Annotated in this window: 177 protein-coding genes, 4 pseudogenes and 1 riboswitch (1 of these 182 cut by a window edge); of the genes and pseudogenes, 76 read left to right on the forward strand and 105 right to left on the reverse strand. The window is 43.5% G+C overall.

Annotation, left to right across the window (positions count from 1 at the left end):
• From speE to LEP1GSC194_RS03835, 5 genes are all read left to right on the forward strand, one after another.
• On the forward strand, nt 1-281 hold the final stretch of the coding sequence (speE, locus tag LEP1GSC194_RS03815; protein WP_017809925.1) for a polyamine aminopropyltransferase. It extends 562 nt beyond the left edge of the window; 281 of the gene's 843 nt are visible here — the last part of the coding sequence; its start codon lies off the left edge, out of view; the stop codon is at nt 279-281.
• A gap of 26 nt (nt 282-307) precedes the next feature.
• Complete coding sequence (gene pyrF / locus LEP1GSC194_RS03820) at nt 308-1,123, forward strand: orotidine-5'-phosphate decarboxylase (protein ID WP_017809926.1); 816 nt, start codon at nt 308-310, stop codon at nt 1,121-1,123.
• A gap of 79 nt (nt 1,124-1,202) precedes the next feature.
• A complete protein-coding gene (locus LEP1GSC194_RS03825) occupies nt 1,203-1,691 on the forward strand; it encodes a hypothetical protein (RefSeq protein ID WP_408605326.1) in 489 nt (162 codons plus the stop codon).
• A gap of 215 nt (nt 1,692-1,906) precedes the next feature.
• Complete coding sequence (locus tag LEP1GSC194_RS03830) at nt 1,907-2,365, forward strand: YqaA family protein (RefSeq protein WP_036041374.1); 459 nt, start codon at nt 1,907-1,909, stop codon at nt 2,363-2,365.
• Between the two features lie 256 nt (nt 2,366-2,621).
• Entirely contained in the window at nt 2,622-3,065 is a 444-nt protein-coding gene (locus LEP1GSC194_RS03835) for a DUF2062 domain-containing protein (RefSeq protein ID WP_051185323.1), read from the forward strand.
• A 149-nt stretch (nt 3,066-3,214) separates the two neighbouring features.
• On the opposite strand, the gene LEP1GSC194_RS03840 is transcribed toward LEP1GSC194_RS03835, so the two are convergent.
• The 5 genes from LEP1GSC194_RS03840 to LEP1GSC194_RS03860 form a co-directional block, all read right to left on the reverse strand.
• Nucleotides 3,215-3,970 carry a hypothetical protein gene (locus LEP1GSC194_RS03840; RefSeq protein ID WP_020772407.1) on the reverse strand — a complete coding sequence of 252 codons (756 nt, stop codon included), beginning with the start codon at nt 3,968-3,970 and terminating at the stop codon, nt 3,215-3,217.
• Nucleotides 3,971-3,982: 12 nt separating this feature from the next.
• Entirely contained in the window at nt 3,983-4,189 is a 207-nt protein-coding gene (locus LEP1GSC194_RS03845) for a hypothetical protein (protein ID WP_020772472.1), read from the reverse strand.
• Between the two features lie 54 nt (nt 4,190-4,243).
• The gene (locus tag LEP1GSC194_RS03850) at nt 4,244-4,840 is read right to left on the reverse strand and encodes a hypothetical protein (RefSeq protein WP_020772347.1); all 597 of its coding nucleotides are present in this window, start codon (nt 4,838-4,840) and stop codon (nt 4,244-4,246) included.
• On the reverse strand, nt 4,824-5,945 hold the full coding sequence (locus tag LEP1GSC194_RS03855; RefSeq protein WP_021064751.1) for a KamA family radical SAM protein: 1,122 nt from the start codon (nt 5,943-5,945) through the stop codon (nt 4,824-4,826). The genes LEP1GSC194_RS03850 and LEP1GSC194_RS03855 overlap by 17 nt, the downstream gene beginning before the upstream one ends.
• Nucleotides 5,946-6,069: 124 nt before the next feature.
• Nucleotides 6,070-6,975 (reverse strand): phosphate ABC transporter substrate-binding protein, encoded by a 906-nt coding sequence (locus tag LEP1GSC194_RS03860; protein WP_020772534.1) that lies wholly within the window; start codon nt 6,973-6,975, stop codon nt 6,070-6,072.
• Nucleotides 6,976-7,255: 280 nt separating this feature from the next.
• On the opposite strand from LEP1GSC194_RS03860, the gene efp reads away from it, so the two are divergent.
• From efp to LEP1GSC194_RS03880, 4 genes are read left to right on the forward strand one after another with little or no spacing between them, the layout of a single operon-like run.
• Nucleotides 7,256-7,822, forward strand: coding sequence for an elongation factor P (gene efp, locus LEP1GSC194_RS03865; RefSeq protein WP_020772460.1), 567 nt, complete (start codon nt 7,256-7,258; stop codon nt 7,820-7,822).
• A gap of 19 nt (nt 7,823-7,841) precedes the next feature.
• The gene (locus tag LEP1GSC194_RS03870; RefSeq protein ID WP_017808663.1) at nt 7,842-8,375 is read left to right on the forward strand and encodes a 1,2-dihydroxy-3-keto-5-methylthiopentene dioxygenase; all 534 of its coding nucleotides are present in this window, start codon (nt 7,842-7,844) and stop codon (nt 8,373-8,375) included.
• A gap of 1 nt (nt 8,376) precedes the next feature.
• Nucleotides 8,377-9,123, forward strand: coding sequence for a methylthioribulose 1-phosphate dehydratase (gene mtnB, locus LEP1GSC194_RS03875; RefSeq protein ID WP_020772467.1), 747 nt, complete (start codon nt 8,377-8,379; stop codon nt 9,121-9,123).
• A 12-nt stretch (nt 9,124-9,135) separates the two neighbouring features.
• Nucleotides 9,136-9,834 carry an SDR family oxidoreductase gene (locus tag LEP1GSC194_RS03880; protein WP_020772418.1) on the forward strand — a complete coding sequence of 233 codons (699 nt, stop codon included), beginning with the start codon at nt 9,136-9,138 and terminating at the stop codon, nt 9,832-9,834.
• 3 nt (nt 9,835-9,837) lie between these two features.
• Here LEP1GSC194_RS03880 and LEP1GSC194_RS03885 read toward each other — a convergent pair whose 3' ends face one another.
• The 8 genes from LEP1GSC194_RS03885 to LEP1GSC194_RS03920 form a co-directional block, all read right to left on the reverse strand.
• Nucleotides 9,838-12,363, reverse strand: a complete 2,526-nt coding sequence (locus LEP1GSC194_RS03885; protein ID WP_036041382.1) for a histidine kinase N-terminal 7TM domain-containing protein — start codon at nt 12,361-12,363, stop codon at nt 9,838-9,840.
• Between the two features lie 134 nt (nt 12,364-12,497).
• Nucleotides 12,498-13,049, reverse strand: a complete 552-nt coding sequence (locus LEP1GSC194_RS03890) for a PadR family transcriptional regulator (RefSeq protein ID WP_020772353.1) — start codon at nt 13,047-13,049, stop codon at nt 12,498-12,500.
• A gap of 229 nt (nt 13,050-13,278) precedes the next feature.
• Nucleotides 13,279-14,898, reverse strand: a complete 1,620-nt coding sequence (locus LEP1GSC194_RS03895; RefSeq protein WP_020772466.1) for a phytoene desaturase family protein — start codon at nt 14,896-14,898, stop codon at nt 13,279-13,281.
• A gap of 116 nt (nt 14,899-15,014) precedes the next feature.
• A complete protein-coding gene (locus LEP1GSC194_RS03900) occupies nt 15,015-15,374 on the reverse strand; it encodes an LB_289 family protein (protein WP_020772395.1) in 360 nt (119 codons plus the stop codon).
• 173 nt (nt 15,375-15,547) lie between these two features.
• The gene (locus LEP1GSC194_RS03905) at nt 15,548-15,979 is read right to left on the reverse strand and encodes an acyl-CoA thioesterase (RefSeq protein WP_020772543.1); all 432 of its coding nucleotides are present in this window, start codon (nt 15,977-15,979) and stop codon (nt 15,548-15,550) included.
• A 2-nt stretch (nt 15,980-15,981) separates the two neighbouring features.
• On the reverse strand, nt 15,982-16,707 hold the full coding sequence (locus tag LEP1GSC194_RS03910; protein ID WP_020772376.1) for a Yip1 family protein: 726 nt from the start codon (nt 16,705-16,707) through the stop codon (nt 15,982-15,984).
• Between the two features lie 86 nt (nt 16,708-16,793).
• Entirely contained in the window at nt 16,794-18,383 is a 1,590-nt protein-coding gene (locus LEP1GSC194_RS03915) for an FMN-binding glutamate synthase family protein (protein ID WP_020772532.1), read from the reverse strand.
• Between the two features lie 63 nt (nt 18,384-18,446).
• Nucleotides 18,447-19,241, reverse strand: coding sequence for a UDP-2,3-diacylglucosamine diphosphatase (locus LEP1GSC194_RS03920; RefSeq protein WP_020772469.1), 795 nt, complete (start codon nt 19,239-19,241; stop codon nt 18,447-18,449).
• A gap of 371 nt (nt 19,242-19,612) precedes the next feature.
• Here LEP1GSC194_RS03920 and LEP1GSC194_RS03925 point away from each other — a divergent pair, with 371 nt between their 5' ends.
• Complete coding sequence (locus tag LEP1GSC194_RS03925; RefSeq protein WP_017809952.1) at nt 19,613-20,725, forward strand: hypothetical protein; 1,113 nt, start codon at nt 19,613-19,615, stop codon at nt 20,723-20,725.
• Between the two features lie 155 nt (nt 20,726-20,880).
• Here LEP1GSC194_RS03925 and LEP1GSC194_RS03930 read toward each other — a convergent pair whose 3' ends face one another.
• Nucleotides 20,881-22,179: an acetyl-CoA hydrolase/transferase family protein gene (locus LEP1GSC194_RS03930; RefSeq protein WP_020772492.1), complete on the reverse strand. Its 1,299-nt coding sequence runs from the start codon at nt 22,177-22,179 to the stop codon at nt 20,881-20,883.
• A 166-nt stretch (nt 22,180-22,345) separates the two neighbouring features.
• Between LEP1GSC194_RS03930 and LEP1GSC194_RS03935 the strand changes: the two genes are divergently transcribed.
• The 4 genes from LEP1GSC194_RS03935 to LEP1GSC194_RS03950 all read left to right on the forward strand — a co-directional run bounded on the left by LEP1GSC194_RS03935 (nt 22,346) and on the right by LEP1GSC194_RS03950 (nt 27,143).
• On the forward strand, nt 22,346-23,557 hold the full coding sequence (locus LEP1GSC194_RS03935) for an MFS transporter (RefSeq protein ID WP_036041385.1): 1,212 nt from the start codon (nt 22,346-22,348) through the stop codon (nt 23,555-23,557).
• A 463-nt stretch (nt 23,558-24,020) separates the two neighbouring features.
• On the forward strand, nt 24,021-24,920 hold the full coding sequence (locus tag LEP1GSC194_RS03940; protein WP_020772540.1) for a patatin-like phospholipase family protein: 900 nt from the start codon (nt 24,021-24,023) through the stop codon (nt 24,918-24,920).
• Nucleotides 24,901-26,865 carry a glycoside hydrolase family 5 protein gene (locus LEP1GSC194_RS03945; protein WP_020772341.1) on the forward strand — a complete coding sequence of 655 codons (1,965 nt, stop codon included), beginning with the start codon at nt 24,901-24,903 and terminating at the stop codon, nt 26,863-26,865. The genes LEP1GSC194_RS03940 and LEP1GSC194_RS03945 overlap by 20 nt, the downstream gene beginning before the upstream one ends.
• Entirely contained in the window at nt 26,862-27,143 is a 282-nt protein-coding gene (locus tag LEP1GSC194_RS03950) for a TIGR04454 family lipoprotein (RefSeq protein WP_020772512.1), read from the forward strand. Before LEP1GSC194_RS03945 ends, LEP1GSC194_RS03950 begins: the two co-directional genes overlap by 4 nt.
• A 356-nt stretch (nt 27,144-27,499) precedes the next feature.
• Here the strand turns inward: LEP1GSC194_RS03950 and LEP1GSC194_RS03955 are convergent, their stop codons facing one another.
• Nucleotides 27,500-27,895, reverse strand: coding sequence for a hypothetical protein (locus LEP1GSC194_RS03955; protein ID WP_036041305.1), 396 nt, complete (start codon nt 27,893-27,895; stop codon nt 27,500-27,502).
• A 174-nt stretch (nt 27,896-28,069) separates the two neighbouring features.
• Here LEP1GSC194_RS03955 and LEP1GSC194_RS03960 point away from each other — a divergent pair, with 174 nt between their 5' ends.
• From LEP1GSC194_RS03960 to LEP1GSC194_RS03980, 5 genes are all read left to right on the forward strand, one after another.
• On the forward strand, nt 28,070-28,570 hold the full coding sequence (locus LEP1GSC194_RS03960; protein ID WP_020772439.1) for an RNA polymerase sigma factor: 501 nt from the start codon (nt 28,070-28,072) through the stop codon (nt 28,568-28,570).
• Between the two features lie 21 nt (nt 28,571-28,591).
• The gene (locus LEP1GSC194_RS03965; protein ID WP_020772456.1) at nt 28,592-29,683 is read left to right on the forward strand and encodes a FecR family protein; all 1,092 of its coding nucleotides are present in this window, start codon (nt 28,592-28,594) and stop codon (nt 29,681-29,683) included.
• A 65-nt stretch (nt 29,684-29,748) separates the two neighbouring features.
• The gene (locus tag LEP1GSC194_RS03970; RefSeq protein WP_020772383.1) at nt 29,749-30,291 is read left to right on the forward strand and encodes a HAMP domain-containing protein; all 543 of its coding nucleotides are present in this window, start codon (nt 29,749-29,751) and stop codon (nt 30,289-30,291) included.
• 55 nt (nt 30,292-30,346) lie between these two features.
• Complete coding sequence (locus LEP1GSC194_RS03975) at nt 30,347-31,054, forward strand: FecR family protein (protein WP_020772484.1); 708 nt, start codon at nt 30,347-30,349, stop codon at nt 31,052-31,054.
• A gap of 438 nt (nt 31,055-31,492) precedes the next feature.
• Nucleotides 31,493-32,392 carry a haloalkane dehalogenase gene (locus LEP1GSC194_RS03980; protein ID WP_017810060.1) on the forward strand — a complete coding sequence of 300 codons (900 nt, stop codon included), beginning with the start codon at nt 31,493-31,495 and terminating at the stop codon, nt 32,390-32,392.
• 1,192 nt (nt 32,393-33,584) lie between these two features.
• Here LEP1GSC194_RS03980 and LEP1GSC194_RS22870 read toward each other — a convergent pair.
• From LEP1GSC194_RS22870 to LEP1GSC194_RS04125, 29 genes are all read right to left on the reverse strand, one after another.
• Nucleotides 33,585-33,782, reverse strand: coding sequence for a hypothetical protein (locus LEP1GSC194_RS22870; protein ID WP_020772375.1), 198 nt, complete (start codon nt 33,780-33,782; stop codon nt 33,585-33,587).
• Complete coding sequence (locus LEP1GSC194_RS03995) at nt 33,737-34,171, reverse strand: M15 family metallopeptidase (protein WP_020772457.1); 435 nt, start codon at nt 34,169-34,171, stop codon at nt 33,737-33,739. The genes LEP1GSC194_RS22870 and LEP1GSC194_RS03995 overlap by 46 nt, the downstream gene beginning before the upstream one ends.
• 5 nt (nt 34,172-34,176) lie before the next feature.
• Entirely contained in the window at nt 34,177-34,632 is a 456-nt protein-coding gene (locus tag LEP1GSC194_RS04000) for a hypothetical protein (RefSeq protein ID WP_017810057.1), read from the reverse strand.
• Nucleotides 34,632-35,060, reverse strand: coding sequence for a hypothetical protein (locus LEP1GSC194_RS04005; protein ID WP_017810056.1), 429 nt, complete (start codon nt 35,058-35,060; stop codon nt 34,632-34,634). The genes LEP1GSC194_RS04000 and LEP1GSC194_RS04005 overlap by 1 nt, the downstream gene beginning before the upstream one ends.
• Nucleotides 35,060-35,425, reverse strand: a complete 366-nt coding sequence (locus LEP1GSC194_RS04010) for a hypothetical protein (protein ID WP_017810055.1) — start codon at nt 35,423-35,425, stop codon at nt 35,060-35,062. Before LEP1GSC194_RS04010 ends, LEP1GSC194_RS04005 begins: the two co-directional genes overlap by 1 nt.
• Nucleotides 35,415-35,780, reverse strand: coding sequence for a hypothetical protein (locus LEP1GSC194_RS04015; RefSeq protein ID WP_017810054.1), 366 nt, complete (start codon nt 35,778-35,780; stop codon nt 35,415-35,417). Before LEP1GSC194_RS04015 ends, LEP1GSC194_RS04010 begins: the two co-directional genes overlap by 11 nt.
• Nucleotides 35,777-36,397 carry a hypothetical protein gene (locus LEP1GSC194_RS04020; RefSeq protein WP_017810053.1) on the reverse strand — a complete coding sequence of 207 codons (621 nt, stop codon included), beginning with the start codon at nt 36,395-36,397 and terminating at the stop codon, nt 35,777-35,779. Before LEP1GSC194_RS04020 ends, LEP1GSC194_RS04015 begins: the two co-directional genes overlap by 4 nt.
• A 4-nt stretch (nt 36,398-36,401) precedes the next feature.
• On the reverse strand, nt 36,402-36,854 hold the full coding sequence (locus LEP1GSC194_RS04025; RefSeq protein ID WP_020772477.1) for a D-Ala-D-Ala carboxypeptidase family metallohydrolase: 453 nt from the start codon (nt 36,852-36,854) through the stop codon (nt 36,402-36,404).
• Between the two features lie 4 nt (nt 36,855-36,858).
• Nucleotides 36,859-38,391, reverse strand: coding sequence for a hypothetical protein (locus tag LEP1GSC194_RS04030; protein WP_020772415.1), 1,533 nt, complete (start codon nt 38,389-38,391; stop codon nt 36,859-36,861).
• Nucleotides 38,392-39,084: a hypothetical protein gene (locus LEP1GSC194_RS04035; protein ID WP_020772373.1), complete on the reverse strand. Its 693-nt coding sequence runs from the start codon at nt 39,082-39,084 to the stop codon at nt 38,392-38,394.
• Between the two features lie 8 nt (nt 39,085-39,092).
• Nucleotides 39,093-39,524 carry a hypothetical protein gene (locus LEP1GSC194_RS04040; RefSeq protein WP_020772495.1) on the reverse strand — a complete coding sequence of 144 codons (432 nt, stop codon included), beginning with the start codon at nt 39,522-39,524 and terminating at the stop codon, nt 39,093-39,095.
• A gap of 12 nt (nt 39,525-39,536) precedes the next feature.
• The gene (locus LEP1GSC194_RS04045) at nt 39,537-40,211 is read right to left on the reverse strand and encodes a hypothetical protein (RefSeq protein WP_020772519.1); all 675 of its coding nucleotides are present in this window, start codon (nt 40,209-40,211) and stop codon (nt 39,537-39,539) included.
• A gap of 37 nt (nt 40,212-40,248) precedes the next feature.
• Complete coding sequence (locus LEP1GSC194_RS04050; RefSeq protein ID WP_020772422.1) at nt 40,249-40,803, reverse strand: hypothetical protein; 555 nt, start codon at nt 40,801-40,803, stop codon at nt 40,249-40,251.
• Nucleotides 40,804-40,835: 32 nt separating this feature from the next.
• Complete coding sequence (locus LEP1GSC194_RS04055; RefSeq protein ID WP_020772429.1) at nt 40,836-41,021, reverse strand: hypothetical protein; 186 nt, start codon at nt 41,019-41,021, stop codon at nt 40,836-40,838.
• A 1-nt stretch (nt 41,022) separates the two neighbouring features.
• Nucleotides 41,023-42,120 carry a hypothetical protein gene (locus LEP1GSC194_RS04060; RefSeq protein WP_020772518.1) on the reverse strand — a complete coding sequence of 366 codons (1,098 nt, stop codon included), beginning with the start codon at nt 42,118-42,120 and terminating at the stop codon, nt 41,023-41,025.
• A gap of 96 nt (nt 42,121-42,216) precedes the next feature.
• The gene (locus LEP1GSC194_RS04065) at nt 42,217-42,780 is read right to left on the reverse strand and encodes a hypothetical protein (RefSeq protein WP_020772345.1); all 564 of its coding nucleotides are present in this window, start codon (nt 42,778-42,780) and stop codon (nt 42,217-42,219) included.
• 45 nt (nt 42,781-42,825) lie between these two features.
• A complete protein-coding gene (locus tag LEP1GSC194_RS04070) occupies nt 42,826-43,017 on the reverse strand; it encodes a hypothetical protein (RefSeq protein WP_020772384.1) in 192 nt (63 codons plus the stop codon).
• On the reverse strand, nt 43,010-43,471 hold the full coding sequence (locus LEP1GSC194_RS04075) for a PIN domain-containing protein (RefSeq protein ID WP_021064743.1): 462 nt from the start codon (nt 43,469-43,471) through the stop codon (nt 43,010-43,012). The genes LEP1GSC194_RS04070 and LEP1GSC194_RS04075 overlap by 8 nt, the downstream gene beginning before the upstream one ends.
• Nucleotides 43,472-43,596: 125 nt before the next feature.
• The gene (locus LEP1GSC194_RS04080; RefSeq protein ID WP_020772432.1) at nt 43,597-44,754 is read right to left on the reverse strand and encodes a replication initiation factor domain-containing protein; all 1,158 of its coding nucleotides are present in this window, start codon (nt 44,752-44,754) and stop codon (nt 43,597-43,599) included.
• A gap of 186 nt (nt 44,755-44,940) precedes the next feature.
• Nucleotides 44,941-45,318, reverse strand: a complete 378-nt coding sequence (locus LEP1GSC194_RS04085; protein WP_020772468.1) for a DUF736 family protein — start codon at nt 45,316-45,318, stop codon at nt 44,941-44,943.
• Complete coding sequence (locus tag LEP1GSC194_RS22145; RefSeq protein WP_020772507.1) at nt 45,311-45,481, reverse strand: hypothetical protein; 171 nt, start codon at nt 45,479-45,481, stop codon at nt 45,311-45,313. Before LEP1GSC194_RS22145 ends, LEP1GSC194_RS04085 begins: the two co-directional genes overlap by 8 nt.
• Nucleotides 45,482-45,729: 248 nt before the next feature.
• Nucleotides 45,730-45,903, reverse strand: a complete 174-nt coding sequence (locus tag LEP1GSC194_RS22530; RefSeq protein WP_020772446.1) for a hypothetical protein — start codon at nt 45,901-45,903, stop codon at nt 45,730-45,732.
• 148 nt (nt 45,904-46,051) lie between these two features.
• Nucleotides 46,052-46,855 carry a hypothetical protein gene (locus tag LEP1GSC194_RS04090; RefSeq protein WP_036041313.1) on the reverse strand — a complete coding sequence of 268 codons (804 nt, stop codon included), beginning with the start codon at nt 46,853-46,855 and terminating at the stop codon, nt 46,052-46,054.
• A gap of 410 nt (nt 46,856-47,265) precedes the next feature.
• Nucleotides 47,266-47,751 carry a hypothetical protein gene (locus LEP1GSC194_RS04105; RefSeq protein WP_020772449.1) on the reverse strand — a complete coding sequence of 162 codons (486 nt, stop codon included), beginning with the start codon at nt 47,749-47,751 and terminating at the stop codon, nt 47,266-47,268.
• Between the two features lie 29 nt (nt 47,752-47,780).
• Nucleotides 47,781-47,987 (reverse strand): hypothetical protein, encoded by a 207-nt coding sequence (locus LEP1GSC194_RS22875; protein WP_081605031.1) that lies wholly within the window; start codon nt 47,985-47,987, stop codon nt 47,781-47,783.
• Between the two features lie 103 nt (nt 47,988-48,090).
• Nucleotides 48,091-48,279, reverse strand: coding sequence for a hypothetical protein (locus tag LEP1GSC194_RS22880; RefSeq protein ID WP_081605032.1), 189 nt, complete (start codon nt 48,277-48,279; stop codon nt 48,091-48,093).
• Complete coding sequence (locus tag LEP1GSC194_RS04115; RefSeq protein ID WP_036041393.1) at nt 48,276-48,638, reverse strand: hypothetical protein; 363 nt, start codon at nt 48,636-48,638, stop codon at nt 48,276-48,278. Before LEP1GSC194_RS04115 ends, LEP1GSC194_RS22880 begins: the two co-directional genes overlap by 4 nt.
• A gap of 199 nt (nt 48,639-48,837) precedes the next feature.
• On the reverse strand, nt 48,838-49,071 hold the full coding sequence (locus LEP1GSC194_RS04120) for a hypothetical protein (protein ID WP_020772397.1): 234 nt from the start codon (nt 49,069-49,071) through the stop codon (nt 48,838-48,840).
• Between the two features lies 1 nt (nt 49,072).
• Nucleotides 49,073-49,468: a hypothetical protein gene (locus LEP1GSC194_RS04125; RefSeq protein ID WP_081605034.1), complete on the reverse strand. Its 396-nt coding sequence runs from the start codon at nt 49,466-49,468 to the stop codon at nt 49,073-49,075.
• Between the two features lie 251 nt (nt 49,469-49,719).
• Between LEP1GSC194_RS04125 and LEP1GSC194_RS20785 the strand changes: the two genes are divergently transcribed.
• From LEP1GSC194_RS20785 to LEP1GSC194_RS04145, 4 genes are all read left to right on the forward strand, one after another.
• Nucleotides 49,720-50,748, forward strand: a complete 1,029-nt coding sequence (locus LEP1GSC194_RS20785) for a toll/interleukin-1 receptor domain-containing protein (protein ID WP_020772431.1) — start codon at nt 49,720-49,722, stop codon at nt 50,746-50,748.
• Between the two features lie 234 nt (nt 50,749-50,982).
• The gene (locus LEP1GSC194_RS04135; protein ID WP_017808749.1) at nt 50,983-51,630 is read left to right on the forward strand and encodes a hypothetical protein; all 648 of its coding nucleotides are present in this window, start codon (nt 50,983-50,985) and stop codon (nt 51,628-51,630) included.
• A gap of 267 nt (nt 51,631-51,897) precedes the next feature.
• A complete protein-coding gene (locus tag LEP1GSC194_RS04140) occupies nt 51,898-52,545 on the forward strand; it encodes a YqiA/YcfP family alpha/beta fold hydrolase (RefSeq protein WP_020772453.1) in 648 nt (215 codons plus the stop codon).
• Nucleotides 52,546-53,082: 537 nt separating this feature from the next.
• Nucleotides 53,083-53,616 (forward strand): hypothetical protein, encoded by a 534-nt coding sequence (locus LEP1GSC194_RS04145; RefSeq protein WP_017808750.1) that lies wholly within the window; start codon nt 53,083-53,085, stop codon nt 53,614-53,616.
• Nucleotides 53,617-53,696: 80 nt separating this feature from the next.
• Here LEP1GSC194_RS04145 and LEP1GSC194_RS22885 read toward each other — a convergent pair.
• Nucleotides 53,697-53,843, reverse strand: a pseudogene (locus LEP1GSC194_RS22885) (transposase); the annotation flags it as partial.
• A 189-nt stretch (nt 53,844-54,032) separates the two neighbouring features.
• Here LEP1GSC194_RS22885 and LEP1GSC194_RS04150 point away from each other — a divergent pair.
• Nucleotides 54,033-54,251, forward strand: coding sequence for a ribbon-helix-helix protein, CopG family (locus LEP1GSC194_RS04150; RefSeq protein WP_017808751.1), 219 nt, complete (start codon nt 54,033-54,035; stop codon nt 54,249-54,251).
• Nucleotides 54,248-54,646: a putative toxin-antitoxin system toxin component, PIN family gene (locus LEP1GSC194_RS04155; protein ID WP_017808752.1), complete on the forward strand. Its 399-nt coding sequence runs from the start codon at nt 54,248-54,250 to the stop codon at nt 54,644-54,646. Before LEP1GSC194_RS04150 ends, LEP1GSC194_RS04155 begins: the two co-directional genes overlap by 4 nt.
• 1,375 nt (nt 54,647-56,021) lie before the next feature.
• On the opposite strand, the gene LEP1GSC194_RS23535 is transcribed toward LEP1GSC194_RS04155, so the two are convergent.
• From LEP1GSC194_RS23535 to LEP1GSC194_RS04240, 17 genes are all read right to left on the reverse strand, one after another.
• Nucleotides 56,022-56,171 carry an ice-binding family protein gene (locus LEP1GSC194_RS23535; RefSeq protein WP_196809727.1) on the reverse strand — a complete coding sequence of 50 codons (150 nt, stop codon included), beginning with the start codon at nt 56,169-56,171 and terminating at the stop codon, nt 56,022-56,024.
• Between the two features lie 562 nt (nt 56,172-56,733).
• The gene (locus LEP1GSC194_RS04165; protein WP_036041402.1) at nt 56,734-57,345 is read right to left on the reverse strand and encodes a histidine phosphatase family protein; all 612 of its coding nucleotides are present in this window, start codon (nt 57,343-57,345) and stop codon (nt 56,734-56,736) included.
• Nucleotides 57,342-58,310: an adenosylcobinamide-phosphate synthase CbiB gene (gene cbiB / locus LEP1GSC194_RS04170; RefSeq protein ID WP_020772529.1), complete on the reverse strand. Its 969-nt coding sequence runs from the start codon at nt 58,308-58,310 to the stop codon at nt 57,342-57,344. The genes LEP1GSC194_RS04165 and cbiB overlap by 4 nt, the downstream gene beginning before the upstream one ends.
• A 2-nt stretch (nt 58,311-58,312) precedes the next feature.
• Nucleotides 58,313-60,904 carry a cobyric acid synthase gene (locus LEP1GSC194_RS04175; protein ID WP_020772445.1) on the reverse strand — a complete coding sequence of 864 codons (2,592 nt, stop codon included), beginning with the start codon at nt 60,902-60,904 and terminating at the stop codon, nt 58,313-58,315.
• Complete coding sequence (gene cobU / locus LEP1GSC194_RS04180) at nt 60,905-61,483, reverse strand: bifunctional adenosylcobinamide kinase/adenosylcobinamide-phosphate guanylyltransferase (RefSeq protein WP_020772434.1); 579 nt, start codon at nt 61,481-61,483, stop codon at nt 60,905-60,907. It abuts the gene before it with no gap.
• Complete coding sequence (locus tag LEP1GSC194_RS04185) at nt 61,480-62,178, reverse strand: adenosylcobinamide amidohydrolase (protein ID WP_020772511.1); 699 nt, start codon at nt 62,176-62,178, stop codon at nt 61,480-61,482. Before LEP1GSC194_RS04185 ends, cobU begins: the two co-directional genes overlap by 4 nt.
• The gene (locus tag LEP1GSC194_RS04190; RefSeq protein ID WP_017809431.1) at nt 62,175-63,560 is read right to left on the reverse strand and encodes a cobyrinate a,c-diamide synthase; all 1,386 of its coding nucleotides are present in this window, start codon (nt 63,558-63,560) and stop codon (nt 62,175-62,177) included. Before LEP1GSC194_RS04190 ends, LEP1GSC194_RS04185 begins: the two co-directional genes overlap by 4 nt.
• Nucleotides 63,560-64,096, reverse strand: coding sequence for a cob(I)yrinic acid a,c-diamide adenosyltransferase (gene cobO, locus LEP1GSC194_RS04195; RefSeq protein ID WP_017809430.1), 537 nt, complete (start codon nt 64,094-64,096; stop codon nt 63,560-63,562). The genes LEP1GSC194_RS04190 and cobO overlap by 1 nt, the downstream gene beginning before the upstream one ends.
• On the reverse strand, nt 64,093-64,857 hold the full coding sequence (cobM, locus tag LEP1GSC194_RS04200; RefSeq protein WP_020772352.1) for a precorrin-4 C(11)-methyltransferase: 765 nt from the start codon (nt 64,855-64,857) through the stop codon (nt 64,093-64,095). Before cobM ends, cobO begins: the two co-directional genes overlap by 4 nt.
• A gap of 13 nt (nt 64,858-64,870) precedes the next feature.
• Nucleotides 64,871-66,403 (reverse strand): precorrin-3B C(17)-methyltransferase, encoded by a 1,533-nt coding sequence (gene cobJ, locus LEP1GSC194_RS04205; RefSeq protein WP_020772487.1) that lies wholly within the window; start codon nt 66,401-66,403, stop codon nt 64,871-64,873.
• Nucleotides 66,400-67,578: a cobalt-precorrin 5A hydrolase gene (locus LEP1GSC194_RS04210; RefSeq protein ID WP_020772424.1), complete on the reverse strand. Its 1,179-nt coding sequence runs from the start codon at nt 67,576-67,578 to the stop codon at nt 66,400-66,402. The genes cobJ and LEP1GSC194_RS04210 overlap by 4 nt, the downstream gene beginning before the upstream one ends.
• Entirely contained in the window at nt 67,565-68,329 is a 765-nt protein-coding gene (gene cobI / locus LEP1GSC194_RS04215) for a precorrin-2 C(20)-methyltransferase (protein ID WP_020772496.1), read from the reverse strand. Before cobI ends, LEP1GSC194_RS04210 begins: the two co-directional genes overlap by 14 nt.
• Nucleotides 68,326-69,567 (reverse strand): bifunctional cobalt-precorrin-7 (C(5))-methyltransferase/cobalt-precorrin-6B (C(15))-methyltransferase, encoded by a 1,242-nt coding sequence (locus LEP1GSC194_RS04220; protein ID WP_020772365.1) that lies wholly within the window; start codon nt 69,565-69,567, stop codon nt 68,326-68,328. The genes cobI and LEP1GSC194_RS04220 overlap by 4 nt, the downstream gene beginning before the upstream one ends.
• Entirely contained in the window at nt 69,564-70,226 is a 663-nt protein-coding gene (locus LEP1GSC194_RS04225; RefSeq protein WP_036041325.1) for a precorrin-8X methylmutase, read from the reverse strand. Before LEP1GSC194_RS04225 ends, LEP1GSC194_RS04220 begins: the two co-directional genes overlap by 4 nt.
• Complete coding sequence (locus tag LEP1GSC194_RS04230; protein WP_020772433.1) at nt 70,219-71,340, reverse strand: cobalt-precorrin-5B (C(1))-methyltransferase; 1,122 nt, start codon at nt 71,338-71,340, stop codon at nt 70,219-70,221. The genes LEP1GSC194_RS04225 and LEP1GSC194_RS04230 overlap by 8 nt, the downstream gene beginning before the upstream one ends.
• Before the next feature lie 15 nt (nt 71,341-71,355).
• Nucleotides 71,356-71,730 carry a DUF3209 family protein gene (locus tag LEP1GSC194_RS04235; protein WP_020772533.1) on the reverse strand — a complete coding sequence of 125 codons (375 nt, stop codon included), beginning with the start codon at nt 71,728-71,730 and terminating at the stop codon, nt 71,356-71,358.
• Between the two features lie 15 nt (nt 71,731-71,745).
• A complete protein-coding gene (locus tag LEP1GSC194_RS04240; protein ID WP_020772406.1) occupies nt 71,746-72,918 on the reverse strand; it encodes a CbiX/SirB N-terminal domain-containing protein in 1,173 nt (390 codons plus the stop codon).
• A 273-nt stretch (nt 72,919-73,191) separates the two neighbouring features.
• A riboswitch (cobalamin riboswitch) is annotated at nt 73,192-73,374 on the reverse strand.
• Nucleotides 73,375-73,904: 530 nt separating this feature from the next.
• On the opposite strand from LEP1GSC194_RS04240, the gene LEP1GSC194_RS04245 reads away from it, so the two are divergent.
• Complete coding sequence (locus tag LEP1GSC194_RS04245) at nt 73,905-76,034, forward strand: hypothetical protein (protein ID WP_020772394.1); 2,130 nt, start codon at nt 73,905-73,907, stop codon at nt 76,032-76,034.
• Nucleotides 76,035-76,039: 5 nt separating this feature from the next.
• Here LEP1GSC194_RS04245 and LEP1GSC194_RS04250 read toward each other — a convergent pair whose 3' ends face one another.
• On the reverse strand, nt 76,040-76,498 hold the full coding sequence (locus tag LEP1GSC194_RS04250; RefSeq protein ID WP_020772369.1) for a hypothetical protein: 459 nt from the start codon (nt 76,496-76,498) through the stop codon (nt 76,040-76,042).
• Between the two features lie 150 nt (nt 76,499-76,648).
• Between LEP1GSC194_RS04250 and LEP1GSC194_RS04255 the strand changes: the two genes are divergently transcribed.
• The 7 genes from LEP1GSC194_RS04255 (at nt 76,649) to LEP1GSC194_RS04285 (ending at nt 85,745) form a co-directional block, all read left to right on the forward strand.
• Nucleotides 76,649-78,547, forward strand: a complete 1,899-nt coding sequence (locus LEP1GSC194_RS04255) for a polysaccharide biosynthesis protein (protein ID WP_020772455.1) — start codon at nt 76,649-76,651, stop codon at nt 78,545-78,547.
• The gene (locus LEP1GSC194_RS04260; protein WP_020772382.1) at nt 78,540-79,013 is read left to right on the forward strand and encodes a stringent starvation protein B; all 474 of its coding nucleotides are present in this window, start codon (nt 78,540-78,542) and stop codon (nt 79,011-79,013) included. The genes LEP1GSC194_RS04255 and LEP1GSC194_RS04260 overlap by 8 nt, the downstream gene beginning before the upstream one ends.
• A complete protein-coding gene (locus LEP1GSC194_RS04265; protein ID WP_020772463.1) occupies nt 79,010-80,620 on the forward strand; it encodes a membrane protein in 1,611 nt (536 codons plus the stop codon). The genes LEP1GSC194_RS04260 and LEP1GSC194_RS04265 overlap by 4 nt, the downstream gene beginning before the upstream one ends.
• Nucleotides 80,621-80,960: 340 nt before the next feature.
• Nucleotides 80,961-81,848 carry a protease HtpX gene (gene htpX / locus LEP1GSC194_RS04270; RefSeq protein WP_020772423.1) on the forward strand — a complete coding sequence of 296 codons (888 nt, stop codon included), beginning with the start codon at nt 80,961-80,963 and terminating at the stop codon, nt 81,846-81,848.
• Between the two features lie 214 nt (nt 81,849-82,062).
• Nucleotides 82,063-82,596 (forward strand): adenine phosphoribosyltransferase, encoded by a 534-nt coding sequence (locus LEP1GSC194_RS04275; RefSeq protein WP_017808765.1) that lies wholly within the window; start codon nt 82,063-82,065, stop codon nt 82,594-82,596.
• Between the two features lie 39 nt (nt 82,597-82,635).
• Nucleotides 82,636-84,150 carry a S1C family serine protease gene (locus LEP1GSC194_RS04280; protein WP_036041328.1) on the forward strand — a complete coding sequence of 505 codons (1,515 nt, stop codon included), beginning with the start codon at nt 82,636-82,638 and terminating at the stop codon, nt 84,148-84,150.
• A 14-nt stretch (nt 84,151-84,164) separates the two neighbouring features.
• Nucleotides 84,165-85,745, forward strand: a complete 1,581-nt coding sequence (locus LEP1GSC194_RS04285) for a PDZ domain-containing protein (protein ID WP_020772440.1) — start codon at nt 84,165-84,167, stop codon at nt 85,743-85,745.
• A 363-nt stretch (nt 85,746-86,108) separates the two neighbouring features.
• Here LEP1GSC194_RS04285 and LEP1GSC194_RS04290 read toward each other — a convergent pair whose 3' ends face one another.
• Genes LEP1GSC194_RS04290 through LEP1GSC194_RS04300 form a run of 3 tightly spaced genes read right to left on the reverse strand, consistent with a single transcriptional unit; the run spans nt 86,109 to nt 89,316 of the window.
• Nucleotides 86,109-87,341 carry an AZOBR_p60025 family cell surface glycopolymer formation protein gene (locus LEP1GSC194_RS04290; protein WP_086005147.1) on the reverse strand — a complete coding sequence of 411 codons (1,233 nt, stop codon included), beginning with the start codon at nt 87,339-87,341 and terminating at the stop codon, nt 86,109-86,111.
• A gap of 8 nt (nt 87,342-87,349) precedes the next feature.
• On the reverse strand, nt 87,350-88,924 hold the full coding sequence (locus tag LEP1GSC194_RS04295) for a hypothetical protein (protein ID WP_020772389.1): 1,575 nt from the start codon (nt 88,922-88,924) through the stop codon (nt 87,350-87,352).
• Nucleotides 88,921-89,316: a Fur family transcriptional regulator gene (locus LEP1GSC194_RS04300; protein ID WP_020772494.1), complete on the reverse strand. Its 396-nt coding sequence runs from the start codon at nt 89,314-89,316 to the stop codon at nt 88,921-88,923. The genes LEP1GSC194_RS04295 and LEP1GSC194_RS04300 overlap by 4 nt, the downstream gene beginning before the upstream one ends.
• Nucleotides 89,317-89,711: 395 nt before the next feature.
• On the opposite strand from LEP1GSC194_RS04300, the gene LEP1GSC194_RS04305 reads away from it, so the two are divergent.
• Complete coding sequence (locus tag LEP1GSC194_RS04305) at nt 89,712-90,389, forward strand: biliverdin-producing heme oxygenase (RefSeq protein WP_020772358.1); 678 nt, start codon at nt 89,712-89,714, stop codon at nt 90,387-90,389.
• A gap of 1 nt (nt 90,390) precedes the next feature.
• Nucleotides 90,391-91,575 carry an MFS transporter gene (locus LEP1GSC194_RS04310; RefSeq protein ID WP_020772473.1) on the forward strand — a complete coding sequence of 395 codons (1,185 nt, stop codon included), beginning with the start codon at nt 90,391-90,393 and terminating at the stop codon, nt 91,573-91,575.
• A gap of 261 nt (nt 91,576-91,836) precedes the next feature.
• Here LEP1GSC194_RS04310 and LEP1GSC194_RS04315 read toward each other — a convergent pair whose 3' ends face one another.
• Genes LEP1GSC194_RS04315 through LEP1GSC194_RS04325 form a run of 3 tightly spaced genes read right to left on the reverse strand, consistent with a single transcriptional unit; the run spans nt 91,837 to nt 95,338 of the window.
• Nucleotides 91,837-94,017, reverse strand: a complete 2,181-nt coding sequence (locus LEP1GSC194_RS04315) for a TonB-dependent receptor plug domain-containing protein (RefSeq protein ID WP_020772340.1) — start codon at nt 94,015-94,017, stop codon at nt 91,837-91,839.
• Nucleotides 94,018-94,020: 3 nt separating this feature from the next.
• A complete protein-coding gene (locus tag LEP1GSC194_RS04320) occupies nt 94,021-94,722 on the reverse strand; it encodes an HmuY family protein (RefSeq protein ID WP_017810109.1) in 702 nt (233 codons plus the stop codon).
• Between the two features lie 40 nt (nt 94,723-94,762).
• Complete coding sequence (locus LEP1GSC194_RS04325) at nt 94,763-95,338, reverse strand: LIC20153 family lipoprotein (RefSeq protein WP_017810108.1); 576 nt, start codon at nt 95,336-95,338, stop codon at nt 94,763-94,765.
• A gap of 340 nt (nt 95,339-95,678) precedes the next feature.
• Here LEP1GSC194_RS04325 and LEP1GSC194_RS04330 point away from each other — a divergent pair, with 340 nt between their 5' ends.
• Nucleotides 95,679-96,413 carry a leucine-rich repeat domain-containing protein gene (locus LEP1GSC194_RS04330; RefSeq protein WP_020772465.1) on the forward strand — a complete coding sequence of 245 codons (735 nt, stop codon included), beginning with the start codon at nt 95,679-95,681 and terminating at the stop codon, nt 96,411-96,413.
• 12 nt (nt 96,414-96,425) lie between these two features.
• Here the strand turns inward: LEP1GSC194_RS04330 and LEP1GSC194_RS04335 are convergent, their stop codons facing one another.
• The 5 genes from LEP1GSC194_RS04335 to queA all read right to left on the reverse strand — a co-directional run bounded on the left by LEP1GSC194_RS04335 (nt 96,426) and on the right by queA (nt 102,189).
• Nucleotides 96,426-97,196, reverse strand: coding sequence for a hypothetical protein (locus LEP1GSC194_RS04335; protein WP_020772505.1), 771 nt, complete (start codon nt 97,194-97,196; stop codon nt 96,426-96,428).
• 71 nt (nt 97,197-97,267) lie between these two features.
• Nucleotides 97,268-97,573, reverse strand: coding sequence for a YbaB/EbfC family nucleoid-associated protein (locus LEP1GSC194_RS04340; RefSeq protein WP_020772514.1), 306 nt, complete (start codon nt 97,571-97,573; stop codon nt 97,268-97,270).
• 122 nt (nt 97,574-97,695) lie between these two features.
• Complete coding sequence (locus LEP1GSC194_RS04345) at nt 97,696-99,069, reverse strand: hypothetical protein (protein WP_020772538.1); 1,374 nt, start codon at nt 99,067-99,069, stop codon at nt 97,696-97,698.
• Nucleotides 99,070-99,357: 288 nt separating this feature from the next.
• Nucleotides 99,358-100,980, reverse strand: coding sequence for a S16 family serine protease (locus LEP1GSC194_RS04355; RefSeq protein ID WP_020772498.1), 1,623 nt, complete (start codon nt 100,978-100,980; stop codon nt 99,358-99,360).
• 159 nt (nt 100,981-101,139) lie between these two features.
• Entirely contained in the window at nt 101,140-102,189 is a 1,050-nt protein-coding gene (queA, locus tag LEP1GSC194_RS04360; protein ID WP_020772413.1) for a tRNA preQ1(34) S-adenosylmethionine ribosyltransferase-isomerase QueA, read from the reverse strand.
• Between the two features lie 154 nt (nt 102,190-102,343).
• On the opposite strand from queA, the gene LEP1GSC194_RS04365 reads away from it, so the two are divergent.
• The 10 genes and pseudogenes from LEP1GSC194_RS04365 to LEP1GSC194_RS23540 all read left to right on the forward strand — a co-directional run.
• Entirely contained in the window at nt 102,344-103,714 is a 1,371-nt protein-coding gene (locus LEP1GSC194_RS04365) for a glycosyltransferase family 87 protein (protein ID WP_021064750.1), read from the forward strand.
• 16 nt (nt 103,715-103,730) lie between these two features.
• Nucleotides 103,731-104,873, forward strand: a complete 1,143-nt coding sequence (locus LEP1GSC194_RS04370) for a glycosyltransferase family 4 protein (protein WP_020772485.1) — start codon at nt 103,731-103,733, stop codon at nt 104,871-104,873.
• Between the two features lie 4 nt (nt 104,874-104,877).
• Nucleotides 104,878-105,474 carry an LIC20162 family protein gene (locus LEP1GSC194_RS04375; RefSeq protein ID WP_020772391.1) on the forward strand — a complete coding sequence of 199 codons (597 nt, stop codon included), beginning with the start codon at nt 104,878-104,880 and terminating at the stop codon, nt 105,472-105,474.
• Nucleotides 105,475-105,692: 218 nt separating this feature from the next.
• On the forward strand, nt 105,693-107,081 hold the full coding sequence (locus LEP1GSC194_RS04380) for a hypothetical protein (RefSeq protein ID WP_036041335.1): 1,389 nt from the start codon (nt 105,693-105,695) through the stop codon (nt 107,079-107,081).
• Between the two features lie 72 nt (nt 107,082-107,153).
• Nucleotides 107,154-108,569 (forward strand): MBOAT family O-acyltransferase, encoded by a 1,416-nt coding sequence (locus LEP1GSC194_RS04385; RefSeq protein WP_020772437.1) that lies wholly within the window; start codon nt 107,154-107,156, stop codon nt 108,567-108,569.
• A 14-nt stretch (nt 108,570-108,583) separates the two neighbouring features.
• Nucleotides 108,584-109,744 (forward strand): SGNH/GDSL hydrolase family protein, encoded by a 1,161-nt coding sequence (locus LEP1GSC194_RS04390; protein WP_020772536.1) that lies wholly within the window; start codon nt 108,584-108,586, stop codon nt 109,742-109,744.
• Nucleotides 109,741-111,138: an MBOAT family O-acyltransferase gene (locus LEP1GSC194_RS04395; protein ID WP_020772420.1), complete on the forward strand. Its 1,398-nt coding sequence runs from the start codon at nt 109,741-109,743 to the stop codon at nt 111,136-111,138. The genes LEP1GSC194_RS04390 and LEP1GSC194_RS04395 overlap by 4 nt, the downstream gene beginning before the upstream one ends.
• 10 nt (nt 111,139-111,148) lie before the next feature.
• Nucleotides 111,149-112,219: a DUF1574 domain-containing protein gene (locus LEP1GSC194_RS04400; protein WP_036041338.1), complete on the forward strand. Its 1,071-nt coding sequence runs from the start codon at nt 111,149-111,151 to the stop codon at nt 112,217-112,219.
• Nucleotides 112,216-112,557, forward strand: coding sequence for a nucleotide pyrophosphohydrolase (locus LEP1GSC194_RS04405; protein WP_020772386.1), 342 nt, complete (start codon nt 112,216-112,218; stop codon nt 112,555-112,557). Before LEP1GSC194_RS04400 ends, LEP1GSC194_RS04405 begins: the two co-directional genes overlap by 4 nt.
• 178 nt (nt 112,558-112,735) lie before the next feature.
• Nucleotides 112,736-112,919 (forward strand): annotated as a pseudogene (locus LEP1GSC194_RS23540) (hypothetical protein); the annotation flags it as partial.
• Here LEP1GSC194_RS23540 and LEP1GSC194_RS04410 read toward each other — a convergent pair.
• Both LEP1GSC194_RS04410 and LEP1GSC194_RS04415 read right to left on the reverse strand, forming a co-directional pair.
• Entirely contained in the window at nt 112,920-113,333 is a 414-nt protein-coding gene (locus tag LEP1GSC194_RS04410; protein WP_020772417.1) for an ExbD/TolR family protein, read from the reverse strand. It lies immediately after the preceding pseudogene.
• Nucleotides 113,330-113,863 carry a MotA/TolQ/ExbB proton channel family protein gene (locus LEP1GSC194_RS04415; protein WP_020772359.1) on the reverse strand — a complete coding sequence of 178 codons (534 nt, stop codon included), beginning with the start codon at nt 113,861-113,863 and terminating at the stop codon, nt 113,330-113,332. The genes LEP1GSC194_RS04410 and LEP1GSC194_RS04415 overlap by 4 nt, the downstream gene beginning before the upstream one ends.
• Before the next feature lie 166 nt (nt 113,864-114,029).
• Between LEP1GSC194_RS04415 and LEP1GSC194_RS04420 the strand changes: the two genes are divergently transcribed.
• The 3 genes from LEP1GSC194_RS04420 (at nt 114,030) to LEP1GSC194_RS04430 (ending at nt 118,278) form a co-directional block, all read left to right on the forward strand.
• A complete protein-coding gene (locus LEP1GSC194_RS04420; protein WP_081605036.1) occupies nt 114,030-114,770 on the forward strand; it encodes a ubiquinone/menaquinone biosynthesis methyltransferase in 741 nt (246 codons plus the stop codon).
• 152 nt (nt 114,771-114,922) lie between these two features.
• Nucleotides 114,923-116,842, forward strand: coding sequence for an LruC domain-containing protein (locus tag LEP1GSC194_RS04425; RefSeq protein ID WP_020772482.1), 1,920 nt, complete (start codon nt 114,923-114,925; stop codon nt 116,840-116,842).
• Between the two features lie 44 nt (nt 116,843-116,886).
• Nucleotides 116,887-118,278: a PrsW family glutamic-type intramembrane protease gene (locus LEP1GSC194_RS04430; protein ID WP_017808585.1), complete on the forward strand. Its 1,392-nt coding sequence runs from the start codon at nt 116,887-116,889 to the stop codon at nt 118,276-118,278.
• On the opposite strand, the gene LEP1GSC194_RS04435 is transcribed toward LEP1GSC194_RS04430, so the two are convergent.
• The 6 genes and pseudogenes from LEP1GSC194_RS04435 to LEP1GSC194_RS04455 all read right to left on the reverse strand — a co-directional run bounded on the left by LEP1GSC194_RS04435 (nt 118,261) and on the right by LEP1GSC194_RS04455 (nt 123,060).
• Complete coding sequence (locus LEP1GSC194_RS04435; RefSeq protein WP_021064740.1) at nt 118,261-120,324, reverse strand: membrane protein; 2,064 nt, start codon at nt 120,322-120,324, stop codon at nt 118,261-118,263. The genes LEP1GSC194_RS04430 and LEP1GSC194_RS04435 overlap by 18 nt on opposite strands.
• Nucleotides 120,325-120,467: 143 nt before the next feature.
• Nucleotides 120,468-120,923, reverse strand: coding sequence for a TraR/DksA family transcriptional regulator (locus LEP1GSC194_RS04440; protein WP_020772451.1), 456 nt, complete (start codon nt 120,921-120,923; stop codon nt 120,468-120,470).
• A 17-nt stretch (nt 120,924-120,940) separates the two neighbouring features.
• A complete protein-coding gene (gene rpmG / locus LEP1GSC194_RS04445) occupies nt 120,941-121,105 on the reverse strand; it encodes a 50S ribosomal protein L33 (protein ID WP_002998847.1) in 165 nt (54 codons plus the stop codon).
• Nucleotides 121,106-121,549: 444 nt separating this feature from the next.
• Nucleotides 121,550-122,265 (reverse strand): annotated as a pseudogene (locus tag LEP1GSC194_RS04450) (LA_0364 family Cys-rich lipoprotein).
• Between the two features lie 304 nt (nt 122,266-122,569).
• Nucleotides 122,570-122,746: pseudogene (locus tag LEP1GSC194_RS22535) on the reverse strand (ATPase); the annotation flags it as partial.
• Nucleotides 122,747-122,874: 128 nt separating this feature from the next.
• Nucleotides 122,875-123,060, reverse strand: a complete 186-nt coding sequence (locus tag LEP1GSC194_RS04455; protein ID WP_020772354.1) for a hypothetical protein — start codon at nt 123,058-123,060, stop codon at nt 122,875-122,877.
• 428 nt (nt 123,061-123,488) lie between these two features.
• Between LEP1GSC194_RS04455 and LEP1GSC194_RS23545 the strand changes: the two genes are divergently transcribed.
• Nucleotides 123,489-123,668 carry a hypothetical protein gene (locus LEP1GSC194_RS23545; protein ID WP_036041345.1) on the forward strand — a complete coding sequence of 60 codons (180 nt, stop codon included), beginning with the start codon at nt 123,489-123,491 and terminating at the stop codon, nt 123,666-123,668.
• A gap of 63 nt (nt 123,669-123,731) precedes the next feature.
• Here the strand turns inward: LEP1GSC194_RS23545 and LEP1GSC194_RS04465 are convergent, their stop codons facing one another.
• The 4 genes from LEP1GSC194_RS04465 to LEP1GSC194_RS04480 all read right to left on the reverse strand — a co-directional run bounded on the left by LEP1GSC194_RS04465 (nt 123,732) and on the right by LEP1GSC194_RS04480 (nt 127,582).
• Nucleotides 123,732-124,676, reverse strand: a complete 945-nt coding sequence (locus tag LEP1GSC194_RS04465) for a bile acid:sodium symporter family protein (RefSeq protein WP_036041348.1) — start codon at nt 124,674-124,676, stop codon at nt 123,732-123,734.
• Between the two features lie 279 nt (nt 124,677-124,955).
• The gene (locus LEP1GSC194_RS04470; protein ID WP_020772528.1) at nt 124,956-126,113 is read right to left on the reverse strand and encodes an aminotransferase class V-fold PLP-dependent enzyme; all 1,158 of its coding nucleotides are present in this window, start codon (nt 126,111-126,113) and stop codon (nt 124,956-124,958) included.
• Nucleotides 126,114-126,122: 9 nt separating this feature from the next.
• On the reverse strand, nt 126,123-126,893 hold the full coding sequence (locus LEP1GSC194_RS04475) for a ferritin-like domain-containing protein (RefSeq protein WP_020772385.1): 771 nt from the start codon (nt 126,891-126,893) through the stop codon (nt 126,123-126,125).
• A 62-nt stretch (nt 126,894-126,955) separates the two neighbouring features.
• The gene (locus tag LEP1GSC194_RS04480) at nt 126,956-127,582 is read right to left on the reverse strand and encodes a lysoplasmalogenase (RefSeq protein ID WP_036041407.1); all 627 of its coding nucleotides are present in this window, start codon (nt 127,580-127,582) and stop codon (nt 126,956-126,958) included.
• Between the two features lie 88 nt (nt 127,583-127,670).
• Here LEP1GSC194_RS04480 and LEP1GSC194_RS04485 point away from each other — a divergent pair, with 88 nt between their 5' ends.
• From LEP1GSC194_RS04485 to LEP1GSC194_RS04550, 14 genes are all read left to right on the forward strand, one after another.
• Nucleotides 127,671-128,660, forward strand: coding sequence for a TerC family protein (locus LEP1GSC194_RS04485; RefSeq protein ID WP_020772404.1), 990 nt, complete (start codon nt 127,671-127,673; stop codon nt 128,658-128,660).
• A gap of 88 nt (nt 128,661-128,748) precedes the next feature.
• Nucleotides 128,749-130,629 carry a methylmalonyl-CoA mutase family protein gene (locus LEP1GSC194_RS04490; RefSeq protein ID WP_020772509.1) on the forward strand — a complete coding sequence of 627 codons (1,881 nt, stop codon included), beginning with the start codon at nt 128,749-128,751 and terminating at the stop codon, nt 130,627-130,629.
• Complete coding sequence (gene scpA / locus LEP1GSC194_RS04495; protein ID WP_020772428.1) at nt 130,626-132,818, forward strand: methylmalonyl-CoA mutase; 2,193 nt, start codon at nt 130,626-130,628, stop codon at nt 132,816-132,818. The genes LEP1GSC194_RS04490 and scpA overlap by 4 nt, the downstream gene beginning before the upstream one ends.
• A 14-nt stretch (nt 132,819-132,832) precedes the next feature.
• Entirely contained in the window at nt 132,833-133,879 is a 1,047-nt protein-coding gene (meaB, locus tag LEP1GSC194_RS04500) for a methylmalonyl Co-A mutase-associated GTPase MeaB (protein ID WP_020772502.1), read from the forward strand.
• 301 nt (nt 133,880-134,180) lie between these two features.
• Nucleotides 134,181-134,558, forward strand: a complete 378-nt coding sequence (locus LEP1GSC194_RS04505; protein WP_020772408.1) for an LIC20211 family lipoprotein — start codon at nt 134,181-134,183, stop codon at nt 134,556-134,558.
• Nucleotides 134,530-135,207, forward strand: coding sequence for a hypothetical protein (locus tag LEP1GSC194_RS04510; protein WP_155826391.1), 678 nt, complete (start codon nt 134,530-134,532; stop codon nt 135,205-135,207). The genes LEP1GSC194_RS04505 and LEP1GSC194_RS04510 overlap by 29 nt, the downstream gene beginning before the upstream one ends.
• A gap of 1 nt (nt 135,208) precedes the next feature.
• Nucleotides 135,209-135,637 (forward strand): hypothetical protein, encoded by a 429-nt coding sequence (locus tag LEP1GSC194_RS04515; RefSeq protein WP_020772452.1) that lies wholly within the window; start codon nt 135,209-135,211, stop codon nt 135,635-135,637.
• A gap of 8 nt (nt 135,638-135,645) precedes the next feature.
• Entirely contained in the window at nt 135,646-138,234 is a 2,589-nt protein-coding gene (locus tag LEP1GSC194_RS04520) for a TonB-dependent receptor plug domain-containing protein (RefSeq protein ID WP_020772343.1), read from the forward strand.
• Entirely contained in the window at nt 138,234-138,752 is a 519-nt protein-coding gene (locus tag LEP1GSC194_RS04525; RefSeq protein ID WP_017810039.1) for a hypothetical protein, read from the forward strand. The genes LEP1GSC194_RS04520 and LEP1GSC194_RS04525 overlap by 1 nt, the downstream gene beginning before the upstream one ends.
• A gap of 84 nt (nt 138,753-138,836) precedes the next feature.
• Nucleotides 138,837-139,451, forward strand: a complete 615-nt coding sequence (locus tag LEP1GSC194_RS04530; protein ID WP_020772346.1) for a MotA/TolQ/ExbB proton channel family protein — start codon at nt 138,837-138,839, stop codon at nt 139,449-139,451.
• A gap of 22 nt (nt 139,452-139,473) precedes the next feature.
• Nucleotides 139,474-139,878 carry an ExbD/TolR family protein gene (locus LEP1GSC194_RS04535; protein ID WP_020772442.1) on the forward strand — a complete coding sequence of 135 codons (405 nt, stop codon included), beginning with the start codon at nt 139,474-139,476 and terminating at the stop codon, nt 139,876-139,878.
• Nucleotides 139,879-139,899: 21 nt separating this feature from the next.
• Nucleotides 139,900-140,538, forward strand: a complete 639-nt coding sequence (locus LEP1GSC194_RS04540; RefSeq protein ID WP_020772450.1) for an energy transducer TonB — start codon at nt 139,900-139,902, stop codon at nt 140,536-140,538.
• 146 nt (nt 140,539-140,684) lie between these two features.
• On the forward strand, nt 140,685-141,143 hold the full coding sequence (locus LEP1GSC194_RS04545; protein WP_020772342.1) for an LIC_20196 family exoprotein: 459 nt from the start codon (nt 140,685-140,687) through the stop codon (nt 141,141-141,143).
• Nucleotides 141,144-141,154: 11 nt separating this feature from the next.
• Nucleotides 141,155-143,554 carry a C1 family peptidase gene (locus tag LEP1GSC194_RS04550; RefSeq protein WP_020772479.1) on the forward strand — a complete coding sequence of 800 codons (2,400 nt, stop codon included), beginning with the start codon at nt 141,155-141,157 and terminating at the stop codon, nt 143,552-143,554.
• 118 nt (nt 143,555-143,672) lie between these two features.
• Here LEP1GSC194_RS04550 and LEP1GSC194_RS04555 read toward each other — a convergent pair whose 3' ends face one another.
• The 3 genes from LEP1GSC194_RS04555 to LEP1GSC194_RS04565 all read right to left on the reverse strand — a co-directional run bounded on the left by LEP1GSC194_RS04555 (nt 143,673) and on the right by LEP1GSC194_RS04565 (nt 146,933).
• A complete protein-coding gene (locus LEP1GSC194_RS04555; protein ID WP_020772361.1) occupies nt 143,673-145,025 on the reverse strand; it encodes an EAL domain-containing protein in 1,353 nt (450 codons plus the stop codon).
• 94 nt (nt 145,026-145,119) lie between these two features.
• Nucleotides 145,120-146,538, reverse strand: coding sequence for a UTP--glucose-1-phosphate uridylyltransferase (locus LEP1GSC194_RS04560; protein WP_020772508.1), 1,419 nt, complete (start codon nt 146,536-146,538; stop codon nt 145,120-145,122).
• Nucleotides 146,526-146,933, reverse strand: a complete 408-nt coding sequence (locus LEP1GSC194_RS04565; RefSeq protein WP_017810248.1) for a G protein-coupled receptor family protein — start codon at nt 146,931-146,933, stop codon at nt 146,526-146,528. Before LEP1GSC194_RS04565 ends, LEP1GSC194_RS04560 begins: the two co-directional genes overlap by 13 nt.
• Before the next feature lie 51 nt (nt 146,934-146,984).
• On the opposite strand from LEP1GSC194_RS04565, the gene LEP1GSC194_RS04570 reads away from it, so the two are divergent.
• The gene (locus LEP1GSC194_RS04570) at nt 146,985-147,959 is read left to right on the forward strand and encodes a hypothetical protein (RefSeq protein ID WP_020772490.1); all 975 of its coding nucleotides are present in this window, start codon (nt 146,985-146,987) and stop codon (nt 147,957-147,959) included.
• A 194-nt stretch (nt 147,960-148,153) separates the two neighbouring features.
• Here LEP1GSC194_RS04570 and LEP1GSC194_RS04575 read toward each other — a convergent pair whose 3' ends face one another.
• The 3 genes from LEP1GSC194_RS04575 to LEP1GSC194_RS04585 are packed head-to-tail and all read right to left on the reverse strand — an operon-like array spanning nt 148,154 to nt 152,076.
• Nucleotides 148,154-148,735: a CsgG/HfaB family protein gene (locus LEP1GSC194_RS04575; protein ID WP_017810246.1), complete on the reverse strand. Its 582-nt coding sequence runs from the start codon at nt 148,733-148,735 to the stop codon at nt 148,154-148,156.
• Nucleotides 148,736-150,853, reverse strand: a complete 2,118-nt coding sequence (locus tag LEP1GSC194_RS04580) for a 7TM diverse intracellular signaling domain-containing protein (protein ID WP_020772470.1) — start codon at nt 150,851-150,853, stop codon at nt 148,736-148,738.
• Entirely contained in the window at nt 150,850-152,076 is a 1,227-nt protein-coding gene (locus tag LEP1GSC194_RS04585) for a TraB/GumN family protein (protein WP_020772388.1), read from the reverse strand. The genes LEP1GSC194_RS04580 and LEP1GSC194_RS04585 overlap by 4 nt, the downstream gene beginning before the upstream one ends.
• 174 nt (nt 152,077-152,250) lie before the next feature.
• Between LEP1GSC194_RS04585 and LEP1GSC194_RS04590 the strand changes: the two genes are divergently transcribed.
• The 4 genes from LEP1GSC194_RS04590 to LEP1GSC194_RS04605 all read left to right on the forward strand — a co-directional run bounded on the left by LEP1GSC194_RS04590 (nt 152,251) and on the right by LEP1GSC194_RS04605 (nt 155,162).
• Nucleotides 152,251-152,757, forward strand: a complete 507-nt coding sequence (locus LEP1GSC194_RS04590; protein WP_017810242.1) for a chemotaxis protein CheD — start codon at nt 152,251-152,253, stop codon at nt 152,755-152,757.
• 6 nt (nt 152,758-152,763) lie between these two features.
• Nucleotides 152,764-153,615 (forward strand): HDOD domain-containing protein, encoded by an 852-nt coding sequence (locus tag LEP1GSC194_RS04595; RefSeq protein ID WP_017810241.1) that lies wholly within the window; start codon nt 152,764-152,766, stop codon nt 153,613-153,615.
• Entirely contained in the window at nt 153,612-154,151 is a 540-nt protein-coding gene (locus LEP1GSC194_RS04600) for a shikimate kinase (protein WP_020772363.1), read from the forward strand. The genes LEP1GSC194_RS04595 and LEP1GSC194_RS04600 overlap by 4 nt, the downstream gene beginning before the upstream one ends.
• A 114-nt stretch (nt 154,152-154,265) precedes the next feature.
• The gene (locus LEP1GSC194_RS04605) at nt 154,266-155,162 is read left to right on the forward strand and encodes a tyrosine-type recombinase/integrase (protein WP_020772461.1); all 897 of its coding nucleotides are present in this window, start codon (nt 154,266-154,268) and stop codon (nt 155,160-155,162) included.
• 132 nt (nt 155,163-155,294) lie between these two features.
• Here the strand turns inward: LEP1GSC194_RS04605 and LEP1GSC194_RS04610 are convergent, their stop codons facing one another.
• From LEP1GSC194_RS04610 to LEP1GSC194_RS04625, 4 genes are all read right to left on the reverse strand, one after another.
• A complete protein-coding gene (locus tag LEP1GSC194_RS04610) occupies nt 155,295-156,101 on the reverse strand; it encodes an SDR family NAD(P)-dependent oxidoreductase (protein WP_020772480.1) in 807 nt (268 codons plus the stop codon).
• Nucleotides 156,102-156,115: 14 nt separating this feature from the next.
• Nucleotides 156,116-157,216, reverse strand: coding sequence for an MBL fold metallo-hydrolase (locus tag LEP1GSC194_RS04615; protein ID WP_020772367.1), 1,101 nt, complete (start codon nt 157,214-157,216; stop codon nt 156,116-156,118).
• Between the two features lie 59 nt (nt 157,217-157,275).
• On the reverse strand, nt 157,276-157,644 hold the full coding sequence (locus LEP1GSC194_RS04620; protein WP_017810237.1) for a hypothetical protein: 369 nt from the start codon (nt 157,642-157,644) through the stop codon (nt 157,276-157,278).
• A gap of 196 nt (nt 157,645-157,840) precedes the next feature.
• On the reverse strand, nt 157,841-160,015 hold the full coding sequence (locus tag LEP1GSC194_RS04625; RefSeq protein ID WP_020772410.1) for an adenylate/guanylate cyclase domain-containing protein: 2,175 nt from the start codon (nt 160,013-160,015) through the stop codon (nt 157,841-157,843).
• 200 nt (nt 160,016-160,215) lie between these two features.
• Between LEP1GSC194_RS04625 and LEP1GSC194_RS04630 the strand changes: the two genes are divergently transcribed.
• A complete protein-coding gene (locus tag LEP1GSC194_RS04630) occupies nt 160,216-160,695 on the forward strand; it encodes a peroxiredoxin (protein WP_020772474.1) in 480 nt (159 codons plus the stop codon).
• Nucleotides 160,696-162,417, forward strand: coding sequence for a M61 family metallopeptidase (locus LEP1GSC194_RS04635; protein ID WP_020772478.1), 1,722 nt, complete (start codon nt 160,696-160,698; stop codon nt 162,415-162,417). It abuts the gene before it with no gap.
• Between the two features lie 137 nt (nt 162,418-162,554).
• Here LEP1GSC194_RS04635 and LEP1GSC194_RS04640 read toward each other — a convergent pair whose 3' ends face one another.
• A complete protein-coding gene (locus tag LEP1GSC194_RS04640) occupies nt 162,555-163,310 on the reverse strand; it encodes an SDR family NAD(P)-dependent oxidoreductase (protein ID WP_020772377.1) in 756 nt (251 codons plus the stop codon).
• 69 nt (nt 163,311-163,379) lie between these two features.
• On the opposite strand from LEP1GSC194_RS04640, the gene argB reads away from it, so the two are divergent.
• A complete protein-coding gene (gene argB / locus LEP1GSC194_RS04645) occupies nt 163,380-164,255 on the forward strand; it encodes an acetylglutamate kinase (RefSeq protein WP_020772501.1) in 876 nt (291 codons plus the stop codon).
• A 261-nt stretch (nt 164,256-164,516) separates the two neighbouring features.
• Nucleotides 164,517-166,265 (forward strand): GAF domain-containing SpoIIE family protein phosphatase, encoded by a 1,749-nt coding sequence (locus LEP1GSC194_RS04655; protein ID WP_020772339.1) that lies wholly within the window; start codon nt 164,517-164,519, stop codon nt 166,263-166,265.
• Nucleotides 166,266-166,615: 350 nt separating this feature from the next.
• On the opposite strand, the gene LEP1GSC194_RS04665 is transcribed toward LEP1GSC194_RS04655, so the two are convergent.
• Entirely contained in the window at nt 166,616-167,917 is a 1,302-nt protein-coding gene (locus LEP1GSC194_RS04665) for an ATP-dependent 6-phosphofructokinase (RefSeq protein ID WP_020772535.1), read from the reverse strand.
• 111 nt (nt 167,918-168,028) lie between these two features.
• Between LEP1GSC194_RS04665 and LEP1GSC194_RS04670 the strand changes: the two genes are divergently transcribed.
• The gene (locus LEP1GSC194_RS04670) at nt 168,029-168,973 is read left to right on the forward strand and encodes an LIC_20087 family outer membrane protein (RefSeq protein WP_020772438.1); all 945 of its coding nucleotides are present in this window, start codon (nt 168,029-168,031) and stop codon (nt 168,971-168,973) included.
• 69 nt (nt 168,974-169,042) lie between these two features.
• Here the strand turns inward: LEP1GSC194_RS04670 and LEP1GSC194_RS04675 are convergent, their stop codons facing one another.
• The 5 genes from LEP1GSC194_RS04675 to LEP1GSC194_RS04695 all read right to left on the reverse strand — a co-directional run bounded on the left by LEP1GSC194_RS04675 (nt 169,043) and on the right by LEP1GSC194_RS04695 (nt 175,964).
• Nucleotides 169,043-169,372: a hypothetical protein gene (locus LEP1GSC194_RS04675; RefSeq protein ID WP_020772357.1), complete on the reverse strand. Its 330-nt coding sequence runs from the start codon at nt 169,370-169,372 to the stop codon at nt 169,043-169,045.
• A gap of 160 nt (nt 169,373-169,532) precedes the next feature.
• Nucleotides 169,533-173,273 (reverse strand): methionine synthase, encoded by a 3,741-nt coding sequence (metH, locus tag LEP1GSC194_RS04680; protein ID WP_020772350.1) that lies wholly within the window; start codon nt 173,271-173,273, stop codon nt 169,533-169,535.
• A gap of 44 nt (nt 173,274-173,317) precedes the next feature.
• Nucleotides 173,318-173,617 (reverse strand): indolepyruvate ferredoxin oxidoreductase subunit alpha, encoded by a 300-nt coding sequence (locus LEP1GSC194_RS04685; protein WP_020772488.1) that lies wholly within the window; start codon nt 173,615-173,617, stop codon nt 173,318-173,320.
• A 57-nt stretch (nt 173,618-173,674) separates the two neighbouring features.
• Nucleotides 173,675-174,985 (reverse strand): adenosylhomocysteinase, encoded by a 1,311-nt coding sequence (gene ahcY / locus LEP1GSC194_RS04690; RefSeq protein ID WP_020772362.1) that lies wholly within the window; start codon nt 174,983-174,985, stop codon nt 173,675-173,677.
• A gap of 1 nt (nt 174,986) precedes the next feature.
• A complete protein-coding gene (locus LEP1GSC194_RS04695) occupies nt 174,987-175,964 on the reverse strand; it encodes a metalloregulator ArsR/SmtB family transcription factor (protein WP_017809972.1) in 978 nt (325 codons plus the stop codon).
• Nucleotides 175,965-176,214: 250 nt separating this feature from the next.
• On the opposite strand from LEP1GSC194_RS04695, the gene LEP1GSC194_RS04700 reads away from it, so the two are divergent.
• Together LEP1GSC194_RS04700 and LEP1GSC194_RS04705 are read left to right on the forward strand one after the other, a co-directional pair.
• A complete protein-coding gene (locus tag LEP1GSC194_RS04700; protein WP_020772526.1) occupies nt 176,215-176,811 on the forward strand; it encodes a TetR/AcrR family transcriptional regulator in 597 nt (198 codons plus the stop codon).
• A gap of 9 nt (nt 176,812-176,820) precedes the next feature.
• A complete protein-coding gene (locus tag LEP1GSC194_RS04705; RefSeq protein WP_017807689.1) occupies nt 176,821-177,249 on the forward strand; it encodes an acyl-CoA thioesterase in 429 nt (142 codons plus the stop codon).
• Between the two features lie 268 nt (nt 177,250-177,517).
• Here LEP1GSC194_RS04705 and LEP1GSC194_RS04710 read toward each other — a convergent pair whose 3' ends face one another.
• Both LEP1GSC194_RS04710 and LEP1GSC194_RS04720 read right to left on the reverse strand, forming a co-directional pair.
• Nucleotides 177,518-178,327: a TIGR01458 family HAD-type hydrolase gene (locus LEP1GSC194_RS04710; RefSeq protein ID WP_020772489.1), complete on the reverse strand. Its 810-nt coding sequence runs from the start codon at nt 178,325-178,327 to the stop codon at nt 177,518-177,520.
• Nucleotides 178,328-178,865: 538 nt separating this feature from the next.
• The coding region (locus tag LEP1GSC194_RS04720) for an IS110 family transposase (protein WP_020772462.1) at nt 178,866-179,425 on the reverse strand (560 nt) is incomplete at its 5' end.

The following is a 179,425-nucleotide window of genomic DNA, read 5'->3' on the forward strand; positions in this document are numbered from 1 at the left end:
CGACTCAGGGAGAAAGTTTCTATTATCACGGATCGATCATCCGGGAGTTGTTCAACTTCATTCCTGAGATTTTCAAACACTGCGGTTATTATTACACGGTGGTTCCCACGTATCCATCCGGGATCATCGGTTTTACGTATTGTTCGAAAGGTCCGGACCCTTATACTGTGGTTCCCGATCCCCAAAGGGTTCCGCAAGGACTGAAATATTATTCTGCGGAGATGCACAAGGCGGCGTTCGTGCTTCCTCAGTTTGCGCAGAAACATATCGTTCGTAAGTAAGATCATTAGTTTCCGGGGAGGGGCTTTTGAATTTTCAAAGTAAATTCCTGACCCGGAGCCAATCTCTACAATCTCTTCTTTGTATCGGGCTTGATCCCGACTACTACAAACTTCCGGAAATTGTTAAACGAAGTCCGGAGCCCCTCGTTCAATTTTGCCGCGAGATCATCGACGCAACCGCGCCTTATGCGGTCGCATACAAACCGAATATCGCTTTTTTTGAAGTGTTCGGTTCCTCCGGAATCCGTCAGTTTGAAAAAGTAATCGGTCATCTCAAAAGCAATTATCCTCAGATTCCGATCGTTGCGGACGTTAAACGCGGAGATTTGGACAATACCGCGAGACAATACGCGCGTTATTATTTCGGTGATCTTCAAGTGGATAGTCTGACTCTTTCTCCGTATATGGGTCTTGACTCGCTTCGCCCTTTTTTAGAATATCAAGATCATCTAATATTCTGGCTTTGCCTTACGTCCAATCCAGACTCGGCGCAGTTTCAAAAGAAAAGATTTTCGCAAACGGGCCGCACTCTCTACGAGGAAGTCGCGTACGTAGCAAACTCGATTTCTCCTTTGAACTTGGGTTTTGTAGTAGGAGCGACCAACCCGCTCGAGTTGGAAACTCTACGTAAACAAAATCCCGATCGGATTTTTTTGATTCCCGGTTTCGGAGCGCAGGGGGCAAAACTCGACGATCTTTTGCCGGTTTGCGGCCGTTATTCGTTGATCAATTCTTCGAGGGGGATTCATTTCGCTTCGAGCGGTTTGGATTTTGCGATGCGCGCCGGTCGGGAAGCGGAAAAAATTCATAAGATGATACAAGCTAAATTTGCCGTCCTGTAATCTACTTTAAAAATTCTTAAAATTCTAAAATCAAAGAGTCGGATTCAAGAGAATCTTCTTTTAAGAATTTGATTTTGAGGTGAAAATCTTGCGAATCCTCCAATACGGAAAGACGACACTTTTACTTTTGTGTTGTTGTGTTTATTTTGATTCTTATGATCTACATCGATCCGTCTTTGCGGAAGACGGGGACGTAGGCAAAGGGAAATGTCCGCCTGTTCTCTCCGATCGAGAACCTTTGGTTCTTGATTTGAGCGTTTCCGATCGGAATCTAAATATTCTTCTCTCCAAACTTCGGAGTGAAAAGATTCAAATCGTCGACGTCGAAAAAATCTCTAAGAAACAAGCTCAAGTAAGAATTGAAATTTTAGAATCCGAGTTTCAGACTCTTTTTTCGGGTTCCGTGGAATATAGTCTTGTCGAATACAGTTCTCATTCGGGAACTTACTGCCAGAGATACATCCGAAGTTATCGAATTCCATTTCGGTTTAAAAAATTCATTTGGGAAATACGAGTCCCGGACCCCCAAGTGGGATGGAACGGACCTAAATCGATTTCAAAAGAATAACAAACGTCAAAAGAAAAAAAGACCGCCGTAGCCTATGCAAACCTTGAGATTCCTGGAAACGATACAAGGAAATAATATTAAAAGAATAGAATATTCATTTTTTTTACTGATTAACTAAATGATTTGTGTCCGCAAAAATTCAAAGACGTTATTTGCGGACCTGCAAAATCTGGAAATAGAACTTGAATTTCTTTTCGGGTTTAAAAGGAGCCGCAGTGGAGCAGAACCTTTGGGAAATTTTATCCAAGTTGATTCCGACATACGGAGGTTTTGGTCTTGCGATCGTATCCTTCGCCGCCGCGACGATTCTTCCGTTCAGCTCCGAAGCTGCATTCGCTCTTGCGATTCTTTCGGGACTTTCTCCTTACGAGGCGGTTGTGTGGGCGTCTTTCGGGAATTGCGCCGCGTGTTCGGTTAACTATTTTTTAGGTTACGGCTCGGAAACCTTTGTTCGCAAAAAATTGGATTCTTCTCAGATGTTTCAAAGGTTATATCAAAAAATACAAACGATCGGTTGGCCGATCTTATTGTTGTCCTTTTTGCCGATTGTAGGCGATCCGATTACGATTCTTTCCGGATTTTTTAGACAAAGATTGTGGTTATTCGCGAGTATCGTATTCACTCTGCGTATCGCTCGTTATATACTACTCGCGTTCGTTTTCGTAAAATCGTAGAAATTTATTTCCATTCCAATTGATGGGTTTTGACGAATCTTTTATTCGGAAGTGGGGATATTACTTTTCTTATTGTGCCGCTCCGTTTTCGATGAGAAATATCGGCGTCGTTTCGGTAAGACCGAACGATTTGAGTCTGAAATTTTTAAATAAGAAGTTGTAAGTGCAAAAGGAAACGACATCTAAAGACGCGCATCCGACTTGGAAAGGAAAATCGATTTTTCATTTTCTAAAACGTTTTTCTCCGAAAAACGGAATGGATATCATCAAGAGGGAACTCAAATCCGGAATTACCCCGGAAAAAATTTCCTTAAGTATTGTCGTCGGCGCGGGAATGGGTGTGTTTCCTTTGATCGGAACGACGATGACTCTTTGCGGAATTTTAGGGATATTGTTCAGACTCAATCCGGTTGCAATTCAGTTGGCGAATTATCTCGTGTATCCGTTGCAGATCCTTTTGATCTTTCCGTTTTTACAAACGGGTTCGATGATTACCTCGACTCCGCTCGATCTGGATTGGGCGGAAAACATTTCCGCAGAAAACGTTTCCGCGATCGCAAAAGGAATTTTCGACGTGGCGGGTTTTGCCGTTTTAGGATGGCTCGTTTGGGTTCCGGGAATTTCTATCGTTCTTTATTTTCTTCTTTTACCGTTTATGAAAAAAGCGAGTAGCTTGTTTCATTCTAAAAGAATTCGGTAAAATCCTATCATTATATTCGTATTTCCGAATACTTTATATTAGAGGTGTTGAAAAAACAATAGTTCGGATTAACAAAACCGCCTCAATCGACCATTTCATTGAAGCGGACGGGGAATTAATTTTTCAACACCTCTAATTAAAACTCGGACCTAGTAATTCAATTTGAGAATCTTGATTTCTTTCTCTTCGAAACGGATCGTGTCCTTGAGATTCTGAAACTTTTCCGCGGAAAAAGGATTTTGATGGTTACGAATTTCCGTTTTTAACTTTAGGATTTCTTCATATAGATTCAAAATTTCCAAGGTGTTTTCCCTCGCTTCTTTGCGATAGAGCCCGCGCACCATTGCGATCAGTCTTGCGGGAATATCCGCGTGAACGATTTCAATCCAACTGAGGTCTTCGATTTCACGAAAGATCCAATTCTGAAGATAAAGAGCCACGAGCCTTTCCATTCTCATGATCTCTTCTTTGGTGTTTCTAGGAGAGATACTTTTGTAAAAGCGGTATCTTTTTTTCAGGTGTTTTCCGGTGGCAAGGGGATCGATGGTCAGACCTTTGAGTTTGGCCCATTCTCCCATTAAGGAAGGAAAAGATTCTTTTCCGAAAAAAGGTTCTCCGAACTCGCAGATATGAGCCGCGGAAGGTTCGAAAATGCGGAGCCTTGCCAAAAAAGAATCCGTGTCCGCGGTAACGAGTTGAACGGGAGCGATTTCTTCCAAGGGACTGAAAACCGCATTGATTTCCCTTAAAAAAGTGCTCTTCAACTGATCGCTCGGATCCGCTAAAAGAAAAAAATTAAAGTCGGACGAATCCCGAAAATCTCCTCTTTGTCTCGACCCGTAAAAAAGGATCTCGAAGGGTTTTAGGGAAAATACGGTTTGCAGATTTTGTTTGATCGACTCCATCTTCCCACTCTCTTATTCAAAAAATAATTTCATTCTCGAAAGATTTTCGAGAATCGCGTCGTAAGCCCTATCTCTTTCTTCCGCATTTCTAAACGGAAGGGATTTGATATGATTGAGATCGTTGTAGATGATCTCAATCGAATTGGAAGAGGAGTTTTTCTTGATCGTGGATATATAATCCAGGTTGATGATTTCAGAATCTCCCAGTTTCAACCACATACCAGATCCTTGCAAAGGATAGCATACGGATCTGTACGGAATCGGTCAAGAATACTAAAAAATTCTGAGTCCATTACGGATATTTTCATGAAATTTCTTTCCGAGCGTGGCCGGATTTTCTTCGGAATCGTTTTTAACGTCCGTTTCAAATACGAAAATGAAGGAATCTTTCTGCCATACCCACCGAACATAACAGTGTCCGTTATGGATTCCGGTTAAAACGCTGGCCCTTGAGTCGTTTGGCATGGAAAAATATTGATATTGTTTGTTCTCAAGCGAATTCAATTCCTCGTTTGTTAGGATGTGTTTGAAATCGACCTGATTGTCTTCCGTATAAGAGGAAGCCTTGATTCTTTCGAATTGGTTTGCCGAGGATCGGATCGTAAAATCGTAAAACAGTCCTCTCGCAAATAATTTCCCGGATTCGTGGAGGGTTACCCCTTCGGAAGTCTCATAGACCACGTCGTAGTTGAGTCTAAGATATCTGGGAGTTACGATCGAGACGCTCTTACCGCTTTCGGTAGTTTTGCAATTGGAAACGGTTAAAAATACGAACGTCAGAAGTAACAAAACGAGTCGCGGATATTTTCTTTCGACGCGGTTCTTGCGGTAAGTATCGTAAAGTCGATTTCGCTTAATAGCCGATTTCATAAAGTTCGTCCTGGTAGTTTCGAAAGACATACGAACGATCCGTTTTTTCCGCCAGATAGGAAGTAGGAAGAGGAACCTTACCCCCGCCTCCGGTCAGATCCACCACGTAAAGCGGAACCGATAAGCCCGAAATTTTTCCTCGAATCTGTTTCATGATTTCCACACCTTTTTCAATTTCGACTCGGAAACCTCCGCTTCCCCAAACCTCGTCGCACTGATGCAGATAATAGGGTTTGATTCCGATCGCGGTAAGACCGTAAAAGAGTTCTTTTAACGTTTCGGCGGAATCGTTGATTCCCTTTAAGAGGACTGCTTGGTTTAAAACCATCGCGTTTCCTTTTCGGATCAGAAAAGAAATTCTTTCCCGAACGAGAGGAGTTATCTCTTTCGGGTGATTGAAATGAGTGACCAGATAAATCGGAAAATGTTTTTTGAGAACGGCGCATAACGACGAATCGATTCTCATCGGAAGTGTTACCGGATATCGGGAGTGAATCCGAACCTGATTGATATGCGGAATGGATTTTAATTCTCTTAAGAGATAATCCAGTTTTTCATCGGAGAGGTTGAGCGGATCCCCTCCGGAAAGAATCACTTCCTTGATTTCCGGATGCGATCGAAAGTAAGTCAGAGCCTGATCCCATTCTTCCTTGCCGGGCGTATGAAAGGATTTGCTGACTTTTCTTTTGCGAGTACAAAATCTGCAATAAACCGCACATACGTGCGACAGATACCAAATCACACGATCGGGATATCGATGAGTGACTCCTTTGACCGGCATATGAGTTTCTTCCGCGAGAGGGTCCTCTCTTTCAAAATCGTTTCGAATCAACTCTTCCCGACGAGGAACAACCTGAAGTCGGATCGGACAGTCGGGATTTTTTTTGTCCGCGAGATTTAAGTAATAAGGTGTAACGGAAAATTCGAAAAATGTCGAACAAGCGTCGAAAGAGAGTTTTTCTTCTTCCGTCAGTTCGAGATGCTCGGACAACTGCGCTTGGGTTTTGATTCGATTTTGAATCTGCCATTTCCAATTCGACCATTTCGGAGAAGATTCCAAATCGGTTCGAGAGTAGTGGATGTGATCGAAAGAGGAATGGGACATGAAGGATTGGCTCCGGAACAAAATCCTCCGATCGTCGTTTGACGCGTCAACCAGTATTAGGGTTCAGTGGATAGGAGTCAGATATCAGGGTTAAAATTTTTCCGATTGGATTCCCGACTCCGACTTACTTTTTGACTTCGACTTCTACGGTCGGGAGAGTTCCTCTTAAATATCCGCTTTTGAGGATCGTGCTTTGTCCTTCCTCACTCGTAACATACGTGATAAAGTCGTCTATTTTTTGCCCGTGATCGGAAAGGTAGAATAGATAGAGGCCTCTGGAAAGTTTATATTTTCTGTTGTAAACGTTTTCGATACTCGGGATCACAAAGGGATCTTTTCCGGAAAGAGAATATTCCAAAGCGCGCACTTTACCTTTATTTTCAAGAAGGGCGCTTCCCATTCCCATAAACCCGATCGCGTTCGAATTGGAATCGATCGCCGCCGCCATTCTATCATTGTCCGCAACGATTTTAGCGGATTTGGAATACTCCACATTCTTTCTGGTTTCGAAATTTTTAACCCCTAAATCTTTTTGTTTGAGAACGTGCGTTTCAAAGTAGGACGCGGTTCCAGATTTGTCGTTTCGAATCACTAAGTCTATCTTTCCGGATTTGCCCCCGACTCGCGACCAGTCCGTGATTTCTCCCGCAAAAATTTTAGAAGCGGTTTCCAAACCCATTTTACGAACCGGATTGGACGGATGAACAATGATTGCGATTCCGTCATAAGCGATCGTGAGGGATTCGAATTTTCCTTTGGAATCGAATTCTTTGAGTTCCTTTTCGGTAAGGGGTCTGCTTACGGCGGCGATGTCCGTTTTACCCTGAACTAATCTTTCGATTCCTTCGATCGAACCTCCGCCGTGAACTACGACTTGGATTTCCGATTTCTTTTTCGAATATTCCAAACCGATCATCTGAAGCATTAAATGCATCGTTTCCGAGCCGGTGACCGTGATCGTTTCCTTAGGTTTACAATTTCCGGTAAGCGCGCCGAGGATCGTTATAAGAATCATAAACTTTAGTTTCATACGTTTACTTTTATGTTCCTGTGAAAAGTTGTCCGGGATACTTGCTTGTGGTATCAAAAAAGTCCATTCTAATTCGAGCTTGAATTATTACAAATTAACACACGGCGTTTGGTTTGCGGTGGCAGATGGATCGTTATTTCTTGGTTTTGCCAAGAGCCAACGCTTTTGCTTCGCAGCTTTTGGCCACAACGCTCTATGGATCGCTCGATGGCTTCTTTTTCTTGACAGGGCGCCCTTTCCCCGAGAAATAGAAGGAGGTAAACTATTCTTAGGAAATTCCATGACTCTTGGTATCACAGAAGTAAAAAAAGGTATGGTTCTCAAAGTGGAAGGGGATCTTTACTCGGTCGTCAAAACCGAATTCGTAAACCCTGGAAAGGGTTCGGCTTTTATCAGAACGAAACTCAAAAACCTTACCAGAAACAGCTCCATCGAACGCACATTCAAGGCGGCGGAAAAATTGGAGAGCGTCGAATTAGAAAAAAGAAATATGACCATCTGCTACACGGAAGGCGACGATATCATCTTCATGGATTCCAACGACTTCGAACAAATGCCGGTGTCTAAAGAATATGTGGAAGACATTCTTCCCTTTTTAAAAGAAGAAACCGCGATGGAAGTTACTTTCTACGAAGGCAAACCGATCGGAGTCATTCCTCCTAACTTCTCCATCTTGCAAGTTACCTACGCCGAAGAAGGTCTTAAAGGAGACACATCCGGCACGGCTCAAAAACGAGTCACCGTCGAAACCGGCGGAGAAATCAACGTTCCGATATTCGTAAAGCAGGGAGACGTAATCAAAATAGACCTGCGGGATCTCACTTACGTGGAAAGGGTCAACAAATAACAATCTGCGGAGGTTATCTATGGCAACGATAGTAAGACAAAACGGCCTGGGGCCGATTCAGGAAACGAACGAAGTAAAATCCTTTCTCAAAGAAAGGGGAATCGATTACGATCACTGGCAGGTTCCGCCTAACGCGTCAAATCTGACGGACAAGGAAGTTCTGGCCGATAACGAAAAGGAGGAACTCCTCAAAAAACTGGACGATCGTTTCGAAACTCTCAAAGAAAAAGAAGGGTATCAATCCAGAGACTTGATCGTGTTACATCCGAACGTATCGGGATTGAACGATATGCTCGCAAAGTTCGATCGAGTTCACTATCACACGGACGAGGAAGTGAGATATATCGTGGACGGTTCCGGAGTTTTCGGATTCGCTCTCAAGGGGGAGAAATTTCTTGTTCACGTAGTAAAGGACGATTTTATTTCCGTACCTAGAAACACAAATCACTGGTTTTATCTGGATGATAAAAAGAGAATCAAAGCGGTTCGTTACTTTCAGGATATGAGCGGCTGGGTTCCGAACTACGTGGAAGAAACCAATTCCCTGGACTGATATGTCCGCTAAAAAACAACTGGAAAGGCTCTCGGAATTGGGAGCCGCCTATCACAAAAACGGATGGATGCCGGGAACCGCCGGAAATCTTTCCATTCGTTTGCCGGAAGAATCCGGATTCTGGGTTAGCGGAAGCGGCTTGGATAAAAATCTATTAAACAAACGTAATTTTCTATACGTCGACTTGGAATCTGGTAAACCTTCCGCTTCGAAAAATTCCAAGGCGGAAAAGGGACTCAAACCCAGCGCGGAAACTTCGATCCACAGAGCCGTCTATCGCGCGTTAGACGGAGTCGGATGCGGGTTACACGTTCATACCTTGGAATCCAATCTGATCCGTGCGAACACCGCCAAAACCGATCCCGTCGCTCTTTTGGAGTTGCCCTCGATCGAAATCCTAAAGGTTTACGGAATCTGGGAGGAAAGCCCGAAAGTTTATGTTCCCGTAATATACAATTTTCCGAATGTACAGGACATTTCTGATTGTTTGGAAAAATATCTGAAAGAATACAAACCGACGGTTCCTTTCTGTATCATCGAAAAACATGGAATTACGGTCTGGGGAAAGGATACGGTACAGGCCAATCGAAATCTGGAAGCGACCGACTTTATCCTCAAATACATCGTATCCTGGAAGAGTTTGTCTTATCCGGGAGAAAAAAAGAATCTTCCTACGGATACGATCGAGTTGGACCGTCAGGAAGTGTTTTCGACGGAATTTCCCGTTTATCCCGCCACTTTTTTTTAAGGGGAGAATTTTTTGTCTTCCGAAAAAGAAAGAAAACTCATCCTCGTCGCCGGAGCCGGTTCCGGAATCGGAAAATCCGTATTAGAAAATCTGAATCTATTGAATCAAGCTGCGATCGGAGTTTCCAGGACGGGGACGGCTTGGAAACCGGACGGCGAGTTTGAACGAGGAAAGAATTTTCAGTGTAATCTTTCCAGACAATCCGAAGTCCTTGAATTCGTAGCGGCTTTAAAAGAACGGGTTTCTTGCTTGGTCGGCGTTTATTTCACATTCGGAAGCGGGCTTTTTAAACCCGTAGAACAAATCACATTAGAGGAATGGAATGCACATTTTGTTCTCAATCTAAATTCCCTGTTTTTACTTACGAAAGAAATACTTCCGCTTTTAAGAGCGGGATCTTTTTTGTGTTATCTTTCTTCCACCGCGGGCTATCAGGGGTTTTCGGATTCTACCGCTTACTGCGCGAGTCGGCATGCGATCGCGGGTTTTGCAAAAGCTCTCCGGGAAGAATTGAAATCGAAAGGGATTCGAGTTATTACCGTATATCCGGGCGCGGTGTATACGGATATCTGGAAGGGAAGAGAGGGTTTCGAGCAGGACGATATGATCCCGGTCGACGACTTCGGGAAGTGGCTCGCCACACTTTCCACTTTGCCGGACGCCGTCTATCCGGACGAGATCCGATTGCTTCCCCGCAAAGGAATATTATAATATTCAACTATTTAAATGTTTGATCGGAAGTTTGACCGTGAACACCGTTTTTCCTGGTTTTGAATCGTAAAAGATCATCCCTTTGTGTTTTTCTACGACCTTGAGACAAATATCCAGACCGAGCCCGCTTCCTTCTCCCGGAGGTTTTGTGGTAAAAAAGGGATCGAAGATCCTTTCCCGAAGAGATTCCGGAATTCCGGGTCCCGAGTCCTCCACTTTGACAACCGCAAAATCGTCCTCGCGATTTACGCTGATCTTTAATTTGCCCGAGTAATTCATCGCTTGGACGGCGTTCATGATTAGGTTCGTCCATAGATGTAAAAGATCGTCTCGATAGATCGGAACGGAAGGTAGTTCCCCGAACTCAACGTAGAGTTCCACTCCGTGGCGGAATAAATTTTGATAAAGGGTCAATACGGTTTCGATATTTTCTTTAAGATTAGAATGTTCTAATACGCTGTCGTTGTCGAAATGCGCGAAACTTTTCAGAGCGTAGAGAATTTTGGAGGACCTTTCCACGGCGGCTTGGATCGTCTGCGAATTCCTTTCCGGTCCTAAAAGGTCGGTGATGAGTTCTAAGATGGGAACGGCCTCTTCGTGTTTTAGGAGTTCCAGATATTCTTTTTCCTTTCCGTAAAGACCGCATTCGAACGCGACTTCGCAGAGTTCGTTGGAGGGGGCAAAAAAACCTAAACTTTCCAGATTGGCCCTGACTTCCTTAACTCGTTTTCTCCTTTCAAGACCCAAAACCAAATCGGAATGATTCCCCGCGATTTCAACGAGGTCGGAAATTTGGTTTCTGATCCTTTCCGGGAGTACGGTAAGAAGCCGGAAGTAGATTTTGGATTTCTCACGAAAGGATTTCGTATAGTGTTGTATGTTCTGATTGGAAGCTTGGATTGCGCCTAACGGGTTATTGATTTCGTGCGCGATTCCGGAGACGAGTTGACCTAAGTCGGCGAGTTTAGCCGTTTGAACGAGCTGGGCCTGGGTTTTTTTCAACGTGTCTATGATCTTTTCCAATTCTTTTTTTTGGTCCTCGATCATTTGATTTTTTCTGACGATCTCTTCGTTGGCGGATTTTAAATTCGCAATTTCATTTTCCGCGTTATAAACGTCCGTCAGGTCGGCGCCCGCGGATATGACGTAGTTTGTTCTGAAATTTTCATCCTTGATCTCCCTGTTTTCCCATTGAATCACTTTACGTTCTTTGAATTTACCGATCCATTGTTCCTGGGTTTTGGAGAGGATCCTGCTTCGAATCATTCTAAGATAGGTTTTTTTGACGGATTCCTTCTTGTCGGGTTCGACGAAGATATCCCAGAAAGTTTGTCCGTGTACTTCGTCTGAGCGATAACCGAAAGCGTTTTCACAAGCCTTGTTGAATCTGAGGATTCTACCTTCCCGGTCGAGAACCAAAAAAAGAACTCGAGTGGAATCCAGGATCATATTCAAAAAGTTTTTTTCTTCGATCGCCCTTTCTTCGCCTAACTTGCGTTCCGTGATGTTCCTTAGGGAAAGAATCCAAAAATCGCTCCGTTCGGACTGATTGGAAAAATTCCCGAGGATCACTTCGTAATATCTGAATCTTCCGTTCATAAAAAGCCTAAGATCGGGGATGGAGTCGATTTCCTTCCGTTTGTATTTTTCGATCAAGTGATCCAGTTCCGGATAAATTTCCTTCAAGGTTACGCCCGAAAAGTTGAGTCGGTTGAGGAATAATGCGATCGCCGACTTATTGTAATCCAGAATTATATTGTTTTTATCTAATATTAAAATTCCGTCCTGAATTAGGTTGAATACCTTATCCCGCGCGACCGGGATCAAATCCATCATCTTAAAATAAAAAATACCGTACGCCCAAACGAGGGAGGTTACACAACCGGTGATCGGAAATACGTCCAGATACGGATTGATAAACGGAAAAAGTCCGGCGACCGTCATCAATCCCCCCAAAAACGGGAATAAAATTCCGATTAAGAGCATAAACATCTGTCCCTTTTTAAATCCCTTAAAGGTCAAAAATTTCCAGATTAGGATCACGATGATAATCGTTTGAGCGGAGAAATAGTAGGATACGAACAACCTCATCCAAGGTCCGTAATCATAGGTAAGCGCTTTCCAAGGAGTATTTGCAAGAAATTGAATATTTGTTCGTATTAACTCGGGTTTATATCCGGACCAGATAAAAAGTTCGTTGGAAATCGGAAATAGTAAGAGGAAACCGATCAGAGGAAATCGATAGACGAAGGTGAGAGACGTAATTCTGGGAATCAAAAAAGAGATTCCGATTACGATTATGTCCTTTCCGATAAACTGAAAATCGTCCCAAAAAAGAATCCATCGTTCGTTTTTGGAAAGAATTTCAAAAAAACTCCCGAACGAATAAAGGGCCAACCCGCAGATTACGAACAGGAATTCCTTACTACCTTGAACTCTCCGGTTTTTATACGTTATATAGGAATTGATTCCGAAAATCGCAAAAGAAAAACCCGAATAAAAGGCAAAAGGAGACCAGACGAGTTCCATGTTTTCTTGGAGAGGCGGCAGATTCAGATTCATTGGCGCTCCACTTTGGGGTCACATCGAAGAATGATTTTTTCGAATAAGTTTGTAGCCTAAGCGAAATTGATCGAAGTGAAAAGTAGAAAAACGAAGTCGTTTTAAAAATCGGAATTTTTTATCTTATCCCTAGATTCTTTCGCCCATTCTAAAAAACTATGTGCGGACGCGATTCCGAAATTGAGAGTGATTAGGCATAACGTTTTGTTCGGATTCGAATTTTCGGAACCTGCCATAAACGTTCGAATGTTTTCGTAGATCTCCGTCAGACGCAGGGCTTCCTCTTTTGTATCCTGAAGATGTCGAATCAGGACCTCTTTGTCTACGTGATTGCCGAAAAAAATTTTGAGAAGAAGTTCGTTCCGATACGGAAATTTTTCCACGGGTTTTTCCAACCACTCTTTGAGTTCCTTTTTCCCCTTGGGTGTGATCTTATAGATCGTAGATTCGGGGCCGGAACCTTTTTTTTCTTTGGAGGATTTGAGACATTCTTCCTTTTCCAGTTGTTTCAGAATCGGATAAATTTGTCCGAAACTTTCCTGCCAAAAAAAGCCGATGGATTGTTCGATGGTCTTTTTGATTTCGTAGGCATTTTTAGGACCTTGTCCCAAAATACCTAAGAGTGCATAACGTGTTTTATTGATACGAGCCATTGAAAAGGTTTTAAACCTTGATTTCTTTTATAGATACGGAATGAGTAACACTTACAAATGAGATTTTTACGACAAATTCATAAAGACAAAAAGTTAGATGCCTCAAACTATAAAATGAGAAGTATATCTTTTAGATACTATCTGCCAGAGAGATCAAGCATAATTTTAATTCTTTAATTCTTTCGGTTTTTAAGTTCCGATAAAATCGCCGAAAAATGTGAGCTCTTCCTCATATTCGGTTCTTGTTTTTCTTTCCGGCTTCTCGAAAGATTTGAATCATTTTAATTCCGTCGGTGAGATGCGCTACGGCGCTGATTCCTCCCATCATCGCACCGCTCATTCCCGGCGAGGCGGCATCCGCTCCGGTAAGAAATAAATTTTTGATCGGAGTGATCGGAGAAAACCAAGGAGCCGCCTCTTCTCTAAAACGGTCGGGCACGCAGGGAAGACCGTAGATCGTTCCGTTTTTATGAAGGGTAAAATGTTCCGTGGTCAGAGGAGTGGAAACTTCCGTGTATTCCACGATGTTTTTAAATCCCGGAAAACGATCCTCTATATAATTCAAAAGTTTGTCCCGGATGGAATCTTTCAGTTGTTTATATTCTTGGTCCCTTTCCTTCCAAGGTTGATCCTTCCATTTTAAGAACGGAGCGTAGCTGCTGAATGCGATGACTTCTGCCGTATGTGCGTGAGCGTGCGGATCCTTGAGAGATGGAAACGAAAGATACGCGCCCGGAATCCGATTTCCCAGAATCCAATCGACCTCAAAATTCCGATCATGATCCAAAGAGTCGTAGATCCAGTAATTCTCTCCTAAAAATCCCAGTTTTTTCGGATCGTCTTTGAATCCGATATAAAGAGTTACATTCGTAGTCATAGGATGACGTTCGGCAAAACTTTTGAGTTTTTCTAAAAACGGAATTTTATTCCGGGAAGGAATCAACTTCGTGTAAGTGTTATATGCGCCTGCGTTAGACACGATTGCGTCCGCGGTATATTCTTCGATAACTTCCCGTTCGGCTTCCTCCGATTTTTTTCGATTTTTGACTCTAACTCCGACCGCTTTTCCGTCCTGTATTAGAATTTCTTGAACTTCTCTGGAGAGTAGAATTCCTCCTTCCTTTTCTTGAATGATTTTTTGAATCGATTGCGCGATGACTCCCGAACCTCCTATCGGATAATAACCGCCCTTCAAATAATGCGCGACGATGAGTGCGTGGATCGCAAACGCGCTGAGAGAAGGAGGAAGTCCGTAATCCCCCCATTGGGATGCGAGGACTGCTTTGAGTTTCGGGGATCTAAAATTCCCGTCCAAATATTCTTTTGTGGTGATCAGCGCGGAGGAGGATCCGATCAAGTCGATCGTATGTTTGAACTTGTCCAAAAACGGAGGAAGCGCTTTGAGTATCATATGTCTTCCGTGCCAACTCGCAACCTTCCGAACGTCGTTGAAATAATTGCGAATGGCCTCCGATTCTTCCGGAAATAAGGATATTAGATCTTTCTGATATTGTTCCGGGTCGCTGTTTTCTCCGAAAGTAAATCCGGGGTAAACGAACTTCTCGAAGATTTGAGGCATTTTATTCCATTCCACTTGATTGCGCGTGATCAGATCGAAGATTTTGCGGAGCATAGAATTCTCATCCATGTCTCCAATGTAATGGATTCCCACGTCCCAGAGGAATTTACCTTCCCTTTTGAATACGTGTGTGAAACCTCCGGCCTTGAAGTGTTGTTCCAGGATTAAAACTTTTTTATCTCTATATTGCGCCATCAGAGAGGCGACGGTCAGAGCGCCGATTCCGGAACCGATGATGATAAGATCGTAATGAGTTCGTTTGATATCCATAAAAAACTCTCCCTGACAAGTTTCGGGACAGATTGTTACGAATATAAAAGTTTATAAAAGGATTTTTTTTTAAGAGTAAGCGGGTCGCTTAAATGCGATAAAAGGAAAATCGGGGTTTAAACCCCGATTTCTTCTTCGGTTTTCTCGGATTCTTCTTCGTTCATCAAATCCTTGAGTTCGTTGTAGGCTTTTTCCTTTTCCTGAACTCCCGTCTTTTTGATGGCCTTTCGAAGTACGTTTTCCCATTGTTTTACGGGAAGATTCGCCTGGATGTCTTCTAAAAGTTCCAAGATGCCAATGTCGTCTCCCGTATTGAAGATTTCGTTCGCGTCATAACGAAAGAGCGCCGACAACTCGTCGATATACACTCCGACGCTGCTTCCTTTTCCGGAGGCTAACCTCTTTTCTTGAAGTTGAACCTTTTTTTCTGCCTTGCGGAGGTCTCTTTCTCTTCTTTCCAGTTCGGTGCGTTTCATAGAAAAACCCTCGAGTATAGCTGATAAGCCAGTTTTTTACGGGGGCTTTTCATGTATAGGAGATTCCCGGGAGGCCCCCGGTACCGGTTCTAAAAACATTTCTTCTAAAATCCATCTCTCTATACTATAGACGGATAGAATGAACGTTTTAGCGGGGCTTTCGCTCAATATCCCTAAGGAAATATTTTTCTAAATCCGTCCGGAAGAACTCCTAATTTGCGAGTTGTGTAATCCATAAATACGACTCCCGTTTTGGCTTCGCAGATCACCTTACCGTTGGCCGGACCGTCCGCGTGAGTCATTCTATAATAGATGTCGCAACCTCTTTGATTGAAATCTCCGGCCGTAATCTCCACTCGAATCTTATCTCGAAAGAAAGCTTCTGCCTTGTAAACGACCGCGATGTCGGTCATGATGATTCCCAATCCTTCGACGTTGAGTTCGTTGTAGTTGTGTTCCAAAAAGAATCTCGCTCTCGCTTCGTGAAGCAAGGAGACAACTCGATCGTGTGCAAGATGATCCGCAAAGTTGACGTCGTAAATTCGTACGTCCAAATCCACGGACCAAATAAATTGATTTGGAAGTTCCAATTGAATTCTTGCCATGGTTATTGTTTGTGTCCTTCGGCTTCCGCTTTTTCCATCGCCTTTCGGATGATTTCCGCGGTTTCCCGTTTTCCTTGTGTTTCCTCTTCTTTTGTAAGAGGTTTATGAGAATCGACGTTCTCAATGATTTTGTAATCTTTCCTATACGAATCCATTTTTGAGTATTGAAGATACAAAAGAACGGAGACGAACCCGAACAGAATGATCGCCGTTCTTTTTGCCGGAGCTTGCAGATAGGAAGTCAGAACGAGATAGAATAAAAACGGAATGTATGCGGTAAACGCGACTCCGATCCCGATACCCAGATAAATATGAATCAATCCGCCGAAACTTTGGAGCAGCAACGCCGCCCAAAATACGCTTAAGACGGCCGTGCTCGCTCTGAAGTTTTTCCTCCAGTCGGTGTTCCCGCCCGCGATCCAGGAAAAAAACATATAAAGAAAACCTAAAGTAGGAAAAACGATAAAACTTGAGAGAAAATACGCGACAGGCATCTCGAAAAATAACAAAGTCAAAGGCGGACTTGAAGTTCCGCTCGAAGCGAATAAGGTCATTCCGATGACTGCAACCGCGTATAAAAAGCTCATGTAGACTAAACAACGAAGATATAAGGAGATCAGGGGTTCTTCGGGTGCTTTGGAAAGATTTTTGAAAAAGGAAACCGGTTTTATTAGAACTTCCCGGGCTTCTTCGATTGCGTTCGTAAAGGAAAAGGAAAACTTGAACATTGGATTATTTCACACAGGTTTTTTTCTAAAAACTTACGTGGCAAGAGGAAAAGAATCCGAATTCCGATTAAAAACGAAACAAACTTTTAGACCGCGGGATGTTCTCGTTTGACGGTCCCCTGCATGTATTCTTCCAAGTAAGTATGATCCGTATAATCCAACATTTTCGTAAAATGAACGTGGTCCCTTTCGTAACCTAAGACAACTTCCAGCGGTTTGAAAATATTGAGTCCGGCGCTGATTTCAATATCGCTTCCCCGGAATTGAAGCGGGTGTTCGTATCCCGCGGCGTGAGTCACCGAAAGGACTTCCCTGCGCAGTCCTTTGATATAGTTCGCGTTCCGTTCCGCTTTGAGTTCGATGTCGAGACCTGCTTGTAACCAACGGTTTTGAGTCGCGACTCCGGTGGGGCAGTGATCCGTATGACAACGTTGGGCTTGGATACAACCGATGGACATCATCGCTTCTCTGGCTATGTTGATGAGGTCGCAGCCCATCGCGAACGCTACGATGGCTCTATCAGGAAATCCTAATTTACCGCTTCCGATCCAAGCCATTCTTTCGGAGAGTTTTTCTTTCTGAAAAATCTGATAAACTCTGGCAAATCCCACTTTGAAAGGAAGAGAAACGTGATCCGCAAAGGCTAACGGAGCCGCTCCCGTTCCTCCTTCTCCTCCGTCGATCGTGATAAAGTCCGGGCCCTTGCCAGTTTGTTTCATTCTTTCCGCGAGTTCGTTCCAAAAATGAATTTCACCGATCGCACTTTTGATTCCGACGGGAAGTCCGCTCGCGGAGTGAAGCCTTTCGATAAAGTCGATCAGTTCGTTTACGTTTCCGAACTCCGAATGTGCGTTAGGCGAAATACAGTCTTGTCCTAGGGGAACTCCCCGGATATCCGCGATCTGTTTGGTCACTTTTTTTCCGGGAAGAATTCCTCCCTTGCCGGGTTTGGCGCCTTGGGAAAGTTTGATTTCTATCATTCTTATTTGAGGATTTTCTTGAATTTTTTGACCGAACAGATCCAGTGAGAAATTTCCTTTTTCGTCTCTTGTCCCGAAATATCCGGTTCCGATCTGCCAAACGATATCGCCGCCTAACTTGTGATAGGGGCTGATCCCGCCTTCTCCCGTATTTTGATAACAGTGCGCCATCATCGCTCCCTTGTTGAGAGCGGAGACCGCGTTCTTACCGAGAGATCCGTACGACATCGCGGAAATGTTCACCACGGACGGAGGACGAAAGGGTTTTTTACGATTGTGAAATTCTCCGATGATCTTGAGGCAGGGAATCATGGATGTATCGTTTTTGAGATGTTTTACTTTGGATTCGGGAAACGGAAACGCGCTGTGTTTGATGATCGGATAACCCGCTTCGTACAGAAGTTCCGTGGTTCCGAAACCGAAGTTGTTGTTTTGTTTTTTTGCGGTCGCGTAAACCCAAGAACGTTCCGCTCTGCTAAAAGGCATCTCCTCTTTATCGTTGGCGACCCAGTACTGACGCAGTTCGGGACCGATCATTTCAAAAAGATAACGCAGTCTTCCTACAAGAGGAAAGTTATGTTTGATCGCGTGTCTTCTTTGAAAGATATCATGCAGAAGAGCGATGATCGTATAAGCACCGACGGCGTAAAACAGAGAAGACCACGAAATAAACTGTAAGACATCGGGAATTTGCATCGGGCAATTCTGCACCTTTTGAAAACGTTCCGCAAGAAATATTTTTACTAAGGCAAAGGATTCTTATTTATGTTTGTAGACGAATTGTTTGGAGAATTTTCCCCGTTTATTCATTTTGGCGCCGATAAAACGCGAGCCGTCCTGGATTACGAAGCTGTTGCTCTTTACCCAGTCGCCCGTGTTGATGATTTTTAGATGAGGAATGCAGAGAAAGTCGTGTGTGTGACCGGAGATAAGGACCCTGTCTCCTTGATGTGTGATTTTGGAAAGCCGTTTGTAGTATCCGAGAATTTCTTCCGTGGTGGTCGGATCCTGTCTGTTCAGATGTTTTTGATAAAACGCTTCCGAAAAACGGAATAGCTTCGGGACGAGAAGCGCAATCGCATGCAAAAAACGTAATAAAAAAATCGAACCGATCCAAGTGAAACGATTGTACTGACCTTGATGACCGTGAACCGCGATCAACGTTTCGTTTTCGGTTTTTTCGCAGACTTTCCAATTCCTTTCCCGAAGATATCTTTCGATCTTGGGAGGAAGGTTCATCAGATAGGAAGTGGAGTCGTGATTTCCCACGATGTAGATCTTATCGCCTTCGAATGTGGATAAGGAATCGAGCCTGTCGAAGAGTTTGTTGAATTTTTTTCTACTTTTTTTGAGCTTACGCGATGCGCTGAAAAACCAATTTTCCAGGATGTCCCCCACGAGATATACGTTCTTGAAACGAACGTTTTTTCGATTCAAATGATCCAGGAACTGAAAGAGTTCTTTGTGTTTGTGTGATTTTATCTTTTTGTCGATAAGGTAGTGAACGTCCGAAAGAAAAATTCCCTCATAGACTTTGTCTCTCTCAAATTTCATCCTACGTTGGTTTCAAAATCAATTCAACGAAAAACGAAGTTTTCGTCAAACGATTCGATCCGATTCTTTCTCGTAAAAAATAAAATTCGAACGATCCGATGCCCTAACAAATACGAGGATTCTTATCTTTGATGAAACGTTTCTTTAGAGCTTGCCCGAAAAACCGTCGAGCGCCAATAGAAGGAGACAGGTTCTAATGTGGAATTTGCGTTTTTGAGCGTAAAAAGCGCGTTACCTCTCTTTAAAAATGAGATTTTTCTAGTCATTCTTATTTTACGTTATAACTTGGGTCATTTTGGCTGTCTCAGTTTGTGCTCAGGATTCGTTTATTTAGATAACAAAATGCCTGATGTATTTTTGAGGAGATTCAAATGAAAGAGTTTTTACAAAAGACGATGAGAGGGGCGAGCGTGCTCCTGATAATGTATGTGATTTGGAATTGTGGAGGAGAAAAACAAAACGATTCTTCCTCTTTGCTAATGCTTTTGGGGCCTAAACAGTCTTCGCAGACTGAGACTTATTCTTTTAACACGATGGCTCCAGATGGTGAATTTCAAAATATAGGCGCAAATCAAAATCAACCGGAATTCAATGCCGGATCAGAAATAGTGGAGTACAGCAATTCCTCGGAACCCGATCTTATGGTTTATGTTTATTTTCCTGGCTCTAGACAAATGAAACCGGGAGAAGACATCTCTCGAAAACTAAGCCTTCAGGTTGCCAACTTTGGAGGAGGTCTGGCGGCTGGAAGTCGTCCCGATCAGGAAGGTTATATGGTAGATTTGATTCTTTCTAAAGACAAAGAGGTACCCGAAGGTTATGCTCCTTATTCTTCCGATTTTAAAGAAGACGTTTTGTTAGGTGGCGGAAGAATCAGCAATACTCCGGACCTGGTTTCAGGGGCTCTCAAATATGTAAGCGAAGGATCGAATATCCTTCCTAAAAACGTACCAACGGGAGATTATTATATATGTGCGAGAGTCGATATAGGATCTAAGATTGCCGAGTCGAATGAGGGCAATAATACGAATTGTTTTCCGATCTCGATTCAAACGGAAGAACTACTTCCCGATTTAATCATTCCTCGCGCTTCCGTCTATCCTAGCGGAATGAAATGTAGAGCCTATAAACCGATGATGTATGTGACCGCCGAGATCAAGAATATCGGACAGGGTGTAAGTCCTGCATTGCCGAACGTAGGTATCATAAACGCACTAGAGCCGGATGGAATTCATGGAAATGGAATAGGATACGAATCGGTAATCCAACCCGGAGAAACCGTCACGGTGACGTTTCCGATTTATTTTCCGATTAACGAATCTTTCGAAGTGAACACTTCTTTGGTTGAAAAGAAGCATACATTTGATCTGAGATTGAATCGTGGAAATTGGATACCCGAATTGAATGTGCAAAATAACGCATATATTAGAAAGCCGTTAGAACTTACAATTCCGGAAGGTTATTGTAAAAGTCATTCTGGTTGATCTTTAATCCTTTGAAAAATTCAATTTGAAATATCCTCTCCATCGGGCTGTGCAACCAGCCCGATGCGAATAAACCCCTCGTTTATAAAATCCGATTCATAACAAAATTTATAGAGTTAAGATTGTAGTCGTTCGATGGATTTTTGGGACAAGTTCTAAAGAACCTTGAACCGTTCCAGGGCTTCTTGTTCGAGTTTTTCCCTGTGACGGGGATGTGCGATTGCGATCAAGGCCTTGGCTCTTTGTCTCAGATTTTTTCCGTATAAATCGGCGAAACCGAATTCGGTTACTACGAAATGAACGTGAGCCCGAGTTGTGACGACGTTTGCTCCCGGTTTTAACAAGGAAACGATTCTGGATTCTCCCTTGGATGTGGTGGAAGGAAGAGCGATGATGGGTTTGCCTCCCGGTGAAAGGGACGCGCCTCGGATAAAGTCCATCTGACCTCCGACTCCGGAATATTGTCTGGTTCCGATCGAATCCGCGCAGACCTGTCCCGTTAAGTCCACTTCCACCGCCGAATTGATCGCGGTCACTTTCGGATTTTTTCGAATCACGTGAGGATCGTTGATGTAACCGATGTCGAGCATCGCAATTTCCGGGTTGTCGTCGATAAAGTCGTAAAGTTTGGCGGTTCCCATTACAAAACCGGAAACGATTTTACCCGGATGTTTCTTTTTACGGATACCGTTGATGATTCCCTTTCGAACGAGTTCCATCACGCCGTCCGAAAACATTTCCGTATGAATTCCCAAATCCTTATGAGAAGTCAGGCACGTTAGGACTGCATTGGGGATCGCTCCGATTCCCATCTGCAAGGTAGCGCCGTCTTCTACGAGAGAGGCCACGTTTTTACCGATCGCAAGCTCGACGTCCGAAGGTCGTTCGGAGACGTGTTCGTATAAGGGAAGATTTCCTTCCACAAGGGAATGGATTTTATTCACGTGGATGATTCCGTCCCCGTGGGTGCGCGGCATGTTTGCGTTGACTTGGGCGATTACGATCTTTGCGGTTTCGACGGCGGCCTTGCTGATATCGACCGAAACTCCGAGGGAACAAAAACCGTGTTTATCGGGAGGGGACACTTGTATGAGGGCTACGTCCAGGGGAAGAATTCCGTTTCGAAATAGAGAAGGGCATTCACTTAAGAAAATCGGAATATAGTCTCCTCTGCCTTCTTCGACCGCCTTTCGGGTGTTAGCCGCCACAAAAAGTGCGTTCGTAAAAAATTTTCCTTCCATACCCGGTTCCACATAAGGAGCCTTACCTTCCGTGTGGAGATGGACCATTTCCACATCGGTCAATTCGTCGGCCCGAGCCGTCAAAGCATCGATGAGGAGCCTGGGTGCGGCGGCGACGCTGTGGACGAAGACCCTTTGACCCGATTTGACCGAGGAAAGAGCGGTATCAGCGGAAATAAATTTACTGTCGGTTTTAGAACTCAAATTTTCCATTCCTAAATTATCGGCTTTGAAACTTAAATTCGCAAGCCCGCCGATTCGTTGCGGGTCTACGAGTTCTAATCTGTTGTCGGCAGGATCTCAAAGGATTTTCGAAAATCAGAACGTTCAATCCATTTTTTCTATCTACAAAGAAACGGCATTTCGCCAGCTTATCCATATGTCTTCCCATTCTGCTCGTAACATTCACGTAAAATCCGAAGCGATGTTGATCTTTGTTTTGGCGGCCGTTCAATTCACGCATATTCTCGACTTCGTAATCATGATGCCTTTGGGGAGTTATTTCCAAGAAGCGTTCGGTATCAATCCGAGAGAATTCTCCTTTCTCATTTCCGCATATACTTACAGCGCGTTTTTGGCCGGAATCGTAGGCGCGCTTTTTATCGATCGTTTCAATCGAAAGTCCGCGGCGATTTTTTTATACGCGGGATTTATTCTCGGAACCGCATGTTGTGCGGTCGCAAATTCCTACTTTTTTCTTTTGTCTGCGAGAATCATCTCCGGTGCGTTCGGAGGAATTTTGAGTTCCGTTATCTTTGCGATCGTAGGAGACGTGATTGCGATGGACCGGAGGGGAAGGGCGACCGGCGCTATTATGGGAGCTTTTTCCGTTTCCTCCGTGATCGGAATTCCCTTGGGATTGAAAGTCGCCGAGTATTACGGATGGAACATGTCCTTTGCGGGGATCGTACTTTTGAGTCTTCCGATTTTTGTTTTGATGTATTATCATCTTCCGAGTATTCCGCCGTTTCAATCCGCGGGAAAGGATCCGATTAGAAATTTTTTTCGCATTCTCACGTATAAAAGATACATGGCGTCTTATATGCTCATCATGTTCGTGATTCTCGGAGGGTTTACGATCATTCCGTTTATCGCGCCTTATATGGAAAGAAACGTGGGAATTCCCAAGGAGAACATTCCTTGGATTTATTTCTTCGGAGGATTGGTTACGTTTTTCTCTTCCAGGGTGATCGGGATTATCTCGGATAAGGTCGGAAAACACAAGGTATTCTATATTCTGGTTCCCTTATCTTTTATTCCGATCTTTATCATGACGAATCTCGGTCAGACGACGCTCGTAAACGTTTTGATTCTCACGACCGTTTTTATGGTCCTCGTATCCGGAAGATGGATTCCGGCCTTGGCGTTGATTACTTCTACGACCGAACCGAAGGATCGAGGAAGTTTTATGACGGTGATCTCCGCGTTACAGAATCTCGCGTCCGGGCTTGGGGCCACGATCGGAGGAAGCATTTTGACGGCGGCGAGTCCCACGGCTCCGTACGAAAATTACGAAGTAGCCGGTTATCTGGCGATGGGCTTCAATGTGATCGCCCTGATATTGATTTCCAAGGTGAAAGCGGTTTCTTGAACGCGCCTCAGTTCAGGAGATTGGGAACAGATGAATTTCGTTACGCTCTTTATGTTTCACAAAAATCTAGGAACTCCCACGAAGTTCGAGAATGGGCCTTCAAAAAAAATCCGCTCTGTTCTTGACAATTCAATGAGACAGAATATTTTGCTGCCACACGAAAAGGAGGTGGTCTAGTGAATGATAGTTGTTGTAAACAATTGACCTGTGAGGTGGCTGAGCAATAGCCCGGAGTTTCACTTGCAATACGGCCGAAATGGGGCATTGCAATCCAATCAGACCGCTGACCTTTCTGAGTTTCGAGAACTGGTCATTCCCGAGCTTCCGATCTCGACAGATGGATGTCGATGAAACGATGCAGTCGCTCAGAAGGTTTCCACTTTTCAAAGATCTGCCCATTGAGTTCCTTCGAACAAACTGAAAATTCTTCTCTTTTTTCCGACCCCTTGAGATTCAGGTAAGAATGAAACGCGCTCTTATTTTATCCGGGGGCGGAGCCCGAGGCGCTTACCAAGCGGGAGTTCTCCGATATTTGGAAGAGATCCAATTCAAACCGGATATCATCTGCGGCACTTCCGTCGGGGCAATTACGGCGACCGCGATGGGATGCGGAATGAACGCGGCGGAAATCACGAAGTTATGGAAGTCCATCGAAGCGAAGAAGGTAATGCGTTATTCCATCTGGAGCGATTTGGTGGACATTTTCGTAAAAAGTTATTCCCCCTTAACCGACACGACACCGCTCAAGAATTTACTCTATTCTCATCTGGACTTTCGCAAACTGAGAAAGAATCCGGTCGAAGTCATCATCACCGCGGTCAACATTCTCACCGCAGAACTCGTATTTTTTAGAAATAAGGAAATCGATATAGAACACGTAATGGCTTCTTCCGCGATTCCCATGTTCTTTCCCTGGCAGTATGTGGACGGAAAGCCGCATTGGGACGGAGGAGTGATGGCCAACACTCCGATCCTTCCCGCAGTCGAACGCGGCGCGACCGATATCGTCGTAGTATTACTGTCTCCCGTCGGAGGAATCGATATGGGTTTACCGAAAACGAGAAGGGAAGGACTGGAAAGAGTTTTCGAGTTATCCCTCATCGGATCGTATCAAACCGTGATGTCCAATTTAAACTTCGAGAAAAAAAATAAGAAGGGAAAAAAGTCCAGACTCACTTCTTTGTTATCCATACCAAGCGCGGATCGACCCGAACTCAAGATACGAACGATCGGTCCCAGAACCTCTCTCGGATTCGGGAGCATCCTGAATTTCTCCCAAGTGCAGGCGGATTATCTGATCAGCAGGGGATACGAGGACGCAAGAATTCAATTTGAGGAATATTATGGAAGAGTTATTCGTTAAGAACGGATATTTCGCCGACAAAGGCGGAGCGATCTATCAATTGCGCGGAGTCAATCTTTCCGGCTCCGCAAAACTTCCTTCCAAACCCGACGGGACCACACACTTCGATCAGAATCTCACATTCGTCAATCATAGGGACGTGTCCTTTGTGGGAAGACCTCTGGAGGAAAATCGGGCGGCCGAACATTTTGACAGGCTTAAAAAATGGGGATTCAACTTCTTGCGGTTTCTCATAACGTGGGAAGCGATCGAACACAAGGGCCCCGGAAAATACGATGCGGAATACATAGACTACGTGGAAAGAATGGTCTCTCTCGCCGCGCAAAAGGGACTTTATCTTTTTATCGATCCGCATCAGGACGTATGGTCCCGATTCACGGGAGGAGACGGAGCCCCCGGTTGGACTCTGGAAGAATTGGGAATGGATATCTCCAAAATCCGGGATTCGGAAACGGCGATCGTCCATCATCACCAGGGAAGAAATTATCGAAGAATGTCCTGGCCCCTCAATTATCAAAAATACGCATGTGGAACGATGTTTTCCTTATTTTTCGGAGGAAGAGAATTTGCGCCGGACACAAAGATCGGCGGAAAAAACGCACAGGATTTTTTGCAGGATCACTACATCGATTCCGTACTCAAGATCGTGCGTAAACTCAAGAAGTATAAAAACGTAATCGGCTTTGATACTTTGAACGAACCTTCTCCCGGATGGATCGGAAAAAAGAATCTGGGTGAATTCGACGGATTCGGATTCGGCAAGATTGTCAAAACTTCTCCGTTTAAGGAAATGTATCTCTCCGAAGGACGCGCCGTCTCCGCGGAACAAGCTTATATGCTCGGGTTTTGGAGTTTTCCTTTCGGCAAGGTTCGAATGAACGGAGGTGGAATTCCGCTCTGGAAACGAGGACATCAATGTATCTGGAGAAATCACGGCGTATGGGATTACGATCCGAACGGGGCGCCGATGATGTTAAAGCCGGAATACTTCTACAAGAAAAACGGAAGAAAATACGAATTCTATACGGACTTTATGCGGCCTTTTATCAAGAAGTTCAAAGAGAGAGTGCAGAAGGTGGAAAGCCGATTTCATATCTTTGTGGAAAGCGATCCTTCGAGACTCGAACTGGAATGGAAAGAAACGCCGAAGAAAAATCACGGTTCCGTAATCAATGCGACACACTGGTACGATATTTCGGTGCTTATGCTCAAACGTTATTTTCCTTGGTTCGGGGTTCACGTATTCAAACAAAAACCTATATTCGGAAAAGAGAATATAGATAAGGCCTACGAAGAAACGATTCGAATGATCCGGGAAATGTCCGAAAAAAATATGGGCAACTGTCCGACCGTAATCGGAGAAACCGGAATCCCAATGGACCTAAATCAAAAAGTCGCTTATCTTAAAAACGATTACGGAGTTTTGGAAAAAGCGTTGGATCGGGTGATGAAAGCCGTGGAAAAAAATTTCGTAAATCTTGCGTTATGGAATTATACGCCCGATCATACTCACAGTTTGGGAGACAGGTGGAATGAGGAAGACTTATCGATTTATTCCATGGACACGCCCGCTTCGTATGACGAGGACGGAGGTAGGGCGACGAGGGCGTTCAGTCGACCGTATCCGATTACCACCAAGGGTTTGCCCGTAGCCTTATCCTTTGATATGGAAAGATCCTTATTCAAATATTCCTTTCGACAAGACGGGAATATTTTTCCGGAAACGGAAATTTTTATCCCGGCCATTCATTATAAAAATGGATTCGAAGTGTTGGTTAATGCCGGAACCTATCAATATGATTCCCGCGCCAAAGTATTAAAATTTAAGGGAGAAAAAGGAATCCTACATTATGGAATAACCGTTCACCCGTCCAAAAAATCACTTTTCACGGAACAAGATCGGGCCAAAGTGGTTCCCAATATTCAAAAGAGGAAGATTAGATGAAAAAAGCTCTCATGATTTCCATAGGCGTTCTCACGGTTCTTTCATTGACTGTAAACTGTCCCGGTTCTAAACATTCGGCCGAAGAGTGTGCTCCGATCGTAGACGAAATGTTAACCAATCTGACCGCGGGACAAAAAGCGGAAGATGCCGCAAACATCGCGACTATGAAAGCGACTTTGGTTCCCGTATTACAAAAAGAATGTATGTCCGGAAAATTCGATCTTACTTGTCTTAAATCTGCAAAAAGTATTCCTGCAATCCAAGCTTGTAAGAAATAAGATTCCACTCGCCTAATCTTAGTTTGTTCTTACGGAAAAAACTAAGATTAGCGGAAATTACCTTTCCAAGAAAATCGTCCGATTCTCTCTTTTTGTTCCGAACCGATCCTTGCGGAACTTAAGAATTCTTTAATTCTCGAAAAGAACTATTATCCTTAAGTTTGTTGTTTTCTAATATTAGAATTGTTGAAAAAATAATTTTAGATCGCATTTTATTTCATTAGAACAGACCGTTCGGTTCCGCGCGGTTTGATAATAGAAATCGTGGAATTTTTCAACAACTCTATTACAAAATGCTTTATAACAGCGTTTTGCGCCTATTCAAATATCGAAACGGAAGTTCTTAGAGGTTCTCGTTAATCTAAAAGAAAAAATCCTTCTTCTTCCGAATAACATCCGTGTTCCCGATACGGTTCCGACGGATAAAAATGAATCTTTTGCGCGTATCTCCTTCCGATTTTGAGACAGCCGACGCAAATATCGGGTCGAATCGCCCAATCACATTCCTCCTTTCGAAAGGAAGGGAAAACCCGAAGGAGGGGTTTTATCTCGGCGATTCCGTGTTGATGTTGATTTGAGGATTCATTTTGTGAAACGTTTTGAGAGGACGCGGGATGTGGAAATTCTAAAAAAGTTCCTCCTAACAAAACCCCTAAAACGCAGAATGTTTTTCCGAGCTTTTGAATGTGTTGTCGCCGCTGCTTTTGTCTCATTGCATCGCGTTCAAAAGAGTTTTCGAAGTCCGGACGCATCATCTATTGTATCGAAAATAATTTGGTTCTTTTTCGAAAAAAAAACCGATTCTGAAAAAAATCCGGAATCGTTCTGTTAACCTAAGAATAGAAGGCAAGAGCGGCAAAGGAATTTACTTGAAATCGGCTTTCCTAATTTCAACGTAGTTCCCAATGACCTCCCGGAAAGATTTTATGGACTCTCTCTATCGAGAGTATAGTGGAAGGATCTTTGATTTCCTCTATAAATATAGTTCCGGGAATCCTGAAGTCGCGATGGATCTGATGCAGGATACGTTCCTGAATTTTTTCAGGAAATATTCGGACTCGAATATCGATCGGGAACAGGCGATTCGTTTGCTCTATACGATTGCTCGAAACAGGTCCATCAACTATTCTCGGAAATTTTCCACGGTAAAAGAAAGTGGAAATCCGGAAATGCAGGATTTTCAGGAACAAAAACTCTCGTTTGTCAGAAAGACGGAACTCAAGGATTTGGAAGAGCGTCTTTTGCTTTGTTTGGATGAACTGGAAGAAGACGAAAAATATGCGTTGATTCTTCGGTTTATGGAAGATTACAATCTGACGACCATTGCGGAAATTATGGACATATCGGTTTCCACCGCTTCCCGCCTAATCGTAAAGGCGACGGCGAAAGTGATCGAAATCGCGGAACAAAAGAATTTAAGACCCTGATTATAAGAGCATAGATAAAAAATGGAAGAATCGGGAATGAATAGAGAAGAGAAGATTCGAGAAATTCTGTTCGAAGGAAAACAAAACGATCTAAGTCCTTCCGTAGAATGGCTGGCCAAAGGCTTGAGCGGTTCTTGGGTGGAATATTCCTTCAAAGAATCGGATTTCGAATCTCTCTATACGCGCGCAACTTCCGGTTCTTCAAAAATGCTTTTTTTGTCCGATTTTACGAAAAATAAATTCGTTTGGGGACTTTCAGCGGCCGCAATTTTTCTTTTCGCTGTTACATTAGGATATTATTCTATTCTTAAAGATAGGCCTTCTCCCGGAATCGAAAAGGGGGGAGTCGAAATTTCACAAGTGGAAGGGGACGCATATCTCACTTCTTCCGATCCCAAGGACAAAATTCTTTTAAAACCCGGAGTTAGAATTCAAGAAGGCCAGAGAGTCGTTACGGGTTCGGGGGCTATTCTGAATCTGAAAGTGTCCGACGGAATTGTAGTGAGGATTCTCTCCGATTCGGAAGTTTCGTTTCGATTGATCGATCTTTCCACACACTACAAAATCGGAATCGATTTGGAAAAGGGAGAACTTCTGACTCATATTCATAAAAATCTTAAAAAAGAAGAATTCATCGTTCGTTCCGAAAACGTAAGCGCGGAAGTTCGGGGTACAAGTTTCAGTTTTCAAAACGTTCCCGGAGAAGGAACTCGGGTGCGGGTTTTGGAAGGCCGAGTTGCGATCAGCGCTCGTGTGGAATCTCAAAAAACGGCGCCGGGAGGCGAGCAGGTTCTGGAACCCAATCAGGGAATTTTCGTAAATCAAAAAGGTTTTGTTAGAAGTCATTTGAACGATTCCGAGAAAGACCGTCTTGCGGCTGAGTTTGAGAGGTTGCCGATTGCAAACATTCCTCGGGATAAAAACCGAGCTTACTCAAGTAGACAAGAACTCGTAACGGATTTTCAAAGATTGGAGAAAATCGTTCTGACGGACGGAAAAGAGATCGAGGGTGTCATCGTGGATATGGACGAAAAAGCGATGTATGTTCAGACTCTTGAAAAAGAAATCGCCATTCGGAGAGAGTCGGTCTCCGAAGTCATTCAACTCCACTGAAAGCAAATTTTCTTTGACAGTCGATCGGTAAATCGGGAAATCTATTCTTCGAGGATCCGCATAAAATGGTACAAGAAGACCCCGGTAAAAAAAGAATTTTCAGCAATTACGTCGTAGACCGGGAGTTTCAATTCAAGTTCTTATTGAATTATTCCTTACTCATCGTTTTAGGTTTCGTTTTAACTTTAGGTTTTTTGTATTGGGTGAACTACACTAAGTTTGATAAGGGAGTCGTCTTTCGTTTGAGAAACGATCCGGTCAAAGTGTATCAAAAAGGTTTTGAAGATTACAACGGAGTGGAAAAGGAAAAGTTCGTAGAAAGGGAAATCTTTCTTCCCGATTACGATCACAAACTCGATATGTTTACGATTCAGGTGAACGGAATTCTGTTTTTATCCGGTTTGTTTTTGGGAATGACCGCGATCTTTACCATCATCTATTCTCACAAAATGGCGGGTCCGGTTTATAATATCAAAAACCAACTTAGAAAATTAGCGGCGGGTCAAGGTCCGGCCAAGAAGATCAAAATTCGAAAAGGAGACGAGTTTCAAGAACTCGCGGATCTTATGAACGAAGTTATTGAAAAAAGAATCAACAATCGCATTTGATGTTCGGGAAAATTAGTTGTAGATTTTTTAAAGAATTCGTGTAAGTTCTTTCGATATGATTCGTAAGGCCTTACTCTTCGTTTCTTTTCTTATATTGTCGCCTCAAATCGTTTTTGCGGATGAGGAAGTGGCGATCGTACTCTTTGTTTCCGGAAAAGCCCAATATATACAAGCCGGCAAAACCGAGGCGTTGAAAAAAAACGTCGTCCTTACAAAAGCCGCGAAAGTGGAAACCGGAGAAGGGAAAGCGGATCTGCAATTGGGCGCCAACTCCGTGGTTCGACTTGCACCTTTTACTAAAATCGAAATCGCCGAACTCTTTTCGGACGGATCCAAGAATACGACAAAGGTTACCTTGATTTCGGGCAAACTATTTGCGAACGTTCAAAAGTCCGGTAAAAAAGAAGACTTGGAAATCAGCTCGGCGTCTTATACGGCGGGAGTTCGCGGAACTCAATTTGTGATCGCCGAAGAAAAAACAAAGGCTCCTAAAAACGAGGATTCCGACATACCCGACGGGATTTTTGTAAACGAAGGAGAGATTGCCGTTCATTCTTCCTCCGGAAAAGATTTGGATCTTAAGACGGGGGAACAGGCCACTTGGGACGGTAAAGAATTGTCGGTGGAACCGCTCAAAGAATTCATGAAAGAAAAGATGAAAGTCATCCAAAACTTCAAGGCCATCAAAGGCGAAAATTATCAGATGCTCAAGGATCAGAAATTGAAAAACAAGGAGCTTCTGGAGAATTTTCCTAAATCATAATATTTTAAAGTTTTAAACTTAACGTTTTTGATAAGAGCTTGTCCAAAAATCTCAAAGGAAATTTGCGGTAGTTCTCGCGTTTCAAGTGGTTAGGACTTTACAACATACATACAGCTGCTCGTAATTCCTACTCACTCGTTCCTAAACAAAGTAAAAATGGACTCGGACAGCCTGTGTTCTTTACGAATCGTTCGGCAAGTCGCTAAAGTCAGTTCGGTTTAACCGATGCGAAAGCGATTGAAGCGGAATCAACAAATTGGAATTAGGAAAGAAAACCGTTTTTAGAGCGATCTATCAATTTGTTGATTGGAGCGAAAAGCGCGGTCTGGCTCCATTTTTTTCTTACGGAAAAAAATGGAGCCGGATTCGCCCAAACTTTCCAACCGTCGAATAAAAATTGCTTCCCGGATTTGGAACTTCAAGAATTCTATCGTCCCTATGAAAATCTTAAGAACCCCGGATTCCGCTTTTGAAAATTTGCCAGGTTACGATTTCAAAGCCAATTACTTAGAAGTCCGGAATCTGAGAATGCACTACGTGGACGAAGGAAGTGCGGAAGAAAAAGAAACGATTCTTTTGCTGCACGGAGAACCGTCTTGGTCGTATTTATACAGAAAGATGATTCCTGCTTTGTCGGTTGCAGGTTACAGAGTGATCGCCCCGGATCTGATCGGTTTCGGTAAGTCCGATAAACCCGACGACCCCGATTTCTTTTCCTATCAGGCTCATATGGATTGGCTGAAAGAATTTGTGGAGAAGTTGAATCTTGGAAACGTCACCTTATTCTGTCAGGACTGGGGCGGTCTTTTGGGGCTTCGGCTCGTTGCTGAAAATCCGGAACGATTTTCCAGAATTGTAGCGGCGAATACGTTTCTTCCGACGGGAGATGTTCCTCCAAAAGAGGATTTTCTGAAGTGGAGACATTTCTCCCAAAACGTAAAACGGCTTTCGATCGGATCAATCGTCAAAAACGGATGTGCTTCCGCGCTTTCTCCGGAAGTGGTAGCGGCTTATGACGCCCCTTATCCGGACGAATCTTATAAAGCCGCGGCTCGTAAGTTTCCCGCTCTGGTTCCGATTTCTCCCGACGATCCGGCGTCGGAGCCAAACCGAAAAGCTTGGGAAATTTTAAGGACTTGGAAAAAACCTTTTTTGACAGCATTCAGCGACGGAGACCCGATCACGAAAGGAGGAGATATATTTTTCAGAAGATTGATTCCCGGTGCAAAAGGTCAAAAGCACGTTACGATTGCAAATGGCGGACATTTTCTTCAAGAAGATAAAGGAGAAGAATTGGCGGAGGTTATCAAAACGTTTATCGAGGCAAATCCGGGATAACTTCAATTCGTCCTCCGGGATATATCATAACCAACCCCACAAGTTAAGAAGGTTTTTGGAATAAGAAGGATCAAAAACGCACATTTTTCAAGTGTTCCGACAAGAATGGAGCTTTTTACTTGCAAAAAGTATGATTTTCTGATAGAGAAAAGCCTCCCGAGCCTTTCCACCAATTTCGCGACCCGTAGAGAGCGAAATAGAGTTTATTCACCCCACCACCCAAAATTAGGGGAAACTCAATGCAACGCTCTCTACGGATCGCGTTGCAGGGCGTAAGTTTCACAGAAGATTTGTCGTAATTCCGACAGATTTATCTTGAGATCCAAGTACTTTTTTTGTGGGTAAGGTTATGGGGATATATGGAGGGTAAAGGGACCTTGGTATTCTCTCGATCCAAGAGTGCGTTATAATGGGACATAAGATACATTATCGGAAGTTGGGTTTATGTTCCAAATAAGAACGATAATATATATTATGCCGCGTTTGTTATGTCCCCAATTCGACGGCCTAATTCTGAGTGATTTAGTTTAGCAATTATTACCGAGACGAATTGGCGACGGTATTCTCAATTTTTTCTAATTCAGATTCCATTGCTCTACGTATAAAGTTTTGGATTGAATTGTCTAAAACTGCGCTGAAATTAGTTTTGCGAGCCTTTTTAACGACCCGATCAAATCTATCTAATAGTTGAGTATCAACTCTTACAGTTAAAGCTTTTGTCGCCAACATATATCACCTCCTCTTTTTAAAGATTATCTAATAATTACACTTGATGTCAACTGACGTCAACGAAAAAACTCTGTCTCTTCCGTAAAAAATGTCCCATTAAACGAGAGCGACATATTCCCAATTTACATTTAAAACGTATTTTGTATTCTGATTTGGGATATAGAAAACGGGCCGTTTCACGAGATTTATTCGAGTTTCACGGGGATATACCGTGGGAATATTGATCGAGTAGACATATTCCCAATTTACTATTTGGACAACTGTTTTTGATTTGATAATTTGAATTCAGTTGGAAGATTCGAAACTCTTGGGGGCAGTTGTTTCAAAGCAATTTCTCGTCCGTCGGGCTTTCGACAAATCAGATTGTTACCTCTACAGAAAAGAACCTCCAACCCAGCTTTTATCGCTTCTTCCCTTGCTTTAGAAAAGATTAATGCAGTTAGGGCCTGAGCTTCTTGTATGTTCAAACCCACTTCAATCGCCCGCCTAAGAATAGAATTACTAAAACACAGATGATAAACACAATGATCGGCGTAAGATGATCGTATGCTTTTTCTAAACAAAACTCGGTTGCTTTTTGCTCAAACCAATCGAACGGCCAGAACCCGAGTTCGTTTAACGATTGAGAAGGAATATAATGATTATTGCAATTACAGCCCATACCCAAAGCCCTCCATCGAAAAATTTATCTTGGAACGAAAGACCACGACTCCAATTCCGAATTTGAAAGTGAGGCGGATCTGACTCTTTCCAATCGATTCCCCACTCGATTTCTGAATGTCGGTTTAAAACGGATTCGATAGATTTACGATCCTTTTCCGCACTGAAACCGTTAATATCCAACGCGCGACCGAATTGATGCGCGGAAGAACCCGGCGGGGCCGCCGGACAGTGGCCGGTCCCGGCCTTACAGGCCGCATAAAGTTTAGCTTGTCTTGCCCACGACCGGCGGGACTCGAAAACGAAAACGCCCGGAAGGGAACTTTTCAAATCCTGAAAAAACGAAACCAGACGAGGATCAACGTTCTCAAGAGAATTGATAACGGCCATAGCAATTACCTTCTCTTACCGAGAATGTAGTCACCGAAAGTCTTCCAAGCGATGAAAGCACAGAGACCAACGATCAAAACCGTTTTAAAATCTTGTAATAAATCTTCTGCTGCTTCTTTTACACGTTCCGGAATTACTGGAATATTTGTTCCCTTCGTATCAAAGTCAAAGGTTAAAACGGATTTAGAAAAATCCGGAATCTGAGAATTTGCCTGGGAAAAGATTTTGTTAAATTCCGGAATTTGCGGATCTTTAGAGTAAATCTTAAAAGAGAATTGTTCCCTGAAAACAGTTCCGGCTTGCACAATAAACGAAATTCTACGTCTCTCAGGTTGTTCTAAGAAGCCGTAGAAAGAACGTAACGAATCCGGAATGTTTACGGACCCGGAAAAACCGGACCAATCAATAACGTGTCTAACGTCACCGGAAGGAATGTATTTACCGTCAAACTCAAGAGGCATTATCGCTTACGTTTTTTCAGAAGCTTCGGACCAAAAACAATCGCAAGAGCAATTCCGATTAATATAATAATCGAATTGTCGTCTTTCTCTTCCTTCTTAGGTTCAACCTTGCCGGAGACAACGATTTTGGAAGGAGGACTGGGATCGGTTCCACCAGTGCCGGACGGCGGTTTTGGAGCGGGCGGCGTCGGCTGTGAAACGGTTCCAGTAACAGCGTTCGAAATCGAAAACTTACCGGCGTTGAGTCTCTGAAAATCTTGGATAAACTTACCGATCGCTTCTTGAGACGCGCCTTTGTCAGACGGCAATTCAAAGGACATTCTTTTCACGTCGGGGTTGTGTAAAAACTTGTTATAACCCGAAGGTTTGCCTACGGTAAGATTCCCGGATCCGGATTGTTTGTAGTAGATATAATAACGTCGTGCCATTATTTAAACGCTCCCAAGATAAAGATAATAATCAAAATCACTAATAGAATATCGAAAATCGGAATTGATTTTTTGGTTTTTTCGATATCCGAAAACGGAATATCAAAAAGATCGTAAGTTCCAACGATCGACAAATTTAGCGTAACGGCTTCCGAAACCAAACGCTCGACCTGAGTTTTTAGTTCCTGGGTAGCTGGAACAAAATAAAGACCTCGAACTTCAGGGTGGCCCGGAGGGTTGTAGCCCTGGAAATGATCTTTCAGTCCATACGCTTCAAATTTTTCTAATAGAGTATGCTCCTTCTCAATCGTCCAATTATTCAGGCGGAATAAAAAAACTTTCGTGCTTAACGAACTATCCGGCATTTTCCACACCTCCGGATTTTCCAAGAGAAGGAAAGGAAATTGAAAACGATTTTAATTTCCAAACGAAAAACGTAATCGCGCCCAACACAAACAGAAAAACAAATAACCATTTGTCAAAAACCCAATCCCGCCATTTATCGGCAAGGGCCGACTCCGAAACCCCTTTATCTAAAAGTTTCTTCGTTTTAGAGAGAGTCTTTTTAACAAACTCAATATCCCCTTTCGGAATATCGTTAGACGCTAATACGATTTGTCCCACCCGGTCCAAATCGATTTCGTTTTGTTTCACCTGTTCAGAGTAAGACGCACACGAAACAAAGGAGAATATTAAAAATATTGAAATTAGACGATTCATCGTCTTTTCCTAACGTTTACGGATTTGGAATCGGAACGAGATAAAAGTTTACGCACAGAGATTTCAAAATCTTTCAAGTGTTTTCCACGGAACGCTAAAACAAGATACACACCGTTATTCGATTGAACGTCCTCTAAAACCTCAAAAACACAATTCGCGGAATACGGATTAACGACTAACGTATTCGTAAAATCGAATTCGATTTGCCGGTTCTCGGTAGAGATTTCCCGCACAGACGAAACAATATTTTGTAGAAGCTCCGTTAAGCCGTCCTTGGCTTGACCCCGCATATACTGAGGGAAATGCAAGGCCGCGCCTCTATCCGTGAAACTAAAATCCACAGACGACGAAAAAAGACCCCGGATCAGATCAAAGGAAGAAACAGATTTTTGAAGGGGTGTAGCACTGATATTCTCTTCTTTCTCTGTTGATCCTTCCGGGGATTTACGAAGTGACAGCGTGTGCAGAATTTCCGTGAGCAATTCAGGATTTTTAAACCACAGAAAACCCACACCCGCAAGGAGTAACGAAGTCAAAAACGAAAACAAAACGAGAAGAACTCTGAAAATTGATCCTTCATTTAAGAACTTTATAATTTCTAAATATACAGTTTCCATGATGTTACCCTATTGAAACTCTCTGGTATTTCATTTTTCCTGAAAATCCATTCGCGTTTAAAAATTCTTTCTTAGGCTTCACACCATCCGGAGCGATCGAAACGTGAACCCAGGTCGCGCCGGAAATAGTCCCTTCGTTGATGAGTTGGTGAAAAGGAAGATCCAGTTCTAAAATCTTTTTACAGATTTCTGTTTTGCTCATTCCCTTGATCCCGAAGTCAACCGCTTCCCCGCGCATATGCTGGCTGGTAACCGAGCCTTTGACTTTACGATTCACGACAGGAGAACGAAAACCCGAAGAGATTGAAATCGTAAGTTTTACGTTTTCGTAAAGCGGTTCAAGGATCGTCTCACAAAGTCGTTTTAACGATTCGATAGAACGTTCGTCGGGGACGTTGGCCAATCCCGTCTCTGTAACGGTAAGTTGTTTTAAAGTAAAGTTGTTTGAAAGATTCATAATGTTATAACACCCTAATTTTGTATCTAACCGCGGTCCACGCCGGAGCCACCTCGTTGCCATTTCTCGGATTTCCGGTTCCGTCCGACACGGGCGAACCCGTGTATAATGTTGTGCCGACGTTCGCCCCGCCGGAATCCGCATAACGTCCCCCCGATCCATAACTTCCACCGGCGATATCCCCCGCGTGCTGCTGATGGATATGGGGAATTTGCCGATCTTGTCCGGCGGCCCCAACCGGCCCACCGTCGTAGTTTCCGCCGGAAGTTTTAGCCCTGCTTCCGTGAAGACCTGCACCCCGAGGGAAAATCCCTCTACGATCCGGAACGTTAAACGTAGTCGATCCGTTTCCGAAATCGTATTCCACATTTGTAATCAAATCCCCCGACTGAGAGGACGTAAGATTAATCACCCCGCCGGTAGGGCTGGAAGAGATTTGAAAATCGTTCACGGTAGGGTTGCGAACATAATAATTTGTTAATGCGGTAATTCCACCGCCTGAAAACGAAAACTTAATATATTGTCCTTCCGACAGACCGTGGGCGGGCGAATTGATTCTGTCTGTGGCCGCCACAATACTGGTAACGGTTCGATGGACCAAATTCCACAGAGTTGAAAAGATCACCCGCGAAATCGCCTGACCGTTCGTTTCTTTGAAATTAGAAGAGGGTAACTGATCGAGGCCGTCCTCTAAAATACCACCGAGCGGAACCTGAAAACCACCACCGGCGGCGGCATTCAAGGCCGCCCTTTCCGCGTCCGTAAAAAACCGATGTGTCGCGTCCTCAAGTATTTCCGTCGCGGGAATCGGACCGACATTCCGTTTTTGTAATAAGGCCGAATCGGATTCCGATTTGGTATAATAACTGGAATTGTGATTGTGATTCTCCGGAGGAAATACAGGAGGTTTATTTTGAACGTCACTCCAACCGACTGGAGGCAGTGGAGAATTCAACTTCGCCCTTTCCGCGTCCGTAAAAAAACGATGTGTTGCGTCCTCGGAAACTTCCGTCGCGGGAATCGGACCGATATTTCGTTTTTGTAATAGAGCCGAATCGGATTCGGATTTTGTATAATAACGGGAATCGTGATCGTGAACCCCAGGCGGAAATGCCACGGGTCTATTTTGAATGCTGCTCCAATCGGGAAACTTTATCGTCAAAGGAATCCAGTTCGGTAAAAATGTAGGATCGTCACCGGCCAGGATAAAAGATCCGGGACCTGGAATATCGATTCGAATTGCAATGTCTCCGCGTTGTGCGTTTAACGATAACATCCCAGCCTGACTATTCACCGTAAACGTGTCGCTAATTGCAAGAGCCGGAATATACTGAATTGGGATTTTTCCAGTAGTAGGATCGAGAGTGATAACGGACAACGCCGGATTTGTAAACAGATCCGCGAGCACCAAAAACGTATCCGGAAATTCGTCCTCGATTTCTTCATTGTATATTATCCAACCGAAAATCGGGTCCCGTTCTATGATCCAACCGGAACCGTTTTCGAAACGGTCTGTTTCGATCTCGATCCAGCCCACCTAATCTTCCTCGATCACTAAGTTTAAAAGAGACGAAATCGAAATATTACTCTTAGTCTGACTCTTTGAAACCGGAGTCGGAGAAGAAGCATACGGAAATATTAATAAATACTCATATTGTCTCGGGATCGGAATTTTGATCTGAGAGTCGAGAGAATCGATCATAGAGACCGAAAAAAACGGTTCGATATTATCGAAAATGCTTTTGATGCTATTGTTTCGGGGAGCAAAAAGGAAATCATAATTCGGCCCAAAACTTGAACATCTCAAACGGTTCGAGGCGATCTTGTCCGAGTTTTCCGTTTTGAAAGATAAAGTTTTTGCGATTGTCAGGTTTGGAACCGAAACACCGTCCAGCGTAACGGAAGAAGAAAGAATTTCAGAGTCCGAAAAATTCTTTAGAATTCCGAACAAAGTTGGGTCGGACGTTCCGAAAAAATTCAGCCACTGAACCGGAATATAGCTTTTACGAACATACGAATAGTTCTGGGATAACGTCCAGAGAATCGATTTAATTTTTTGTTTCTGAGTGGGTTTGAGCTTTATAGCAACAACCGTAAATTCCAGGTGGCCCGGTAGGTTATACGCGGACTTAGGGACAGAGGTTTCAAACAGAACGTCGTTTGTTTGCGGGTTTAAAATATTTTCCGCGCTAAACGCCAGCTTTTTTGAAAATAAAACCTCTGTTGCCATAACACGCGTTAAACGTATTCCCCAAGAACAGACAAACAGACGTCACCCGCGTTTAACGGAACCGTTTTCGTTTTCACCCAGAGCTCAATTTCGAGGGTATCCCCTAACACAAACTCTACAGGGAAATCGGCCGTCCTGTCCTTTGCCCGGTCTCGACCGATTACTGAAATTTGAGTTTGACCGGTAACAATCTCCCCGTTGGAACCGGACCGTTTGATTTCAATTAACGCGTCTTCCAGGCCCGCTTTGTAAACGAGAGCGATCGCGGTAACTCGAATCGAACGAGAACGATCGTTTTTGATCGAAAGGACCTTCTGAGACGAGCTACTTGCGGACAATGCGGACGACTCGCTGGACAACACGATATCGTATTTTTGTCTGAAATGTCTGATAACACCGGTAGGTTTTGCTACCGGCCTTTTTTGAACTATCTCATTCACGTTAGTCGTTCCTTATCTCTCAGCCTTACCGTTCGAGAAAAACGCCTCAACCCCGAGATACGCCACGAGGTAGTGACCGTCCGCGTAATTCGGAATGGTCACACCGTCGGCAATCGTTAATTCCAATTCCAAAGACTCGCTTGTTTTTACAGGCAACGGAGATTCAAACGGAACCACAAGCGCGTCACTTCGTTTGATCCACGCCGAATGTGTTTTCCGTGATACGGCTTGAATTGCAGGACGAACCGTGTTTGATGCGGTTCCTACGTCTGTGGTTCTAAAAAGAAACGGGAGGGGTTCCAGGATATTTCTAAGAGCCTCGATGTGGTTTACGTCCCCGCCGGTTTTTAGGGTAACGCTTGCAGAATTTCTAATACGTTCGATTACGTCCGCAATTCCTACCGTCGCTTCGTTGATCGAAATCGCGCCAAAGTCCGGGCCGGTGATTCCGAAATAGAGAAGCGCGACCTTACCGAAATTATTCGGAAGGGGGTTCGTTCCGCCTTCGTAGTTTTTAATTTCACCGGGAAGGTTTCTAAAAAACGAATAGGATCTTTTTAACGAATCGATCTTGGTTCCGGAAAATAGAGTTTTGTAATAAAACTCGGATCCTGGCTTTCTGACTCGGGATGTGGTTCCGTCTGGATTTTTTACTGTGGCTGATTTGCCGTGAGTTCTGCGTGACATGTTTTTTTCCTTAAAAATTTAAAAAATGGTTTCGTGTTTAGAGAAGAACTTCGTCTCCATACAAGACCTCTTCGCCGTGGATTTCGTCGTCTCCGAGAAGAACTTCGTCTCCGAGAAGAACTTCTTCACCGTGAATTTCGTTCTCGTCTCCATAAACTTCTCTGTTTGTAGGAGCTGCAATTTCGTAGTATCCGTCTCCGTCCACTTGAGTGGCCGCGTCTACGAACCCTTTGAGTTCGCTCATATTCTGAAATTCTAATTCTTGTCTGTCACCGGCTAAAGAGACCCCGAAGATTTTTTTCAGGATTTTTTTGTCTTCCGACTTTTCTTCATCGAGAGATTTCAAGATTCCGAATATTAGCATAATTGCGGACCCGAGGATTGCGAAAGGTTTGTATTCCTTTTGTTTGATTGCAATTGCCGCGATAACCGCAACCAAAATCGGAACGGCAATGGGCCTGAGTTTCTTTTTTGTGTCCAGAGAATCCGGAACGAAATTTTGAGCGAGATACGAACCCGCGAGTGTTGCAACCCCGATCGCTATCCCGATAAAGGTCTTTTTATCAAATTCTTTTTGTAAATTAATTGCCATTTTGTTTTTCCTGGATTTTGTTTTAGCGACTTCTATCCGTAGATTTTACGGTTCAGTTCGTTGTCCTTTTTCTTGCGACTCTCGTAATTGGAAAGTTTCGTTTTGTTTTGTTTTTCAACGTCGGCAACCCGATCGAGATAACGTTGTTTAACCTCGGGAGAAGAACCTCGTTTTGGTTTTTTCGGAAGTTTTAGTTTTTTAGGTTTTTTTAATCCCATTTTATTTACGTCCTTTGTTCATATAAATTACGAGTCCGAGAGCGGCGATCGCCCCGATATACATTAGGTTTTTCTTATCCTTATCTTCACCGGAACCACCACCGGAATCGGGTGCGTTATCCAAGTTACGATTCGAATAACTGAGTTTTAAACCGCCTTCCGGAGTTTGTGCCAGCTTCGGATTAGAAAAAGAAGAGTTAGAAACCGCTTTTTTGGCCGCTGGCTTCTTGGCGACGGCCTTCGGTTGTGGCCGCAAGATCGATGAAAATGCGTTGAGTTTGTCCATAGAACGCGCGTGTTTTGCCGCCGCGTTAGATTGTTGCATACTATTGATCGAGTTGAAAATCTGACCCGCCGTTCCCGCGGCCATCATCGCTTGGGGTAAAAATCCGAGTTCCCCGTTTACTTCTTCCATTGATTCATCCGTTGGAATTTCTTCCGGTTCTTCCGAATAGTTTTCTGTTTCCTCGAAAGTGCCGGGATCTTCAAAATTATTTTGTGTTTCGTCTAACTGCTCGTCTTGAGGTTCTTCGTCCGGTTGTTCGCCTTGACCCTGACCCATCGATTGCAGAAGGCCCATTCCGCCTTCTGCAATTTGACCGACCAATTTTCCGGCACCTTTCAAACCCTTTCCGAGACCTTTCCCTATATCCTTGAATGCCTTTTGATGGGCCTTAATGTAATTCTTGGCACCCTTCCCAATTTCTTTGCCAACCTTGCCCATACTTTTTGTAGCGTTTCCAAGGCCGCGACTCAGGCCGCGAGTATTGAGTTTGAACCCTCTCATTACCGGCATTCTGGGAGATTTGAATTTAAGGGCTTTGAAGAGCGCGCCCCACGCCCCGAGTTCGGCGCCGGATAACGTGATCGGGATCGCGTCGTCGTGGACCAGACTGCCGAAAAATTCAGAGTGTTTGGCGTCGTCGAGTCCGTTGAGTTGCGCTATCTGAGGAGAGTATCCGTCAATTCGTTCTACGTAAAAATCTCCGGAAAGTTCTCCGTTTAATTCCGTTTTTGGAATATATTTTCCGTAGACTTTCGTAATACGGAAATCTTCCGGTAGCGTCTCGTCGCCTTCGAGTGTAAGTCGGCTGCTCATCTAAAAACAGAATAACCGAATCGGAAAAAAAGTAAAAGTGGGAAATTTCTATAACGGGGTTATAGGTTAATGATAGGTTAACGACAGGTTAATTTTTTAGAATTTTTTTTGAAAATCACTGAGATAGTATTCCTTTCGAAACTTTTCTCCGTAAAGTTTTTGTCCGAAGACGGAACGCTCCGGATACGTCGCGTCAACCGGTATCCAGTGTCCGTTTAATTGGATTTCGGGATAGATATGGTGAGGCCGATCGAACTTTCCACACACAACCGCACGGCAAGGGATTTTCTCAATAATCGCTTTTGCCAATATCGGAATCGTTTTGTCGTCACAATCCCGAATCGGGAACCGAGGATCTTTCGTATATTTAAAACGACTGACTGTTTCAAGACCCACGGGGTCCGCGTAATACGGCAAGAGTCTCACAAAATTATACAATTCGAATATGCTCTTGTCTTTATATTCCCCTAAATCCTCCGGATACTGGAAAGCCATCCGAAATACTTCCGAAACTGTGTCTTCGTAAGAATCAAGTTTTGTCAGAGTCGGTTTTATATTTTTGAAAATATCAGGACGTTTAAGAGAGAGTGATTTTATCTTTTCGAATCGCTCCCTGTCGGAGAGAGAAAGTTTTGAAATTGTTTCTTTGAGTGTGTCCATCCAGAAAAGAATGGCACACTTTTAGAAAAAGTACAAGGGATTTTTTTAGGCTTTGGATAGTCTTCTCTTTAACACTTTTTCCTTCGGAGGTTTCACGAATAATTTTCCAGCGTCGTATTGATTTTGAATATTATCGATATATTGAGAAAATTCATCCTCGGTCATATCGGCCACTTCTTCATTCATCTTTTCCCGTTCATTGATCATTTTTTGAACGATCCCCTTTCTCTTAATCATGATATAAAATCTCCATCGGGTTTCTGATTTCTAACGTTGAATAACCTAACTTTTCATTCACTAAGTTATATCCTTTAATTCTATCCAAACGAACTATGTGCTTAAAATTCCAACTTATCAAAACGTCCACTTTTGCAATCGTGGCACACGCTATGTGAATACAATCCCGTCTGCTGGATTCTCCTACAACTTTATTCAACAAATACGTATCACCTAATGTCATCGTTTCTTTTGTAATTCTAAGAGCTTCGGATTCCGGATAATAACGGGAATAAAATTCACGGACCCAAGTCGGACTGTTTCGAAGTTCCCATGTCACTAAGGGAGAAACGACTAATTTAAATTTCCCCTGATCCACTTCCTCAAAAAACGTTTCCGTCCATTCAGCAAACTCTTTGTCGAAATAGCCGCCATACACAGAAGTATCCACATATACGCGTTGAATTCTACTCATTTTTTATTCCTTTTTTGTGTTTTAGGTTAATCATAGGATAACAATAGGATAACGACAGGCAAACTTAGTTTAACGATAGGTGAATGACAGGTTAAACATAGGGAAAGTTTACCTGTTCCATTTTCTTAAAACGGAACTTCATCAATCCGTACTTTCTGTTTTTCCTCAAATTCTTTCACCAGGTTCTGGTATTTTTTGTTACGCTCAAACTTTGGTTCCCCCTTTTTTTGTAGCTTATCAAAATAATTTTCTCCACCGTATAACTTTGACATTAGATAAATCGCTCCTGAAACCTGTTCATTCAACCAGTCGTCAATATTTTGAAGACCGGTTTCATGCTTTGGTAATCCTATTCCCTGTCCTTCGCAAGTATTCAAAAACTTAGTCCACCAACTGCAAACCGGCCAATACCGTTTATGGATTTCCTCTATATAATCAAATCCTGAACTATCTTGTTTTTGCGTGTATGCCGGTTCTAAAAACTTCAAATAATAAAACGCGGTTTTCGGAAAACTCCTGTCCTCAAACGTCGCCCGTCGTGGATCTGGAAATCCATGTTTTGAATCTGTAATTTCTCCCGTTTCCGGATTTACGTTCCAAGTCGGATTGCAATATTGATCCGCCGCCTTGTGGTTTAATTGAAATTCTAATCGATTCCAAATCGGCCAGACACATTCCGATCCTACTTGAAGCCTCTTGTCGTAAACCCGAACAAAGCAGTTACTTTTTCGAAATGCGCCTATATAAATCGTATGCCCAAGTTTTCCAAGTTTTGGATCTAAAAATAGAGAACCGGACTTAATTCGATCAACCGGAGATTCATATTCAGAATAACCTCGAAATCTTGTCGAGGTTTCCTTTCGTTCCAACTTTTCATAGATTAAAGGAAGGTTCAAATGTCCCTCGTAATCATCCAACGCTAAATCGATCCTCGTAAATTTGCCTTTTAACCCGATCGCTTCTCTGATCAAATCCGTAAGAGTATATTCAGAATATTTAAAATTAAACAAAGCTTTTGAGGATAATTGTATGTGAATTTTTTGATTTCTTCTTTCCGGGGAAAAGGCGCCGAATACATCCCCCGCACCTCTAAATTGATGAGTGTGTCCCGTCACAGTCCCTTTTTCCTCAATTCGTAATTCCCCAAAAACTTTTTTAAGCCAACTCCAAGACGCATCCGAATATTCGATTGAAAACGCCAACCAATCCACAAACGGAAGTTTTAATTCGTCCGGAACAAAAACGGAAAATTCAGGAAAACGATAATCGTCAAATGAATCCATATCACCAGCATACCTTTTAGATAGATTATTTAATTTCCATATCACCAGCAGGGGGGTAGTTACTCGCCCCCCCCACCCCGGAAAATCCGGGCACAAAAAAAACCGGAGGACGGAATTGTCCCCCGGTCTGCCTGTGTGTTGCCTTATTCCCTTAGCTTCCCAGCCATAAAATAAAGCCCATTTCCATCAGTATGGAACCTCTTCCGACACTTCGTTCCGTTTTTCGTTGTTCGAAAACACTACGTTGAATCTTTTTTGTATCTCCCTGTCCGGAAACAGAACAAATTTTAACTTGCCTTCCGGAAAGGATGGTGCAACGATTTCTGCGGATAGAAATTCCTTAGAACCATTTTGAGAGATTTTTTTCCAAATGGCTCCAACCCGATGAGTTGCGTAGTAAACAAGGTAGTCGGGTGCGGAGCTTTTCGAGTCCGGCGAATTTTTTTGTGAATTTTCCGAAACATAAAACTCTTGTTTTATACAAAACGGAAGATTAATTTCTAAATTAAAAAACGGTTTGTTATTCTTGTCTACCTTCTCTTCCATATATCCAAGTTTACTCATTTGGCTTCACCTCTTTCATTGCGTCTAAGAGAGATAAAAAATCACTCTCCTCCAAATAGAACAGGACCGGCGTCCTGTCCGTTCGTGAAATGTAAATTTCGTATTTTACCGCTTCCATTTCCGTGACCTTTTGGATTCTCGTTTTTTCCGTTGTTTCTGACATTTGTTTCTCCTTTTGTTATATTCGTTTTATTGAAAGTTTCACGGCTACCGCCGTGGGATTTACAGGGCTCCCGCTCCAGGCAGTCCGATTTTTTTCGTATCTCCTTCCATTCGGGGCGATACTCCTCCGGTGGAACTAACGTGCAACAAAACACGGAATACAATTCCCGCTGCCAGTCCCGTCCGTCGTTTTTGGGCGTATACCGTAAACGTCGCGGGCGTGTATTCCGTGGATCGTAATAATACGCGTTAGCCACTCGGAATGTTATCCTGAATCGTCGTCTTATCCACTCCAGAGTTTTCAATTGCAGTTTGGATTTTTTCCACCATACCCGGACTAATGATTCTCATGGATGCAACATCCAGGACAATTACCGTTCGATCTTTTAACACAATCGTTACCGATTCTATCTCGTTATTCATGTTATTCCCCTTTTGCCTCGCGTAACGCTCGGTTAATTTGTTCCTGTTGCTCCATTGACAAATATTTTGAAAACAAAGGATACAATGTTTCCAAAATCGCAATCAACAGAGAATTGCTATATTCCAATTTTTTAATCCTTTCTTCCATTTATTTACCTCGATTTAATATTTCCATAATGCTGTTTTTTTGGCCGCCGGCTGGAGTTTGGTTAATAAAACCAGACGCGAGCTGCATGATTTGAGCTACATCAATCCCGCCACCGTTGCCGGTCGGTATATTCGGAACTTCTAACCCGAGAGTCTTTCCGAGTATGGATAGCACGAGTGGGTTTTCGAGAGCTTTGGTAAGATCGAAACCTTCAGACGTATTTCCGTTTTTCAATTCGCCTTTGATCCTGGATTCAATCGCTTTCGTAAGTTTCGTCCGTTCCGCTTCTAACAAAACTTGATTGTTTTTTGTGATTTCTAACTTGTATTCCCAATCTTTATTGATTCTGTCGATTTCGGCCACACGGGATTCATTGAGCCTTTTGATTTCCGCTTCGTATAACGAACGGACAGATTCCAATTTTGTTTCCCAGAGCTGTCGTTCGTTTTCGTGTGCTATTCGATCCTGGTCTCTCAGTTGTAGCAGAAGAGCTAAATTTACGTCCCCGGTCGTGTGCGTTACAGGAGTTTCCGGCTCTATGATGGAATTTGATTTAAGAGTTTCCTTTTCGGGGATATAGAAATCGAAACTGGAAACTTCCGTTTCTTCCCCTTCTCCTACTCGTTCCAATACAATCGCCTTATAGTTTTTTCCGGTCGGAAGATCCTTAGGTATGGACAACTTTTGGGAAATAAAATAGCTCCCACTTTTTGTATCCTCAAATCTAACCTTGTAATTCGTGCCAGGTGCAGACTTCATACCTACGCCATTTAGTAGACGTTTTGCTGTATTGAGATCGATCATTGAATTGCCTTTAGAGGCCCTTCCTCAATGCACGAACTTATTAACTTATGCGAATACGGTTTTTCCTTACCATCCTCGTTTGCGAGACGTCTGGCTATTTCCGTTTTGTCGTATCCTCTACGAGTTAAATCTTTTACCCGTTCTACGAAATCAGTGGTCCGTAATGTTTTAGGCATTTATTTTTCCCCTAATATTGCAGCTATGCGTTTCATTTTCCGAATAGTGGCATTTACAGTGCTGGCATTGTATAAATTGTAATATTCCAGTTTTATTATGCTTTTCTTGCGTTATATACATTTGCATTTCCGAAGAAATCTTTCTGATTCCCTTTTCAAATTCTCTTTGAAATTTGTTTTGAACCGCACCGAGGAATTTGTTTAATTCCTCTTCTATGATTTCGTCCAAATAGCTCACAGTTTGTTTGCTCTTACGTTCGCTACGTGATCGAGATAGAACAGGCCGAAGGCGGTCAATGTGCCGCCGGTTATAACTAAAAACAGTTCCATTTCTTCCTCTTTTTCTAATATACGAATTGTTAATTCAACCTCGTCGATTAAAATACAAAACTTCCTACTGATATTATAGTGATCCGCCGAACCAAACGTATCCTGAAAAATGCCGTCAAGGACCTGATCGTGAAACTTAAGTGACTCAAGAAAAACTTGAAGCTTCTCTCTCCGATCCCCGGAGCCACTAAACTTGAACTTCTCCAGAATTTCGTTTTTAGTATTTGCCACGTCCTGCAAATAAAAGTAACAATTCGGAAGCCGTTGTGACGTTAGAGGTGTTTTATAATATTCAGAAATTCTGTTTATTTTATATTTTCGTTCCCCAAAAAAATATCCTAAAGTGACTAACGCGCATACAGAAAGGCCCGTAAAAATTATTATCAGCATTTGCATTCTCCATTATGTCACATTGTATATTAAAAAAATTTAATCTTCCCAGGAGGCAAAAACCGGTTTCTGTATCCCGTCGTTATACAGATCCGACAGCGATTCAGTTGATACAAAACCGTCGCGGGGCGTCCGCAACCCGAGCAAGTCTTTAGTTGCGTTTGACTACCCGATTTAACTTCCGGTAGCCCTTTTGCTCGCAACGTTTTGTTTAGTTCGTCTACGAATTCTTTCATTTGAAAATCACTCGCATTCCCCATTCTCCACGAATGATTTTTTTTAAAGTTCGGAACGGATATGGTCGTAGAGACCTGCAATAAAAAGCAAGGTCACTATCATTCATCCCTTGCCCCTCCCTATCAAAAATCCGAATATTCCAACGAAAAAAAAAGACATATACCACGCAAAGGATTCAAACAGCAACGTGCCCTCATGCGGGTTTGGATTCAGCGTTTCTATCCAAAACGAAAACAAAAATCCAAGGGACATTCCACCGAATAAACATATTAAAAATCTATAATACTTCATGCTGATACGAACTCCGGTTTATTTAATCGGATTAGATTCCCGATTGCGTTTATAATTCGAGCAATTGCGATTTTCTTTTCCGGGTTTTGGAGGGACGAAATAACTACATCCTGATCGATGGAGTCTCGTCCGTTTGAAAAATGGAGAAATAACGTCCCGATCTGGGAATCGAAATATTCGGAATTCGTCGAACAAATTGTAACGCGTCCGATCCCTGGACTCAACTCGTGAGTTACGTTTCGAAACTGTTGAAACGTATTCAGAAATTCTTTTACGTGCATTGTCACAGCTTCGGACTCGAAGCTGTGTGCATATACGGAAACCGGGCCGTGGTTGAATTCGATAGAAAGAACTTTCATGCCCACGATACCGTTCCATTTTTTAAAAAGCCTTTTGCTCCTGTTAGCGTAATTGGATAACAACGATTCGGATAGTTTATCAGTGTTATCTGAAGGCAGCAGCCTTCAAAGCGTAAGATGTCCTTTTTAAGAATTAGACACCCTCCTTTACGAAGTGCGAGACAGTTTCTTTTTTGTTTTGAATCAATGCTTATGACTTTCATTTTGCATCCCATAGCACAGTTTTCATTTTTTCTAATTTAGATTCAATGGCTTCGAATCTTGACAATTCTTGCTCATAGTATTTAAGTATCTTATTGAAATTTTCTTGGTCAGTCCCTTCGAAATCGAGAATCATCCGCACATGGACAATCTGTTCACGAGTTTCATCCATTTTAGATCGAACGGAATAACTCAGTTCTATCAATTCATTTAATGTAAGTTCCGTTTCCATTTTAATATTTCCTGTAAAGATCCCTGAGTAGAATAATCAGATTAGTTAATTCCCTTTTGGTAAATTTGCGCGCGGCGATCCCTGTTTCGTGACAACCGGCTTCGGCTCCGAGTTCTCGGGTCTGGCGCATAACGTGAGAAAAATCTTTGATTCGATATCTGACGGTTTGAATCTGTTCAAGGACTGTAGTGAGTCCGGTTACGATTCGAGTCAACGCTTCGGGTGTAATCGTTTCGTTTGAGGGCCGCAGGGCATGGGCGAATCGGTTCGAAACAGCGGAGGGAGTTTCACCCTCCCCTATTTCTGTCATTTTAGAACTTCGTATTAATTCCATATTCGAATCATCGAATATTACGGTATTAGAAATTCTGTCAGTTTCAGTTTTTAAATTGGTCATAATATAGTTTAGAAATAATCACTAAACTATATCACTCAGTGATGAGACTTAATTCGGAACATAATCCTTAGGGACAATAATATGTATTATCGGAAGTTGCCTATTGCATCGGTTTTCGGGTTAAGTTTGGATTGATGAAATAACGCGCCTTTATGATGTTTGTATATTCGGTTATTGTTATGTGTTTATGCGTCATTCGATGGTTTATAGTTAGGCGCCATTTTATTAAAATTAATTAATAAATCAAAATTATGACCACAATATTTATTTCTCATAAATCAACCGACAAACCAGTAGCAAGGACACTTAAGCAAGATTTGGAAAAAGTTGGGTTTAAAGTATGGCTCGATGAAGATCAAATAAGGGTTGGAGATAGTATTTCGAGTAAAATTCAGGAAGGTCTCCAAGAATCTGATTTTTTACTTATTCTATTAAGTAAAGCGGCCCTTGAATCTGGTTGGGTGCAGGCTGAATGGAAAAGTAAATATTTGGACGAGATTAATTTAGATCAAGTAGTGATTTTACCAATACTATTAGAAACTTGTAGTATTCCTATATTATTAAAAGATAAAAAATACGCAGATTTTAGGAATGATTATCAATCAGGCCTTTCGGATTTAAAAGAAGCATTAATATTCCATAATTCTACAATTCAGAATATCTCATCTATTCAGTCAACAGATGATGATCGAATTGAATGGGTTGATGAAAACAAAGGATTCTTAGTTAAATTTATAGAAAATTTAATTACAATTCACTATAAGGTAAAGCCAGAAAATAAATGGGGCAAAATAACATATTATTTAATTTTGATTTCCGTACCAGTTTATCTCATTCAATTATGCAATACGAATATATTTTATAATGATTTACTATTAGTTCAAAACGGGACTTTGACGTATTCAAATCGAGAATTTAAGGTGAAAAATGGTAGTTCAGATACTGAAAAATTAAAATTTGAAGACCAGCATCAAATTAAATGGAAAGTTGAAATTGAAAATATTAAAACTGGTGAACGTAAAGTTGTCGAAATATTGCTTCCATTATTTGAAATTCGTTCGAGCGCTCTAAAGCAGGAAACGCTTGATGGGGATGAAAAAATTACTGCTTACGAATTGGCACCAATCTTAAATTCTAAAGGAAGCCATAAGGATTATTTGCGCCCTGTTGATGCAATTAGTAGCACATCTGAAAAATTTAATATGATTTTAAATAAAGCTAAAGAGAAATTCAAAATTCAAAAGGGCGAAGAGTTTAAAAATTGGCGTTTCGTTGAATAAAAAATCGATATAAATTGCACGTCGCATAACTTCGTCTCCTCGCTCCGTTCGAGATTTGCTCCGCAAACTCTCACTCCGGTCTTCGACACATTGCTTTGTCACTTCGGTTTGCGGGACGCGACTAAGGTCGCTCGAACCTCGTGCCAACCGCATCGCGCTTAAGCGCTTGCGGACGCAACGTCGAGGAGACTCTTTCGTTATGCGACATGATGCTAGCATAATTTGAGAATTCATATGGGACGATCTTTAGGTAAAGGCAGTAGGCGATTTCCTGGAAAAGATGGGGGCGCAAGAAAAGCGCACTATGTTGATTTGTTGACCCGTGCTACCCATATGAAATCAACCAAAGTTGAGGTGCAAGGGCCTTACTCTTCGATTTCACACCTGCTGGGGTGGTTCAAAAATGAACTTGCTGAAGCGGTGTATAAAATTGATCAAATTTTGGCCAGATCGAAGATCGACTATTACGCGGAAATTACAGGCCACTACATGACCATTTTTGTGTCTCGTAACTCCGAAGCACAGGTTAGGCGCCTCTTGGCAGACTTAAGTGGACCTTACATTGCAAAACGGACAGCCAAGATTGCCGGTTTCTGGCGAGAAATTGACAAACCACAGGTCAAGTCGCCTGATTTCAATAATTATGTTTTCGCGCGTTATGGGGAATCCGCCTCTGAGCGCGGTGACCATTTACATTATTCTGCCCTCTTATTTCGTCACGTTGATCGATCTAGTTACGGCATAATGGAATGGCTTGGATCCGACGTACCGCATGACAGAATCCTGAAGAAAATCATTGAAAAAATCCTTAAGGACAGGGAATTTCGCGACAGTCTCTTGACAGAGGATCCAGATCTCCCAGTCCTGTGGAAACGTCGATAGCATCACGGCACATAACAAAATTTACCTGCTGCGCTCGCTGCGGTGCCGTGGCTCCTCGCGTGCTCGGCCCTACGCGCCAAAGATGCCTTCGTCGCACAAGCGGGACGCTTGTTTTGTGCTCCTCAGGCAGGCGCTTCGGGCACATTTGGTGACGCAAAATGGCTTTACAGATTGAAATAATGACACAAGCGTCACCAAACGTCAGGTAAATTCCACGTTATGCGCCAGTTACGTAAAATTGCTTTTTCTCGGAAATTTTAGGAATAAATGAAACGTTTATATTTAATTAGCGGCCTCGGCGCAGATGAAAGAGCATTCAAAAATCTAGATTTTGGTAAAAATGATTTAAAATACATTTCTTGGATAGATCCTCAAGCTAACGAAGAGGTTTCTAATTATTGTAAAAGACTATCTGAACAAATTAGTAAAGCAGAAGATATTATTCTCATTGGAGTTTCTTTCGGAGGAATTATTGCAATTGAATTATCTAAGATTGTATCAGTAAAAAAAGTAATAATAATTTCTAGTATCAAAAGCAAAATGGAAATGCCAAAAATTTATCAGTTTATTTCGATTTTAGGTATTATAAAAATTGTTCCTGCATTTATTTACAAAATCTATACTCCAATTCTTTCATATTTATTTGGAATAAATTCTGATGAAGATAAAAAATTATTGAAAGACTTCATTAAATCAACGAATGCAAAATTTATGAAGTGGGCACTAAGCACAATATTAAAATGGAACAATAGACAAGTTTCGGATAAAATTACCCATATTCACGGCGATAAAGATAAACTTTTTCCTATTGGATTAATACGAAACGCATTAATTATAAAGAATGGTGGACATTTCATGATTCTCAATAAGTCAGGTGAGATTTCCTTTAAATTAAAGGAACTATTAGCAAACTGAATTAAACTCGCAGCCTTCGCATAACTTCGTCTCCTCGCTGCGTTCGAGATTTGCTCCGCAAACTCTCACTCCGGTCTTCGACACATTGCTTTGTCACTTTGGTTCGCGAGCCGCTCACTAACATAACCTTACCCACAAGTTAAGAAGGTTTTTGGAATAAGAAGGATCAAAAACGCACATTTTTCAAGTGTTCCGACAAGAATGGAGCTTTTTACTTGCAAAAAGTATGATTTTCTGATAGAGAAAAGCCTCCCGAGCCTTTCCACCTCCCGCCCCACCACCCAAAATTAGGGTGGGGCGTAAGTTTCACAGAAGATTTGTCGTAATTCCGACAGATTTATCTTGAGATCCACGTACTTGTGGGTAAGGTTATGGCTCACTAAGGCTCGCTCGAACCTCGTGCCAATCCCTTCGCGCACAAGCGCTTCGGGAACGCGAACGTCGAGAAACCTATTTCGTTAGGCGAAATCGCAATAGATAAGCGAAAATAAATATAATCCATATAAAAATCTAAATAACTTATGTTTTGCATATAATATGATTGAGATTAAATATTGGAAAAATGATTTAAAGATTCTCGCTAAAGAACTTAAACTTAAACCGCTGAGAATATCAAATAAAACACTTAGAACTATGGAAAAGCGAATTGTCCTTTGTTTCCTTATAATAAGAAAATTGTTAGAGGCCAAAACGAAGTTAACTCAGAGTATTTATGATTTTAAAACTATTATTCACTATTATCAGGTTAATCACGATTCATACATTACGAAACTAAACAATGTTTTCTTTGAAAAACATTATAATATGGATAATCCTAAATCTAAAGCTGTCGGTATTAGATTTATTTGTAATAAATTAATCCATAGTGAAATTCTATTTCTATTAAGAGATCAAAATCTTCATTATTCGCAAATATTAGTTTGTTCTGAATTTGAACAAAAAAAAGCATTATATGACATTTCAATTAAGACGATTATCGAGATATTATTACTCATTGATAATGATCAACAAAAATCACTAGTTTACACTTTCGATAAAAGTATTGATGACTTTATCATTTATAGCACATAATAAATGTAAATGATAAATTGCGACTTCGGCTAACTGCGGTTTCCAGCTCGGACTCACTCCGGTCTTCGCTACATTGCTCGATTTCGGTTCGCTTTGATCTTTGTTCCGTCGATGGAAATCGTTTCAAAGTCGATAAAACCGCTTTCATAACCTAAAAATACCGTTTGAGAAAAGAGTTCTTCGATTTCATTTTTATGAATATTCCAAAACTTTGAAATAACTGTATGAAATTACTTTCTTCGGAGAAATTGCAGGTCGACCTATATTGCATCCTCAACAGGCCCCTTCCTTCGCGCGTTTATCGCACTCCAAAATCATGAACGCCGGGAAGCCTAATTCGTATAGATCGAAACTTTTGTCTTTATTGAATTGACAGAGCGAATTTCTGTATTACACTGTAATATAGGAATGGAAATATGAGAAAAATAGTTTCTGTCAGTCTTGATGAAGGTCTAGATTTACTTTTAATCAAAAATGCCAAAAAGCAAAAGTTAACTAAAAGTGAAGTTATTAAGCGAGCATTAACCCAATACCTCTATTTGAACGATGCTAAGCAAATTCGAACTGGCTTAAAGAAATATGCGGAGAATGCCGGATATTTATCCGAAGAAGAAATTTATAAAGATATTTCGTGAAAATAGTATTAGATACTAATGTTTTGCTTTCTAATTATCTGTTCCATGGCTACACTGCTGAGGTATTTGATTACGTTTGGTTAAATCATGAAATAATTCTTTCTGATTGGATAATTTCAGAGTTTAAAGAAAAATGTATTAAGAAATTTAAAATTCCTTCAGCTTCTTTAAACGAAATCATAAGTCATTTGAGACGCGGTGTAAAGATAATTATCCCAGAGGGTTTACCTCCAAACTTCTGTTCTGATCCAGATGATAATAATATTCTCCATGTCGCTCAGTATTCTCATTCAGAAATGATAATTACTGGAGATAACGATCTATTAAAAATGAATCCATTTGAGAAAATTGAAATAATTTCTCCGAGAGAATATAAGTTAAGATATCTAATTTAATATCAAGCGAAACCTTCGAGGCAATTCTTTCGTTAGGTGAAAAGCCAAAAATCTTTATTATTATGAGAAATAAATCAAAAGTACCTATTTGATAACTCACTCAAGTTTTTCTTAAGTAAAGAATAGTATCCTTAAAGTTTCATCTACTTGGATTACTTTTAGATGTGTTTTATCTCCTACTCATCCCTATAAAAATGAGTACCCGGTAAATAAGAAATAAAAAAGGATAGTTATGTAAGAAATGATAAAAACCAAAAGAGACTCAAGGATTTAGAGAAAAGAAGACAGAAGGGAATCCGTTTGCTTGAGAAAGGTTACACGTGTTATGGAGTGACAAAAGAACTTGGGGTCAGTAAGCAATCGGTAATGCGTTGACGTGAAAAATACGAAAAGAATTCGGGTAACGCTCGCGGACAGAATTAGTTCCTTTTCTTAAATTACGAAAAAAATCTAAGATAATCCGCTTCCTTAGAAGCTATAGAACGATTTCCATTAGAAATCGATTGGGGACAAATAGTTGAGTATCAAATCTCGAATCTTAGAAATGGGATAAACAAAGTTGGCATTTCCGATTTGATAATTGCTCAGAATGTAATTCAAAATAAAGCGATGCTCTTTACTCTGGATAAACATTTTAAACTAATGAGCAAGAACATTAAACTAAAAGTTTATTGATGTAGCACTTCGCCTAACCGCGACTTCTCGCTGCGCTTCGGGAGCGCGAACGTCGAGAAGTTTTGGCCGTTAAACGCAAGAGCCTGATTTCGATTCAGTCGCAGGATTGCAGATCTTTCTAGAATCTATATTTGAACGTCATGTTGATTTGGTTAGGAAAAGAAGCCAAATCAAGCCTTCTTTTTTAAATCGAATTCAGAAAGATTTAGTTAATGTCTGAAGAAATTAAAGAAAGATTTGAGTTTATATTAGAATCAATTTCTCTCATCGAAACAAGATTTAATAAAATTAGATTTCCGGATGATTTAATCAATTCGGAAGATGGAATTACCATTCTATAATCCTACATTCCAGAGATTACTCATTTAAAAATATACTTGAAATACTGAACGTTTCCTCACCTAAAAAGCCTACACGAAACCTAACAAAGATTTGCCTCTTTTAAATGAGAGCCTGTAAATATGAAACTATCTTTATTGGAACGAAGTTGAAATTGGTTTTGCAGAATCATTTCCCTTTGAAGTCGGGTTTCTTTAGAAACTTAGATGAACCCGATCCAAAAACGTGAATGTATAAAAAAAAGCCGCCTCACAAGGGCGGCTTCCAAAAGCTACTATCGCAAATCATCTGATCCTGCCACTTGCAATGATCGTTCGCACCCTGGTTCTACCACTGGCTCCGTTGATAGTAGCCGTGCTACCTACTTTTGCCAGTGAACGTTTTTAGCCTGAGCTCCATTAGCGAGTATCACAGTACGTGGGGCCGCAGGGGGGCACCTACCGTAAGCGCACTCTGTCATCTGGAAAATCCAAACTGCATTCGCGTTTCCTCGTGCATCCAGAGTCAGCAAGGGTTGCAGCAGTTCCTTCAGTAAAGGTCAACTCAAGCAGGAGAAGGAACGTTCGTATAAATTGTTCCACTCAACTGCGCCGACATTCGTGGTCATGAAAGATGCTACAATAGCACTTAGTTTAATATTCGCTTTAGTTTTCATTTAAATTTTCATCTTACTCGTACCTTTAGACGGTCCAGCCATCGTAAAATATATAAATAAATTAAATAATTCTAATAAACATGATTCTGAGTCTTAATTAGAATAAATCGGAACATTTGTCTGGTTTATAAAGAGTCATGAAGGATGAAGAACGCTCGATAAAACGAAAAAGAGCGCTTAAACTAGAGATAAAGAGCAGGACGTAAAAGCAATAATTCCTTTGATTCCGTTGAAATACGTCCTGAAACGTTTTTCCACCTTGGCGTTGATCGGGGAAAATCCAAAAAACAAAAATCGGAATAATAAATTCAAATAAAAATATTAATATGTAATAATATTTTGATTCGTTTTAGATTTGAAAAGTTCTGGAATTGGTCTTTTTTCTTTTGTGCGAACAGTCTTAAGTTATATGTTTAATTTATTTTAACGATTTTTCTCTCGTTAAGATTTCTTCAAAATTAAATTCTATAAATTCTACATTTCGAATATTCTGAATTTGTTTTGTTTTTGGTTTATACGTTTTCAACATTCGCATCATGACGAAACCATGCGTACACAATGCGATAACTCGATCGGAAAAAAGGCTTATCCTAACCATTAAGGAAGAATGGATTCGGTCGTCCACATTCTGTTTCGATTCTCCGTTTGGAAAACGAAGCGTGTCGTAAATCGGATCAGGGTTGTTCCATCTTTCCCAAAAGGATTGCCCGAAATAAAAATCGACTTCGCTTATCAATTTTCCTTGTCCTTCTCCCAAAAACGCTTCTCTGAAACCAAAATCGAAAATCGGATTTAAACCGAGCGTGGCCGATACGATTTCGCTCGTCCTTTTGGCTCTTTTAAGGTCGCTGCTTAACAAAATTTCCACACCCTTACTTTTTAAGATCGGGATTATGGATTCGGATTGGCGCTCCCCTTTTTCCGTAAGCGGAATTTCCAGATGTCCTTGGAGCCTACCTTCTTTGTTCCACTCGGTTTCTCCGTGTCTAAAAACGTAAATCGCATTTGATTTTTTGAATATATCTTTCAATTTTTTAGTTTCCATTCTTTCCAAAGACAAACTCCGGTCGAATAAATCAAAACGTAAAATCCCGCGGTTAAAACGGAGGTTAATAGGATCAACCTATTGGTTTGAAGAATCTGTTCCGTTTGAAACACTTTTTTGGGATCGCCCAGTTTCGGTTTTATACTTTGAATTCCGCCGTAAAAATTGGTTCCGCCGAGTTGTATCTCTAAAGCCCCAGCGACCGCCGCTTCGGTTAGTCCCGAATTGGGACTCGGATGTTTCCTTCCGTCCCTACGAAAAATATATAATGAATTCTTAAAGTTATAACCGAGGATCAGGGATGAAAATACGAGTATGTAAGACGTGATTCTCGCGGGTAGGTAGTTTGCCAAATCGTCCATTCTTGCGGGGAAATTTCCGAATTGTCGGTATCGATCGTTTTGATATCCGAAAAGAGAGTCTAACGTATTAATCGATCGATAAAACATCGCCCAGGATGGCCCGCCGAAAACCGCGTAAAAAAGCGGAGCCGTAATACCGTCCACGAGACTTTCTGCGGTGCTTTCCACACAGGCTCGAATGATTTCGGACTCGTCCAAATGTTTTGTGTCCCTCGCTACGATTCGGGAAACTTTTTCACGAGCGAGCATAAGATTTTCTTGAACTAAAGCGTCGTAAACTTCTGTGCTATGATCGATCATATCTCGGATCGCGATTGTGGTATAAGTCGTAATGATCGATAAGAACATCGCTAAAATCCAATGAAGTTCGTTCAAGAATTGGATGAGTAAAAGCGGTATCGAAAAAGAAAGAGAATACACGTAGCAGGACGTCAAAATCCCCGCGGTTTTTTCCGAACCGCAACGGGCTCTAAAGAATTTTTCGGACGCTCTTGCTAATTTGCCGATCGCTCTTACGGGGTGAGGAATATTTCTAGGATCCCCGAATATTAGGTCGAGAAGGATGGACGCGGTCACGATCCAGAGCATTTTTAATCCAGTCCTATCGCTCGGTGAATCAGATTCGTATTCAAAGACCGTCTAACGTGTGACGCCAGCCTATCCAAAGACTTTTCCAAATCGTAATGGACTTGGACGTCGATCAAAGGTTGTTTTCCCTTCCGGACTCGAATTTGATCCAGATATTTTCTGCGAAATTCGTCCTTATCAAAAACTCCGTGAATGTATGTTCCCCAAATCCTTCCCGTTAAATCGCTATGTCCCAACTCTTCGGTCTTGTCGTTTAGAAAATTTACGAGAGCATTTCCGACGGATTCTGTTTTTCCGTGATGAATTTCGTATCCTCGGACTCTGCATCCCGTGGGAATATGTGTTGCGGTAGTTTGTTCGAGAGATTTATCTTTTTCTAATACGGTTTCGATTTGTAAAAGAGCGAGTCCTTTCGCGCTCCCTTGATCGGTTTCGATTCTATACGGATCGAAAATGTTCCTTCCGAGCATTTGATAACCTCCGCAGATCCCTACTATATCGATTTTTTGATTTTGTGCGAGAGAGACAATTCGATCCGCTAAACCGATATCCCGTAAATGATTCAAATCGGCGATCGTGTTTTTACTTCCAGGAAGAATCAAAACGTCCGGTTCTCCCAAATCCTTCGGGGCCCGTACGATCCTTATTCGAACGTCGGGTTCGGATTTGAGCGAATCTATATCCGTATGATTGGAAATCCTAGGAGTGTCTATCAAAACGATGTCGATTCTTTCTCCTAGTTCCGATGTGTCGTCTAACGCTCCGGATTTGAATTCGAGGGAATCCTCCTCCGGTAACCCGAGGTTTTGAAGATGTGGTACGATTCCGAGCACGGGTTTACCGGTATATTCTTCGAGATATTCAGTACCCGTTTTTAAAAGTTCTTTTATCCCTCGGAAACGATTGATGATAAAACCGAAGACGAGTTTTCTTTCCCACTCCGAAAGGGTTTCCATCGTTCCTAAAATCGAACCGAAAATTCCTCCGTGATCTATATTTCCGACTAGGAAAACGTTCGCCTTGGCGTATTCGGCCATTCTCATATTGACGATATCGTTCCTTTTCAGATTCACTTCGGATGCGCTGCCCGCTCCCTCTATTACAATTACATCATATTCGGATGAAAGAGAATCGAAGGATTTTTTCACTTCTTCGAACGCGATAGTTTTGTATTTTGTGTAATCCTTGAAATCCATTGCAGCTACGGGTTTTCCGTTGACGATCACCTGCGAGTCCTTTTCACTCGAAGGTTTGAGCAAGATTGGGTTCATTCTTATATCGGGGATGATTTTCGCGGCCTGTGCCTGTAGGGCCTGTGCTCGTCCGATTTCACCTCCGTTCAAAGTTACGAAGGAGTTGAGAGCCATGTTTTGAGATTTGAAAGGCGCCACTTTAATTCCGTCTTGTACGAGAATGCGGCAGAATGCGGCGGTTAAGATACTTTTACCAACGTTAGACGCCGTTCCCTGTAACATGATCGCGGGCTTTTTTTTCGTATGTTTGCGGATTTTATTCGTTCCATATAGGACGTCCGAAAATGCGTTCACGATTTTTTCGTTTTCCTCCGGATTGCGAACCGCGATTCGAATGAAATTTTCGGATAACCCGGCAAAGTTTCCGCAATCCCGAACGGCGATCCTGTGTTTTCGAAGTAGTTTTTGGACTAAGGAAGATGTGTCGCGGTTGTTTAATATCTTAATCAGAATGAAATTAGCCTCGCTTGGAAATACATGCATAAAATCTAAATTACAAAGATCGGATACGAGTTTTTCTTTCCAGATTCCGTTTTTTTGTTTTGAGTTTTCCAAATATTCCGTATCCGAAAGCGCTTTTTCGTAAACCGATGCTGCGAGCGAATTTACGTTCCAAGTAGGGAGTCTTTTTGAAAGCAGGGAACAAATTCGAGAAGAAGCAAAACAAACTCCGATTCTCAAGCCGGGAATCGCAAGAATTTTTGTCATGGACCGAAGCAGAATCATGTTCTCGGTCCTGTCTCTGAGAAACGAGGATTCTTCCGGACAAAAATCGATAAAGGATTCGTCGATTACAAAACTTGAATTTGGGAACTCGTAGGCGATTTTTAGAATTTCGTTTTTATCAAGAGTGATTCCGGTCGGATTATTCGGATGTCCTAAGAAGACCAGAGCTTTTTGATCGGGTTTTGATTTTAAGACGTTTCGAACCTCGTCAAAATCCAAACGAAAAAAAATTTCCTCTTTGAGGACGAATTCCGTACAAGGAATGTTCCTAAGTAAAATCGCTTTCTTGTAGTCGCCGTAACAAGGAGTTGCGATCAAGGCGTAGTCGGCATCGACCGCAAAAGGAATCTGGAAAATAAGTTCGGACGCTCCGTTCCCGAGAGCGATCTGTCCCGGAAACATTCCGTATTTCGAATATATTTTTTCTTTTAAGGAAGTATAATTCGGATCGGGATAAGAAAGAAGGCCGCTGATTTTGGAATGGATAAACGGCCTTAACCATTCGGGAAATCCGATCGGATTGACGTTTGCGGAAAAATCCAAGATCTCGTTCGGTTTACACCCCGCTATTTGCGAAAGTTCGACAAGATTTCCTCCGTGTTCCGGTCGATTCACTTATCTTTCTTTTCCTTTAGTTTCAAATTTGTTTTCTCGTATCCGAAGAGGAATCCCGCTCACCATGAAGTAAACGGAATTAGCGTTATGCGCCATTGTTCGATTGCATGTTCCCAGAAGATCTCTGTAGATTCTCCCTATTTTATTTTCAGGCACGAGTCCCGATCCTACTTCGCTACTTACAAAAATCACACGTTCCGCTGCGGACTTCCGAATACAACGGACGAGTTCCGAACAATTCCTTTCGATCGTAGTTTCGTCGATTTCGGCTTTTTCTTTTTCCGCACGATAGAGTAGATTGTTGATCCAGAGGCTGAGGCAATCGATCACGACGATCGACCGCTTCCGTAAACGACCGGACTCAAATACATTCAAAAGATTGAATTCTTCTTCTACGGTTTCCCATGGAATATCCTTCCTTTCTTTTTTGTGTTTTAGAATTCTTTGATACATTTCCTCGTCAAAGACGGGACAGGTTGCGACAAAGTATTTTTGTCCTTCGCTTTTGTTGGCAAGTTCGAGGGCAAATCCGCTTTTGCCGCTTCTACATCCGCCCGTGATCAAGGTTATTTCGGTCATTCGTTTTCCGATTTTACGGATTTTCGAATCGATTCGTTTTCTTTCCAGTTTGCGATTCCTTGAGCTACTGATTCGTGAACGGCCTTTCCGATGAGATGACCTAAGAGAGTATGTTTTCCCGTATAACGCAATTCCGGGTAACGCGAGGGAGAAGCGAATGCGATACAATCGGTTCCGGTTCCGGTTGCGAGCTTCCGGCCCGCTTGGCTCGATATCTCAGCTTCCAATACGGCGAGTGTTCTTGCCTCCGCGATCAAGGAAACCGCTTCCAAGGAAGCGCTTAGATTCAAAGGAGCCGAACATTGTACGAGTATATTGATCGTTCCATATGCTTTCGGTTGGAAAGGGATGTCTCCTATGCGGACGGAGTTTCCAAGTCCGGCGGTGACGATCGATCGGATCCGTATATCTTCTTTTTGTAAAATAACTTCCGAATAATTTTCAAGACAAACGCTTGTGAGAAAGCCTACTACGTTTCTGGATTCTTCTTTTTGGAGTAAACGTTTACGGAAGTAATCGATCGGATCGATGTCCGGTGTGAGGTCCTCGTCTCGGACGCGATGCCATAAAACACAATCGACTTCTTCCCTCCAACCTCCTCCGATGATCGCCCAACTTAGAACGTTATGCGGCTCTTCAAAGTGCGCCGCGAGCCAAGATACGGAATCGATTTTTACGCAAGGAGCATGGATCATCTCGGAACCCGTAAACAGGATCGAACAAATCCTACCGGTAAGGTTGGGTTGGACGCCCAGTGCGCATGTACGTAGGAAGCGAGGACGGAATTATGAAGATAACCATCTTCGTTTACGTCGTTCCCTTTCCTTTTTCTGAGGTTGTAAGCCAGTTCGATCGGTTGCGATGGATCGAGTTCGAAATCGGAATAACGAAACTGATGACCTCTGAATCGAAGTCCTTCTTCGCCGAAGATCGTTTCTTTTTTTGTAACGACTTCGACGTAACCGAGAGCTTTTAATTTTTCGCCCATGGTCGCGGTTCCGGGAATCAGGCCGACCATCGGATGGGATTCTCCTCCAACGAGTCGGATTTCATTCGAAAGATACATGAGTCCGCCGCATTCTGCGTATATCGGCCGGTTATTATATGCGAATTCTCGAATGTCGTTTAACAAAGACTCGTTCTTAGATAAGGCGTGCGCGAAAAGCTCCGGATATCCTCCTCCGAAATAAAGTCCGTCCACGGGAGGAAGTCGGGAATCGGAGATCGGAGAGAAAAACACAAGTTCGGCCCCGGCTTGATTCAATCGCATTAAGTTTTCTTCATAATAAAAATGAAACGCGGAGTCCACGGCGATTCCGATTTTGCATCGACTCGAAACTATTTTTATTTTAGTGATCGGAGCTGAAATTTTCGGAGCGGAGCCCGCGATTTTTAAAACGGAATCTATCTCTAAACATTCCTCTCCTTTTTCTCCCCAAAAAACGAACTTTTCTTCGGGTAAATTTTCTTTCGAAGCGGAATACAAACCGAGATGTCTTTCCGGAAACGATTGTTCGGGATGTTTTGAAAATCCTCCCAGGATCGGAATGTCCAAGGACGCGTCTTTGAGAAGTTGAATATGGGATTTACTTCCTATAAAATTGGTGAATGCTCCCGCGAGATTCAAATCGGAATCGAAAGTTTTCAGACCTTTTAGGATTGCGGCGACGGTTCTTGCCATCCCGCTTGCGTCCACGACGACTAACACGGGTGAGGCGAGCCATTTTGCTATCTCCGCCGTGGAACCGACCTCCGAGTTCGGAGAATGACCGTCGTACAATCCCATCACTCCTTCAATGACGGTTATATCTGCGTTATGACACGCTTGATGAAAGGTATTCAATACGGATTCTTTTCCCATCAACCATCCGTCCAGGTTATGACAGGTTTTTCCGGACGTCCGGGAATGGTACGTGGGATCCAAATAATCGGGTCCGCATTTGAAGGTCGCGACCTTCAATCCTCTTTTTCGGAGAGCTTGCGTAAGTGCGAGAACGATCGTAGTTTTTCCGACACCGCTTCCCGTGCCTGAAATTACGATTCTCGGAGTTTTGATTTCTACGTTGGAAACGTTCATCAGAAATCGATTCCTTTTTGCGCGGGAATTCCGTTTCGATACGGATGTTTTTTGACTTGGGTCACGCTGACTAAATCGGCGTAGTCCGTCAGAATTTCCGGGCAGTTTCTTCCCGTGATCACAACGTGAACGTTTTTCGGTCTTTTGGCGAGGATATCGATTACCTCTTGCGCGTTTAACCAGCCGTAATGGAACGCGTAGGTAATTTCATCGAGTATTATAATATTATGATTTCCTTCTAATATCATTTTGCAAGAGGCGGACCATGCGGCTTGTGCCGCGACCCTATCCTTGTCCAGATCGTCGCTGTCCCAGGTAAAACCCAAACCCATAACGTAAAAGTCGAGTTCCGGAATTGTCTCTGCGAACATCCTTTCTCCGGTTTCCCATTTCCCTTTTAAGAATTGAACGATTCCGCATTTTAATTCTCTTCCTAACGCGCGGAACACGATTCCAAGCGCTGCCGTGGTTTTTCCTTTCCCGTTCCCGGTGTGAACGATCACGAGTCCTTTCGTTTGTTCCGTATCCGAAATCATGATTTTTTTTTCGCCTTTCTGAAGCCGTGCGAAAAATCCGCAGAATACAATCTGGAATCCGCAAAATCGGAACAGTCTAAAACCGGACCTACAAATACAATCGCTGTGGATGAAATTTTTTCAGTCTTCACCTTTTCTGCAATATCGCATAACGTTCCTGTGAGAATTTTTTGTTCCGGCCAGGTCGCTCTTTGAACGACCGCAACCGGGCACGTTTCTCCGTAGTAAGGACTTAGTCTTTCGACGATCTTTCGAATGTGTAAAACGCTTAAAAAGAGCGCAAGAGTGGCCCCGGACTGGGCCAGAATTTCAAGTCTTTCCTTTTCCGGTACGGGTGTTCTTCCTTCTGTACGAGTGATGATTACGGTTTGAGAAACTTCGGGAAGAGTCAGTTCTTTTCCCAAAGCCGCAGCGGCGGCGGTAAAGGAACTGACTCCGGGAACGATCTCGTATTCAATATTCAAAAAATTGAATCTCCTTATCTGTTCCGCGGTGGATCCGAAGATGGAAGGATCTCCGGTATGGACCCTGGCTACGTCTTGGTCTTTTTCTTTAGCTTGCAGAATTACGGAAATAATTTTGTCCAACGTCATATTCGAAGAATCTAATACGACTGCGTCTTTTTGCGCTCTTTCGATCACCGCCTTGGGAACGAGTGAACCGGTATAAAGAACAACCGGACAGGATTCCACAAGTTTTGCCCCTTTTATCGTGATCAATTCCGGATCGCCCGGACCGGCTCCGATGATGTAAACTTTCATAGCCCTTCGCTCTTTAACATTTTAAAATGATTCCACGAACCAGATTCCAAACTTCCAAGGGTAACGTTCCCAACCAGGAGATGTCCGTATATTCTTGTCCGTTTAAAAAAACAGTTTCACTTTCACTTTTTGCATAAGTCAGAAGACGTTCGCTTACGGAAGAGTTTCTATGTATAACGAATCTCTCGTAAATTTCTCCGGGGGAAATTTCTTTTGGAACGATCATCAAAAATTCAAATATAAATTTTCGAACTTTTTCAAAATCCGTAATATTCAATTCTAAATATTTACCTCCGTATTCTCCCGGGTCGGCAAAACCGAAATCCTCGAAACGCGTAGGGGTTTTAAGTTTTCCCACGATATAAAACTTTTCTAAAGTATGAAAAATAATTCCTCCGCCCAAGCGACCTATGTAGGCTAACGTGTTCTTTCCGGGATCTACGGATTCTAAATTTTTTTGTACATCCCGTTTTTGAATTTGTGAAAGTAGATGTAACGTTTCCTTTGCGTTTATAGCCGAAGAATCTTGATTCATAGTCTTTGAAGTGATGGAAGAATCCATCCTTTTCGAGAAGGTCGGTGTATCGGAAAGCGTCGAACTTTTGGAAGATTCTTCTCGATTCTCTTCCACTTCCATTACGGAGGTCGAGGTTTTGACAAAGGCTCCGTCTATCTTTGTGATGTTTAGGTTTATGCGGGAATCGTTTGCGTTCTCTCTGCTTTGTAAATCTCCGACGGAACGAAGTGAAAAACCTTTTCTTTGTCCTTCCTTAAGGCTTGCGTCTTCCAAAGAATACTTGTTCGTGTAACCTCTCGGAGTGATCATAAAACCTTCGTAAACGAATGTGTTCGTGGAACCTATGATCACGGTAGTGTTCATTCCGATTTCGTAATCCAAGAAACGATCCAAATCGGAAAGTCTGACGTCTTGTTGTTTTCGATACGCGCTTTTGACCAAGGCGACCGGAGTTGTTCCGGGACGATGTCGCTTAATAATTTTCGAAGCTTCTACGATTTGCCTTTGTCTTCGTCCTGAAGCCGGATTGTAAAGAGTGATCACGAAATCCCCTTTGGCCGCGTATTCCAAACGATTTTCGATGACGGACCAAGGAGTCAAAAGATCCGAGAGGGAAATTCTCGCCGTATCGTGAACGAGGGGCGCGCCTATCAAAGAAGCGCAGGAACTATCCGCCGTAACTCCCGGAATCATTTTAATTTCGGGAGGATCGCCCCTCTTCCAACCGATTTTTTTCAACACTTCGAAAACGAGTCCCGCCATTCCGTAAACGCCAGCGTCTCCCGAAGAAATCAAGGTGACGATTTTACCTTCTTTTGCAACATCGATCGCCGTTTGCGCCCTGCCCACTTCTTCCGTCATTCCGGTTCGGGTCACTTGTTTGCCGACTAAATGGTGTTTGACGAGTCCGATATAAGTGGTGTAACCGATCACAAGGTCCGCTTCTTGAATCGCTCGTAAAACGGCCGGTGTTACATGTGCGTCGTTGCCCGGACCGATTCCGACGATGTTCAGCCTCCCCTTTTTCATTTTTCTTTCTTCTCTAAGTTTATTAAAAAATCGGAATGTAGTATCGAGTTCTGCGATCGTTTCGGGTACGGAATTCTGGAAATTGCGATCGTAAGATTTTTACCGTTCGAGTCTTCCTTGTATTTTTGTTTGGGAAGAAGAAGCGAATCCGCACCCGAAGCGAGAAGACTTGCGGCTTCACTCACGGATTTTGTTCCGACGAAATTTTTTACGACATCCGAGGGGGAGACAATTCTAGAAACCCGGTCCAATTCTTCCGACGGGAAAGTGAGCAATTCCCAGCCGTATTTTTGAGAGAGGGCGAGAAACGCCTCCTCGTCTTTTTTTATATCGGCGGTGGCGATCAAACGAACGCTTTGAATGGCGAGCCCGTTTTCGTTTAACGTTTTACGGATCCCGTTTTCGACGGTTTCAAAAGGGATGTTTCGGTCGCAACCCAAACCTAAGACCAATGATTTAGTATAATATAATATAGAATTTTTATAATGACTTTTGTGGGTTGTCGCTAGGTCGTTTCTGTCCGTGGCGATCAAAAGGATTTCGTAATCGTTTGGGTCGACGTAGTTTAGAGATGTGGAATATTCCACACCTTTCGGAAGGGTTTTATCGATCGGCCACCAATTCGGTTCTCCGGATTCCTGCACGAACAAAACCTTGGTTTCGTTCACGACTGCCGCACAACCTCGGGTTACGTTTCGATCGGGATGTTCCAAAACCCAACCGAGTTCCCGACCGAGTATATCCACGGTTAAAGTTTCGGAAACGTCGGATGCGGTCGTGATCACGGGGATATTGGCAAGAGTTTCGGCGAGTCTTTCGGTAAAAAAGTTTCCTCTCCCGACGTGCCCCGATAAAACGCAGATCGAAAAATTGGCGCGATCGTCCACGCAGAGAACCGCGGGGTCCGCTTTCTTATTTTTCAATAGAGGAGCGATCATACGTACCACGGCGCCCACGCTGACGACGAATATATGACAGTCGTATTCTTGGAAGGTTTCGCGTAACGTTTTGTCCATGGGAAGGGAAAGAAGTTTGGAGTTCGGCGGGGCGTCTTGGATGAATTTAGGAGAAACGAAAAGATCCGCCTCTTTCCAAACGGATTGAATTCTTTTGGCGATCTCGAGTCCGTGTTTTGTGATTACAAAAACGGAATACGGTTTTCTATTCCGTTTCAATGTTTTGTCCTCTCAACACGCCTTTGCGTTTTCGAATCGATAGAACCACCGTCGAAAAGTAATCGCAGCTTTCGTTTTGGATCGTTTCCAGATCCTTGACGATTTTTTGCCGATCGGTCGTTCCGTAAGAAACATAGATCGCGTTTTTAAGAATATTCAATTCTTTCAATATACTAACGAGCCGCGGAACGACCTGCCCGACTTTTGTGAGAACGATCGTATCGAAATGTCGTACGAGTTCGGGAAGGTCTTCGATTCCGTAGGTTCCGGGAATCACGCAGAAACGTTCTCTTCCGTCTGCAAGAGGAGTTTGAAGGACGGCGGGAATCGCAGTGATGGACGAAACCGCGGGAACGATTTCGACTTCGATTCCGGGCCAACGATCTCCCGCTTCTTCTAAAAGATAACTCCAGGAACTGTAAACGGAAGGATCTCCTTGAGTGATAAAAGCAACGTTATGCCCCCTTTCTAAACGTTCGCCGATTTCCGCAAAGGCCTTATCCCAGGCGGGAATAAGAATTTTCGGATCTTTTGTCATCGGAAAATGAAGAAACAATTTTTCTTGGGAAGGATTTTCTCCGATGATCGGAGAACAAACCCTCCAAGCGAAAGGATCCAGGTGTTCGCTACTTTTAGGAATCGCAAGTACGTTCACAGAATTTAAAATCTGAACGGCTCTGAGCGTAATCAAATCCGTAGCGCCCGGGCCTACTCCGACCCCGTAGAGTTTTCCGTATTTCTTGGAATTCATGCGGAGAATCCCTCCGGCTTTGTGATTTTAAAGATGTGAATCGGATTCAGAGCCTCGTACTTAAGATAGTCCGCGAGAGGTTGACCTCTGGAAACGTTCAAAAGAGTTACTTCCGGCACGAGTCCCAACTTTTTGAAACTTTGGTGGGCTTCCGAGACGTTGTCCAAGGTGACCGCGTTTACGACCAAACAACCGAAAGCCGAAAGTCTATTTAATGAAATTCTAATAATCTCATAAAGGTTTCCTTTGGAGCCGCCCACAAAGACGCAGTCCGGGTCGGGAAGATTTCCCAAAACCTCCGGAGCTTTTCCCGGAATTACTTGCACGTTATCCGCTTTTCGGGAAAGCGCGTTTTGTCTGCAGATTTCGATTCCTTCCGGATCGACTTCGATCGCGTACGACTTTCCGTTTTTGGAGATTTGCGCGGCTTCGATCGCCACCGAACCGGAACCGGCTCCTATGTCCCAGATGACGCTGTCGTCTCTGATACCCAAAAAGGCGATGGAAAGAATTCTAACTTCCTTTTTTGTGATTAGTCCTTTTTTAGGAATCCGTTTCGCATAACTTTCTTCGGAAACGTTAGGCACAACTTGCGGGGATTTCCAGTTCGTATCGTTTCGAACGAGAATCAAGACGTTCAAAGGACCGATCCCTTTCTCTTCGCTTAACGATTTCAGATCGAATTTACGGACTTTTTCCTTTTCGCCGCCTAAATTTTCGCAAACAAAGGCGGTCCAATCGGACTCGTCGAAAGAGACCAGATACGAAGCGATCGCCTGCGGATGATTGATCTCGTCTGTGAACAACGCGACCTTACGAAACGATTGCAGTTTTGTAACGAGCCCTTTTAGGGGTCTTCCGTGTAAGGATAAAATTTCCGCGTCGTCCCATTTGATTCCGACCCTGGCAAAGGCGTGTTGAATCGCGCTGGGTGCGGGAATAATATCCACATGTTCAAGTCCGACTTTTTTAACGATCCGGCTTCCGATTCCGAAAAAAAGAGGATCTCCGGATGCAAGCACGCATATCGTATGTTCGCAAGCCAGTTCCGCGATTTTTTCGATCGCCTGGAAACAATCTCCTTTGAATACGATCTTTTCACCGGGGAACTGAGGAAAAAAATCTAGATGTCTTTTTCCTCCGGCAAGAACCTGCGCTTTGGCGACCGCGTTAGCCGCAATACTCGATAACCCAAGACAACCTTCGTCGCCCATACCGATCACTGTAACCGCTTTCATTTATCCCCTCTTCGGGAGGATAAAAGAAGAAGGGCGTGTAAGATCGCGACCGCGATTGTACTTCCGCCTTTTCTGCCTCTCGTGAGAATATAGGGAATATCAGAATATTCTAATGTTAAAACGGCTTCCTTGGATTCCGCCGCGGAAACAAAACCCACCGGAACTCCTATGATCAGAGCCGGTTTGATATTTTCCGCCCGGATCAGTCTTTCGATTTCGAGCAAAGCGGTGGGAGCGTTTCCGACGGCAATCACGGCTCCATTCAAAAGATTGAATGTTTTTGCTTTTCGGATCGCTTCGACGGCTCTTGTGAAATTTTTTTTCTTGGCGCGTTCGATCACGTCCGGGTCGGAGATAAAACAGTATGTCTTACAACCGTAAGCTTCGAGTCTTTCCCGGTTGAGACCGGCGATGATCATTTGAACGTCGCATACGATCGGACATCCTTTCTTTAGCGCGTCGATTCCGGAATCGATCGCTTGTCGATGTATCTTGGTGATGTTTTTGAACTCGAAATCCGCGGTCGCATGGATGATCCTTCGAACCACTTCCCATTCTTCTTTGGAAAAGGAGTGAACCCCCGCCTCTTCGTCTATGATGGAAAAGGATTTATCTTCGATCTCCCTTCCGAGAGTCGTCATTTGTCTCATGTCATTCATGGATCGTATTTCCTTCCGTAAAGTCGATGTTTTGCGAAAAACCGTCGCACTTGCCCAAAAGCGCTCCGTCAAAGTCCACCATATAACAGGAAATCATCATATTCGTACCCGCGTGTTTGGAGCAGTTCTTAACGACTATTTCGCAGATTTTTGTCGAGATGATTTCGTAACCGTACGCTTTACAAACTTCTAATACGTGTCTTGCGGTATTCGCGTGTTGGATTTTGATCGCGATCGTTTCCGGAACTCCCGCGGACCTTGCGATTTCCGATAACATTTTCGTATTCACGGAAGAACCTCCTCTGTGAGTCATCATTACGCCGTCGGCCATCTTGGATAACTTTCCGATCATTCCTACGATGATGACGCGACGGATGGATTCTTTGACCGAGGTTTTGATTCCGGTGCCGATAAAGTCGCCGACTTGGATGAAGGAAAGTTCATTCCAATTCGGGAATAGATCCATCGCGAACTTTTCGGACTTACCGCCCGTTGTGAGAACCGCCGTATCGATTCCGTATTCTCTCGCCACCTGAATCGCTTGGATGACGCTTGCTTTAAACGCCGCCGTGGAATACGGTTTGACGATTCCGGTGGTTCCAAGGATGGAAATACCTCCGATCAAACCGAGGCGTTCGTTCATCGTTTTTTTCGCCATCTCTTGGCCGCCAGGAACGCTGATTTCCACCTCAGCGCCGTTAAACGAACTTCCCTGTAATTCTTCCAAGATCATTTCGCTGATGTTTTTTCTAGGAACCGGATTGATCGCGGCTTCCCCTACTTCCAGGCCGAGTCCCGCTTTGGTGACGGTTGCGACTCCGTCTCCGCCTTTTAAAACGATTTTACTCTCTTTTGTTAAGCGAACTCGGGCCGTTAGTTCCGCTCCGTGAGTACAATCCGGGTCGTCCCCCGCGTCTTTGACAACGCTGCAAACGGCAACTTCACCTTCGAGTTGGCAACGTTTGACCGGAAAGAGAACCAGTCTTTTATTCGGAAGAGTCGTTTCGATTTCCAAAACGGGTTTACCTTTTAAGAGAAAGCGGGTCGCAGCCTTTGCCGCCGCTGCGGAACAGGCTCCCGTCGTAAATCCTTCCCTCAAATCTTTCGCTATCATCGCCTAACGTATCGATTACGCCGGAAAAATTTCATGAACGAAATCGTGTATCTCTTCCAGGTCTCGAAAAAGATTTTGAAAGGTAAAAATGGAATTTTTTAATTCGAATTCTATCTTCTTGGTTAAGATCAAAAGAGAACGATAATATGCCATTTTAGGATCGTCCTTTTTCGTTTTGGAAATCATTTCCTCCAAATCGGTTAAGGAAGCTTCGTAAAATTTGATAAGCGACTCGAAGTCTTTCGCTTCCGCCAAGGATCGGATCGGTCCCGGAGCGTTTAACCTTTCTTCTCCGATTTCCGCTCGTTCGTGTCGGATCGTGGCCTCGTCCCTGATCCCGATTACGTTCATCATACCCAACCGCAACGCGGCTACTTCGTGACATGCCATTCTATTCTCCTCAAATTATTGCATGATGTTGTCGACGAGTCTCGCGACCAATCGATCGTTTAACAGGTGTTCTGCGACGAGCTCTTCCGCGTCGTTTTCGTTCACTCTTTGATACCAGATCCCGTCCGGATAGACGACTAGGGTCGGGCCTTCCCCGCATCTTCCCAAACAGGAACTTTTAGAAACTCTAAAGTCCGTTTGTCTGCCGTGTTTTTTAATATGGGAGCGGATCCGATGGATAAGCGAAATGCTTCCCTTGCTCGCGCAGTCCGCGCTCTCGCAGACGTAGATGTGTTTTTTAAGATTTTTATGCGGGAACTCGTGAGGAGCGGCCTGAGTATGAGTTTCCAAATGTCTCATACTCCAAAGAAGCGAGTTCAGACCGCCGACTTTGTTTTTAAGTCCGGGGATGGAAACTCGGTACTCGCAGTTATCGCAGGGAAGGATTCCCTGTCCCGAAAGAGCTTGAAAAATCCTTTCGTCCAGGATCGGAAACAAAATCGGATCGGGTCCGAAATGAGAAGCCGTTTCGATTTTGATCCAAGGATATTTTTCGGAATATTCCCTAGATATATTATAAATCTGTTGTATTAATTTTCCTTTAAATAGAAAATACGGAAGAATCAGAATGCGGTCCGGCCTGAGTTTAGCGGACATTTCCAGACTTTCGCGTAAAAGAGGTTTTGTGATTCCGATAAAACTGGGTTTAACAAAAAGAAAGGAATTGGATTCCTCGAAAAAACGAACCGCCTTGTAAAAGTCCCCGTTTGCGTCCGCGTCGGAGGCCCCCCTCCCCACGACGATAACGCCGGTTCTGGACGCCGAGCCGGTCTGTTTGGAGCGATCGGATAATAAATTTATGATATTTGCATGAATTCCCAAGGGCGCCGCCAAAATAAATCGATGATTCGGGAATTCCTCCTTGAGATCGGAAAGGATCAAAGGGATATCGTTTTTGACGTGATTGGAAGCGAACAAAAATAGAGGAAATATTAAAATTTTTTTATGTGTTTTTGCAAATCCGCGAAGCGCCGTTTTTAGGTCGGGTTTCGCGAGTTCGATGTAAGCGATGTTGATTTCATATTCGGGACGAAGAGCCGCGTATCCTTGAACGAAGGTTTCAAATTCCTGGCGGGAAGAATTTTCCCTACTTCCGTGTCCTACGATCAGAATTCCGAAAAGGTTCACGCTCTTTACGCCTTCTCCGGTTTTAAGCGAAGCATAACGTATCGATCTTTTAAAGTCGAGGCGGAAAACCGGATCGTGATATTCAATATCCGGTAAACATTCTCAATCGCGGACGTAAAAACGATAGGCATGGGAAACTCCTACTTTTCGGATAAACTTAAAAATCAAACGACGACTAACGTATCGATTCTCTATAAGAGCCGAACACGAACGCGTGTTATACTATATGTTCTATTTAAGTTACGATCGCCTTACTTCCGAGGACGAAACGTATCTCCAGGATTTTCATAGGATCGTATTCTGACTTGAGATCTTCCTACTCGGCATGCCTTCCCAGGTTACCCCAGTGACTTAATATGCCTTTCGTCCCTCTTACAGCGGCGGATACCGTGACGGATTCTAACCGTCTTCCCACCGACGTGAAACATCGATGAATCCCATGAAAATGGACTGTAAGTCCAGCAGTATTCGAGTTGAATTTTTTGGAAAGGATAATTTGAAATTCGAATACAAAAAACAGAATTTTAAAATATTCAAAGAAACGACTATTGATAAACGTATCGTCTGGCGATAAAACGTAATACTAAAGTAATGTGTTTATTATTAACTTGGAATATTCTTAAAAACGATTGATGTGATCTTTGTCGATTGAATGTATTTAATGTTTTGGAACGTTTTAAATCGACAAAGAATTAAAATACGATCCGGCGGAGCCGTTCAACTGTTATATTCGGCGTTTCAATCACAGTAAGAGTAAAAACCTTTTGAAGTTTTTCTAAGTCCAAAACCGAGAAAATTCGTCCGATTTTCAGGTTGAAAGCGGGTTTCATCCGATTTAAAATCAAAACCTGTCCGTTCCCAAACCGGTGCAAGTTGTCGGATACGGTTCGAAGTTTCGAAATGGAATTAATTGCGGGATTCTTGCGACCGAAAAGCGCCTCAAGAATCCTGCTTGACCCTGAAAAAAAGAGATGTATACATTCTGCATGTTCTTTCTAGCGCAAGCGCGTCCCATTCTTATCTGGCCGGAATTTTCTTGGATCCCGGTCATCAACGGGACTATCTTTGTGGCCCTTCTGCTTCTCGCCGGATATTATCTGGAAAGACGTTTTCGCAATTCGATCGAACATCGCGCCGCGCTTAGGGCGAAGATTCTGAAAAAATTACCCCTTGCGTATATGAACGGAAGAGACGTACTTCAGATTCATTCCTTCTTGGATCACGCCGCCGTTTCCGCACTTCAAAAAATCGCGGAGTCACAATCCTGGTTTCAGGAAGTTTTTCTTCCGGAACTCGGGCTTTATCTCGCTTATCAAGGAGAACTTCCCGCTTGGAGAGACGCAATCACATTCAAAAGATTGCAACATCTAGTTCACGATCTCGGTCCTCATCCTAGAAAAATGATTCCGGTCGTATTTTTAACCGATGGGGAGGAAACCTTTCCCGGTTTTTTGTATTCGAGTCCTCCGGGCGCCGATTTTATTCAGAAGTCCCTTCACACAAAGGTATTCACGAAAAGACTCTATCATTCGTTTCCGGTTTCAACGGGAGATAAGATTCACGTTTTGTATTCGAGCGACGATAAGGAATGGATTCGTTTCGATGCGAAAATTCTCAGCTTGAACGGAAGCGACATGGGCATTCAAGTCGAAACGGCTCCCGAAAAAGATCCGGAAAAAACGAGGATCTGGGGCGGAATGCAGATGGGAGGAGCCGGAGGGGTGGAAGACGTCGCTCTTCCGGAAGAATATCAAGGAAGTCTAACGCAGATTTTAAACTACGCTTCGATGAGTCCTTCGACCGCGGCCGAGATTCAAAGAAGGGTGTACGCATTCAGAGAACACCCGGGTCTGGTTCGTAAAGAACATAAACCGGAGGAGATTCACGCCTTTATAGAACTCTATTCCGCTTGTTATGCGAAATACAGATCGGACATCTCGCAGGTTCCGAAACCGGTTCTTCTTTTCTTATATTTTTTTTATATGGACGAGAACCTTCTTTCTACCGCGAGAATCGTCCAACTCTACGGAACTCTGGAAAAGATCCGAAGTCATACGCAAGATCCGCGTACTTCCAATCATAAAATTGCGGTGTACTTATTGCCCGAATGGTTGGGACTGATTCTCTCCGGTAAAAAAAATCCCTCCCGAAATCATCTCGCACAATCCTACGAACAAGTAAGGGCTACGATGATCCGTAAAACGGGAACGGACGAATACGCGGGCGAGAGCGGGATCGAAGACCTGTTGCATCTTCTGGATTGGGAGTTGAGTAATCTTCTTTTCAACGGACTCGTCGGCGTTTCTTCCGATCCGAATCTTGCCTATCCGATTCTTTCCGACGATCAGATGTACGGAGAAACCGACGCGTTCCTGGTCACGCATGAAAAAATAAACGCGGTCGTGGATCACGTTCATAAGATCGACAAACATCTTTTTTACAGACAGATCTCCTTCGAACCGGAGCAAAGTCCCGGCAAACCGGAACTCGCGTTGAAGGAAATTTGGCCCGATTGTATCCTGCTTCCCGTATTCGGAAACAGGGGCGTCCTTTGGCAGGAAATTACTTCCGGACTGACATCGAGAGGACGACTTGTGTTTCCTCAAGTTTTGAACGAAAACATGACCTTGGCGATCACGAGGACTCTCGGAGAGTTTCGATGGGAGATGGAAAGAACGGTTCGAGGAAGAAAGTGGAAGGATTCTTCTCCGCCTTCCCTAACGTCCGAATATTATCTTTATCTGGAAAATTATCGAAAGTCGCCCGCCCTGACTCCCGACGCGAAAAAAGGCGTCGATCAACAACTCCTGAAATATAAGAAAAATCTAAAGGATATGTTCGCTTCGGATTATTCGTATTGGATTCTTTTCGAGTCGTCCGGAAAACTCAGGCTCAATCGAGCGGCCAGGGATATTCTCAATCGATATGTTCCGTTTTCTCCTCCGATACGGACCGAATTGCAAACACACCCGATCCTCAAGGAATCGATGGATTTGTTCGAGGCCAGAAAAAAAAGACTCGTTTCGGGAATCAAAAAAAGATATAACCCCTACTTTCAGGCCGGAAACGTTCCGTTGGAGGTTTCGGAAACGATTCGATTTTTCGAAGAAATGTAAGAATATTATAATAATCTTTCAAAGGCGGAGGTGCGTCGGTCTTTCGTCACGAAAAACTTGGAATGACAAACGGGACAACCGTAGTTTCCGGATGTTTGTGTTTTCAAAAGATGAAAACAAATCGGACAATTGACGAGCACGGGAGAATCTTCGGAGAAATCGGAATCGGCCGCAATCAAATGCGATTTTGCGGATTCCCGATCTTGAAATACCGGAATTTCTTTTTCGCCTTGCGCGGAAATTTCGATCCGCGTCGGCACGGAACAAATCGCAAATTTGGACGCGGGAAAACGTTCGGGAAGTCGGTTTAATATCGAAACTCCCTCTAACGTCGCCGATTCGAGTTCGGATGCGTCGAAAAGAATTTTGCGCGGAGACTCGGACAATTCTTCCAATTTGGAAAGAAGGATCTCTCCCAATTTAAAATCCAAATCTCCTCGGAGGTTGATGATGATTTCTTTCAAGGTGTCCCGAATATAAGAACCGATTTATTCTCCTATTGGAGTGAGGCAAGAAAAGAATTTCTGCAACACATTTTTCGATTCGCCTAAAAATCGGAGTTATCCATTTCAAAAAGATTGGACTTTTAGGAACAAGCGGATTTTATTTCCTACATGCTCGGACAGTGGAATCGAAGAATGTGGATCTTCCCTTTGGATTTGTTATTCATGGGAGCGTCCTATTTTTTGGCGCATTGGATCCGATTCGAATCGTTTGTTTTTCTCGCATCTCCGGAAAGATTTTTCACCTCGTTGATAATCGTCATTACGGTGAGAGCCGGAGTTTTTATTCTCTCCGATATTTACAGATCGATTTGGGTTTATGCTTCGATACACGACCTCGTGGAAATCATCAAGGTCACCTTGCTCTCGTCCCTCATTTCTACCACGGCGCTTTTGTTTTACAACCGATTCGAACAACTTTCCAGAATGGTTCCCGTTTTGGATACTCTCCTCCTTTTAAGTTTTCTTTGCATCCGTAGTTTTTCCTGGAGAGTGTTTCGAGATCAGTACATTCTCAAAAAATCCAAGGAAGAAGGGCTTCCTACTTTGATTTTGGGAGCGGGAAAAGTGGGCGCGACTCTGCTTTCCGAAATTCGCAGACACAACGAGCTCAAACTCAACCCGATCGGATTTTTGGATGATAACGTCCAAAAGATCGGAGCGCATATCCAAGGGATTCCGATTCTTGCGAAGATCGATCAGGCGGAACAGATGATCAATCGTTTCGGAGTCAAACAGGTCATCATCGCAATCACTAACCCGGACGGAAAACTCATCAGTCGGTTGATTCGTTCTTTTGAAAATACGGACGTGAAGTTCAAGATCCTTCCCTCTTTGGGTTCCTTGTTTTTTGATTCTCCCAAATTGAACCAACTCAGGGAGGTTCAGGTGGAGGATCTTCTGGGTCGTCCGGTTGTGGATCTTGAAATCGAATCCATTCGATCTTATCTAAAGGGAAAATCCATTCTCGTTACGGGAGCGGGAGGTTCGATCGGAAGCGAACTTTGCAGACAGGTCGCCGTTTTTGAACCGTCCCGAATTCTTCTTTTGGATTCGGCGGAAACTCCGTTATACGAAATCGAATACGAACTCGGAAAAAAATTACAAGGACAGAACATAGAACTCATACCGATCGTCGCGGATATTAAAAATATTTCCAGAATCAGTTCTATTTTCGAAAGACATTCTCCCCAAGTGGTATTTCACTCGGCGGCTTACAAACACGTTCCGATGATGGAAGTTAATCCGACCGAAGCCGTGATGAATAACGTGCTCGGGACAAAAAACATCGCGGATATATCCAGAATTTCGGGTGTGGAACGATTCGTTCTAATCTCCACGGATAAAGCGGTCAATCCGGTGAACATCATGGGTGCTTCCAAACGCGCGGCGGAATTGTATCTGCAACATATCTCCCGAGAAACAAGAACCAAGTTCATCACGGTTCGATTCGGAAACGTTCTCGGTTCCAACGGTTCCGTGATTCCAAGGTTCAGGGAACAGATCGCAAACGGCGGGCCGGTTACGGTGACTCATCCCGATGTGATTCGTTATTTCATGACGATTCCGGAAGCGACCCAGCTCGTCCTTCAAGCCGGAAGTATGGGAGAATGTGGAGAGATCTTCATTCTTGAGATGGGAGAGCCCGTAAAAATTCTCAACTTGGCGGAAGAAATGATTCGTCTCTGCGGTTTAAGACCTCACGTAGACATTCCGATTCAGTTCACCGGACTCAGACCGGGAGAAAAATTATTCGAGGAACTCCTTCTGGATTTGGAAGGAATCAAAAAAACGCATCATCCTAAGATCAAGATTGCCGCGCCTCTGGAAAATCAGGAAGTGACTACGTTTGTCGCCAGGTTCAACGAATTGCTGACCGCGGGAAGAACCAATAAGGACAAGGATATCTTCTTTGCCTTTAAGGCTCTGGTTCCCGAATACAAGATCCACGGGGATTATTTGAACGAAGCGAACGCGGGAATTTCCGATCAAAACCTGAAGAATGGATAAACGGAATCTGAAAGAAGAAATCCTGGCTCTCAGAAAGTTCAAACGTTCCCTGTTCGATCTTTACTGGGACGGATTCGGGACCTTCTATGTCCACGCCCTCCCCCATAACCGATTGGTCATCGGCAAACGCGGGTTAGTCGGAGAGGAAAAGGAAACCGGAATCGTTCTTGTTTTCGGACCCAAGGGCGGAGTCCGCAACTTGGACGCGGGAGAGGAATGGATCTACGCCGAACTTCAATTCGGTTATATCTGGGAAGAGGTTTTTATACCTTGGGATTGTATATTCCGTTATTTTGATAAAACGCAAACAACGTTGACGAACATGAAAGTTTTTACGACGGAGCAAACGGAGGTTTTCAAGGAACTTTCCTCCGGCGAAAAAACGGCGGATAAAAAAGAGGATTCTACGAAGGGCGATCAGTCCAACGTGATTCAAGTGGATTTCGGGAGTAAATCGAAACAATGAGTCAAAATAAATTCAAATGGTTTGTACCGGGAGATTTGGACGGATTTTTCGGTCTGATGATCGACAATCTGATTCAGATTCTCGTTCTTTCTTTTTTGTTGACCACACTCTGCGGAGTTCCGAGCGACTTTGTCTATAAGGTGATTCTTCCGGGAACCGCGATTTCCCTGTTACTCGGAAATCTGTTTTATTCCTGGCAGGCACATCGTCTGGGCCGCAAAGAAAACAGGACCGACGTCACCGCCCTTCCGTACGGAATCAACACGGTTTCCTTGTTCGCTTTCGTATTCTTTATTATACTTCCCGTATATAAGAAAACCGGCGATTACAAAACCGCCTGGCAGGTGGGGCTCGTTGCGAGTTTTTTTTCGGGTTTGATCGAAATGTCCGGTTCCTTTGTGGCGGAAAAGATCCGTAAGGTGACTCCGAGGGCCGCGCTTCTTTCTTCCCTTGCGGGGATTGCGATCACTTTTATCTCCATGGACTTTTTGGTCCGCACCTTTCAAAATCCTCTGATCGCGTTTTTACCTTTCGGAGTGATTTTACTTCAGTACTTTGCAAGAGTTGTGTTTCCGTTTCGCCTACCGGGCGGGCTTGTGTCCGTTGTTTTAGGAACCGTTCTCGCTTGGTCCGCGGGGAGCTGGGGAAATCCGATCATGGACGGAGCCTTGCTCAGAGGATCTACGAGTCAAATCGGGTTCTACTTTCCCGTTTTATGTATAAGCGATTTGTTTACCGCGTTGGGATTTGCGGATATCTTAGAATACCTCGCGGTTCTGATTCCGATGGGAATTTTTAACGTGATCGGTTCCTTGCAAAACATCGAGTCCGCGGAGGCTTCGGGAGATTCTTTCAACACGAGAGATTCTCTTCTTGCAAACGGAGTTGGAACCGTAGTCGGTTCTTTTTTCGGATCACCGTTTCCGACAACGATTTACATCGGACATCCCGGTTGGAAGGCCCTGGGCGCGAGAGCGGGTTATTCCACTCTCAACGGAGTTTTTATGACGATCGTTGCTTTGTTCGGACTTCTCGCTTTCATCCAGGCATTGATTCCCGTGGAAGCGGGAATGGCGATCGTGCTTTGGATCGGAATCGTGATCGGTTCTCAGGCGTTCGAAGCGACGCCGAGCAGACATGCTCCGGCGGTTGTGATCGGGATTTTACCGGCGCTTGCGGGTTGGGGAGTTTTACTCGTTCAGTCCACCTTCAACTACGCGGACAGATCCATCGCGGGAATTCTGGAGAATGCGGGAGTAAAAGAGACCGCACATCTTTGGATGTCCGACGTTCCTCTTTCTCTTCCGTTTTTACCCTATCCACTGGGAGGACTTTTGAGTTTGTCCCAAGGGTTTTTGATCTCTTCCATGATATGGTCCTCGATCGCGGTGTTTGTCATCGATCGGGATTTTAAAAAGGCTCTCATCACTTGTTGGATCGCTGCACTTCTTGCAGGGACAGGATTTATCCACGGCTTTTCTTTGCGTGGAAACGATATTCTCAATCAGTTCGAACTGGGTTTTAATTCTTTCGTAACCGCATATATTTTATTGGGAATTTTATTTTTGCTGGCTTCTTTTTTTCGAAAAGAACCTAGGAAAGTGTAACTCGGGTCTAAGACTAAAGATAAGATCTTTTATGTCTAAATATGTGAATCAACGGATAACGTTTCCTGCGAAACGACCCATAGGGAGTTTAGCATGAGTTTTGGATTGCGAAACAGAATCGCAGAACTCAACAGAACGCTTCCTATGGGGCGCGGAACTCAACAGAACGCTTCCTATGGGGCGCAGAACTCAACAGAACGCTTCCTATGGGGCGCGTTCTGGGTCTAAAGTGCGTAGAGAACGATAGGATTTTCAACGTCGTCCGTAGAAATGGCGCTTATTGTAAGTTTATAAAATTCAATCTCGCTTCCTATGGACGCGAGATAAGGAGAAACCAAAAATGTGGTTTAAAAGAATTGGGTTGTTTTTACTGACCAATATTCTCGTAGTCGTAACGATTTCCATCGTTACGAGCGTGTTCGGAATCGGTCCGTATCTGGACGCAAACGGAATCAATCTGGGTTCCCTACTCGCGTTCTGTTTCCTCTGGGGAATGGGGGGTGCGTTTGTATCGTTACTTCTGTCCAAGTTTATGGCGAAGATGATGATGGGAGTGAAGATCATCGATCCCAGATCCGCATCCGGAGCGGAAAGAGAATTGTATTCCAGAGTGGAAAGACTTGCGAGAGCCGCAAACCTTCCGATTCCCGACGTGGGAATTTATCATTCTCCGGAAGTAAACGCATTTGCGACCGGACCTTCTAAATCCAGTTCCTTGGTGGCCGTTTCCAGCGGATTGCTTCAAGTTATGGACAACGCGGAAGTGGAAGGTGTGCTCGCGCACGAGTTGGCGCACGTGGCCAACGGAGACATGGTGACCATGACTTTGGTTCAGGGAGTTATTAACGCTTTTGTAATGTTCTTTTCGAGAATCATCAGCTACGCGCTCAGTACGATGGTAAAAGACGAAATGCAATACACGGTACGTCTTGTTTCCAATATCGTTTTAAGCATTCTGTTTAGCATTCTCGGATCGATCGTAGTCGCGTATTTCTCAAGAACCAGAGAATACCGCGCGGATGCAGGCGGAGCAAAACTCGCGGGACGTCAGAATATGATCGCGGCTCTTGAAAAACTAAGACGCACGTTCGACGCGCCCCAAGACGAAAGAGGAGGAGAAGCACTCGCTACGATGAAAATCTCCGGACATAACAAATGGATGGCCCTGTTTTCAACTCACCCGCCGTTGGAAGCGAGAATCGCAGCTCTAAAGAATTCGGGATATTAAGAACTTGTTTCCAAAAATTAAAAACAATGGGATATCATTCCGAATAAATCGGACGTTTTGGAACGGATTCTAAGATTCGTTTCAGACGGAAGATTCAAAATAAGCCCGGTTTTGCCGGGCTTTTCCATATTCGGGATAAAAAAGAATTGTTTGAAATGTCTCTGACTTTTTGAATAGAACCCGTAAATTAAAAATCCCGGGACGTAACACCTAGATGTCTATTGTTAAATCCAAAATCAGAACCATACCGGACTACCCGAAACCCGGAATCCTGTTTCGCGATATTACTTCACTCTTACTCGATCCGGAAGGATTGGCGCTGACTATCGGCACTTTCGTAAACCGTTATCAAGGCAAAGGAATCACAAAGGTGGCGGGAATCGAAGCCAGAGGTTTTCTCACAGGAGCGCCTCTCGCATTCCAGCTCGGAGTCGGTTTTATTCCCATTCGTAAAAAAGGAAAATTACCTTCGGAAACCGTGTCGGAAGAATACGATTTGGAATACGGAAAAGACGTGATCGAAATCCACAAGGATGCGGTCCAACCCGGAGATAAAATTCTTCTGATGGACGATCTGATCGCGACCGGCGGAACCATGATCGCCGCCGTAAAACTTCTCAAAAAACTCGGAGCCGAAATCTACGAAGCCGGAGTTATTATTGATCTTCCGGATTTGGGCGGAGGAAAAAAACTTCGGGAAGAACTGAAAGTTCCGGTTTTCGCGATCTGCGAGTTTGAAGGGCATTAGAAAATTTTAAAATTAGAATATTCTTATTTGGAGGATTCATTGACGGTTAAACTATCCGGTTTTTTTGGAATTTGGACTCGAATCGGTTTGAAAAATGCGATTCTGTTCTTTTCGGTTGGGTCGATGCTTTTTACCCAAACCGGGATTTATGCCGTGGAAAATCCTCTCTCTTTTGACGAACTCCGAAAGGGAGTTGTACAAATCCGGGTTTATTCGCAAGCGGTAAATCCGTTTTCCCCTTGGACGACCGACACGGTTCGGGCCGGATCGGGAACCGGTTTTTTAATCGGAAATAAAAGAATTCTTACCAACGCGCACGTAGTATCCAACGCGAAGTTCGTTCAGGTTCAGAGATATAACCAAACCGAATGGTATGGAGTTAAGATTCTCCATCTCGCGCATGATTGCGATTTGGCGGTTTTGGAAGCGGAAAGTCCCGACTTCTACAAGGACTCAAGAGATTTACAACTCGGAGAAATTCCGGAACTCAATTCTCCACTGATCGTGGTCGGTTATCCGATCGGAGGAAACAAGGTTTCCGTAACGAGAGGGATCGTATCAAGAAAGGATCAATCGGTTTATTCTCACTCCGCAGTCGACAGTCATTTGGTTTTGCAAGTGGACGCCGCGATCAATCCCGGAAATTCGGGAGGTCCCGCGATTCAAGACGACAGAGTCGTAGGTGTTGCGTTTCAAGTGGCGACCAAAGGGGAGAATATCGGTTATCTCATTCCGACCAACGTTATACGCCATTTCCTCACGGATATAGAAGACGGAAAATACGACGGATACGTGGAACTCGGAGTAAGAACTCTCAATTCGTTTAACGTTTCCCTCAGAAAGGCAAAAGGAATTCCCGATCATCTGGAAGGGGTTTTTGTTTCCCGGGTTTTGAAAAACGGTTCCGCCGAAAAGTTTCTAAAGGAAGGGGATTTTCTCACGGAGATCGACGGACAACCGATCGGAAAAAACGGAACCGTCATGCAGGACAGGGACGCGCGAGTGGACTTTGTGGAAATCGTGGACAACAAACACGCGGGAGATAAGATTTCTTTTAAATTGTATCGGAACGGAAAAGAAACCTCCGTTTCTTTTCCGGCGCTTCGTATGCCCGATTTCGATTTTATGAGGAATCAATACGATAAACCTTATGATTTCGAGATGATCGGCGGACTTTTATTTCAAGAAATGTCCCGGGATTTGATCACGAGTTGGGGCCGGGGCGGAAATACTTCCGGCGGAAGCCAGCTTTTATACAGATTCTTTTACTTTATAGAGGACGGACTCAATCGAACCAAAAAGACCGACGTCGTTTTATACCGAAAACTTTCTCATCCGGTCAATTCTTCCTCGGAATATTTTGTGAATCTCGTTTTGGAATCCGTAAACGGAGTTCCCGTTAACGAGTTGAAGGATCTGAAAAAGATTTTAAAAGAATCCAAGGACAAGTATCTCCGTTTGAAATTTTTGGACGTTCAGGTCCCTCTCATTCTGAATCGTGAAGAAGCCGAAAAGGCCGACGAAAAGATCCGTAAAATTTACGGTCTGGAATAGTTAAGGAAATCATAATGTTAAGAATCTGGATCATACCGATAATCGTCTGTTTTTCGTTGGGGATTTACGCGGAGATTTCTTCCTCGGACCTTCTTCTCATTAACAAAAACCGTTCTAAAACGAAAAAGACGAATCCTGATACGGAAAAGAAAGCCGATCTCTTAAAAAAAACTTCGGCCTCCAAAGGAACTCAGGAAATTTATCATAAAAGTATCGTTCAGATCAAAGTCACTTTTCAAGAGCCCGAGTATCATCAACCTTGGAAGAAAAAAACCCCTAGGGTTCGAAGAGGAGTCGGGATGGTCGTGGAAGGAAACCGAGTTTTGATTCCCTATTCCCTTTTACCCGATGCGACTTTGATCGAAGTAAAAAAATATTCTTCCTATTCGGAAATGAAAGCGACCGTCTTTCGGCAGGATCCGGAATCCAATCTCGCTTTACTTCGAGTCGAGAAGAAGAATTTTTTCGACGATCTGATCCCGCTTGAATTCTCCCCCGTTGTAGTTTTTCCCAAACAGGTAAACGTCTATCAACTCGACAACTCCGGTTCGATCCAAACGACCGCCGTGACTTTTTTAAGTATGGATATGGATCAGATGCCTCTCGGTCAGGTCGAACTTCCGATCGTGGATGTAAGTTCCAGCGAAGGTTTAAACGGTTTCGGAGAAGTTGCGATTGAGAACGGAAAAGTATCCGGCATTCTTTACGATTTTACTTCCGGAAAAAATTCGGGGAGAATCATTCCTTCTTTTATCATTCAAAAATTCTTAACTACTCCGGGAGCCAACGTGTTCGGTTACAAGGGATTTCGTTTTCGTCCGATCACGGACGGGGCCGTAAGAAAATATTACGGAATGGAAGAATCAGATTCCGGAATTTTAGTGGCGGACGTGATCCCCGGTTCTTCGGCGAGCGACGTTCTCAAACTGGAAGATATCATTCTCGAGTTCGGCGGTAAGAATGTGGATTCGAAAGGATATATCGAACATCCTTTATATGGTAAACAAGTTCTTTCCTTTTTGGCGCACGCGGGAGATTCTTTCGGATATTCTTTGGGAAAAGAAATCCCGATGCTCGTACAAAGAGATAAGAAAAAAATCCGTTTGAGTATGAAGTTGAAACCCTTCCCATATTCGGCGGTTCGAATTCCGTTTAAAAACATTCCCGCTTCCAACGATTTTGCCGTGGAAGGAGGTTTTGTTTTTCTGGAACTCTCCGAAGCCCTTTTGGAAGAATGGGGAAAGGATTGGAGATCCAGAGTGGATCGTAAACTTCTCTATCTCTACGACTACTACAAGTTTCACGAAAAAGACGGAGACGTAGGAAAGATCGTTCTTCTTTCTCAGGTTCTTCCGGACGAATCCAACAACGGCTTTCACGATCTGAGTTTTAAGATCGTGGAAAAGATCGACGGACAGGACGTGAAGTCGGTTCGGGATTTAAGGCGAAGTATTAGAGAGGGTAAATCCGACTACGCTTTGATGTCTTTGGACGACGGAACCGAGATCGCATTGGATAGAACGAAACTTTCGGAGATCAACGAAAGAATCTACAAAAGTTATAAGATCCGTTTTTCGGAGAACAACGGTAACTAACGTGAATTCGTGGAGAGAGTTTGGGCGAATCCGGCCTTAACAGGCCGGACCGCGCTTGAACTCAATGTTTCTCCCCGTCGAGCGACCCCTAGAAGCGAGACGTTGGACCTCTTTGCGTCACTTTAAACTCATGCAACGCTCTCTATGGATCGCGTTGAGGAAACTCAACACAACGCTTCCTAAGGGGCGCGTTGTGGGTCGAAACATAATGCTCCAATCTGCAAAGCAACATGTTAGCTTATTAGTATATTCCAAAATATTCATTCTTGGAGTCATGTTGCATTGCAGTATTTCCGCTTCAATCGCGTTCGCGTTTGTTATACCGAATTCGCGTTATTTTAACGCGAGTTCGACGGTTGATTCTCATTTCCAGATTTCGTAGGGAAGCGTCGAAGAGATAAACGCAAGTTTGAACAAAAAAATAAAAAATATACTACCTGCGACGATCCAATAAAAACGATCCGCAATGGAATCGTCCTCCAATTTCCAAAGGATTAAAAATGCGATCGAAACCGTGAACATTCTGGAAACGTTTTCGTAGGAAGACCAATACAACACATAACCCGCCGAAAAGACGGAAAACATCACCCAAAAGAAAGCGAATCGCCCTGCGATTCCTTTTTTCCAATTTCCGCTACCGAGAACGAACAAACCGGAAAGAAATAAAAGAAAAATCGGAATTCTTGAAAACTTTTTGGCGAACAGGATTAACCCCGTTTCAAAATTGGGAACTTGCAAAAAAGATAATAAAGAGGGTTGATTGATCTCTCTCCAATAGCCGACAAGACCGTCTAACGGAGCGAAAAAATCCGCAAATCTTGCAGGGGACCAATGCGGAAAGTGTAGCCTTAAAAAGACGGCCCAAAAAGCCGGTAACAACAAGGTCGAAACGATTCCCGTCGCGTTTTTCCACTTCATTTCCGAGAGAGCCTGGATTCCGAGCGGGAAGAGTAAAAAAAGCGCCTGCTCCTTCGTTAAAATCGCAATTCCTCCGAACAAAGAAAACCAGATCCACTTTTCTTTCTTATAAAACCAAAACGTGATCACTAAAAATCCGGTTAGAACCGCGTCGCTGACCAAAAGCGCATAACTTCCCAAAAAGAAAGGGGAAAATAAATAGAAACTCGAATAGATACGATATCTTTCACCGCATAGATCTCTCAGTAAAAACCAGGAGATCAAAATCAAAACGAGATTTAAAAAGTACATTCCGAATACGGTTCCCCAGTTACCGAACCAACCGAAAGCGGAAACTAAAAACGGATAACCGATTCTAGGCGCTCGGATGTTTTCTTCAAAACCCTTGGGCCAGTTTAAATGGAATTCGCTTAACATTCTGGAATAATAATAAAAGATTTGTCCGTCGTAACCGGCTCCTAAATCGCCGTGACGACCTAAGAACACGATCGCGCCCTTGGGAGTTTCTTCCGGGTTTTGAAGAACGAACTGCATTCCGAAATTGATTTGGGAACTCGGGTTCCAGTCGTATCTTTTCCAGATCAAAAGGGAACAAAGAGCGTATAACGCGAAGAACAAAGGAAGGATGACGGAAGGATTTTCGAACCAGGATCGGGTTTTAGAAGGAAACGAACTCAGGTTCGCTTTCATCGCTCTTTTCGTTCCGAGGAGGAGTTTAAGAAATTCAGAATGGCATTCGTATATAAAGTGGAACTGCGTTTTGCCGCGTTGTAGGTCAGATGGTGAGGGTCTAAGAAGGATTTTTTATCGGGGATCGCGTCTTTGAAATCGTAAAAACCGAACGTATCGCTTTTATGGGAGTTTAAAAATTCGAGATAACCTTTATACCAGTTTCCATTTTTATAATATTTGCTTTCGATCGGATTTTCGGGAGAATTGACGATGATCAGTTTTTGACCGTTTGCTTTAAACTTGGCGATCGTCTTTTCCAAAAATTGAATTTCGGACCAGGTGAAATAAGAAGAATTTCCCAGGATTTCCTTGTTCCTTTGGATTTTTTTCAAACGATTGAGGGCGCCTTCGTTTTCCGGATTGAAGTAAAGACGTCTATCGTAGTCTATCAGATAGTCTTCGTCGGACATGGTCTCGATCCGGTCGTCGTCCAAACCGTGAATTCTTTCGTAAGCAATTCCCGTTCGAATTTCTCTTCTACAAAAATTCTGAGGAAGACGAATTCCGTAGGTCGCAGGAACTCCAAAAATTCTCGCATCCACTTCGTCCGAGCTGGTCGTGGGTGATACTGTGAATCGTAACGTTACCTTTTCGGGTTTATTTCCATACCGGTCTTTGAATTCCATAAGGAGCGGTTTCCAGCCCGGTTTGGCATAAGTCTCATCAAAGGAAATGTATTTTAAAGGTAGTCCGCTCGGAGTCATTTCTTCGATCGAAACGTTAACCCCCGGTTTTTGAGTGAAAATATCTTCCGACAGTTTTCCATCTTTGAGTTCACATTCGATTGTGAATCGAGGAGGAGTCCATCCCCTTAGGAAAATTCCTTCTTCCGGCATGGCGCCCGTATAATAATGATAGGAACGCATGGTTCTCGTATGATGTTCCATGTATTCGATCCAAGGATCATATAAGAAACTTCTAAAACGATTGAGCAGGATCGAGGTCTTGGTCAATTGGGCAAAAAACTCCCCCTTTGTGTAATTCGTCCAATGATCCGCAAGGAATTCTCCGGGAAAGATAAAACGGTTTTGATGACGGACCTTGTAATCCTTCATCCTAGCTTCTTCGTCAAAACGAGTTTCGGAATTTTCCGTTTTTTGAATATAATCTAATTGTAAATCTGCTGGATTGAGTACATAAACTACGAGTTCCGGCTTCTTTGCCAAGATATCGTCCGAATAATAGTACAAGTCCGTGGGTGATAAGGCCGGATGAGAATAAAATTCCGTTCTGAATTTTTCCGCATTTGGAACGCCGGATCTTCTGAGTTCTCCCGTGATTTGTTTCGGATAGGCCGTATAAAGGGCGACGCTGCTTCCCGCGACGAGGATTCCCTTTTCTTCCTTTTCAAAACGGATGTTTCTACGGTGATAAAGAAAATTGTACCAGGGAGAAGTGTCCCATTCGAGTTCGTTTGGAAATTCGAAAAGGGCAATCGGAAACAGAACTCGATCTAAAAATAGAAATCCGAGTAGAAGGAGCAGCGAGATCCAGATTGTTTTAATTTTGATTCGAGTTTCGGAATTCATTTTGTCTTGGAATTACAGTCGGCGCAGGTTCCATAGAGAATGATCTCATGGGTGTCCACGGTAAAACCTTTCGGACTTTTGTCCAGAGGAAACGGACAGATTTCAACGTCATACACACGGTCACATTGTTTACAATGAAAGTGATGGTGGTGATGAAGACGACTCGCTTCGAAACGAGATGTTTCTCCCGGAAGGTGAATCTCATGGATCGTTCCGGTTTCCATCAGATGGCTGATCGCCCTATAAACGGTGGCGATTCCTAAGTTGTCCAGATTCTTTCGGGAAAGTGTGTAGATTTCCTTGATGGATAGAGGGCCCTTTGCCATTTCCAGGACTTTCAGAATTTCTCCCTTCTGTTTTGTGTTTCTGAGGGTTGCCTTTTTATCTTCCACGTTGGTTTTAACGACTTAAGAGCGATGCTCCTACCAAATTTTCAAATTGTAACGTTTTTCCTGTCAATCGAATTAACCCGTCGTCTCCGCGCGACCTATTTCGCTAGCCTTAGAGAGCGAAATTGAGTTAAACCTCGAACGACCGTAGGAGCGAAATAGAATTTCTTCCCTCACCCAAAATCAAGGGTGAGGCCGATCTTTTCACGATAGATTGTCATAATTCCGACAAGGTTTATCTTCAAATCCAAATACTTGTGGGGGGTTGGTTATCGTCCCTAATATCGAATACGTGGGAGTTCCCACATTTTCCGAAAAAGCGGAGAAATCGCCAGAAATAAGTTTGATTCTCAATATCAATATTTAAGAATTGTCACAGTATTGTCAGGAGATGTAAAATGAGTTTAGCAAGTATCCTTCGGGAAGGAACCTCCGAAGAACACAAGGCCGCAGAAAGCTCGGCTTTCATTCGTTGTTTTATGAAGGGGGTATTGGAAAAAGGAACCTACGCGAGACATCTGGAAGCGTTTTACTTTGTCTACGAGTCCATGGAAGAGGAATTGGAGCGTCACAAGGACAATGCGGTTTTGCAATCGATTTACTTCCCGGAACTCTATCGCAAAAAAGCGCTTTTAGAAGATCTTCATTTTTTTTACGGAACTTGGAAGTCTATCGATCGTCAGCCTACCGCAGCGACTCAAGTGTATGTGAAAAGAATCCGCAAAATTTCGGAAACTCAACCGGAACTGTTGGCGGCTCATTCTTACGTGCGTTATTTAGGAGATCTTTCCGGCGGGCAAATCCTGAAAAAGGTGGCTGCAAGGGCCTTGTCTCTTCCCGAAGGAAAAGGGATTTCTTTTTATGAATTTCCCTTGATTGGGGATATCAACGGATTCAAACAAAATTATCGGGCCGCGTTAGACGCTCTTCCGGTAAACGATTCCGAAAAACAGTCGATTCTCGCCGAATCCAAACAGGTTTTCCTTTTGAATCAAGGAATCTTTTTCGAGCTGGAGCGGGACTTGCTCTCCGCAATCGGTAAAGAAACTTACGATACGGTTCTCGGAAAAGGTTGATTTGAAAAAGTCCGCATACTTTTTGCCGGGGGCCGTTTTCTTGGCAATGCTTCCGGTAACCATGATCGTTCCCGTATTTAAGGAAATCGTAAAGGACAGATTTCAATCGGGCAACGGAGAAGTCGCCTGGTTCCTGAGTATCGCGATGCTCGGGTCCTTCTTCTTTGCGCCGTTTGCCGGTTTTCTTTCGGATTATTTCGGAACTCGCAAGAAGCTCATCGTTCTATTTTGCGGAATCGACGCCCTACTTTTGAATCTGCTTCCTTACGCGGAAAGTCTTTCTACTCTTTTGTTTTTCCGCTTTTTGGAAGGGGGCGCACACGTATTCGTGATCGGATTACTTCTCGCTTCCGTTGCGGACTTGGAACAACTCGAATTCGGAAGCGGAGCTTTGATGGGTTTATCCGGAATGTTGCTTTCTTTAGGAGGGGCCGTCGGACTTACCTTCGGTTTTTTAGGGAAACAGGATCCGACTCTACCGTTTCGAATCGGTTCCGGAATTTTAATCTTTCTTGCCTGGATCGTATATCGATTTGTTCCCGAAGAAAAATTTAGATCCGCGGAAAAACATTCCTGGAAAGACTCGGGTGTTCTCTTTTTAACTCATCCGCTCCTATTGTTTCCGTTCGCGTTTCAATTCTTGGATCGTTTCACGAGCGGATACTTTATGAGTTCTCTCAATCTGCGTCTTCGGGAGGAATTTTTCCTCAATCCTTCCGAAACCGGAAGAATGTTGTCCTTGGTTTTTTTACCGATGGCCCTTTTATCGTATCCGGCGATCCGACTCTCCAAAAGAACCGGCAAGTATTTTCCGGTTGCGATCGGATCGTTGATCTACGGGGTTTCCTTGATCCTTTCCGGAATGTTTCAGTCCGTCTTGTGGATCGGAGCTTCGCTTCTATTCTGCGGAATGGGCGCGGGCCTTATGTTCGCCACTTCTCTGCGACTCGCTTCCTCTCTCTGTACGCGTAAGAATAACGGACTTGTGATGACCGTTTTGACGGGGATCGGCTCTCTCGGTTTCTTTTTAGGTCCGATTTCATCCGTGAGACTCGATCGGGTTTCATCCGAGTTAGCGCCTTTTTTCGAATTCTCTCTGACCGCGATCGTATTCGGATTCGCTCAGATTCTGATCGTCCTCGCGAGTATTCCTTTTTACGGAACTCTCAATAAAAAAGAATATTAAAATATTCTAAAATTATTTTTCACTTGAATTAATCGGGCGAGTTACATAAAAAAGTTCGGGCGAATCCAATTCTTGTCGGAACATTTGCATATTAGATGTTAGGGACGAGTGGCTAGGAATTAGGAACAGCTGTATGTTATGTACGTATGTTGTAAAGTCCTAACCCCTAAAACCTAATCACTAGCCACTTGAAACATTGACTCCGCATCAATCGCTTTCGCATTGACTATACCGAACTCGCGTTTTTTAGATCGAACTCGCTTAAAACTGGGCCGAAAAACCGCCGTAATAAAATCGAGGTCGGGTAGGATTGTAAGCCAGTTCGTATTGATTAAGAACGTTATCCACTCCTAAAAAAAGAGCGAAGTGTTTATCGAAGAATTTTTGTTCGATTCTGACGTTCAAGATCGTAAACGGTTTCCCGTAAATTACCGGAGGATTTTCGTTCAACTTCACTTCCGTGGGAATGTAGTCTTGTCCCGACGCGGAAAGATTGTTCGTGGAACTATAGAAAGGCCTTTTATCCAGATGTTTTCCTCTCAGGTTGAATTGAAAACCTCCGGGAGAATTGTAGATGAAATTCGCCGATGCCTGGTGAAGCGCTCTTCCTTCCAACGGTCTGTCCGTGGTCAAATCCCTCGTATCCGTGTGATTGTACCCCAATTCGAGAGTGAAGTATTTTAGAAATCTGTAATGAACACCGAACTCCCCTCCCCTTGTGTACGCCTTTGCGACGTTTTGTAATTGAAACTCGGCGAATTCTCTTCCTCGATTGGAATCGAATTTATACTGAATCAGGTTGATGATATCGTTGCGGTAAACACTGAAAGAAAACGTCAAAAAACTAAAGGGACTGTATTCCAAATCCGAGTTGATCGTGATCGATCGTTCCGGTTTTAGATTCGGGTTTCCTTCCACAACGTAACCGACGGCGGGGTTTTCAAAACGAAGATACAACTCTTGAAAACTGGGCGGACGAAAACCTCTTCCATAACTCGTTCTCCAAACCAAGCTTTGAAAGATATCATAACGCACCGCAAGTTTAGGCGTGGTCTGATTTCCGAATTGAGAATCGTCGTCGTATCTGACGCCGGGAATCATCCGTATTCGAGGGGAACGAGAAACGGTCCACTCGTCTTGAAAGAAGACGGCTTTTCTCGTTCTATATACATAACGATTTTGTAATCGATCCGATTCCAATTCGTTTGCGAAGGATTCGACACCCATGGTGAGAAAATGCCTTTCCGAAGCTTCCATGTCCAACTGAACGGTTCCTTGGGAAGTCAGTTCGGAGTTCAATTGTTTTACGTCGAGTTCGTCCGAACCTCTTTGATTGTTGTAGTATTTGTTTTCCCATTTGGAGATGTTGCCTCGAAAGGAGACCAGATTTTTTTTTCCGAATCCGTATTCCAAAGAACCCGTAGCCAGGAAGTCGTGCGTCTTATTGTTCCGATCGAAGACCGCTTTGGATTGGGTTACGTCCACTCCGCTTTGATCCCTGTGTTGGTAAAGAACTCTCGTTTTACCTTTGAACTTTCCATCCGGGTTGAAGGTAAGATTCATCCCCGTGTTTAAGTCTTGATAAGCGTTTCCGGTCGTAGCCAGAGAATCCGGAACCAGTCTGTAACCCGGATTTTTGTTGTAACCCGCAGAAACCGCGCCGCTTACAATATCGTTTTTAAAACCCATATTGGCGGTCGTGTTGAATTCTCCCTCGGTGTTGAAGTTCTTTCGACTTCCGTTTCCGTACGTGGTTCGCATCTCGTAGCTTAGTTTTTTATCCGCTTCCCTTGTGATGAGATTGATGACTCCGCCGATCGCGTCGGCTCCGTATAACGCCGATGAGGCGCCTTTTACAATTTCGATTCTTTCCAAGTTTTGAACTTTGAAACGGCTCAGATCCACCGCGTTGTTTAAACGTCCGGAAATCCTTTCTCCGTCGATGAGAATCAGAACGTACTGAGAATCGAGGCCGAGCATACGAACTCGCGAGCCGCCGAAAAACGGGACCACGTCGATTCCCAACTGGGTTTCTAAAACCTCGGCTGCGTTTCTGGCGCCGCTCGCTTCTATCTTTTTACGGGAGATGACTTCGGTTGCGACCGTGGAATCTTTCAGTCTTCTTTCGCCCCGTGAACCGGTAACGACGATTTGAGAATCCTCCTGGGACAGTCCGTTTTGTTCGTTCCCGTTTTCTTTTTGAGGCGGTTCTTTGTCGTTGTCCTTCGGAGTGACTGTGTTAGGTAGTATTTTCTCGACGTTTTTCTTTTTAGATCCCGGCGGAATCCCATTCTCTTTCGTAGTAAATATGTTAGGCGATCTTTTCTCTGCGACCTCGGTTTCCGTTTTTGTCTTTTCCTCTTGAGCTTGGATCGGAATACAAAAAAGAATTAGTAATAGGGTCGATTTGAATTGGAAGGATCGACGGATCAAAAAGGGCATATATTAGTACGGGATCTGTTTCCATTTTACGGTAGGATGGGCCGAGGTTCCTTCGGAGTTGTAATAACCTGTAACTTGAAAGAGATAGTATTCGTTTCCCGTGTTGGAACGGATTACGAAAATCTTATAGTTCGGTTGTAAAAAGGCGAGAGTGTAGTTGAACCATTTATTGAGTACGTCGTTTCCCACATAGTTGGTCTGGACTCCTCCGGCTGCGACTTCGGAAACGTTCGCATCCGGAGAAAAGGAAACGTTCGGACAACCGAGCGCCGTGGAAGTGCTAGAAACCGCGGCGTTAAAATCGGTAAAAACGGGATTGGTCATACAAGCTCCGCCTTGTCCTCCGGAATGCGTAGATCCCCCGTTGGTCTGAAGTTTGAATCTTTGAAAGCCCACATCCCAACCCCCGGATGTGTCCGGAACAAAGGCCTGAGCCTTGTCCGCAAAACTGAATTTGACCCATACGTCATACGAAACCGCTCTGACCTTCGTGGTAAACGATCCGTCTCCGTTCGCTTCGGTGGAAAGGATCTTGGAACTATTCGCTTCTTCGATTTGTTTTTGTAAGGCGAGGATCGATTGTTTGAACGCAAGTTCTCTTTCGTCGATCGCGGGGTGTTGTCTCGCGCAGGAAACAAGAATGAAAACCCCGAGCCCAAAGCAGGTTTGCTGCCAAAGCGGTTTGAGATTCGGGAATTCGTTCATTTTAAATCGAGTGAACTTTTAATATTATAAAATTATAATCTTACTGAAGTTGAAATGTCGTTTTCGCGGGTTCTGCGGTTCTGCTCGCAAGATAGAAAACGAAGTAATAATCTCCGCCTTTTGTCGCGTTCAGCGTGTAAGTGTAAGGACCGTCTCCGGCCACCGAACCGTATTGCCCCTCGCTGTTTGTCGTGTAAGTCGATCTTGTCGTATCCTGAGCCGAATCGGAAAGCGGACAGGAAGAGGTATTATAAATCAGAGGCGCGTTATTGTTGTTGGAAGTTCCCTCGTCAAAGTCTGCAACGTTACGTCCGGTGAAAACGACTTTGGTCCCATTGACTGCGCCCGTAACCTTAATGGCTGCTATGGAGTGATTTACGAACGGAACCTTACCGTAAACAAGGGTTTGAACGGAAGTATTCGCGGTCATTGCAGGAAGAGAAGCGACTTTTCCGCTGACGGTTGCGGAACAGTTATAACTGGGGCTTAAACCGGCTAGAACCAAAAGAAACATCGTGGTCGTATCGTCTTTTTCTTCGTTTTTACAGTTTAAGAATGAACCGAGAACCAGGCTGAAAATGACTGCGGTTTTTGCATATTTTTGGATATCTTTCATAAGGAACCCCTTTAGTGATTAAAGTCATTTTGAAAATTTGAACTTGAGAGTCAAACTCAAAATTGGAACAAAGTGAAAATGAATTTTTGAAATCTACAGAATGGTTTTTGGAATAAGAACAAAAGTCCCGAATTTAGCGAACACCCTAAATGTAGATGTGGGAACTCCTATCTCAGCGGACAGGTTTAGACTTTACAAAGATTTTATAGTACAACGCAATTGTGTGGGAGTTCCCACATTTGAGTCGATAGGCTTTTTAGGACTATATTTTAGACTTCTGTAAAGTGATTCCCGATGCAATCCAATCTAATTCCTAACACTGATATCTAACCCGACAAGTATGAACCGAATCCGCTTCTTTTCCTCATTCAACTTTTTGATAGTCGGTTTATTGGTTGAAATTTTTTCCTGTTCCCTTTTAGAAAAAGAACCCGTTTTCGGCGGGATTCCCGTATTTTCCAAAGAAGGTAAAATTCTCAGGTATTATCCGTATCAAATTCGTTGGATCGGATTCGATCCGAATGAATTTCCCGATACCGCGAGATTGGTCGATTTCAGAAACCTCGTTTCTTTGGAAATTCTTCATCCCGAATTTCAGAATTTAGAAGAACTCAGTTCTTTAAAGACGATCGGTTTTTTAAACGTAAACGGAACGAAAGTAAAAGACCTTACCGCTCTCTCGAAACTTCCCGTTTTACACAGCCTGTATTTGGGCGAAACATCGGTGGATGAAAAAGATCTGAAACGATATCCTGAAGCCGGGAAATTGACTAAATTAGGATTGTATAAAACCAAAATTCGGGACCTTTCCTTTATCGACTCGGAATGTAGATTACAACAACTTGATATACGAAACACTCAAGTTTCGTCCTTGGAGCCGATCGCAAATTGTAAAAACCTATTGGAACTAAGAATCGGTCATACCAATATTGCGGAAATTCGTTTTGTCTACGAAATGAAGAATCTGCGTTATTTAGAATGGTCGGGCTTAAATCTTTCCAGGGAAGAATTGGATCGGCTTCGGGAGAAACTTCCTTATCTCAAATTGGTCCCGATATACGCTAGTTCATTATAATATTTTAGTTTTTTAATATACGAGCGGGTTTGATTCCCCGCGATTGTCGTATAGAATGATGTCGCCTTTTTCGACCGGAATTCCTTCCGCGGTAACCTGTCCCGTGGTTTCAACGGTTTCCAAGGCCCGCACCGGATATCTTTTTCCGTTTTCTTTTTCTAATACGATGGACGCGTTTTTTCTCACTCTGGAAAGTCTAAGCCCCCAGACTTCCAGAACTTTTCCTCCGCTTTCCAATACGAGTGCGCTGATTCTGTTCGGCTCCGAAGACGCCGATTTTCTATAAATCCCGATCGGATTTCCCGGAATAAAATCGGGTTCGATGGAAATGAAATTGGATCGGGTCGATTCGATTTGAAAAGAAAGATGATCGCAATCGTAGGCGTGGACTAATGCCCATCTGTTTCCGGATTCTCTGTTTGTAAAAACCCGGCAGGATTCCGGGACCAATTGCGCTCCTCTGTTTGTCGTTTTTACGATTCCTTCGATTCTGGTTTCTTCTCGATTTTTGCTGAGGGTTACGCTCAATTGAGTGAATACGAATTTGGTTTGTTTGCGGGTCGTGTCCAGAAACAACTGTCTTACAAAATAACCCTCTTCTAATTTTTGAATTTTAGAATAGTATTCTCCGGATAACAACGGTAAGACGGGTACGGAAACGCGCGCGTTTTCTTCTCTTGAATCGCCTACGGAACAGAACTGGACCGTTAAAATGCAAAACGTAAACAATAGAAAATATCGTCTCTTCTTGGTGCGAGCGAAATGAAGAAAGATCGGATTCAACGTTGATCGTTCCTGATTGTGGAAAATATCATTGTAAAGTCCTAAAATCTATCCACAAATCCTAATAAGGTTCATTCCATTCCCATCATTCCGCGGAATTCCGACATTCTTTCTTCCGCCGCGTTTTGTGCGAGCTCCAAGGAACGGGATACGGCCTGTTTGATACTTTTCTGTAAAAGTTTTTTATCGTTTTTTGCAAGAAGTTCGTCTTCGATGAGTATGTCTTTGATGTTGAGTTTACCGTCGGAGATACAAGTCACGAGGTCGTTTTTGGACTTTGCTTCGAAGGAAAGCGCCATGAGATCCTTTTCGACTTTTTTCATTCTCACGCGCATTTGATTCATCTGCTTCATTGATTCTAACTTGTTGCCGAACATTCTTAATTCCCTTTATTTAGAAGAAGTTTTGATCGAGAATTCATAAATCGAAACGAAACGTTTTCAAAATTCTCTTCCGATCAAATTCTGAAAACGTTAAAAACGGGCAACCAGAAAAGGAGTTAGAAGGAAAGCTCCATTCCTAAGGAAGTAAAGTATTCCGTATAATTTTGAGAGAACGCCGGAAGTCTAAACGGACCCACGTCCGCATAAATCACACCCTTGGAAAGGTTGTTTCTGAAGTTCATGAAAAAGATCGCATTCTGAAAGCTCGTTTTCCCGCGGAAACTTGCGGAAAAAGAACGCTGGGGTTCTTCCACCTGAGTATTGATTCCGGAGTTTTTTTGCGAGAGAAGATTGTAGTAGTTGTTTCCAAAGAATAAAGAATACCTTCCGGCGGGATCCAGAAACATCGTAAATCCGAAAGTGGTAGCGTCCGATTCGGGAGTGATATAAAGTCCGTTGTTTTTGGTATTCGGGTCCGCCGAATAACTGTATCGCACATTGAGAACGATTTTTGAGAAGTCGATGAACATCGAAAAACGCGCGGCCTCGGGATTGTAAAAACCCTTGTCTTTTTCCTTATTCAAAACCGAGGTTTGGAACGAAAGACGTTTCACGGGTTGAATGTTCGCCTGCCACTCGATCACCCTTCCGCCTGTGTTTCCCATCGCCTGATTTCTAAGAACCGGATTGGTTCCGACGTTCGGATCTATATTTGCGAACTGCGCGTTTGCGGAATACGGAGCATACGAAAGTCTGTTCGCGGTTAAACTCGAATTTCCGAAAGAACTTCCGGAAACGATTTTTGTGTTGAGATATTCGTTCGGTTGAAAGGAAAATCCCGCCATGGAATAACCCTGATCTTTTTGATCAGCCGTGTAAGGAAGAGAATTCCCCGTTTTCAGAATGGCTTCCACCCCCGGTAAAACCGTATAACTCAATTCAAAGGAATCTAACTTGGTTTGACTCACTCCGCCGGTATTTCCAAAAGGATCCGCTTTTCTTCCTCGCAGGGAAGGCGCAAGTTCGGCAAAAGGAAGAAGCGGACGAACGGAAGCCATCATCCCAATCTTATCTTGTTTGCCGCCGAAAAACCGGGCTCCGGCGTACGAATCACCGAAGAGAAAATCCGGTTGATTCCAGCTTAAATTGTTTCGAGAAGAAAAGGGAGATCCGATAAAACCGGGGCCCTTGTCTCCGATCGGTTCCAAATCTTTTCCCAACCCATCCAAAAGATTCGGTCCCCTATGACCTAGGATTCGGAATGTTTGAATTTCTTTTTGTTTCTGTTCTTGTTGGGTAGGATTGGATTCGCGTTTTCCTTTTAAAGCGGGACTGGATTCGTGTTTCTCTTCCAAAGGGTAAGATTCGATTTCTTGAAAATTTTCGGGAGTTTTGACTTGTACGACGGATAAGAGAATCCCCAGCCCGACCGCGGAAAGGCTGCTGATAAACAAGGAGGATTGGATATTGATTACCTCGATGATTCTCATATGCTAAATTTATTATCGGTAATCAGAATCGAAGGACCACTCGCAAATGTTAGATCCCGTTTGAAACGAATATTTCCGGAAAAAGTCGCTCGGACAAAAGTCTTTTCTCCTACTCGGAGGGACCTGCTTCAAATCTTTCAAAATTTTAAAAAGATTCAACTACGAAAACGAGTAATGAAGAGCCAAAAACGAGCGCTGATCTTTACTTCCTCCAGTCTGAAATTTTCCATACGCTTCGGAAAGAAATTTTTTCTAAGTTCTGTCGCATCACCGGTATGAATTCCGTTTCTATTCGTGTTCTTCTTCTTTTTTCCGGTCGATTCTCTCCTCTATTAAATGGAACAGGCTTCCTTGCGGATATTTTCCGTTTTTGCCGAATTTTCCCGCCGGAATTCCGAAAACTTCCGGAATCAGTTCTTCCACATGGGAGCAGGTAAAAATCTGAAATTTTCCCTTATCCATCGCCTTGCGGATATGAGAAGGTAGATTTAAGTCCCGCAAATTCGCCGCCGGGATGTAAACCGCGTATTTGTCCCTGGAATTTCCCACGATTCGAATCACTTCGTACCAAGCGGCGATCTTCGTATTAACGGAACCGACCGGAAGAATTTCCCCATATTGTGAAAGCGCCCCGGTGACCGCAATATTGCAAGGAATTTCGAGACCGCTCAGAGCGGAAAGTATCGCAAGAAGTTCGGCGCAACTCGCGGAATCTCCGTCGATCGGCGAATAGTTCTGTTCAAAAAGGATCGATGCGTCCAAGCCGAAGGATTGGATATGAGAGAACATTCCTTTAATATAAGATTGTAATATAAAAACTCCCTTATCGTGTAAGTCTCCGGAAAGATTCACTTCTCTTTCTATGTTGATGAAGTTTCCGGAACCGAGGGCGACTCGCGCGGAGACTTGGTTTACTTGTCCGAAATCGGATAAGGAAGAATGCAATAAGATTACGGAAAGCCCGTTGATCCTTCCCGTTTTTTTTCCTTTCAGTTGAATCGTGGTCAAACCTTCTCTTACGCTTTCCAAATATCTTCTTTTGTAGACCGCGATTCTTTTTTCCACCGATTCGATCGCCGATTCGACTTGGGTTCTCGTAATCGGTTTTTTTTCCTTTCTGTACAAAACGAGAAGTTCGCCGACAAAGGTTCTGAGTTCCGCAAAGGAAAGGGAAAGTCTGGTTTTACTATCGTTCCATCGAAGCGCAATTTCGAGTAACGCGTCCACTGCGGAAGAATCGAAACCTGGATATCCGGGTTTTTCCCAGGAATGGATCAGTCCTCCGAAAAGCTGAAGATTCTTTTTCGTTTTCATCACCGCTTCGTAAGGAAGATGAATCTTAAAGGAAAAGCTATCGTAAAAGTCGGGATCGACCCCCGAGATGAAATCGACCTCCCCTTCTTCTCCAGCGAGGATGAGTCGAAAGCGGGTGTTGACCGAAGGATGAAAACGGTTCATCTCTTTGGAGCCGGTCATTTCGGGAAGAGTGAGAAAGTCTATTTTTCCGGTTTGTAATACTTCTTTAACGAGAAAGTATAGATTGGAATCTTCCGTGAGCGCCCGCATCGGAAGTAGAAGATAACCTCCGTCGGCTTCCGCCATTTTGCCCGGACGGTATTCCGTGTTTCCCGGAAATCCGGCGAGCGTCAAAAATCCGGGATGAGGATCGCAGATGACTTTGATGTTCTTTTTTAAACCGGAAACGTATTCCTGAAACAACGTAAGATTGGTTTCCAGTCCCGGACCCGTGATGAGAATGTTCGAAAAAATTCCGGGATTTTCCAGAGCCCTCGGCAAGGAACTGAGTTCTTCTCTGTGAAACGCTAAAAAATCGGGAAGACCGTTTTTAGGTCTTTGGTTTCCTGCATGAAGTCTGATTGCCGATTGATTGGAAGTTATTCTTTTAATCACTAAAGACGATTCTCCCTAAGTTCTTTCTTGGATCAATTCTATTCTATCGAGTAAAAACCCTTCGTGTTGTTTCGTAAATGAGTTCAAAATGTCGGCTATTAACCAATTGAATCCGACGGAAAGAAATGATAACAACGATCAATCGTTACAGCGAAACGTTCAAGTAGAACGTTTTCCTAAAATCAGCATCGCGTCTCCGTAAGAGTAAAATCGAAATTCTTCCCGAATCGCTTTTTGATATGCGTTCAAGATCAACTCTTTTCCCGCAAATGCGGAGACGAGTAAAAGAAGACTCGAACCCGGCAGATGAAAGTTTGTGATTAGACCTTCGCAGCTTTTCAGTCGATCTTCCGGTTGGATAAAAAGTTCCGTGGCGCCGCGTCCCGAACGAAAAGAATCGGTTGTGCGGTCGTAAGCGGATTCGAGCGCTCGTAGCGTCGTAGTTCCGATCGAAAAAATTCTTCTTCCTTCTTTTTTGGCGAGGTTCAAAATTTCCGCGCTTGATTCTTCCAGAAAGAATTCTTCCCGATGCAATTTTTGATTTTGAAAATTTTCCTCGGTGAGAGGTTGAAAAGTTCCGTAACCGACTTTGAGTTCCAAGGTGCAAAGTTGGATCTTTTTCTCTTTCAGAGTTTCAAAAATGATTTCTGAAAAATGTAAACCCGCTGTCGGAGCCGCGACGGAACCCGGAGTTTTTGCAAAGAGCGTTTGGTATCGGATTTCGTCCTTGGAATCAGCGTCTCTTTTGAGATACGGAGGAATTGGAATCTCTCCGATTTGTTGAAAGTCTTTTTCTTGTAGAGAGTGTTCCGGTTTTAGAAAAACGAATTCTCCTTCTTTTTTTTCCACCGTAAAGGATACGGTTCTCGTTTTTTCGTCGGAAAGTTTTTCTCCTACTTTCAATTTTCTAGAATTACGGATCTTGCATCTCCAAAGTAATTCTTTCTCTTCTAAAAATATCGCTTCGTGAATACGCTCCAACGTTTTGAGATAAACTCTGCGTTTACTTACCTTGGTATGATTGGCTATTAGGACGTCCCCTTCCTTTAGATACGAAACGAGATTTTTAAACGAAGGTTCGTTCCAAATTTTTCCGGTGCTCGCGTCGAGAATCATCAACCTACTTTCGTCCCGATTGATCGCCGGATAACGTGCGATCCTTTCCTCGGGTAATAAAAACTCGAATTCTTTGAGATCTTCATACAACATCTATTTGCAGTGGATTTTCCAATAAGCGGCAGGAGAATTCTTTTTCTTTTTAGGAGTTGAAGTTTTCGTTTTTCGACGAAGTGGAAAAGAAAGCGTTCTTCTGAAGGGAATTTTATTGGTTGGCTTTTCGAGTGTATTTGAAAAGTGTTTCAGAATGCAATTGAGAGACCGAAAGACCTGGATTCTGATCGGAACCGTTTTGTTTTTCTCCCTTCTCTTTATCAACGGAATCTCAAAATCAGGAAACCGTTCCGATTTTAGGGATTATTATAACGCTTCGGTTCGATTTACCCAAGGAAATAATTTATATAATTTAGATCGGATCGATGAGATTTTTGCGAAACTCCGATCGGGAGAAATTAAAATCGAAGAGGCGTTTACTCCGAAAGTATTTTTGCAACTCAAGGACATGATGGAAGGGCTCGGTTCTTATATCTACCCTCCTACGTTCGCTTTTTTACTCATCCCGATTTCTTTTTTTCCGTACGAGGTCGCGTCCGGAATTTTTCTTACGCTGAATTTTTTGGCGCTCCTCGGTTCTTTGTACATTCTATCCGTTCGTTTTCATCGAAAAGGGAATTTCGTTTTTTTCGTCGTTCTTTGTCTTCTCAATCTTCGATTTCTGGAAAATCATCAGAACAACAATCAGGTCGGTTTTATTCTGATCTTTCTGATTTTGGCTTCCGTTCATTCGAGTAAGGATTGGTTGTCCGGTTTTTTACTCGCACTTGCCATCGTAATCAAGTTGACCCCCGGTGCGTTTGTACTTTTCTTTCTGATGCAAAAACGTTACCGTGCGGTTTTTTATACGTTCGTCTTCGTATGGTTTTGGATCTTTCTCCCTTGTTTATACGCCCCTTCGTTTACGATCGAGATGACCTTGACTTGGAAACAATTGATTCTGGACAATTACCTGAAGTCTCCGCTGTTTCGAGCTTGGAAGAACAATCAAAGTTTGAACGCGACTCTTGCAAAATACTTTCTGAGTTATGCGGACGTTTTAAACCAATCCCGATTCGGGTATCCTCTCCAAGAACTGAACGAATCGGTCGTTAAAGGAATGTATTCCGTTCTTTCTTTGGCGCTTGTGATTCCGTTTTTCGGGATGGTTTTTGCGAGGCGAAACGTAGAATTTACTTTGGGTTGTCTGTTCGTTTTTTCGATCGTTTTTAGCGGGATCTCCTGGGTGCACGCCTTCGTTTTTCTTTTGTATCCTTCCGCGATTTTGCTGGATCGAGTTTGGTCCTTTGGCGAACATTGGATTCTCCCCGTTTGGGAAAAGAATGCGGACTCTTTTTTGAAAAGAAATTTAGATTCCATAAAAATTATATTCGAAAAAGATAAAGTATCTTTCCTTTTTATAATAGGATTCCTTTTGATTCTGTTTTGCAATCGTTCCGTCATCGGAAACGCGGCCGAGGAAAGATTGATGATGGCCTCTTATCTTTTGTACTTCGCGATCTTTCAATACGTCCTACTTCTGTTCGCTCTGAACTACGAACCCGCGATTCGGACCAAAAATTAATACGACTAAAGAACCGATGCCGATCCGAACCAACGAACTCAAATACAAACCTAGGGTGGGAGTGGACGTTCGTCCCCTCGCCTATGGAATTACGGGGAACTCCAGATATCTCGCGGAAGTTTTAAGAAGACTGGTTACGAGCGAATCTCCTCTGGAATACTATCTCTATTCCAATAAACCGATTCATACGGTATTTTATGATATTCTTTCAAACATACATTCCCGTTTTTTTATGACCGGTAAACTTCCCGGGTTTGCCTGGCTCAATTGGACGATTCCGCAAAGAATCAAAAAAGATAGGCTGGATCTTTTTTGGGGAACTCTTCAGTTGCTTCCTCTTACTTGCGGAAACGCTTTGTCCGCGGTGAACTATCACGATCTCAACTTCCGGTCCGCGCCCGAGACGATGACAACCGCGAACTTTTGGCAACATAGAATTCTTTCGCCGATGACTTTGAACCGAGCCGATCTCGTGTTCTGTCTTTCCGAAAACACACGCCGGGATATCTTAAACTTCAGGGCGGACCTAAATCCGAAATTAAAGGTCGTGTATCCCGGAGTGGAATCCTTTCCAGCGTTAAGGGAACCCCTTCGTAAAGTTCCGAGAAATTTTTTATTTACCATCGGAACTCTAGAACCTCGAAAGAATTTGAGCACACTGATCGATGCGTATCGAGAACTCAAAAAACGAAATTCATCCTATCCTTTTCCGCTTGTGATCGCGGGTCGTTTGGGTTGGAAGGCGGAAGGTCTGACCGAACTTTTAAAAGAAGGAAGTCTGGAATCGGAAGGCGTCTTTTTTGTGGAGAATCCTTCGGACGAAGTGCTTGCCTGGCTTTATCAAAAATGTTCCGCGTTTTTATTTCCGTCGATTCACGAAGGGTTCGGTCTTCCCTTGCTCGAAGCGTTGAGAGAAGGAAAAATCTGTGTCGCTTCCGATATTCCTGTTTTTCATGAAATTTTGGAAAGAGACGTGGACCTGTTCGCGGAACCTTTGAACGTAGACTCTTGGGTTTTTGCATTGTCGGAACTACGACATAGAAAATTACAGAGACCCTACGTTTGGGACGCGTCTCAGTGGACCTGGGACCGGACCGCGAAAACAATCGAAGAAGGTTTGATCGATCTCTGGAAACATAGAAAGGAATTGCATCACTAAGAACATGAAACAGAATGAAAAAAGAATTTACTCGGGATGGGAATCCTTAAACGCGAATGAAGTTTCTTCCGGCTCTCGGATTCGTCTGAAAATCAATCCGATTCCTCCGATTTTCGCGACTTTGATCGTCTTTGTAGTGTTATACGGTTGTTACTTGGGAGGCGAATTTTCGGCCCTTTATCTCCGAAAGTTTACGGATTTTCTTTTGATCCCGAAGGTATTGAATCTTCCGATTCTACAGGATCAAAGGCTTTATTCTTCGATCGGTTTTCTTACTTTCGGTTATATCGGTTTTGCTTTTCTTCTGGATTGGGTTCGTTTTATCGGAAGGACTTGTTTGACGGCCCTTTCTCTTAGAGGGGACATTCTTTCTCTGGAAACGAGAGGTCTTTTCGGAAAAAACGTGTTGCAGTGGAATCGGAATCAGAACGGAATCCAAATCGTACATAAAACCGGTTTGTTCAGAGAACTCCTCGGTTTGGAAAGAATCGTAATTGTAGCTCCCGATCTCAAATCTGAAGGACTTGCGTTCGGAATCCATTCTCCGTTTTTCTTTCGAGGTCAAAACCGAAATTTGATTCGAGGGCTTTTTGAATATTAGAATTTTAAAATGCGATTGTTTAAAAATTTTTTATATTAGAGTTGTTGAAAGATCAATTCTCTATCTGTTTGCGTCTTCATTGAAATGAACGATTGAAGCGGTTTTGTAAGTTTGAACTATGGAACTTTTCAACAACTCTAATGAAAAATCCGTTATGCCGCTTATAATTCAACTTTTTGAAAATAAAATCGGATGAGAAAATATTCAGTATTTTTAAAATGATTTCCAAAAGTGCGATTCAAAATAAAATTTTCTTCGGATTTCTGATCCTTTTTATATTTTCCGTATTTCTTTTCGATCTTCGGTTTTTATCCAGACATTACGATTGGGATGCGATCGTCTACGCCTACAACGTCAATTCCGATCTTACCTGGAGAATTTTCTACAATCCGCACCATCTCGGTTTTGAAAGTACGGGTTATCTTTATCTCAAACTCTGGAGGGAATGGTTCGGAAAAGATTCGGTGATGTTCGGACTTCGTCTTAGGATTTTGGGTTCGGCCCTTCTTTTTCTTTTTTGTTTTATCTGGATGTATCGAAAAATCTATTCGGACACGTTAGGCGCGATTGTATTGGGTTTGGCGATTCATTTTTCCCAGGGGTTTTGGTTTTATGCGCAACACAACGACACTCCTCTGATTCATTCCTGTTTAACCGCGCTTTTGTATCTGTTCTGCGTTTATTTTGCGAAAAACGGACATTCTCCGATTTCCATTTCGATTCTTTTTACGATTCAACTCTTCGGAGTTTACTTCCATCAATCGGATATTTTATTTTTACCTTTGGCGCCGATTTCGATTCTGTTTTCCCAAACCTGGAAAGGAAAAGAATTCAACTTCCCCCAGAAGCTGCGTTATGCGTTTTTGTATTGTTTTTTTCTCGTGGGAATTCTCACTCTTTCGTATCTCTACGTGGGTTTTATCTTATTGGACCGAAATCTTTCCTCTCCTTTGGACAGCGAAAAAAAATTCGCGAACTGGCTCTTTTTGTATGCGACCAAGGACAAATGGGGAAATTCCCCCGAATCGAAAAACTATGTGATGAATTTTTATCGGGGAATCGGAGACGCGTTTCTCAACTTCGAAGGTGTGAAGAGCGGTCTTCGGGTTCGTTTGTCTACTTGGGAACGGCGCGAATCCCTTCCTTATAATCTCAATCTCGCTTTTTGGATTTTTATCTTTTCCGCGTTTCTTTTGAATCTTAGGAACGTGTGGAAACGTTTTCGGATCGAAGCGGTTTTACTTTTATTCTGGCTCGTTCCTTCGATCGTATTCTACACTTGGTGGGAAGGTTACTTCTTCGAGTTTTGGGTGGGAACGTCGATCGGAATGATTCTTCTTGCGGCTTTGACGATGAAGTCCTTGGAACTTCGTACGTTCGCGTTCGGGAGCAGAGCTTTTTATCATTCGATTCTTTTTGCCTGGTGCCTTCTTTTATTTTTAGTCAATTTTTCCTTTTCTACGTTTCCTCGTTCCGCAAAAAAATCCATAAGTTATATCCAAGGAATCGAATTCAAACTAGAAGCGATTCTTCCCGAAAAAGTATATCCTCCCGGATCGGAAAAAACGGGGATTTTCGCGACGGATTCCGAACAGCCAAGTCCGTAAATTGAAGTTGTAAGGATAATCTATTTTGAAAAACTGCTCTTCAGATCTTTGAAAACCTGATTCAGACGAAACATGCTTTTTAATTCGCTTCATTTTCTATTCTTCTTTCCAGTCGTACTCATCATTCATCATTTACTCAAAGGAAAGATCCAAAGGATTTTTCTTCTCGGAGCCAGTTTTTATTTTTATATGTCTTGGAGAAAAGAATTCATCGTTCTTTTACTCTATTCAATCGTTATTGATTACTTCGTTTCTCTCAAAATTCAAACGGCGCCGTCGGGTTCGCAAAAAAGAAAACTCTGGCTTTTGTTGTCCCTCGTCACCAATCTAGGACTACTCGCCTATTTTAAGTATACGAACTTTTTATTGGGCGTGGCGAACGATCTCACTCCTATTGCCGGTTTTAAATTTGCGTATTACGACATCATTCTTCCCGTCGGAATTTCATTTTATACGTTTCAATCCCTGAGTTATACGATCGACGTGTATCGAGGGCAGATCGAAGCGAAAAAATCCTTTTTGGATTTTTCTCTTTACGTTTCTTTCTTTCCTCAGTTGGTCGCGGGTCCGATCGTTCGCGCGCAGACTTTTTTTCGGGATTTGGAACTTCCGCTTCCGGTCGGTAAGGAAGACATACAAATCGCGTTTTGCCAGATCTTGATCGGTTTTACCCGTAAGATCGTTTTTGCGGACAATCTCGCAAAAGTCGTGGATTCCACGTTTGCAAATTATACTTCTTTAAATCCGATCGAAATTTGGACGGGAGCCCTCGCATTCGGATGGCAGATTTATTTCGACTTTGCGGGTTATACGGACATTGCGATCGGGGTCGCGCGTCTTTTCGGATATAAGTTCGATCCGAACTTCAACTTTCCGATGGTCGCTAGGAATATTACGGATCATTGGTCCCGTTGGCATATCTCTTTCTCCACTTGGATTCGGGATTATATCTTCATTCCGCTCGGAGGATCGAGAGGATCGGCCCTTTTTACTTATAGAAATATTTTCATCACTTGGTTTTTTGCCGGAGTTTGGCACGGGGCCGCGTATCATTATATAAGTTGGGGACTTTGGCAAGGGATTATGATTTTTGCACATAGGGAATACGCCAAAACCAAATTCGCCGTTTTGTTAAACGAAAAGGGGGGAATGATCTACGACGTCTGCGCGAGAATTTTTACGATGTTTTGTCTAACGTTTGGGTTCGTGATGTTTCGCGCGGAAACGATGGAAAAAGCGGTTCCTATGATGAAGTCCCTTCTTTTTTTGGGTCCGGACGGTTTTGTGGGAGTCAAAGGATATTCGAACTATACGTACGGAATTCTTTTGTTGGTTTGTTTTGTGGCCTCTTATCTATTCGCAAAAAATAATATAGAAAAAATCGTTCGTAGCCGATGGAAGTTCGTTCTATTCTTTCTTGCGAACGTCTTTATGCTTTTGATTTTCGGAATCACGGAAAGCCAGAGTTTTCTCTACTTTGCGTTTTAGGACAAACATCCGTTATGAAAGAATACCTTGCGTTTTTCAAAGATTCCAAATTTTGGATTCCGGTTTTAATCCTGATTTGTCTCGAAACCGGAATGCAGTTCGGTTGTTATCGACCTTTTTTGAAAAAGAATTCCTATGCGGCTAACGTTTCGAGAATCACGAACCACGTTCTTGAAAAACAAAAGGAATTCGACCCGGACGTTTTGGTAGTCGGAACGTCGGTCGCTTATCAAGGTTTGTCCATTCCGATCTTAAACAAAGAACTTTCTCCTATGGGAAAGAAGATTCAATCGATTGCGATTCCAGGAACGGAGTTGATCGTCCAGGATCTTGCCGTTTTAAAAACTCTTCCTCGTTTCAAAAACGTAAGAACCGTAGTCCACGTATTCGAAATCACAACTCCTTGGGTCGGTCAAAAAATTCTGAACCTGCATACGCTTGCGATGATTTCGGAGTTCAATCGTTTGGAAGTCTATCCTAGAATTTACGATTTCGGTTACGACGTAAACGCGGACGATCTTGTTTACATCACTTTGAAGTCGATCGCGTATAGACGGGATATGCAAGATCTGATCTTAAGTCCTTCCAAAAGGATCAAGGACATCGGGAAACGTTTCAAAAAAGAAAATCCCCATCCTTGGGACTACGAAAATTCCTATCAAGAAAAAATCAGCATGTATCCGATCGGGGACGTTCCCGATTGTGTCGCAAAAACAAATCCGGCCAACGGCCAGCCGATCCCGGAAGGGTCGGACCGATTTCATAAAAAGGCGATCTTCGATACGTGTATCATCGCAAGTAATCCTTTGACGAATGCGAACGAGGACGCGGTTACAAAACAATACTTCGATCGACTTAAAATCCTTCACGACGAAATTCGAAAAATCGGAAAAGAGAACGGTCAAAACATCCGGATCATCGGTGTCGTGGCTCCTTACAGTCAACTCATTCAACAATGGAGACTTCCGGAAAGAAACGAAGTTTGGAAAAGGGAACTTTCAAGAATCCATCCTTCCGATCCGGTTCCGATACTCGATTATCAGGATATCTTGGACGGTCCCGATAACGGAGACTATTACTACGATCTGATTCATCTCAATTCGATCGGAATGCAGAAATTGACGTACGCGTTTGCGAAAGATCTAAAAGCCGTTCTGGAAAAGGAAAACAAATGATCTTTACCTCCACTCTCTTTCTACTTTTCTTTTTATGCGTTTACGTCCTCTATTGGGCTTACAACGGAAGGAAATACAGGGAATGGGTGATCGTAATCGCTTCCTTGGTCTTTTACGCGACTTGGAGCGTTCCATTTCTTTTTCATTTATTAGCGATTCTTTATATCAATTATTGGGCGATTCGGAGTCTGTTTAAAAAGAAAAGTCCCGGAGTTTTAAGGGCAATCGTAGTTTTCGATTTGATCAACCTCGGAGTTTTTAAATACTTTTATTTTTTTACCGATAATTTTTACGCTTGTACGGGTTGGGGATTTTTAGATCAGAAGACCTTCGGTTTTCAGATCGTTCTTCCCCTTGCGATCAGTTTTTATACGTTTCAGATCATCGCGTTCGTCGTAGACGTATATCGCGGCAAAATCACCGAAGACTGCGGTCCTTTTCGATTTATTCTGTTCATTCTGTTTTTTCCTCAGTTGGTCGCGGGACCGATCATGAGGCATCAAGATTTCTTTCCGATCTTGGATAAGGTAAGAATCAAACCTTCTTACGTTTACGCGGGGTTGTATCTTTTGGGACTCGGAATCGCAAAGAAAATTTTAGTCGCGGATAACATCGCGTCCTTGGTGGATCCGGTGTTTCGTAATCCTTCCGAATACGACGGCTATTCTCTCTTTCTGGCCGCCCAAGGATTCACTTGGCAGGTTTATTGCGACTTCAGCGGTTATACGGATATCGCTCGGGGTTGCGCTTTTCTGATGGGATTCAATATTCCGGTCAACTTCCGCGCTCCGTTTTTCAGCCAAAACGTTCAAGATCTTTGGAGAAGGTGGCACGTAACTCTTGCCACTTGGCTTCGAGATTACATTTATATTCCTCTCGGAGGTTCCAGAACTTCGGAGCCCAGGATTTATCTGAATTTAATCGCAACGTTCACGTTAGGCGGCTTTTGGCACGGAGCCAGTTGGACGTATGTCGTTTGGGGTTTTTGGCACGGACTATGTTTAGTGATCGATCGTCTGATGGACCGATTGAAAATTCCGAAGTTGCCCGAAAAAGGTTTTTTCTGGTGGTTCGTTCGGGCTTTTTTCGTATATTCGATTTTTATGATCGGCGCGGTATTTTTCCGCTCTCAGTCCGTGACGGACGCTTGGCGTATCCTGTTTTACGGAGTTCAATGGATTGCGGAACCCGCAAAGTCGATTTTAAGAACCGATCTGCTGATTCCTTTTTTGATCGGAGCGATTTTACTTCATACTTTGGAATATTTCGAAAAGGTTCCCCGATTTTATTTCAAATATCAGAAAATTCTAATTTCTATTTTTCTAATTTTATTGGTACTGCTCCTTTCCAATTACGCCGGAAAGGGTCAGGACTTTATTTACTTTCAATTTTAAGGAGGGATGAATGAGTTCCCGAAAACGATCGCGCTTGATCCCTTTGTTACGTAAAAAATTACTTACGGTTCCGCTCTTATTTTTTATCTTTGCAATTTCTTTGGATCGTCTACTGTCTTCGACGTGGGTAAGGCCCTATACGGAAGCCGGCGCGGAATATTACTTTTATGAGATGAAGGACAGGGTTCTTGCCGCCTTGGTCAAAGAGAAGTCCGCCGCAAACAAGAACGAAAAAACCCTGATCTTTTTCGGAACCTCTCACATGGGAGAATTTTCACTCGATACGATCCGCAAAAAAAGAACGGATCTGATTGTGTATAATTTTTCCGCTCCTTCGGCGCCTTTTTCGTATCATAACTACAATTTGGAAAAACTTCTTTCTGCGGGAGTAAAACCCGATTACGCGATTTTGGAATTTTATCCCGATTCGATGACCGATTTTTGCAACCGTTATCCTTTGCGTTATTCCTACGATTTCCCGTATTTTTTACGTTATGCGAACGAGTTTTCCACAAACGATTGGGATACGTTTTTAAGATCCAGAGTTTTTAGAACCACGGTGTTTCCTCCCAGATTTAAAGAAGCGATGGCGAGAATCAAAAACCCGCAAGCCAAAGAAATGATGCTCAGGATTCGGGATCTTTTGATGAACGAATCGGACAAGTTCAACGGAGGAATCCCGAACGTATTGTTGACGAACACTCCTCCCGAAGAACTCGAAAAAGAATCCGCAAAATATTACAACGACGTCTACCGAACGATCAGGATCTCTCCCGTTCAGAAAAAATTTCTGTTTCGATTTTTGGAGACCGCGGAAAAAAACGGAATCAAAGTGATTCTTTGGTCACCTCTTCTCTACGAAGGTTTGGAAAAAAGAGTCAAATCCGCGGAGTTTTATCCTACCTGGGAGAAAATTCGCGCAAAAATTACATTAGAATTTAAGAATGTAGTTCCTCTCGATATGAACGATTACCGCTCCGAAGTGAAATGCCAGAAATACATCGATCCTCATCATTTAAGCGGCGGTTGTTATCCGGCTCCGACGGCAATCCTGGTCGATCGACTGGATGCGCAAAGATGAACGAAAGCGAACTTTCTCTCGATCAGGCTCAAAAGAAAGTGGACGAATGGATTTCCGACTTCGGGGTTCGGTATTTTTCGGAACTCACCAATCTTGCGGTTCTCATGGAGGAAGTGGGAGAATTTGCGAGACTGGTCGCGAGGAAATATGGGGATCAGTCGTTTAAAAAGGGAGAAGATCCGGAAGGAATCTCCAAGGAGATGGGGGATATCCTATTCGTTTTGATCTGTTTAGCGAACCAGATGGGAATTTCTCTGGAAGACGCGTTAGTCGCAACCTTAAAGAAAAACACCGAAAGAGATAAGGATCGACACAAAAAAAATCCGAAACTGAATTGATGATGAAAACCTCTATAAAATCCGAAAAATAATCATTAGAGTTGTTGAAAAATTAATTCTCCATCCGTTTCATTGAAACGGATAATTGAAGCAGTTTTGTTAATCGCCACTATGGAATTTTTCAACAACAACTCTATTCAAAATTTGTAATTTAACGCGAGTTTGATGTAGCCAATGCGCTCTCTATGGATCGCTCATCTCAGCTACGCTGAGAAACAACGCTTTCGCTTCGCGGCTTTTGTTTGTCTCGCTCTCTATGGATCGCTCATCTCAGCTACGCTGAGAAACAACGCTTTCGCTTCGCGGCTTTTGTTTGTCTCGCTCTCTATGGATCGCTCGACATACCCGAACTCTGGCGTTGATTATTCTTTTTTGACCGCAAGATGAAGTTCTTTTAAATTAGAATTCTTTAAACTGTTCAATACGAATACGAATTTTCCGTAACCTACGTTTTCGTCTCCGTAAATCCATACGACGTGATTCTGAAATTCTCCCCGAGATACGATTTGTTTCCAATCGGTTTCCGTAAAATCCCGTTCCGCATAACGTAGATTCCCGTCTTTTAAAAGAAAAACTTCCCTTTTGGTATCGCTGCCTCCGGTCTCCGCTGTCGTTTTGGGAAGAGCCACGGGTATGGAATGAACTTCTTTCTGAAAACTCATGGCGACCATAACGAAAATCAAAAGAATAAAAACCACGTCCAACATACTCGTCATGTCGAGGGGAGAATCGTCTCCTTCCAAAAGACTTTTTCTTGTTCGAGGATTCTTTTTCATTCCGAAGTTTTTAACGTATCGATTCTTTCGTGATCGACCGAAGCTTTGAGTTCTATTTCCGTTTTATGAAGTATCACTTTGAGATATTGAAATACAAGGACGGAAGGGATTGCGACGCATAATCCTTGGATCGTAGTGTTCAATGCGAGTCGAATTCCTTCGGAAAAAATTTCCAAACTTACCGTACCCGCGTTTTTCATCTCTTCGAAAGCGACGGAAATTCCGATCACGGTTCCGAGAAGTCCGAGCATGGTGGCGATTCCGGCGAGATTTCGGATCCAAGAGATCATCGTTTCGGGAACGAAAAATTCTCTCTGAAAAAATTCTTCCGGATCTTCGAGTATGAAATTTAAATCAGAGTTTTGTTTCTTTTTGTTTCCGTTTGGATCGTCTCCTTGGAGTCTAAAAAGAATTTTTCTTTTGAGGATAGGAAGAAAGGTTCGAACTCTGATAAAAAGTCCGAGATTGATAAAACTTACGATCAGAATGAGAATTGAAACCCATCCTCCCTTTGCAAATAAAACTTCCACAAAAACCCCCAAAGCTTACGATCAAGATTGCTATTCCCTTTTCGTTTGTCATTCCAATCTTAAGCCTGCCGACCAAGAGGATACACCGAGTTCGGAAATCCGCGCCGCAATCGGATTCGATAAAAACTCTTCTTGCCAAACATTCTTCAATCATTTCATTAAACTTATGTCAGAATTTCAGATGCCTCGGACCGATTCCAAGGCGGGTTTTGTTCGGGAAAATTTCAACAAGATCGCAAAGAAATACGATCGGTTCAACGATTGGAACAGCTTTCTTCTGCATCGGGTTTGGAAAAATCGATTGGTTCGAGAACTGGAAAAAAATCTTTCCGGCCGTTTATACGTAATGGATCTCTGTTGCGGAACCGGAGACATTTCGGTGCGTCTGGAAAATTCTCACTCGGTCGAACACGTTACCTGCGTGGACTTTTCGGAAAACATGCTTGCAATCGCAAAGGCTCGACTTGGGAAACAAGCCGAAAAAGGTCGGGTTCGTTTCGAGATAGGAGACGCGACTCGACTGGTAAATTTTCAAAATTCTCAGTTTGACGCGGTTTCGATCGGTTTCGGCCTCCGTAACGTGGACGACCTTCCAAAAGCGATCGGGGAGATTCTCAGAGTTTTAAAACCGGGCGGATTGTTTCTCAATTTGGACGTGGGCAAGGTAAAAAATCCTTGGATTCGTAGGCTCGCGGATTTCTATTTTTTTAAAATCGTTCCGATTCTCGGTTATATTCTTTGGGGAGGAAAGAATGAGATGTTCGATTATCTTCCGGTTTCTTCCCTTTCCTATCCGGATCAGGAAACCCTAAAGTCGATTCTGGAACAACAGGGCTTTCCAAAAGTGCGGTTTCGGAACTTCGTTTTCGGAAACGCCGTTCTGCATATTGCAAAGAAGTCTCTTTGAAGGACTTAAAAATTGTCTAAAATAACACAGGATGCTTAAAAAAAATCTTTCATGAAATCGAAGAATCCTATATAATTCCTTCCTCGGATAGTATTTAATATCAAGTACTCTTCGTCTTTTATTCTAACTATAAAAAAAAAGGGATAGGGATCATGAAGAAAATTCTAATATTATGGATTACTTTCATCGTTTCAGTTGGTTGCAGTCATAAGAAAAAAGGAATGTTATTTCCGTTTCTGACTTTACTCAATCAAAATACGAACGTATCAACCTCGGCGCCTCGATCTGATGAATCGAGTGCGGGAACCGCGACGGCTTCCAACGGAGGATCGGTCGTAATTGTGGACAATACGGCAGGTGGAAATAATTCCAGTCCTACTTCCTCTTCCAATAACGGCAGCAGCTCTTCTTCCAATTCCGTAAGTTCCTCCAATTCACAATCCTCTTCGTCATCGGGAGGCAATTCTACGAGTTCCGCCGGTTCTTCATCATCCAATAATGATTCAACGAGTGGTTCGTCACCAAACAGCGGCGCCGTAAGTTCCGGTAGTTCTTCTTCCGAAAATACTCCGTCTTCCAGTCCTTCCTCGGATAACTCAAGTTCGGGTGGAACGAACACAAACGCCGTAAGTTCCAGCTCCGGAAGCGGTGATGGCGGTAACTCCGGTTCTTCCTCCGGAACCACCGATACAAATGTAAGTTCCAATAACGAATCAAGTTCTTCTTCGGGAACCGGAAACGATACGAGTACAAGTGTAGGTTCGAATAACGGTTCTTCTTCGGAAATTACCGGTGTGATTACCGTAACCGATCAAATAGGAAGTATTCCCTTTACGTATAACACGGTACAAACGATTCCTTTGAATATAATCGTAACGGATAAACAATCCAAACCGATTTCCGGAGCGACTATTATCGTTTACGATAACTTAGGCAATATACTCTTTCAGGGAATTTCAAACGGCATCGGGAAGGTTACGGGAAGTATCACCGTAGCAACTACGTTAGGTGAAATCACTGTGGAGATTGCGGCAGGTGCGGAATCGATTTCCAACGTAATCCCGTTGAACAATGTGGTCGAAATCAATCGTGAGATAAAATACGAGATTCCCCTTCCGGTTGTAACCGCTCCGGCCGACGCCGATAAGGACGGTGTTCCCGATAGTTTGGATGCGTATCCGCAAGATCCGGTTCGTTCTTCTTTGATTCGAATTCCAGCGGAAGGAATCAGTACCGTAGCCTACGAAGATCAATATCCCAGCGCGGGGGACGCGGACTTAAACGACTACGTCCTTCATATTCACAACGAAGAGGACTTGAACACGGCTGGGGATGTGATTCGCCTGAGGGGAACGTACCAACACGTTGCGCGGGAAGCCGGGAATAAACATACTCTATTTCTAAAACTTCCGGTTCCCGTAGGAGCTACGTTTTCAAGAAAAGTGATCAGAGAGGACGGAAAAGTTATCACCGAGTTGACGACAAAAACCGTGTCCGCTTCCGATCTCAATCAGGGAATTCAAATTCACGAAGAATCCAATAAAACCACGTCCAACCCCAACGTAAATCCGGGCGGTGTCTACAAACCGGGACATATCGCTACGATCGAGATCGTGTTTAATACTCCGGTGAAAAAGGCGGTTCTCGGAAGTTATCCGTACGATATCTTTATCAAGGTTGCCCATACCGGAAAAGAGATTCACTTTCCCGGACTTTATAAAAACACAAACGGAACGGACAAGTATCTGGATTCCAACAAGTTCCCTTGGGCGATTTTGGTTCCGGGAGCTTGGAAATATCCGTACGAGGGTATGGACATCCGTAAGGAATCTCAAACCGGTTATCGGGAATTCAATCTTTGGGTGGCGTCTAACGGAGCGTCTTACAAAGACTGGTATAAACACATTACAAATCAAGCAAAGGTGTTCCCGGTTCCGGATGAGGATTCGGAGCTGATGGGGTTCTTGTTGTATTCCGTGAAAAAGAATGCGATTCTTGTCGCGGTTTTACTGATGGTTGCCGGTGCGATCGCCGCGTATATTTTAAAAAGAAGAGTTCTTTCCCGGGCCTAATTCGGTAAAAAGAAAGGGGGCATATTCCGATACTTAAGGGGAATATGCTCCTTTATTTGGGATTAGAAGGTCCTTTAATCGTCTTTTTGAAATTCGGCACGGCGATTTTCGCGGCCGGATTTTATTGGTTTTTTTATCGCAGTACATACTATCATCCGAATCGAAAGAGTTTCGATTTGTCCGCGATCTTTTGCGGAGTTTTAACCGTAGGACTTGCGATCTTTCCGGAAATTTTAGTGAAACAATATATCGACGAAAGTTCCTATTTCGACAGGGCCTTCCAAGGTAGTTCCATTTTGGAGGAAGTTCCGAAGCTGCTCGTCATCCTTTGGTATTTTAAAGGTTTAAAATCCGTTTATAACGTTTCGGACGGAATTTACTTCGGACTTACATTAGGCGCCACTTTCGGGCTTTTGGAGAATTTTTTATACGCGCCGATTCTCGATTTTTGGCCCTTGTTTTTAAGAACCGTCACTTCCCTTCCGATCCATACGTTTACGGGAGGAATTTACGGTTATGCGACGATGCAGTATTATCATTCCAGGCCCTCTTCTTTTAATTTTTTGGGGCTTTTTTACAGTTTGTTCGGATGTTTTGTTCTACACGGAACGTTTAATTATATTTTGCTCATAGACGGAAATTTCGTAATTTTACTTCCCTTCATTCTTGCGACCGGATTTTTTGTTTTGGAATATCTGCTTACGATTTCCCAGAATATTCTTCCGATCGAAGTCCTTCAGTCCATCGGATTGTTTGGGGACGATTACAAGGTGGTTTCCAAGTTCACCGGTTACGATTCCTGGATGCGTCTGAGTCAAAATAGGATACAAAAGGTCGAACCGATCCCTTTGTTTCGACAACTTCCCAAGGGAAAAATCGCGGTATCCGTTTTTCTTTTTTTGATTCCGACTTTATTATATTCCATTTATTTAAAATTTCCGGAAACGATACCCCTTTTTCTGGAAGGAATTAGAACCTCCGAATTTATCGGACTTTTTTTGATCTATCCGATCTGGCTTTGCATCCTGATACTTTTTAGGGGAATTTTCAATCCAAAGTTCTTTCGGGAAAGAATTTTAAAAATTCCGTTGTTTATCGCCGTTACGATCGTTCAGGAAGAAAGAGAATATCCTTCCTTGGCGTATTCACTTTCCGGAAAGGGATTTTATTCTCCGATTGAAAAAAACCTTATCATCGGAGATCGGGTTTACGTGACTTTTTACGTGGCCGGTAAAGAATTTCCTAATATTCTTGCGATTCCCGTCTGGTTGAACGTGAGGGAGGACGACCCGGAGTTCGCACCCGGAGCCGTTTTTATTTTCGTAAATCCGCCGTGGAAACTTCTTTTTTGGAGATTATCGGTCAGAGGGAAACAACAGTTTCAGAATCTGATGTATCAGATCGTTCATCCAATCGGTTCATCTCACTCTGTTTAAACCGTCAAAGTCTTCCGCAAAGATACCGAATTCTTTTACATGAGTTCCGAAAAAAGAACCCGAAAGAATCTCCGTTCTCAAATATTTGGCATTGTTCGGAACGGTCAGGCCTACGTCGCTCGCACCCGTAGATAAGGGAAGTGTCTTGGATTGAATTTCGACCCAGTCCGGTCCGACAAAGGACCAACGAACGTAGATCTTTTCGTTTTTGGAAAGTTTTTTCTCTTCCGGAATAAAGGCTCTTAAACGGATCGGAGCCCTACTCGCTAAAACCCAGGTCGCACCGGAAGAAAATTCGTGATAACGAATTCCATTTTGAACCAGACCTTGTCTTTTAGCCATGAGTTGGTAGGACTTCAATTCCGCATAACGGAACTCAGGTCCGCGCAGGTTCGGCGCGATTCCGATCAAAGCGTAAAACAACAGGAAAGAACCGAGGAGTAACGCAAAAAGATTGAATCCCCCTACGATTGCCCGGTGGAGTTCTCTCGTTGGAGGAGAAGAGGAAGTGACGAGCCAGAGACAAAAAAAAGCCGCCGTGCCGCTGCTTCCGGTCCAAGGCATAAAAAAGATCGCGATCGGCAAAAGTAAAATCAGGATTTTCCAATGATCGCGTAACGCGATTTCCAAACCGACCCAGACTAAAAAAACGAGAGTTAAAAAAATCCCGCCGTCGTGTAACAGAAATAAGAAGGAAGTAAGCCCGAATTCCCGTATTCCTCCGGGTGGAACGGGATTTACGGATCTGGAATCGATCCAGTTGAGGGCGAAACTTCCGGCGCCGTTTCCCATCCAAATCGATTGTTTGCTCCAGTTCCATGCGGATCGGGTTTGAATCCATCCTTCCGCCCAATAAAGATCCAAAAAACGAACGAGACTACCTCCGGAAGCGCGATAACCTTTAATCCAAGTTTGGTGGAGTTCCTGCCAGGAATCGAACGACCAGGAAAACGATCCGATCCATACGATCGAAATCGCAATAACAACCCAGGCAATCGTACAAATCGGGATGATCGACAATTTCCACCAACGGTTTCGGATTTTAGGAAAGGCGGTAACCGAATAGGCGTATATTAGAAGAGCGGAAAGTAGGATCCAAGAACCGGCGCTGAAATATTTTCCTAAAATCAAAAAAGGAAAAATAAGCCCGGCGCTTAAAATGATCTTTGTAGGGAAACGCCAGCTTCTGGAATGAAGGTAGTGAAAAAAATACGCGATTAAAAGAGGAAAAAACCAATTGAGAGAACCCGTATCCGCAAAAAAACCGGAGACGGAATAAAAACCGCCGATCCCAGGAGTAAACGGAATCGCAGAATAGCGGGTAAATCCTTGGATTAAGAATAGTAGTATATTCAAAAATACTCCCGCGAAAAGGCCCTGTCTCCAATACTTTACGGGAGAATCGCTTTCGTGAGAAGAGGATTCTTCCGCTAAAAAATAAAGGACGGCGAGCATCCAAGACCCGAGAAAATCCAAACTCAATCCGAACGCGTATTTCGAGCTGATTCCGGGCAGATAAACCGTATCTAAAATACCGAAACCTTTGAACGGGGGCGCGTTGAAGTAGACGAAAAATCTTTCCAGAAGTAATAACGAGAGAAAAATCAAAATTCCGGTTTTAGGATTTCGATAAAACGGTAGGGACGATTTGTAAGGCCGATTGATATAAAAAAAACGGAATATAGGATCCTCTTCGTTTACCGTTTGGGAATGAAACGTGGCAATATATTGTCTCAAAAAAATTCCGAAAATCGCGCCCGCAAAAAGCCCGCTTAAGGAACTCCATATTACGGTTTTATCATAGAGTAGGCCGGGTAAAATCAGGGCTCCCGCCATTGTGAAGATTCTCCCCGGCTTACGATGGTAGAGATTGGGAAAAAGTCCGAAAAGGAACTGGATCGTTCCGATAACAACGACCCCTGCTCCTTCCGTTTCTCTCACGAAAAGAAAACTTCGAAACAAAAGATAAGAAAGAACAGAACAAAGAATGAGTCCGAAAAATGTGGGAGTTCGAAGGGGTTTGAGTTTATTGAATAATCCGGGCACGAATAAAGAGGATTTTGGAAAAGATTCAGATTTCAATCGAAAAACGGTTGAAAATACGGCTTCCGAAAAATCAGGAAGACTCCCTTTTTTATAAAAAAATTGTTCGGTTTAGATGATAAGATGAACGGAAGGCGAACTTAGAATTATTCGTCCATCGAATCCATATCGGATGGAATTTTGTAGGTTCCGGTAAGACTTCCGGCGTTACTCTTACGGGCAAAACCTTTGCTTTTGGAAAGAGTTTCCGCGTACTCTACGGTATAACGGGTCCAAGGAATGGCTTTGAGACGCGCGATCGGAATTTTTTTACCGGTTCCTTCGCAAATTCCGTAAGTGCCGTCTTCGATTTTTTCCAATGCGACATCGATTTCTCGGATGGTTTCTATCTCCGCTTCGGAAAGGACGGAGCTTAAGGTCTCTTCATTAATTTCGGATGCAATATCCGCAATGTCGCCCATTTCTTTAAGGCCGGACGGTTTGCTGTTATCTTCCCAATGAGCATACTTTTCTAAGAGAACGTTTTTCTTCTCGTGAAGAAGATCCGCGATTTCTTGGAGAGCTTTTTTATCGTATGCCGGGGTCGATTTTTTTGCAGTCATCCTGTTGCCTGGAAACCTTAGACCTTGGTTTCCTTGTATTCTGTATGTTTTCTGCAAAATTTGCAGAATTTTTTAGTAACCAATTTTTCAGTTTTAGCCTTTTTGTTCTTGGTAAGAAGATAGGTGCTTCTTCCTTTGGAACAGCCGGGTTCCTGACAAACGAGCTTGATAATTTCTCTCATGGCGCTAATTTCTCGATTTCAATAAATTCCTCATAGTAAGACGGAAATAACCCGCGCTTTTAGTCCAACTTTTCTGAAAATTTGGAAATTAGGTCCTAAAAGATCCTACTGGAGGTTGTTATTCCGCTATAAAATGGGAGAGGTCCTAAAAATCAAGGAGGATTAGAGAAAATTCGCGAAAAAGAATGAGTTTTTAGAATGAGTAGAACGGTAATAAGACAAGGAACAAAGAGACTTCTTGAGAATGTAGGTTTTAGTGGATAGTCTCAAGCCAGTTCCACAGGCAGCAGAGCGCTGCCTGTGGCTTCCAACGAATTTGGGGAACCGCGCCTGAACTCAATGTTGTTTCTTAGGAGGGATCAGTAATGAAATATAAAGAGTCGAGAATTAATTTTTCAACAACTCTTAATGACAAAAAAATTCGAATTACCAACGTTTTACATCTCAATCAATGGAGTCTTCTATGATTCCATTATTATTTTTCTTCTTTTTACTGCCGCCCAGATACCGGATCTGACAATTTTCCTGGCAATCGTCGTGTTGTCCAAGACACATAAAAGTTCCCAAAACGAGGCTTCCATTCAATGTAGGAATCTGCCTTTGATTTTTAAAAGAAATCGAATAAGCTCCTGCAGCTCCTGAAGAGCATCGGAGATATAAATAACTACGATTGTTTTTTGTAAATTGAATCGGAGTAGAAGAAAGATTCCCTAACGATTGAAGCGTCGAACTTGGAACCGCATCGGGATTGAATTGAGAATTTCCGAGATAAGCCGTGCAGATTACGGAACCGGAGAGTAACTCAACACTCGACGTATCTTGATTGTTGTAAAAGACAAGACTAAGCGAAAATATATCAATATCGTTGGGAGCAGAAATCCCCGCATTCAACTTTAAACTTTTTCCGGAATACACCGAGGAAACATCGATATTTTCAGACATGCTAAAAGAATTATTATTGAAAGATACTTCGGCCACTTCCTGTGGAGGGGCTTCCGGGGTGACTACCGTGGCGGATGTCGCCACAGTCAATCCCGTAAAACAATCGTTTTTTCGTTTTTCACATTTTGACTTACAAACTTCGTAGCTACTAAAACCGTTACTACAAGAAAAGAAAATCAAATCAAAAAAGAAATTAGATAAGAATATGTAAATTTCATAAATTATACATATTTTAAAATTTATATATTACGTAAATAATAAATTTAAACGGAAATGTTAAGCGAAATTGTTCTATTGATTCAAAAAACATTTGAGAGTCTATTGTAATAAAAACCGAATCGGATTTTCGCTATTATTTCTTTGTTTTGCAACAAACTACTCCTCTGAAAAACTGCTTGAAATCGGACTTCAAGTCCGTATCCGATAAAACGAAACGATTCTTTTCATCAGGAAGTTCGTTCTGTTTACAGTTTACAAAATTAAAGAATTCGTTTGCGCTCCCTCGTGAAACTTTCAAAGGCCTCAAAAGAAACCTTTTCTTAAATTGATACCGTATTCCAAATAAGCTTTTAAACAACAGCTCATTTGCATCCAACCTTAACAGTTCATATAAGAACCGTCTAATGCAGTTTGCGATTCCTTTCAACCTGATTCGGTGATCTTTACGAGTGTGAAATTCGAATCCAAGGATTCAAAAAGTGTAGCGTCCTAGAAAAAATTATTATAAAAAGGAAGGTCAATGGCAACGATCAAACGTTACAGTGAAGCGTTCAAGGGAAAAGTAATCCAGGAAATAGCTGAATGAAAAATATCCTCTCGTTCTTTTTTCAACGACAATCGGAATATCGAATTCCCTTGTTCTGTGTCGTTGCTTCCACGGAAATCGATTCGGTCTTTGAGAGTTCGCTTAGGCCGGGGATCGTGTTTTTCTCGCAGGTCCAATTTACGGTGTTTGTTTGAACGTTTAGATTTCCGCATCCTCCTATAAAACTCAGATTGCGATCGTTAGGCAAACAAGAATATATCGATTTTTTTGTTTAAGCAGGATTGGGTCCGGGCGTTTTAGTGGATAGGTTTTAGGATCAGTGGATAGTGGTTTTCCGAATATTCAGATTTTATTGTATTTGAGACAACCGGGCTCCGGGCCTTTTCCCGAAAGAGTAGCCCGGCGAAGGGGAAGCGAAAGACGCGCGATCAGATGTCAGGAATCAGGTTGATCGCGAAGAGATCCTTAGTAAAGGATACATAACGCGTCTGAAGCGAGGGGAAGGCTTTCCCCCACCCTAACATCCGACTCCCTAACAACCTATCACTACAATAGACGCGGTCCATAGAGTCGTTTTTTCTCGAAGATTCGATCGGGCTCGTTTGTATTTAACGGTTTTCTAATGCTTTAACTGGTTGTCATGGCGACGTTAGTCCGCATGATATGAAAATAATCATGTACGAAGGGTGCCAAAAGTTTGCAATGAGCGGACAAAACAAAGTGAAACTTGCGGATACGGAATTTTATGGCGGCGAGTATAAATTTGACCAAACATTTCATAACGGGCCGAAAGAGTTTCTTGAATTTGCAAAAAAGTTATGGAACGAAAACATAATGCAGACATCGGGAGAATAAACGCACGAACAAATCGATCGGTGTTTTGAGGATTATCACTCAAACGGCAATACGAGAAATCTTTCATTCTTCCTGCGTCCTTTTTCTCCAGAAAGCCGCAAGTAAACTTCCAATCAGGGAGTGTACGAGACTTGAAATTGCGGCTGGGATTGCAACTAACGGATCGGAAAAATTATTTCTGGAAAGAACAACTCCCAGGCCGGAGTTCTGCATCCCTACTTCGATCGAAATCGTTCTGGATGTTTTTCGTTTTCGGATTAGAAACCAGGACAAAAGGTAACCGAAAAAGAATCCGGATGCGTGTAGGCTCACTACGGCTACGATCAAAATTTCCGCAGACTGAATGATCTTATCTCTTCCGGCTCCGAGAATAGAAGAGACGATCATAGTAATCAATAAAACCGCAACCAAGGGTGAGACGGTTTGAATCCTTTTGGAAACTTCGGGCAAATACAAGTTGAGCAACACTCCCAGTGCAACCGGAAGAATCACGACCTGAAACGTGTCCAAAAAAAGTCCTCCCGCGGATGCCTCCACACCCTTCCCGATCAAAAATAGAGTGAGGATCGGAGTCATAAACACGGAAAGAATTGTCGATGCCGCAGTCATGGAAACCGAAAGAGCCAAATCTCCTTTTGCGAGATAAGTAATCACGTTAGACGCAACACCACCGGGACAACAAGAAACGACGATAAGCCCGGTAGCCAACGGAACGGGTAAATCGAGTAGAATTCCGATCCCCCATCCGGAAATCGGCATGACCGTGTATTGCAAAAACACTCCTGCAAAAACCGGAATCGGAGTTTTAAAAACTTCCTTGAAGTCTTGGGGTAAAAGTGTGATTCCCATTCCGAGCATCGTGACTCCGAGACCGTATGTGATCCATGGCCCTGTGAACCAGGTAAACCAATGAGGGAAGAAAAAAGAAACAATCGCTCCGGTGAGAACCCAGACCGGAAATAGGAGCGTGCCGATTTTACCGACTTTTTGCAGTTTGTTGGTCGTCATCATTGAGGTTTTTGAGCGCTCCGATCTTTAACTCAGTGCGACCTTTCTATCATAAACCAACCCCACAAGTTAAGAAGGTTTTTGGAATCAGAAGGATTAAAAACGCACGTTTCAAGTGGTTAGATTTTAGGGATTAGGACTTTACATACATACAATAAAACGTAAGTGTTCCGACAAGAATCATATTTTTCACTTGCAAAAAGTATGATTTTCTGATAGAGAAAAGCCTCCCGAGCCTTTCCGCCCCACCACCCAAAATCAAGGTCGCATTGAAGAAACTCAGCCCGGAAAAGCGCCGAGCAATTCTACGACTCGATCCAGTTGATCTTTTCGATTGTAGATATGCGGAGAAAACCGAACCTTTCCGAGACGAAGGGCGCACATCACCCCGTTCTTCTTCAAATAAGAAACGAGTTCGTCCATCGGAATCCCTTCCTTAGATCCTACTACAATTCCGGTTCTGTTGTCCGGAAAGTGGTCGAGTTCGATTTGAAATCCGACTCCTTTCATTCCTTCGGAAAGATAGTCCGCAAGTTCGTAAATTCTTTCCATCACGGAATGGAATCCGATTTTCTGGAGCATTTCGAGCGTGGACTGAAAGTAAACCCAGTCTATGAAGTTTCCCGTGGAAATTTCGTAACGATCCGCTCCGGATTTCAGTTCTGCACGATAGGGTAAGTAAACCTCGTCGTTGACTACGGAGCTTGTTCCTTTAAACGGAAACGCAAGCGCGTCGATTTTATCTTGTTGGATGTACAACATTCCGAGGCCCAGAGGACCCAAGAGCCATTTCCAAGCGGGGAACGCGATGTAATTTAACTTCATCTTTTTCACGTCGACCGGAACCAAACCTATTCCTTGAGCGCCGTCTAAAACGAACTCGATTCCTTGGGAATCCAAAAAGGTTCCTATTTCTTCCAAAGGAAAAGGCATTCCTGTACACCAATGAACCGCCGAAAGAGCGACGATCTTGGTTTTGGAACTGACGGAAGATTTTAAATTCTCCAAAAACTGATCCGGGGTAGAAGCCATCGGAATGAACGCGAGTTTGACTCCTTTTTCTTTCCAGTGTTCCCAAGGATAGATATTGCTCGGGTATTCGTTTTCCAAGAGCAGAATTTCATCTCCGCTTTTCAGTTGAAATCCGAGCGAGAGGAAATACATTCCTTCGTTGGTATTGTGGATGATACAAAGTTCTTCCACGTCGCAGTTGATCAGTCCCGCCACGATTTTGCGGATTGTATGTTTTACGGAAGCGTATTTCCGAACCTCCGTAAGTCCTCCCTTTTTGGAGTAACCTTCTAAATATTCTCCGACGGCTTGGATGGTATGTACATTGCAGGGAGTTGTCCCACAATTGTTCAACCAGATAATCTCATGATTTACGGGATAAAGATCTTGGATTTCCTTCCAATCGGTGATCGTGGTGGATTGCATTCTAACCGATTACCTCTTTTTCTTAGCCTTTGCCGCCGACTTCTTTTTAGGCGTCGATTTTTTTGGAGATACTTTCTTTGCGACTTTTTTCACTGCCTTCTTCGGTTTTGCCGCCGCTTTTTTTACGGCTGACTTTTTCTTGGGAGCAGCCTTTTTCGCAACCGGTTTACTCGCGGCTTTTTTCTTGGGAGCGGGAGAAGAAGCCTTCGCAGGTTTGGATTCGGCTTTTGCCACTTCTTCCGCTTGTTCGTCCCAGAAAAAAGTTCCCTGACCGGAGCCGGACTGGGATTGATCCAGACCGTTCAACTCCGTCTCCAGAAGAGATTGATAGTTGTGGTTGTAGTCTTTCAGTTTTGTGAAAAGGGATTTGGTGTTCACGTCTTCGAACTTGTTTGCGAGTTTTTCGTAAAAGGATACCGCGTTCTCCGCTTCTCGGATGGCACGTTCCAAAGCTTCGTGGGCGTCCTTAGCGCCGGGACCGGAGATCGTTCTTTCCACTTTGTTCATCAGTTTTTGAAGAGTCGTATCGTGGAACTTATGGATCGCCGTGAGTTGTTTTAGGTTCGGGAGTTCGGATCCTTCCGCTTGTTCGTACAATTCCGTAATGAACTTGATATGATCGTCCACTTCTTCCGCCAATCTTTCGAAAAGTTCTTTGGTGTTTCCGGGAGAGAGTTTATCGTACGTACTCATATAGAATTCGAAGTAATCCTTTTCGTGTTGGATCGCCGCCGCGACCGCTTCTAAAAACGTCGTTTCTTTTAAAGGTTTAATATTCATAATAAGATTCCTCCGGATTTCTTTGCTATCTTAGTTATGTTAGGGACCGAATCAATAATTATTTAATTTTCTTCCACGGATTCATAGATGAGAAACTGAGCCGCGTAGTACGTCGACATGATCCAAACTCCGATCCAAGGAATCGGAATCTCCGTAAATTTTCTAGTCGCGATGAGACTGTCGGATAAAATAAAAAGGGAAGCGCCTACAAAGGATTTCCAAAATTCCGATTTTGAACATTCCCTGGAAGCGGCTCGCCAACCCATCATACAAATCGCCAGTACATAAACGCCGACGGGAACATAGAGAGAGGCTCCGAGTCCGGGAAAAATCCAACCGTAAAACGAAATTCCGTAAACGAAATAAGGAATCGATCGAACGATATGAACCGGGTTTCCGACTGAAAATCCCATCGAATAGAGAATTTGAGCCGCGAGAAAAGAACCGAGTCCGAAGACGAAATAATTTCCGGGAAGACCTAAAAACATATCTCCGAACAAGGAAAAGATCAGACCTATAAAGATGAATTTTCCGGATCGGCCTTTCCAGTTGCCTTCCCGAAAGGAGAAAAAAAGCAAAACGAGAATCGGTAGAATTTTACTTCCGAGTTTTAAGACGACGTTATCCGGAATGAGATACAAAACCAACATATGGGTAATCGAAGCGATGGAAAATAAGAGTAAAATCATCGGAACCTTCCTGACGGGAATTGGGATTGTAATTTTGTAAAGAGCCGGAACTTTTGTCATCTAAGAATCGAGAAAACAAAGAGGGAATATGGGGCATTGGAGTTCGGGAGAATGGATCTTAGGCGTTGTTTTTACGGTGGTTTTAGGTCTTCTCGTTTATCTGGATCTCTTCGTCCTCAATAAAAGAGCGCACAAGATTCCTCTCAGAGAATCCGTTTATTGGTCCCTCTTTTGGTTCAGTCTTGCGATTTCGTTTAGCATTTTAATCTATGTGATGGACCAATCGCCGAGCGATCCGGATCGAGGAAAAACCAAAGCGCTTGAGTTCGTCACCGGTTATCTTCTGGAATATTCCCTTTCCGTGGACAATCTTTTTGTCTTTATCATGATTTTTCAGAAGTTTCGGATAACACCTCAGTATCAACCTTTGATTTTGAAATGGGGAATCATCGGAGCTTTGATCTTTCGTGCGATTATGATTTTTGTCGGAGCGGGACTCGTCTCTCAGTTCAATTGGATTCTTTATTTATTCGGAATCCTTCTTCTGTATACGGCGGTGAAGATGTTCGTTCATCAGGAAGAGGAAGACTTTCATCCGGAATCTTCTCCCGTAATCAAGTTCGCAAAGAAAATCCTTCCGTTGAGTCAAATACAACATCCGGAAAAGTTCGTGGTCAAGGAACACGGCAAATATCTTTTTACTTCCACGTTCATCACGTTACTCATCGTTGAATTCAGCGATATCATGTTTGCGCTCGATTCGATTCCGGCGATCTTTTCGATCACGACCGACGCGTTCATCGTTTATACTTCCAATATCTTTGCGATCCTCGGACTTCGTTCCTTGTATTTTATGCTTTCTGGCGTGATGGAACTTTTTATTTTTCTGAAAAAAGGAGTTTCGGTTCTTTTAGCGTTCGTGGGAGTGAAACTTCTTCTCCCGCTTTTTTCTACGTATGTTTTCGGACATGAGGTCCACATTCCGATTTTGGTTTCTTTGGGAGTCATTTTGGGAACGCTTACGCTTTCTATTTTGGCATCGGTTCCCCATTATCTCAAAAACAAAAATGAAACTTAAGAACGGGTTTTTGACTTTACACCGGAGTCTTACAAGGTTCCCTAGAAAGAGAACCTTATAGAAACTTCTCAAAAAAGAGAAAAACAAAATGGCCGACCAGAAACTATTTACGGACTTTCCTCCCGCCGCTCGGGAAGCCTGGATTGCACTCATCCAAAAAGATCTCAAGGGCGCGGACTTTGAGAAGAAGTTAGTTTGGGAAACCGCGGAAGGATTTAAGATCCAACCCGTTTATACAAAGGAAGATATCAGCGACAAACAATGGCTGACTTCCAATCTTCCCGGAACGTTTCCGTTTGCGAGATCCACTCGAAAACTCGTTCAGGACTGGAGCATCCGTCAAGACTTTGATTCTCCTACGATCTCCGAAGCGAATCGACTCGCAAAAGAAGCGGCGGCAAACGGCGTGACAGCCATCGGGTTTATCATAGAAAACAAAACTTCTTCGCAAAAAGGAATTCCGGTAAACTCCGCAAAGGACTTGGAAACTCTGATTGCAGGACTTCCTTTCGATCAAGTGACTTTGCATTTTATCGCGGAAGAAAGGTCTCCCGAAATTTTTTCTTGGCTTCCCAAAGATAAGGTTCTCGTCGGAGGACTCGGATACGATCCGTTTCGGATTCTTCTCAAACACGGAAGGTCCGGAAAACATTCCATATCGGCGCTTTCGGAAATTTTGAAAACGTTAGCCGCTTCTTGGCCGCATTACAGAGGTTTGTCGGTAAATTCTTCCACGTTTCGGGACGCGGGTTCTACGATCTCCGAAGAATTGGGATTCACGTTAGCCGCTGCTTGCGAGTATGTGCAACAACTCACGCAGACGGGAATGTCCGTGGACACGATCGCTTCTCAACTGATGTTTGAATTCTCCATCGGTCCCGATTACTTTTTGGAAATCGCGAAGTTCCGCGCGGCGAGAATTTTGTGGGCGGAAATCCTGAAAGAATTCGCTCCCAAAGAAGAATCTTCCCAACACGCATTTCTTTCCGCACAAACCTGTAGATACAATTACACAGCCTACGATCCGAACGTGAACATGCTCCGTGCAACAACCGAAGCGATGTCGGCGGCGATCGGAGGTTGTGAGGTCATTAGCGTTTCTCCGTATGACAGTATATTAAAAACTTCTGATTCTTTTTCTCTCCGAATCGCGCGAAACATTCAACTTTTGATGAAACACGAATCGCACATAGACAAGGTCGTGGATCCGTCCGCGGGTTCGTATTATCTCGAATCGCTCACCGATTCGATCACGAAGAAGGCTTGGGAAATTTTCTGCGAGATCGAATCCGCAGGTGGTTTTTTAGAAGCGGTTCAAAAAGGAATCATCCAAAAGAAAATCGCCGAATCCAGAAAGAAAAAAGAAGAAAACCTCGCGAATCGAAAGGAAATTCTTCTCGGAACCAATCAATATCCGAACGGAGAAGACCGGATTCCCGAACTCAATCGCAATCCAACGTTAGGCGACATTGAAAGCGTTTCCGGCGAAATCATCTGTGAAAAAATTTTCGAGTTTAGAGCGGGAGCGGAAATCGAAGAGATTCGTCTAAAAACGGAAAGCTTCGCAAAAAAATCCGGAAAAACTACAACCGTTCTTCTACTCCCGATGGGCGATCTCAAGATGAAAAAGGCGCGTGCCATTTTCTCTCAAAACTTTCTCGCTTGCGCCGGTTACAAGGTAATCGATCCGGGAAGTTATGCGACATCGGAAGAAGCGTTGCAGGGTCTGAAAGAAACCAACGCGGACGTTGTCGTCTTCTGTTCGAGCGATGAAGAAATTGCGGGCTTTGTGGATTCTACTTTTGCGACTTTGAAAAAACAAAATCCAAATCTTCTCGGAATCGTAGCGGGAAATCCTACGGAACAAATCGATTCTCTCAAATCAAAAGGAATCGAATTTTTTATTCACGTAAAATCCCAACATTTAGAAACTCTGAAGTCCATTCAGAAAAGGCTGGGCATCCAATGAAACGTCCGAGTTTTGATAGCCAACGTTATGCGCCACACGGAAAGGTTTCCAAATCCGATTGGGAAAAAGCCGCTCTCGGCGATCTGGGGCTCAGTTCCATCGAACAGGCCCTTTGGCGTACTCCTGAAAAAATTCCGGTAAAACCGGTTTATACCGCGGAAGACCTTGCCGGCATCGAACACCTCGACTACGCTGCGGGAATTCCTCCTTACTTGCGCGGTCCTTACTCCACGATGTATGTCCAACAACCTTGGACGATTCGCCAATACGCGGGTTTTTCCACGGCGGAAGAATCCAACGCATTCTATCGTAGAAACTTAGCCGCGGGACAAAAAGGTCTTTCGGTCGCGTTCGACTTAGCGACTCACAGAGGATACGATTCCGATCACGAGCGTGTGGTGGGCGACGTCGGTAAGGCCGGAGTTGCGATCGATTCGATCCTCGATATGAAGATTCTGTTCGATCAGATCCCTTTGGATCAGATGTCGGTTTCCATGACGATGAACGGGGCCGTGGTTCCTATATTAGCATTTTATATTGTAGCCGCGGAAGAACAAGGCGTAAGCGCGGATAAACTTTCCGGAACGATCCAAAACGACATTCTGAAAGAATTCATGGTGCGGAACACTTACATCTACCCGCCCGCTCCTTCGATGAAGATCATCGCGGACATTTTCAAATACACTGCCGACTTTATGCCTAAGTTCAACTCGATTTCGATTTCGGGTTATCACATGCAGGAAGCCGGAGCGACCGCGGACATAGAACTCGCCTACACTCTCGCAGACGGTTTGGAATATCTCCGAACCGGAATCAAAGCGGGAATGGACGTGGATACGTTCGCGCCTCGTTTGTCTTTTTTCTGGGCGATCGGGATGAATCACTTTATGGAAATCGCAAAGATGAGGGCAGGACGTCTTCTCTGGGCGAAACTCGTGAAACAATTCAATCCTAAGAATCTAAAATCTCTCGCGCTCCGAACTCACTGTCAAACTTCGGGTTGGAGTTTAACCGAACAAGATCCGTTCAACAACGTCGCGCGGACTTGTATCGAAGCCTTAGCTGCCGCGCTTGGTCATACGCAATCTCTGCACACGAACGCACTCGACGAGGCGATCGCGCTTCCCACAGACTTCTCCGCGAGAATCGCAAGAAATACGCAGATCTTTTTGCAAGAAGAAACCAATATTCACAGAGTTGTGGATCCTTGGGGCGGTTCTTATTACGTAGAATCTTTGACGCACTCTCTCGCGCACCGCGCTTGGGAACTGATCGAAGAAGTCGAAAAGTTAGGCGGAATCGCGAAGGCAATCGAAACCGGAATTCCTAAGATGAGAATCGAAGAAGCCGCCGCGCGTAAACAAGCCAAAATCGATTCCGGAAGGGACGTGATCGTCGGAGTCAACCAGTACAGAGCGGTTGAAGAAAAACCCTTAGACATATTAGATATCGATAATACTGCCGTCCGCGAATCCCAAATCCGCAGACTCGCAGAGTTGAAAAAAAATCGAAACAATGCGGAAGTAACTTCCGCTCTCGAAGCGATTACAAAATGCGCGGCAGGTGGAGAAGGAAATCTTCTCGCGCTCGCAGTGGACGCGGCTCGTAAACGCGCGTCTCTCGGGGAAATTTCATACGCTATGGAAAAAGTATTCGGAAGATACCAAGCAACGATTCGTTCCATATCGGGAGTATATTCATCCGAGATTGAAGACGATCCGGACTTCAAAAGAGCCAAAGAACTTTCGGATAAGTTCTCCGCTCTCGAAGGTCGACGTCCTAGAATCATGGTCGCCAAAATGGGACAAGACGGACACGACCGAGGCGCCAAAGTAATTTCCACGAGTTTTGCGGATATGGGGTTTGACGTCGATATTGGACCACTCTTCCAAACACCTGCGGAAGCCGCAAAACAAGCCGTAGAAAACGACGTGCACATTCTAGGCGTTTCGAGTTTGGCCGCGGGTCATAAAACCCTGGTTCCTCAAGTCATCGGAGAATTGAAAAAGCTCGGAAGAGAGGACATCATGGTCATCGCGGGAGGAGTGATTCCTCAACAAGATTATGACACTCTTTACAAGGCTGGCGTAACGGGTATCTTCGGGCCTGGAACAAAAATTTCCAAGGCAGCCGCGGATATTCTGGAACTTCTCATCAAAGATTTAGAAAATTTGAAAGTAAACGTTTAAGGGATGAATTGCCTTTGAGCGGCGGCGAAAAATCCGGGATTCCTTCGAGCGTCCGATCCACCGGAATTTCCAGAAAGGCTCTTCCTTCTGCGGAGGAATTCGTAAAAGGAATTCTCGCCGGAGATCGCGTTATGCTCAGTCGTGCGATTACTCTCGTCGAAAGCTCGCGTAACGATCATAAAGAACTTGCAGAAAAGATAATAGAGGCCTGCCTCCCCCATTCCGGTAAATCGATTCGGATTGGAATCACCGGAATTCCCGGAGTGGGAAAGAGCACATTCATCGAAGCCTTCGGGATGTATACGATTTCCCAAGGAAAAAAATTAGCCGTATTGACCATCGATCCTTCCAGTCGGATTTCGGGAGGAAGTATTCTCGGAGATAAAACGAGAATGTCCGAACTTTCCAGAAACGAATCCGCGTTCATTCGCCCTTCTCCCTCCGGGGATTCTTTGGGCGGAGTTGCGCGTAAGACGAGAGAGACGATTTATCTCTGCGAAGCCGCCGGTTTTGATACGATCTTTGTGGAAACCGTCGGAGTCGGACAATCGGAGACCGCGGTTCATTCGATGGTGGATTTGTTTTTGCTTCTTCTCATCGCGGGAGCCGGAGACGAATTGCAAGGAATCAAACGAGGAATCATGGAGATGGCGGATCTCTTTGCGGTCACAAAGGCTGATGGGGACAACAAGACAAGGGCCGAAGTCACGAGAGTCGAAACACAATCCGCAATCCATTTTTTTCCCGCACACGAAAACGGATGGATTCCAAAAGTGTTATCTTGTTCCTCGCTTTCCGGAGAAGGAATCGGCGATATTTGGAATCAGATCCAAGAATATGAGAAAACCCTAAAGTCCAACGGACACTTTGAAATTAGAAGGACCAATCAAGCTATGTATTGGCTGGAAGAAACGGTGAGTGAACATCTAATGGAAGACTTTTATACTCGGATGAAAGATCTCTATCGGGATATGGAAGACAAAGTGAGTCGCCATAACATCAGTTCCTTTCAGGCTGCGGAAAAATTGATCGACGAGTACACCAAACGGATCCAGAAATAAATCGCTTCAGACCCGCAAAGTGTAGGATTTGTTCCCGAAACTACCTCAGTCCCATCCCAAACATCTTTTTTTTCGAATCCCATTTTTTTCCAAACGGGAACTTTTTTTCTATGAGATTGTCATTCTTTTCGGAAAATGAAGAATACAATTCATTAAAAGGACCGATCCGGCAAGCTAGTAAAAAAATTATTCTTGCACGTATATCTAACAGATAGTATCTGACAGATATACTAACCCAAAGTATTACAAATAGAAATCATTTTGGGAATATTCGAGCTTACCAGGGTCGCAGGCAGGTACCGTGAAAGTTTTTCAAATTCTCTCTTTATTTTTCATTTCGTTCATATTATTCAATTGTGCGACCTCTTCCGCCGGAATTGCAACGAGCAATATTCCCGTTGCGGATCGTAAATACAAGGTTATCGGTCCTGTGGAAGGTCATAAAACCTGGAATACGTTCGATATGGCAATTGTAGGCGTTCCTCTCTCCGAACCCCCGATCGACAAAGTAGTAACTACGATGTTGACCGAAAAAGAAGCGGACGCTTTGATCAATATCCGTTATTGGACCGACAAATACATTCTTCTTTTCATTACCGTCAACAGACTGCATATCAATGCGGAAGCGATCAAATTCGAGGATCAACTCAATGGTCAAAACGGCAAAAAAAGAAAATAAAGATCTGACGCCGCGGCGAACTCTCAAGCGCCCCATCGCAAGTGTTACGTTGAGTCCGGAAAGCAGCGACTTACGTTTAGGTGGATTCTCCGTTTCGAGTTTTTCTTCGTTTCAGATCGGTTTCTTTGCGATTATTCTCTTTTTTGTCTTTGGGAATTGTATGGGAGCTACTTTGTTTTCTCCCGGAGGAAGAGTGCGTTCACCGGCTCTTTACGATTCGGCGACGATCATTCGCACTGCCGGATACGATATCCTAGACGAATCGGAGGGCGAGTCTTCTACGTTCTTTGTTCTCGGAATGATTCCCGTTACGAATCCGATTAGCGTCGATTATGCGCTTAGCCAGGCGGTTCAAAAAGTTCCGGGGGGAAGAAGCCTCGTGGGTATCAAGGTTTGGCACGAGACACACGTTATGTTTCCTCTCGGAACCGTTTCCGTCTTAAAAGTAAGAGGAAGCGTAATCGGAAATAAGGAAGAAGCCGAAAGATTGAAATTGGAACAGCAAAAAAAAGAATCTTCGGGCGAAGACTCGATTTCTACTAAAGATGAAAAACGAACCTCCGGAGGAATTTCCGTCGGCGGAGGAAACCGATCTTCCGATTCGCCTTCTTCGGGGGGAATTTCGGTCGGAGGAAAAAAGAAGAATTAGTATGTTAAAATATTCTTTAATAGATTCTTCGAATTCGATAACGGCGGAAAAAACCGCCTTTGAACAAAAACGGAAACGTTTGCAGAAGTTCCGTTTGGTTTTCGTTTGTGTTTTGATTTCGATCGCGTTATCGCAAAATTGCGCGCAAGCCGAGGTCGTCTCGCCGAGCGATTCTCAGAGTCAGATCTACGCGGCGGCTAATTATTTGAGCAATAAGTGCGGAACTCCGATTCCGACTCCGATTCCGATCGTCGTGGAAGGGGTTCAACAAAGGAATCTGGATCTCTGCACGATCGCGATCACTCGATCGGAATGTCCTTTTGTTTCGTATCCTTTCGCTTGTGTTCTGATCTATGCCAATGATTCGTTAGGTGAAATTCCTTGGTATGTAAACTTTCAGGATATATTCGTAAAAACTAAAATACAGTAAGGCAGACGATGAAAATTATTAGAAATATATCAGTCATTCTTCTCGCCATACGATCCGTAACGTTGATAAAACGGATTCCGTTTTTATTTCTTTTTTTTCTTTCCGTGCCGATCTTTGCGGAAGTTTCTTTCCGCGCCCGTGTTTACTCTCGTAGTAAAAATTCGGGAGATGCGAATGTTAGAGTTATGCTTTTTGAAACCCAAAAGTTTTATCAAACCGATGCGGAAGGATATTTTCAAGCGGTGGCTCCTTCTTCCGGCGCTTATACGTTTCGCATTTTAAGAGATACAGGATTTCAGGAAATTCGTCAGGAAGTTGGAGAAGGAGAAGAAGTTGTCGTTCTTTATGTCGATCAATCGTCCAAAGCCAGAGACGGCGGTGGCGGATCGAAAGGTTCGATCAACGTAACCGGAGAACGGGAAAAACAACTCATGTCCCGTACTAAACTCCGTTTCGAGGAAATCAAACGGATGCCCGGTACGTTTGGAGAACCTCTCCGCGCTATCGAAACGATTCCCGGAGTTGTTCCCGTTTCCGCTTTCGGTGGCGGCGCAAGTAACTACGTGTTTCGCGGAGCCGATCCGAATACGAACCTTTATCTTTACGACGATCTCCCTATTCTTTATCCGTTTCACTTCGACGGTTTGACCGCTACGATCAACGGAAACCTGATCAAATCCATGGACGTTTATACGGGGGTTCTTCCCGCAAACTTCAATAACGCGCTGGGAGGGGTTATCGAAATCGAATCTCCCGATAAGGTGGAGCGATCGGGCGGAAATTTTTTGACTTCTCTTTGGGCGGCTTCCACAAATTACCAAACCACGTTTGCCAACGGAAAAGGTTATATTATGGGAGCCGTCAAAGTCGGTTATATCGATAAAACGTTTGAAACTCTCGGAAAGATTTCAGGGAACAGCCTGCTTCCGGACGGGATACGTTTGCCTCGTTATACGGATTCACAAGTGAAAATGGTCTATAACTTCAACGATGAACATCAGATTTCATTCTATTCCTTGACGGCAAAGGACGACTTTGCCCTGGATCCTCCCGCCAAACAAAAGAACGATCCGACCAAGGATCAGTTCGCAGCCTATGCGGGTGGGAATTTTTCCGCGGGCCAAGGATATCGTACTCAAGCTTTCCGTTATACTTGGAGACCTTCCGAAAAATTCAACAATCGAATTACCTTGATCAGTTACGATCCGTTTTTTGACTATAACGTCGGCTTCGGTTCCATCAAAGCGAAACAAAGAGCAAGCGGCGCCTATAACGGAATTAGGCAAGACGCGTATTGGGAGCCCAATAAACACGTAACTTTGGAATTCGGTTCCGAGATACGCGTTCTCAACTACAAAACTTCGGGAAGTACGATTCAACAAACGGATCCGAATAATCCGAATCCGAATCCTTATGATACGGTGACTCCCGATTATAGAACCGTTTCGGATACTAATCGTGTACAAAGTAAATACTATAACGCTTATACGACGATGAAAATCAAATTCGGCGGTTTGCTCATCGAACCCGGAGCGAGATACGATTACATTCCTTATATCAAAAACGGCGCGCTCGGTCCGAAAGCCCAGGTCTCTTATAAGTTCGAGGACGGATTCGCCAAAGGAACCACGGTTTTCGGAGGCGGAGGAGAACATTATAATTTTCCATTGGACACGCGCTTTTCCGAACAGAGCGGTAACCCGCACTTGAAGTTTCAAAAAGCTTTCAAGTACGGCGGAGGAATCGATCATCAAGTCACTTCCAATTGGCAGGTCAAAGGAGAGGTTTTTAAACAGGAATTCTCGAACTTGATCGTAACCGATCCTTATATCACGGAGTTTATCGGAACCAACCCCGATCAGTACGGCAAGGTTTTACAACCGTATATTCTCAACAAACCTCTCAATTACTCAAACAACGGAACCGGCCACTCGCAGGGTTACGAATTCGTAATCCGCAAAGTCGCAACTCCCGGAAAAAAGGATTGGTTCGGTTGGATTTCCTACACTTGGTCTCAAACATTCAGAAATCCTAATCTTTATAAACCGGACGGCCTTATGGCTCCCGTCGCCACAGGCCCCGAACAAAGATTACTCGCTCAATCCTATCATAATTCCAAAGAAACCCTGTACGATTACGATCGCACTCACATCATCAACGTCGTTTTCGGTTGGAAGTTCAGTCAGGAATGGCAATTCGGCGCGAGGTGGTCTTATTTAACGTCCACTCCTATCACTCCGATTGTGGGAGACGACGGCGGTAAATACAGCAATCCCGCCAACAATCAAACGATCTGGACAGCTACATCCGCCAACAATCCCTATATAGCGGATTATACAAACACAAAACGTCTTAGCGATTATCACAGATTGGATATTCGGATCGACAAATTCCTAAATTACGAATGGGGTTACGTAAACACGTTCTTTGAAATCGTCAACGTCTATATGAGACAGAACGTTTCCGGGGAGACTTTCGACGTTACGCGTCCTTATTCGGCGACGAATCCCAAACCGAGCCCTACGTTCGGAACCCTTACACTGCCGGGTGGAACCGTCATTCCGTTCTTTAACCTTGGGATCGAGGTAAAGTTTTAATGAAAAGGAATCTCTTCAAAATCGTAGTAAGACGAATCGGAAATTTTGCGTATTTTCTGATCGTTTTCAATCTGATTTGGAATTGTAATAACCTTCCCAACGGAGACGATAGTTTCAACCAAGACAATGAAAAGAGAGTGATACTTCAGTATCTCCTTTTGCCTCCGACCGATCCGATTCAGTCTTGTATCAACTCTTTGCAGGCGGCTCAGTCTTGTTTGAATCAGGCTCCCGATTTGCCCACTCCACTTTCCGAGGTCGCGATCGTAACTTTGTTCAGCGGAGGAGTCGCTTCGGTCGATTCGTATCAGAATTATTGCAATACTTTGATGAACTCCACTACGTTTGCGAAAGTTACGAATCGTGCAAAGGCTTGTGTGATGGATTGTAATCGTTCGTATTGGGTAAATAAAAATTCTGCGGGAACCTGCGGACAGGCAGGGCTTTCTCAGATAACGGGACTGTCAACGGGAACCTTCGCCTGTACAAAAGTTTGCACAAGCGTTTCAGGACAATGATTCATGCGAAAGAAAATGATCGGAAAACTGAGTGACTTCGAGACGTCGGTTTTAAAAAATAAAGAATATTAGAGGATTCAGATTATGACAATGTTTTTGGTTGAATACGGCGAGACTTTCATTTTTGTCGTTATGCTCGTAGCAAGTATAGTAGCTCTCGCGGTAGGAACTGAAAGAATTCTGATTTTTCGCAGAAGTCTGAAGAACACGGAAGAGATACTTCCCGTTTTAACTTCCGAAATCAGAAAAGGCGACTTTGCCGCCGTGAAGACGATCGGAACCGAAAATCCCGGAAACATCTACGCGAAATTTTCTCACTTTTCCGTGGAACATTACGAAGCCGGTCACGACGCGCTTTCCGAATTACAGGAAGGAAAAATCATCGGAGAAAGAGTAAAACTTGAAGATCATCTTCCGATTCTCAATACCTTAGGCAACAACGCTCCTTTTATCGGACTTCTCGGGACGGTTCTCGGTGTGATCAAAGCGTTTTACGGACTTGGAACGTTAGGAAGTACGGGAGCGGAATTCGTGATGAGAAGTATTTCAACCGCTCTTCTTGCGACCGCGGCCGGTCTCGGCGTGGCGATTCCTGTCGTAATGGCGAACAACTATTTTACCCGTAAGTTGAAAGTGATTCAGGCAAATTTGGAAATTCTTTCCAGAGAGTTTCTTGCCAGTCTTTCTCGCGGGAAGTAGACTTTTAAAGGAGAATGTGAATATGGCAGGCTCTGCTCCCTCCGGCGACGGAGAAGAAATAGGCAATATAAATATCACTCCGATGGTGGATGTGATTCTGGTTCTTCTGGTGATTTTTATGGTGACCGCGAACTTCTTAAAAAAAGAATCCATCAACATCAATCTTCCGAAAGTTGCGGCCGCCGATCCGAACGTCGCTCAATCGGTCCAGGTGGCTTTGACCAAGGACGGAAAGATTCTTTTGGAAGGAGCCGATATATCCATTGAAAAACTGAAAGCCCACCTCGAAAGAGACTCTAAGATCAGACCGAATATGCGTTTGACGCTCTCCGCCGATTCTTCCCTACCTTATGGAAAAATTGCGGAAGCAATGGGTGTAATCCGCAAAGCCGGAGTGACTAAGATTGCGCTTTCGGTGAAACGTTAGGCGAAATAGGTAAGGCGAAGAATGGTAAACGTTCCTGAAATTAAACAAAAGATTTTAAAATTCGGACTTTTTCGTTTCTGTCTGATCGCTTCTTTTGTTTTGCATTCTTTAACGATCGGAACTTATTTCATAGCGACTTATATTCCCGAGGCTGAACTTTCCTCGGATGATTTGGAAGCACAGGATGTAGAAGTCGATCTGGAAGACATTCCCCCCGAGTTGATCGGCGGAACTTCTTCTCCCGCTCCCGTTGAAAAACAGGAATGGGTGGAAGGTTCCAATCAGAACGCGGACGATCCGATTGACGAGGATCTCAACCCGAACGCTCTTTCCGGAAACGGGACCGATAAGGACGGATTCTTATTCTCTTATAACGGAGATAAAACTCCGACTCCGATCATCGATTTCGATTTGAGGGATTTTTTTCCGGCTCAGGCAAAGTCAGCCGGAATCGTTTCCAAGCAGGTTGTCGTAATCGTTCAAATCGACGAACAGGGAAATCTTCAGGGAGCAAAAATCGCATCGGGTAAAGCGGGCTTCGGTTTTGACGAGGCGGCGATTAAGATCGTAAAACTCGCTCGTTGGAGTCCGGGATACGTGCAAGGACGACCCACGAAGATGTCTCATCGGGTTCCGATCTCTTTCAATCTAGAAGATTGATTCTTTCGAACTTACCGAACCTACAAGTTATTTCGGACTGAAGATAAACCCACAATCCGCTGTAAAAGCCGTTGCACTTTAAAAAATTTCTTGCGGCGGCGATTTGAAAATTCATACTTCCATACACCAACCAGATGGAGACAAAAATGAATTGGAAAGCGTTCGCTTGGATCGGTTTATTACTATTTACTTTGCCGCTTTTGTCGGTGCCCACTCCCCCCACACTGGAAAATCAGGTCAAGAATTCCGATTATATCGCGTTAACTCGAATTACGAACGTTCGAGAAACAAAAATTTCCGAAACTTCGATCTCCGTCACGGCCACGGTTGAAGTTCTCAAACCTTGGAAAGGCGGGGAAAAACTTCCCACGAAATTCGAAATCGGTTTTATGATTTTTCCGGAACTTTTAGGGAAATGGCTGAAGGCCGCTCCGCCGGAAGGAGATTATATTCTTTTCTTAAATCAAAAAACGGTAAAGGACAGCAAAGGAAACGAATCCTCTTTGATCGTTCTCTACGAACCGCATCCTTTTGCGTTTAAGGAATATTCCAGAGAAACGGAAGACAAAATCCGAGAAACGGTTCAGTCCCAAAAAGGAAATTAAAAGGAAAGTATATGAGAATTTTAAAATATTCTGTCATACCGTCGATTCTTTTTTTACTCGCTCAGACTTCTATTCTTTCACAACCTTCCATGCGTTCTTTGGGAATGCAACGGGAATCCTCCGAACTCCTTTCCTCCTTAAAGGAAACCAATCCGTACGGAATCTCACACAGGGGACTTGCTTCGAAAATCGATCTTTCTTCTTCCATGCCGCCCGTAGGAAATCAGGGAGAGCAAGGCAGTTGTGTCGCCTGGTCCACAGCTTATGCGACCAAAAGTTTTCAGGAATATATCGAAAGAAAAGGTTCCAAGAATTGGTCCTTGAGAACCGCCGAAGGAACTCCGAACTACAGTCAGGTCTTCTCGCCCGCGTTTATCTACAATCAGATCAACGGAGGAAGAGACAACGGATCTTTAATCTCCGACGCGATGCGTGTAATGGTGGAAATCGGAGCGGCTCCTTGGGATGTTATGCCCTACAATTCGGCGGATTACAGAACCCGTCCTTCTCAAGCCGCGATCGACTCCGCTTCCAAATACAAGGCAAAAGAATTTTTAAGAGTGAAAACGACCGACATGAACGAAGTGAAAGCCCAGCTCGCGGAAGGAAAACCGGTCGTTGCGGGAATTTTGGTCTATGAGAATTTCTTCAATCTCAAAGGAGATCAGATTTACAAAGAGGGTTTGGGTAAAACCTACGGAGGACACGCGATCGCTCTGGTCGGTTACGACGATTCTAAAAACGCAGTGAAGTTCATCAATTCTTGGGGAACGGATTGGGGCGAAGAAGGTTACGGATACATCGATTATCGTTGGTTTACAAGAATCTGCCAAGGCGCTTTTGTGATGATCGATCAGGTGGAAACCGTCGGCGATCAAGGAAAGCCGGATTCCAATACTCCCGAACCTACGTCGGTTGCGAGCGATTCCAATGCCACGGCGCCTTCTTCCATATCGGCTTCGCAAGGAAGTTTTGCCGATAAGGTTTTGATCAATTGGGAAGTCGTTCCGGGTGCGATCGGCTATGAAATTCATAGAAAGGGTCCCGGCGATTCCGGTTTTGCAAAGGTAGGACTTTCCGGTACGAACAGTTTTAACGACGACGGAGTTCAACCGAATCTCGCTTATAGATATAAGATTATGACTTTGACGGATTCTTCCGCTTCCGATTTATCGGAAGGCGACGCGGTCGGATTTGCGAAAACGGAGGAATTAAAACCTCCCCCCAAGGTTTTGGGAGTGAAGGCGACTCAGGGACAATATGATAACAAAATCGAACTCTCTTGGGAAAACGCGGACGCTTCCGCAGAATATCAGATTTTTAAATGGAACAAAACTCAGAAGAGATACAATCCGATCGGAAACTCCAAGATCAACGGTTACGTGGATAATTCCGCCGCGAGAAAGGGAGTCGTTGAATACTACGTAGTCTCCGCAAAACTCGGGGGGAAAACCGGAGAACCGTCGGACGCTGCGAGCGGTTTTACGGCTCAACCGAAAACTCCTCCCGCAAAACCGTTAGGGTTGGTCGCTAGTAGAGGTTCTTATCAAAACAAAGTGGAATTGAAATGGCAAAAAGTTTCGGGGGCCTCCAAATACTTCGTGTTTCGATACGTAAAATCCGGCTGGATCGGCGGAGGAGCTTGGGAGAAAATTTCCGAAACGGGAACGGAAGAATTCATCGATGAAAATATTCCCGCTCGTTACGCCTACTATTCCGTGACGGCGGTGAACCCGGAAGGAAAGAACGGTCCGTTTTCGAGTTTTGCGTACGGTTATACGGATCCCAATAAACAAAGAGGGGTCAAACTCGCTTCCCCCGAAAATCTCAAAGGGATTTTGGACCCAAAGGCGGCCAAGATCGATCTGACTTGGGATAAGATGAAAGAAGCATCAGAATATTATGTTTTTCGTAAGAAGAGAGGAGAATCAAAATGGACCTTTCTCGGTTCTGCGGGAAACAAAAACGCTTACGCAGCCGACGTTCCGGAAAAGGAAACGTTATTTCTTTATTCTGTGACTTCCAAAACCGATCTCGGAGGAGAAAGCGGAAATTCTCTTCCTGTGTCTGCCGTAATTTCCACGGCTGTTACCGCTCCTAAAAAACGAACCTTCGGTGGAGATTCCTCTCTTGAAAAATTCAAGGGACCTTGGACCGCCATGGCCTGGGACGGAAGTAACGGAGTCAGTCAGGTTCTTCTGGAGATCGAAAGTCAGGATAACATTAATTACACGGTAAAGTTCAATAAGAAAAAGATTTTTGAGGGTAAATATGTGGAAGAATCTCCCATCATCGATAAGGACGGAAAGTTTAAGATCGAAATCGAAAAAACGGGGGATGCCCTTTCGGTCACGATGAAAGACGGTTCGATCGTAAGTCAAAAATCCAATCTGTCCTTTCTTAAGGAATAAGAAATGTCGGTGTAGGAGTTAGTGGATAGACGTTTACAAGAAATCAGGGTTCAGAGGAATGAATGATTGGGTTTTAACTCTGTAAATGTTCTATCCACTATAACCTAACCACTGACTCCTAGAATGCGAGTTCCAATTCTTTCGCGAGTTTGAAAATATTTCCTTTTTCCTTTAATTTAAAAAGAAGTTCTTCCGAACTCAAAATCTGATTTACGATCGTTTCCGGAAGATCCTGCATGTCGTTAAAGATTTCTTTATATTCTTCGATGGAAATTTTCTTACAGAAGAGATTGGCTTGGAAATAATAGACTTGGTGCGTAATTAGGAAGTTCAGGGAATCAATGTCTTCCAGAGCTTCCGCCGTGATGATCGCTTCCCGGTTGTCGGAAAGTCTCCTGCAATAATCGATAAAAGCTAAGTTATCCAAAAATTTGGTAAGATCCTGATCGGCCTTAAATTTAAAGCTGATCGGATCGAGTTTGAATTCTTTGATCATCTCCCCCAAATCCAAAACGATCTGGTGACTTTGACTTTTAACTCCGAAATCGTCCGCCGCAAAACTGATTCCGAAATTCCAGAATCTTTTACATACGCTTTTGAGCGTGATATCCGCTTCTTCGTACGGCTTTTCAATCAGTTCCATTCTTACGAGAACGGGATTCAGATTTTGATTGAGAAGAAGGTTATGAAAACGAGTCACCTTTTCGTCGGTATCGAACGTATCGATGAGAGTTTGCGGAGAAATATTGAACTTTAAAAGACCGGGAGCTCCGTTGCAGCACATAGTCAACTTTTCCAAAATCAGAAGTTCGATTCGATTCAGATCCTGATCGTGAGGAATATCCCGAATGAGGTCCGCATAACCCGCGTAAGCTTCTCCTCCGACAAACACTTCTCCTCCTTTCATGGAGTACGTATGTTTCTTGTGATTGTAATGAATGATCGGCTGGATGACCGCGTCCGCTTTTTCGCCCGCAAAATAATCGTTGACCCGATTGAGATAGGTCCAACTCCAACGAATGAGATTATCCTGCAAATTTTTGAGCGAAGAAACTTCCAACTCGTGAAAAATTTCGTCTACATAAGAGATATAATTACATTGGGTTCTTGCGATTCCGAAATCGAAATTCATGGAACCGCTTTTGATAGAAACCTCCCTAAATCTTCCGAGGAGCGAATCAAAGTTCAAAAATCCGTTCGAGCCGCTCATTTGAATCTGAGCGACTCCGATCAGGAGATTCTTTTTATCTCCGTAGCAATAATAAGAATAGTGGTTTTCCGCGCCCGGATATAACTCCGAAACTTTGATCGGAATGAGTTGTAAGAAATCGAGAAAAGATAAGGATTTTATATCTTGAAAACGAAGAAGAACAATCGGTTTACCTCGGTTTTCGTTGATAAATACGTTCTTAAATTGTTCGATTTCTCCTTCGTCAAAGGATCGGATCTTCGGACTTTTGGAAGTTGTCATTTTAGCCTTTGTGATTCGAAAAAACCGTCGGTATGAACCGTTCGTTCAAACAAACTCAAATAAAAGATCCGACGAATGATTTTCTTTGTAAAGCCTAAAAGGAATATTTTCCGGATTCTAAAATTCCAGATTTCAAATCCGATATTTTCCGAAGCCCCGGACCGTCGTTTTGAATCACCACATCTCCTACGAGCGAAACTTTTCGATCGAATAGAACCTCGCCTCGAACGGTAAGAGAAGTGCAACGCTCTAAAGAAGGGATTTCCGGAAAGAGTCGATTGAAGTCTTGGATTTTCTTGTAGTGTTTTTCATCCAAGACGATCAATACTTCTCCTAATCCCGATTTTTTCCTTATATCGGACATCGTAATCGAGTAGTTTTCTAAAAGACGATACGCGTCGGATCTTCGAACGAGATAATCCTCGCATTTTTTCACGGGGGCAAATCGGTCCCTAGGAATGATGATTCCTTTGACTTTGTTAAAGTTTCGGATCGCAGAGCCCATTGCGGTTTCGAGTTGGAGAACTTCTTGCCCTTCGATCGTTTTTGGGTTTACGATCAAGGAAAGTTCAAAATCGTCCCGAAGAATTCTTTCTCTAAGAGCCGTTAAATCGATCCAGAGATTGTTCGTGGAAAAAGTTCTGAACTTGCCCAAACCTTCAAATTCGTGCATATGTTCCGGGGGAACCTGAGCCGTTTCAAGAAGTTGATAGTTTTCCGATTTCCCCCGGACGATTCTTTTGTAGATCGCCCCGCCCTTTTTATCGGCAAGGGTCTTCGGAGTCATCTCCATACAGAATTCCAGTTTTTCCTTTAACATATACGAAAGAATTCCGGGATGCACCGTAGCGCCTAAATTATCCCCGTTGGAAACGAACGCGATCTTGTATCCGTTTGCGATGAGAGTGTCTAAGAGTCCGGTCTCCAAAAGAGAAATCCAGATATCTCCGTGGCCGGGCGGACACCACTCGTCGTCCGGATTTTTACAACGAATCGGTGTTAGGTTTTCCTTCAAAAGACGGGGCACCTTATGTTGTAAAAAGGAGGTCGGAAATTTTTGAAGGAACCCGATTCTTTTCAGTTCCTCCTGACTTTCCTTTTGCGTATTGAAGCTGTCCATCAGAATCAACGGAACGGACACGTTATACTTCTTTTCAATTACCTCGGATTGTTTTGCGACGATCTCCAAAAAGGACATTCCGTCTTTCAGTTCAATCAAGGATTTAGGACCGGAAAGTCCCATCGAAGTTCCGAGCCCTCCGTTCAGTTTGATAACGACCAGATTTTTGAGGATCGACGGATCCGGAGAATTCTCCCTTTCAATTTGTTCGAGAGTGATCTCGTCCGTAGTCGGGTCCAGGTCGCCTACTTCTTCCCAGCGAACCATTCCTGTTTCTCCGTTTCGAACCAGATCCGTTTTTTTCAAAAAGTCCCGGATGAAAGCGAAAGTCATTCCTTCGGACGCCATTTTCTTTTGGATCAGTTCATCCGATCTTGATTTTATCGAATCCATCGCACCACCGATCTGCTGTTGTATTGTTCGTCGAACTCGGTAAACTCAATAGAAAATTTCTCGGCTGGGTTCGAAGGTTCGTAAAAAAGTTTCGCCCTTACTTCTTTTCCTTTGCCCGGAATTTCTTTGGGAGTCTCTTCGTTTTCCGTATATAAAGGAAGAAAGACAAGATACGTGTAGATATAAACGACTCTTGCGGGGGTTATTTTATAAACTAGAACTCCCTTGCCGGTCAGATCTCGTTTCAAAATTTTCGTATAAGGAACCGGAAATAATTTTTTCCAAGTCTCCTTGAAATTTTTCTCCATACCCGAATGTGTCGGTATATTTGAATAGACAGCGGAAGGTAGGATGAAAAAGATCCATAGGAAAAGAATCAGCTTCTTTGTTTTCATGAAAGACTCTGACAGTCTTGTCTTTTCACCCCATAACTTCAAGCCATTCTCATGAAAAAAATCGTATCCTCTTTTAGAACGTTCCTTTACTTTCTTTCCGAAATTTTTGAATTTACGCTTTCCTTTGCCTCTTCGTTATTTCCTTCCAGTATGAATCTTTCCGGAGGAGACATTTACATCGTAACGGGTTATCTTTCGGGGCCCTTGTTTTATTCCAAGTTGTATAAGGCTTTGGAATCGAAGGGTTATAGGCCTAGAATCTTGAGAATCCCCATCTTCCTCTTTCGTACGAAAAAGGCGGTGGAAATTCTCGCAAAACAGATGGATCAGATTCCTTCCAAGTCCGTTTTGCTCGCGCACAATACGGGCGGACTTTTAACTTTGCTGCTCCCGGATCGAAGTCGTCAAAAAATTCGAGGGCTTGTGACTTTGGGAACTCCGTTTCGAGGAAGTTATTTGTTTTCTATTTTGCCCGTAAGCGGTTTACGTTACGACTCCGCATACTTGAAAGAACTCTTTAAAACTTTCTTGTTTATGGATCGTTTTCATCCTCTTTCCCCTTTGAAAGAATTTATTTTTCTTCCGGCTTCTTCTTCCGTTTACGGCGAGGGAAGAGATCTTTGGTTCGATATCCCGGGCAACTACAATCAGGTTCGTAAAGCGGAAAATATTCGAACGATCCTTGAGTTTCTTTTGTTTCATTATCCGAGTGCAACCGCACAGGAATCCGAAAAAGCTGCGGCTCTTATAACGAAAACACAACCGCGTGTATCGCAATTGGAAACTTCAAAGGGAAATCTTTCGGTAAAAAACAAATCGGCGATGGAACGCGTTTCGAAAACAAAACCGCCCGTTCAAAAAAACGTTACGGTAAAAGATCAAAAGAGAAATCCGATTTCCAAAGGAAAAACGAAGTCCGTCGCGAATCCGAAGGTTGTCCGTTCCAAAACAAAAACTACATCGAAGAAAAAACCGGTTTCGGTTTCCGGCAAAAACAAATCGGCGGCAAAAAAGAAAAAACGTTAGACGAAATATATACGGGAGTCAATTCGACCTTACATACAATAAAATGCAAGTGTTCCGAAAAGAATGGAGCTTTTTACTTGCAAAAAGTATGACTTTATGATAGAGAAAAGCCTCCCGAGCTTTTCACGGAAGATTGTCGGAATTCCGACAGATTTATCTTAAGATCCAAGTATTGTGGGTTGTGTTAGGGCTTCCTAAGGGGCGCGTTGTGGAACTGTCGTTGCAGAGCGATACTGATTGTAAAGAGTGTCGTCGGAATCGAAAACGGATTCCGATAACGCGAGAATTTCTCCGGACCGAAGAGATACAACTCTCAGTTGGAGTAAAAAAGTCTGATCCCCAAATTGAACGGTTCCCAAAAGAAGAAGATCCGCTCCCGATAGTTTACCGATTTCCAGATTTTGATCCGAAAGAACGAGTCCGGATTTTTGAAAAGTTTGTTCGTCGATGAGCCGTCCCAGTTGGGATTTTTCCACCAGTAAAATTTTTCCGGGATCGTACATCTGCGATAGAAGTTGAGAAGAAATCGTAGTTCCTAAAAGTGTCGCCGAACCGTTTTCGTTTAACAAAGGAAGAACGGCGAGTTTTAACGCACCTTTCTTTTCGGGAAAAGAAATTTCCCGGTTGAGGTCGATCTGTTTTTTCAAGGCTGAGGAAACTTCCTGCAAAACCGCGCCTAAAGGTTTCGGAAGATCTCTTTTCAAAGAACGTCCGCTGTTTGTACAGTTTATGACGAATAATACAAAACATAATATTAAAAAAATGGAATGTTTCATTTAAAAATATTTGACCAAGGTGACTCGGTTCCCCGTGGAATTGAACTTTACAACGTCAAAAGCGGAAAGTGCGAACGCAATTCCTCCGGTTCGTAAAGCCGCGTTTTCATCCGTTTTCGAAAGTGCGTTCCGAACGGTCCTCGCGTGGTTAAATCCTTTTCCTTCGTCGGTAATTCTATAACCTACTTTCTGCCCGGAAAGAAAATATTCCACGAGAATTTTTTTATCCCTGTAATACGGATCGTTTTGCCGCGCCAAAATGAACTGAAAATAATTCCCGTTCTTTAAACATCTCGCCTTGTCTTCCTCGGATATATTCAGGTTTCCGTGTTCGATCGCATTGACGAGCATTTCTCTGAGACTCGTCCGAATCGAAAGAGCCGCGGTCGGATCGGTGAAACGTACGAGATTGAACGTAAGCCTCTGGCTCAGAAGTTCCGCGTTTTGGAGATAGTTATTCATCGAGAAGACGATTCTTTCTTCGTCCAAATATCTTCCCATCAGATCCTGATCGGGTTCAAAGGCCCTTCCCAAAATATCGCGGCCGGATTCGTGTTCCAAAATTTGAAGACGAACCTGCAACTCTTTCGGTTCTTTCAGATATTTCTGAACGAAGTCGGCACGGAAATAAACGGGCTTTCTCGTGGAATATAACTCTTCCATCCTTTCCATAACATACAATTTTTTGAATGCGTCTTCCAATCCTCCCGTATTGTACATGAACTCTAAAAAATTCTTACCGATCACATCCTGCGGTTTAAAACCTAAAAACGGGGAAATGGACTTATTACTTCCGGTGATCGTTCCGTTGGAATCCAGATCAAAAAGAAAATCTTCCTCGCCTTCGTACAGATTTTTATACTGAACTGCGGATTGCTCGTGTCTTTGTTTCAAAAGATTTAAACTGATCGCCTGCATCTCCAAAGTTAAGGAAAGTTGTTTGATCCGATCAGCGAGTCCCAGCGAAAGAAACGCGACTTCGATCGCGGAACCGATCTGCAATCCCCATTGAGTGAAAAAATTATCCGAAAAAATTCCAAATGCGTTCATCGCATACAAAAAACTTCCCAGAATAAAAACCGACCAAGCCGTCAGAAAAAATCGAGACGGACGATGTCCTTTCCATACACACTGAAGACTGTTAATCAAAAGTAAAGTCAGCACGATCAAAAGAACGACAATACTCGAAATCACGCTGAACGTATGACTGAAAAAAGTAAGAGAACCGATACAACCGAATCCGCAGATCGCCATAATCGGATAATAAAATTTGTCGGTGATCGGAGTCATCTTGGAGGATTCTAAAAACGATTTCCCGAATAAACACGCTGCGAGAAACGCGGAAAAGATAAAAAACGGAAGGCTTACGTTCCCCCATTCCGGATGATTCGGCCATAAAAACTGAAAAGACAATCCGTTTAAAGTCATCTGAAAAAGAATATCAAAAAAGATGAATATACTATAATAAAGATAACTTATATCCCGGGTCGTAATCAAAAGGAACAGATTGTAGACGAACATCACACACATCGTTCCGTAGTAAAAACCGAGAGCCGTATATTCTTTTGCGGTATGTTCCAAAAATTCGGTTCGTGAATATGCGGATAAGGGAACAATGATCGAATTTTTGGATTCGATCCGAAGGTAATAGTCGTTTTTAGAAAGAGGAGGTTCGCTCAATTGAAACGGAAAGTTCCGATTTTCCGCAAGTCTTGTCGCAAAAGGAAGTTCGTCCCCGGAGACCGACAGGGGTAAGGCGCCGTTTCGAACGGAATAAAACCGTAATGAATCGATCATAGTGTAGGAAAATAATAGGACCCAGTTTTTCGTTCCTCTTTCCGAATTGGAAACCGGAACTCGAACCCAGACCGTGGCATCGGAATATCCGAGACTATTGTTGAAAAGCGGGATCGACTTTCCGGACTGAAAGACTTTTTGAATTTCGGGAAAGGAAAGTTTTCCGGATTTATCTTCGTAATACGTTAGATACGATTGAAGGTCCCATCCTTCCATCACCGCGTTCGGTTCGAATTCCGCGGAACGGGGCGGCTCGGAATGAAGCGCTCCGGAAAAAACCAAAATCAAAAAGACAAAGGCCTTCCGGAGTTTCCAAATCACATCAGTCCCTTCAGAACTCGGAACAAGTCCGCGGTTACGATAAACGTACCGATGCTACTTCCGATTTGAGGAAGCATAAATACGAGAAAAATTCGGATCACGTTATTCTTCCAATATCCTTTCCAGTGTTCCGAATCCTGAGCGATTTTTTCAAAATCTTCTACGAGCGGTTTGCGCAACCAAGACTCGCATAACGCGGCAACCCAACCCGGTTTGACGATCGGATTAAAATTGCCGATGGGAGCCGCAAAAAACGCAAGAACTACGGATAAAGGGTGTGCGAGAGAGATAATGGCGCCTAACGCGGCGAGTCCGCCTTTGATCAGTATCCAACGAAGAATAAATTCTTGACCTTGTTGTTTTCCTCCGAAATAAAAAACGGTCAGGATCAGACCGAGAAAAATTCCCGGAACCAAAAAACCTTTCCAACGATCCAAAGCCGTTTTGCGAGGAAGAAGATCCAGATCGTTAATATCCTTCTCTTCCTGGACATGATTCATAATTCCTTGCAGGTGCCCCGCTCCGACAACGGCAAAAACTTTTTTTCCTTCTTTGGCGGAGTCCCGAATCTTTTGTGCGAGATAAGAATCCCTTTCGTCTATGATCACGTTCTTAATCGACTCATAACGTTTCGGAAGTTGGGAAAAAAGATCCTTGAGAACGTCCTCCGATTTCATCTCTTCGATTTTTTCTTCGGAGATATCCTCCTTCACAAAAAGAGAAGTCAATAACGCCGAAAGAAGAAACAACCGACTGAAAATTCCGATGTTCCACCAGGCTCTTTTGAGAGTTATTGAAACTTCCCGATCGATCGGAACGATTTTGGCGCCGATTTTTTCACCTTCTCCGATCGCCATTCTCATTTCGTCGCCGGGACGAATGGAACCCCTGCCGAGTTTTTTTTGGAACGCGGATAGGATGAGACTGGAAAGAAGAAGATACATTTTTCTTTCTTTAAAAACTTTGAATATGTCCAATTTATTCCAGTGATCGCTGTCCTGAACGGATCGCATTCTGGAGTTACAGAGTTCTACGCAGACCGTGTCCGGTTTTTCTTCCCGGATGATTCTTTGCACCTCGTCTATACTTTTTTGACTGATATGTGCGGTCCCGAGAATCGTTACGGTAGTTTTACCGAGTTTGAACGTTTCGATCGGTTCCGAGCCGGGCACGTTTTTTTTTCGTTCGGATTTCGTCTTATCTTTAAGTGTAGTTTTTGCCATTCCAAAAACAGCGTATGAAATCGAGACCCGAGAGTAAAATGAAATTCTGCCTTTTCAAATTCGAGTTTCACTTCTTCAAGTCGTCTCAAAAAAGTATTGAAGAATTCGAGACCGTCCTGTAATGTCTTGTTACTTTTTTGGAATTAAAACGAACACCGGGATAACTGGAACCAAATGCTGGCAAAAGGATCGAAAATAGTCAACGTAGGAATCGCAGATATGCAGGGAGCGCAGTCTCCCGAAATCTTGAGAACCACTTTGGGTTCCTGCATCGGAGTGGTTTTTTACGCTCCCGATAAAAAGATAGGAGCTATGGCTCACTTTATGCTTGCTAAAGATCCGAGCGGAAAGGATTCGCAAAAAAATCCTTTCAAATACGCGGATACCGCAATTCCCCTCTTAATCAAAAAAATGAACGAAATGGGCTGCAATCCCGGAGAATATGCGGTACGACTTTTCGGGGGCGCCTCTATGTTTAAAGGAGTTCAATCCAGTTTTTTACAAAACATCGGCGAGCAAAACATTCTCACGGCTAGAACTATTTTAGAACAAAGTAAAATCCCTTTGATCGTAGAGGACGTCGGAGGGAACGACGGTAGAACCATCAGTTTATATTTGGACGACGGACGAGTTCTTTTAAAAAAAGGCGGGTTTGAAAAGTACCTCTACAAGGTCAGGTAAGAAAAGATGAAAGAAAAAATAGACCAACTCTTTTTAAACGACGCTCAACTTCCAAGAATTTCATCCGTAGTTACTAAAGTGATGCAGATGGTTCAAAAACAGGACGTTTCAATTCCCGATCTGGCAAAGGAAATTTCAAACGATCCGGGTTTGACTGCCGATGTGATTAAACTTTCCAATTCGGCTTACTACCGAGCTTCAAAACCGATCAAAACCGTACAAGAATCTCTGATGACCTTGGGAATCAAAACGGTAAAGGATATCATCCTATTGACCGCGACGAGAGGAATTCTTAAAAAAGATCTGAAAGGTTATCAGGTGGAAGCGGAAGATAACTGGATTCAATCTCTCACCGTAGCCGAACTTTCCAAAAGAATCTGCGAACAAAAAAAACTCAAAATAGGATCGGATCTTGCGTTTACCGGCGGTCTTTTGCACAATATAGGAAAGGTGATTCTTGCCGATTTTTTTCCCTCCGTAATCGCCAGTCTTAGGGAAGAATTAAAAACTCATTCCGTTTCATTCGGGGAATTGGAAAGAAAACATTTCGGATATTCTCACGAGGAAGCGGGAGAAAAATTATTGGAGAAATGGAATTTTCCAAAAGAGTTGGTTCACGTCGTACGAAATTACAGTCAACCCGAAGAGGAAAAAGAATTTCCGGAGTTGGTTTCCGTGGTTCACGTAGCTCATTCGATTTCCATAGCGGCTGGAGTAGGAATCGATATCGCGGGTTTATCCGCTCCGATTTCCAATCAAGCTTTGCAGATTTTAGGAATTACCGACTCCGACGTACAAATGTATTATACGGTCCTTCCGGAAATACAGAAACATATCCGTGAGTTAATTCAGGCTTGAAAAAAAATTTCGCTCTGATCGGCCCGAGAGGGGTCGGAAAATCTAAAATTTCCCGTAAACTTTCTAAAATGACGGGGATGCCGGTAGTGTCCACCGACATGATCGTAGTGTACGAAATCGGAGGAATTTCCATCCCCGAATTCATTGAAAAGAATGCGGGAGACTGGAGACCATTCCGAGATTTGGAGTTTCAAATCTTATTGAAACTAAAAAATTCCCGAGGAATCATTCTAGACTGCGGGGGTGGGATTTTATTTGATTTGGATACCAAAGGAAAAGAAATCCTGAGTGATCGCAAAATTGAACTTTTAAAATCCATAACGACCGTTTTCGGTCTCTCCAAACCCACGGAGGTTTTAGTGGAAAAGATTCAAAATGACCCTACTCGCCCACCGTTGAGCGCAATTGACTCCTATCGGAACGTATTGGAGAATCGATTGCCGCATTACAGAAGTATTTCGGATTATTATTTTGAAATCGATGATTTGAGGATCGAAGAGATTTGCTCTAGAATTCTGCAGAAAATCGAATATTGAATTGACACATTTTAGCGATATTTGGTTCCCTTTCTTCAAAGCTTTTAGAAAAAGAATATCAAAACCGTACAAAGGCAACTAACGAGCCCGCTACGGAATAAAAAGGGAAGAAAGATGTCAGAATTGGAAGTTCCAAAAAAAAACAAACACTCGATCGAAAGGCTGATAAAAATTATTCGCCAGAGAAACTATAAAAAAGCCACGGCTTATACTTACATGAAATACAATTTAGATTTCCTCCATTTCACGGATAAACCCGCGGAGAAGATCACCGTCAAGGATTTGAACCGGTATATGGATCATTTGAAGAAGAGAAAAGTGTCTTCTTCTACAATTCAGATTAACGTAAGTTCCTTGAAAATGTTTTTCGAAGACGTGATGAAAATGAATGTATTCCAGGATTTTCAAAGACCTGTACGGGAATATAATAATCCGAACGCGATCACTTATAAGGAAATGCAGAATATCTTAAAAACCGCCTCTCCGAACGCCAAACACGAGTTGATGTGCGGCCTGGTTTACTTTGGAGGTCTTCGTGTCGGAGAATTGATTTCTCTCAGATGGACGCATTTGGATACAAAAAGAAAATCGATTCAAATCAAGTCCTCGATTCTTTCCCAATCTAGAACGGTTGAAATTCCGGCAGAACTAGAAACTCTGATCAAAAAATACGAGAGAGAAATGCTCGTTTCTTCGAACACATATTTGTTTCCGGGAAAAAGTTCCGGATCTCACACGACTTCAAGAAACGTGGAAAGGATTATTTCCGAAATCGGCAGAAACTCCGGAATTTCGAGTCCGGTAACCGTTTTTACCCTCAGACATAGCAGAGCCTTGCATCTGATTGCGGACGGTTCTTCCTTAAATCACGTGAAGGATTTTCTAGGACACAAAACCCTCGCAAGTACCGAATCGTATTTACCGGTGAAAAAAAATCTGAGAGCGTCGGTTCGGGAAAAATCAAGACAAGACGCACTTAAAAACATTCGTAAGAGATTTAGAACCGGTTAAAAATAGATTCGAAATTTTGAATGTGTTTTCCCCCGATTGGACCTCTCCTACTTCTTAAAAGAAGGGTTTTAAATCTTTGACATCGCCCTTTTATAAAGGCGTCCCTAAAAAGATAAAACTCGGGGGAATCTCTTAACCTTTGGTATAAACGAATTGTTTCTTGAGTCCTTTTTTGCGGAGCATCGGACCTAGGATTGCCGCCGTTGCAGGAAATGCGTTTCCGATCTTTGCAAGAATTCCGCGACTACCCGGAATCAAAATTTCAAGCGGTCTTTTGGTAAGAACCTTACCGAGAATCATCTTGGAAACTTCTTCAACCGTTAGGACCTTCCCTCCCGAAAAAGTCATCGAAGCCTGCTCGTAATCCTTCTGTAGATCGAGCATCGGAGTTTTGATCGCGTCCGGACAAACGACTGTTACAAAAACGTTCTTTTCTTTGAGTTCCCCAGCGATCGCAAGAGAAAAACCTCTTACCGCAAACTTAGAGGTGGAATACAAAGAGATCCCGGAAATCGGAGCCACTCCCGCAAGAGATGCGATGTTTACGATATGTCCCGCTCCGGCCGCAACCATTCTTGTCGCCGCTTCTCTCGTTCCGTACATCACACCCTTGGCGTTGATGTCCATATGTCGATCGATCTGAGTCGCCGGAACTTCGTAAATATAACCCGGCAAAAGATATCCCGCTACGTTTAGAAGCGCGTCGATCTTACCCCATTTTTTGATCGCAAGATCCATCACTTTTTTCCAATCACCGGGAGAAGTTACGTCGAGTTTGGAGACAAGAACGCGATCTTTTTCATTCTTCCAAGGGGCCGCGAATTTTTTGAGTTCCTTCTCGTTGATGTCCGCGATTAAAATCGAATGTCCCGCGGCAAAAGCCTCTTCGGCTAATTTTTTTCCGAGACCGCCCGCGCATCCTGTAATGAATAAAATCATATTCTTACTTCCTTTTAAATTACGGGGGAACCGAAAGACAATCTTCCGAAACTAAACGTAGGCGCGGTTCCCGGAAACAACCAGTAACTCGTCATCTCCGAAGAGGGCATAACGTTGTAAAAGTTCGAATTTCTGGAGGAAACTCCCGCCATTTCCTTTTCCTGAACCATGGAGATATATTGTTCCAAGCCGATTTCCAGAGTGTTTCCGTTTAAGATCACTTCCATACCGGTGGCCTTCGCGTATTTTTTCACGCCCGGAATTCGAGAATGTAACGGAGAATAACTGTCGGCGCTGACTCCGTTCTCGCTCGAAACAAAAATACCCTCGGGAGTATGAGCCACGAGAGAATGGTTCCCTACGGTATGTCCCGGTGTGCGAATCAAAGCGATTCCTTGTCCGAGTTCAACGTCTCCATCCAAAATTACGATTCGATCGCTCGCAACTCCTCCGGTTCCGTTCGGACAATACCAATCGGCTTGAGGAGGAAGAAGCCCTTGAACGGAATCCCATTCTTGTCTCATCACTAAAAGTTTCGCGTTCGGGAAATAACCTTTTTCTCCGTTGGCTCCCAACCATTTACGAATGTCCTGCGTATGAAGATGATCGTAAGAGATATAATCCACCTTTTCGGGAGAAATTCCCGCGTCTTCCAGACATTCTTCCACCGTGTTTAAAATCGGAGCGATGATCTTTTTACCGATGGATTGAAAGGGGCCGAAACTTCCGGCAAGCCTTTTGAAAAACGGGGTTTCCGCGTTGCTATCTATATCGGAAGGAGAAAATAAAAGCGTTTTGATTCCGTCCGAAGTTTTGTACTGAACGATGAACAATCGATTGAGAATGTGCATATACGGAGTAGGAAGAGCGTAAGCGTTCAAGAGCGCATAACGCGTAGGATACGGAACCCTGACCAAATCGTAAGATCTGTAAAAAATCACTTGAGGACCGGAGAGCATTTTCTCCCGAAACTTGCGAGCCCTTCTTCGAACGTCTTCCAGACGATCCACCGGATGCGGCAGATCTCTAGAGCCTAAGAAGTCGTGGATGGGTTGAATCGAAGAATCCTTCTTCGTTTTGGAAACGCTTTTGACTGTGGACGCTTTTTTTGCCATCTCTTTTAATTTCCTCGGATGTATTTCCTATCTTAATTTTTGAAAGTAAATGGAAACGATCAAAACGGTTTGTAAGTTACGATATAGACCACAAGAAGTCCGAGCAAAGGAAAGCCGAACCAAAATGTTTTTCCCAACGTAGGTTTTTTATAGACCATCGTCAAAAGCCCGCCGTATGCCAACCAGATCGCAAATTTTGCGATCACCCAACCGGGCCAGGGCCAGATCAAACCCATTCTTGCAAGCATTCCGAATCCGCCTAATAAGATGAAAAATAGGCCGATTCCGTGTGTGATCGCTACGATTTTACGATTGGAGAATTCTTTGGTGCCGCCGTTGAGAACATGAAGCGTAACTCCTCCCAGCGCGGTAAAAAGTAGAAGAATTCCGAAGATATGGATCATTTTATAGACCGCGTAAGAAATCATATGCCGGTTCCCTTATGAAACGGTTTTAGGTTTGCTCCAAAACCGTTGTTTTGTTTTTCAAAATTTTTGTTGTGTACCCTAAAACATAACCTTACTCACAAATGACTCAGTAAGGTTATAACCCGAAAGGGTTGCACGCGGAATCCAGTCTCCCCGGAAGAATGGACTTTGGCAACGATTGTTTCTTATAAATCGTTTACTTTTCTAGAAGATGTTGAACCCCGATCCAATTGCCGTTAGGCGGGGAAGCGATGTATTCCTGGCATCGTTTGCGATAAAGAATCGAAACGATGTCCTCCGGGAAAACCTTAAGCGCCTGTTCGAAATTGATGAGAGCCTCCTGAAAATCCGCGACCTTATACAAAATAATTCCCCTTGTGATCAAAGGAAGAGTCGTGTCTTTCAGTTTTCGAATATGAGGTACGTCCGCTTCGTAAACCTCGTAAATGATGATCGGATCCGTTTTTCCTTTTACTACGACGGAATCGATTTCACGAATCGCAAGATCGTCCGCGATCGTCATGCAAGAAAGAGTATTCTTTGTAATCAGAATGTCGGCGCGATAAAGGTTGGTTAGACTTTCCAAACGGGAAGCTACGTTTACGGTATCGCCGATCACGGTCGTGTCCAATCGGGAACGACTTCCCACGGTTCCGAGCATCAGATTTCCCGTGTTGATCCCGATTCCGATCCTTAAACCTCGAAAGTGAGAATCCTTTGCTTCCGCGTTAATGGCCTGGACCGCTTTTTTCATTTCGATCGCCGCAAGAATCGCCTTATCCGCGGAAGTTTTACCGTAAAGACGAGATTGTATCGCTTCCCCTTCTCCCGAAAATAAGGCGAGAATTCCGTCGCCCATAAACTTATCCACGAAACCTTCGTGTTTTTGTACCACGGGCTCCATACTCGCGAGATAGTCGTTGATAAAACGAAAGTTTTCCTCGGGAGTCATCTGTTCCGAAATCGTAGTGAACGAACGAATGTCCGTAAATAAAACGCTCATTTCTTTGAGAACCGAATCTCCGAGATTGACCTCAACGGCGGAATTTTTTCCGAGAACGTTTAAGAACTGTACGGGGACGAAACGAAAGAACGCGTTTTTTTGTCTTGCGAGTTCCAACTTCTGCTGACTGAGTTCTATGTTTAAGTCTTCCGATTGACGATACAAAGAAATGAATCGGTTGGCGAGAATGACGGTTAACGCGACCACAAAAAGAAAATACGCGAACTGAGTGAAACGAATTCCGGATTGAAAGAAAACCGAATCGATCACGTCGTAAACCGCGATAAAAACGACCGTAAACATACTCGTCGCCAAAAGAATCGCGTCTTTTTTGCGGAAATATAACGCTTTGCTCATAAAGTAGAGGAGATAAACGAGCGTGGGAAGAATGGAAATCTGCCAGATTCTCAAACTAGTCATCGTATATCGAAACGGTTCCACGAGAGTGATCGCCGCGATAATCACGTCCAAGACGAGAATTCCGAACAACACTTTCGAAAATTTCGCTCTTCCGTAAAAGTAATCCTGCATAAACAACAGAAACAGGGGTGAAAGAAGAGAAACCGAAGAATATTCAATTCTTGTAATCCAGGTCGTATCGTGAATCACGTCGAACGCGATATTGGACCTCGAAAGAGAATACAGGGCCATAAAAACGCTGAAAATTCCGAAATAAAGATTGTACAGGTCCTCCCTTCTTTTTGCGTAAATGAGAAGATGATAAAGTCCGAAGAAAACGTAAATCGTGTTCAGGCAAAGGTTGACTAACGTGGAAATTTCGCCGGAAAGTTTTTGTTCGGTCGTTAGGGAATAATCCCCGTCGATGTAAAAACCGAGATCCACGTTTTTAGAAAAGGCCGAAGCCGGAACGTCTCCGATCAAATGGAAAGTCAAAAGATTTTCCCCCGATCTAAGAAGACTGGAATCGACGGGGAGACGAAAACTTCGGATCGTCCTTCGGACAAACATTTCTTTTCCGGAAGAATCCAAATGGATTTCCCGAGCCAGGGAATGACCGTTTAAAAATATTTCCCAGTTTTCTCCGATCGATTCCAGATACAGAAAGATCGGTTTGTAAACCTTTGTGTTCCGAAAATCCCCTTCGATGTGAAATCGAGTCTGCAACGTATATTCTTTCAAACCCCTTCCGATCGGGGTTTCGAAAATTTCGTTTAAAACGATCGGGAAGGTCGAGATTTTTTTCACTGTAGGAAGAGTCGGATCGATTCCGTTCGGATATTCCTTTTGAAATTCATCCGTCGCGATCCAATTTACTTTTCTCAAATCGATCGGTTTCCAAGAATCTTGGTTTTCGGAAAAAATCAAAGAAGGAATGAACGTGCAAAGGAAGAATAGAATCGTTTTCAAAGTTGATGTTTTCCGTTTTAGAAAATATGGTTTTTAATGGAGAAATATATGAATTAGAAGTTTAGATTGTCTAATTTTCAACATTTTTATTCGGTTCAAATCTTTTGTTTCGTACGGAAAAGCGATTGCTTCTCTTTTAAAATCCTGATTCTTACTTACATCCGGACTCCGGAGCGATTCAAATCAATAAGGAAATTGAAATGTCAGATTCAGTGTTAGGAACCAATCTTCCCGCAATCAGTTTGGAAAGTACGGAAGGTAAGAGTGTAAAACTTCCCGAAGATATCGCGGGCTCTTGGACTCTTCTCTATTTTTATCCCAAAGACGATACTCCGGGTTGTACCAAACAAGCCTGTAGTTATCGGGACAATATCGGAGAGTTCAAAAAAATCGGAGCGAAAGTTTACGGAGTGAGTTTGGATAATTTGGATTCTCACGGAAATTTCATCCAAAAATATTCTTTGAACTTCCCCCTTTTGTCCGATCCCGATCATAAACTCAGCGAAGCCCTGGGAGCTTACGGAGATCAGGAATGGAAAGGAAAGGTTTTCAAAGGACTTTCCAGAGACTCCTTTTTAATTTCTCCGGATGGAAAGATTCAAAAGGTTTGGAGAAAAGTTGACCCGACAACGACCGTGGAAGAAACTCTCCAAGAGATTTCCAAAGTCAGCGGTAAATGATTGTCTAAACTTCACTACGTAGTTCAAGAATACCAACTTACGGGACACTATCTTCAAGTGGAATTGGAGATAGAATCCCCTCAAAAAGAAACGATTCTTTCTTTGCCCGTATGGACGCCCGGATCTTATATGGTCCGGGACTATTCCAGACATATTCACAAACTCGAAACCTTATCCCTAGGGAAAAACGGAAAAAATCCGGAAGTTTCACAAATCGGTTTGGACTCTTGGAGCGTTCGTTCCGAAAGCGAATCCTTTCGCGTGCGTTACGTGGTCTACGGCTACGACTATTCGGTTCGTTCCAACTACTTTACCGCCGAGTTTTGTCTTTTACATCCTCCCGCTTTGTTTTTATATCCGAAGGACGAAGAGGTTTCCGAAATCACATTAGAGATTTCAAATACTCTTTCCTTTCAATTCTGCCACACAGGTTTAAACGGCAAAGGGAAAAAACGTTTTTCTAAAAATTTGGACGAATTCCTGGACGCTCCCATTCTGTTATCCAATCGCGCGGCCGTTCCGTTTCGTTCGGGAGAATGCGATCACGAAATCGTATTCGAGGGGGAATTGCCCAAATCCGTTCGGAAAACTTTGATCCCCGATTTGCAAAAAATTACGGAAGAACAAATTCGGTCCCTGGGAGGTTCGCCAAACGCCCGTTATCTGTTTATCCTGATTTTATCCGAAGGCGCCTACGGCGGTTTGGAACATCTCAATTCTTCCGTAAATATGTACGATCCTTTGAAGGCGATTTCGAAAGACGGATATCTAAAACTTCTGGAACTTTTATCCCACGAATACTTTCATCTCTGGAACGTTAAACGAATTCGACCGATCGCCTTGGGTCCTTTCGATTATCAAAGGCCGAGTTTGACGAGAGAATTATGGATCGCCGAAGGAATTACTTCCTTTTATGACGCGTATTTTTTAGTCAGGACCAAACATCTCAACGCGGAATCGTATCTTGCAAAAGTGATGGAAGACTTACAGAGTTTGGAAAAGTCGGAAGGAGAATCTTGGATGAGCCTCGAAGATTCTTCGTTTACGGCTTGGACCAAATTCTACAATCGTCCGAACGATCCGAACGCGAACAACACCGGAATTTCCTATTACGTGAAGGGCGGGATTTTGGCTCTTGCGATGGACCTCCATCTTTTGTCCGAATCCTCGGGAAAATTTTCCTTGTTGGATGTGATGAACGAAGTTTATCAAACCTTTCATATCGGAAAAAATCGGGGGTTTACGAAAATCGAATTTTTCGAAGCGGCAAAAAAACGCACCCAAGTCGACCTCAAATTGGAATTCGGCGATTATCTGGATAAGCCGATTCCGGTTCCGATCGAAAAATACTTACACAAAATCGGTGTTAAACGATCGGATTCCAGTCCCGGTGCGGAGCTCGGTTTCACAACGAGAGACGAAAGGGGAAATCTCGTCGTCCATAAAATCGATTGGAAGGTTTTGGACCCTTCCGTGGATTTGAGTCAGGGAGACGAATGGATCGCATTGAACGGGACTCGGATTCATTCCGGAAATCGAAAGGATCTTTTGAAACAATTTAAGTCGGGTGAAAAGGTGGAACTTTTGATTTCGAGAAGGGGGAAAATTCTCAAACGGAAAATGAAACTTTCCAAACGATTCCAAACGAGCCAATTTCAATTCGAAGAACCTATTTCGGAAACTCAAAAGAAATTGCGGAATCTTTTTTTCGGGTTAAATTAGTATTTTATGTAATTTTAATACTCAATCGAAACTCGCAAATCGACCTTTTAGGCGCAGAATTCCCGACACTCTATCATCAGAGTTGTTGAAAAATTAATTCTCCGTCGGTTTCCTTTTATTTCATAGTCCTTAATTTTTCAAACCGAGGTGATGCCGCCGTCCACGGTCCAGTTGGCTCCGTTGATATACGAAGATTCTTCGTTTAACAAAAAAGAAACGACCCTCGCCACTTCAAAAGGAGATGCGATCTTACGAGACGGCGTCATCCGGATGATTTTTTTTCTATGATCGGAAACTTGATCTTCCTGAATTCCCATCGAAGTCTCCATATAACCCGGACTGACGGCGTTCACGGTAATTCCGAAAGAGCCCCATTCGTCCGCAAGCGATTTTACAAAACCGATCAAAGCGTGTTTGGAAGCGGAATAAGCGACCGAATTTGCGGAACCGACGACTGACAATGAGGAAGCGATGAACAACAATCTCCCTATTTGCAATTTTTTGAATATGGGAAGAAGGAACTTCGAGATCTGAAAAGCGGAGCGGATGTTTACCGAAAAAATACGATCCCATTCTTCCAAACCGACTTCGGTGATTTTATGATAGGGACCTCCGTATCCGGCGCAATGAACAAAACCGTACGGAATCTGATCTTGGGAAAAAACCAAATTCTCCCATTCGGAGAGCGAAGACAAAAGTTCCTCGCTCCTCGTAAGATCCGTATTCAAAAAAGATTCTCCCGAAAAAATTTCCTTCGGAGATTGAACGTCCAGATTGGTCACGGAATAACCTTCGGATACGAGGGATTCCACGACGGCCCTTCCCAAACCTCCGCTTCCTCCGGTTAAAATTACGTTTTTCTTTTTGTTTGTTTCCCGATTTTGCGAAGTCACTCTATAACCTCAAACCTACTCCCGTATTTCTAGATGACAGAGTAAGACACAAGGATTCTTTTGTTTCTCATGGAAAAACTTTTGGAAAGAGTCAATCACATCCTCGAAGCCCTTCCTTATATCACCAAGTATTCGGGCAAAACGGTCGTGATCAAATACGGCGGGGCCGCAATGGCTAAGGCCGATCTAAAGGAATCTTTTGCAAAGGATATCGTTCTTTTAAAATACGTAGGGATTCATCCCGTAATCGTTCACGGAGGCGGACCTGAAATCAATCGACTCTTGGAGAGTTTGAAAATTCCGACCCAATTCGTTCACGGACATAGGGTTACGGACGCACAGACGATGGAAGTTGTGGAAATGGTTCTTACCGGAAAGGTAAATAAACAAATCGTCTCTATGATCAATTCTCAGGGTGGAAAGGCGGTCGGAATTTCCGGCAAAGACGGGAACCTTGCCAAGGCGGTCAAAACTCAGATCGAGATCGAACTGGAAGGAAAAGAAAAACAACTCTTCGATGCGGGACTTGTCGGAAAAATCGAATCCGTAAATCCTGAAATTCTTCACAACCTTCAAAAGGAAGGATTCATACCCGTCATTTCTCCGGTTGCGGAAAACGAGGAAGGGGAAAGTCTAAACATCAACGCGGATACGTTTGCCGGTGAAATCGCGGGCGCGCTCAAGGCGGAGAAATTGATTCTACTTACCGACACGGAAGGGATTTTGATCGACGGAAAATTGGCAACGGGTCTCAACCGCAGTACGGTCAAGGAATATATTCGAAAGGGAGAAATCTCGGGAGGAATGATTCCCAAAGTAGAATGTTGTCTAACGGCGATCGATCATGGAGTGAGAAGAACTCATATCATCGACGGAAGAGTTTCCCATTCCATACTGATCGAAATTTTTACGGATCAAGGAATCGGTTCTTTGATCGAATTTTGAAAAGGTTCATTAGAGTTGTTGAAAAATTAATTTTTCATTTGTTTCCGTTTCATTGAAATGGACGATTGAAGCGGTTTTGTTAATCGCGACTATTGAATTTTTTAACAACTCTATTATACATAAGAGACCGGTGCTTCGGATTTTTTTATGGGTTCCGTTTTTTTCCCGAAGTTTTCGATTCGTTGAAACTCCTTGACAGGGAGAACTTTCTTGTGTCCAATGTTTGAATTCTCCTTGGAGAATCATCTATTAATCCCCCTTATGAATGAAAGGCAGCTATCCTTATCTTTAATTTCCGATATAACGGCGAGAATCAACTCGACCGACGACTTGGATGAACTTCTCGGCATCATCATAGAAACCACAAAAGACGTACTCAATACGGAAGGTTGTTCCCTTCTTTTGTATGATCCGAACGAAGACTGCCTCGTATTCAACGTTGCCAAAGGCACAAAGGGAGATTCTTTGGCGGAGCTGAAAGTTCCGAGAGGAAAAGGAATCGCCGGAATGGTTCTGGAGACATTACAACCGGTGATCGTAAACGACGCCGCAAACGATCCGCGGATTTATAGAAACATCGACGAGACCGTGGGTTTCGTTACCAACAATCTTATCTGCGTTCCGATGAGCACTCAAGGAGAGATCCAGGGAGTTTTGGAAGCGGTCAATTCCCTGGAAAGGAATGAGTTCACTAACAAAGACATTAAGGTTCTTCAATATCTTTCGGATCTTGCGGCGATCGCGATTCGAAATCGAAGATTGATTCGAGATTTGAAAAGCCGCGCGAACGAGCTCGATTGTTTGTTCCAACTCAGTCAGGCGATCTCGAATATCTCGGAGATGGATCAATTTTTAAATCTCACCGTACATTCCATTTCGGAAGTGATGGGAGCGGAAAGGGTTTCTCTGATCTTTTTCAATTCGAAAAACGGAAAGTACGAACTCAAAAAAAGCATCGGTTTCAGTCTCAGGGACGAGGAATATTTCATCAATGAAAAGGAAGGAGTGATCCGGAGAATCATCGAAACCGGCGCTCCGATCCTCGTTCAAAACACAACTTCGATCATAGAAGATTGGATTCGCCCCGAAAGATACAGGACTAAATCCTTTATTTCCGTTCCGATTCGTCAGGACGGAAAGATCATAGGAATCTTAAGTTCCGCCGATAAAAAATCGGGAAACAGTTTCGACAATGCGGATCAAAATATTTTGAGTACGATCTCCAATCAAATCGCGGAAGCCTACAACTCCCTGCTTTCCAAGGAACAAAAAGAAAAACTCAATTCGATTCATAGGGATATGCAGATCGCTTCGCAGATTCAGGTGAATTCCCTACCGAACATTCCGAAGAAGATCCAAGGATTGGAATTGGAAACGAGTTATATCGCTTCGAAAGAAATCGGAGGAGACTTTTACGATCTGATCTATCACAATCCGGACGAAGTCAGTGTTCTCATCGCCGACGTTTCCGGAAAAGGAATCGCAGCCGCGCTTTTTATGGAATTTTCCAAAACGATCATCTCGGGAGAAGTTTCCAGAAATTCTTCGACTAGCATCAGTTTGATGAGCGCCAACCGAATCATTCAGGAAAAATCCGGATACTTCATGTTCGTCACCGTGATGCTCGCAAGAATCAATATGGCAAAACGAAAAATTCGTTATTCCAGCGCGGGGCACAACGAACAACTTCTCTATAAGGCCGAAGGAAAAAATGTAGTTAGTCTTTCCGGCAAGGGGATGCCTCTCGGAATCAAAGAATCCGAGATCGACGAACACGAAATCGATTATTCTCCCGGCGATCTTTTGATTTTATATACGGACGGAGTCAGCGAAGCGATGAACGAATCGAACGAGATGTACGGCCTTGAAAATCTCACCAAACTCATCGAACGAAACGGAGATATGCCTCTTGGCGCGCTGAAAGAGTTGATCATCGATACGACGGACGCGTTTCGCGGAGACGCGGATCCGCACGACGACTATACACTTTTTATGGTTCGTCTTCCTTAAGAGGTTCATAACCAAATCCACAAGACGATCCATAGAGGCATCTACTTAAGTTTCAGTCGCAGAAGATTTAACTCACTCCCTACCATAGTTACCCACAAATACTTGGATCTGAAGATAAATGTCGGAATTACGACAAATCCTCTGCTAGAAACTCTATTCGGTTCTCTATGGATCGCGAAATTGGTGGAAAGGCTCGGAAGATTTTTCTCTATCAGAAAATCATACTTTTTGCAAGTAACAAGTCTCGTTCTCGTCGGAACACTTGCATTTTATTGTATATAGAATCCTAACCACTTGAAACGTCGAAACTTTCACAGAAATTGCTACACTATCCCCTGACATCTGATCCCCTAAAGCCGATCCACTAACATGTGCGCCGGTTGTCCGGTCGAAGCCAAAAGAGATCTCCACAACGTGCTTCGATCCGGTTGTAAAACTTTTCTTTCTTGAATCGCAATGGAAATCGGAAGATGAGTGAAAACGTTGTTCCACATTCCGACGACCATATCCGTTTTACCGGCCATTCCCGCATGAACCGCATTCTGAGCCAAAAAACCGCAGAAGACGGAATCTTCCGCGTTAGCCGGAATCGATCGAATGATATAACTCGGATCTATGTATTTGATGTTCACCGAAATGTTTTCTTTTTTGAAGAACTCGGTCATCGTGTCCTTGAGAAAAAGTCCGATGTCCTTGAGTTTTAAATTTCCGGAAGGATCTCTTTCCTCGGTAGAATCGAAAAATTTTTGACCGGCTCCTTCCGCCACGATGATCACCGCGTGTTTCTTTTTTTGGATTCTCTTTTTAAGATCGTCCAAAAAGGCTCCGTTTCCGTAGAGATCGAAGTTCACTTCGGGGATCAGACAGTAGTTTACGTTTCTGGAAGCGAGAGCCGCGTTGACGGCGATGAATCCGGAATGACGTCCCATCAGTTTAACAAGTCCGATTCCGTTCGGCGTTCCTTTCGCTTCCACGTGTGCACATTCGACCGCTTCCATCGCTTTGGAAAACGCAGTAGAAAAACCGAATGTTTTTTGGACATAATTGATATCGTTGTCGATCGTCTTCGGAATTCCGATGATGGAAATTTTTTCTTTCCTTTTTGCGATTTCGCCCACAATCTCCCTCGCGCCTCTGAGGGTTCCGTCTCCTCCGATACAAAAAAGTATTTTCACTCCGTAAGAAATGAGGCAATCCACCATTTCCGTAGGAGATTGATTCCCTCGGGAAGAAGCCAACATGGATCCGCCTTCTTCTACGATATGCGCCACTCTCTCGGGCGTAAGTTCCATCGGTTCGTGAGAATATTTTTTTACAAGTCCTTGATAGCCGTACGGAAATCCTAGGATGCGCGAAACACCGTAACGATAGTAAAGTTCCATGACAACACCGCGAATGACGTCGTTGATTCCGGGACAAAGCCCACCGCAGGTTACGATCCCGGCGACCACTTCCTCTGGGCGGAAATATATTTTTTCCCTGGGTCCGGCCTGTTCGAAAAAATCGGGGCCGTTTTGGACATAAGAATCCCAATCTTCTTTCGATTGAAACACGGTTTGGAATATCAACCTAGCGGAATCGCTCGTATAATATTCATAATCTGCGGGAGACGGTATCGAACATTCGCCGAAATTTTGAATCCATGTTTCCATAGTCGGTTCCTCGTATAGATACTCCGGGAATTTCCGGAAAAATCACCTCATTTTGCAATTTTATACTGACAGTTCTGTTCTATTTCCATAGTCTTACAGATAGAACTTTTTATGAACAAAAAGAGATCTTTCATCCTATCTTTATTTTTGTTTCTATTCGGAGTTTCGATTTTTTCGGTCGAGGACCCTTTGCCGAGCCCGTTTTCGCCCTATCATCTTTCCCGCGACTTCGATCTCAATCGTCAAAAATACCTGCAAGTAATCGCAATTCCCTATAAGGATCCGATGGAACTCAAACTCGGACCGGAAGACAATTCTATTCCCGAAAAAAAAGCGCCTGAAACTACTTTTATCAAAACTCCCGGACTTTCTTTTTCCGGAATGTTTCAACCGTTTTTATTTTCCGTAGTTCCTCAAGAAAGCGTTCAATTTTTACCCGTTTCCGAAACGGTTTTCGTAAACGACGTTTCCTCCGGAAACGGCAAACTCGTATCGGGGGCTTTTTCCGAAAAAAGAACCATGGATCGGATCACCGATTCCAGAAATCAAATTCCAGGTTGGGGTTTACAAAGTTGGAATACCAATTCTCTGCAAAACGGAAGTAGTTCCGGAGTTATGTTTCTTTATATGAAACGCCACGCGGGTTTGGAAATGGATTTTAACGCGAGAATGATCGGCAACCAAGCCGGACTTGCGTTTTTAGAATCCGCAAGATCCTCGATCGCGTTCAACTATTCCGTTTTTCCGGAAATCGGAGAAAGTTCGAAGATGAATTTTTTCCTTCAATTTTCCAGTATCAAACGTTTCCAGGATAATAGAAGTTTCGGTTATGGCGGAACCGGAGAACCAGGAAATAATTTTCGCGGCATGAAATCCTACGAATACTATTTGAACCCGGGAATTTCCTTCTCTTCCAGAAACTTAAGTTTGGAAGGGATGGTAAGAGTTCCGGTTCCGACCGCGGCTCAACTTTCCGGCGAACAACACCAGTGGATGCAAGACGTGCAAGGTATCTTAGGAATCAAATACAGCTTTTCCGAAACTTCTTCTAAATAACCCCTACATCGCGACCATGCTATATATCGGCCTTGCCCCGAGTGAACGCGAAGCGTTCGTATTGAGGGGCTAATCGATAATCCCCTGCTTCTTAAGAGAGAACGCAAGATCCATCTTGCTGATCAAATGTTTTGCTCTTCCAAAACGAATCATACGTTCCGGCGCAGAATCTTGTTGATTATTATAAATTTCTAAACAAGTTTCGATCACGGGACAAGAATGATCCGTACAACCGATCTCGGTCAGTTTGAGAATTTCATTTCCCGTAAGTCTAAGAGGTCCTTTTAACCAAGAAATCAGAGTGGGATGAAACGAAAATTCTTCGGTAGCGTTTCGAGTCTCCGAATATACGGGACCGTGATTGTGTACCGAAGAATGATTGGGAACCGCCGGTTTCATAACTTTTCATAAGACGAAGAAAATCGAATTCTAAATTCAATAGAGTTGTTGAAAAATTCCATAGCGGCAATTAACAAAACTGCTTCAATCGTTCCTTTCAATGAAACAAAAGCGGATGGAGAATTCATTTTTTAACAACTCTAACATTCTTTGAACTCTTTTAACGCGCGATGGAAACCGCCAGCGGATCATACGCAAGATTCGGAGCCAACCAACGTTCCACTTCTTCGATGCTCATTCCTTTTCTTGTCGCGTATTCTTCGATTTGATCCCGTTGGATCTTTGCCACCGCGAAATACTTGGACTGAGGATGCGCAAAGTAGAGACCGCTCACGGAACTCGCGGGCCACATCGCAAAATGTTCCGTAAGAGTGATTCCCGTATTTTTCTCCGCTTGCAAGAGATCGAACAGAACTCTTTTTTCGGTATGATCCGGAGAGGCGGGATAGCCCGCAGCAGGACGAATTCCTCTGTATCGTTCCCGAATCAGATCTTCCGGAGAAAGATTTTCGTCCTTGTCATAACCCCAGTATTCTTTTCGAACCTTGTAGTGCATGTATTCCGCAAAGGCTTCCGCGAAACGATCGCCTAACGCTTTCGCCATGATGGAGTTGTAGTCGTCTTGTTGTTTTTCGAATTCTTTTGCAAATTCTTCCACGCCGTGACCCGCTGTGACCGCAAATCCTCCGATGTAATCGATTCTTCCGGAATCCTTAGGCGCGACGTAGTCCGCCAAACAGTAGTTAGGTTCCGTTTCATCTTCTTTTTGAATCTGCTGACGTAACGTATGGAAAACGGCGATCAACTTGGAACGGTTTTCGTCTTCGTAGACTTCGATATCGTCTCCGACAGCATTCGCCGGAAAAATTCCGATGACGCCCTTCGTCTTAAAGATTTTTCCGTCCGTGATCGTCTTCATCAGTTTTTGTGCGTCCGCGAAAAGTTCTCTGGCTTGTTTTCCGGTGGTTTCACTTTCTAAAATTGCGGGATATCTTCCTTTGAGTTCCCACGCGGTGAAGAACGGGGTCCAGTCGATGAACGGAATCAACGTTTCCAAGGAAATTTCTTGATCGAAAACTTTGACTCCGGTAAACGCAGGTTTGTCGATCGTCGTAGCCGCCCAATCGATTTCATCTCGATTCTCTCTGGCTTTTTCCAAAGAAATTAATTTTCTTTCCGCTCTCGTATTGAAATAATTTTCTCGAGCCGCTTTTTGATCTTCTTTGATCTTTTGAGAATAGGCCTCGTTCAAATCCGGATGCAGAAGTTGATTGACTACGTTTACGACACGTGACGCGTCCACGACGTGAACGACCGGATGATCGTAAACGGGCGCGATCTTAACCGCGGTATGAGCGGAACTCGTGGTCGCTCCTCCGATCAATAAGGGAACGTGAAAACCGATTCGTTTCATCTCGGACGCGACGTGGACCATTTCGTCGAGCGACGGAGTGATCAGTCCGGATAAACCGATGATACTCGCGTTATGCTTCTTTGCTTCTTCCAAAATTTTATCGGAAGGAACCATAACTCCCAAGTCGATCACTTCGTAGTTGTTACATGCGAGAACGACTCCAACAATATTCTTTCCAATATCATGAACGTCGCCTTTTACGGTCGCGATCAAGAACTTAGGACGAGAAGAAGTTTCCGCGGAGTTTTTCTTTTCTTCTTCCATAAAAGGCAATAGATAAGCCACGGATTTTTTCATCACTCTCGCGCTTTTTACGACCTGCGGAAGAAACATCTTTCCCGCGCCGAAAAGTTCTCCCACGATTTTCATTCCGTCCATGAGAGGACCTTCGATGACGGTTAACGGACGACCGTATTTGAGTCTGGCTTCTTCCGTATCCTGATCGATGTATTCTACGATTCCTTTGACGAGCGCGTGAGAAAGTCTTTCTTCGACGGAGGTTCCTTCTCTCCAAGTCTCCTCTTTCTTTTCGGCCTTGTCTCCGGCCTTTACGCTTTCCGCAAATTCCACGAGACGTTCGGTCGCGTCCGGCCTTCTGTTTAAAATTACGTCTTCCACATATTCTAAAAGATCTTTTGGAATTTCTTCATAGACCGCGAGCATCCCGGCGTTTACGATCGCCATGTCCATTCCGGCTTGGATCGCATAGTATAAGAATACCGAGTGCATCGCTTCTCTTACCGGATTGTTTCCTCGAAACGAAAACGATACGTTGGATAATCCGCCGGAAACCTTAGCGCCCGGACAGATTTTTTTGATTTCTCGAATCGCTTCGATAAAGTCCATCGCGTAATTGTTATGTTCTTCGATTCCGGTCGCGACGGTGAGAATGTTCGGATCAAAGATGATATCGGTCGGACTGAAGTTCGCCTTTGTTACGAGGAGATCGTAGGCTCTTTTGCAAATGCGAACCTTCTCGTCTTTCGTCGCGGCTTGTCCTTGTTCGTCAAAAGCCATCACGATCGCGGAAGCCCCGTATCTTTGAATTTTACGAGCGTGTTCTAAGAATTTTTCCTCTCCCTCTTTGAGAGAAATCGAGTTTACGATCGGCTTACCTTGGATACATTTCAGACCTTCTTCGAGGACGGTCCATTTGGAAGAATCGATCATGAATGGAACCTTAGCAATATCGGGTTCGCCCGCGATGAGATTCAAGAAGTGTTTCATCGAAGCTTCCCCGTCTAACAACGCTTCGTCGAAGTTGATGTCGATGATATTGGCGCCCGCTTCCACTTGTTGGAGAGCGACTGAAACCGCTTCTTCGAAATTTCCTTCGATGATGAGTTTTTTAAATCTGGGAGAACCGGTTACGTTGGTTCTTTCCCCTACGAGTAAAAATCCCTTATCCGGCGTGACGTTCAACGGTTCCAGACCGGAAAGACGCGTTAACTCGGGGATCTGAGGAAGAACCCTCGGTTTTTTTCCTTGGACGGCTTTTGCGGCCGCGGCGATATGTTCGGGTGTGGTTCCGCAACAACCGCCCGCGATATTCAACCAACCGGAACTTGCAAATTCTTGAATGTATTTTCCGAATTCTTCCGGAGTCTGATCATAACCTCCGAATGCGTTGGGCAGTCCCGCGTTTGGATAACAACTGATCATACAGGAAGAAACTCTGGAAAGTTCTTCGATATAAGGACGCATCTCGTCCGCGCCGAGCGCGCAGTTGATTCCCACCGAAAGAGGATTGCAGTGTGCGATGGAATTGTAGAACGCTTCCACCGTTTGACCTGAAAGAGTTCTTCCGGACGCGTCGGTGATCGTCACCGAAAGACAAACCGGGATTCTTACTTGAAGGTCTTCAAAAACCTGTTCGATCGCAAAGATCGCCGCTTTTAAGTTCAACGTATCGATGTTCGTTTCCGGAAGAAGGAGATCCACTCCCGCTTCCACGAGCGCGCGGACTTGTTCATAAAACGTCGCGACTAAATCGTCGAACGTCACCGCACGAAACGCGGGATTGTTTACGTCCGGAGAAAGAGTCGCGGTCCGAGTCGTAGGTCCGATCGCACCCGCTAAAAAACAAGGCTGAGTCGGATTCGTTTTTTGAAATTTTTCGATCGCGTTACGCGCGCATGTAACCGCAGCCTTGTTCAAATCCGCGACGAGAAACTCCGTTTTATAATCTCCTTGAGAAACCTGATTCGAACTGAACGTATTGGTTTCTAAGATGTTGGCGCCCGCTTCCAAAAATTTAACGTGGATCGCTTCGATTACGTCCGGTCTTGTCAAACAGAGAAGTTCGTTGTTTCCTTTGAGAGGATGCGCATGATTTTTAAGAACCTCTCCTCTGAAGTCGTCTTCGGTTAAAGGGAATCTTTGGATCATCGTTCCCATCGCGCCGTCGATGACTAAAATTTGTTTTTCGAGGAGAGCCAGTAGTTCTTTTGCCGACGGATTTGTATAGTTCTGAGTTTTCTGAGTCATGAGTAGTTTCTTTGATTATTCTAAAAAATATAATTGCAAATATTCTAATATTCCGAATTGATACATCCCTCTTTTTTCAGAGGAACTTTCACGTCAAGGATAACGGGAGAATGTTTTGATTCTCTTGCGTTCTCCGCGATCCAGCTTTGCCAGATGGACGGAACCTCGTAATCCGGATAAATCGCTTCCACCGGACATTCCGGTCTGCACTTATTACAATCGATACAGACGGAAGGTTCGATATAAAGACAATCGGTTCCTTCTCGAAAAGCCTCTACGGGACAAACCGCGGCGCAGTATGTGTATTTACAATTCCTGCAGGGCTCCGTGACTACATATGCCATCGTTTTCCAAGAAGACCGATTTTTTCCGGGACTTTCACATCCCGGAAAAGGTTCAGATCAATATCTGTAGTTCTCCGGTTTGAAAGGACCTGTAACGGGAACTCCCAAATAGTCGGCTTGTTTTTGGTTCAGTTTTGTTAAACGAACTCCCAACTGTTCGAGGTGAAGAGCCGCCACTTTCTCATCCAAATGTTTTGGAAGAGTGTAAACTCCCAACTCGTACTTCGTATTGTAGAGTTCGATCTGAGCCAATACTTGGTTCGTGAAAGAACAAGACATTACGAAAGAAGGGTGACCGGTTGCACAACCTAAGTTTACAAGACGTCCTTCCGCGAGAACGATAATGGATTTACCGTCCGCAAACGTATATTTGTCCACTTGAGGTTTGATTTCCTTTTTGGTTACGCCTTTTTCTCCGTTCAGTCTGGACATTTGGATTTCGGTATCGAAGTGTCCGATGTTACAAAGAATCGCTCCGTCTTTCATCGCTTTCATGTGTTCGAGAGTGATGATGTCGTCGTTACCGGTTGCGGTCACTACGATGTCCACTTGTTCGATGATGTCTTCCACGCGAAGAACTTGGTAACCTTCCATAGAAGCTTGAAGAGCGCAGATCGGATCGATTTCGGTTACGATTACTCGTGCGCCGAAGTTACGAAGAGAAGCTGCGGATCCTTTACCAACGTCTCCAAAACCGCAAACGAGAGCCACTTTACCGGCGAGCATAACGTCCGTCGCTCTTTTGATTCCGTCTGCGAGAGACTCACGGCATCCGTAGAGGTTGTCGAACTTGGATTTAGTAACGGAGTCGTTTACGTTAAACGCGGGAACTTTCAATTCTCCTTTTTTGAGGAGTTTGTAAAGACTCTTAACGCCCGTTGTGGTCTCTTCGGAGATACCGCGAATTTCGCTTAACAATTGAGGATATTTTTCGTGAACGTAAGCGGTAAGATCTCCGCCGTCGTCCAGAATCATGTTCGGTCCCTTGTCTCCGAAGAAAATGGTTTGTTCGATACACCACCAGTATTCTTCTTCGGTTTCACCTTTCCATGCGAAAACGGGAACTCCCGCTTTTGCTACGGCCGCAGCAGCGTGATCCTGAGTTGAAAAGATATTACAAGAAGACCATCTAACTTCCGCTCCCAATTCGATCAGGGTTTCAATCAGAACCGCAGTTTGAATTGTCATGTGAAGAGATCCGGCGATTCTTGCTCCGGCCAAAGGTTTTTTACCTTTGTATTCTTGTCTTAGAGCCATAAGTCCCGGCATTTCTTTTTCTGCCAGAATGATCTCTTGTCTTCCCCACTCTGCTTGGGAGAGATCCTTTACTTTATAGCTTAAACCTTTTTCCTGTGTTGTTGCGGACATTTTAGTCCTCCTTTTTCGTTGCTTGAATGATCAAAATTTTGAAAACGTTACCCGTATCGAATTCTTCATGGGCGCTGACCGTAAAACCCGAAAGTTCCAACCAGTCTTGAAGAAGTGGATAATCGAATCCCAACCAGAGATCCGAAAAGTTATCCCTCATAAATTCTTGATTGTGTTTTTTTAAATCCACAAGGCAGAAGACTCCGCCCGGCTTTAGTATTTTATAAATTTCGCGAATGACTGCGGGCGGATTGGAAAGGTGATGCAGAACCATCGACGCTACCACGGCGTCCGCTTGTTGCGTCGAAGATGAGGCCACATTCTCCAGTTGGGAATGAATCAAAGAAACATGAGAATTCCCCGCAAACATTACCTGAGCCTCTTCCACCATTTTAGGAGAAGAATCCACTCCGATCACTTGATCGGATTTTGTAAGAAGATAGGGAATCAAACCGCCCGGTCCGCAGCCGAGATCGTAGATCACGGAAGAAGAATAGGGAAGATAGGAAAGAATTTTTTTACGATAGAGCGCTGGATCGAGTACGTCTTTTTGAATCGATTCCCAATCCTGGGCTACATTATTAAAATAGAATGTATTCTTTTGGTCCCTTCTGGAAAGGATTTCGGAGATTTGAAGTTGGTCCGGAGTTCGAAACGGAAGGTCTTCCTTATAAGACAAAAGAAGTTCGGTAACTTCGGAGGGAAAATCCGGATTCTTCTTTTCTTCCGGAATTCGATAATAGACCCAAGAACCTTCTCTTTCCGGGATTAGAAAACCCGCGTCGGTTAAGATTTTGAGATGTCGGGAAACCCGAGATTGTCCCATTCTTAAAACTTCAGTGATTTCTTGTACGTTCAAAGGGGATAGAGAAAGAATATGGAGAATACGAATTCTCGTTTCGTCCGAAAGCGCTTTCAGCGCGGAAAGAATTTGTTTAGGGCTGTTTCCGGAATAAACCTTGGCCTCTAAAGTCTCCATGGGGGATAGGATATCAAGATATCTTGATATCCGCAAGGCTTTTTATGTGTGGTCTGGGAAAAACTGTAAAATCAGGGATTTTGTATGAGTTCCCACAAAATTCCGAAAAACAAATCAATATCCATTCGATAAATCCCCCTTTCGCAGGAGTTCCCACAAATTTCGCTTGCATTTAATATGACCAGTCGTTTTAATGTTCTCCAACTGATCTCTGACCTTCCCATCAAAAGCGACTCATCCAAAGAACAAAATGAAAATCTCCGCAACAGAATCGGCAACAAAACGAGAGAAGATCCTTCAAACCGGAATTCATCTCATTCGACAAAACGGACCTGTCGGAATCCAGGAAATAGCCGATGGGGCCAAAATTCCAAAAGGATCTTTTTACAACTACTTTGCTTCCAAGGATCGGTTTCTTCTCGAAGCTCTTGAGGATTACACCCGGAATGCGATCCATTGGAACGAACAAACCCTGGAAAAAGGAGGACGCGGACTTTCGGCCCTTTTTTATTTCTATGAACAAAAGATCGCACTGGAAAAAAAACTGCTGAAAGACGGGCTTTCCTGCCTGATCAACGTTCTTTCGCATTATTCCTCATCGACAAAACAAGAACTGAGAACGGCACTCAGTCATTCGCTGGACGAAATCGCAAAGAGTATTTTAGATTCTTTGCAACTTCCAGAAAATGATCCGGAATCGGAACGTGTTCTAATTCATATTCAAGTTTTGGAATCTTCTTGGAGAGGCGCGATGTTACTCGCGCAAGCTACGGGAGAAGAATCGTATCTGGAAAATTTTTTAGCTATGTACCGGAATTTTACGGCGGGTCTCAAAATAGAACTTTAGGGAAATTGAATGAAAACACAAGAGTTGACTGAAATCCGAAAAGGACATTCGACACAAATCGTGGTTCGTTGGGACGAACTAGATCCGAACAATCACGTAAACAATAAGAATTTTCAGGGTTATTTGGACGAGGCTCGAATGAGAGCGATGCGAGACTGGGGTTTTTCCATGGAAAAATTAAAGGCCCAGGATTTCGGACCTGTGATTCTTTCGATTCATCTCGAATTCAAACGCGAAATCAATTATCCCGAAACGATTACGATCGAATCGGATCTGTTCCTGAAAACCCCTACTCGCGCGGTATTCGAACAAAGAATCATCTGCGGAAGCAATCAGACTCTTTCCTGTAACGCGAGCACGGACTGGGTGATCCTGAACTTGAATTCGAAACGACCCGCAAAATTTTTGGAGGCGATCGGTTTTCATCAAACGGTTTGAAGTCCTCCTCAAAAATCGAAACGGGTTTTTCGTTTTACTCGGAACTATAAAATAGAGTATCCGAAATCCTATCTTTAAAACGGGGATTCGTCTCAAAATTTCATGGCATTCTATTCTGAGTTTGTCCCAATCGTCGCGTATCAAAAACGCGAAACCGTAAGATTGTGGAAGTTTTGGGATGAACTCTGCGTAGGAATCGGTAACCATAACGGTCATGAAAGTCCGCGTTAGTCGTAATATCCGAACATCGGCGGACATTTTAGAAATTTTACATGGAATTTTGCAGGAACGGAATCAGCGAACTTATATTTTCCCAAACCGCCTCGGGATGAATATTCGAGTTTTGCAATATTCCATCCCGATACTTTCCGGTTTTTACGAGAACTCCCCGAATCCCGCAGATTTGCGCTCCCCCTACATCGGAATCAAGATCGTCTCCGACCATGATCGTGCGAGAGGCTTCCGCGGAAATCATCCTCAGACCGACGTTAAAAAACGCCGAGGAAGGTTTGCCGATGATTTCGGCTTTGACACCGGTCGCGTATTCGATCGCGGATACGAACGCTCCTATATCCAACATCAATCCTTCTTTTGTTTGCCAAAACTTACCTTTATGAAGAGCGATCAATCTCGCACCGTTCTTTACCTTTTGAAAGATATCGTTTAAGATTGTATAGTTCCATTCCTTTCCGATATCCCCGATCAAAACGGCTTCCGGAGTTTCGAACTCGGACTCGATTTCTTCCAAATCCTTTTTGACTTCCTCTCGGATAACCATAAAAGTTTTTGGATTTCCCGTTTCTCGGATGTATTCGCGGGCGGCCCGAGGAGAATTGAGAATTCTTTCTTCCTCTGCGGGAATCCCTAGATCATTTAAAAATTCGGCAAGTCCCTTCCTCGATTTTGTAGTCGTATTCGTCAAAAACAGATACGGTATATGATTCTTTTTTAAATAAGAAACCGCCTCACGCGCTCCGGGCAATACGGAATTTCCGGTATGTAACACCCCGTCCAAATCCAATAAAACGTTTTGGATCGGAGCTTGCGTGCCTTTCTGCGGAATGTTTTTTTCACTCATATAAAATGCGATTGTAACGTATTTTTCAAAATTTGCGATTCTCTATTTTGCAAGCCTGTTCGAAACTTTCTCAGTTCGACAACTTCCCCTTTACATGCAGGAAAGAAAACGGGATTCGTTTCAAAATTCATGGTATTTCTATTATATAAGGATCAGTAAAAAGTATACAGTCTTAGTCCGAACCGTTTCTTTGAAATTCTCGTTCCGAGATGAAAGTTTGATTCCCGCCGTTTTTCCAAATATAGAAATTTTAAAGAAGGTCGTTTTTATTTTTAGATTCGTTTCTTTTTTAACGTGAGTTCCAATACGAAAGCGATTGAAGTAAGTAACTAAAAGTGCAGAGCTTTCAATGGATTGCTCTGAACTCAGTGAAACGCTCTATGAATCGCGTTTCAGGTTGCGAAGATTTTTCAGCTACGCTGAGAAACAACATTATGTTTCGACCCATAGGGAGAAACATTGAGTTTCTCGCTTCGCGGCTTTTGTTTATCTTGCTCTCTCCTATGTTTCTTGTGTCAAGCCCTCCCGCTATTTTTTTTTACATAAGACCATATTGGGCTAATTTTCGATTTAATATATTTTCGGGCATAGAATTGAAAAGTTCGCCCGTTCGAATCATTGTATAAAGCACTTCGATCATTTTGCGTGAAGCAGCAATGATCGATTTTTTAGCTCCTTTTTTAAGGTATAACCTATCATAGAACTCTTTTATCTTTCCACCATGCTGACAACGAACCAAACTCCAGGCGGCTTGAACGATCACCCTTCGAATCGAATGACAACCACGGGAAACAATTCTACCGTATCGAACCGTATCTCCTGAGATGTCGACTCTGGGAACAAGGCCTGCGTAGTAGGCTGCTTGTTTACCAGAGGAGAATCGCTTACAATCACCCATATAGCTCATGATTGCCAAGGAAGTAATCATACCAATTCCGGGCATGGACATGATCGTTTGAACATAAGCCGGATGTTTTTTTAGAGAATCTTTAATCTCTCCTTCTATTAGTTTTAGATTTAGTTCGACTAAATCTAAAACTTTTAAGATTCGTTCCGCTTCCTTTTTGTATCGATCAGGAAGTAAAGCTACAGAAACTT

The organism is Leptospira alstonii serovar Sichuan str. 79601 (assembly GCF_000347175.1).
GTDB lineage: Bacteria > Spirochaetota > Leptospiria > Leptospirales > Leptospiraceae > Leptospira > Leptospira alstonii.

Bases quoted from the DNA above. Each gene is read 5' to 3' on its own strand.
- LEP1GSC194_RS03835 (WP_051185323.1), top strand. From the start codon at position 2,622: ATGGATATCATCAAGAGGGAACTCAAATCCGGAATTACCCCGGAAAAA.
- LEP1GSC194_RS03840 (WP_020772407.1), bottom strand. From the start codon at position 3,970: ATGGAGTCGATCAAACAAAATCTGCAAACCGTATTTTCCCTAAAACCC.
- LEP1GSC194_RS03845 (WP_020772472.1), bottom strand. From the start codon at position 4,189: ATGTGGTTGAAACTGGGAGATTCTGAAATCATCAACCTGGATTATATA.
- LEP1GSC194_RS03850 (WP_020772347.1), bottom strand. From the start codon at position 4,840: ATGAAATCGGCTATTAAGCGAAATCGACTTTACGATACTTACCGCAAG.
- LEP1GSC194_RS03855 (WP_021064751.1), bottom strand. From the start codon at position 5,945: ATGTCCCATTCCTCTTTCGATCACATCCACTACTCTCGAACCGATTTG.
- LEP1GSC194_RS03860 (WP_020772534.1), bottom strand. From the start codon at position 6,975: ATGAAACTAAAGTTTATGATTCTTATAACGATCCTCGGCGCGCTTACC.
- efp (WP_020772460.1), top strand. From the start codon at position 7,256: ATGACTCTTGGTATCACAGAAGTAAAAAAAGGTATGGTTCTCAAAGTG.
- LEP1GSC194_RS03870 (WP_017808663.1), top strand. From the start codon at position 7,842: ATGGCAACGATAGTAAGACAAAACGGCCTGGGGCCGATTCAGGAAACG.
- mtnB (WP_020772467.1), top strand. From the start codon at position 8,377: ATGTCCGCTAAAAAACAACTGGAAAGGCTCTCGGAATTGGGAGCCGCC.
- LEP1GSC194_RS03885 (WP_036041382.1), bottom strand. From the start codon at position 12,363: ATGGAACTCGTCTGGTCTCCTTTTGCCTTTTATTCGGGTTTTTCTTTT.
- LEP1GSC194_RS03890 (WP_020772353.1), bottom strand. From the start codon at position 13,049: ATGGCTCGTATCAATAAAACACGTTATGCACTCTTAGGTATTTTGGGA.
- LEP1GSC194_RS03895 (WP_020772466.1), bottom strand. From the start codon at position 14,898: ATGGATATCAAACGAACTCATTACGATCTTATCATCATCGGTTCCGGA.
- LEP1GSC194_RS03900 (WP_020772395.1), bottom strand. From the start codon at position 15,374: ATGAAACGCACCGAACTGGAAAGAAGAGAAAGAGACCTCCGCAAGGCA.
- LEP1GSC194_RS03905 (WP_020772543.1), bottom strand. From the start codon at position 15,979: ATGGCAAGAATTCAATTGGAACTTCCAAATCAATTTATTTGGTCCGTG.
- LEP1GSC194_RS03910 (WP_020772376.1), bottom strand. From the start codon at position 16,707: ATGTTCAAGTTTTCCTTTTCCTTTACGAACGCAATCGAAGAAGCCCGG.
- LEP1GSC194_RS03915 (WP_020772532.1), bottom strand. From the start codon at position 18,383: ATGCAAATTCCCGATGTCTTACAGTTTATTTCGTGGTCTTCTCTGTTT.
- LEP1GSC194_RS03920 (WP_020772469.1), bottom strand. From the start codon at position 19,241: ATGAAATTTGAGAGAGACAAAGTCTATGAGGGAATTTTTCTTTCGGAC.
- LEP1GSC194_RS03925 (WP_017809952.1), top strand. From the start codon at position 19,613: ATGAAAGAGTTTTTACAAAAGACGATGAGAGGGGCGAGCGTGCTCCTG.
- LEP1GSC194_RS03930 (WP_020772492.1), bottom strand. From the start codon at position 22,179: ATGGAAAATTTGAGTTCTAAAACCGACAGTAAATTTATTTCCGCTGAT.
- LEP1GSC194_RS03935 (WP_036041385.1), top strand. From the start codon at position 22,346: ATGTCTTCCCATTCTGCTCGTAACATTCACGTAAAATCCGAAGCGATG.
- LEP1GSC194_RS03940 (WP_020772540.1), top strand. From the start codon at position 24,021: ATGAAACGCGCTCTTATTTTATCCGGGGGCGGAGCCCGAGGCGCTTAC.
- LEP1GSC194_RS03945 (WP_020772341.1), top strand. From the start codon at position 24,901: ATGGAAGAGTTATTCGTTAAGAACGGATATTTCGCCGACAAAGGCGGA.
- LEP1GSC194_RS03950 (WP_020772512.1), top strand. From the start codon at position 26,862: ATGAAAAAAGCTCTCATGATTTCCATAGGCGTTCTCACGGTTCTTTCA.
- LEP1GSC194_RS03955 (WP_036041305.1), bottom strand. From the start codon at position 27,895: ATGCGTCCGGACTTCGAAAACTCTTTTGAACGCGATGCAATGAGACAA.
- LEP1GSC194_RS03960 (WP_020772439.1), top strand. From the start codon at position 28,070: ATGGACTCTCTCTATCGAGAGTATAGTGGAAGGATCTTTGATTTCCTC.
- LEP1GSC194_RS03965 (WP_020772456.1), top strand. From the start codon at position 28,592: ATGGAAGAATCGGGAATGAATAGAGAAGAGAAGATTCGAGAAATTCTG.
- LEP1GSC194_RS03970 (WP_020772383.1), top strand. From the start codon at position 29,749: ATGGTACAAGAAGACCCCGGTAAAAAAAGAATTTTCAGCAATTACGTC.
- LEP1GSC194_RS03975 (WP_020772484.1), top strand. From the start codon at position 30,347: ATGATTCGTAAGGCCTTACTCTTCGTTTCTTTTCTTATATTGTCGCCT.
- LEP1GSC194_RS03980 (WP_017810060.1), top strand. From the start codon at position 31,493: ATGAAAATCTTAAGAACCCCGGATTCCGCTTTTGAAAATTTGCCAGGT.
- LEP1GSC194_RS22870 (WP_020772375.1), bottom strand. From the start codon at position 33,782: ATGGGCTGTAATTGCAATAATCATTATATTCCTTCTCAATCGTTAAAC.
- LEP1GSC194_RS03995 (WP_020772457.1), bottom strand. From the start codon at position 34,171: ATGGCCGTTATCAATTCTCTTGAGAACGTTGATCCTCGTCTGGTTTCG.
- LEP1GSC194_RS04000 (WP_017810057.1), bottom strand. From the start codon at position 34,632: ATGCCTCTTGAGTTTGACGGTAAATACATTCCTTCCGGTGACGTTAGA.
- LEP1GSC194_RS04005 (WP_017810056.1), bottom strand. From the start codon at position 35,060: ATGGCACGACGTTATTATATCTACTACAAACAATCCGGATCCGGGAAT.
- LEP1GSC194_RS04010 (WP_017810055.1), bottom strand. From the start codon at position 35,425: ATGCCGGATAGTTCGTTAAGCACGAAAGTTTTTTTATTCCGCCTGAAT.
- LEP1GSC194_RS04015 (WP_017810054.1), bottom strand. From the start codon at position 35,780: ATGAATCGTCTAATTTCAATATTTTTAATATTCTCCTTTGTTTCGTGT.
- LEP1GSC194_RS04020 (WP_017810053.1), bottom strand. From the start codon at position 36,397: ATGGAAACTGTATATTTAGAAATTATAAAGTTCTTAAATGAAGGATCA.
- LEP1GSC194_RS04025 (WP_020772477.1), bottom strand. From the start codon at position 36,854: ATGAATCTTTCAAACAACTTTACTTTAAAACAACTTACCGTTACAGAG.
- LEP1GSC194_RS04035 (WP_020772373.1), bottom strand. From the start codon at position 39,084: ATGGCAACAGAGGTTTTATTTTCAAAAAAGCTGGCGTTTAGCGCGGAA.
- LEP1GSC194_RS04045 (WP_020772519.1), bottom strand. From the start codon at position 40,211: ATGTCACGCAGAACTCACGGCAAATCAGCCACAGTAAAAAATCCAGAC.
- LEP1GSC194_RS04050 (WP_020772422.1), bottom strand. From the start codon at position 40,803: ATGGCAATTAATTTACAAAAAGAATTTGATAAAAAGACCTTTATCGGG.
- LEP1GSC194_RS04055 (WP_020772429.1), bottom strand. From the start codon at position 41,021: ATGGGATTAAAAAAACCTAAAAAACTAAAACTTCCGAAAAAACCAAAA.
- LEP1GSC194_RS04060 (WP_020772518.1), bottom strand. From the start codon at position 42,120: ATGAGCAGCCGACTTACACTCGAAGGCGACGAGACGCTACCGGAAGAT.
- LEP1GSC194_RS04065 (WP_020772345.1), bottom strand. From the start codon at position 42,780: ATGGACACACTCAAAGAAACAATTTCAAAACTTTCTCTCTCCGACAGG.
- LEP1GSC194_RS04070 (WP_020772384.1), bottom strand. From the start codon at position 43,017: ATGATTAAGAGAAAGGGGATCGTTCAAAAAATGATCAATGAACGGGAA.
- LEP1GSC194_RS04075 (WP_021064743.1), bottom strand. From the start codon at position 43,471: ATGAGTAGAATTCAACGCGTATATGTGGATACTTCTGTGTATGGCGGC.
- LEP1GSC194_RS04080 (WP_020772432.1), bottom strand. From the start codon at position 44,754: ATGGATTCATTTGACGATTATCGTTTTCCTGAATTTTCCGTTTTTGTT.
- LEP1GSC194_RS04085 (WP_020772468.1), bottom strand. From the start codon at position 45,318: ATGAGTAAACTTGGATATATGGAAGAGAAGGTAGACAAGAATAACAAA.
- LEP1GSC194_RS22145 (WP_020772507.1), bottom strand. From the start codon at position 45,481: ATGTCAGAAACAACGGAAAAAACGAGAATCCAAAAGGTCACGGAAATG.
- LEP1GSC194_RS22530 (WP_020772446.1), bottom strand. From the start codon at position 45,903: ATGAATAACGAGATAGAATCGGTAACGATTGTGTTAAAAGATCGAACG.
- LEP1GSC194_RS04090 (WP_036041313.1), bottom strand. From the start codon at position 46,855: ATGATCGATCTCAATACAGCAAAACGTCTACTAAATGGCGTAGGTATG.
- LEP1GSC194_RS04105 (WP_020772449.1), bottom strand. From the start codon at position 47,751: ATGCTGATAATAATTTTTACGGGCCTTTCTGTATGCGCGTTAGTCACT.
- LEP1GSC194_RS22875 (WP_081605031.1), bottom strand. From the start codon at position 47,987: ATGAAAGAATTCGTAGACGAACTAAACAAAACGTTGCGAGCAAAAGGG.
- LEP1GSC194_RS22880 (WP_081605032.1), bottom strand. From the start codon at position 48,279: ATGAAGTATTATAGATTTTTAATATGTTTATTCGGTGGAATGTCCCTT.
- LEP1GSC194_RS04115 (WP_036041393.1), bottom strand. From the start codon at position 48,638: ATGAAAGTTCTTTCTATCGAATTCAACCACGGCCCGGTTTCCGTATAT.
- LEP1GSC194_RS04120 (WP_020772397.1), bottom strand. From the start codon at position 49,071: ATGGAAACGGAACTTACATTAAATGAATTGATAGAACTGAGTTATTCC.
- LEP1GSC194_RS04125 (WP_081605034.1), bottom strand. From the start codon at position 49,468: ATGACCAATTTAAAAACTGAAACTGACAGAATTTCTAATACCGTAATA.
- LEP1GSC194_RS20785 (WP_020772431.1), top strand. From the start codon at position 49,720: ATGACCACAATATTTATTTCTCATAAATCAACCGACAAACCAGTAGCA.
- LEP1GSC194_RS04135 (WP_017808749.1), top strand. From the start codon at position 50,983: ATGGGACGATCTTTAGGTAAAGGCAGTAGGCGATTTCCTGGAAAAGAT.
- LEP1GSC194_RS04140 (WP_020772453.1), top strand. From the start codon at position 51,898: ATGAAACGTTTATATTTAATTAGCGGCCTCGGCGCAGATGAAAGAGCA.
- LEP1GSC194_RS04145 (WP_017808750.1), top strand. From the start codon at position 53,083: ATGATTGAGATTAAATATTGGAAAAATGATTTAAAGATTCTCGCTAAA.
- LEP1GSC194_RS04150 (WP_017808751.1), top strand. From the start codon at position 54,033: ATGAGAAAAATAGTTTCTGTCAGTCTTGATGAAGGTCTAGATTTACTT.
- cbiB (WP_020772529.1), bottom strand. From the start codon at position 58,310: ATGCTCTGGATCGTGACCGCGTCCATCCTTCTCGACCTAATATTCGGG.
- cobU (WP_020772434.1), bottom strand. From the start codon at position 61,483: ATGACCGAAATAACCTTGATCACGGGCGGATGTAGAAGCGGCAAAAGC.
- LEP1GSC194_RS04185 (WP_020772511.1), bottom strand. From the start codon at position 62,178: ATGATCCATGCTCCTTGCGTAAAAATCGATTCCGTATCTTGGCTCGCG.
- LEP1GSC194_RS04190 (WP_017809431.1), bottom strand. From the start codon at position 63,560: ATGAACGTTTCCAACGTAGAAATCAAAACTCCGAGAATCGTAATTTCA.
- cobO (WP_017809430.1), bottom strand. From the start codon at position 64,096: ATGATTTCGGATACGGAACAAACGAAAGGACTCGTGATCGTTCACACC.
- cobM (WP_020772352.1), bottom strand. From the start codon at position 64,857: ATGAAAGTTTACATCATCGGAGCCGGTCCGGGCGATCCGGAATTGATC.
- cobJ (WP_020772487.1), bottom strand. From the start codon at position 66,403: ATGAAAAAGGGGAGGCTGAACATCGTCGGAATCGGTCCGGGCAACGAC.
- cobI (WP_020772496.1), bottom strand. From the start codon at position 68,329: ATGAATTCCAAGAAATACGGAAAACTCTACGGGGTCGGAGTAGGCCCG.
- LEP1GSC194_RS04220 (WP_020772365.1), bottom strand. From the start codon at position 69,567: ATGAAAGCGGTTACAGTGATCGGTATGGGCGACGAAGGTTGTCTTGGG.
- LEP1GSC194_RS04225 (WP_036041325.1), bottom strand. From the start codon at position 70,226: ATGAATGACATGAGACAAATGACGACTCTCGGAAGGGAGATCGAAGAT.
- LEP1GSC194_RS04230 (WP_020772433.1), bottom strand. From the start codon at position 71,340: ATGATAGCGAAAGATTTGAGGGAAGGATTTACGACGGGAGCCTGTTCC.
- LEP1GSC194_RS04235 (WP_020772533.1), bottom strand. From the start codon at position 71,730: ATGGCATGTCACGAAGTAGCCGCGTTGCGGTTGGGTATGATGAACGTA.
- LEP1GSC194_RS04245 (WP_020772394.1), top strand. From the start codon at position 73,905: ATGTTCTTTCTAGCGCAAGCGCGTCCCATTCTTATCTGGCCGGAATTT.
- LEP1GSC194_RS04255 (WP_020772455.1), top strand. From the start codon at position 76,649: ATGCTCGGACAGTGGAATCGAAGAATGTGGATCTTCCCTTTGGATTTG.
- LEP1GSC194_RS04260 (WP_020772382.1), top strand. From the start codon at position 78,540: ATGGATAAACGGAATCTGAAAGAAGAAATCCTGGCTCTCAGAAAGTTC.
- LEP1GSC194_RS04265 (WP_020772463.1), top strand. From the start codon at position 79,010: ATGAGTCAAAATAAATTCAAATGGTTTGTACCGGGAGATTTGGACGGA.
- htpX (WP_020772423.1), top strand. From the start codon at position 80,961: ATGTGGTTTAAAAGAATTGGGTTGTTTTTACTGACCAATATTCTCGTA.
- LEP1GSC194_RS04275 (WP_017808765.1), top strand. From the start codon at position 82,063: ATGTCTATTGTTAAATCCAAAATCAGAACCATACCGGACTACCCGAAA.
- LEP1GSC194_RS04285 (WP_020772440.1), top strand. From the start codon at position 84,165: ATGTTAAGAATCTGGATCATACCGATAATCGTCTGTTTTTCGTTGGGG.
- LEP1GSC194_RS04295 (WP_020772389.1), bottom strand. From the start codon at position 88,924: ATGAATTCCGAAACTCGAATCAAAATTAAAACAATCTGGATCTCGCTG.
- LEP1GSC194_RS04305 (WP_020772358.1), top strand. From the start codon at position 89,712: ATGAGTTTAGCAAGTATCCTTCGGGAAGGAACCTCCGAAGAACACAAG.
- LEP1GSC194_RS04315 (WP_020772340.1), bottom strand. From the start codon at position 94,017: ATGCCCTTTTTGATCCGTCGATCCTTCCAATTCAAATCGACCCTATTA.
- LEP1GSC194_RS04320 (WP_017810109.1), bottom strand. From the start codon at position 94,722: ATGAACGAATTCCCGAATCTCAAACCGCTTTGGCAGCAAACCTGCTTT.
- LEP1GSC194_RS04325 (WP_017810108.1), bottom strand. From the start codon at position 95,338: ATGAAAGATATCCAAAAATATGCAAAAACCGCAGTCATTTTCAGCCTG.
- LEP1GSC194_RS04330 (WP_020772465.1), top strand. From the start codon at position 95,679: ATGAACCGAATCCGCTTCTTTTCCTCATTCAACTTTTTGATAGTCGGT.
- LEP1GSC194_RS04340 (WP_020772514.1), bottom strand. From the start codon at position 97,573: ATGTTCGGCAACAAGTTAGAATCAATGAAGCAGATGAATCAAATGCGC.
- LEP1GSC194_RS04345 (WP_020772538.1), bottom strand. From the start codon at position 99,069: ATGAGAATCATCGAGGTAATCAATATCCAATCCTCCTTGTTTATCAGC.
- queA (WP_020772413.1), bottom strand. From the start codon at position 102,189: ATGTTGTATGAAGATCTCAAAGAATTCGAGTTTTTATTACCCGAGGAA.
- LEP1GSC194_RS04365 (WP_021064750.1), top strand. From the start codon at position 102,344: ATGCAATTGAGAGACCGAAAGACCTGGATTCTGATCGGAACCGTTTTG.
- LEP1GSC194_RS04370 (WP_020772485.1), top strand. From the start codon at position 103,731: ATGCCGATCCGAACCAACGAACTCAAATACAAACCTAGGGTGGGAGTG.
- LEP1GSC194_RS04375 (WP_020772391.1), top strand. From the start codon at position 104,878: ATGAAACAGAATGAAAAAAGAATTTACTCGGGATGGGAATCCTTAAAC.
- LEP1GSC194_RS04380 (WP_036041335.1), top strand. From the start codon at position 105,693: ATGATTTCCAAAAGTGCGATTCAAAATAAAATTTTCTTCGGATTTCTG.
- LEP1GSC194_RS04385 (WP_020772437.1), top strand. From the start codon at position 107,154: ATGCTTTTTAATTCGCTTCATTTTCTATTCTTCTTTCCAGTCGTACTC.
- LEP1GSC194_RS04390 (WP_020772536.1), top strand. From the start codon at position 108,584: ATGAAAGAATACCTTGCGTTTTTCAAAGATTCCAAATTTTGGATTCCG.
- LEP1GSC194_RS04395 (WP_020772420.1), top strand. From the start codon at position 109,741: ATGATCTTTACCTCCACTCTCTTTCTACTTTTCTTTTTATGCGTTTAC.
- LEP1GSC194_RS04400 (WP_036041338.1), top strand. From the start codon at position 111,149: ATGAGTTCCCGAAAACGATCGCGCTTGATCCCTTTGTTACGTAAAAAA.
- LEP1GSC194_RS04405 (WP_020772386.1), top strand. From the start codon at position 112,216: ATGAACGAAAGCGAACTTTCTCTCGATCAGGCTCAAAAGAAAGTGGAC.
- LEP1GSC194_RS04410 (WP_020772417.1), bottom strand. From the start codon at position 113,333: ATGAAAAAGAATCCTCGAACAAGAAAAAGTCTTTTGGAAGGAGACGAT.
- LEP1GSC194_RS04420 (WP_081605036.1), top strand. From the start codon at position 114,030: ATGTCAGAATTTCAGATGCCTCGGACCGATTCCAAGGCGGGTTTTGTT.
- LEP1GSC194_RS04425 (WP_020772482.1), top strand. From the start codon at position 114,923: ATGAAGAAAATTCTAATATTATGGATTACTTTCATCGTTTCAGTTGGT.
- LEP1GSC194_RS04430 (WP_017808585.1), top strand. From the start codon at position 116,887: ATGCTCCTTTATTTGGGATTAGAAGGTCCTTTAATCGTCTTTTTGAAA.
- LEP1GSC194_RS04440 (WP_020772451.1), bottom strand. From the start codon at position 120,923: ATGACTGCAAAAAAATCGACCCCGGCATACGATAAAAAAGCTCTCCAA.
- rpmG (WP_002998847.1), bottom strand. From the start codon at position 121,105: ATGAGAGAAATTATCAAGCTCGTTTGTCAGGAACCCGGCTGTTCCAAA.
- LEP1GSC194_RS23545 (WP_036041345.1), top strand. From the start codon at position 123,489: ATGTACGAAGGGTGCCAAAAGTTTGCAATGAGCGGACAAAACAAAGTG.
- LEP1GSC194_RS04465 (WP_036041348.1), bottom strand. From the start codon at position 124,676: ATGACGACCAACAAACTGCAAAAAGTCGGTAAAATCGGCACGCTCCTA.
- LEP1GSC194_RS04470 (WP_020772528.1), bottom strand. From the start codon at position 126,113: ATGCAATCCACCACGATCACCGATTGGAAGGAAATCCAAGATCTTTAT.
- LEP1GSC194_RS04475 (WP_020772385.1), bottom strand. From the start codon at position 126,893: ATGAATATTAAACCTTTAAAAGAAACGACGTTTTTAGAAGCGGTCGCG.
- LEP1GSC194_RS04480 (WP_036041407.1), bottom strand. From the start codon at position 127,582: ATGATTTTACTCTTATTTTCCATCGCTTCGATTACCCATATGTTGGTT.
- LEP1GSC194_RS04485 (WP_020772404.1), top strand. From the start codon at position 127,671: ATGGGGCATTGGAGTTCGGGAGAATGGATCTTAGGCGTTGTTTTTACG.
- LEP1GSC194_RS04490 (WP_020772509.1), top strand. From the start codon at position 128,749: ATGGCCGACCAGAAACTATTTACGGACTTTCCTCCCGCCGCTCGGGAA.
- scpA (WP_020772428.1), top strand. From the start codon at position 130,626: ATGAAACGTCCGAGTTTTGATAGCCAACGTTATGCGCCACACGGAAAG.
- LEP1GSC194_RS04510 (WP_155826391.1), top strand. From the start codon at position 134,530: ATGGTCAAAACGGCAAAAAAAGAAAATAAAGATCTGACGCCGCGGCGA.
- LEP1GSC194_RS04515 (WP_020772452.1), top strand. From the start codon at position 135,209: ATGTTAAAATATTCTTTAATAGATTCTTCGAATTCGATAACGGCGGAA.
- LEP1GSC194_RS04520 (WP_020772343.1), top strand. From the start codon at position 135,646: ATGAAAATTATTAGAAATATATCAGTCATTCTTCTCGCCATACGATCC.
- LEP1GSC194_RS04525 (WP_017810039.1), top strand. From the start codon at position 138,234: ATGAAAAGGAATCTCTTCAAAATCGTAGTAAGACGAATCGGAAATTTT.
- LEP1GSC194_RS04530 (WP_020772346.1), top strand. From the start codon at position 138,837: ATGACAATGTTTTTGGTTGAATACGGCGAGACTTTCATTTTTGTCGTT.
- LEP1GSC194_RS04535 (WP_020772442.1), top strand. From the start codon at position 139,474: ATGGCAGGCTCTGCTCCCTCCGGCGACGGAGAAGAAATAGGCAATATA.
- LEP1GSC194_RS04540 (WP_020772450.1), top strand. From the start codon at position 139,900: ATGGTAAACGTTCCTGAAATTAAACAAAAGATTTTAAAATTCGGACTT.
- LEP1GSC194_RS04545 (WP_020772342.1), top strand. From the start codon at position 140,685: ATGAATTGGAAAGCGTTCGCTTGGATCGGTTTATTACTATTTACTTTG.
- LEP1GSC194_RS04550 (WP_020772479.1), top strand. From the start codon at position 141,155: ATGAGAATTTTAAAATATTCTGTCATACCGTCGATTCTTTTTTTACTC.
- LEP1GSC194_RS04555 (WP_020772361.1), bottom strand. From the start codon at position 145,025: ATGACAACTTCCAAAAGTCCGAAGATCCGATCCTTTGACGAAGGAGAA.
- LEP1GSC194_RS04560 (WP_020772508.1), bottom strand. From the start codon at position 146,538: ATGGATTCGATAAAATCAAGATCGGATGAACTGATCCAAAAGAAAATG.
- LEP1GSC194_RS04565 (WP_017810248.1), bottom strand. From the start codon at position 146,933: ATGAAAACAAAGAAGCTGATTCTTTTCCTATGGATCTTTTTCATCCTA.
- LEP1GSC194_RS04570 (WP_020772490.1), top strand. From the start codon at position 146,985: ATGAAAAAAATCGTATCCTCTTTTAGAACGTTCCTTTACTTTCTTTCC.
- LEP1GSC194_RS04575 (WP_017810246.1), bottom strand. From the start codon at position 148,735: ATGAAACATTCCATTTTTTTAATATTATGTTTTGTATTATTCGTCATA.
- LEP1GSC194_RS04585 (WP_020772388.1), bottom strand. From the start codon at position 152,076: ATGGCAAAAACTACACTTAAAGATAAGACGAAATCCGAACGAAAAAAA.
- LEP1GSC194_RS04590 (WP_017810242.1), top strand. From the start codon at position 152,251: ATGCTGGCAAAAGGATCGAAAATAGTCAACGTAGGAATCGCAGATATG.
- LEP1GSC194_RS04595 (WP_017810241.1), top strand. From the start codon at position 152,764: ATGAAAGAAAAAATAGACCAACTCTTTTTAAACGACGCTCAACTTCCA.
- LEP1GSC194_RS04605 (WP_020772461.1), top strand. From the start codon at position 154,266: ATGTCAGAATTGGAAGTTCCAAAAAAAAACAAACACTCGATCGAAAGG.
- LEP1GSC194_RS04610 (WP_020772480.1), bottom strand. From the start codon at position 156,101: ATGATTTTATTCATTACAGGATGCGCGGGCGGTCTCGGAAAAAAATTA.
- LEP1GSC194_RS04615 (WP_020772367.1), bottom strand. From the start codon at position 157,216: ATGGCAAAAAAAGCGTCCACAGTCAAAAGCGTTTCCAAAACGAAGAAG.
- LEP1GSC194_RS04620 (WP_017810237.1), bottom strand. From the start codon at position 157,644: ATGATTTCTTACGCGGTCTATAAAATGATCCATATCTTCGGAATTCTT.
- LEP1GSC194_RS04630 (WP_020772474.1), top strand. From the start codon at position 160,216: ATGTCAGATTCAGTGTTAGGAACCAATCTTCCCGCAATCAGTTTGGAA.
- argB (WP_020772501.1), top strand. From the start codon at position 163,380: ATGGAAAAACTTTTGGAAAGAGTCAATCACATCCTCGAAGCCCTTCCT.
- LEP1GSC194_RS04655 (WP_020772339.1), top strand. From the start codon at position 164,517: ATGAATGAAAGGCAGCTATCCTTATCTTTAATTTCCGATATAACGGCG.
- LEP1GSC194_RS04665 (WP_020772535.1), bottom strand. From the start codon at position 167,917: ATGGAAACATGGATTCAAAATTTCGGCGAATGTTCGATACCGTCTCCC.
- LEP1GSC194_RS04670 (WP_020772438.1), top strand. From the start codon at position 168,029: ATGAACAAAAAGAGATCTTTCATCCTATCTTTATTTTTGTTTCTATTC.
- LEP1GSC194_RS04675 (WP_020772357.1), bottom strand. From the start codon at position 169,372: ATGAAACCGGCGGTTCCCAATCATTCTTCGGTACACAATCACGGTCCC.
- metH (WP_020772350.1), bottom strand. From the start codon at position 173,273: ATGACTCAGAAAACTCAGAACTATACAAATCCGTCGGCAAAAGAACTA.
- LEP1GSC194_RS04685 (WP_020772488.1), bottom strand. From the start codon at position 173,617: ATGGCATATGTAGTCACGGAGCCCTGCAGGAATTGTAAATACACATAC.
- ahcY (WP_020772362.1), bottom strand. From the start codon at position 174,985: ATGTCCGCAACAACACAGGAAAAAGGTTTAAGCTATAAAGTAAAGGAT.
- LEP1GSC194_RS04695 (WP_017809972.1), bottom strand. From the start codon at position 175,964: ATGGAGACTTTAGAGGCCAAGGTTTATTCCGGAAACAGCCCTAAACAA.
- LEP1GSC194_RS04700 (WP_020772526.1), top strand. From the start codon at position 176,215: ATGAAAATCTCCGCAACAGAATCGGCAACAAAACGAGAGAAGATCCTT.
- LEP1GSC194_RS04705 (WP_017807689.1), top strand. From the start codon at position 176,821: ATGAAAACACAAGAGTTGACTGAAATCCGAAAAGGACATTCGACACAA.
- LEP1GSC194_RS04710 (WP_020772489.1), bottom strand. From the start codon at position 178,327: ATGAGTGAAAAAAACATTCCGCAGAAAGGCACGCAAGCTCCGATCCAA.